Here is a 230686-nt window from a genome sequence, read left to right as displayed (position 1 = left end):
GTTGTCCGGCATGCTGACCAATTGCGGCGCCGAAGCGACCGAAAATGCGATCAAAATTGCCCGTATGAAGACCGGTCGTGTCGGTGTGATCGCTTTTGATGGGGGCTTTCATGGCCGTACCCTCGCAGCTGTCAACCTTAATGGTAAAGTGGCCCCATATAAACGCGGTCTTGGCCCTCTTGCTGGCAGTGTCTATCATATTCCCTTCCCAAGCCCTGACAATAACATCAGTGACCAGCAAGCCATTGACGCTTTGCTGCGCCTGTTCGAAGTCGAAACGGATATTGGTAATATTGGCGCTATCATCGCAGAACCGGTGCAAGGTGAGGGCGGTTTTCAATTAATGTCGCCAAAATTTGCTCAATACTTACGTAAGTTTTGTGATGATCATGGCATCTTGCTCATTATGGACGAGATTCAGTCAGGCTTTGGGCGTACAGGTACACCTTTTGCTTTCAGCCATCTAGGTATCGAGCCTGATATGGTATTGCTGGGTAAAAGTATTGCCGGCGGTTTACCATTGGGGGCAGTCATTGGTAAAGGCACTGTCATGAACGACTTACCAAAGGGCAGCTTGGGCGGTACTTATTCTGGCAACCCAGTAGCATGTGCTGCTGCCAATGCCACGCTCGATATCATGGCAGAAAATGCCGTATGGGACTTCGCAAAACACTATCAGCAGACCATTGAAAAGACGATAGCGCAGTGGCAGCAAGAGGGTATAACGCCTTGGTTATATAGTTTAACCGGTATCGGTGCTATGCGTGGCATTGAACTGCGTCATCCGTCTCACGGTACGCACCCAAGCGTGATGGCCTATATTTTAGCGGAAGCTCGTAAGCAAGGACTGCTGTTGATGCCTAGTGGTAAATACCGCCATATTATTCGCTTATTACCGCCATTAACGATTGAGCCTGAAACCCTACAAGAAGGTCTTGATATCTTGAAAGGCATTCTAGCATCCATCCCAAACGAGCTGCCGATTCAATGAGTAATATTGCTTGTAGCTTCTATTTTTCTATATCAAGTAGCCATCATTTTTAACTATTATTCATTTGTCATCACAAGCAGTTTAAGGAGAATAACCGTGAGTTTAGAGCATTTAAGTTCAAACCAAAAAAATATGAGCAGTGATGATATCCGTCATCGTTTTTCGCTCGCTATGTCAAAGATGTATCAAAAAGAAGTGCCGCTATATACTGATCTTATGAATCTGGTCGCTGAAGTTAATAAGGATGTATTGGACAAGCAACCTGAGATTGCTGAACAGCTTAAGAATACCGATGAAATCGATAGACTGAGCATGGAGCGCCATGGAGCGATTCGATTGGGTACGGCGGCAGAGCTTATGATGATGCGTCGTTTGTTTGCAGTTATGGGCATGCACCCGGTCGGTTACTATGACCTAGCGCCTGCTGGCGTGCCAGTGCATTCTACAGCGTTTCGCGCGATTGATACGGCATCGCTCAATAATAGCCCGTTTCGCGTATTTACCTCATTGTTGCGTTTAGATTTGATTGGCGATGAGACGCTCAAGCAACAAGCCCAAGCGGCACTGGATGCACGCTGTATCTTTACCGATGACGCGATCAAACTGATTAAAATTTATGAAAACGAGGGCGGTCTAACGAATGAGCAGGGTGAGCAATTTGTCCAAGAAGCGCTCGAGACCTTTCGTTGGCATGAGCAGTCGCCTATCTCGAAAGACATATATGAGCAGTTGGCAGCTCAACATCAACTGATTGCCGATGTGGTTGGGTTTAAAGGACCACATATCAATCATTTGACCCCAAGGACGCTAGATATCGATGCCGTCCAACAAGGTATGCAGAGCCGAGGAATTACACCAAAAGCGATCATCGAGGGACCGCCACGCCGTCACTGTCCTATTCTTTTGCGCCAGACCAGTTTTAAAGCATTAATAGAGCCAGTGAGTTTTAAAGGTGCTGACGGTCAGTATGAATCCGGTCAGCATACCGCTCGCTTTGGTGAGATTGAGCAGCGCGGTGTAGCCCTGACCCCAAAAGGCCGTGCCCTTTACGACCAATTGCTTAACGCCGCCCGTAAAAAGTTGGGTACGACCCCAAATGAAGACAATGCTGAGCAATATTATCGATTATTAAGCGAATCTTTTGCCGCTTTTCCAGACGATTATCAGACACTGCATCATGAGCAGCTCGCTTATTTCCTCTATCAGGTAGCTGACAAGGAAGCTTTTGCAAATCAGTTCGTGGATCCATCGTCAAACGAGCTCTCTGCTGCCGATCTGCAAAGCCTGATTGAGCAAGATACCATTCTTATTGAGCCGATTGTTTATGAAGACTTTTTGCCTGTGAGTGCAGCCGGTATCTTCCAGTCCAATCTTCATAGTGATAGCGAGAACAGCTATGATGGTCAGTCCAATAAGCAAGAATTTGAGCAAGCCTTAGGCATGCGTGTGCAAGATGAATTGGCATTATATGCGCAGCGGCAGAACGAGAGTCTACAAGCGTGTTTGGCCTCATTACGACAAGTGGCTTAAAGCAACTTATGGTTAAAAGACAAAACAGTGGAGCAGTTAAAAAATTGTTTTAGGCCAGTAAGGTTTAATCCGCTTTAATACAGTGAAAAGGATATCAGTCAATATATTGATTCATTAAGATTTTATCCACTAAGTTTAGAATGCCATTCCAAAAATGAATGACAGCAAGAAATTTATTATTTTGCAACTTGAGCGATGGCAGCGTAGTTTATAGATCTGCACGGACGTAACGAAATACTATACAAAGGAGTCAGTATGATTAAGCAATACATGTCAGCCATGGGCGTCGACGAAAGCCAGTACCAAGCAGGCGATTTCGCAGTTCATAGCCCTATCGATGGTGAAGTCATCGGTAAGGTCGCTTTGCATCAAGTGAATGATGTCGACACACAAATACAAGATGCTAAAAAAGCCTTCAAAGAATGGCGTACAGTGCCTGCTCCTAAGCGTGGCGAATTGGTCCGTATTTTAGGCGAAGTGCTCCGTGAGCACAAAGAAGATCTAGGCGCGCTAGTTTCTCTAGAAGCCGGTAAAATCAAAGAAGAAGGTCTAGGCGAGGTCCAAGAGATGATCGATATCTGCGACTTTGCAGTAGGTCTATCTCGTCAGCTTTATGGTTTGACTATCGCCTCAGAGCGTCCTGGTCACCACATGCGCGAAACTTGGCAGCCACTCGGCGTCATCGCGGTCATCTCAGCATTTAACTTTCCTGTTGCGGTTTGGTCATGGAACACGGCGCTAGCCTTGGTCTGTGGTAACCCTGTCATCTGGAAACCTTCAGAAAAAACTCCTTTAACCGCCATCGCTTGCCAAGCGCTATTCGAAAAAGCTTTGGCCAAATTTGGTGATGCGCCTTTCAATCTATCTCAGCTCTTATTGGGTGAAGCCGATGTCGGTAATGCGTTGGTTGAGCATAAAGATGTGGCTCTCGTCAGTGCGACGGGCAGCACACGTATGGGCAGAATCGTAGGGCCAAAAGTCGCTGAGCGTTTCGGTAAGTCTTTACTTGAACTTGGTGGTAACAACGCCATGATCCTAACGCCAAGTGCCGATTTAGACCTAGCCTTACGTGGTATTCTGTTCTCAGCTGTCGGTACGGCAGGTCAGCGCTGCACTACGCTACGCCGTCTATTCGTCCACGAATCCGTGAAAGACGACATCTTACCACGCATAAAATCCGCTTATTCAACAGTGAGCATTGGTCATCCACTAGAAGGCAACTTGGTCGGTCCACTTATCGACGAAGATAGCTTCAATAACATGCAAGACGCCTTGACCAAAGCCCGTGCAGCCGGCGGTACAGTCACTGGTGGCGAGCGTGTCTTACAAGATAAGTATCCAAACGCTTACTACGTGACGCCAGCCATCGTTGAGATGGATGCGCAAAACGACGTCGTCCGTCATGAGACTTTTGCACCGATCTTATATGTCATGACCTATACAGACTTCGACGAAGCTTTAGAGCTGCAAAATGACGTACCACAAGGTTTATCTTCTTGCGTCTTTACCAATGACTTACGTGAAGCTGAGCTGTTCTTAAGTGCCCGCGGTAGTGACTGTGGTATTGCCAACGTTAACATCGGTACCAGTGGTGCTGAGATTGGTGGCGCATTCGGCGGCGAAAAAGAAACCGGTGGTGGTCGTGAGTCAGGCTCTGATGCGTGGAAAAACTATATGCGTCGTCAGACCAATACGGTCAACTACTCAACTGAGCTACCACTAGCACAGGGTATTAATTTCGGTTAATGCAAGCCATAGTTGCTAATGTAAAAGTGTGTTTTTAGCCAGTTAAGCGCGCGTTATGTGTGCTTAACTGCCCTTAGCATTACTTGTATCCTTTTAAATCCTGCTTTGAATCTTAAAACCGTCAATAAGCCGCAAAAATAGCGGATAGCCGTTTTAATTAAGATTACTGTTTAACGCTTTATTTTTTAAACCCTTTTAATGATTCATGAATATCTTTCAAATATTTATTTTGATTGATGATAATACTTTATTCCTTAAGATAATTAATAAGCTATTGTTTTAATTCGTTATTTAATATAAATGCATTTAGAGAAGTGACTTAGGTCACTAAATTGGTTTGCATCTGACCAATGAGCAACACCGTACGATGACTATATACCAATGGATTTGGTTTTAACTACTAGGATAGGTAGATATATTATGATTGCAGATAAACCTCACAAACCGCATGACCCTGATATCGAAGGTTATGATCCTTCTTCTAGCTTCCTGCTAGATATTGCCCCACTGATATTGACTGCCATTATTTTAATGGTGCAATTTTTTATCTTTAAAGATTTTACTCCGCATATTCCGCTAGCATGTGGCATCTTGATCACCGGTCTGTTTATGAAGATACGTGGTCGCAGCTGGGATGGTATGGAAGAGCGTTTTTTAAAGGTTGTGAAAATTGGTCTGCCTGCCATGATCATCTTGATGGGTGTAGGGATGCTCATCGGTGCTTGGATTATCGCCGGCACTGTACCCACTATTTTATACTACGGCTTTAGTGTTTTTTCTCCCTCCTCATTCCTAGTCTCTGTTTGTCTTATTTGTGCCATTATTTCAGTAGCAACGGGTACCTCGTGGGGCACGGTTGGTACAGTCGGTTTAGCTATGATGGGTATTGGTCTGGGATTAGGTATTCCACCGTCACTAACAGGTGGTGCCATCGTCTCCGGTGCTTTCTTTGGCGACAAAATGTCTCCTTTATCTGACACCACGAACTTAACACCAGCCGCCGCCGGCGTGGATCTTTGGGACCATATCCGTGGCATGTTGCCGACGACTGTACCTGCCATGGTTACAGCTCTGATTCTCTATGCTTGGATTGGTATGAGCTACGGCGCAGACAATGTCGATCTCACCTCAATCAAAGAAATACAAACCTCATTAGCAGCGAACTATAATCTGAGTATTATTACTTTATTACCTGCTGTTGTCGTCGTCATTGCAGCTATTATGAAAATGCCAGCCATTCCAACGGTATTGTCAGGTGTGGTAGTCGCAGGTCTTGTCGCATTCTTTATGCAAGGTGTCGGTGTCCATGACATCTTTAACGTCCTACAAAACGGTTTTAAAAGTGAGACTGGCTTTGCTGTGGTCGATCAGCTGTTGTCTAAAGGCGGCGTGATGTCCATGACTTGGGTCGTGACCTTAACTATCTTTGCACTAGCTTTTGTCGGTTCAATTGAGCATTACGGTACATTAAAAGCCATCATGGCCAAAATCAACAACATGGTGAAGTCGAGATTTGGTTTAGTGATTACGACTTATGCCAGTACCATCGGTGTTGGTACGCTTATCGGTGATGTCTATACCACGCTAGTCTTACCGGGTCGTCTGCTCAAAGATAAGTATAAAGAGATGGGTTACAAGCGCACGACGCTTACTCGCTCTATCGAAGATACGGGTACGCTGTTATCGCCACTCATTCCTTGGAACATGGGCGGTAGCTTTGTCGCGGCAACCCTAGGTATTGCGACCTTAACTTACGCGCCATTCGCCTTTGCCTGTTGGTTATCACCATTGTTTGGCTTGCTATGGGTCGTCTTAAATAAATTTATTCCTCGTGAAGAACCGACTGTCATCGAGAACACAAGCACGCTCTCTACCGTAGAAAACGTATAATTTAGAAGGAACTTGAGATGTTGCAAGAGCAATGTTTGTGGAGCGTCACTGCGCCCAAAACTCACCACTACGATACCCTAACGAGCGAAACGCAAACACGAGTTTGTATCATCGGCGGTGGTTATACTGGACTGTCTGCTGCGATTCATCTGGCAGAGCAAGGAGTGGCGGTGGTGTTACTAGAGAGTAAGATCATCGGTAGCGGCGGCTCAGGACGCAATGTGGGTTTTGTGAATGCCGGTACTTGGGCCCGTCCTGATGACCTCAATAAAATCATGGGAGAAGAGGTTGGTGAACGTTTAGGGACTGCGCTCGGTCATGCGCCAGGTCTCGTGTTTGACATCATCGATCGCCATCATATTGATGCAAAGGATACGCGTACGGGCAATATCCATATGGCACACAATGCCAAGGGTGAAGCCGATGTAGATATCCGCTACGATCAGTTGATACGTCGCGGTGTTCATGCCGAGGTATTGACCGGTGCGCGCTGTCATGAATACTGCGGGACAACCAGTATCAATAAGGCTCTGCTCGATCATCGTGCGGGCACTATTAACCCATCCGCATACGTCAATGGCTTAGCGGCAGCCGCGACTAAACTGGGCGTACGTATCTATGAGCACTCGGCGGTAACCTCAGTTGAGAAGTCTGATGGTAATTGGTATGTGCGTACGGCTGATGCGGCGGTGAAAGCTGAAAAAGTCATCATCGCGACCAATGCTTATACTGAAGGCGAATGGACAGATATTAAAAAGACGTTCTATTTGGTTGATTACTATCAGATTGCCTCCGAGCCATTGATCGGCGAAGCGGCAGATCGAATATTGCCTTATAAAACGGGCGCTTGGGATACGCGCTTGGCCTTGTCTAGTATTCGCCGTGATAACGAGGGTCGTTTACTCCTTGGCACGGTCGGTGGCAAAGCCATGAAGTCCAAAACCTTCTATCAAAATTGGGCGAATGTCGTACAAAAGAGCTATTTCCCAGATCTGCCTAAGTGTAAGTGGCAGTATGAGTGGTACGGTCACTTTGGCTTTACGCAAGACCATATTATGCGTGTCTTTGAGCCAGAAGACGGTATTCTTGCCGCTACTGCATACAATGGGCGTGGGATTACTACAGGTACTATGATTGGTAAATGCTTTGCCGATTATATTATCTCAGGTGACCTCGACGTCTTGCCATTACCCTTTAAGACGATTAAAGAAGCTAAGGTAAGTATGTCTGGCTTGCGTTCAGGCTATACGGAGATGGGGCTGACTTTGTATCATATGGGTCAATGTCTCAAAATCATAGCCTAGTTTTTTGACACAGTGTCTGGTGTTTATTTATTGCCGCCGCTGATTTGGCGGAGAGATTAAGTGAACGGCACACTGCTTTTATTTATTTGGAGTGTATATTGTGAATGCTGTTTCAGCACTGCCTACTTTAGAAGCTGCACATATAGAAGCTGGGCATGCTTCAACCATGCTAGCATTGACTCAGCAACTATTGTCTATATTGCAAGAGCAGCATGGTTATGATGTATCACAGATTAAGACAGATGCTGTGAGCCTAGAATATTGGGGTAAAGACTGGACCAAACATTTTGCGCCAGCACCCTCTGCTATCGTATTTCCGAAATCTACTGAGCAAGTTCAAGCTTTAATAAAATTGGCAAATGAGCACAATACTGTCATCACACCGAGTGGTGGTCGTACTGGACTATCGGCAGGTGCAGTCGCTAGCAATGGCGAGATAGTCATAAGCCTAGATAAGATGAATAAAATTGGTCGATTCTATCCGGCTGATCGTTTGGTAGAGGTAGAGGCTGGTGTGATTACTGCGCAGCTACAAGAGTTTGCTGAAGCGCAAGGTTTGTATTATCCGGTTGATTTTTCCTCAGCAGGTTCAAGTCAGATCGGTGGTAATATTGGTACCAATGCTGGCGGGATTAAAGTCATTCGCTATGGCATGACACGTCAATGGGTAATGGGTCTAACTATCGTGACGGGCAAAGGTGATATCCTTAAGCTGAATCGAGGCATGGTTAAAAACGCTACTGGCTATGATTTACGTCAATTATTTATTGGCGCTGAAGGCACATTAGGTATCGTCACCGAAGCACAAATGAAGCTCAACCGTCCACCCCAAGATTTGACCGTGATGGTGCTCGGCATGGATGAATTTGACCATGTGATGCAGGTGTTAGCGGCTTTTCAAGCACAAATTGATTTGACTGCGTTTGAGTTCTTTGATGAGGTGGCGATTGATAAATTAATGGCGACTGGGCATGTGCAAGAGCCGTTTGAAGCTCGAACCAAATACTACGTTTTATTAGAATTCGAAGCGCCGTATGAGCCGATTATGGATAAGGCGATGGCTATCTTTGAAGACTGTATGGATAATGGTTGGATAGTTGATGGGGTAATGAGTCAGAGTATGGCTCAGGCGATGGATTTGTGGAAGCTGCGCGAGTATATCTCTGAGACGATTTCAGTATTCACGCCGTATAAAAATGACATATCAGTACTCATCAGCCATGTGCCAAACTTTATCCATGATATAGAAACGATCGTAAACGCCAAATATCCAGATTTTGAAATTTGCTGGTTTGGACATATTGGTGATGGCAACTTGCATCTTAATATTCTCAAGCCTGAGAATTTATCGAAAGATGAATTCTTTGGGCAATGCCAAACGGTGAATGATTCTATCTTTGAGGTAGTGCAGCAGTATGGCGGTTCGATCTCAGCAGAACATGGTGTGGGGATGACTAAAAAGCCTTATCTACACTATAGCCGTAGCGAAACCGAGATTGATTATTTGCGTGAGATTAAGAAAGTGCTCGATCCCAATGGTATTATGAATCGCGGCAAGATTTTTGATCTCTAGTTGAGTGGTATCGTAATCAATTAGGATTTATTTTTAATAAAAACTATAAGGAACTCTCATGCATATTTTAGACAGCAAAACGGTAAAGAGTCAATTGACAATGACCATGGCTATCGACTCAATCGAGCAGCTGTTGACCTTACAAGTGCAGCATCCAGAGTGGATTAAGTGCCCTGAGCGCTTGGTCATTCCAACTTTCACTGCCAGTGATAAAAACAGTGGCTCACATCTATCGATGCCTTCAGTATTGTTCGACGGTCATGAAGAATTTGCTATCGTTAAACTGGTCACCATTTGTCCAGATAATCCAAAGCGCAATCTACCGACGACTACCGCTGTGGTGAGTGTCTCAAACAATGATACGGGTGAAATCCTTGCCTTTATGGACGGTGTTTATGTCACTCAAGTACGTACGGCAGCGCTATCAGGTATCGCGAGCAAGTATCTAGCAAAGCCAGATAGCCAGCAAGTGTCAGTCATCGGCTGTGGCGGAATGGCGTATGAGCAGCTGAATGCTGTGCTCACTGTATGTCCAAATATCAAAACAGTCACGCTATGGAATCGAACCGCTAAGGGTGCAAATACCTTTAAAACACAGTTCTCTGAACAGTATCCAGAATGGTCGGTGACTATGGAGGTCTGCGAAGATATCGCGAGCGCTGTAAAAGATGCTGATGTGATTAACTTGGCAACTCGCGCAACCGAAGGCTTGTTTGAGATAAACCAAATCAAAGCCGATGTACATATTAATGCGGTAGGCGCTTATCAACCTGAGATGAAAGAAGTCAGTAACTCTGTCATTGACGCCTGCTCACATATCTTTATCGATGATATCGCAGGCGGACGTCATGAAGCGGGCGATTTGATTCAGGCGGATGCTGCTGAGGGTTGCAGTTGGACTTGGGAGGATTTAAGTGGTGATTTAGCGGACTTGGTCACAAAAAACATGATCATCGATCAAGATAAAAAAGGCGTCACCCTATTCAAATCTGTTGGGGCTGCCAGTTTTGATGCGGCAGTCGCTTTGAAAGTTGCTCAAAAGGCTAAAGACGAAGGTCTGGGTCAGCTTATTACTTGGGGGTAGTGATATGCGCTATGACGTTATTGTGATTGGTGCCGGCATAGTAGGAACCTCTATCGCTTGGCATTTGCAGAAAAACAACGCTCAAGTTCTTTTGTTAGATAAAAAATGCCCAGGAGAAGAAACCTCCTATGGTAATGCCGGTGTTATTACAAGAGAGGCGGTAAATACAAAACCGTTCCCTAGAAGTTTTAAGGAGATATCTAGAATATTACCTAATAAAAGTGCTGATATTCGATACCGTTGGTCTGCAATATATCGTCTTCAGCGCCCGTTATTACAGTATTGGATTCACTCAAGTCCAAAAAACGTTGAAAAGATTGATAAAGAGTGGGCTACTCTCATTCAGCATTGCACAGACGAGCATGAGCCTATGATTAGAGCGTCAGGCGCTGATGAACTGGTCAGTAAAATAGGTTGGATTGAGCTTCATCGTCATTCATATAGCTTTGAAAAATCAATTAATAAAGCGGTAAAAGCGGCAGATAAAGGCGTGGAGTATCAGGTTCTATCGCTAGCAGAGCTCCAAGCGCTAGAGCCAAATGTGAACTTTACAGATTATGTCGGTGGTATACACTGGAAAAACTCTTGGCAGATAAAAAATCCCAGCAGTCTTGTGAAAGCATATGCTAAAAATTTTGAAGCAATGGCAGGAGAGATAAAACAATCCACTGTAAAAAATATGATACAGACAGAAGAGGGGTGGCAGGTCATTATCGATAGCGAAACCTATTTATGTCAGAATTTGGTCATTGCTGCTGGTCCTTGGTCAGCTGATCTTATTAAACCATTGGGTTATAAAATTCCTCTATTTCCTATGCGTGGCTACCATCAACACTTTAAAAGCACCGACCAAAACGCATTTTCTCACAGCTTATTTGATGTAGATAAAGGGTTTGTGATGGGCACAATGGATCAAGGCGTGAGAATCACGACTGGCGCTGAAATGGCATTGTTAGATGATCCAAAAGACTTTAATCAGTTAGAGACTGTACTGACTTTTGCAAAAAAAGTGTTGCCGCTTGATGCTGCTGTTGAATCTGAAGCATGGTGTGGGACAAGACCCTGCATGCCAGACATGAAGCCAGTTATTGGGCCTGCATCAAAACACGATAATTTATGGTTTGCTTTTGGTCATGCTCATCAAGGTCTGACACTTGGACCGGTGACAGGGCGTCTTATTGAAGAAATGATTCATGGTAAGCCATTATTTATTGATGCTCAGCCGTTTAGTAGTAAACGCTTTGATTACAATCTTTAATAAACGTACCTTTTAACCCCGCTAGACCACATCTTTAACGCCCTTTACAGGCTTAATATTTGTTAAGTCTATCGTCAAAACATCCGCTACTCCCTCCTTTTTCTACTATAAAACTAGCAACATGAATTTTACTCATCTTTAATTTAAATAGTATCATTTTTATTCATGTTTTGGTTCGGGTATGATTCATCTCATACACAAATTCGGTTTTATCTCAAATAATGAGATTAGGTTAAGGTAGCGGATTATCATGAGTAAACAATTTATATATTCCATCTCGAGCATTCGTTTTGATGAAAATTATCAGCCAGCAGACAGCACGCGTCTGACGACTAACTTTGCGAATTTGGCTCGTGGCGAGAGTCGTCAAGAGAACTTACGCAAAACGCTGACTATGATAAATAATCGTTTTAATGATTTAGCACATTGGGACAATCCGACCGCAGACCGTTATTCTGTTGAAGTTGATATCATTTCTGCAGACTTGGATATTGAAGGCAATGGTCATACATTCCCAGTCATCGAGACGCTAAAAACAACGATTATTGATCATAAAGAGAACAAACGTATTGATGGTATGATTGGCAACAGCTTCTCATCTTATGTGCGCGATTATGATTTTAGCATCGTATTGCCAGCACATTTCGATAACCATCCTGCATCGCCACCACCAGCCGATTTTGGCGATTTACATGGCAAACTGTTTCAACATTTATTAAGTTCAGGTGCCTATAAAGCCAATTTTAATAAACAACCGGTGATTTGCCTAAGCGTTTCAAGCAGTAAAACCTATCATCGTACGGGCAATCAGCATCCTGTATTAGGGATTGAATATAGACAAGATGGCTGCGCTTTGAACAAAGGATCATTGACCGATGAGTACTTTTCCAAAATGGGCTTGACGGTGCGCTATTTTATGCCTGCTGGTAGTGTGGCACCTTTAGCATTTTATTTTTCTGGTGACTTGCTGACTGATTACAGCGATCTTGAGCTAATCAGTGCGATCAGTACCATGGAAACTTTCCAAAAGATTTATCGACCTGAAATTTACAATGCCAATTCCACCGCCGCTCAAATATATCAACCCAGTTTGAAGTACCAAGATTATTCACTGACGCAAATTGTGTATGATCGCGCGGAGCGCAGCCAGATGGCAGTGACGCAAGGTAAACTTACGGAAGACGAGTTTATTAATCCTTACCAAGACATTCTTGAAGAATGGGCGGCAAGCTATGATGTTGCAAGTGAGACTGCTCAAAAAGAATCGGTCAAAGAAAAAGCTGTTAAAAAACAGGCAGCCTAAGCAATTCAACTCTAGCCAAAATATAAAATACGAATGAATAAGAAGATGAATCCCATGACGATATTATTACCGACACAAAAATTATTACCAACATCAACAGCGGGCAGCTTACCGAAACCTTCTTGGCTTGCCGAACCTGAGAAAATTTGGTCACCTTGGGCATTAGAAGGGGAGCAATTGTTTGAAGCCAAACAAGATGCGCTACGTTTAACATTGCAAGAGCAGCGACATGCAGGGATTGATATTGTCAGTGATGGCGAGCAGACGCGTCAGCATTTTGTCACTACCTTTATTGAACATCTTGATGGCGTCGATTTTGAGAATCGAAAAACCGTTAAAATTCGTGATCGTTATGAGGCAAGTGTGCCGTCAGTCGTTGGGGCGGTGAGCCGTCAAAAGCCTGTTTTTGTAGACGATGCTAAATTTTTACGGGCGCAAACCGATCAGCCGATCAAATGGGCGCTGCCCGGTCCGATGACCATGATTGATACCTTATATGATGGTCATTATAAAAGCCGTGAAAAATTGGCGTGGGAATTTGCTAAAATCCTCAATCAAGAAGCCAGAGAATTAGAAGCGGCGGGTGTAGATATCATTCAATTCGATGAGCCAGCGTTTAACGTGTTCTTTGATGACGTCAACGACTGGGGTATCGCTACTTTAGAGCGCGCCATAGAAGGTCTAAAGTGTGAGACGGCGGTGCATATATGCTACGGCTACGGCATCAAAGCCAATACCGATTGGAAAAAGACACTAGGTTCAGAATGGCGTCAATATGAGCAAGCCTTTCCAAAATTGCAGCAGTCTAATATCGATATTGTCTCGTTAGAGTGTCAAAACTCACATGTACCGATGGATTTGATAGAACTCATTCGCGGTAAAAAAGTGATGATTGGTGCCATTGATGTGGCAACCAATACCATTGAAACCCCTGAAGAAGTTGCCGATACACTACGCAAAGCCCTGCAATTCGTCGATGCGGACAAACTTTACCCGTCCACCAACTGCGGCATGGCACCGTTGTCGCGCCAAGTTGCACGCGGTAAATTGAACGCGTTAAGTGCAGGCGCGGCAATCGTGCGTCAAGAGCTAACGGCTTAGGATTTACCGACTAAACTTATGCCAAATTTAGCTTTTATAGGTTGGGTCTTTAACTACGCCTATAAAAGCTTGTTTAAACTCATGAGTGACCTCAGTTATTAATGTACATACCGATTTAACATTTAGGATTGCAGCAATGAGTAAAGATGTGATTGAAGCAACCGACTTTAGAGATGCCATGTCTTTGTTGACGACCGCCGTCAATGTAGTCACCACCAAAGGGCAATCTGGTCTGCATGGGTTTACCGCATCGGCGGTATGTAGCGTCACCGATACACCGCCAACCTTGCTGGTCTGTATGAATCAAACGTCTCGCTCACATGCCCATTTTCTTGAAAATAAAACCTTAAGTGTCAATGTATTGGGTGCACAGCATGAGCCTATATCTAATGCCTTTGCTTCTAAATTATGCTCAGAAGAGCGCTTTCAACAGGGCTCTTGGACTGAGTTAGCAACAGGCGCTCCTATTTTAGAAGATGCATTGGTCAGTTTTGACTGTGAGATTGAGGATATTCAGCAAGTTGGTACGCACAGTGTCTTTATATGCCGAGTTGTCGCCATAAAACAAGGCTATCAACAAAGCAGTGCTGATGAAAGCTTGGTTTATTTCAACCGCGCTTACCATCAAGTAGGTCAAGTAGAAATCGTTTAAACTGACTTTCTGACATTGATTATCTAATTATTATCTAACTATAGTCAGCTTAATATCAAGAAGATACAGTAAAACTGGAATGAATTTCTTGTAGCCTCTGTCGGCGTAGGCACAGCAAGCTAGAAAAATTCGTACCAGTTTCACCTTGTCAGATAACGTATTCATTTTATTTTGTATCGACTATAAAACTATCATTTAACCGAGAAGTAACTATCCTGTGGAACTAATCATTTTTTTAATAATAGGCGCTCTAGCAGGATTTGCTGCAGGGCTTTTTGGTGTGGGCGGCGGCACGATTATCGTACCACTGTTATTTATCGTCTTTACCCAAATGGATTACAGTCCTGACAGTATCATGCATTTGGCGTTAGGTACGTCGTTGGCAACCATCATTGTTACCTCTATCAGCTCGCTCATGGCGCACAATAAAAAGGGCGCAGTCATGTGGCCTGTTTTTAAAAACCTGGCACCAGGCTTAGCGATTGGTTGTTTTTTAGGGGCAGGGATTGCAGGACAGATATCTGGGCTATATCTTCAGCTTATCGTTGGAGTGTTTTTGCTGTGGGTCGCTTATAAGATGTTTTTCGGTGGCAAAAAACAAGTCGTTAGTCATGCTGATGATGTCGCTGGCGTTAATACAGAACTGCCTTCAAAACCTAAGCAACTAGCAGCAGGCGGGGTGATCGGTATCGCTTCTGCCATTTTTGGTATTGGCGGCGGTAGCTTAACCGTACCTTATTTAACGCGCTACGGTGTAGTCATGCAAAAAGCCGTTGGCACGTCAGCAGCGTGTGGCTTGCCCATTGCCATCGCTGGAGCGTTAGGCTTTATGTTCTTTGGGATGCAGCAACAAGTTGATGTGCCCAATACCATTGGCTTTGTACACATTTATGCCTTTTTAGGGATTAGTATCATGAGCTTTTTCACTGCGAAGCTAGGTGCAAAAGTCGCCCATATACTATCACCAGAGCTTTTAAAGAAATGCTTTGCGGTATTATTAACCGTGGTTGGGTGTTATTTCCTTTTTAAAGGGCTGCTTTAAATATTCATAGTTGTTCCTCTAAAAGGCAAAGCTTGCGAACTGAGCTACCCAAAAAGCACATAGTGAAATGCATTATCATGATCTAAATAATCCAAAGCATGACAATCTAGAAAACAGTCTAGAAAACAATGTTGAGACAGTAGCTTAGTCGTGCTTGGGCGGTACAGAATATGTGCCAACAACATGCGCGACCAAGTCGCTAGAGCCTTCTGAGTATAAGGAAACCTCACCTACAATGAGCGTACGCCCTACCTTTAGCAAGGTGCACTCAGCAATAATACGCGCTTCTGCTGATGGTTTACGCAGAAAATTGATGGTAAGGCTTGTTGTTACTGTCAACGCTACAATGCCAATCTTACCAAGTATCGCCACATAGAGTGCGACATCAGCAATGCTCATCAATACAGGGCCAGAGACCGTACCACCAGGACGTAGCTCATCTATACCGATATCATGCGATAAGGTCGAACTATCATCGCCTACTGCCTCAACTTTGCACTTGGTTTGAGGGAATTCTAATGCCATAAAGGTTGCTATTTCTTCTTTGGTCGCTGACATACATACTCCTGTGGTTTAATTAATCTTGTTGTTAACTATCTTTTCTTTGCACTCAAGTTCATTGGTTCGATTAATACAACTAGAATCGATAAAATTGGTATCGATTCTAGTTTCTTACTATAAATGGGTAGTAGATAGATATATTTTTGATACTGACTCAATATTTTTAGTTGCGTATTCTTAAACTAAGGCGTACCAGCATGAACAACTTTAACTAGTGTAGATAGCATACGCCCTTTAGTTTCAGCGGTGCGTGATCCTTCATTCCAGTCAGGTGCTGCACACATAAACAATGTTTTGCCATCTTGTCCGCCAAGAGCAACCGCAAAAATGCCGTCAGGTGCCGTATCAACGGTTTCTAGGATTTCGCCCCCTTCTTTAATACGAACAGCACGTTGGTTCAAGGTATCTGCAATCCAAACAGCGCCCTCGCTATCTAAAGCAAGACCATCAGGTAAGATGCTGGCGTTCTCTATACGTGCCCCTAAATTTGGCTCGTCTCCTAACTCTCCAAAGTTAGCAAAGTCACGTTTTTCTCCTAAAGTGCCGTTTTCCTTAATATCGAACTGTGAGACTTTATTGCCAAATAACTCATTAACGATTAATGTCTTTTCATCCGCAGAAATGACCATGCCATTTGGAAAGGCCAAACCTTCTGCCACAACCTGAGAGGTACCATCAGGTCTCACCAATACAAGACCAGTGTGTTTATGATCAGCACCACCCATCAGGTCAAAACCGAAGTTTCCAACATAAGCGTTGCCATTAGGCGCAACGACCATATCGTTAGCATGCCCCTCACAATGCTTCCAGATATCAGCGTGAACAACTAATTCGCCATTGTCCTCTAAACGTAACACTTTACGATCTTTCATAGAGACAATGAGCATACGACCGTCAGGAAGCCAGCCTAAGCCAGATGGCTGCTGTTCTACATGAACAATCTTTTCTGCAACGCCTTCATCATTAACACGATAAACGCCTTTGGTATAAAAATCGACAAACCATAAAGCGTTTTTGTACCAACGCGGTCCTTCTAGGTAATGGAATCCATCAACTACCACGTCTAACTCATATTTTGACATAACTATCTTCCTTGATTTATAGACAAAATTATTTAAGAAATTTGCTGCTTATTAGAGTATTTCTTGGTAGATCATTCTTACTTCCTCTAAAGACATATCCATTGGATTGGTTTCAATGAGACGAGCATAGGTATTAATGACCATATCAGCTAACGCGGGGATATCCTCTGCCGTTATATCTAGCTCATTTAAGCGATATTTTAGACCACTTGTTTTCAAGAAGTCTTTTAGTTGATTAATAAATTGATGGGCAGCCTCTATGTCAGTCATGCCCGAAGTGTCGATAGGCATCACCGCACGAGCGAGTTCTGCATAAAGAGGTGCTGCTACTAGTAAGTTGAAAGTAAATACACTGCACATCACGAGCGCATTGGCATGCCCATGCGGCACATGGAAGTTAATGCTAAGTGGGTAGGAGAGTCCATGTACAGCTGCTACGGAAGCATTGACAAAAGCGATACCAGCTAGCGTTGAACCCAATAACATTTCAGCACGAGCATCAATATCATCGCCGTGATGGAGCACTGTATAAAAGTTACTCCACAGCATTTGCAAACCTTTAACAGCCAACGCATCTGAAATGGGGTTCTTTTTGGTGCGACTCGTGTAAGCCTCGATGCAGTGAACCATCGCATCTAGAGCAGTGGCAGCAGTAATATGGCGAGGAAGCTTGAGAGTTAGCGTCGCATCTAAAATAGCGACATCAGGTAGGATTTTGGGCGTGTATATGGCTTTCTTGCTGCCATCCTTTGCTGTGATTACAGATACGAAAGTAGCCTCTGCGCCAGTACCTGCAGTAGTGGGGATCGCAAACAACGGCATTTTTTTAAAACCACTAATATCTGCCTCTAAGAGCTCATTAACCGACTGAAAGTCATTGGAATATAGCGCGACAATTTTCGCGGTATCGATAGGGCTGCCGCCTCCTAAACCGATGACCAGATTACACTGGTTCGCTCTGGCAAGTTCAATAGCTTGTTCGACGACTTCAATAGGGGGATCAGCAACAACCCTGTCGAAAATAACAACATTAATACCAGCCTGCTCTAAAGACTCTTGTGCGATATCGACGTATCCCAGCTCACAAATGCCAGTATCTGTAATAATAATGGCAGATGTCGCGTCGTACTGTTTTGCTAAATCCCCTAGCTTCTGGCGCATACTGTCAGCTTCGCTAACAATGTGTCCATTAGTATAAAACTCCATCCCTGTCATTCTATTCTTCCTTGTGTAGATGAGCGATTATTTTTGTGTATTTATAGCCTTTAGATAAATCGCGTGTATAAAGTCTTAGTATTAACTCAATCACGCTACAGTGTATATCTATTAATTGGCACTTTTTGTAAGAATATTTCTTTATTAAAAGCATTAAATTCTATCAAGATATTACTCGCTATTTCTTTAGCTTTTTGAACTTTTGACATCATTAATAAGCTTTATCGAAGCTATCGCAATCTATAGGACTCTGGATATATTTCTAGGTTTCTTCCCATCTCTACTGAAATGGGCACTGAATTTCCTATATAATACGAGCCATCTCGTTGTTGATGATCCATTCAATTTAGGCTTTTTTCTTAGCAAAAAAGGCTTTTTATTAGGTAAAACGGTGCTTTATGTTTAACGCTTCCTCGACTCGTTTAAATAAATACATCAGTGAAAGTGGCATTTGCTCCAGGCGCGACGCTGACCGCTTTATTGAACAAGGTAATGTATACCTCAATGGCAAGCGTGCTGCGGTAGGCGCGCAAGTGGTTGCTGGAGATACGGTGAAAGTCAACGGGCAGCTCATTGAGCCGAAAGAAGCTGATGACTTTGTTTTTATTGTCTTGAATAAGCCAGTCGGCATTGTGAGCACCACGGAAAGCTCCGAGAAAAACAACATTGTTGATTTTGTGAGACATAGCGTACGTATTTTCCCTATTGGGCGTTTGGATAAAGATTCTCAGGGCTTAATCTTCTTGACCAGTAATGGCGATCTAGTCAACAAGGTATTGCGTGCTGGTAATAACCATGAAAAAGAATATTTGGTGACGGTGAATAAACCGATAACGGATAATTTTATCGAAGGTTTGGCTGGTGGCGTGCCGATGTTAGGTAAGATGACGAAAAAATGCCCTGTCACTAAGGTGTCGCCTAACGTGTTTAACATCACGCTAGTGCAAGGTTTGAACCGTCAAATTCGTCGTATGTGTGAGCATTTTGGCTATGAAGTCGTGAAGCTTGAGCGTACACGGATTATGAATGTCAGTCTTAAGGGTACGCCCGTTGGAGATTGGCGAGACCTGACGCCAAAAGAGTTGTCTGTTTTACTTAACTCTATAGAAGATTCTTCTTCGCAAGACAGTAAACCGGCTAAGAAATCTCGTAATGCACCACGAAAAAACCCTCGTGCCGATGACTCGTCAAAAGCAAAGTCGTCTTCGAAACCAGCGGGTGCGGCAAAGGGAAATAAAAAACACTCCAAGGATGGTGCCAGAAAACCAGCGGGTTCTAAAGGTAAAGATGGGCGTCCTTTTAGTGATGGCAAGAAGTCTGGAGGCAAGGGTAAGCCTGCTACAAATGGCAAACGCCCTTCAAAAGGCCGAGGGTCTAAGCGATAGTAAGTTTTCACAGTGTGACTGCTTTATTCATTTTTTAAATGTCAGCAAGCTAAATAATTTTAACTTTGACCTTAATAGGATAATATTATGTTTAAAATAAAAGTAGAACGCATTGTCAAAAAACCGATTGATGAGGTATTTGAAGCACTGAGCGACCATGCCAGTTATGGCTCATTTAAAGCGGTTGGGGCTGCTAAGCTAGTGACGGAAGGTGACGAGGAGCGCAATGGCGTTGGGGCTGTACGTACCATTCAATCGGGACCTGTTAAGTTTTGGGAGCGAATTACGGCGTTTGAGCGTCCTACTCACATGCAATACCAAATCGAAAAAGCTAAACCTATAAAAATGCAACATGATAAAGGCGTCATTGATTTAAAAGACTTGGGCGATGGTACCACACACGTGACTTGGGTGTCTGAGGGTCGATTGACTGTACCACTGCCATTAATCGGTCGCCTATTTGACCGTCAAATGCAAAAACAAGGAACTGTAGGGTTCAGTAGCATACTCAAATCTATAGAAAGCCGCTAATCTAGCGGCAATTTTTGGTTGTTCGATATAATTATCTAGCGATGGCTTATTTTATTTGAGCCACCACTACCAGTTTTAATTTGTTTTGTTCTTAGATACTTCAATCTCGTTAAAGCGTGCTAATTGCTCTGGTGTTGCTTTTTGTTGATGCTTCTCTTTCCACTCAGCATAAGGCATACCATAAACAAGCTCGCGTGCATCTTCGTATTCGATTTCAATACCACGCTCTTCACCAGCCGCTTTATACCATTTGGATAAACAGTTACGGCAAAAGTCGGCAAGGTTCATTAGCTCAATATTTTGTACATCTTTACGCTCGTCTAAATGAGCTAATAAGCGACGAAATGCCGCTGCTTCTAATTCGATGTTTGATTCTAATTTTGCCATAAAATTTTTCCTAATGGTTAGTGGGTCATTTCAAAACTGAAATGATACTAACGATATAAATATTGCGCAACCTGTGTTGATCTATATTAAAAAAGTCTATCAGTAAACTTGGCAAACTCATCATAGTAGAGGTTCACCAATTTAACACCTCTTGATCATAATATTAAACCATTTTTCATTTCTATCTGCTCTTTGGTCAATCGTGAGCCAAGTTTCTTCTTTGAATCCATGAGTAATTTTTTGTTTTAGGGTTTCCCAGCGCTCTTCATTCATATCGCAAAAAAAACGTCCATTATAAACATGCTCACTGTTACCATGCTTGAAAGATGCGTAGAAATTACCTTCATCTGTCAGCGTAGTGAGCAAGTTATCTACTAATTCAGGAAGCTCTTCATAATGTACATGAAGCAGCGAAGCACATGCCCAAATACTCGTAAATCGTTTATACCAATCTTGAAATGGAATTTGCTCGAAAGTTACGCACTGCCAATCAATAATATCATTGTGATGAATTTTTGCCCGCTCAATCAGCTCTCGACTGCCATCAATAGCAGTAACATTGAAGCCCAAGTTGGCAAAATGCATACTGTCACGACCAGAGCCGCAGCCCAAATCTAGTATGTGTTGCTGATTTGACGGTCTAATAGGTAGGTTATCTATAAAGGGTTGATATAGCCGATGCATAGCCACACTAATGGTTTGCTCAATGAATGAGTTTGCGTTGCTATCATAAAAGGCTAGGGTATTTGATTGATTTATCATGGGCTATATATCGCTGATCATTATTAGAAGAGACTACTTCCTTGTTGTCTAGGTTGCCAGACATGAATCAAATGCTCTTTTGAAAAGTTGAAAGACTTCTGCAAAAACTGCTGACGTGTCTTCTCATTTCTACCCGTTTGATTGATTAAGGTTTCGCGTAATGGGTGGTGACTGCCAATCAAATATTCGTTGCGTGTATGCAGTCTTTTTAATAACTCAATATTAGGTACTTTAGCAGATTTACCATCTATACCACGGTTGCAATTAGAGCAAGCAAGTACTAAATTCCAAACCCCATCGACATTAACTGGCCGACAGCAACCAGCTGTTGCTACTTGGGCTTTTAAAGTATGCGGAAAGAAGTGGTCAACGTCTGCTAGCGTCACGTCATTAGAAGCAACACTGATTTCTGTAAAGCAGTAAAAGCATCTGCTCTTTTGATACCCGTTTAATGCACCTCTTGAACTGGTAATATCAATGCGGCGATGTTTAGTATCTTGAGTAAATAGCCGCTTAGTATCTTGGCCAAATTCAACCGAAATTAAACCTTTACTAATATTGAGCTCCCACGCTTTTTCCACCAAATTCCAACGTGACTCTGTCTCTAAATTCAGATTTTTAGCCGAATTATCAAACACATGAAATAATTTGAATAAGTTATCTGTTAGACGTATTCCTTTATTGTGTTTACGCTCGTCAACAAAAAATTCTTCATCAATTACATCATAAAAACGTTCTTGCACTGCTTTAGTATTGACCACATGAAATGCGTTCAAAACGTATTTAAATCCTTCTTTATTCGTGATATGAATGAGTTCATCTTCGCTAATCTGTTGATGGTTGAATTGAATGCAAGCATTGATAAACTTACTACTACTAAAAGTGCTCTGTTTAGGGCTATGTTTTAGATGTTTACATAGATGCAAGGCGTAGGGCAGCGCTAAATCTTCTAGCGAAATTAAATCAGAATCTCTCTCTAGGCTCACATCGATTAGAGTTTTGGCAAGCGCGAATTTATAAGAAGCAGTGTTTCTACCAAACAGAATAATAGCTCGCCAGTAGTTTTCTAGCGTGGGCTCAACGTCTATGAAGTTCATGAATGGCTCAATCTGTCGTTAATGAGAATGGACTGTGGTGATAGTCAACTCTAATAGTACTATAACTTTAACAGTTGAAACGAGATTTTAGTTTTAGAAAGTGGGCACGAAATGGTCACGTTTTGGTCACGGTGCTGATTTTGAGACTTTTATCTCATTAGATTAACTTAATAGTTTGATTGGTCAATAAGATATAAAAACGTTGTAGCCCCTGAAAATTAGACAAAAAAAAGCCTCACTGTTAAGTGAGGCTTTTTAAGTATTTGGAGCGGGAAAAGAGATTCGAACTCTCGACCCCAACCTTGGCAATATTGGGCGACTATTTTTCATAATATGTATAAAGATGATATCAGCCTACATCCTTTGATGTCAAAGGGATAAGGTTATTTATTTAATTTTAATCTTTTCATTCTATAAGATAAAATAATATATGACTCGTAATTCAGTCACCGTCAATTGACAGTGTTTTGACCCCTAAATAGATCATATGTTTTTATTAGAAAGTGATATATTCTTTATATCAAATGAAGTATTTGATCGCTTTTGGTTTGTAATTAGCCTCTCCTTCCTCACATTATTCTTCCAAAATTAATTATAGTCTTATTACTCAACTGCTATGGGATCTATGTAATATAGTCAGTTCAAAATAAAATTGTTATGGCCAGGGGAAATATCATAAAATAATTTAGATAAGTAATTTTGCATCCAGCCTTGGCGCAGAAACTTTACTTGTGCCCATTTCTTTTCAATGGGGTTCAGATCAGAGCTGTAGGGTGGCAACCAAAGAATACGATGGTCATATTTATTAAGTAGCTTTTGAATGTGTTTATTTTTATGAAATCGAGTCACTCGAGCACAGCTCTTGCCTTGCGCTCTGGCAAAGCAGTGCTTTGCTCATATCCATGACAATCACGCATTTGGTTCTAAGACTTGGGATCAGCGTGTGTTTGCACCAATCGTAGAATGTTTCACCATTAATATTTTTATCAAAGTAATCTAATGCAAAAAATATCTTTTCATATAAAGTACCAATGACGTTGGTTCGCTTTATACCTTGTCAGTTGTAGCGATCAATACAAGGCTTACCAATCGGTGCATAGCCGTAAGGACGAATGCTCTCGTGATCAAATCTACTTTCGTTCATATAAAAAATGGGATAGCATTGCTGCTTAAAATTATCAAGCTTCCTCTGATACGCCACTCTTTTTATTGGACACGTTTTTGGGTGCTCTAAGGTATTTTTTTGACTGATGTCTAGGTGGTTTAGGGCACGATAAATACCTGTTTTACTACAGTTTAAACGAAGTGCTCGCTCATACTAGTAATCATCATGATATTCTTTGACATCACTAAGTAGCAAGTCATCTGATATTTTATAGGGTTTGGTTTGCCTGGTGTTTTGCTATGAATACGTCCCTTCAAATTTTGTATAGTGGCTGGGCTGATATTATAGAGCTCAGCTGCTTGAGCAAAGGTCATACCTTAATCTATACTTTTGAAAACTTACCTACGAAAATCTAGTAATTAAGTCATGGTCTTTATGGTAACAATTGGATTTGATAATTAATTTATAATAGTTTTAACTGGGCTTTACTATAAATTTGTGTAGATACTCATGACCGCTAAATAATGAGTTACTAATTATATTTGCATGAGGTATAGTTATCTACTACCAACTTAATGACTGGTTTATAATTATTGTATACCAAAAAATATTCAATAAAGAGTATTCTAATCTATGAATCACTCTATATTATGTATAACCTTATATACTTAAAAAATGGCTAGATTTAGAGATTAACTTGCTGTTGGAGAATTATTCATGTTTGTCTATGGTGCAAAAGAAAATAACTTGAAGGATGTAAATGTTCAAACTATAGACAAAGGTATTGTCACAATAGTAGGTCGTAGTGGTTCTGGAAAATCTACTCTAATATATGAAATTTTCGGATCTGAGTTGGAAAGAAGAAACCTTATAAATAAGGATGGGGAGTATTATTATAATAACTTCCATAGGAAAAATTTTGATTATCTTTCTGATGAAATAAGTAACGTGCAATATCTAAGTCAAAAAAAGAATCAAGCTATTGAAAGTTCTAGTGTTTTTACTTTTTCAGGTTTAGCCGATACAGTTAGAAGATTTTGGATTAGAGAGTCTATTATAGAATGCCCAAGTTGTAAAAAACCTATTTTTGAAAATAACTTGGAAGCAGTAAAAAAATACCTAGAGAAAAATAATATAAATGATGTTTTTACTTTAGATAAAAATGGAAATTATTACTTTGATGTTGATGATTACCAAATAACGAAAAAAAAGCATGGCAGTAAAAAATATAATAAAATAAATATAGGTAGTGTGGATGATAAAAACTTTCAGAGTTGCGTATTTAGCAATGACAAAGAAGTACATAATTTAGATCACGAATTGATATGTGATTATTGTGAATATATAACCTTAAAGAAACACAACTCCTTACTAATCAAAAATTTTGATAGTCCTTTTTCTGGAAAATGTGAAGCCTGTGATGGAGATGGACAGCTAGCTAAACTCAATGAAAATAGCTTACTTAATGAAGAGAAATCTGTATTAGATAGTATAAATATACCTTTTGATGGAAAGTATTATAAATATATTTATCTAAGTAAATCAAGCCTCAAGAAATTTCTAAAAAAAGAAGGGATACCTGATAGCATTAAACTAGGTGAGCTTGAAGAAAATAAAAAATCTTTATTTAAAGAATATTTATATGAAAAAATAATAAGTCTTAAAAGCAAAAGTCTTATAAATTATATTAATTATTCAGATTGTGATAAATGCAATGGTACAGGATTTAACAGTAATGCTCGTGCACTTAAAATAAAAGATATTGATATCTACGACATAGAAAGCAATGATATTCTGTTTTTAGAAAAAATAATCAAAGTGTTTTATCCTAATGAAACTCAGTTAATAAATTACATTAATTTTTTTAAAGACATTTCATTGGAACAATATAGATTAAGCACACCATTAACAGAGTTAAGTAATGGAGAAAAACAAAGACTAAGGATATTAAAAAGCATAACGCTCGATACAACTCAACAGATGATGGTTTTAGATGAACCTTCTTCGGGGTTGCACCCTTACAATATTTTTCAGCTTATAAGTGTTATTCAAAAAGCATCAATAGATAATTTGGTTGTAATGAGCGAGCATTCTCAGTTATTAGTTAACAATTCTGATCAAATTATTGAGCTTGGTAGTAAAGATAATGGTAATGAAAGTATAGTTCTATCAAATAATAAAGTTGTTTCTAGTTCATACAGAAACAGTTTATTTAATAAAAATAAGGATATAAAGTATAATTATATTTATATAGATGATCTAAATATAAATAACGTTAAGAACCAGAGTATCTTTTTAGCTGAAAATGCTATAAATGTTCTAACAGGTGTGTCAGGATCAGGTAAGACTTCTATCCTCACAGCAATTAACTACTATCTTGATAACCAGACTTTAGGAACTAAATCAACTAAGGATTTAGAATATATATATCTCGATTCAGAACCAATGAGTCAATCAAAAACCTCAACTCTGGCTACTTTCTTAAATATTAATGATTATATTAGAGATTTTTTTAATAAAAAATTTAAATCTAATCAACAAATAAAAAAATCATGGTTTTCTAAAAATACAGCTGAAGGTAAATGCAACTTTTGTTTTGGTGCTGGTGTTATTAATAATAAAATATGTTCTTTCTGCAATGGTGAGGCTACCAGCCCCAAAGCTCAGCTGCTCAGGATAAATCATAATAATATTTATGATATTTTAAATATACCTATATATGAAATTAAAGAGTTAGATGTATTAAATATATATAAAAAATATCCAATGGAAATAGATAACTTGATCGATTTCCAACTAGGTCACTTGAGCCTAGGTAGATCTGTAAAAACACTGAGTGGTGGAGAAAGTCAAAGGTTAAAGCTAAGTAAGTTTTTATCTAGCAACATCTCAAGTGATAATTTAATTGTTATCATGGACGAACCTACTGTGGGTTTGGGTAAGAAAGAAATTCTAGTTTTAATGGATAAATTAAGTTCATACCAACTTCATCATAAAACCACCTTATTATTAGTTGAACATAACCCATATGTTATTAGTCAGGCGAATAATATAATAGAGGTAGGGCCCTATTCTGGTATATTGGGAGGCAAGATTACTTTTAATGGGTCTTTCAATGATTATTTACTATCAAAGAATACACATGTTGACCTACTAAATAGGGAGTATTTTGTAAAAACAGAAGAATATATAAGTATTGATGATGAGAGCTTAAGTAACTTACTAATAATGAGTGATGCAGATAAATCATATTTTTATAATAAGTATTTTTTACAGTTAAAAATATATTTTGATGATATGAGTATAGAAAAACTAGCAGGATATATATTTAATAATTCTATTGATAGCATACCTGAAGGTGATTGTTTAATAAATCCTTTTATAAATGCTATTTATCATTTTCAGAAAGTACCTATAGAATATATAAATAAGATAATTGACATACTAATTTTTATTGGTGTTGATAAGTATTATTTATTAACAAAAGATAATATTATTTCAAAAGCGAACGATATTAAAAAAATTAATCATAATAATGATTTGTTTAATATCTGGATTGATGTAGGAAGAGATAAAAACACTATTAAACAGCTAGCAGGTGGGGTTTTTTTTAATAAGAGTAAAAAAATGATAATAACCAATAGAGTATTTTATCATTTGAAGGATAATACAGTTAGTCCACAGTTAATAGACGCAGAATCAATCACTTTATCCAACTTTATTTGTAAGATGTGTAACTTACATAAATATGTTTCAAGTCATACTGCGTTGGAAACTATTCGCGAAAATCCATCGGGTAAATTGATTGAAAATAAGCTTGTTTTAGATCTAATTCCATCTAATCTACTGAAGTTCAAGATAAAGCCTATATTTAAATATTTCCAAGAGCAAAATATTTTTGATTTTGATACAGCTTTATCTGAGTATTCTGAAGAAGATTTTGATTATATATTATACGGTTGTACTGATACGTTTTATCCAACGAAATCATTACTTAAAAGAGATTCAATAGTGTGGAAAGGATTAGTTTTCTACGTGGAATATAATAATGATGTTTCTGAAAGAGCATGTCCGCAATGTCAAGGAGTAGGCTTTAATCGTTCTATTAAATATATTAAAAGTAATAATTTATATTTCGATAGTTTTATAAAAACAAGTGCTAATATATGAACATCATAATACTCGTAGGTGCGCCAGGTAGTGGTAAGTCAACATACCTTGATAAACTAAAGCTAGATGGTGTACTTATTCTAAATGATGATAACTTGAGAGAAAGTATCTTTGGTTTTGAAAGAACCTATGATATAAGACAAAAGTTATATGTACTATACATAGAGCTTTTAAACGAAGCTTTAAACAATAAAATCTTTGATAAGGTGTTCTTGGACAGTACGTTCTTTAACACTAGAGAAATGAGAACTGAATTATTTAAAGAAATAAGTAAAAATGAAGTTTCAGATTTAAATATCAATGTTATCTATAAAAAATCTAAACTAGAAGAGTGTATAATCAGAAACAAGAAAAGAATACCTAATAGAGTAGTTGAAGAAGGTAAGTTGATAGCTCTTTATGAAAGATTGGAACCACCATCACTTTCTGAGAAATACATCAGCAATATCATAGAGTTATGTTGACGCTCAGTGGTATAAACCACTATTATTATTTAATAAATATTTTTCTGGAGGCAAGTAAAACATAAACATATATTTGTGATTCATTGTACTATTAACTAATTCAGTAAGAGAATTGCTGAATTTTCTAGTTTCAATTGGATCATATGTAATAAATCCTGATAAATCCATACGTTTTATGCTTACTCTAAAACCTGCTTTGAAAAAAATGGAAGCAACCTGGTCTATGGAGTAGTCGTTTACTGGATACTTTTCTTCTTTAGCAATTATTTCTCTTCTATGACTCCATAAGGGGTTCTCTATATGGCAACCCATAGTTGCTATATAAAAAGACTTGGGTTTTAATATTTTTTTAATTAGCTTTGCATGCTTATTTAAATCATGCAGTGTATAGAGTACTTCTTGTGAGAATATACAATCAAAGTATTCTTCGTACTTTTTATAATCAAATGTTTCAGCATCAAAAAAATTAATTTTCTGTGTTTCTACTGATTTTTTTATTTTTTCTGAATCTATATCTATTCCAATTGCACGATTAACAGGATATTGACTGTCAAATAAATGAAGAAACTCTCCAGTTGCACAACCAAAATCTAAAATATTTTTATCATTAATATTCCCTTCTAGATATTTAAAAGACTCAATCATCTCTTCCCAAAAAATATAATTAGGATTAAAGTTACATATCTCTAGTTTTCTCAAATAATCCATAGGTAGCCTTAATACGCGAAGCTCACGTATATTTCTCTAGTTTCAAAACCTTCTGGAGTAAGTAAAAATGAGCATTCACTTCTATCATGTAAGGTTGTTTTATTATTAAATATAAGAATGTCATTTTTCTTAATTGAAAACTCTCTTTTAAAGGTTTCGCATAATCTATTAAACTTATATAATAACTCTAGTTCTACTAGTGGTTGAATGCTACCATTTATATGATAAAAATACTTTATGCGGTTTTGATCATAAATTACTCTGAATTTACCCTTGTCGTTATATAAAATAGGGTGCTTAGTAGTAATAGGTTTTTTATCAGAACCATAATTAATGCCTAATGACATCATTGGAAATTGATAAGAAAGCAATTCATCTAAAAAAGATGTGTCATTCGCCATTAAATACTCTACAATTTCTTTTATTACAACCACGCCATTACTTACATCTAAATAAGGGTCTTCTTTAGTAACCGTTATAAAGCCATAATGCGGCTGTTTTTGAAGCGAAATTGCATCGTCATTATGTAAGTCTAATTTTCCATGATAACATCCAGTATAATTACAATCTATTTTTATCCCAGTGCTTTCAACTTCACCATAGTAAATGCCAAACTGTTTTACTAAAGATGAAAATATATCTTTATTTCCATTTATAGGAAAGTTTCTCAGGACGACAAATTCACTTCTCTTTATTAATTCTTTTATTGAGCTCACTATTTCTTGTAAATGAGATGTTTTGTACAAATCAAATAATTCATTAGATGAAGTTTTATCAAAAACCATTTTAGTTTCATGAAAAACTTCATCAGATAAAGAAAGTATAGTCACTTAATTTTACCTACAACTTGAGCCATTACCTGAACGGCATCCACATGAGGCTGCTTCTTTTGAGTTATACCCTAAGCTATTAATACCAAAATGATATTCAAATAATTTTTTAGTTAGCTCAAAACCAGCTTCTAAATCTTTTTCAGTTTCGTGATCTGTTAATCCAAAATATGGATAGTGATGAATCATATGACCACAGATTTCTATACAATCTTTATAATACTTTTTTGTGTCTAAGATATGTGCATGCCAAAATTCATCTATTAAAGAACTAGGAGCAAATGATAAGTCTTCATAAATAACTTGCATTGCAAGCCACTTTTGATAAAGTGGAATAGTATGGTTGATTTCCTCCATACTCCAACCATATTCTTTATTTAATTTATAACCATGCGGTGTTAGATCGATCTGTTCAATTTTTGCAAGAACTGAATTTACAGCCTCTTGACTAAAGAAATTATTACCAATATTAGTAATAATACTGTTATTTTTGATAGCTTTGAAATCATTTATAGATTCGGAGTTAAATACAATGTTCATTGTTAATCCTTATGTTACTTGGCTCAGTAAAAGCAATACGTGCTTACTATAGCTTAATTGATTTGGAATTAATAGACTAGACTAAGAAAATCGCTTTAGTTATCTTTTTTATTCAAAATAGTTAGTCTTATATAAATATACCCCAAGGGAGCCCGCTATTTCACACTTCAAACCTATTAATGGAACTACTTATAATAGACTGAGCAGACAATTATGTTTATCAGAGTAGATTCATGAATGAAAGATCTCAGTAAGAGTCAACTAAAGGACAACTTCTTCATCCATAATTAACATGATATGAACAATAAATCTTAGTAATGAGGAGTAGCGTATCTTTCCTGCATTATTCTCATGTTTTTCGGGTATACAAATGCCAAAAAGCCAAGTTGAAAAATCTTCGTTTTCAGATTTTTTAATATTCTTCGTTTCAGCCAAGTCTCGAGCGGCTTCAATCAACTTCTTGTTACTGGTCAATAGCCACGCTTTTTTGTTAGGTAATAGGTAAGTGCTAATCATCAAGAACCGTTTAAAGTCGTTAAGGCTTTTTTGCGGGAATGAGATAGTAGCTGAGTGCGCAGTGATGCCCGAAGATACCTTCGTAAGATACCACTGATAATCCTCATTATTGTCACGACGTAAGCTCATAATGTTTCTAAAAAATATATCCAAAAATTTGTACTCAATACGTTCATAAATACGCATTGGTGTTATTTGATCTTTTCGAAGTACAAATCGATAATGCTCAGGTGTTGTCGTAGTGATAGCAGCAACTTTTTTAGCTCTATTTACCAGTACTTTAGCATCTGCCAGCATTAAAGCTGCTTTACTTGCAGCCTCCTCAATAGTGTCATTATTTTGCACCTCCTTCAATAAAGTAGTTATTTGCTTGATGCCATAACGAGTCAACAGCTCATTCGAGGAGAAGGAGTCGAATAATTCTACTTCAGCAGACTCGTCAATATTAGATGTAAAAATAGGGTGGTTTATTGGATTTTTATAGTTCCTTTGCGTAGAGTCTTTAAATAGTAACTTTGCAACATCTCTTAGAGCGATCGAATCACCTTGAGCAATAATCTTATTTTCTTTGATACGTTGATTCTTAATGCCTGTAATGTTTACAAACGTAGATTCTGGCAGATGGATATCTGCATCAGCAAGCTCAAAGGTTCCCATCAGGGTTGCGGCATGATGATAATACTCAAAACTACGTCTAATCAATAGGTGGCCCATGATACCTGATAAGGCATACCACTTATCAGGCCCCTCCGTATCTACACCAAGTACCCCTCTTTTAAGAGTGCTAATATGAGTGTCACTATAACCAGTAAGGGCCATTGCTAAATGGGGTCTAGCGTTTAGTACCAAAGCTAAGTTAGTAATTGCAGTGTGACGAAGGCCATGAAAAGCAAAGTCAACTTCCTTATTACTAATATCTTCCATAATCTTCTTAAATAACTGTAATGGGACATGTGAAGGGATTGGCTGAGTGTCTGTCGACAAGCTAAAAATATAGGTTTCTTCGCCTTGTCCTATTCGAGATCGAACATAGCGATTAAAGAAGTGCAATTCGGTAGGGGTTAATAGTGCAAATATAGGCACTCGTCTTTTACTTATTTCTGTTTTAAGCTTGCGATAGCTATTCGGTCGTAATACGGCAGAAGGCTCGCTTAAATTTAGTCCCTCGATATCATTTATCTTTAAACCTAGAAGCTCTTTTTTTCGCATGCCCGTTCGATAGGCCAAGATAAATAGTGACATCAGCATGTCACGCTCAATGCTGTCTATTGAAATCTTTATTTGATTGAGGATCGCATAGTAGGCTTGTGGCGATACCCATTCTGACCGAACTTTAATTTGTGATTTAGCTTGTTCAATTCTGACAGATGGGAAATTGAAATATCGTTCTGCTACTTTGTGCAGCCGTTGTAATAGATTTGCTGAGTACTGAATGTCAGTATTGCCTCGCTCCACAGCTTTATACTCTAAAATATCCTCGTAAAGGTCTGCAAAATCTTCTTGATCCCAGCCCTCAATATCTTGTTCTTTATAAAAGTAACACCATTCATATCCGATAACGCCAAGGTACCCATCAATGGTTCTACGCTTGGGTTCTTCAGGCGATTTTAATAATAAAATAACCCATTGAGCGATAATTTTCTCATATAGTGGTCGTTGCTCAGTCAGTAAGGTACTTATTTCTTTATCTACCCCATGAGTAAACCAGTCGATGAGTAAGTGGGGTGTTTTTAAACAATATGGTGTTAGATCCCACTGAAGTGATGACTGACAAAACTTAGGATAGCGTGATTTCTTAGATTGAGTTTTTTGCAATATGCCTTTCAGATAGCTGACAATATCTGCCTTACGATAATCGGTTTTCAAGTCATTCTGATGGCTTTGATAGGTTTTGGGATTTATTGATAATTTGAGTAGCTCATGAAGAGGGTAGGGTTTGTTTATATTGATGTAGGATTTATCCATTAAAGTGATAAAGTCATGTGCCATCAATCCAGTCGTTCTCTCATCTCCTTGAAGCACCCCTACGGATGCCTGATCAATACTAACACCCGGTAATATTTCCCAGTGATAGCTGGAAAATTTAAGCAAATCAGTAAGCTTTGGCACCTTAATACCTAAAGGTTTGAGTAGAGGTGTTAATACCTGTTTTAGTAGCTGTTCTATATCTTTCAAAGAGTTTAGTTCAAAAGAGTTGTCTGATTTAATTTGATAATAGCGAATAAGCCAACACTGACTGACTCGGTCTAATACAATTTGCTGACTGTTATATATCTTACTTTTGATCTGTCCTTTAGTTCTTTGGCTTTGATCATACTCAAGGCGTTCATTACCGTAGCGAGCATGAGAGTAGCGAATCGTCGTTATTAAGTGATGATCGATGAATGGTACAAACTTATTATTCAAGCATTGATGTAGCCATGGCATCAACCAGTGTTTATTGTTTATACCGCCGTACACTATTCCAGAAAACACTAACCATGCGACGGTCTGCTCTGAAGTAAACGTTTTTTGAATTTGCCAATGACAGTGAACTGCATCAATAACTTGATTGATGTTCTTACCTTTAGGCAGCCAATCATTCTCTGTACGCAGTGGGTTGACTTTAACTTGCTTGGGCTCTTGAGGTATGGGGTAATGATAAGGCTCTAGAATATAGTGCTTATTATAAAATCTTATAAATTTAGCTAACGTCCTATAAGCTGATTTAAACTTGGCAACAGTCGTATAGTTTTTTTTAATATACTCTTCAATTATATCTAAAAATTTTTCAAAATTCTCAAGGGATAAGACTTGCCTACGAGCATCTAACGTTTGCTGGTATGCGTCAATATATTGATGCCAAGTCATGTAATCACTGTCTAATAAAGGTTTCGTTGCAAATGAAAATTGCGATACAGGGAGAATGTTTTTGAAGTTTTTAAGATATTTATTTCCAGATTTGAGTTTATGGTTGGTATCGTTTTGGATGTTGTTGACATTATTTTGAAGTACTGTTTTCTTATCCAACTGTGTTTGCATATAGATTAAAAATTGATATCTATCATAGATATGACTTGGCGTATCATTTTGGTTTTTGGTCAACTGGTAACTAAATTTACCATATGGATGAGTAAAGCCATCAACAATTTTAGGTGGGTAAATAGGCTTTCGCATAAGGGTGGATCTCAATAATTTTATCAATAAGAGGAACATGGTTTCTAAAGTCTAAGCTTTTAGCTATATGCTCAAAGTTTTTACGAGCATTAAAGATTTAAGCTTTGCTAATTGAGGATAAGCTGCCCAATGCCTGTTGTCGTGGTTTTTCATGACCGATGATGGTGTTAATTAGCGACATATTAAGCTGCTGAGCTTCTAGTTGTACTCGCACAAAGTGCCTAGTCCAATATGGATCAGAGAACGGTGCAAAGTTTGGACTTAGCTCAATGATTCGTCCACGTTTTATAGCATCTAAGGAGTCATAGTCTTCACTAAGAAGCTTTAATAGACTTGTATCATGCCCGTTTTTTATATTATGGATTTCAGTGCTTATTTGATGTTTATAAGGGGCATCGAACACACTTAGATAACTTTTATATAGCTTAAGTAGTTCAATAAGAGAATTACAAAGAGGAATCAAACGATGGCTTTGGGTTTTGCGATTTGGCTTATCATCAACTAAGAACCAACCGGTCTCAAGGTCTAAATCCATTACATTGGTCAGTCCATTATTTGGCCTAGCACCTGTCAAAATACAGAATACATACCATACATAAGTAGTAAGGCGATTGAAGAGATCATTTTCAGATTCACTAGAACCTACCCAAGACGCTAGTTTTTGTACGAATGATTTTACATAATCTAACGATAGAGCAAATCCAGATCCAGTCGTGAAATTTTCATTATATTTTTCAATGAAGCCAAAATCGAAAATATTATTTATATCTAGTGCTTTTAGGGCTGCTCTATAATGACTGACTAACTCCTGGTTGCTATGACTGCTATAAAAAATGGCCGGCGCTTTTGATGATGAGGTTCGACAGATAAGATCAGCAATATGAGAGTCGCTACCATCAGTGTAACGTGACAAAATATTATGTAGTGCAGGTTCTATACTAGAAATAGATAAATTGGCCAGTCCTAGCTCAGTTTTCAGTATTTTTAAATAGTTGCTAATTTGCTCTTTTTTTACTTTATAAGCAGTTTCTTTCACGTGATTCAACAAATAAGTTGGTAGTGGAAGCTTTATCAAAGATTTTTTATTCAGGTTCTTTTGTGGATCGTAGTTTTCTACTTTTGTAATGTTTAAATCTGACTGTAGATACGATTTATATTTACCAATAACGAATAGGCCTGAATCCGTCAAAAACCCTTTTTCCAGTAATGTGAAAACTGGACACGCAGTAATCATAGATAGTAATAGGACAGATGAGATAGCCTTAACTTCACTATCATTACTTTTAATATCAGTAGCCAATCTATTGAAAACAAGTTTGCAACCAACCTCAGATAATAGTCTCGTATTAGAGTTAAACCCCAAATCACGTTGACTGATGTGATTTTGCATAACACTAAAATCAAGAGATTCCAGTTCAAAGTTAGATCTTATATTTCTATGGATAAGGACACGATATCCAAAATATGGAGACTCATAATTATCAGCTCTTTCTTCGATATTAGCGGCTGTATCAGCGCCGTTAGTAAGAAAGTTGATAGAAGCTCTAATCGTTTGTCTACCACTGTCGTTGCCATTAACCATGAATTCATTACTAGGTAGATTCAAGGTGGGAAAATCTTGGTGAGACAATTTAGGGGGTTTGATTGTTTTTGATTGTTTTCCTTTTTTTGATTGTCTAGGTTTGACACTCGTTTTCTTTGATTTTTTCGTTTTTTCGTCAGAATACCAGGCTCTGTTCAGATATCTGTTGATGATAGAAAGTTGTTTGATTTTTCTAGCTCTGAAATCTGTTGTTTCTGTACTTTCGATAATACCTAGTTTTTTATTGGCTATAGCACATTTATTTTCATCCTTCAGCTCTTCAACTTTGCCTGAAAAAATATTTATTATAGAATCTGGGGATAAAGTGATATCGTCAGTAATATCAGGTAAAAAACTCCAAATCCACATATAGTTTTTAGTCTGATAAAAGGTAGCAGTTTTGAACCTGATAAGTAGTTTTCTAGAGTCCTCGGGTTTACCGTGAGCCTTTAGAAGTATACTGGTATAAATAGCGATTGCTAACCATTCAGCTTTATAGGTTTTATGGTTCACTACTGATAAAAATAGTGCTAGTACTTGTAATATATATGGTTGAGTGGAAAACCATTTCCTTGAGATATCATACTCAAAGTCATGTTTTTCAGCGTATTTTCGAAGTTCTGATGTATTGAGAGTTTTGTTTTTTAGGATTATTTCATGGATGTAAAGTGCAATATTTTGTAGCAGTTCAAATGCGTTCTTTTCCAAACTCAATCCATCTAGGTTAAAATTTTTGATAGCACCCACTACAGACGAGTTATCTATTATTTTTGGCTGATTTTTATTGTTCATGAGTTTTACTTCTCGACCTATCGAACGTACTTTGTGAAATGCCTACTACTTTAATATAGTCATTAATGGTAAATTTATTAATACCAAAAAGCTCTATACAGTCATTCTTCGTCAATTGTGCTTTCAGTAATTTATATATTGATGCATGCATTAAATGACTTCCGTATCCAGACAAGCTCTTTATAAGAAAGGATGTCTCTCTAAATAAAAATACATTACTATTATTTATTTTGTTTTTAGTGTTTATGATTATTTTTTTATCCTTGTATTCTTTATTTATTTTTTCGTTCTCTAATATTGTCAAAACAGAAAAGTTATTTTTTATAAAGTAAAATACATCTGATTTGGATAATATTGTATTTAGGCTTAAGACGTATATGATTAAATCAGAGTTCTTTTCCAGAAATAATTCATTAGATAGGTATCTCTTACTAATAGTATAAAAATTAGTATTAGAATCATCAAGTAAGATGTTTTTTGAGTTAAGATGTCTCAACGTTAGATTTTCTATCAAGAGAGACTCCAACCTATATTTTGAAAAATATTAGAGTAAATTTTTCAAGAGTGCAAGGCCTTGCATATTAATCTAACGAGTATTGTGTATAATATTTTCCAATTAATATTAAAATGAACAGTGAATAATGTACCAATAACGAGACTCTGGAATTTTAATTAATAAATTTTTTATATGTTATTATTGTTAATAGGGTTTTGAAAGCCTTTGCCGTATTAGTATCTATACTATTGTAATTAAATATGAGGTGTGTGTTATATAAATTCTTGCACATAAATTATCTTAGTGTGAGATCCAGTAGCTCAAATTGTATCTATTTGTAACTTTGGGTTTTTTACGAGAATGGAAGGATATGTAAGTGCCAAAATCATGATACATAACCTATGGAGAAATGTAGGGCTTTTAATTTATAAAGCAGTCTTCTGTTTAAAAGACAATAGTTCATCAAGAATCTACTGGGGAGATTTATCGATCGTGAATGGCTTAAATAGATTTAAAAGCTTCTGCATGGAGTAATTTTGATTAATTGGTTTGTAGAGTCGGCTTTTTTGAAAATGACTAGTCACATTGTGAAGTGTAGTAATTTTATACCTAGATAATCATGGAAGCAGCTCTTGTTACAAGATCAGGAATGTGTTTATTTTTTTAGTATCATATTTCCTAGAGAGTGAGGTCTCCGGCAATATCAGTGCGGTTGACTATTAATCATTCCGATGTTGCTGGAGACTAATTTATTTGAGTCTTACTACAAGCATCTAGTTTCTTCTGAACATTAAAGTTCTAGTATGCACTCTTTATATTTCAGTTAGAAAAAACTGATAATTGGTTCACCACTTATCAGCATTTCGTAAATTAATGCTTTTGCCTAAAATTATGGCTTGGGCACAGGGTATCCAGTGATAATATCAACAACAGTTGAGCAGTCTATAGGGAAATCATGTAAACTCTGGCTGTTTAATTATCAGCAGTATCTATATATCAATCAGCGATAACTCAGTTATAGCAAAAAATGTCAGTGACAAGGTAGAGCGTAGTAATGAATTGGGACGAATGGATAGCAGAGAATCGCAAGCAAATTGAACATATTGCTGGTTATGAAGAAAACTTTGTCAGAACTATTTTAGCCAAAATACCTGAGATACGACCAGAAGATGTAACCGCTCAATACCATTTTCGAGATTCAAATGGCGGTAATAGATACATTGACTTTATGATTTCAAATCAATCAAAAGGCTATCAACTACCTATCGAATTAGACGGTTATTGGAAGGTAAATAACTATCGTGATTTTAACGATATGTTAGAAAGACAGAATGATTTAATGGCTATCTATGGTGTACTACTAAGGTACACAAATAATAAGATGAATAACGAGCCAGATAAGGTTGTTATTGAAATCCGTAAAACATTAGAGCTGCAAAGTAAAAATCAGCTTAGTCAAAAAACAGTTGAAAAACAAAACCAGCAGCGTGTTGATGAGTATCAACAAGAGCTTAATCAGCTAAAGAACGAACTTACTCGGCAGAAAGCGAATCATAACCAATCCTCTTCTACGATTACTGGTAGCGAAATTGCAAGTATCCAAGCAGCAATTGCAGAGCTACAAGCCAACATTAATCAGAATAACGCTCCTAAAGTACAGCACATTCCAAGCGAACCAGTCATCGTAAGCAAACCCAAAGAGCCAACTAAAACAAAAGTCACAGCCAATCAGTTTCTCATTGCGGGTTCTGCTGGATTAGTGATTGTGGCATTAGGTGCCAATGCTTTCTTTAGTAAAAACAATGATAATACGCCAATGACGTTAGTTGATGAGTCGTCATCTTTAATCTACGATGCAGATGATGAGCAAAGTAACAGTAGTAGTAATGGCATAGCTGACAATGCTCAAGCATCAACGAGCTCTGATGCTGTTAATACAAGCGATGCAGTCGTTGCTGCTCAGAATAGCAATACCGACACACCGTCGTTTGAAGACACTTCTACTGAACCTGTATTTCAAAATACTCCACCATCTGCCATCACCGTTAAAAGAGAAGCTGAGAAAGTTGATGTCTATCAACCACCTTCTAATCAGGCGCAGAACAGTCAAAGCTACGAAGCTGCGGTCTCTAATGCAGTACCAGCTGCACAAGCCTATAAGCATATTGGTGATTATCGCGTAGTGTGTGGTTACGTTGCTCAGGTCAAAGGTTTTAGCAAGGGTACGTATCTTAATCTTGGTACCTCTTACCCCAATCAAGATGTCACTGTAGTAGTGTGGAACTCTGACATGGGTAACTTTGATGGTGTAGACCAATACGAAGGTAGAGATATATGTGTACAAGGTACTGTCAGCTCCTATAAAGGTACGCCGCAGATTAAACTATCCTCTATGAACCAGTTGCAATAAAGTCATGTGGATATTTCTTAGTATCGTTGTTTTAGGGTTTTTCTCTGTGATTTATGAGCTTGGTACTGATGCGCAAGCTAAACTAAACAGAGAAGAGGGTGAGAGGTTAAAGAAAGAAGCCGAGGATAACGCTGCTATAAAGTCATTCAACGAAGCAGAAAAGCAAAGACTTGCAAGTGAGAGAGTAAAAATTGCTAATAAGACAATAAAAATTGCAGAAAGAAAAAAAGAAAATCAGAACCATCTTACAATTAGACAGCTTGTTATCTACTCATTTGTATTTATAGCTATTGCTATTGCCATTATTCTATTTTTTAAAAGTATCAGTTCAACCTGATTATTATTGAGGTCACTATGTTTAAAAAACTTACCGTCGTTATGAGTATTATGTTATTTAGCTCTACCTTGTCATATGCTGCTGAGCGTAAGATCGAAGCTTTTAAAGCGCCGTTTCATGTTGGGAAAACAGTCATGGCTTGTGGTATCTTGGCTGAGACTAAGCATCTTTCTAACAGACACTATCTTAATTTAGATAAGAAATATCCTAATCAATCATTAACGGTGCTCGTGTGGAATAAGGATTATCGTTGGTTTGAAGATCGTTTCGGTAAGATAGATAGTTTCGTCGGTAGACGTTTTTGTGCCAGAGGGAAAATTGAGGAATATAAAAACAACATGCAAATGCAGGTGACTAATCCACAGTTTCTGAGACTAATGAATAATTAATATGCTTTATCAGTCGCATCCAGTACGGATGCCTTTAACAAGTATATTAGTAGCATAAAGATCACTACAGATTCTTGAAGGTTGATTTCTTAAAGCCATTCCTGAAGATCATGTTGTCAAAATAAAAAAAGATATATGTGCTGTACAAGATAAAATCAAATTACAGGAACGGCATGACGGTGTTTCTGATTAAGATCATTCATAAAGCGGCGATGAGTTATAACCGTTTGAATCGATGAGGTGGAAATGCCATGCAAATGAATACCGTTAAATGGCTAACTGGCTTAGCAGTAATAGGGTTGATCGCATGCACACCAGCGACAAATACTGATGATTCATACGGTTCTGGTTTTGTTGAGGTAGACGAGATAACGTGGTCAGAAAAAAACACTAAACCGTACTCGTTTACTGTGGCCAGTGGTGAAATATCATGTGGCTCTCATCCAAAATTTGGTCGTACAGTATATTTTGAACCAAAAGGTTTTACAGATGAGTCTTATGTTGGCACGCCACTAAATAAATCAGCGGAAAATAGCATGAAGCTAGGTCGTTTGATTTCAAATGTACCTTATAGCATTAAAAAAGGGGCTGATCTTAGTGAAGCCGTACAAATTGGGCTAAGGGTTTGTAATGAGCAGCAAGATAGGTTTTAAAATAGTTGGTTTAATACCCTCAAAACCTTTAATAATCCTATAAATCTCTGTTAAGTATTAGTTCTATTGGTATTGATAAAAAGCAGTATTCAGCAGTGTTTGGTACATATAGCCGTTAAATGATAGAAAAGCTTCTATTGGACATTGAGGATGGCCAAGCGCTGGGTGCAGCCAGCAGTTTAAACTTTACATACGATGATGCGTTGATGATTTATGAGCGCGCATTAAGCTTGGTAAAAAATGAAGATGGAACGCTCAATCATAAGCTCATATCTAAAAAACGTAAACAAAGCTCCGATTATATTTTAATCGCGCTAACACCGCTGCATTATCATGAAGAGCAAGCGCTTGTATATCAATGTTTTGACAATCTTGAAACGCTTTATAAATCCAAAGCAAGTAGGGATAAGATAAAGCAGATGCTTGACGTATTCTACAAAAAAACCAATACCTCAAAAAGTGAGATTCGTTTTACCTTTAAACAAAAAAAGGATTTTTATAAATACTTCGATACCATGTGCCAGATTCTACCAAGCAAGTATTGGCGGGTAAATATCAGCTGTATCGAATCCGGGTCCTACATCAACGAGAAGAATAAAAAATCGTATCGCCCTATTGTTAATAAAGCTGCTCAGCTTAGACGCATAGAATAGTTCGGATAAAAACTCCCCAGTTTTGAAAGTGAGGTTACTAGCTTAGGTACATACAACGGTTATGCACTAACGGTTATTAGTCCGCTTAAGAAAAATGCTAAATCGAAATTATCTTCGGCTTTGATGAGTTACATTTTGCATTTTTTGCTGATTATTGATGGTTTGGCTAATTGATACCTCCCAAGTTTATCTCTACGGTTGCTTCAGCATAGCTCAGGGTAGAGACTAAACAAAATTGCGTAGGCTTTGAAGTTAGAGTTGTCAGAAAAGTAACAAGTTCTTGTGCTGATGCAAAGGTTTATAAGTCTTCTGGGATTTTGAAGTTTTTGGGAGAAGTGTTAGTGATAATGCTTGACTGGAGTAATGATTAAGATGGTTGGTGCGTACTGGCTTCTATCATCAGGTTGCTTGATTAAATACTTCCAAGTAAAAATCTAAAAGATTAACCGCATGGTCAGTATTGCATTTTATACTCATAGTATAAGGTTTGAGTCACTAGCTCAAACCGGGTGCATCTATATAGCTTACTTAACCTTACTCAATTTTATGAGTCGATTTAATTATCAGCTCATTTTCAATAACACCTCATAAGCCGAAAACTTGTGGAAACAATATAAATTTAGCTCAAAAAAGCCTCATTTATCAGTGATAGAAGGCTTTATTGGTTAAGGTGTTATAAAAAGCGAAGGGTTTTCTTACATACAGTTTGTAATATTTTTCACCTACGAATTAGTGAAATTTTCAGCCTTACGCATATAACCAGCACGTTTATAAGCGTTAGTAATCATATTAGTATTACAAGACTGAATACCCTCTAGTTGGCTCAACTTTTCAGTCGTCAAATACCATAGGTCGGATAAATCGTTACACAATATATGCCAAAAAAACTGTGATTCGCCACTGATGCCAAACAAACACCTAGTATTGTCAATTTTAGAAAGCACTTTCACAATCTCGCTTACAGATTCAGGCCTAGCTTTGATTAGCACAATAGCTTCTGTATCATAACCAATAAGATTGGGCTCAAAGTCCAGTCGTATAGAAAACACTTCTTCTTCTAGCAGATCTGTCATCATTTTTAGGGTTTTGTGTTCACTCATCTGTATATTTTCGGCAAGGCTTTTTATCGAGATACGTCCATCTTGCGATAAGGCTTGGATGAATCTTAATTCATCTTGAGATAATAAATGTTGGGATACTACAGAGGGAAAGGCAGAGGGCTTTTTCAATTTGCTTGCCCAAGAAAAAGGCTTTAACACCACTTGTGTCTCGACAGTTTTAACACCTGCTATCTGGGTAACGAAGTGATGAATCCAAGGGTGTAAATCAATAGGCTTCTCCAAACCAATTTCTAAGAAAATATCTGCCATACCTGTGGTTAAGAATACCACTCTAACTTCAGGACGTTCAGAGAAAAACTGTGCAACTTCTTTTATTTTACCTATCTCAACACTCAGCCATACATGTACAGTAAATCCTTTATTAACTACTAACGGATTGAGTTCAACCACGGTACGAATAATTTGTTCGTCGAAAAGCTTACTAATTCGTCTCGATAGCTTTTTCTCAGGAATATCACTTGCTAAGCTTAATTCTCTCCATGAACCTCGGGGGTTCTCCAATAAAGCATTAATGCAAGCTTTGTCTATATCGTCTATTCTCAAAATTTCACTCATAATAGTTGACTTGTCTAAAAATTAAATATAACCTTATTTTAAGTCTAAAAACAATATTAAATGGAATTTATTGTCTAAAACCTAATTAAAGGTACTTATGGATGAGCCTAATATGAAAAACTCAAATTCTATACTCGGGAATGTATCACAAAAGAAAGTCATTCTTGCAGGAACGATAGGAAATGCTGTCGAATGGTTTGATTGGACGATTTATGCAACTTTCGCTGTGTTCTTTTCCAAACAGTTTTTTCCATCTGATGATCCAACAGCATCGTTATTGTCCACTTTTGCCATTTTCGCTGTCGGATTCTTTATGCGACCTCTTGGTGGCGTTGTATTAGGAATTTTTTCAGACCGATACGGCAGAAAAGCTGCATTAGCAGCGACAATTCTAATGATGGCAGGTGGCTCCCTAATGATTGCGGTGTCACCAACTTATGCAACGATTGGTGTTTTTGCACCGATCATTCTAGTTTTAGCACGATTGTTACAGGGATTATCTTTGGGTGGAGAGTTTGCTTCTGCTGCAACTTATCTATCTGAAATGGCCCCTAAAGAAAAACGAGGTTTCTATTCCAGTTTTATGTTTTTCAGTGCTGCTATTGGCATATTGCTAGCATCTAGCTTAGCTTGGTTGTTAACCAGTATCTTAACAGATCAGCAAATGGGTGCCTATGGCTGGCGTATTCCTTTTCTAATAGGTGCTTTGGGTGGCCTTGTTGGAATTTGGATTCGTCGCTCTGTGCCTGACAGCGAAATGACACATGCTAAGGAAAAAGTTAAAAACCCTCTCCTTGTTCTATTTAAACACTATCCAAAAGAAACCTTAAGAATAGTCGGAATTTCAATTCTAACTACCTTTGCATTTTACATATTTGTTATTTATGTGCCAAGCTATGCTATTAATTTTCTAGGTGCGGAACCGAAAGTAGCTTTTGCTGCCAATACAATTGCATTAGTTGCATTTATGTTGAGCCAGCCTTTATTTGGTTGGTTGTCCGATAAAATTGGACGTAAGCCACAACTGATATTTTTTGCTGTAGGATATTTATTATTCTTTTATCCTATGATTAAGTGGATGGATAGCTCGTTTAGTTCAATTTTGTTGGTTGAAATGTTTGGTTTGTTACTCTATGCCCTATACACATCAATTGGACCAGCAGTTATGTCAGAACAGTTTCCAACTGAAGTTAGAGCGGTTGGGATTGGTGCGCCTTATAATTTAGTTGTTGCAATATTAGGTGGTACAACGCCGTATGTGTTGACTTGGTCACAAAGTGTTGGCAAACAAGATTATTTTTACTTCATGGTTCTTGTTGGTGCAATTCTAACTCTGATAACCTTTATTAAAATGCCTGAAACTGTTGGTAAAAGACTGGAAGATATCTAATGAATTTATTAAACATTTCTGCACTTGAGATTGCAGTAAAAATTTCTAGAAAGGAAGTAACTGTAACTGAGGTCGTTAACTTCTACATTAACCGTATTAAGAATCACGAAGATTTAAACTGTATATCAGCCCTGTTTGAAACTGATGCTTTAAAACAGGCCGAGCACTTAGACAGATTAAATATGACGTCTAAGCGCTTAAGCCAATTTCATGGTGTGCCGATACTATTGAAAGACAACTTAGATGTTAAAGGTTATGTTACACAAGCAGGCACTGTTTATTTAGACTATATCGCTCAGGAAAGCTGCGCCTTAGTTCAACAGCTTGAAAGTTTAGGCTTTGTAATCTTAGGTAAGGTTAAGATGACGGAATTGGCTTTTGGGCTATCAGGACAAAACCCCATTCAAGGTACACCACTTAATCCTTGGTCTAAAAAGCAGTTAGCGCCTGGTGGATCTTCATCTGGTTCTTGTGTTGCTGTAGCCGCTGGATTGAGCCCCTTATCCATTGGCGGTGACACAGGAGGTTCCATTCGTACACCTGCAGCATTAAATGGAATCTTCGGATTTAAACCATCGAGTGATAAGATTGTTTCCTCTGGCGTAGTGGCGTTATCTAAAACATTAGATACTTTAGGACCGATTTCTTTAAGAAGTGAAGATATTTTTGAGCTATATCCATTGCTTAGTAATACGCAGATTCCTCGACTTCGTGATGATCTTAATGAGTTGTATTATTTAGCTGAAGAAGATTTCCCATATCCATTAGACGATGAGATATTACAGTTATGGAATAAGCTGTTAAAAGAATTAACAGCTCATGGTTTTATACTTAAAAAATGGGATCTACCTACCGAATTCAATTTTGAGACGCTGTCTAATTATACGTCCACAATAATTGCTTATGAAAGTTACTTGTATCACGGTAAAGATGCAGAAAACATGCAAAACGAAATGTGGCAAGTAGTACGAGAGCGAGTCTTACGAGGAAAAAATATTAGCTTAGAAGATTATCAGTACGCAATTGAACAACGTACTTTATTCGAACAGACATTTAAGAACTCATTGGATGACAGTCAGTTCTTATTGCTTCCAGTTAGCCCAATTTTTGCTGTTGAATTAGATGCACAAGACACAAATTTTACTCATGTCGGAGACTACACACGACCTTTTAACTATCTCAATGCTCCATGCTTTACCTTTCCAATAGGGAGTAACTCGGATAACCTACCAATGGGGGTGCAGTTAGTCTCTTATAATGATAATGATCATTTGTTATTAGAACAAGCTAAGTTAATTGTTTCGAGACTTGGCATTCAGCCTGAAATTGCTGTTATTTAATCCTTTAACACTATATGGGTTTTCTATTTCAAAAAAAACTAAACTTTTTTCGACTTATGTCAGTATAGATTTGCTCAGATCTTATCGAACGATATATCTTGTCACAAGATAGTTTGAGGATTGACTATCCTATATGAATCGAAATAAAAAATTCCTTTAAAATAATATTTATTTAAGATCTAAGCTTATTTTAAAACTTTTTATAACCAAAGAAGCCACCGTATAGGTGGCTTCTTTGGTTATAAAAAATATTACAAAGAACTATTTTACTGAAGGTTTTCTCATTAGCTGGTTATGTCATTAATAGCTTTGATAGCACACTTCACTATATATGCTTCTTGTATAGTTAATCTTAAATAAAGCCAATACAATGTTTATAACAACTTTATTTAATTGGATGAATAATGACTTACTCAATCGACTTTCTGAGCTATGCTGAAAAAACCGTAGAGATAAACTTGTCAAACTAGCGACTCGATGAGGAGTTTACCATGACTAGGACAATAAGAGTTTATAGCACGGAGTTCAAAGCTAAAGCCGTCATTTGGCTGTTTTATGCCTTTATCAAACTTACGTCGGTATTCATCAATCAAATAGATAAAAATATCAATTTTAGTTTATCATTAATCATAACTGATATATTACACCCCATTTATACAGGTATAGATAATGAATTTCGTGGCCATTGATTTAGAAACAGCCAACTCAGACATTGGCTCTATTTGCCAAATAGGAATGGCAAAGTATATAAAAGGTAAGCTGGTAGATACCTACTGTATTTTATAAGACCACAGTCTAGCTTTAGTCGAATGAATATAGAAATTCATGGTGTTAATAGTAACCAAGTAAAAGATGCACCTTCAATATTCGATATCTATGGCAACATCATTCAATTTATCGGTAGCAATGTTGTGGTCAGTTATACCGAATTTGATCAGAGAGCGATAACGAAGTGCTTATTAGATCATGATTTGCCCTTACCGTCTTGGCAATGGGTGGATGCCTCTGTAATGGTACGTGACACTTGCCAGCGGTTTAGTACATCAGGATATAATCTTGCTAATGTATGTAAAGAATGGCGGTACGCTTTTGATCATCATGATGCATTAGAAGATGCCAAAGCGTGTGGGTTTGTGACGATAACCATTCTTAGAGAAAATAATGCTTCAATCACGAAATGGTTAAATGCTCAGCCATCTCATCCAAGAAATAGCAATAATAGTACGCAGCGCTTCACTCAAAAACGATCTATAGAAGGTAATGAGTAAGGTCGGTTTTTTGGACTAAACATTTGTTTTACAGGCGAGCTGTCTATAAAACGCGCAGAAATTGCTGATATCGCAGCGAGGCAAGGTTTTTATGTTAAAACCGGTGTATCTAAAAACCTCAATTATTTAGTTGTAGGTACACCAGATTTAACATTATTAAATGGACATGATAAAAGCAGTAAACAACGTAAGTCAGAGACACTAATTGCAGAAGGTGTCGACATCAATATTCTTACAGAACATGATTTTCTTAAAATGCTTAAGCTTTAATCTTGCTGTACAGCTCTTTTATCTAATTCTCTTGGAATGGGTTTTATAGGTAATGAAAAACTTTATCGAAAATGTATTGGCGCTATTCAGAGAGAAATATGATGGTAAAAAAGATGGGGCGAAAACTCATTTTATAGATTTGCCGCCTGATATAAAGCCGTCTGAAACTATTGTAGAGACCGGAGTTGATTCAGACGTTGCAAATCACAATAACTCTACTAATCCTAGAGCCCAAAATATTTATGCGAGACAAAGCCAGACGAATAGGTATCGTGATGAGCATTTAGATGATGTGGGTGAGCTGGCAACCTTTGTTATCTCATCAAACAAGCAAAAGCATGATATTACTTCATCGAACCGCAAACTAGGGCGCTGGGTATCAAGGTATGAGTCTCTAAAGATACAGGGACGTATCATTGATAAGGGCTTTTTTTATTTTGGTGGTAAGCTTGAAACTTTGATTGGGTACGGCACTGAGCCATCGTTAATAAATGATAGCTTATCGGTCGGATCGCCAAAAGTTATTTATAACACCTCACATATCTATAGTGACGAGTCGCTTGGCTATTGGCCAAGTTATGCAGCTTTATCACCCTTGTGCCGCGGGGCTTATTTGGATTGGCTGGCCTCAGATCGGGCGAATCCCAATACACCAATTGGATATGTTTTCATTTACTTTGGTGGGTTTGAACGTAGAGTGATTGAAGGTATTAATGACGATAGCGTGTCTGATGATGAGTTCGTTAATATTTATAATGAGGTGTTACGGCTGCATGATATTTATGGCAAACAGTCCTCATTCAGTAACTACTCAGCGAATTTTTTAGAGTTTATGACGCTAGTACGCTCGCCACTATTTGAAGAAAAAATACAAACAGCACAGCTTTTACCGCCGCCAGCCAGTAGTCAAAACCTAACCTTTAAAATGAAATTAGCAAAAATGGTAACCTTAAAGTTACCTATTCCTGCTACCTTAGCATGGGAATGGCTCATTTTTTCTAATGAATATAATTTCAAAACACCTGCAAGGCGCTGTGAATCAGAGTTTAGAGATCTGTTTGAGATTTTATATAAAAAAGCTTATCCAAATGGATTTATCGTCCCTCCTAATAAAACCAAATTAAAAATTAGCTATCATGCTGCAAGCCAATCAATTGTGAGTGTTGACCTTACCCTTGATGATTTGCAAGACCCAAGCGCCTTAAGATCGCCTATCAAAAAACTGATAGCTATTGCCGAACAATGTAATGAGGCTTTGGATGCTTACAGTCGTTATCTAGGTAGAGAAGCTAACTCTGCAACAGACATAGACGCTATTATGTTACTGCCAAAAGTACTGATTCAGCAGCAATCATATCGAGAAAAATATCCAGTCATACAAAACTTTAAGGCATGGGCAGAATCTGTTACTCAAAATGATGAAGGATTAACGACAGTCAAAGAGCTATGGGAATATTTAGATGAGCCGTCATCTCAGTCGTCATCTACTATGCCTAAATCATTTGCTAAAAAACATGGTGAGATGATTATCAATTTAGCTGAGTTGGCTGGATTCGGTGTTGTACCAGATCAGCGTTATCATCAGACCAGCCTTAAACCGGATGGATATGTGGTTTTATTTGATGGTGGTCATAGTCAAGACTTTGAGCCGAGTACGTCATTTTACCAAATCAGTTTGGCGCTTAGATTGGGTGCCATGGTTGCAACCATTAATGGTTATGTCGATAAAAGAGAGGTGGATACGCTACTGACGATTATTGAGCAAGACACTCAGCTTACTGCTATTGAAAAGGCGTCGCTAAAAGCTTATCTGTTATGGCGCTTAAATAGCCCCGCTAATATGGCGGGTCTAAAGGCAAATCTAGCAGTACTTGATGAAAAGCATATTAGCTTTATCAGTCGTTTTATCATCTCAGTTGCCTTAGCTAATGGGAATGTAGAGCCAAGTCAAATCAAACAAATTGAAAAGTTGTACCAGGCTCTAGGTCTTGATAAAAACTCAGTGGTCAGTGATATTCATCATTTAACCAGTGCTAAAAAGAGCATGCCAACGTTTAGTGATGCAACACAGCAAAAGACCAGTGACAATAGTACTGGGGCTAATGCTAATGTCTCAGATCGTAAGAGTAAGCCATATATTTTTAATGCAGAATTATTAGCTGCGTATGAAAGCGAGACAGGCGACGCTAAAGCAATGCTGGCGAGTATATTTGCAGCAGATGATGACGATATAGAAGTGAATAATGAACCCCTACCAAATGAGCAAGTAAATAACGATACTGAAGTTGATAGGCTCAAAGAATCTGTTGTTAAAGGTTTAGATACTATTCATAGTAAGCTTTATCAGCAGCTGATTAGTAAAGAGGTATGGCAACGAGAGGAAGCTGAAGTGTTATGTGAGTCCTTAAATTTAATGATAAATGGGGCTATCGAGACTATCAATGATTGGTCGTATGATAATGTCAATGCCCCAGTATTGGAAGCTGAGGATGAGATAGTGATTGACTATGAGATTGTCGAAGAGTTAAAAGTATTGGACTAAATATAAGAATCAGTAAGGATGAATAATGACCAGTAAAAAAATTAGAGCAAAAGAGCGTGATGCTATTATTCAATCATTGAAGGCAGGAGTTACGCCTAAGGTAGGGATTCAGCATATCCAAGTGGGGCGTATGAATGAGCTCAAAGCACTTATAAGCGATATTGAGCGCGTCGCTGATGGCGGTTCGGCGTTTCGTCTTATTATTGGTGAGTATGGTTCAGGCAAGACCTTTTTTTTAAGTGTGGTAAGGGCGATTGCACTTGAGCGTAAACTGGTCACTGTTAATGCTGATTTGTCGCCTGACAGGCGTATCCAAGCATCGTCAGGACAAGCAAGAAACTTATATTCTGAGCTTATGCGTAATTTGTCTACTCGTAATAAACCAGATGGTAATGGTTTGGCCAGTGTAGTAGAGCGCTTCATTACAGAAGCACGCAAACAAGCAGATAGTACTGATGAGGCTATTAGTGAGGTTATCCAGCACAAACTGGCTGAATTAACAGAATTGGTTGGTGGCTATGATTTTGCTAAGGTTATTGAAGCTTATTGGCAAGGTCACGAAGAAGGTAATGATGAGCTGAAGGTCAATGCGATTCGATGGTTACGTGCAGAGTACTCAACAAAGACCGATGCTAGACGTGATTTAGGCGTGCGTACTATCATATCTGACGCCTCTTTTTATGATGCGCTTAAAATAATGAGTTTATTCGTACGGCAGGCAGGCTATCAAGGATTGTTAGTCAATCTTGATGAGATGGTCAACTTGTATAAGCTTAATAGTACACAAGCACGCCAAGCCAATTATGAGCAGATTCTACGTATTCTAAATGACTGCTTACAAGGTACCGCTGAGCATCTAGGGTTTTTATTGGGCGGTACGCCAGAGTTTCTACTCGATCCGCGCAAAGGGTTGTATAGCTATGACGCCTTGCAAACGCGATTAGCAGATAATAGCTTTGCCAAGCGGGCAGGTGTCATCGATTATTCTTCACCTGCATTGCATTTGGCGAGTCTCACACCAGAAGAGTTATATATCTTACTTAAAAACCTGCGCCATGTTTATGCAGGTGGTGATGAAGCTGAATATCTGGTACCTGATGAGTCCTTACAAGCTTTTTTACAGCATTGTAGTCAAACGATAGGTGATGCTTATTTCAGAACGCCTCGCAATACCATTAAAGCGTTTTTGGATATGTTAGCTGTCATTGACCAAAACCCAGATATTTCATGGGATCAACTTATTGAATCAGTAACTATTGAGTCTGAAATGCCATCCGATATGGATATTGACATGAGTGGTATGGATGAAGAAGACGAGCTTACTGATTTTAGGCTATAGGTCACCAATAATATTAATAAAAAACATGAGAAACTACCTTTGAGAGACGCTCATCTCCAGCTCGACTTCCGTATACAGCGTTGGATATTTAACCAAGGTTGGAGTGGATTGCGCGAAGTGCAAGCTAAGGCGATCGCGCCAATTTTGTCTGGGAAAACCGACGTACTTATTAGTGCAGCGACTGCTGCTGGCAAGACTGAAGCGTTCTTTTTGCCAGCATGTAGTGCCCTTGTTGAGTCAGACGATGGTCAGAATGTAGATAGATATGAGAAAGAGGCTCAGGGCAACGGAGTAGGAATTCTATATATAAGCCCACTAAAAGCGCTAATTAATGATCAATATCGAAGGCTTGAGAGTCTTGCAGATCTGCTTGATATGCAAGTGACACCATGGCATGGCGATAGTCCACAGAGTAAAAAGAATAAACAAAAGAAGTCGCCATCCGGAATTATTTTGATTACGCCTGAGTCGCTTGAATCTTTACTGGTTCGGGATGCAGGTTGGGTCAAACAAGCTTTTAGTAATCTAAAATATATTGTGATTGATGAGTTTCATGCGTTCTTGGGTAGCGAGCGTGGTCAGCACTTACTATCACTTTTGACTCGGCTTGAGCATGTTACTGAACGTTTAAATTCACCTATCCCAAGAGTAGCATTGAGTGCAACGTTGGGAGAACTTAAAAGCGTGCCGCAGTCACTAAGACCTAATCAGTCATTACCTTGCGTCATTATTGAAGAGGACGAAGCAACAGCTAGCATTAAGGTGCAAATAAAAGGTTATATAGAGCCCAGTCAGTTAGCGCTTAGATCAAATAATGAAAACGTTAATTTTGAAAGTTTTGGCTCTAAAAATTCTCTATCTAAAGATACTGACTCTGAAAGTATGGGCATTCAGCATCCTTATACTGCCGAAGCACAAGTCTGTGCTGACCTATACCGTTTATGTCGTGGCGGTAGCCATCTAGTATTTGCTAATAGCCGCAAGCGTACAGAAATGATTGCTACAGAGCTGAGTGAGCTATGTGAGCGTAACATTGTGCCCAATGAGTTTTTCCCTCATCATGGCTCACTCTCAAAAGAGCTTAGGGAAACCTTAGAAACACGACTACAGAAAGAAGCGCTGCCAACCACTGCCATATGTACCATGACCTTAGAGCTAGGGATTGATATCGGTAAGGTTGATACGGTAGTACAAGTGACGGCTCCGCATTCTGTAGCCAGTCTTAGGCAGCGGCTAGGGCGCTCAGGTAGGCGTGGTGGTTCAGCCGTACTTAGAATGCTCATTACCGAAAAAGAGATCAGTAAAGATACTAGTCTCATTGATGATCTACGTCTTGAGTTAATACAGTCACTAGCGATGATAAGACTGTTGATTGTCGATAAGTGGTTTGAGCCGGCGGACACTTCGTTATATCACTTCTCAACGCTATTACATCAAGTAATAGCGACTATCGGTCAATGGGGCGGTATTCGTGCCGACCAGCTTTATATGCTGTTATGCAAACAAGGACCTTTTCAAAAAATACAACCAACTCACTTTAAATCGCTGCTTAGCCAGATGGGAAATGCTCAACTGCTTACCCAACTCGGTAATAATCAATTGGTGTTAGGTATTGTCGGTGAGCGTATAGTTGGTCATTACACTTTTTATGCAGTATTCAAAACCCCAGAAGAATATCGTATTGTGACGGGTAATAGGACGCTGGGAACGCTACCAATTGAGACTATGTTACTACCTGAGCAGTACATCATTTTTGGCGGTAGACGCTGGCAAGTTAAAGATGTTGATATAGACAAAAAAGTAGTGGATGTTATCTCTGTTAAAGGCGGTGGTAAGCCTCCAGCTTTTGGTGACAGTAGTATGTCTATACATGACCGAGTACGCCGAGAAATGTATGAGATATTGAACAACGGCGATTATCGTATTGCAGTTGGCAAGCAACATCTAGATTTTGCTGATACGACGGCCAGACACTTATTTTTAGAAAGTATTGATACTTTTAACAGGCACGATTTAAGCAATCGACCGGTTATAGATAAAGATGGTCATAGTTACATATTTATGTGGCGTGGCGATAAGATAATGAACACTTTAAAAATGCTGCTTATACGAGATGACTTTGTCGTTGAAGATTATGCAGGTGTCATCCGTATTCATAAAGTAGATTCGATTCAGGTTTCTCAATTTTTAAAAGGGCTTTCCAATCAGACTTTGCCCACCGCCACTGAGCTTGCAGAAACTGTACCCAACAAAATGATCGAAAAATTCGATGAATACTTACCTGATGATTTGCTCAATATTGGTTACGGTGCCCAAATGTTTGATATCGTTGGATTGAAAGAGTGGTTGGAGCATTTTAAAAATAAACTCAGCTTTTCAGTATGACTCAGAAGTCAAGCTAAAAACTAATCATTTAAAAAATGTTTGTCCTGAAGGGTCGAAGTATGGATATAAAGACTATAGAAAAAAAGCTACAGAAGTTTTCTCATGAAAGAGAGTGGGATAAGTTCCATTCGCCAAAGAACATCTCAATGGCGATGTCAGTAGAGGTTGCTGAGTTGGTTGAAATATTCCAGTGGCTTAGTGAAGATGAATCACGTGACTTAGATAGTGATCAAATTCGATGCGTAAAGGAAGAGATAGCTGATATCACTATATATATACTCACAATGTGTATGAAGCTAGATATAGACTTGGAGGAGGCTGTTTTGAGTAAAATACAGCTGAATGAAAGAAAACATCCCGCCCTTAGTAATAAAAAAAAGTGAGCTGAGTAAATGTTTGACCATGCCATGACAGATTTCCCATTCTCTATTAAAGACTTTTCTTTTGACCAAAGTGCTGCCAACTCTATAAAAAAAGAAGCACCAGTCAGTTATGACTATCCAGTGGTTTATATCATTTATAGTAAAAAATCTAAAAAAGCTTATGTCGGTGAGACGACTAATATTACTAGTAGGATTGGTCAGCATTTAGCGAATGAAGAAAAAAGAGAGCTACAGAATATCAGGGTAGTATTTAGTGGTTATTTTAATAAGTCTACCGTATTAGATATTGAGTCCAATCTTATACAGTATATGCAAGCAGATAAGCAGTTCAAGCTACTAAACGGCAATGCTGGTATCTCTAACCATAAATACTATCAAAAAGACTTATATCATGAGACTTTCAAAGGGATTTGGGATGAACTGAAAAGCGAAGAAATAGTAAAGATAGTAAATAGTGACTTACCGGATATTAAAAACTCTGATCTCTTTAAGTTTTCTCCATACAAGTCTCTTTCTGAAGACCAAATGAATGCTATAGAGCAGTATCTGCATATACTAGCCAAAGAAGAAATTTCTAATAGTACTGTCTTTGTCCAGGGTAGTGCTGGTACTGGCAAGACAATATTGGCCGTTTACCTTATAAAGCTATTGTTATCACAAGTTAGCGCAGATGACTTATCAGAGTATGCTAACAATAAGCATTTGATCGACTTAGTAGATAAAGTAAAGAGTAAGGTTGAAATTACTGGTACCTCAAAAGCCCCTATGAAAATAGCTCTGGTCGTGCCTATGACATCTCTCAGAGATACTTTAAAAAAGGTTTTTAGAAGCATACACGGCTTATCAGCGAATATGGTTATTGGTCCTAACGAGGCAGCAAAGAGCCACTTTGATTTGCTAATCATTGATGAGGCACATCGATTGAGAAGAAGAAAAAATATTTCTGGTTATGGTGCTTTTGATCAAACCTGTAGGGATCTCAAATTGGATATCAATAGTAAAAACAGTGATGAGCTTGAATGGATAATGCGCTCGAGTGATAATCAGCTGTTCTTCTATGATGAGCATCAGTCTGTTAGACCTTCTGATATTGAAAAAGATCGCTTTTCATCAGTAAAAAGCACTTCTACCGTTCTTGAACTTAAGTCGCAAATGAGAGTAGCGGGCGGCGATGATTATATTGATTTTGTTGACCGTTTATTGAAGGTAGATGAAAACTTGCAGCCTTGGAAGTCAAATAATTATGACTTAGAGGTTTTTGCAGATATGCCAGCCTTTATTAAGGCGCTTGAGATCAAGGAAAACAAGTTTGGTTTATGTAGAGTTATTTCAGGCTACTCATGGGAATGGGTGTCCAGAAAAGGCACTGAGCCTGATGCTGAAATCGATGGGGTAGAGTTATATTGGAATAGAACCAATAAAGACTGGGTTAATTCAACGACAGATATGACTGAAATGGGATGCATTCATACCACGCAAGGATATGATCTTAACTACGCAGGAATAATATTTGGAAGTGATATCATCTATAATAAAGAGCTTCGACAAATCGAAGTCGTTAAAAGTAATTATTACGATAGAAATGGTAGAGTAGGGATTACGGATGACCAACTGCATGACTATATTATTAATATCTATAAAACCATTATGTATAGAGGGGTAAAGGGGACTTATATTTACTGTTACGATGAAAATCTTCGGGAATACTTTCAGAGCTTTATTGACTAGCATTGGAGTAGTATCTTCAATATAGTTTATATTTGGTAGACAAATTTTAGAGCATACTTAGTAAGAGATTACTAAAGTGTGTTGAATTGCTACAAGATTTTTGGTCAATATCAGTAATATGATATTCCTCTTAATTAAACATTGTGAGGCATCTTCTAGAGATTTAGGGTCTAGATTGGTAGTTGATGACGTTGATTTTTTGTAAATGATGTTTACGATTTAAGTGTAAAAAAATATAACAAGGCGTTTAATAAAATTCTTACTTACGGTGAAATATTTAGATTTTCTTTTGTATTGATAGCGTACGCAAATCTACTATTAGTAACCTTTCTGATATTCTGGTGGACAATGAAAAATAATAATGATGTTTTAAGACTAAAAGGTAAAGTAAGAGGAGTTATAGCAAACAATAATTCATCTAAATTTAGAAAAGCTTCTAAATTTGAAAGCTCTGTAGGAATTGAGATGGATTTGTTCGATATTCTTGAAGAAGCTAGATCCAAGCTTGATAGTAATACTTATCAAGATTTTATAATCTGGTCTAAGAATTCGGTTGGATATCAAATTAGGAAATATCAAAAGCCTTTTGGTGCGCTTAAAAAACAAGAGATCAGTGTAGATATAAGTAAAAATTCAACTATGAATTTGGCTATTAAAATAATTGATTCAGACAGAGATAAAATATTAAAGTTTATAGATTATAAAGAGATTTTTTTTAATAAGTTAATTAATGAGGAGGGTGAAGGTCTTTTTAGATTTCTAGACAAAATAGACTTAGAGTGTGGAAAAAGTTTATGGTCAATTTCATTAAGACTATTTTTATATCAATTTTATTTTAGTCTAGAAAAACAAAAAGAATATCTAGAAACTGTTAAAAAAGAATATCCTTCAGGTTTGATGCCATTCATATTACATAGGTTAAGTATAAAAAACGAACCTCAGACTAATATAGATAGATATAAAATTTCAATAAAAAAATATTTCAAAGAAAATAAAAATAATATTAGTCAAGATTTATATGGGTATCTAGTTTATAAGTTGGTTGATTCCGAAGTGGAAGATGTTGGTTCATTAGCAAGAATACTATACTTTGAAATGAAATTTAATTCTATTGATTTATTTGATACATTAAGCTCAGTATTGAGAAGGCATAAAAATAAAAATGGAGAGAGTTATCAGTCGTTTATAAAGACTGATAAAATAAACTTAATAAACGATTTAATAATAAAATCTAGTGATGTCAATAGAAATGAATTTCTATTATCAGATACTTTTAATGATAAGAACCATGTAATAGCTGATAAAAAAATACAAATAACTTATGAAATAAGAAGGCTGTTCAGTAATTTACTATTATTTAATCATGAATATGAAGATAGTCTAAATAAACTAAAGCTTTTACTCGAAATGTTATCTAGGAACGATAGCTTCTACTATTTGCATAAATTAGTATTATTTTTTGAAAGCTATGACGAAAATAACATTAAAGCTTTCAATTCCTATGAAAATATAGATAGTTGTTTTCCTGATTATCTTCATAATAATAAAGATGTAGTTTCTCTTTATGAAAATATGTTCAATCTTAAACCTGGTGACTTTAAAGTAGAATATATTAAAGATGAGAAATTTCATAATCTTTATAATGTCATTAAGATAAAAAATAATATAGAACACAATATTTCATTATATAATATAAGGGAATTAGCTAACTACTTATTAAGTAATAGTTTTGAAGATAGATTTATAAGCTTCATAATAGAAGATCCCTTTGTTTTAATTGATAACTTGCATTTATTTAATAAAGATTTATTACCTTTATTGATCGTACTGAACAAATATAACACAGTATTATTTTCTGAAGATTTACAAAGTGAAATATCATATATAGTTGATAAAGAGCTTGAACTAAATAATAAAGTACATCCTTCAGAGTTGATGGAAGTTGAAGTGATAGATAGCTATTACTTAACTTATTTTTTTCGAGAAATATGTAGGCAAAATATTTTAGACAACTGTGAAAGTCTTGATAGCTCCAAAGCCGTAAACTTGGAGCGCAGAAAAGTTCTTAGTCATCTAATTAAGTTAGACGAGAAAAATTCTGATATTTATCATGAAGAAATATTATCTATCACTTCTGACTTAAAAATAAAATCAGCAATTGAACATATTGATGCAACTAGAATACATGTAGATGAAGATTCCCTAAAAAACGTTGTTATTGATGAGTATTATGAAAGTCTTAGAAGATATGAAAGTTTAGTTAAAGCCGGTATCGGTGTATCGAAAAATTTTGAAGATATAGTTGATTTGACTCTTAAAAATATTAAAAGTGAAGATCATATATTTGATACACCAAATAATGAAGCAGATGTTCTTCTAATTGAAACCATAAATGGAATAGCTTCTCAATTTCTTTTTAATCCAAAATTTGGTCTAGACGGTTTCCTTAGTAAAAGAATTAGGCATAATTCAATAGTAGGATTTGTTAGGGCAGCGCCTGAAGAACATGACTTAGTTACTAATCAGCCTTCTAAATCTGAAGATTATGTAGAAAATGAATTCTGGATGTCAAAAATACCTGATGAATTGCAAGATGAAGTAAATTTATCTCTAAAATATTTTACAGCTAGTTTTGACGATTACCTCAAACGCATTAAAGATAATTATATTCAAATAAAGAGTTACCAAAATCCTGATGGATTAATAGTGTTTGAATTACCAAATACTCATTTTGTTATACTTAAAAGTTTATTCCAAGATCAGTATGATATCAGTACTTTTATTTCAAGTTGCTTCAACTTGTTCTGGATTTCATTGGAGCCTTCTCTTGAGTCAATAAGGAATAAGTTTAAGAATGAGTACTGTATCGGAATATCTAAAATTCATGACAATTTATCCTCTAATTTAGAAAGAATCTTACATGGTAAGAAAAATAAATACTATTTTAATGATATTAATCGTTGTGTAATTGACTCTCGTACTCAGTCATTAGTCTATTTAAATAGAGCATCATCATGGTTTACAAGGATAAGCTTAGTTCAAAAACAATATTTCACAGTTAAAGAGTGGTTAGAGGTTTCATTAGAAGCAGCACAAGCTCGTCATTTGTCTGCAAGGATGACAAATATAATACATGTCAAAAATGATAGCAACATTCTTATTGCACATTTACTTAATCTCCAGTTAGCGGATATAATTCAGATTATTGTAGGGAATATTAGTGACCATTTAAATATGTATCCTACTGTGCTTTCTATCAATGTAGATCTTGATATCAATAGAGAAACTATATTTTATGAATTTAATAATTCCATCCCTTGCATTCCAACTAGAGAAAATGAAAAATTACTTGAAGAAATAAGAATAAAAATAAATAACAAAGATTATCAAGATAAATTAACCAAAGAAGGTAATTCTGGGCTTTATAAAATAGCATCGATTATTCATGATAAAGATGATAAGGGTTCAATAAATTTTTATTATGAACATAAGACTTTTATACTTAAACTAAGTCAAACTTATTCAAAAAATATGAGTATATAATATGAGAATATTAATTGTTGAAGATGAGTTATCAAAAAAAGAAAATATTCTAAAATCTATATATGGTAAGTTTAATAATTTAACTGTTTCTGAAGCTAGTTCTGTAAGATCCGCCAAACAAATTTTAAAAAGTAAACAGGAGTTTGATTGTATAATTTTAGATATGTCTCTGCCTACTTTCGATATTAAAAAAGATGAGTTTGGTGGAAGACCACAAGGTTTTGGTGGAAAAGAAATTATTCGCCAAATGATTAGAGAAAGAATAGTTATTCCAATAGTAGTTGTTACTGCATATGAAGTCTTCCATGCCAAAAATAGTTTTGATGATACTATTCAAGATATAACTTTGGATGAACTTAAAGACCAACTGATTAGCTATTCTAATCTTATTAAGATTGAAGTAATCAAATATGATGCATTAATAGATGATTGGAAGAATCAATTAATGGAATTTTTAGAGAAAATAGATGAAAATATTAATTGTAGATGATAACTCCAGTAAGGTCATGTCTATTAGAAATGTAATTTCTAATAGTTTCCCCAATGCTGAAATCGATGTAGCCTTAACTATATTTGATGCCAAAAGAAATCTTAGAAATAAAGCATTTAGTTATGATCTAATGATATTAGATTTATGTCTGCCATTAAATGACAACTCACAACCAAATCTAGACTCAACCCTCAGTTTTATAAATGAGATAAAAAGGTCTGACGATAAATATTCCTTACCATATTGCATTATAGGACTTACTGCCTATGATGAATTAGAAGTGAAGGCAAGAAGTGATTTTCAAAAATGTGCTTGGGTAATTATAAATTATAGTATTATTGAGGATTCATGGAAGTCTACAATTATTGATATAATTGAGCATATTTCTAGGCATAATAACAGCTATGAGGTAGATGTGTGTGTGCTAACTGCATTACATTCTCCAGAAGCTGAAGTTTTTAAAGAATTTGTTAATTGGAACTGGAGTTCATTAACGCCTATAGGAGATAAAATTCTAGGTTATAAAGGTTTTTTTACTGACAAAGATGGTACCAAACGAACTGTAATCTTATGTTCTAGTATTGAAATGGGCTTGATTCATTCTTCAATCCTCACTACTAAACTAATACAGTTAATACGTCCAAGAATAATAGTCATGTCTGGGGTATGTGCAGGTGTAAAAAATAGATGTAATTTAGGAGATGTTGTAATTGCAAAAAGTTCCTGGAATTATGATGAAGGAAAAAGGTACATCGATGAAAATGGTTATAGATTTATTCCATCAGTTATGCAGGTAAATATAAATAAAAATCTAAACCATAGTCTCCAGGCATATATTATAAATTTTAAAAATCCATTTGTAATTAATCAACATTTTGATAATGGAGATATTATCAATAATAATCTTAAAATACATCGCGCTATGATAGCCTCAGGAAGCTCAGTCCTAAGTGACTCGTTAAGCATTTCTAAACTTTATGAAAGTAATAGAATGCTTTTAGGCGTTGATATGGAAACTGTTGCTTTTTACACCGCATGTGATCAATCAGATTATAATATTGATTATTTTTCGGCTAAGTCTATATGCGACTTCGGTGATTCTGACAAAAATGATGAATATCAAAAATATTCCTCTTTTACTAGTGCAAAATCTATAGAAATCTATTTAAGTAGTTACTATGGTTTTATCTAAACCTAATTATACCAAGCTGAATTGTTTCGACTGATTTATGAGTTAAGTTTAAATAAGTAGTTTATTTCTTGAATTTTTAAATGCTTAAGGCAGAATAGTTTACATGGCTAATAATTTTAATTCTGAACACCTAGTTGAGCATGCTTGGAAATACTTTATATTGCATTCGACTCAAAGAATGACTTTGTTCAATTATTTCCTTTTTATTATGGCCGCATTAGGAGCTGGACTAGGGGCAATATTACAGGCTTCAAACAAACTTGAATATATGGGAGTTTATCTGAGCTTTTTTGTGGTGATTGTATCGATTATTTTTTGGAAGCTAGATCAAAGAACATCATTTTTAATTAAACAATCAGAAAATGTTCTTATAGACCTAGAGGTACGTTTAGGAAATGGTATAGGGATTTTTTGTAATGAAGAAAACAACCTATCAGAGCAAAATTCAAATAGGTTTTCACTCAATAAAATAATCACATACGGAAAAATATTTCGTTTTACATTTTTCATTACAGGGACGGTTGGTGTAATGGGAATAATTATGTTTGTATTAAAAATACTTGAGTGTACGCCTGCATCTTGATGTTGGCTCTGGTAATACGAGAGTATCCTAGATTCTTATACTAAGGGAGTTTCCCAAACTTTGTGTAACTGCTTATAATCCACTAACAGGAGAATAAGCAATGACTACTCAATCTGACATTAAAAAACTGGCTGAGCAAATGGCTGGTAGCATGAACAGCTTCGATGATATCAAAGACTTCCAGAAGCAGCTTATGCAATCTTTTATCGACACTGCCCTTGAAGCTGAGATGGAAGAGCATCTCGGCTATCCTAAGCATGAAAAGGCGGATAAGCCAAACAAGCGCAACGGGCATACTAGAAAGACCGTCCGCAGTGACACAGGCGATCTTGAGATCTCCACCCCAAGAGACCGTGATGGTGACTTTGAACCTGAGCGAGGAAACAGCAAAGCACTGCTTTGCCCGAGCGCAAGACAAGAGCTATACTCGCGTAGGTAAGTAAGCATCAAACCCGTATTAGTGGCCTTGATGACAAGATCATATTCCTTTACGCCAAAGGTCAAACAACGACTGAAATTGTTGAAACCATCAAAGAGCTCTACGATGTCGACATCTCAAGCTCTCTTGTCTCAAGAGTCACTGACAATATCTTAGACAACATTACCGCATGGCAGAACCGGCCACTGAGCAGCATTTATCCTATCGTCTATTAGACTGCATCGTCGTTAAGGTGCGCCAAGACAAACAGATCATCAACAAAGCTATCTACCTGGCAATAGGTGTTGCTCTTGATGGTAAAAAAGAGCTGCTTGGTATGTGGCTATCAGAGAATGAGGGCGCTAAGTTCTGGCTTGGCGTACTCACTAAACTACAAAACCGCGGAGTATAAGATATCCTCATTGCCTGTGTTGACGGTTTAAAGGGCTTCCCTGATGCTATCAATACCGTTTATCCTAACGCTCAGGTTCAGCTGTGTATCGTACACATGGTGCGTTACTCAATGAAGTTCGTACCATGGACGGATAAGAAAGCCGTAGCGGCTGATTTAAAGGCCATCTACGGCGCTGATACGCTTGAGATAGCAGAGGCAAACCTTGAGCACTTTGATGAGGTGTGGGGTGATAAGTACCCGCACGTGGTTAAGTCTTGGCGCAGCAATTGGGAAGGCTTAACGGTGTTCTTCGAGTATCCTAAAGACATCAGAAAAGCCATTTATACCACCAATGCTATTGAGTCGCTACACTAAACAGTATGATTCGGACGGCGGTGAATAAGCGTAAGGTGTTCCCCTCTGATCAAGCTGCCTTCAAGCCGCCTTCAAGGTGGTGTACTTAGCCACCCAGCAAGCATCCAAAAAATGGTCGATGCCCATTCGTAACTGGACGTCTGCTTTGAATCGCTTTATGATTATGTTTGATGATCGTATCAGCAAGCATTTAATCTAAATGGCAGTTACACAGAATCTGGGATGGGCTCCTTTTTGGGAAACTCCCGAAAAGTGTCCAGTATCTTGCCAATGGTCAAAATTATAATTTATAAGACACTCTTTACTTTTCAAGAAGCAACTAAGTATTGGCATAATGAGAAGCTAACGACCCCAATGCTTAGTTAGCTATATTTTAACTAATAGTTATGACGTATTAGGCAGAAAATTCCATTTGTTGCTCTAGAATTGATAAGCTCTGACGGTATTCAGCTGCATCAGCAGCCATTGTCCAATGAGCCTCTAACCCGGCATCCTCTACATAGTCACGAATTTCTTGTAATGTAACTTCAAAAAATTCTTTACGACTGTTGACCTTGTTAACTGAGGCTAAATCAAAATAACTGTGTAATTCTTTTTCTAAAGCTGGAGCATCTTCGCTATAAATCATAGCGTGCACATCAAAGACAAATGGTACAGATGCACTGGACAACTCCTTAACACGATCTAAAGGCTCTAGTCGACGAGTCATGCCAATTTTATAAATGTCTTCACCAAAACTACCGACATTACTAATAATATATACATGCCCTCGTCTAGTTTGCTGCGCCATTGATAAAGAGCGCTCTTTACGCGACTCTGCTTCTACTAATCTCTCATTGAGTTCTTGCAATTGGAGCTCATACTGCTGTTTTTGTTCAGCGGAAGCATAAGCTAACTCTTTACGTACTTTATTCATGGCTTCTCTTACCATCTGCTCGTCTCTTTTAGCCTCTTTTAAGGCTTGTTGTATTTCACGATCAGCTGCTTCTTCTTCACGCATTTGAGCGTTAATGTCACGCTGCTCTTCAGCTTCAGACATTTTTTGGTATTTATATTGATAATACACAGTACACTCCTGCATCTTTAACTCTACATAGTCCAAAGAGAGGCCAATTTCTAAGCTAATTAAGCGTTTCTCCAGCTTTTCTGCAAGTTTCTCTATCCTAGTTAATACGGATTCGTAATTACTACTGTTTATTTTATTAATTAAATAATCACTTTCACTATTGAAAGCAAGAATTAACAAGTAACCTTGATTTTTTAACAAACGTTTGTCATATGTGGTATCACCCGTTATTTCTATATAATCTGGATAAGTGTATGCAGTAGCTTCTCTAAGCATTATTTTTTGTTTTTCTCGGATAGCTTTAAGCTTTTGGTTATATTCTTTGCTGGTTGCTTCCCCATAAGCAGGTAATGGATAAAAACCGGAATCCACATAACTTTTCATATCTGTATAAAGTGACAATTCACTCTTCAACTCTGCAAGTTGATCTTCCAAGTCTGATAAATTTTTCTGTTTATAAGGCAGCTGACTGAATGCTTGTTCTATAGTCTGTCGACTAGCTTCCATACGTTGTAGATCGCTAGTTTTATTTTCTAGTTGATTCAGTAGTCTTTGCTTTTGTTCTATATCTACATTTAGTTTTACTATCTCATTCGTCGATTGTTGCTTTTCAATTTCGAATTTTTGATTAGCTTTCCACAACTCGTCTTTTACGACTTCAAGCTTGGCATACCATTGAGTGAACTGCTTTTTAATATCATTGAGTGAACCTAGACTATTGGTGAAACGCTTGTGTGCAACAATAAAGCCAATGATAAATGTAATCGTAGAAACAACGATCAAAACACTAATATCAATCCCCGTCATAAAACCATCTCCAAATCTAATAGCCTTTCTTTAAGCTGCACACGCGCCTCAACTCGCATTGCTAGCGCTACTTTTCCACGCTCAATAACCTCCTTTCGATACTCTTTTTCAGCTTTAACCTTTTCGCGTCTATAAGTCTTCTCTTGTTGAGTACGCTGTCTTTCTAACTCTTTATTTCTCTGATTCTCTTCTCTTAATCTAGTTTTTTCCTGCCGTAACCTTGACGCACGAACTCGCTTTTCTTGACGTTCTTGTTCACGTTGGATCTTTTGGTAGACTTTATACACTTTTCTAACAGTGGGTACGAATTTTGGTTTAGCCATAATGTATTCTTAATTTAGCTTACTTTTGTATATTGTAACTATTTAAATTTCCTTTGCTATCTTTATCTACTTTTAAACCTAAGAAATAAACGAAGATGATAGGTCGGATTATATTCATTCAAGCGCTTAGCTGAAATTTCAAAATGTGATTTCTATAAAGGTGCAGGTAAAAATAAATATGAGTAATATACATACTCTATCTTTAACGTAGCTACTGCGTAGAATAAGTAATTTACTTGCTCATACCAGACAGGTATCAACCAATGTAATGGCATATTAAAGTTGGATTGGGTTTAATAGATGCCTCATACTAAAAAGCCAGACAACCTGAGTAGTCTGGCTTTTATAATAGTTAACACTTATTTCTGCTTTTTATCTATCCGCCATAAAGCATGCTCACATATTGCGCATAACCAACCGTCTTTTGCGCGCATATAAGGAATATCAGCAGGTACTTCAATTGGACAAGCATAACCGCAGTACTCACATACCACATCGTCCAAGTATGCATAACACTGAGCGACTGTCTCAAAGAATACTTGAGGGCTGACCTCATACTTCTCACAAAGCGTCTTCACATGCTCAACGAAGCCGATTTTATTATCGTATGTCCAGTAATCCTCACATATTTTGATATCATATGTGCTCTGCATCATATTGGGTCGAAGTTTTACACTCATCATATTCTCCTCAGTAGCCACCATAACCAGAGTGCGGTAATAGCTCATAAAGCTCGCTCTGAAGTTGACAACGCATATCCTCAACCACATAACCAAGACTCGCATCCAAGCGCTTCTGTACCCACACACGCATCGCCATATCGTTATTAAAGCACCGCTTTACCCCTAAGAAGCGAGCTAAGTTATGACCCGATGAAACGTACAACTCACGCATCAATGCATTAGCGATAACATTCGCGTCTTCACTGATCGCACCGTCAGGTTTAAACTCACCAAACAGATCTTCATAATTAATGATTTTCATCGTGACGTCTCCTTGTCAGTCTCAGAGCTATTTGATGTGCTAGTTAGCTTTTCCTTGCTCGCAAGTAGTAAGTTATCCATTGCTGAGCCATCTTGACGGGTAATATCAGGCACATAGCGGCTGTATACCCGAAACAGCATCTCCGTACTACTGTGACCCATCTGCCGCGCTATCCACTCAGGATTCTCACCAGCAGCGAGCCAAAGTGTCGCTGCTGTGTGCCGAGTTTGATAAGCACGCCGATGTTTCAGGCCGAGTAGAGCAAGGGTTGGTTTCCATACCCGTCTATTCACATTACGGTACTCCATCGGATTGCCTTGTGAATTGCAAAAGATGAACTCTGACTTACCAAAGGTGCGAGTCTTTTGCTCTTGTAGTGCGTCATAGACCAACTGTGACATCGCAATATCACGTTGTGAGCCCAACGTCTTCGTCGGACCCATCTCCCCATTCACTAATGCACCGCGAATACTGATCTCACGCCGATCAAAGTTAATGCAGTCCCACTTAAGCCCATCGATCTCACTGGTACGCATCCCTGTAAAAAAGCGAATGGTGTAGTAGGGCTTATAGTCAGCGCGTACATGCTTTAAAATCAGCCATACCTCAGCCAGCGTAAAGGGATTTACATCCGGACGAGCTTGTTTAAGATTCTTAATATTTTTATAAGGCATCTCAAACTCATAGCGATCTGACGCTTCTTCTAGTATCATACGAAGAAGTATCATGATCTGGTTGATCCGTGCTACTGACAGACTTGACTGACCATCTTTACCGTAACGAACTTTGGCGAGAGAGCTACGGAAGGTCAGCAAGTCTGGTTTTTTTATAGCATGTACCGCTTTACCCCCAAACTCAGGTAACAAGTACTTATTCAAAATAATCTGTGTCTTTTGCCGATAGCTCGGCCGCCATTCAATCTTCCTCTCCTCATAAAAAGTCTCTGAGAATTGCCTAAAGGTTGGATTGCGACTGATACAAGCCTCCGCTCTATCAGCCAGTGCCGTCATTTCTTGTGCTCGTTCACTCTTTGGAAAGTAAGCAGCATAGTCGAAGATGCCTAAGGTGATTTCTGCTTCCATTTTCTTCATTATTTGTGCTAATTTTTTACGATTAGCTGGGTTGTCTTCTAAACTCGTCTTTTCTCGACAGCGCTTACCTAAGTAGCGGAAGTCAACGACCAGTTTGCCAAACCGTCCTCTCATAGTAGCCATAGTAAATCTCCTAGTCTTATCAATATAATGAGTTATTGAAGTGCCATTCCATTGATAGCGCTCATGACCGGCTTACACATATCCTCTTCGATACGCTCCCATACATACAGAATCTTACGACCACCAAAAGGGCGTATGTAATGAATGTTTTCAATCAAAACAGTGTCTTTCATTTGATTGCGGATAGTACGTGCGTCGTACTTGATGCGTTCGGCTAACTCATCAGTTGTTAAATAAGTATTGCTCATGGTATTTACCTCTTTTCAGTTATTAAGTCGTTGCATTAAGTGATAGAATGAAAACTATTTTATCAGCCTGTAAAAATGTACCTTTGAAGTATCAGCTATAATTTACCCGCTTAAAGGTAATTAGTAACCGATTTGTGTACTATATTGTCTTTTTACCTCAATGTAAAGCATTTTTACCCGAAAAGAGGTATTAATTATGATTGTGTCTAAACTTCCTGTGATTCTGGCAGAGAAAAAGTTGCGTGTAGCAGATGTCGTAAGAGCAACAGGTATGAGTAAATCAACACTTCATAAGCTATACAATGAAGAGTCATCAAGAATTGACTTCAATACCATCGACCAGTTATGTGAGTTTTTAGATGTACAGGTGGGGGACTTATTTATTTATAAGTCAAATAATAAAGATGATGAAGAGTCTTTATGATCTACAAAATTGAAAAAGATGTGCAGAGGAATAAGTGGTAGAGCCTTATATATATGACGTTCCAAGGCCTAAAATTAAGGTTGGGGTTATTTTAAAAACTTACTTTTTCATGATTTGGTCACGTTTTGGTCACGCTATGAGGTCAATCTACAAAAGTAATGGAAAAGAAAAAACAACGTTAAGAAAATATTTTTTAGCGTTGTTTTTTATAAGGGTAGGAATGTTAGTTGGGGTCAATTATAGAATCAGTGTTTATAGCGTGGGCACGAAATGGTCACGTTTTGGTCACGGTGCTGATTTTTGAGCTTTTAATATATTAGATAAACTTAGCAATTAGACTGAATAACTAATACTGGAAAACGCTGTAGCCCTTAAAACTGGGACAAAAAAAAGCCTCACTGTTAAGTGAGGCTTTTTAAGTATTTGGAGCGGGAAAAGAGATTCGAACTCTCGACCCCAACCTTGGCAAGGTTATGCTCTACCACTGAGCTATTCCCGCTAATTATCAATTAACTATCGTCAGTTGATGATGGCGTATTATACGCAGTTTTTTTGGTGTGTCAACAGCTAGTATGAAAAAAAGCAAAAGATAGTAGATTGGCATATTATCGCATCGTCTATCTATGTTATAACAGATTGTTATAATCTATATTCCAAAAGCTTTGCTTTCTATAAATAGGCTGGAATGCAGTTTTATAATTACTTTTATCATATTTATGATTAATAAACATAACACTTAAGGATAAGTAGTATGAGTCAACAATATACCATCGCTGATTATTTGTTTGATCGTGTCGCAGAAGCAGGTGCGTCAGAGGTATTTGGCGTACCTGGTGATTTTAATCTAACGTTTTTAGATAATGTACTTGCCTCAGATAAATTACGCTGGGTAGGTAATACCAATGAGTTAAATGCTGGTTACGCAGCAGATGGCTATGCACGTGAGCGTGGGTTTGCGGCGATGGTGACAACCTTTGGAGTGGGTGAGCTGTCCGCTATCAATGCCACCGCAGGCTCGTTTGCGGAGTATGCGCCAGTGCTTCATATCGTAGGCGCGCCAAGTACAGCATTACAAGATTCAAAGCGTCGCATCCATCACTCACTTGGTGATGGCGTGTTCAATCATTTTATCAAAATGGTAGAGCCGGTTACGGTAGCACGGGCACAGATTACGCCTGAAAATGCTGCCTCAGAGATTGACCGCGTGATTCGCTTGATTCTCAAAAAGCATCGCCCAGGCTATTTATTACTATCACCAGATGTAGCAAAAACGCCAATTTATCCGCCAACGACCAAACTTATCGATAGTGAGGAAGACATTACTAGCCAAGCGGCGTTAGCAGACTTTAAACAAGCGCTGATAGAATTTTTACCCAATAAAACCACGACGCTCATGGCAGATTTGATGGTGCATCGTTTGGGTCTGCAAAATCAGCTTAAGGCTTTGATTGCCGATACTGACATTCCTTATACGACGTTATCGTGGGGCAAAACTTTGCTTGATGAAAATAGTGAGCGTTGGGCAGGCACCTATGCAGGCGTGGCATCGCGTCCTGTCGTTAAGGATATGGTCGAAAACTGTGAGTGTTTGATAAAAATTGGTGTGCAATATACTGATACTACTACTGCAGGTTTTAGCCAAGATATTGATGAAAACGTGGTGGTTGACCTGCATTATGAGCGTGCGAGTATCGCAGGCAAAAACTTTGCGCCCATTGCCCTAAAAGATGCTCTAAAAACACTGCATGAGGTAATGACCTCAGATATTAATATTGTACCGAAGCAGTTCTGTGAAGAGGTAAAGCCGCATGAGCAACATGGCAAGGATGATGAGGCTATCCGTCAAGATGATTTATGGCATATCATTGCCGATGCGCTCGATGATAAAAACTTGGTGTTTTCAGAACAAGGTACTGCCTATTTTGGTATCAGTGATGTGCGTCTGCCAGAAGGCGTGACGTCTTATGGTCAGCCGATGTGGGGTTCTATTGGTTATACTTTGCCTGCGAGTTTAGGTGGTGCCATTGCTTCACCGCATAAGCGTAGTATTTTACTCATTGGTGATGGTTCTGCTTTATTAACCATCCAAGAAATTGCGGTAATGATTCAAGAACGCATCAACCCGGTGATTGTACTGATTAACAATGATGGCTATACCGTTGAGCGCGCGATTCATGGTGAAAACCAGTACTATAACGACATTCCTAAATGTGACTGGCAGTTGATGCCAAAAGCGTTTGGTGCCACCGATGATAATAGTCTGCTATTAAAAGCAGAAACAGCAGGTGAGTTAAAAGAGGCTCTCAAGCAAGCCGCTGCCGCCAAAGACAAGTTAGTTATGTTGGAAGTCATCGCTGGTAAGCATGATATCCCGCCACTATTAGCCGATATCAGTGCTGCGCTTAAGCCAAAAGCTAATTAAGTCTATTTAATAAATTTCAATTAAAAAAAGCCCATTGAGTTTAATGACTCAATGGGCTTTTTTGAGGATTTTTTTCGATATCGACCAACTAACTAGAGATACTGCTTATGTCAATTTGCATACTTTAGTATCATGATAGGTTGGGCTGTATGCAGCCATTAACACTCAAAGGGACATACCTTATTATGATTTGGCTGAAAATGCTTATTGGTGCCTTAATGGTATTAGCGATTCAATTATTTGCGCAAACCAGATTCTTCTATTTGGCGGCGCTTGCGCCACTTTTCCCCACGTTTACGTTAATCAGTCACTTTATTGTGGGTACTGAGCGTAGCCCAGCTGATTTAAAGGTCGCCTTAATATTTAGTATGCTCGGCGTCATCCCTCATCTTATCTATACCTTTGTAGTCTTTTTTAGCATCAGCTACGTCAGCTTATATAAGGCACTTTTATTGGGCACCGTCGCTTGGACAATTGCAGCGGCTATATTAGTACTTACGTGGCAATACATTCAAGCTTAATGATAGTTGGAAACGGGCAGTGCTCGCAATAGTGCGAAAATGGCATTCTAGAAGCGGATAAATTCAGATAAAGGTATTTAAAGGATTTTGAAGAGGGTTCTTTGCAGACAGGTTCTCTATATTTGGTCAACGATGTTATGCTTAAGGATGGTTGCGTCATGCTATTTACAGAAAAGTAAGGTCAATACTCTCGCACCAGCGCGACTCATCATAACTGACAAACATAGGGCTTAAAAAAAGATGGATACCTTAAATATCCTTTATTTCGTAGGAGCAGTATTAATTTTTGCCAGTATTATGGCAAGTACCTTGTCAGCGCGTTTGGGCGTTCCTTTATTGCTATTGTTTTTAATGGTAGGAATGCTGGCGGGCGAAGAGGGTATCTTAGGTATCGAGTTTTCCCAATATGCTATTGCTAATTTTGTCGGGCAGGCTGCTTTAGCTTGTATCTTGTTAGATGGTGGTCTACGTACCTCTTTTAAGTCTTTTCGAGTCGGTCTTAAGCCTGCAGTAACCTTAGCGACTTGGGGTGTCCTCGCTACTGTCATGATACTGGGCGTATTCGTGACTTGGCTGCTCGATGTCGATTGGCGTTTTGGTCTATTAATGGCAGCGATTGTCGGTTCGACCGATGCTGCAGCGGTATTTTCATTGCTGCGTAATGGTGGCGTTAAGCTTAACGACCGTGTACAAGCCACACTGGAGCTAGAGTCAGGCGCCAACGACCCTTTGGCTATTTTACTTGTGACAGGATTGATTGCCTTAAATGTCGATCCCGCAGGGCAAACGGTACTGGGCTTTTTAGGATTACTATTACAGCAGCTCAGCTTTGGCTTGGGGATGGGTTTACTGTTCGGTTATTTATTAGCAAGACTATTACCCAAGGTACATTTGGCAGAGGGCATGTATGCCATCTTAATTATGTCTGCTGGCTTGGCAGTATTTGCTGCGACCAACCTTATCGGTGGTAGTGGATTTTTGGCAATTTATCTGACCGGTGTGCTGATTGGTAACCATAAAGTACGCTCAACTGAGCATGTCATGCGGGTGATGGATAGCTTTGCTTGGTTGTCACAGGCGGTGCTGTTTGTGGTGCTAGGTTTGCTCGTGACGCCATCGAACGTTCTTGATGTTTGGTATTATTCGGTCGCTATTGCCGCCTTTATGATTTTGATTGCTCGTCCTATCGCTGTCTATACGAGTGTCAAACCTTTTAAATTTAAAGACAGAGAAATCGGCTTTATCTCTTGGGTAGGGCTGCGCGGCGCGGTTCCCATTACCCTTGCCATTTTGCCAGTGATGGCGGGCATAGATGGTGCCTTTATGCTATTTGATATTGCTTTTGGTGTGGTGGTTCTGTCATTGATTTTACAAGGCACTACCATTCCTATCATGGCGAATTTGTTCAAAGTACGTATCCCGAGCAATAAAGACCCAGAAGAAGAGCATGAAGTCTGGGTATCTGATAAGGCAAGTATTACCTTATATGAATTTGAAGTAAAACCTGGCGCATTTGCAATTGACCGTCATCCAATGGGTATCTCTAACCATGTTAGCCCTGATGAAATTAGCATCTTTGCTTTGGTACGTAGGCAACACATTGTGATGGTCGAAGAAACGACCAAGCTCAAATGCGGGGATAGAGTCTGGTATGCGATGAGGGGTAATCATGCCAGTCAAATTGCCAAGATTTTCAATGACACAACACTCGATCGTAAAGCCATCGATGACTTTTATGGTGATTGGTTACTATCACCAAGTGTAAAGCTTGGAGATTTACCGTTTTTTACCGGTATCATGGCGTCTGAGTCGCTTGTCGATAAGCTAAAGTCAAAACCTGAAGACAGCTCAAAAAATATGTGGGAGCAAACGGTCGCTGAATATGTCATAGATAACTTAGATATGAAGCCAGTATCAGGCGATATGGTTGCTATCAGTGATGAGTGGTCATTGGTCATCAAAGAAGTGGATGATAAAGGAAAGCTCAGAACGATTGGTTTAAAGCATCAAGAGTTTGCCAAGGCGATGTGATTTTTTTCTATGTATAAATCTCAGCTGAGATGCCTGCGCAAAAAAGCCCTATTGATTATCAATAGAGCTTTTCAATAGCATTACTTATAGTGATGATTACCACATCAAATCATCTGGAATCACATAAGCGGCATACGGATCGTCTGCTGCTAGCTCATCTTCTGCAGTATCGTTTGATACCACCATAAAACCTGTCATCTTTGAATCGATACGATCGGCAAGCGGGCGCGGTAGTAGGGCATAGCTGTCATCTAAACGGGCGATGACCACATGACCTGCCACAATTTGATCATATAGCTTTTGAGTAATAGAGATTTTTTTGACTTTGGTATCGTCGACAAACTGATAGCTGATATCGCCGTTTGTCTCAGTCAATTGATGCTGCTTAATCATTTGAACGATATTTGCTTTTAGCATCTTCTCTTCTAAGACTCGCTGTTTTTCTTGATTGAGCTTTTGGTCTTTTTCTAGCTTTTTAGCTTGGGCATCTGCCAAGGCCTTTTTAGCTTCGATATTTGATGCATCACCAGTGCGCTTAGCGTGTTGCGCCTGTTTGCTTATTTTATTGGCTTTTTTACTATCAACCAAACCTGCTTTTAGAAGTTGAGCCTGTAGGGCATTTTTTGCCATATCTGCATTACCTAAATGAAACTACCTAAGTGAAATGATATAAATCGTCATCAGTCATGGTAACAAATTCTGCCAAGAGATGTCATCAAATACGGTAATCCCAAAGTTTTTTATTAAAAAATCGTCTGTCAGATAAGTGAGTCATATAACTATCTAGGGTAATTGCCATAAATTGTTGTCCATCGGCCTAAGAGCTTTGATGATTAATAATGTGTTCAGCGAGGGTGATGAGGTCTGAAGCGATGAAGTCTGGTTTTGGTACATTGGTTGCCGAAAGTAGCGCGTTATAAGGTCGGGTTACGAAAGCCCCTTGGCAGCCAGCAGCTTGAGCACCAATAACATCCCAGAGATGACAAGCGACAAGACATAGCTCTGAGGTCTCAACGGACAGCTCGCGAGCGACCATCTGATATGTTGCCGCTGCAGGTTTAAATTGGCTGACGTTTGCAACACTAAAATTCTGCTCAAAGAATTCACTCAGTCCTGCTTTTTCAAGCGGTGTCGGAGAGGAGACGCTGGGCGCTGAGTTGGTCAAGGTCACTAATCTAAATCCTGCATCACGTAGTTTGGTCAAAGCAGGGATAGCGTCAGGGTGAGCTGACATCTCACTCATGCGCTGCTTAAACTCCTGTACATCTTCTTCTGTTAGCGTAACGGCATGAATATCTGCGGTCATTTGCAAGGCACCCATGCCAAGCTCGCCAAAAGGTGTGTAGAGACCAGATAAAGTCATGGTTTGCGAATAAAGTACCAATTGCCCGAACCACTCTCTAAGTCTGTTATTATCGCCAAATAAGCGCGTGAATAAGGGCGTGAGCGTCTCGATATCGAGTAAGGTTTCGTTGACATCGAATACGATAATCGGAGCTGAGTAGATAGAGGACATAAAAGTTCCTTTTTTAATACAAGTAAGCCTTACTAGTGATATATTGATAATATAATAAAGACATTCGGCAAACTTACTTTAGCTGGACTTGAGTAATCATTCAAGATAAAATTGAGTAGTCACTCAAATTGTATAACCATGTTTACTTTATTGTCTAAAATCATGGGACAAAAATTGGAATATTATGTCACGTACCACACTATATAATCGTCATGAAGCATTAGAGCGGGCCATACAGCTGTTTTGGCAAAAAGGCTTTCATGCAACCTCTTTAAAGGATATCGAGCAAGCGCTTGATATGCGACCGGGCAGTATTTATGCCGCTTTTGGTAATAAAGATGGATTGTTTCAAGAAGCGCTTGATTACTATGCGCAGGCAGGGCTAAAGGAGCTTGAGCGTACATTAGGCAGCTATGAATCCCCTTTATTAGGATTGGCAGCTTACATGCGTCAGCTTGGCGGTATCCGCGAAAAAAATCTGCCCAGTCGGGCATGTATGCTGGTTAAAAGTCTGCTTGAGCTTGGTGCCCGTGAACAGTTAGCGCTAGAGAAAGTTGAAAAATTACTAGCGGGTATGGAGGCGCGTTTTGCCGCATGTTTTGTGGAAGCGCAGCAGCTAGGAGAGCTGGATGACACACTCGATCCACTGAGGTTGGCCCGTCGATTACAAGCCGAGGTTATGGGACTGCGTGCTTTTGCTCAGCGCGATGTTGATAGTGCAGCGGTTCATGCACTTGCAGAGGATATGGCCTCTTCTATAGAAAGCTTGCGCAATAATGAGTCTGTGGGTTAAAACGATGCCTAGTGGCCAAGTTTAGTTTAAATGATGAGTCTGAATAAGCGTACGTTCGCTAGTATGATGGTCATGTAAGCTGAAAATCGAACATGAGTATGGATATTAACGGTCATTTGTATAATAGCAGGTGTAAAAAAAGGCTACTTGAAAGTTTAAGTAGCCTTTTTAGTTTTAAATTTTGCAGAGTATTTTTATTATTAATTAGAGATACATCTATTGTGGCATGTCCGCTAATTGCTGCAAAATACTTTTGAAATTCTCGACCCCTTGAGCACCGCTAACCAAGTGTTTTTGGTTAAAGATAACAGAAGGTACGCTTTGAATGCCTTGCTGCCTCCACTGTTGTTGAGCATTGCGGACGTCTTCAGCAAAGCGTTGATCTGCTAATACCGCTAGCGCCTCACTACGATCTAAACCAATCTCTGCTACGATATCGGCTAAGACTTCTTTGTTAGAAATATCTCTAGCGTGAGTAAAGTGAGCCGCGAACAAGGCTTGCTTTAAATCATGCGCGTACCCTTGCTGATCGGCCCAGTGCAGTAGTTGATGCATAGCAAAGGTATTATAAGTGCGACTCTCTTCAGTAAAGTTAAACGCAAAGCCTACCTCACGACCAGCCTCAGTCATTTTAGCGCGGCTGGCATCAGATTCTTCTCGACTTGAGCCGTATTTCTTAGCGATATGATCACGATAGTTTCGTCCTTCGCTTGGTGTATCAGGATTAAGCTCAAACGGATGCCAATGAATCTCATACTCAGTATTGGTTTGTTTGAGTGCTTCGGCCAACTGTCCATAGCCTATAGCGCACCAAGGGCAGACCACGTCCGACACGATATCTATTCGTAATGGTTTTTTTAAATTACTCATAGTGGCTCCTTATTGTATGCTTAGATAAATGGTCTTCTTATATACTGTACTTACTTGTATATGATGTTTTCTTATAGGCATTATACAAAAGGCTATCCTAAATAAAATAATCTAGAATAGCCCTTTGTATTTTACACAATCAGTCAGCTTTAATTAGTCAGCCTTATGCCATTCAAATTTTTGAAAAGGCTTATCGATTGGCGTATTAGCCAGATGGTTGGTGTAGTTACTCATTACTTTCTGTGCTGTTGCTAATATCACTTCTAGCACTTGACGCTTAGTGAATCCTGCGTCCAAAAACGCTTGTACAGCGTCATCATTGACATTGCCACGATCACGAACCACAGATAGAGTAAAGTCACGTAAAGCTTCTAGTTTTGCAGTTGGTAGTGGCGTCTCGTCACGTAATGCATCAGTGATAGCATCATCGACTTTCATGCTTTTGGCAATACCAGTATGAGCTGGCACACAATAATGACATTCATGCTCGACGTTGATGGTTTGCCATACTACCGTAGTCTCTTCGTCATCAAAGCTGCTGTCTAAGAACAATTGATGTAGACGTTGGTAGCCTTCAAGCAATCCAGGCGCTTCAGCCATTACGGCATGTAAGTTTGGAACCATACCAAATGCATTGATTGAGACATCAAGTAGTGCTGTGCTTTCTGCTGGCGCGCTTTGTTTGTCATGTAATGTAAAGTCAGTCATATATAATTCCTATTTGGTATTAGTAATAGTATTAAAATTTTATTCAATCATTCAGGTTGAAAAATAAAGATAATATGTGATTAAAGTTAGAGCTCGTTATCGTAAAGGTATCACCTTCTACTTGATAACTGACATCACTATAAATGATTTTGAGCAATCACTCAAATATAAATTGAATGATTGCTCAAATATTTGTAACGCTGGTTAACAATTAAAGGTTTTGCTAGCAATTAATTGTTCTTATTTACCCGTTTAGTGATGGTTAGATGCTGCATCTACTTTTGATTGGATTGATTTTTAGAGGGTTTATTTTTAAAAGGCATGAGCAACAACCCCCATAGTGAGGCATTTTGCTTGGCATCGGGATACTCTTTTAAACCAATATCTAATGCTTGGTCAGGTTTTGACGCGTTACTTTTATAACTACCGAAGAGCCTGTCCCACCAAGTCACACTAAAACCGTAGTTGGAGTTGGTCTCACTGGCCCGTTGGCTGTGATGAATACGGTGTAAGATTTGCGTGACTAGAATCATGCGTAAAGGCTTCTCAATCACTGGTGGCAGACGAATATTGGCATGATTAAACATAGCCAACCCATTTAAGGCAATCTCGAATATAAGTACCACGATAGCAGGGACACCAAGCACACTAATGACAACGAGCTTAAGCAATATGCTTAAGACAATTTCGATAGGATGAAATCTAAGCCCGGTGCTGGCATCGATGTGCGCATCAGCGTGATGGACACGGTGCAAGCGCCAGAGAAGCGGCACTCCATGAAACAAGCGATGTTGCCAGTAGATAACCATATCAAGCAACAATAAGCTTAAAATAATCGCCGCGATATTCGGTATCTCAATTAAATTAAATAAACCGATACCGTTTTCTTGATTATAAATGGCGACCGTTGTCAGCCCAATGGGGACTGCCAAACGCGCAACAAAAGAAGAGGCAAATACTAATCCAAGATTAGCAAACCAACGTGTGCTACTCTTAATTGGTGATTGACGTGCGGGATGCCTATGCTCAATGAACATCATAATGACCAATATGCTAAAGAAAAAGCCCAAACGCCACCACATCTCATTCGCCATTACTGACCTCCTTAATGGGCTTATGTATATCGGTTTCGAGCCGTTTAAGCGTATGATAACCGCCATATATACGAGTCATAATAGTAACCGCACACGCCGCTGCAAAAATACTAGCTAATACCACAAAGTGCTGTGGCCAAATACAAAAGGCGATAAACAAAACAATGGTTTCAGTACCCTCAGTGAGACCATTTAGATAATAAAAGCTCTTATATTTAAATTGCGGCTTATCTAATTGAAATTTTTCAGCAGCAATAGCAAATGCCAAAAAGCTAGAGCCAGTACCAATAAAAGCGGCTAATAATAATGCGCCTGCAATGGCGTTTTGCTCGGGATTAACCAATACAAAGCCGAGTGGCACCGCTGCATAGAATAAAAAATCTAGGGTAATGTCTAAATAGCCGCCCGCACTTGAGCTTTGCTCAGCATAACGTGCCAATGCACCATCTAATCCATCAAAAACACGGTTTAATATAATCGCGATTAGTGCTGCATACCACAGCTCAAAAGCAATCAATGGCAACGCCAACATACCAGTGAGAAAACCAGTGACAGTCAACTGATCTGCGGTAACACCGCCCTTATAAAATAGCACGACCAATGGCTCTAATAGAGGCTTGATGATGGGTGTAATAAACTTATCGAGCATATTTCTGCCTTTTGTATCGTCATTCTTTTAGAAGCAAGCAGTCGAACTTTTTATACTGGTTTCTAAGTATTGTTTATCAAGCTTTTTATTTTATCAAAAGCTAAAGGCTGTTTATCAGGCAAACGCTTTCTTATTAAAGGCGAATGATTTTACCGTTTGCTGCTTCAGCATCGCTATGGTCATGGGTAACCATGATAGTAGGTAACTTATGCTGACGGATTTGACTGAATACCAATTGTTGGGTTTCCGCTCTAAGCTGACTATCAAGTTTGCTAAAAGGCTCGTCTAGTAATATTGCCTTAGGCTGGCTCAATAGAGTGCGCAGCAGTGCAACGCGTGCTTGCTGACCCCCAGATAAGCTATCGGGATGTCGATTTGCCATATCTGCCAAACCGACTTGTTCAAGTGTGTCTGCTATTTGCTCAAAGCGCTGCTTTTTATTGCCTTTAGGCATTGAAAAGGCAATATTTCCTGCAACCGATAAATGCGAGAATAACAGCGCATCTTGATACAAAACACCGATATGGCGTAAATGCGCGGGCAGGTGACTGATGTTTTGACCATGTAGCCAAACCTCACCCGTGGCACTCAAACCGCTCGGCAAAGTGCCGGTCATCCAATTTAACAAACTTGATTTGCCACTACCAGATGGACCCATGATAGTGAGAATATCACCACCCTCAATCTGCTCATCTAACTGAAGGAGCAATTTATCTTCTCGAAAGAGCTGTAGATTTTTTATCTCTAAAGATGATTGCATTAAAGCGCCTTTATGTAGTCAATTAAAAATATAGCCAGTTAAAAAAATCTTCAGTTCAAAATAAAAAAGACACAGATAAATGAAGTTTAAAAAAATTTTTATGATTGAACATTCTAACGCACGCCACTTCTAAAGAAATACTTCGGTAGCAGCCATGCCACCATAAAGCCAATCAGTGGTAACCCCATTTGTATAATGGCATATACGGCGCTGGTACGGCGGCTGGCACCATTAGCAAGCGTCACCGCTTCGGTCGTAATGGTAGCAATACGTCCGCCACCCGTGAGTAACGTTGGTAGATATTGACCAAAGCTCACCGCCAATCCTAGTGCCATTGCGATGAGTAGCGGTGCAAATAACTGCGGTAACTTAACTTGGAAGAATACTCTCATAGGCGGCGCTCCAAGACTGGCTGCTACAGTGGCAAAGCGCTTATCTAACCTTCTATAGCTGCTGGCAAGGGATAAAAATACATAAGGTAGTACAAATAAGACATGGGTAAAAGCGACGTTAAAAAATGCCGCTTGGTTATGGGCAAGTTGCTGTAACCACACCAAGCCAAATAAGAAAGCAATGCTCGGCACCAGAAGTGGCAGATAAATAATCAAGCTGGTAAAATTCGAGATGGGTTTATTGCTTAACTGCTCTGCCTCTAAGCACAACAAAGTGATGCCAATAGCAAAAAGCGTTGAGACAATGCCAAGAATGAGCGTGTTAAATAATGGCGTGCTTATTTGCATCAAGGCACTTTGAAATTGTGATAGTACGAGCTGCTCTGGCAAGGCGGCAGGGAAGCGCCAATAGCCAGCTAAAGACCACATCAGCAGACCAATGAGCGATAGGGCGATAAACCCTATGATGAATACCGTGGCGCTTGCAGTGAGTTTCTGCCAAATAACATCCTTATACTGGCGTTTTCCATTAATCAGTGCGTTGCTGCATAGCGCTTTGACCATACGCTCACCGCCAAGCCATAATGCAATTAAGCTGCTGGTCACTATAAGCTGTAATATTGCCCCAGCCGAGGCTTTGATACGTAAGTTCAAATCAACATCATTGAACCACTGCATGATAGTGACAGCAAGCGTGGGCGGAGTGTTGGGTCCTAAAATTAATGGCATCTCAACACTGGCACTGGCGTAAGCAAGTACTGCCAAAATAGGCAAACGCAAGAAGGGGTACAAAATAGGAAATACTGCTTTAAAAAAGGCAGTGATGGGATAGTAGCCTAAGTTTAGAGCAACTTGATATTGCTGGCGCAGCTTTTTACCAAGCTCAGGCTGTGCGAATACGCCAAGTGCCATTAACAGTAAAAAGGGCAGCTCTTTGAGTACTAGACCTAAGATGATACTAATGCCATAAGGGTCATGCGGTAGTATCCCCTGTGGTGCCAGCTCCCAACCACTTAGCCATGGCGATATCATTCGTGCAATCATGCCAGAGGGTGCAATCAAAAATCCAACAGCAATCGCCGCTGCGGCATGCGGGATTACTAAAATAGGGCTAAGCAAACGTTCAATACGTGTGAGCCAAATACTATTAAAAAACGTTGCCAATATCATAATCGCAATGACAAAGGCGAGTAGGGTACTGAGAAATCCGGTCGCTACACTGAGCGCAACCATTTGCTTAAGTCCTAGAGTTTGACCCAGCGCTTTAAATCCTTGTAGACCAAATGTCGTTGTTTCTAGAGCAGGCACCCAGCCAAACGCTGGCAGGATGACGCTTATCAAACCTCCTAATACAGGCAAAATAAGGAGTATTAGTAAAAGACTGGGGCTTAGGGTCACTAAACGCGTAAAAAGGTCAGTTTTACAAGTCGCGGCTATTTGATTGCTTAAATTAGAACCTACGATAACAGCATTGAGAGTATCAGTATTCGCGCCATCAGCATTGCTGTTATTAGTATCAGCCTTGTTTTTCTCGATAGGTTTTTTCATTCACTAACCCCGTAGCGCGCTTGCCAACCTTGCATAATGGCGTCGACCCAGCTGGGATGTGGTTCACTGACGGTTCGTTTAATGGCATCAAAAGGTAGGGCGCTTGCATGCGGTTTATTGGTTTTAAATAATGCTTTTTGCTCGGCGCTCAGTGTTGATTGAACCAGCACTGTTTTATCTCCCCAGACAGCTGGGTTTTGTTTATGGGCCTGTGCTTCTGGGCTCAATAAAAAGTTTGCTACCAATTGGGCTGCTGCTGCATGGCTTGCATTGTAAGGAATAGCAACAAAGTGAGTATTGCTCAAACTGCCATCTGTCATGGCATAACTGCGAGTACTGGGCGGCAAATCATAGCGCTGAACGGCAGCTGGTATTTCGGGACCCGAAAAGGTAAAGGCCAAGCTTAGCTCCGTATCATCTACCAAGCGGCGCATTTGTGCGCCGCTTTGCAGGAATTGCTCACCTTTTCGCCACAGCATGGGATGCAGCTCATCCAAAAAGTCCCACAGCGGATTGAGTATCAAATCTTTGTTTTGTGCATCTACTGGCTGGTTAAGCTCCGCTCTGATATTAGTACCATTCTTGCTATCGCTTTGCTCATGCAGCATGACCAAAGCATACTTCAAAAAACTCATACCCAAAAAATCAGGCGGCTTTGGGTAGCCAAAACGTCCGGGGTTCTGCTGTGCCCAAGCGCTTAATTGCTGCAAGGTAGCAGGCGGCTTATTCATCGCTAAGTTATCATAATAAAAAGTCAATGACGCCTGTCCCCATGGCGCTTCCATACCATTTGTAGGTATGCCAAAGTCAAGAGTGACAGAGGGGTTATGAACACGATCAGTCAGAGCAAAGTTCGGTAGAGTAGACGCCCAGTCCTTTAATAGTAATTTATTCTCACTCATAGCGGCAAAGTTTGCACCGTTGATCCAAATTAAATCAACGCTACCTTTTTTATTATTATTGGCAGATTTTTCTGCAAGGACACGGCTAACAGCTTCACTGGTATCGCTTAATTTGACATGAACCAAGTTGATATTATATTTTTTATCGACTGCTTTTGCAGCCCACTGAATATAGGCATTAATTTGCGGATCCCCGCCCCAAGTATGAAAGTAAACGTCCTGATTTTCACCCGCTTGTACTATCTGCTGCCACTGCAAGGTACTTTTATTATCTATAGCAGTGGGTGTCGAAGCGGTACTTGCAGAGATGCCAGCACAGACACTAAGCACTATGATAAAGGCGCTATAGCGGCGCAGTTTTTTTGGTATTGTCAAAGCTGCGGGCAAGCTAGGAGGGTGCATGAATTAACCTCGACGCCAAGTATGATACTTCTCAAGCAACTGTAGCGCTTTTTTAGGCGCATGATTGCGTTTCCATTCACCAGCTGCATACTTATTGCCTTCCGCCCATGTTGGATAGATATGAATGGTACCCAGTATTTTATTCAGCCCTAGATTGTGTTTCATGGCCAGTACAAACTCAGCCATCAAGTCGCCGGCATGTTCAGCGACGATAGTCACACCCAATATCTTATCTTTGCCCTTTGGGGTAATCACCTTGATAAAGCCATGATTGGCGCTTTCGGTCACCGCCCGATCTAAGTCTTTAAAGTCATAACGTGTGATTTCAAAGTCGATACCTTTATCAATCGCTTCTTGCTCATTCAAGCCCACTCGTGCTACTTCTGGGTCAATAAACGTCGTCCATGGAATCACGCGATAATCTACTTTGAATTTTTTAAGATGACCAAATAAGCCATTGACCGCAGCGTACCATGCTTGATGGGAAGCGACATGAGTAAATTGATAAGGACCTACGATATCACCTGCCGCATAGATATTGGGGTAAAGCGTTTCAAGATATTCATCTGTATTGATGGTACGCTCAGTATCGATGCCCAAGGTGTCAAGCCCGTAACCTTCTAGGCGCGCACTACGACCGACTGCACAAATCAACTCGTCATACTCAATGGCAGTTTCTTGTTGATCATCAGTGCTGCCTTTTGGTGCAACGATGATATGTTTTTTGCCATCACGAGTTTCACAGCGAATTGCTTGCTGTGAGGTTAGGATAGTAACGCCACTCTCAGTCAGTGATTCTTGCGCAAATACAGAAACCTCGACATCTTCCTTTTTCATCAGGCGCACACCTCTTTCGATTTGGGTCACAGCAGAACCTAAACGAGCAAAGGCTTGTGCCAGCTCACAGCCAATGGGTCCGCCGCCAAGTACGACCAGCTTGCTCGGCGCTTTATCAAGTTTTGCAAATTTATCCCACAGAGTGTCGCTGGTCACATAACCCGTCTCCTCTAAACCCGGTAGGTCTGGGACAAAGGGGCGTGCGCCCGTCGCGATAACGATAGAGCGCGCGGTTAATGTCTGAGTGCCGCCATCGTTGAGGGCAATCTCAACCGTCCATGGGTCAATGAGCTTTGCATAGCCTTTTAATACCTCAACACCCAAATCTGTATAACGCTCGACACTGTCATTTGGGGCGATATCAGCAATGACTTTATGGATGCGAGACATGATGTTCTTAAATGCAAAATCCGGTTGGGTATTGTTGAGTCCGTAACGCTCGCCATGGCGTATCTGCTCAACCACTTTTGCGCTTTTTATCAGCGCTTTACTGGGGACGCAGCCATAGTTTAAGCAGTCGCCGCCCATCTCACCTGCTTCAATCAATGTGACTTTTGCTTTGACGGTCGCAGCAATATAGCTGGTAACAAGTCCGCCAGCACCAGCACCAATCACAATCATATTACGGTCGAATTTTTTTGGTTTATTATAGTTCTTATAGACACGGCGTTTTTTTAGTATCGTTAATATGCCTTTCGCTATCAGCGGAAATAACCCTAATAACGCAAATGAAGCCAGCAGATTAAAAGACAAAATGCCAGATAACTGCTCGATTTGTGCCAATTGCGTACCGGCATTCACAAATACAAAGGTGCCGGCAAGCATACCGATTTGGCTGACCCAATAAAAGGTCCGTGCTTTGATAGCAGTCAAACCCATTAGTAAGTTGATAAGGAAAAAGGGGAATATTGGCACCAGACGTAGCGTGAATAAGTAAAATCCGCCTTCTTTTTTTACCCCAGCATCGATAGAGGCAAGACGATCAGGAAAGCGCTGTTTGATGGTATCGCGTAACAAATAACGCGAAGTCAAAAAGGCGAGGGTGGCACCGATACTGGAGGCAAATGAGGCGACCAATACACCTTGTACTAAACCAAATAAAGCACCGGCTGCCAAAGTTAAAATAGCGGCGCCTGGTAAAGATAATGCCGTGACTAAGATGTAGACTACAAAAAAGCCGCCGATGACTAACCATGGCGACTGTGTTTTATATTGCTCAAACTGATCCATCGAGCCTTTTAAGCCCTCAAGTGTTAATAATTCATTGAGGTCAAAATAAAAAAAGCCAATGACGCCAATCAAGACCGCGAATATCAAAACTATTTTTTTAATCATGGGTTATCCAGATAAATAATATAAAACATCATGTAGTAAAGAATTACTTAGCAAAGAATAACGCTGTATTCCTACTATAAGCTAGTTTTTCATATAGTTATGTTATAAATGACTGTTCAAAATCTAGTCATAGATATACGTAAAATATGACATTTATCCATTGTAATCGTTATTGAGCGATTGTTCAAATATAATATTGTGGATGGCTTGAGACAAATTTTAAAGTGATATAGAAGAAGGTAGTGATAGTTGGCCTCTGCTTATATCAGTATTATAAAAAACCGCCAAATACACTCATTATTTGGCGGTTCTAAAATACAATAGCTAATGTCCTAATTACGACGAGAGTTATAAAGAGATATGCTGAGCTTCACCTTTTTCAAGAGCAAGTTTAGCGGCAGCAGAGGCTACTGCTAAATCCTGTAAACCAACACCCGTACCATCGAACAAGGTAATTTCATCATCTGAGCTGCGACCTTGGTGATCTCCATTAATAACATCACCAAGCGTGGTGATATCACTCTCTTTAATAGCACCAGATTTAATCGCATGCTGGGCTTCACCAAGAGTGATTGATTGCGCGATTTCATCCGTAAATACAGTAGCAGCCGCTACTAAGTTGACATCAACTTCTTGCTTACCAACGGTATCGGTACCCATACAGGCGATATGCGTACCGGGTTTGATCCACTCTTTCATCAGTAATGGCTCAAACGCTGAAGTAATGGTAATGATTACATCCGCCTCGCTACATAACTGCTCACGCTCAACGGCTTCAAACGGTACCCCTAATTCTTCAGCGACGGCTTGTAGGTTTTTGAGACGATCTTTATTCTTATTCCAAGCGACTACTTTTTCGAAATTGCGTTGCTCAAGAGCGGCACGCAGCTGAAAAGTAGACTGATGGCCGGCGCCGACCATACCAAGCACTTTGCTGTCTTTACGTGCTAGATGGGCGATTGATACGGCCGATGCGGCGGCGGTACGTACGGCAGTTAAATAGTTGCCGCCGACCAGTGCACGCAATTTACCATTATCTGGATTGAATAAGAAAATCGTGGATTGATGATTGGTCAAGCCTTTAGCCGCATTACCTGGCCAGTAGCCACCTGATTTTAGACCTAGTGATTTTCCTGCACGGTCAAAACCTGATTTAAAGCCGTATAACGCATCAGCATAGCCAATGGCTTCGCGGATAACAGGGAAGTTATAGGCGTCCCCTCGTGACATTGACGCAAAAACATTTTCAACGGCGATAAATGCAGAAGGGCGATCAATCACCGATTTGCAAGCGTCTTCTGATACGACCAATAAACCTTCGTCACTATTAACACTATTTGCTTCACTCATTATAAATTCCTTTTTATACTTTTTGATTTGTAATTCTTGAATACTTGAAATAAATAAGGGCTGCTGTAGGCTAAAGCTACAACAGCCCATCTAAACTAAACGGATAGAATCATACTAATTTAGCTTATAGTTCCTAATACAGTGCTTAGTACATTTTACCGCGTGCAGATACTGGCCATACGGTTTCAACTTTACCATTACGCACACCAATATAGAAATCATGAACGTTACAAGTAGGGTCACAATGACCAGGTACCAGTTTTAGTTTTTCATTGATTTCCAGTACGCCATTTGGATCGCTGACTACGCCATGCTCGTCTGAACATTTAACATATTCAACATCGTCACGACCATAGATGAACGGTAGGCCGCTATCAACTGACTGAGCTTTTAGACCAGCATCAACGATGGCTTTGTCGGTTTTGGCATGGCTCATCACAGACGTTAGGATAAATAACGCATTTTCCCACTCGCCAGCATCGATGCGGTTGCCGTCTTCATCTAGAATACGACCGTAATCGGCATCCATAAACGCGTAAGAGCCACACTGTAATTCGTTGAAAACACCTGAATTACTTTCGAAGTAATAACTACCTGTACCGCCACCCGATACAAATTCTGGTTTTAGCCCGATTTCAGTTAATGCATCGATTGCTTCTTGCACTTGATCGATAGCGATTTGTGTTTTCGCTTTGCGATCGCTAAAGCTGTCCATGTGTTGCATCGCACCTTGATAAGCTTGGATACCAGTGAATTTTAGATTTTCAGCGGCATCAATTGCTTTGGCAATCTCAACAACCGCTTCAGTCGTCGTTACACCACAACGCCCAGCGCCACAATCGATTTCGATATAGCAGTTCAGTTCAGTGCCTGCTTTGGTTACAGCAGCTGATAATTCAGCGACGTTATCGACATCATCGACACAGACGGTGATGGTTGCACCCAACTTAGGTAGATTCGCTAAACGCTCAATTTTAGCTGGATTACGGACTTGGTTTGATACCAATACGTCTTTAATGCCACCACGTACGAATACTTCTGCTTCAGAGACCTTTTGACAGCAAACGCCAATAGCGCCGCCAAGCTCTTCTTGTAAATTTTGTACGTCAACTGATTTGTGCATTTTACCGTGGCTACGGTGACGCATATTATGCGCTTTAGCATAATCGCCCATTTTTTTGACGTTACGCTCAAGGGCGTCAAGATCCAAGATCAAACAAGGGGTTTGAATGTCAGCTTCGTCCATACCAACAGCGGCGGGTACGTTGTAACCTACTTCTAATTCAGCAGTCATTGTCATTTTAATTCTTCCATGTTATTAGTTAGTGTTATAAAAAGCCGTTTAAACTTGCGCATTACTGGCGCTTAGTTAACGCTCCATTTGTAATCAGTTATTGATACCTAATTACTGATATTTAGTTGCCGATCATTAATTCCAAGGCAACTTGTCGAGATCAACGTTACCACCAGTGATGATGACGCCAACCTTTTTACCTGCAAAAACGTCTTTGTTCTTCAAAATGACAGCAAGCGGCACGGCACAGCTTGGTTCAATGACGATCTTCATATGCGTCCAAGTCAGTTTCATCGCTTCAACGATTTCTTCTTCAGTCGCGGTCAAAATATCAGTCACATAATTGCTAACAAAATGCCAAGTCAAATCCTTCAGCGGCACTTTTAAACCATCGGCAACCGTGTTTGGTGCATCATCAGCGATAATATGACCGGCTTTAAATGAGCGTGCAGCGTCATCAGCGTTTAATGGCTCTGCTGCATAGATTTTGACATCAGGGGCTAGATTAGATAACGTCAAACAAGTACCTGAAATCATACCGCCACCACCAATGGGTGCCACAACCATATCAGGTTTTTCACCAATCTCTTCCATTTGTTCTAAAAACTCACGTGAGCAAGTGGCTTGTCCAGCGATAACGCGTGGATCATTGTACGGATGGACAAAGTCGCCGCCTGTTTCTGCTTGAACTTTGGCAAAGACTTCTTCACGCGATGTGGTTGATGGCTCACATTCAGTGATGATACCGCCATAGCCACGTACCGCGGCTTTTTTAGCTTCAGGCGCGCTATGCGGCATCACCACATTACATGGTATACCACGCTGGCCTGCAGCATAAGATAAAGATAGGGCATGGTTACCTGAGCTGTGTGTACAAACGCCATTTTTGGCATCTTCGTCAGAGAGGCCAAACACTGCATTTGAGGCGCCACGTACTTTAAATGCCCCCGCTTTTTGAAAGTTCTCACATTTAAAGAACATCTCACAGCCAGCCAGCTCATTTAAAAAGCGAGAGGTCAGAACAGGGGTGCGATGGATATATGGTTTGATGCGCTCATGCGCTTCTAACATATCATCAAGGGTTGGAATCACTAATCCATTATCATTTGTTATCATAAAAAATAGTCCTTCATCTTTTGTTTAACTCTTGTTATTTAATAGCTTGTTATCTAATAAATTTTATTTAGTTGGTGCGCTGTTGCGATAATACTCTTGCGCAGCAGCAACGCCTTGACCCAGTTTAATAGGGTAGCCCAAATCAACCATTGCCATCTCAATCGTTGCAAGTCCTGCTAGTACCATAACTTCAGTTAATGAACCTAGATGGCCGATTCTAAATGCTTTACCATTCATCTCGCCCAAACCAATACCAAATGAGATACCATATTTATTAAAGGCATGATCGGTCAGCTTGTTACTGTCAAAGCCTTCAGGAACAAAGATGGCGCTGACGGTATTAGAATAAAGGTCAGGTGTTTTTGCACACAGTTTCATACCCCAAGCGCTAACCGCTTGTCGTACGCCTTCGGCTAGACGGTAATGACGTGCATAGACATTCTCAAGACCTTCGTCAAACAACATCTCAAGACTTTCTCTTAGGCCATAGATGAGATTTAATGGTGGTGTATAAGGGAAGCCGCCGTTGGCATTGGCATTTAACATATCACGAAAAGCAAAATAAGTACGTGGAAGCTTTGCCTCATCCATATGACTCAAAGCTTTTTGACTGACGCCCAATATTGCCATACCCGTTGCGAGCATAAAGCCTTTTTGTGAGCCGGCAACAGCAACGTCTACGCCCCAAGCATCCATCTCAAAAGGGACACAAGCAATTGAGCTAACACCATCTACGAATAATAAAGCAGGGTGGTCACTGCTATCCATGGCTTCGCGAACGGCGCCAATATCACTTAAAACACCTGTTGCTGTTTCGTTATGGGTGACCATGACGGCTTTGATTTCGTGTGCGGTGTCTTCGTTTAAAATTGCTTGGAATTTATCAGCAGGTGCGCCTGTTCCCCAATCGCATTCTACAACTTGCACATCAAGTCCGTGGCGCTGACACATATCGATCCAGCGATGCGAGAACATACCATAGCGTGCAATCAGAACTTTATCACCAGGTGACAAGGTATTGCTAATAGCAGCTTCCCAGCCACCTGTGCCGCTAGAGGTAAATAGAATGATTTCGCCATCTTGGGTGCCAAATACTTTTTTACAATCAGCAAGCACTGGTAAGAACGTGTCTGAGAAATCAGGCGCACGGTGATCTTGCGTCGGCACGTTCATTGCGCGACGTAATCTGTCAGGAATATTGGTAGGGCCAGGAATAAAAATTGGGTTTTGTAGCGACATGATTGACATCCTTGTAAGTGCATATAAAGGGGCACGATTGTTGTATAAGCAGGGGTTCATGCGAATTTAATGCAAGAGTCTTCCTGACTCATACAGTTTAGGTTTTGTGTTTTTAAGATTTAAAAAATTAACCATGTCAAAGAAAGGAGTTGCAGGTGATTGGTCACTTTACTACTTACTGCGTTCTTTTTATGGTGTTCTTGCGGTAACGATTTTTACGAAGGATAAAATAAGAGGTTTTGGTTGAAAAAGTGTAGATACTCATCAACTGGTTAAAATATAGCACTAATAGTAAGTTGTAACAAGGTGTTTTTAAATAACCTTTGTGCTAGACTTCTCAAGACTATTACAGTGACTGTTTTGCGTAAATAGCCGACATTAGTCCTATTTATTCTTTTATGCTTTGACCGAAATAATTCATGATTGCTATTTCAGTTGTATGATGTCTTCAAGAGCTGCTATAACTTCAGTATAATAGGGATTCTTGCCGACAACTTTGCCTTGATGGGTTATATCAATTGGATAACGTTTGTATCGCTATTCTTGATTACTAAGCCATCACACTTAAGTTATCTGTTAGATAGCCTCTGCTTTACATTCTGTACTATATCTCTGCAATTTTTTGGTCATGGTAAGCGCCTCGTCCAGTGGTTAGTTTACTAAGTTTATCTTTACAGTTTCTTCAGCATCGCTCAATTTCTAACTTGCTAAAAACAACTTATTCAATTAAGAAAATACAATAAAAAATCCTTCATTATCAATGTTGAGGGTTTACAAAAGACATTGTATTTATTATAGATATCAATTCTTTAATATGTCAGCTTGAACGAATTTGAGCAAGCTAGAGCAAAACATAAATTTAAATAATTTCATTTGTTTAATGAATCGATAAAAATATTTAACCCATTAACCTTGTACCACCCCATACTTTTAATAAGAAGATTTTATCATGTTAAACCAACGTCCGTTATATATCCCCTTTGCAGGTCCTGCACTATTAGAAACCCCTTTATTGAATAAGGGCAGTGCTTTTTCATCAGAGGAGCGCGATAGCTTTAATTTAACCGGTCTATTACCTCATAATATTGAGACGATTGAAGAGCAGTCATCACGTGCTTATCTTCAACTACGCTCATTTACCAGTGATATGGATAAGCATATTTATTTGCGTAATATACAAGATACTAATGAGACATTATTTCACCATTTGATTGAGCAGCATATTGAGGAAGTCATGCCGCTCATCTATACCCCTACGGTTGGGCAAGCTTGTGAAAAATTCTCTCAAATTTATCGCCGTAAACGTGGTTTATTTATCTCTTATCCTGAACGTCATAAAATCGATGACATGCTGCAAAACGCCACCAAACAAAACGTAAAAGTTATCGTGGTCACTGATGGTGAACGTATCTTGGGCTTAGGTGACCAAGGTATTGGCGGTATGGGAATTCCAATTGGTAAATTGGCTTTATACACCGCTTGTGGTGGTATTAGCCCCGCTTATTGCTTACCTATTTTGTTAGATGTCGGTACCAATAATCAGCAGTTGCTTGACGATCCTATGTATATGGGCTGGAGAAATCCACGCATCTCTGGCGATGAGTATAATGAATTTGTAGACTTATTTATTCAGGCTGTTAAGCGTCGTTGGCCCGAGGTGTTATTGCAATTTGAAGATTTTGCACAGGAAAATGCGACCCCATTATTGAATAAATATCGTGATCAGCTATGTTGCTTTAACGATGATATCCAAGGAACTGCTGCTGTTTCAGTCGGTACATTGATTGCAGCATGTTTAAATAAAAGCCAGAAACTTAGTCAACAAAATATTGCTTTCTTGGGTGCAGGATCTGCAGGTTGCGGTATCGCTGAGCACATTATTCGTCAGATGCAGCGTGAAGGGTTAACAGAAGAGCAGGCTCGCAGACAGGTATTTATGGTTGACCGTTATGGTCTGCTAACCGATAGCATGACAGAGCTACAAAAATTCCAAACACCGTTAGTGCAAAAAGAATCAGACATTGAACATTGGGATAAGAGTCAAAAACTTGGGTTAGCACAAGTGGTTAAACAAGCAAGAATAACTGTCTTGTTTGGCGTAAGCGGACAAAAAGGTCTCTTTACGCAAGAGGTCGTTGAATCTTTATGTGCTAATACTGAACATCCTATTATATTGCCGCTATCAAATCCAACGTCTCGTGTTGAAGCAACACCGCAAGAAGTGACTAACTGGAGTCGTGGTAAGGCCATTGTTGCAACCGGCAGTCCTTTTCCTAATACCACTTTTGAAGGTCAGTCTTTTGAAGTCTCTCAGTGTAATAACAGCTATATATTCCCAGGCATTGGTTTAGGTGTATTAGCAGCACGTGCAACGGGTATCAGCGATAATATGCTGACGGCGGCAAGTCAAGCACTTGCAGATATCTCAGTAGAATATGAAAAAGCGCCAGGTGCCATATTGCCGCCCATTAAATTCATTAGAGAAATCAGTGAAAAAATAGCCTATGCAGTTGCCCTGCAAGCAATTGAAGATAAACTGGCATTACCAGTCACGGCAGAAAACTTAGAACGTCGATTAAAAGCTAACTTCTGGTTACCTAAATACCGCGACTATCGCCGTACTTCTTTCTAACGGTTAGAAAATCCGACTAAAAAGCCGAATGCTACGATTAAAAGTAGCATTCGGCTTTTTTAATGATAACAATGTTAATCCACTAGCCGTTGACGTTTTGCTGATGAAATTTTTACGTATAGTGAATTCAGTATTAAAGCGATACAGTAGGACTGGGATGAGTTTTACGCAGCCTCTGTCGGCGTAGGCACAGCACGCCAGAAAAATTTATACCAGTACTGCGTTGGAACATAACGTATCTGTTTTATTTGGAATTGACTATATCATGGTTTGTGAGGTTTTTATGGTCATGATAAATCCTTAATGTGTAAGCTAATCGATATGATCACTGTCTGATAATCTGCTTATCATTTAGTAGTTTGCAGAACCTCTATTTATGCCATAGCATGTGGCATTATAGGCACAGTCTTACGCTATGCTTATCATGCCTTTATCAAGGATAAAGGCAACAATGTCATCAACGCCTTCACCCGTTTTCATGTTGCTAAAGACCACAGGCTTATCGCCGCGCATTTTTTTGGCATCACGTGCCATCACCTCAAGTGACGCGCCTACGAGAGGGGCAAGGTCGGTTTTATTGATAATGAGCAAGTCCGATTTCATGATACCAGGGCCGCCTTTACGAGGAATTTTATCGCCTGCAGACACGTCAATGACATATAGTGTCAAGTCGGACAATTCAGGGCTAAAAGTTGCTGCCAAATTATCACCACCAGACTCGATGATAATAAGCTCAAGACCTGCAAATTGCTGCTGTAATTCGGCGATGGCAGATAAGTTAATTGAGGCATCTTCACGGATGGCAGTATGCGGGCAGCCACCGGTTTCAACACCGCGAATACGCTCGGCTGGCATGGCCTCATGACGCGTTAAAAATTCAGAGTCTTCTTTGGTATATATATCATTGGTCACCACGGCCATGTTGACATCATCGCGCAGGTGTTGACACAATCTCAGCGTCAATGCCGTTTTTCCTGAGCCTACAGGGCCACCAATACCTAAGCGTAATGGCGATAATGTCGTGTCTGAATGTTTGTTTTCGACTTTAGGAGTTAGTGCCATAAATAAATGTCCTCAATAAGTGTTTGGGTTATCAGCGATTAAGAGCGAAATAAGCGACTATATTGCCTTTCATGCTGGCAAGACAGGAGCGCTAAATTTGGTAAGTTAGCGGATATTTGTAACTGTTGATAAAGTAGATTTAGCCTTGATATCGCTATGTCAGGCGTATCTGCCATTAACGGCAGCCTTTGAGCGTACAAAAAACTTTGCTTGACGCGAGCAGCCAGTGGCTGTACTTGTTGGCTTAGTAGCTGTTGCAGCTGCCAAATGATTCGCTGTCCTGCCATTTGCCCAAGCGGTACGGTCTTGACCGCAGCCAGCACCATGTTTTCGATTTGGCCAAAGGCGTAAGTGGTCATGGCTTGTACAGGGTTAAATTGCCAGTGCGAGCTAATATGGGCAAACAGCGGCAAAAACCCATGGGCGAGTAAGCTATCAGGCACATTGAGCTCAAGGACATTATCAAGCCATGCGGATAAAGACAGAGCCAATTGACTTGACTCATAGACGAACTCTTTGGTTTCGCGGCTAGCGTGGTAATCTGCACCTAAAGCATCAGCAAGTGTGACGTCCTCAATCATAAGGGCTTCAATCATGAGCGCTAGTAGCGGTAGCTCATAACGACATAATGCCAGCTCCAGATAATCACTCATAAAATCCATACTACTGCTTTCATCATGAATAAGCCCTGACTCAATAGCAGGTTCTATGCCTTGCGAGTAGGTATAACTGCCAATAGGTAAGTTGCTTGACGCCAGCATGAGCAAACGTCCGGTCACATCTGCATGATTCAAATCATTTATACCTTGTGCGGTACTGGCAGGATGCTGGGAGTGCGTGGCATGATTAATCATGAGAGTTGCCGTGGGTGTGTGAATGGTCATGGTCGTGATGACTATGACTATGATTATGACCATGAGAGTGAGAATGTCCGCCTTGATTGCCTTTATAAGCACCAGTCTCTGGCTCAAAGGGCGCTTGTACGGCTTGGGTATGTAGGCCAAGTTGATGTAACATCGCTTCTAAAACATGGTCAGGCTCAAAGTAGAGGGCAGTAGGGGTCAGCATTAAAGGCACATGGCGGTTGCCTAAATGGTAAGCGCCTTTCATAAGGTCAAAGTTATTATCGGCAGTTACTTCGATTAATCCCTGCTTGGCGGCCATAATCTGTATTAGGTTGCCTTGATAGTCTGCTAAAACACTGCCATTCTTAATGGTTTCCGTACGTGGCAAATCAACACCAATGGATTCTTGGTGCTGGGTTTCTGCTTTAAAACGGCTACGCTGACGGGTGTCGAAATCTAAATATAAAAATTTTTCTGCCTGTTTTTGCCTATCAATGATCGCCTGTTTTTCAGCGCTAAGGGTTGATGGATCGAGACGTTGCGTATAAATGTTCATAATTATGTTTATAGTCCGTTTAAGTAGATGATTCACAGCTGATCGTGGATTATCAGCACGACAATAAAAAGCAGCTAGAATAAAAAGTAGCTAGAATAAAAAGTAGCTAGAATAAAAAGTAGCTAGAATAAAAAATAGCGCTGTGCCATCGGTAGATAGTCGGCAGGCTCACAGGTCAGCAGCTCACCATCGGCATACACTTCATAGGTCTCAGGGTTGACCTCCATCTGAGGACAGTAGCTGTTGAATTTCATGTCTTGTTTGCGTACCTTGCGAATGTTGTGTACTGCTTTGATGACCTTTTCTAATCCTAATTGCCTATCAACACCCTTATCAATAGCCACACTTGACATAAAGGTGATGCAAGTCTGCGCCACTGTCTTGGGGAAGCTGCCAAACATGCTGCGATAGTGCACAGGCTGTGGGGTGGATATGGAAGCATTGGGGTCGCCCATAGGTGCCGCTGCAATCAAACCGCCTTTTATAATTAAATCAGGCTTTACGCCAAAAAATGCAGGCGACCACAACACTAAATCTGCCCATTTTCCCAACTCAAGTGATCCCACTTCATCACTAATGCCATGGGTAATAGCGGGATTGATGGTGTATTTTGCGAGGTAGCGTTTGATACGAAAGTTGTCGTTGCCGCTATCAGAGTCAGTGGGACTTAGCATGATATTGTCTAAGGATTGCTCAGTTTTAGCTGATTGATCAGGAGCAAGGTGACCACGCTGGGCTTTCATCTTATCAGCCGTTTGCCACGTGCGAATAATGACTTCTCCCACGCGTCCCATCGCTTGCGAATCACTACTCATCATGGAGATAGCACCCATATCTTGTAAAATATCTTCAGCGGCAATGGTTTCTTTACGAATACGGCTTTCTGCAAAAGCGACATCTTCAGCAATGGCTGGGCTTAAATGGTGACAAACCATAAGCATGTCGAGATGCTCGTCAATGGTATTAATGGTGAAAGGGCGCGTCGGGTTGGTTGATGAGGGTAAGACGTTGGTTTCGCCAATAGCTTTTAAGATATCTGGGGCATGACCGCCGCCAGCGCCTTCGGTATGGAAGGTGTGGATACAACGGTCTTTAAACGCGCCTAGAGTGCTATCTAAATAGCCGCTTTCATTTAACGTATCAGTATGAATAGCCACTTGCACATCATATTTTTCAGCCACGCTAAGGCAATTGTCAATGGCTTTGGGCGTGGAGCCCCAGTCTTCATGAAGCTTAAGCCCGATAGCACCCGCTTCAATCTGCTCTACAATGGGGGCAGGTAAACTAACATTGCCTTTACCTAAGAATCCAATATTCATTGGAATAGCATCAGTGGCTTTTAGCATGCTGTGAATATGATAAGCACCAGGAGTACAAGTAGTGGCAAGAGTACCTTCAGCAGGTCCCGTACCACCGCCTAACATCGTGGTTATACCAGATATTAGTGCAGTTTCACATTGCTGCGGCGCAATGAAATGAATATGGCTATCGATACCGCCAGCAGTCAAGATTTTACCTTCTCCTGCGATGATTTCGGTAGCAGCGCCAATAGGTAACGTCACGTTAGGCTGAATATCAGGGTTACCAGCTTTACCGATACCACTAATGCGACCCTCTTTGATAGCCACATCTGCCTTATATATGCCGCTGTAGTCCACAATCAGAGCATTGGTAATAATAGTATCGGCAACTTGCTCACCTATTAGCTGTGACTGACCCATGCCATCGCGGATAACCTTACCGCCGCCAAATTTAACCTCTTCACCGATGCTGACGCTATCAATGTCAGGCTGGTGATCAATATGACTGGTCAAGTCATATTCAACCTCAAGCCATAAATTTGTATCGGCTAAGCGTACCTTATCCCCTGTGGTAGGGCCAAAATGTTCGGCATAGATACGTCGGTCAATGCGTTTTTTCGAGGTAGTTTGAGAGATTTTAGGGTTTACAACGCCCATAACCTCGCCTGAAAAACCATAAATGTGCTGTCTACCTGAAATGGCAACCAGCTCCACTTCACGCGCTTGGCCCGGCTCAAAACGTACAGCAGTGCCAGATAGGATATTGAGTCGATAGCCAAGCGTCGACTCTCGATCAAAGCTCAGTGCTGCATTGACTTCATAGAAGTGATAATGAGAACCGATTTGAATAGGGCGGTCGCCGGTATTGATTACTGCTATGGTTTGCACGCAGCGACCAGCATTCAATGCCATATCGCCTGCTTTAATCTTATATTCGCCTACTTTCATCGTCATTTTTATTATCCTTAATCGTCTTACGGCAATGGCTCTAGTTCAATATCGTTGTATACGACTTTATAGCAAACAAGCTATACGATGGGGTTATGTACCGTCACCAGCTTAGTGCCATCGGGGAAAGTGGCTTCAACTTGGACATCATCTATCATCTCTGCGATGCCTTCCATGACGTCATCGGCAGAGAGATAAGTGGCTCCTTCACTCATCAGTTGTGCCACGGTTTTGCCATCACGCGCGCCTTCCATTAGTAACATACTAATGTAAGCGATAGACTCAGGATAATTAAGCTTGACGCCGCGATTTTTACGACGTTCCGCCACCATGCCTGCGGTAAATAGTAAGAGTTTATCTTTTTCTGTAGGATTTAATTGCATAAAGCTTCCTTAATAATTATTGTGCTTTAAAGACTATGATTCGTTTTTAATCTTCATAAAGTAAAGGTGCCAAGTTAAATGTACTAAGTAGAGTCATTCTGGTTTGATTAAGCATTGTTCAGGGATGAGATTAAGTGGGAGCACATGATATTAGGTGTCCCAAATTCTCGGTCGATGAGGCTCAAGCGCATACCATTTAGACCTGATAAGCTCGCGAATTTGGTAAAAAGCTTCAAAGCAGGCACGCACATCTGCCCCTAAATAACGGCAATTGATACCTTGAAAATTGTGAGTACAGTGAATGGGTAGTGACTGCTGATCAATGAGGCTGCGTATCTCTGTAATAGTGGTATCTAAATATTGACCGAGCTTGAGCGGATTATTCTGTAACTCAGGCGCAATGACCTCTGTGCTAGGTATTGCCCAAAAAGAGCCATGCACATGTTGATTGTTCAGCCCTAATGGTGAGGTAAACCAGCGCGTATTGGCTTGCTGGGAAGTGCACTCACTGACCAATAAATCACTCTCACGCCATATCTCTAAGCGGTTGGCATAATGACCATTAGCAAACGTCTCTTGATACGCTTGACGTCCGAACACAGCAATATCCCAAGTCAATAAACTTGCCGTCTTAGCCAAATAAAAGCGATTATTGGCAGTAGAGACAGAATGATCGTAATAGATACTTTCTTGAGGGAGCCATTCAAGAATAGCGTGGTTATCAAGGTGGGCGTCGATATGCTGTTCTGCGCTGACAACATCATTAAAACAGTCGTTAGAAGTGTTGTTATTTGCCGATTGAGTACCGTTGTTAAATTTTGATGAGTCGCTAGGTCTAGAGGATCGTAATGATTTGCGTTGCCCGTACCATTTGCCGGCTCCAGGGGTGGTAATCACCGCATGGCTGTTAGAGTGTAGGTCAAATTCCAATGTTAAGCGGTCATCATCGGCGATACCAGCAGGAGGATACAACACATAAATATGGCAAATCCCTGCTTGGCTGTTATCAGTACTATCAGGCTCAGTATACAGCGCGCGCTGCACCATGAGTGCGCCAGTATGGGCACGATGACACAGCCGAGTTTTTGCAGCAGTAGAGGCGCAGTCGAAATGAAGCTGTAGTGAGGATTGCCAAGTCAAAATTGTATTTCCTTTTAGAAAGTGCCCTTTTAGAAAGTGTCCTTTTAGATTGCCACCAACTCTTGAATGTTGTTTTTTGCCATGTCAACTCCAGCCCCTTGAGCAACTACTTGTCCTCTAGAAAGCACGGTATAGTTATCGGCAAGCTCTTCTGCAAACTCATAAAATTGCTCGACCAGTATAATGGCCATTTTACCTTGATAACCTAAATCCCTAATGACCCGCCCGATGTCCTTGATGATAGAGGGCTGAATACCTTCAGTCGGCTCATCGAGTACCAGCACAGATGGCTCGGAGGCAAGCGCACGAGCAATAGCGAGCTGCTGCTGCTGACCGCCAGATAGATCGCCGCCGCGCCGATGCTTCATCTCGTCCAGCACTGGAAATATATCATACAAGTGTTTGGGTACTTTGCTTGCTTTTCGTTGAGAGAATTTCGCCATGCCAATCAGAATGTTTTCTTCAACGGTCAAAGTGGAAAAGATATCACGTCCTTGCGGTACATAAGCGAGACCTGCGCGCACACGCTGCTCAGGCGTCATCTGACTAATGTCCTTACCGTCTAATAAAATTTCACCTGATTTTATTGGTAGGATGCCCATCAAGCATTTAAGCAAGGTGGTTTTACCGACGCCATTACGACCCAGTACCACGCTACATTTTCCTACAGGGGCGGCGAGGGTGACATCACGTAAAATGTGACTGCCACCATAATATTGATTTATGGCATTAATTTCTAACATATAAGCACCTCTATTTTTTAGGTCTATTTCTAAGCACTACTACCAATTATCGACCCAAGTAAGTCTCAATGACGGCTTCATTATTCTGCACTTCACTCAACGTGCCTTCAGCCAGAATAGCGCCATTTGCTAAGACCGTTACTTTCTCACTGATGGCATCAATAAAGGTCATGTCATGCTCAACCACGATTAAAGTATGATTCTTTTTGAGGCGCAGACATAACTCAGCGGTATGTTCGGTTTCGGCATCTGTCATGCCTGCCACTGGTTCATCAAGCAAAATAAGCTTTGGTCTTTGCATCAGTAACATCCCAATCTCTAGCCACTGTTTTTGACCATGAGATAACAGTCCTGCTGGCTTGTTAATCAGATCTTTTAGGCGTATTTGATCAAGCGTTGAGTCAAGTGTATCTTGGATTTCTGCATCAATACGAGTAAACCAGCTTTTTGATACTCGTTTGTCCTTTGGCGCGGCCAGCATTAAGTTATCAAGTACGGTAAATTTCTCAAACACGGTAGGTTTTTGAAACTTACGGCCAATACCTGCTTCGGCTATTTCTTCGGTAGATAGTTTGGCTAAATTATGTACTTGACCGAAAAATGCACTGCCTTTAGTGGGACGCGTTTTACCCGTAATAACATCCATTAAAGTCGTCTTACCTGCGCCATTAGGGCCGATGATGCAACGTAGCTCGCCTGCCTCAATGTATAAAGATAGATCATTGAGTGCACGGAACGAGTCAAACCACACGCTAACGTCTTCTAAATACAGCGCAATACCATGTCTCATATCCGGCCCTGATTTGGGAACAGGATGCGCCAAGCCCCCGCTATCTCCGTAATCTTCAGCCAAAGTAGTGACTGGTCGGGTAGGCGTGTTTTCTGCGACCGTTATGTGTGGTGTATTTTTAGAGTTTTTCATTGGATTATTAATACTAGGATTGTTTTTAACAAGCGCATCGTTAGTAACTTTTTGGGAAGTAGCAACATTAGTTATTAACATTATTCTTTTTCCTTTTTAAAACGATCAAGTACGCCAATGATGCCGTTAGGGAGAAATAAAGTAACCACCACAAATAATCCACCTAGGATAAGCAACCAAAACTCAGGGTAGGCGACGGTAAAATAAGTCTTAATTGCATTGATTGCACCTGCACCTACGATAGCACCAATGAGTGAACCTCTTCCTCCCGCAGCCACCCATACTGCCATCTCGATAGAGTTGACGGGGTTCATCTCACCCGGATTAATGATGCCAACTTGCGGTACATATAGAGCACCAGCGATACCAGCAATGACTGCAGACAATACCCAAGCAGAAAGCTTGTACCAAAGCGTGCGATAGCCTAAATACTGCAATCGATTTTCACTATCACGAATGGCACCGAGCACGCGCCCATAAGGCTGGCTCATCAGGTAGCGTAGTCCAAGATAGGACAGTAGCAGCGCCAAAGCGGTCGTAAAACACAGCACAGCCCTTGTTGAAGAGGCAGTGATGTCATAACCTAATAGCGTGGTAAAACCTGTGAAGCCATTGTTACCACCGAAGCCTGTTTCATTACGGAAGAATAATAAGGCTGCCGCATAGGTCATGGCTTGAGTAATAATCGAAAAATAAACCCCTTTGATTTTTGAGCGAAAAGCAAAATAGCCAAAGATGAAAGCGACCAGACCCGGAACTAATACCACTAGAGCCATCGCCCACCAAAAATGTTGAGTACCTGCCCAATACCACGGCAGCTCGGTCCAGCTTAAGAAACGCATAAAGTCTGGCAAGCCCGTGCCAGCAGTTTCACGCGTCAAGTACATGCCAAAGGCATAACCTCCTAGCGCAAAATAAAGACCATGACCTAAGCTTAGAATGCCGGCATAGCCCCAGACCAAGTCTAAAGCCAGTGCTACCATGGCGAGCGCCATTATTTTACCAATCAAAGTTATCCAGTAAGCAGACAGGTGAAAACTAGAGGTTTCAGGTAGTAGATGGAGCCAAGGCAATATCAGTAGCACTAAAAAACACAAACCAATCAAAATGGCATTACGTGGGGAATCAGATAATAATTGAGTCAAACGCATGAGGTTCTCCTTAATCCACAAAACGGCCTTTGAGGGCGAATAAACCTTGTGGACGTTTTTGAATAAACAAAATCACAAGAACCAGTAATACAATCTTAGCCATCACAGCACCAATGCCAATCTCTAGCACCGTACCACTGACACCAAGACCTAAAGATGCCAATACCGCGCCCCATACTTGCCCAACACCGCCAACCACGACGACTAAGAACGCATCAATAATATAAGTCTGACCTAAGTCGGGTCCGACATTGCCTACTTGCGCTAAGGCACAGCCAGCGAGACCTGCGAGACCCGAGCCAAGTCCAAAAGCCAACATGTCGATGCGAGCAGATGAGATACCAACTGCACGTGCCATTTGCCGGTTTTGAGTGACAGCGCGCACAAATAGCCCGAAACGAGTCTTATTAAGTAAGTACACCAGTAGCATAAGAATAATGATGGTAAAGCCGATAATAGCGATACGGTTGAAGGGAAGCACAAGGCTCGAGGACACTTGATAGGCACCGCTCAACCAGTCGACATTGCTGACTTCGACGTTTTGCGCGCCAAATATCATCCGAACCAACTGCATAAGAATCAAACTGACACCGAAAGTTGCCAGTAAGGTTTCAAGCTCACGACCGTAAAGCGGGCGAATAATGATTCGTTCGATAATCATGCCGATAATGGCACTGACTAAGAAAGCGACGGGTATAGCAGCAACCAGATACCATCCAGTCATACTAGGAAAATACGCCTGAAAGAGATTTTGCACCATATAAGTGGCGTAAGCACCAATCATAATGAGCTCACCGTGGGCCATATTGATGACCCCAAGCAGACCAAAGGTAATGGCAAGCCCTAATGCCGCGAGTAGTAAGATACTTGCCGTACTAAGTCCCGTGAACAGATGACCTATCCAAGTACTGATGGTAATGCGCTGCTCAATACTATCCTCAGCATCTAACAGCGCAGATTTGAGCACAGGATCGATATCATCTGCCGCCAATGCTTTTTTGACATCAACTAAGACTTGCGGGCTATCACTATCAGCAAGGATGGTAAGCGCGGCAATTTGGGTAGTAACGTCGCCGTCTCTAAAATCAATCCTCGCTTGTAAAGTACTCAACGCTGTTTTGACGTCGTCGTCTTGCTCATTAGTGGCAGCAGTACTTATGAGCGCTGGATCTAGCTGTTCGATATTGTCCGCTAAGATAGTAACTGCCTGCATACGTTGCGTAGGATCGTTTGACTCAAGCTTAACCTTGGCTTGTCCAAATACTAAGGCTGAGCGTAGCGTATTGGTCAAAGTCACTTGCGCCAAGTCACTCGGCCACTCGGTGGTCAGCTGCTTAACAGGATAAGTAAATAGCTCATCTTCGCTGTTAAGTAGGTAGGTTTTCCCGCCATTGCCTTGGTATAGCTCATCGTTTTTTATCAGCTCAACTAAAGTATCCAAACTCTCAACTGACCCCGGCCACTGGTTGAGCATGGTTTGGCGAATGGTGAAGTCAGCAGCAACGAACTGCTCGATAGCATCCCCTTTACTTATCGCAAAATTAGTAGGCGTAGTCAGAGACTGCTTGTTTTGAGCAAGTAAGGTGTCGTCTTGAGCGAGTAAGATCTCTTCACTTACAGCATTGGATGTCGCTGCCACAGTATTAGTAGATAGTTTCTCGCCATGGCTGTGGGCTATTGGCGTCTCGTGAGCATGAGCAGCTGATGTGATAGCAATGAGGAGGAGTAAAGATAGTAAGGCGATGATAAAAGTCTTATTAGAATAATTGGCTTGCGCGTCACTTTTATAATAGGAAGGGTAATGTGACATGATGGTTCCTTTTTTGCAGTCAACACTCCTCTAACCTCTACTGAAAAACTGTTTTATCAGTAGAGGAGCTAAAGGGTTGCTGGTATTGATACCATTAAGGGGCTAAGGGCTAAGGGCTAAGGGCTAAGGATTGCGGTTTAGGTGACAACACCTTATTTAGGAATGTACTGACTCCATGGCTCAGCACGAATGACTTTTGGCGTTTTGCTGATCACATCGAACTGACCATCGGCACGGATTTGACCGATCATGACAGGCTTCCATAAGTGATGGTTTTCCTCATCCATTTTCAATGTATACCCTGATGGTGCGTCAAAAGTCTGACCTCCCATACTAATACGCACTTTGTCGACATTAGTGGTACCTGCCTTTTCGACTGCTTGTTTCCACATATTGATACCCACGTAGGTGGCTTCCATAGGATCATTGGTTACGACCTTTTCAGCATTCGGTAGCTTATGATCTAGCGCATATTTCTTATACTTTTTGGTGAAGCCGCTATTGACAGGATTTTTAACCGACATAAAGTAGTTCCATGACGCCAAATGCCCTTGTAATAAGCTGGTATCGATACCGCGAAGCTCTTCTTCTCCTACTGAGAATGCCATGACTGGGATATCAGAGGCTTTAATACCCTGATTGGCAAGTTCACGATAAAAAGGTACGTTTGAATCCCCATTAATGGTAGAGATAACCGCCGTCTTTTTACCAGTAGAGAAGCTTTTAATGTTGCCCACGATGGTCTGATAGTTGCTAAAACCGAAAGGGGTGTACTCTTCCATGATATCTTTTTCAGCGACGCCTTTAGATTTTAAGAACGCACGCAGTATCTGGTTAGTAGTCCGAGGATAGACATAATCTGTCCCAAGTAAGACAAAGCGTTCTGCACTACCACCCTCTGGACTCATTAAGTATTCAACGGCAGGAATAGCTTGCTGATTGGGAGCCGCCCCAGTGTAGAAAATGTTTTCTGACTGCTCTTGACCCTCGTACTGAACAGGGTAGAACATGAGGCCATTTAACTCTTCAACGACAGGCAGCACTGACTTACGTGATACCGACGTCCAACCACCAAATATGACATCCACTTTGTCTTGAGTTAATAGCTGACGTGCTTTTTCAGCGAATAACGGCCAATCAGAAGCGGGATCTACGACGATTGGCTCTAGCTGCTTACCCAACACACCGCCATTAGCATTAATTTCATCAATGGTCATGAGCGCAGTATCTTTTAAGGATGTTTCAGAGATGGCCATCGTTCCAGATAAAGAATGCAAGATACCAACTTTGATGGTGTCACCATCTGCCGCAGGGGTAGTAGTGGTCTCGGCCGTTTCGGTTTTTGTGGCTGTAGAATTGGTTTCAGCACTAGTTTCTGCAGGTTTTTGACAACCTATAAGGCTTAAGCTACCTACGACGGCTACTGCTAGTAGAGACAAACGTGATGTGAGTTTTGAGTCGATACGATAGTTTGTACTGATAGGAGTAGCAGTGATAAGCGTTGGCAATAAAGACATATATTTCTCCAAAAAGATAAAGTAGCAGCTTGGTAGGCCGAGTTAACAAACCATTTCTAACTGCTATTAACACTTCAATATTTATGCCATTCCAAAATACACAATAAACGCACCAATATCGGTCTTTTTAGGAGATATTGCACTTTTTTCGCACCATGATGGTTTTTATGATTTTCTATGCACCATAAGTGTCTAGTCTAAGAGGATTAAAACGATTACATTGAAAGCGGTGGGCTGCTAAGTTCAGAAAGCGTAAATAAGGGTGCTTGCAAAGCAAACCCCGATATTAATTAAGCCAATTGAGTACTCATAAAAGCAGCAAGGACTTGCTAAGACATGCCAGCATGTAGTGGCATAATAAATTCGGACAGCTGCTAAGAGGTCATACTAAACAAAAGACGGAACATAGTATGACCAACAAACGCAATCAATATACCCGATAATTCAAATTAGAAGCCATCAGCTTAGTCGTTGAACACAAACGTAAAATACCTGACGGTGCTGATTCATTGGGGATAGGCAAATCCACCCTCAGAGGTTTATCGCACACTTTAACAAGCCAGCTAAAAACACTAGACAACAAAAAACCCCATAAACATTGCGTTTACGGGGTTTGAATTTGGTGGGCCCAGTAGGACTTGAACCTACGACCAAAGGATTATGAGTCCTCTGCTCTAACCAACTGAGCTATGGGCCCTTTAGACGCACAATGATACCTGATTTTTATATATTTTCAAGTAAAAATTAGCAGATAGCGCCTACTATTTGATGAATTATCATTAATGACCACCAGCCAGCGTCAAACTGCGTCCACCATCTACCGTTATTATCTCACCCGTCACATAACTGGCATGTGCCAAATAAAGCACACCATGGGCAATGTCAGCAGGGACGCCTATGCGCTGCATAGGGATAGAGCTTATAATCTTATTTTGCTGCTCGCTATCAAGCGCTTGATCGCTATCTGCATCGGGTAAAATATTGACCCCAGGCGCGACCCCATTAACGCGTACATCAGGCGCCATATCTAGCGCTAAAGACTGTACCATCATCCGGTGCGCCGCTTTTGCCATATTGTAGACGGTATAATTGGCAAATGGCTTATCATGCGCATGGATATCAAGCAAACTAATAATACAGCCTTGCTGATTTTTTAGATAAGGATATAGCGCTTGGCTTAATAGTAATGGCGCTTTGGCATTGCTTAACAGCAGCTCATCCCATTGGTCATGAATAATACTGCCAAGGGGAGTGGGATAAAAGCGAGAAGCATTATGTACCAGTACGTCTAGTTGCCCAAATGCTTGCATGATGGTTTGGGTTAGATGCTCAAGAGTATCAGCCTGATTCACCACTGCCAAATCTGCAACAATAACCACGGCGCTATGAGGGCAATTATCATTTAGCTCGTCTGCTAAGGCATGGGCCTCTTGCTCGCTATGATGACAATGAATAATAACGCGATAGCCTTGCTTATGAGCCGCACGAACAATAGCAGCACCGATACGCTTAGCACTGCCCGTAACGAGCATGACAGGCGCAGGTATCGTCATAGTCTGAATAGGTGGAAGTTTTTGAGTCATGTTAGTATTTTGATTAAAATATGGGTTTAAGGTTTCAAGGCGTATGCAGACCCTTTCAGTCAGACAGCTCGCGTTTGTAAATGTTCAATCCTGCCTTGACGCAGCGCTTGACCGATCGCTGGACCTTTAAGATTTTGATCAATATCATTCATACCAATAGCGTGAAAGCTATTCAACGCCAACATCATTTGTCGATGTTGTAGCGCTAACTGCATGACTTGGCTTGTGACTAAGAGCTGCGAGAGTTTTTCAGGTGCTTTATGGGCGCTACAGGCTTGAATAAGATCTATTTTTTCAGCCGCCGTGAGATGGTTAATAGTACTTAATTTTGCGATTTGTTGAATAAATAAGCTGGCAAACTGAGTTTGTGCTTTTGGTACTTTAGCCGTGTTGCCAATATCATTCATGCCTTTACAGGCCATTGTCACATCAGAGGCGTCTAAATTGTTAGGATTGGCATGAGATACAGAGGATAACAGGCTGGTCATCAGTAGGGCCCAGCGCTGCGATAAGTTAAGCTGCATTTGACCAGAAAAATATAGTGCTGTTTGTACCGTTTCTCGTATCTGCCCATCGTTCCAAGCCTGATGTAATGGGGCAAAGTATCCTGTAAGGGCGCCGATATCAAATAACTGTTGCCAGTATACCTGAGGGGAGAGTTGCATCATTGCACGGCTTGACTCTTGCCAAATACGCTCGCTACTTAAATGGGCAAGCTCTCCTGAGTCCACCAATTCACGCATCAGTACTAACGTTTCATCCGCGATGGTAAACCCCAAATCATAGTAGCGGCTATAAAAGCGCGCTGTTCTTAACACGCGTAAAGGGTCTTCGCTAAAGGCATTTGAGACGTGACGTAAGGTCTTGCTTTTTATGTCGTCCAGTCCGCCATAATAATCAATCACGTCACCATTTATCGGGGTATCGTCGGTTAAGCTAGTAACCTCTATGGCCATGGCATTGATCGTCAAGTCGCGCCGCTGCAAATCGTCTTTTAAACTAACGTCAATACTGGCATGCACGCTAAAGCCCTGATAGCCCAAACCTTGCTTACGCTCAGTTCGTGCGAGGGCATATTCCTCACGGCTCACCGGATGCAAAAATACAGGGAAATCTGCGCCTACTTGCTGAAACCCTGCGTCAAGCATCTCAGTAACTGTTGCCCCAACGACAACGAAGTCTTTATCTTTGATAGGGCGTCCTAATAGCTGGTCACGTACCGAACCGCCGACGAGATACACTTGCATAATATTCTCTTTATATTTACTACCAATTAACCTAAATTTTGTCAAAAAAAACCAGCCAATACTTTAGGCATTGGCTGGTTTTAGTATAGCAGACGGTCTCTATAAAAAATGCAAGAGACCGTCTTAATTGCGCACTTTGACTTTGAAGAACGTAATCGATTACTGCTTCTCGTTATCTAAATCCTGAGCTTCAGTGACCGCAAGTGCCGTCATATTAACCACACGGCGCGCTGTGGCTGATGGCGTTAGGATATGTACAGGTTTGCTTGCACCTAACAAAATAGGACCGATAGACGCGCTACCGGTTGCTGTCTTGAGCAGGTTAAAGGCAATGTTCGACGCATCTAACGTTGGCAAGATAAGTAGATTTGCTGAACCTTTAAGATTGCTCGAAGGCAAGTCATTGGCACGGATATGTTCGTCAAGTGCAGCATCACCTTGCATTTCACCGTCAAACTCAAAATCGACATTCATCTCGGTCAGTAGTTGATGTACTTTACGCATTTTGACCGCGCTGGCACGATCAGAAGTTCCGAAGTTTGAATGCGACACCAAGGCCACACGTGGGGTAATGCTAAAGCGGCACAATTGCTCAGCTGCCAATACAGTCATCTCAGCCAATTGCTCAGCAGTTGGGTCTTCATGGATATAGGTATCAGCAATAAAAATATTACGATCTTGCATGAGCACCGCATTCATCGCGTAAAAATCATTAATGCCTTCTTTTTTATTGATCACTCTGCCGACATATTTTAAATGCAGCTGATAGTGACCGAATGTACCACAAATCATACCATCGGCATCGCCATTTTCAACCAAAAGCGCACCAATTAAAGAGGTTTTGCGGCGCACATCACGGCGAGCAAGCTCGATACTGACACCAGTACGTTTGTTTTTCTCGTAGTAGCCTTTCCAGTAATCGTTATAGCGCGGATCATCATCAACATTGACGATAGTAATGTTCACGCCATCTTTCAAGCGTAGTGCTAGCTTTGCAATGTTATTTTCGATCACTGAAGGACGACCGACCAAGATTGGATAAGCCAACTGCTCATCGACGACCACTTGTACCGCTAATAGTACGTTGCTGTCTTCGCCTTCACAGTAAACGATACGTTTTGGATCTGCTTTTGCACGAGCAAAAATAGGCTTCATTACAAACGCTGAGTTATAGACAAACTCAGACAGACGCTGACGATAGGCTTTCATATCTGCGATAGGAAGCGTTGCAACGCCTGAATCCATAGCCGCTTTGGCGACTGCAGAGGCAATTTCAATGATTAGGTTTGGCTCAAGTGGTCCTGGAATCAGGTAATCACGACCAAAGCTTGGCGTACTTTCAACGTTTTTGACGTTGCTCATTGGCGTCGCTTCCACATGTGCCATAGCAGCAATGGCGCGTACGCATGCAATTTTCATCTCTTCGTTGACAGTCGTTGCGCCCACATCTAATGCACCGCGGAAGATATAAGGGAAACACAATGCGTTGTTTACTTGGTTCGGATAATCAGAGCGACCGGTTGCCATAATAACGTCTGGACGGACGGCATGGGCGATTTCTGGCATGATCTCAGGCGTTGGGTTAGCAAGCGCAAAGATGATAGGGTCTTTTGCCATACGGCGAACCATGTCTTCTGTCAATGTACCCGGCATAGATAAGCCTAGGAACATGTCGACATCATCCATCAGCTCTTCAATAGTCGTAGCAGTGGTTTCACGAGCATAGCGTTGTTTGGTTTCATCAAGGTTTTCACGGGTAGTAGAGATAATGCCACGTGAGTCTGATACGTAGATATTGTTTTTATTCACACCAAGGGCGCAAATGATGTCCAAGCAAGAAATCGCTGCAGCACCGGCACCAGAACAAATGATTTTAATATCTTCAATTTTTTTGTTCGTGATGATTAATGCATTAAGCATCGCCGCCGCAACAATGATTGACGTGCCATGTTGGTCATCATGGAATACTGGAATGTTCATACGCTTACGCAATTCGCGCTCGATTTTGAAACACTCTGGTGCTTTGATGTCTTCTAAATTAATCCCACCAAACGTAGGCTCTAAAGAAGCAACTGCCTCAATGAATTTGTCCGGATCGTTTTGTGCAATTTCAATATCAAAAACGTCAATACCAGCGAACTTTTTGAATAGAACCCCTTTGCCTTCCATCACAGGCTTTGATGCCAATGGACCGATATTTCCCAAACCTAGCACCGCTGTACCATTGGTGATAACACCAACTAAGTTGCTACGTGCGGTATATTTTGCCGCAAGAGATGGGTCTCTTTGAATCTCAAGACAAGGAACTGCCACACCTGGTGAATAGGCGAGCGCCAGATCACGTTGGTTTGCCAATTGCTTGATAGGAGTAACTGAGATTTTACCAGGGCGAGGGAACTCATGGTAATGTAAGGCAGCTTGTTCAAACTGCTCTTTTTCCGTACTAGGGGTGTCCGTATTCAAAGTGATATCGTCATTCATAATAATTGCCATGGTTAGGATAAATTGGAATAAATTAAATGGTGATAAAAACTAATGCCTAATTCTCAATAACCATTGAATATGATCATGAGTGTACATTGATTGTTAAGGGGTGCTATGCGGCGCTTAAACATCAGCAAAAAACAACAATAGTGCAAAATAGATAGTCTACATTATCGCCAATAATTTGCCTAGCTAAGGACTATGAACTGCGCACACAATATAATAAATTGATATTCATTATTTAGCTAGTTGATAATGCCAAAAAAATGACCCAAATATCAACCCCAAATGCAAAATATTTCAAAATATTACAGAATAAATATATATTAAGATGAACAGCTGATTGGCATTTGCGGTGCATGAGGCGCAGGCGGTAAGGTATCAAGGTCAATGGCGCTATCATGTAGCGTATAAGGGCTAGCAAGCAACTCGAATACTCTATTTAGTTCTTCAAACTGTCCTTGCTCTGCGGCAACGATAACACGCTGAGCCATGCTGTTACGCAATACATAAATAGGATTGCTGGCTTGCATATCCTCAATTGCTTGAGTAATCGATACCTGCTTTACTTGTGCCAGATAACGGATCGACCATGCTTGCCAGACTTGCTGTGCTTCAGGATTCAGCTCGGCCGTCAAGGTTGCAAGCAACTGCTGCTCATAATGATGCTCGTCCGGTGCGACTAAGCCTAATAACGCTCGGAAACTATTGGTATAGTCGAGTAAATTATCCTCTAGCAGTGTCAACCATTCAAACGCTAAGCTTAAACTCTCACGCTGATGCGGCAATCCAAGCTTGCGGCATAGCCCTTGCTGATAATGCTGCATAAAGGTCGCTTCATAAGGTGCTAGACAATCTGCTAACGTCTCGCGCGTCACACCGTCTAGACGCATAAAGTGCGGTAACCAAATATTTAGATTCCAATGACCAATAGCAGGCTGATTCTGATAGGCGTAGCGTCCGCTATGATCAGAGTGATTGTTGATCCAAGCAGGGTTGAAGCGTTCCATAAAGCCAAACGGACCAAAATCTAGAGTACTGCCGGTAATAGACAAGTTATCCGTATTCATAACACCATGCGCAAAACCAATCAGCTGCCAGTCGGCTATCATCCGTGCGGTACGTTCAACCACCGCCTGCAAAAATGCTAAGACTGGTTTATCACTATCACGGCACTCAGGGTAGTAGGTATCAATCATATAGTCGGTAAATTCAGCGAGTAAGTCGGGCGCAAAGCTGGCAATCCACTCAACATGACCGAAGCGAATATGACTGTCAGCCACACGCATTAAAGCCGCTCCGGCCTCTATTCGCTCGCGGCGCACTTTGGTATCTGATACCACAAATCCCAACGCATTAGAGGAAGAGATGCCAAGTTGAGTGAGCGCATGACCACACAGGTACTCACGAATGGTACTGCGTAATACCGCACGTCCATCGCCCATGCGTGAGTAGGGAGTCAAGCCTGCACCCTTTAGATGCAAGTCTTGTAATTGGTTGTTTTCATCGAGTACTTGCGCCATCAATAAGCCGCGACCATCGCCCAATTGCCCTGCCCATTGCCCAAACTGGTGACCGGCATACGCCATTGATAAAGGCTGAAATTCAGCTGGCACATATTGTCCACCAAGTATCTCAACCCAACGATTCATCAAATCTGTATCTTCCGTCCAGCCCAGCTGCTCAGCAACTTGAATATTAAAATGACCGGCACGAGGATTATCTAAAGGTGTTGGCAATTGCTCATGATAAAGACGGGTGTCTAGTTTGACGTAGGTATTATGATAACGCATAGAAGCTATTCCAATTGAGAGATGTAAGCTAGCAGATAAATCTTAAGATATTAATACAATAAATGCACTATAACATAGCCTTGATATAGCAACATTGCACTCTACCCGTCTCTTGTAAATACTGTCGATTTGATAAGTGGTCATGAGACATAACGGCGCATAAAAAAATCCCCCTATCTGTTGCAGATAGAGGGAAGGAGAAACGTCACAATAAAATACTAAATAATCAAACAGTGATCAATGCTTAAGCAGCTTTTGCGCTTTCGCCGATAGAGCGAAATGCTGTTTTTAGGTTGCTGTTATGCGCTAATATTTTTTGTTCAATTTTGGCATAATCTTGCTTGAGCTCATCTTCAACTTCATGCAAGCGATCAGCAAACTCGGTCTTTTTCAGCTCAATGGTTTTTGCTTTTAACGCTTGCCATTCTTCAACCGTTTGCGTAAAGGCATCGTATTCAAACTTAATACGGTCTTGGAAGCTTTTCATTGCATGAGGAATATCAATACCACTTGATGTGGCCGTATCAATCTGCTGCTGAGCCGCTTTAAATTGCATTTGCACTTCAGCATGCTTGATCGTGGTGTCATCAACGGTACGTAGCTCGCTGGTCAAGCCCAGCTTCGATAAACCAGCGATGAGCCATTTGGTTGGATCATACTGCCACCATTTCACGCCATTACGATAATCGTACTGGAAGAAGTGATGATAGTTATGGTAACCCTCACCCCACGTAAATAGAGCCAAGAAGAAGTTATCACGGGCAGTGTTGGTATCGGTATAAGGGCGCGAACCAAACATATGACATAGCGAATTGATAAAGAAGGTAAAGTGATGCGTCAGTACCAGACGTAGCAAACCAACGATGACCAAAGTACCCCAAACATCACCCAATAACCAACCGATTGCGGCGACTGCACCAACGTTCAATGCAGCAACCCATAAACCGTAATATTTATGCTGAATTTGCAGCGTTCTGTCTTTGGTCAGGTCAGGGATATTTTTATAGTCAAATTTTCCGCTAGGATAATTGCGTAGCATCCAGCCCATATGACTAAAGAAAAAGCCACGCTTCGCTGAGTACGGATCTTCTAGGCGATCATCGACATGACGATGATGCGTACGGTGACCAGAAACCCAATCAAACGCTGAACCTTGTACGGCAAAGGTAGAACCTAACAATAAAAAGTTTTTGACGATTGGATGTGCTTTATAAGCACGATGCGATAGTAAACGATGATAACCAGCTGTGATACTGATGCCCGTCCAAACCATAAACGCACCAAATACGCCCCAAACTGGTGCGCTAACTTGATGGGTGAACAGATACCATGGCGTAATAATTGCTGCAGCAATAGGCGTGGCTACCAGAATAGTCGCTGGAATCCAGTTAATCGGTGCTTTGGTAAACTCAAACTCACGCATATCGATACTGTCTACATCGATAGGCAGTTCAGTCTGCTCAGAGGCGCTTGCATAGTTGCGTTTGGCAACAGGCATCTCATCGAGTGAGTTTTTTGCTTTATTCTCATCAAAACGTGTTTTAAAACGTGTGACTTGAATGCTGGCATTTTTGACAAATGTGTCACCAGATTTGATAGCGAAACGTAAGCCTTTAAGCGGTAAGCCAAGTGCTTTTTTTGCAATCATATAATATCCCTAACGGTATTAATTTAAGCGTCTATATTACCTTAAATACTTAGTAAAGTGAACACTTATACACTATAAAAATATTGCTAAATAACAATAACTTGTATGGATTATAGTAGGTGTTATGGCAAATAAGCCGTGACTTATCAGCTATAAGGTAAAAATGTAAGTAAAACCATAAATATGTACAGCACAAAAGCGAGTTTAGAAATACGAGTAATGCGTTAAGGTAGTAATAAATAGCTTGGATAATCGGTAATAATCACATCAACTTGCCAGTTTATAAGCTGCTCAATAGTCTCAATATCATTGACCGTCCATGCACTTACAGGTAAGTCATAGCGATGACAATACTGTATGACTTCACGATTCAAAAGCGGATAGTGGATACCTAATTGCTTACAGCCAAGTTGTAAAGCAGTATTGGGAGCCTGTTTCAGTAGTTTAGGCTCTCGAATAAGCAGCCCACGTGGTATATGCCTCATGAAAGTACTGCGTTGTAAGCGGGCATGCAGCTCAACATCAAAGCTGGTTAGCACAATCGGTAGGTTGGCAAGTGGGCTATCAATGAGGTCACGCATCAAGGCTTTTACGAGTTTGGCATAATCAGTGCGACTATGGGTTTTAACCTCAAGCTCAATATAAGTATAGATATTTAGAGCAGAAACAATGTCAGGCAATGTGATAATTGGCTGACCAAACTGATGATGACGCTGTATTTCGCTCACATTTAGCTGATCTAGACGCGACTGCTGCGCGCACATGCGCTCAAGCGTTTCATCATGAAAGACGATGAGCTGTCCATCTCGGCTAAGTTGTACATCGAACTCTATACCTGCCAAACCAGAGCTTTGCAAATTTTGCGCATATTCAAAACCTGATAAGGTATTTTCTAACGCTTCACCGCGCGCGCCGCGATGACCAAGTAGCAAGGTGTTCTTAAGATCTATCATAACCAGTGACCATCACATATTTTGAGCATTATAATGGAAATATTATATCGTCTGTTATTAACTGCATCCAACGCTATCACGTATCAAAGCGTATTGAATAAAGCATTTATAAAAATTTTATGCTGATAAAACTTTCTGTCATCATCTTAATATTTGTTTAGGTAAATATATATTTGTAGCTTTTTTGCAACTAAAGCTAGATTTCGGACACAATGTTGAACGTTATTTGTACATCAGTAGGCTACATGGATGACCATCTCCTGCAAACACCGTATAATAATGTGGTTTTCAAATCTATCGCAATGCCGGTTTCTGCTAGATTTGAGTTTTATAGTGTAAATGTCAAATACTGTCCGTGAGCGACGGTACGAATCAGTAAATTGGAGCAAAAGAGATATGAGCGTAGCAAATAAAAGTGTGAGCAAATGGTATAAAGTTGCTGGTATTGGCATGGTATGTGGTTTAGCGCTTGCTGGTTGTGATCGCTCAGAAAAAGACGATGCCGAAACGGTAGAAGTGACTGAGCAAGAAACACAGGTTAGTGAAAACGCTGCTGCCACGGCGGTGAGCTGCGATGATCCTATGGTACAAGACCGCCTCAAATCCGCTTTGAAAAATACGCTCAATCAACAAGCCCAAACTTTAGCCGTCAGTTATGCCAACGATGCAGAGATTGGCTTAGGCAGCGGTGTGGTTTCTACTAAAGCAAACGGTATTATCATCGATATACAAAATGCCGCCGTGTTGCAAGCAACCAATGAAAATGGTCTGACAACCTGTCAGGCAAGCGTCAGCATGACTCTGCCAAGTGAAGACTTATATCAAGCCAGCCAAGTGCAAGCCGCTAATAATCAGCCAAGTTTGCAATCGCGCTTAGCCAATGACAATATTCGTATCAATAACAATATGCTCATTGATGATGCTTTTACCTATGTTGTTGGTACGCAAGGTGGTCAAGTACGTACACGTATCGCAGGACAGCCGGCATTATTAACAGTGGTATCAGAAGTGGTCGCCAGCTCAACGCTCCAGTCAGCAATGGAAGAGCAGCGCGCCCAACGTGCCACTCAGCAACCTGAACGCCGCCGTGAACCAGCACAGAATACACAGAGCAATAATAATACTAGCCAGCCAAGAGCGGTAACGCCAGCTGCGCCTGTGCGCCCAGCACAACCTGCTAAGCCACCAGTTGTTAATCAAAACAGCAGTCAAAGTACAAAGACGCCAAGTAGTACTCCGTCAGCGCCAACACCTAGCACTACTGCGCCTAGTACAGTAACTCCTACACCTGCTGCTCCAGAAGCGCCAAAAGCAACGCCTAAAGATGAAAGCATTGATATGGTCATTATTGAAGATAAAGAAGCAACTTATTAATCTTATTGCTACTAAATATCGATAAGCATCGTTTCAATATTTCAATTCAATATTTTAAGTCAACATTTCAATAAAAAAGCGCCTGCAATATATTGATTGCGGGCGTTTTTTTGTGGTTCGTTAAATGGCTCAACTATCAGCGAATTTTTGTAATACTTGGCTGTCCCACAAGACTTCAGAGACCTGTTCAGGGTCTGTGCAAAAACGTGCGGCGACAAAGAGCCAATCAGACAAACGGTTGATAAAGCTGACCGCTGTCGGTCGAATGGCTTGTGGCTGCGCTTGTTTTAGTAATACTGCTTGGCGCTCAGCGCGGCGACAAACAGTACGTGTCACATGCAACTGGCTGACCAATAATGAGCCTGTTGGTAAGATAAAGTCTTTTAGCGGTGGTAACGTCGTATTCATCGCATCGATCTGTTGCTCAAGCCAATCAATATGAATCGTATTTACGCCTTCATATTCTGGCATAGCAAGCTCACCACCGATATTAAATAATAAATGTTGAATAATCACTAAAGCTTGGGCAAAGTCGACTTCTTGCTTTGTTTGCAAGCGTTCAGGTAGCTGTTGGCTGTGACTTGAATTGTTGGTTTGCGCACTTAACGCTTGAGTAAGCTGCGCACGTACCAAGCCAATGTGCGAGTTGAGCTCGTCAATATCACCCATCACACTAAATAGGATGTCCGCCTTGCTAACGCGGCTGCCATCTGCCATGCCAGTACTACCATCATCGCCAGTACGCGTATAAATTTTGCTTAAACGATTGCCCATATTTTTATCCTTAACTATCAATGTTTTTATCATTACAGAGTCTTACTTGCGCGCTCATTGTAGTATTTTACGAGCATTTTCGCTAAGATAATGGGTTAAGTTTTATATTGATGTTCTCTTTACCCTTGATTTATGCATGATTTGCTTATGTAAGCGCTTTTTTATTGGCTAAGCGTACATGATTGCTAGGCTTGTTTTCTCTTATACTTTTAATTTAAAGGCTTTATGACTATGACCACACCTCTTGCAGACGCGATGTCTCAGCTCGTCATCTATGACTCACTTACTGGACGCAAGCAAGCATTCAAGCCGCTTGCCACGGGCAAAGTTGGCATGTATGTGTGTGGCATGACGGTTTATGATTATTGTCATATCGGTCACGCTCGAGTGATGGTTGGCTTTGATATGGCAGTACGTTGGCTTGCACAATTGGGCTATGATGTAAATTACGTGCGTAATATTACTGATATTGATGACAAAATCATTACTCGTGCTGCCGAAAATGGTGAAGAGATTGGCACATTGACCCAACGTTTTATTACTGCCATGCATGAAGATGCGACAGCACTTGGCTGCTTGTCCCCTGATGCAGAACCGCGTGCGACCGATCATATCGATGAGATGCAGCAGATGATTGAGACGCTGGTTAGTAATGACTATGCCTACGCGGGTGATAATGGTGATGTCTACTATGCAGTCGATAGCTTCGCAGATTATGGCAAATTGTCAAAACGTAACCTTGATGATATGCAGGCAGGATCACGGGTTGAAGTCGAAAACGACAAGCGCAATCCGTTTGACTTTGTGTTATGGAAAGCGGCGAAACCGGATGAGCCGCAATGGGCATCAGCGTGGGGTCAAGGGCGTCCAGGCTGGCATATTGAATGCTCAGCGATGTCGACCAAATGCCTTGGTAATACCTTTGATATCCATGGCGGCGGTCATGATTTGCAGTTCCCGCATCATGAAAATGAGATTGCCCAATCTGAAGCAGCGACCGGCTGTGAATACGCGCGTAACTGGATGCACGTTGGTTTTATCAATGTTGATGGCGAAAAAATGTCTAAATCATTGGGTAACTTTTTTACCATTCGTGATGTCATGGCAAAATACTTACCAGAAACGGTTCGTTTCTTCTTATTGTCGAGTCATTATCGCAGTCAAGTAAACTTCTCTGATAGTGCCTTGGACGAAGCGCATAATAGCCTAAGCAGGTTGTATCAAGCATTAAAAGTTGCTGAACAACAAAAAGGTGAAGTACTTATTATCGATGAAGCCTTGATTCATAATGCCTATGCTAGTGCGGTGGGACAAGACTTTATCAAAGCCATGAATGACGACTTTAATAGCTCAACGGCAATCAGTGTGCTATTTGGATTGGCGCGTGATATCAATAAAGCGAGTAAAGCACAAGATGTAGAGACTGCATGGCAATTAGCGCAGCACTTAAAAGCTTTGGCGCAAACACTTAATATTTTACAGCAGGCTGTGCAGCAGTTCTTGCAAGCCGTCATTGGTGAAGTAGCTGAAGATAGTTTAACCGACGAAGCCATTGATGAGCTAATCATCGAGCGTGCTGATGCCAAAACCAATAAAAACTTTGCGCGTGCTGATGAGATACGTGTGCAGTTGAAAGATGCTGGTATTGAGCTTGAAGACAGTCGTGCGGGCACCACTTGGCGCCGTGCTTAATGTAAGCATTAGTTTTTTGCGCTTGTTCATTCACAAACAATAATAAATTAAGCCAGCTATCTGCTGGCTTTTTTGTGTCTTCTGCATTAGCTTAATATCATACTTATTAGCAAGAGTTTTTGTATGCAAACTCCTTTCGGATTTCTCAGGACTCACTCTCTACAGTCTCATGCCCAATTTTTACCGCGACTGCTCTTTATAATTGGCAGCTTATTTATCCTATTAAATATGGCGTGCATTTCTGCTTATGCAGCAAGCAGTACTGAGGACATAGACAATCGAAATATTGAAGAGACGGTTACTACAAAACCAGAAAATTTGGTGGAATATGCTGCGCAAAGAATAGATAAGTTAAAAGAGGAAGGAGTGACTGTCTCTGCCGTTGCAGCAGAGGTAATTAGCCCGCTAGAAAAAAGGACAGTGCAGCAAGCAGGTGTGCTACAAGGAGATTCTGGTCTCACTGGGGATTACAACGAAAACTACTATGCGTTAGATAAGCTCAATGCAGGTTTGCCGCCCTTGTCTGAGCCGCCAAACTTATCAACCCCACTTGCCACATTAGAGTTTTTCCAATCGGCAGTCATGAATCAGCAATATGATTTGGCAGCTTATGCGCTCAATATGAATTTGATTGATGGTAAGTTACAGCGTAGTCGGGCGATAGATCTGGCCAAACAACTTGATTTTTTGTTGATTGAAAAAAAGCTCTATGTTTTTGATGAATTGCCAGATCGTCCTGACGGTTTGATTGAGCCACCGCTTGGTAGCACGAACAGTATTCAAGGCATTCCTAGACGCTCTATTCAGCTTGGTTATATCGATTATCGTGAGCGCCGTGTACCCATACATCTAGAGCGTGTGCGCATTGATGATAGTGCGCCTTTTTGGATATTTTCTGCCCAAACGGTTGGTAATATCGATAACCTCTATGAGCAATATCATCCGGCAAAGTTTGAGCGTTATTTACCGTCGTGGACAAAATTACAGTTATTTAGTATCGCCATCTGGGAGTTTTTAGCATTACTTGTTTTCTTCTCTTTTACCATGGGAGTGGGCTGGTTACTCAGTAAAGGTGCTGGCAAGCTTATCAATTGGTATGTCAAAGATAAAGCCGGCAATCGGCTGAGTACGGTTCACCACAATAGCGTGGAAGATTTGGTCAATAAGCTGACAGTACCGCTAACCTTTACCATCAGCTTCTCATCGGTATTTACCTTGGTATCGGGCGGCTTTCCTTACCTGGATGCAGTCGCTTCCTCGACACGTCCGATTATTTGGATTGGATTGGTCTTTAGCGCCATGTGGCTCGGTATACGTGTTATCAACTTTTTTGCCAACCGCTATCAAGATATGCAGATTGAAAATCTAGGAGAGGAGCAGTTTGACAAAGTGCGCCGTCGTCGAACTTACGTATCGATATTTCGCCGCGTCTTCGTATTTGTCATGGTGTTGGGCAGTATTTGGATAGGTCTGAGTGAGTTTGCCAACATGGAAGGCTTTGGCAAAACCTTACTGACTTCGGCTGGCATTGCTGGCGTGGTCATTGGTATCGCCGCTCAACCAATACTCGGTAACATCATTGCTGGAGTACAGGTAGCAGTGACCCAGCCCGTACGAATTGGCGACAGTGTGATAATGGATGGCAACTTTAGTACCGTTGAGGACCTGCGTTACACTTATGCGGTACTAAAAACATGGGATGAACGTCGATTAATCGTGCCGATGCGCGAATTGATCACCGAAATGGTAGAGAACTGGTCGCATACAGAAGTGCATCAGACCTGTCCTGTGTTCTTATATATCGATTACGGCGCAGATATTGACGCCATTCGGCAGCAGTTTATTTCGGTAGTGAAAGACAATAAGCTTTGGGATAATAAAACTGAGCCTGAAATATTTGTCGTTGAGGTAACTGAAAAGACCATTCAACTGCGCGGCGCTGTTTCAGCGGTAGGCCCTGTAGAAGCATGGACACTGGCCTGTGAGATACGTGAGCAGATGCTTGATTATTTGTACCGTGAACAAAAGCATTATCTACCAGCTGAGCACCTTGTATTGAGACAAAAATAGTCAATGTCTATTGGTTTGGCGCTTAAAAAAAATTGAATGTACAGCGTCACTATCGATAGACAGCTTTGGGTAAAACCTACTGACAAATATAGCATGCGATTTGCTTGCTTATTTGTTATAATATGGCGTTATTTTTAAGGGATAATTCAGTTGTTAAGCATTGTATAGTTAGATTTTGGGGCAGGTAAAGGGTGCTGTATTAGCCAGTCTGCTGAGCCAATGATTTAATGAGCAATGATAAATTGATGATGTGCCGAGCGAATGTTTGTATTTAGTATTTGTTCCCCACGGTTTTATTATTTTCTGCTAGGTTTATAACCTTATGATTTTGATAGAATTTTCGTTGATTTTCTTGATGCTGTATTGCCCACCCATCAAAATAACCACTAATAGGGGTCTGTATGTTGCGAATTGTCGATGAAGCCTTAACCTTTGATGACGTTTTATTATTGCCAGCTTATTCAGAAATACTGCCAAAAGCTGCTAATATAACGACCCGCCTAACAAAAAGTATCACGCTAAATTTACCGCTAATTTCTGCTGCTATGGATACAGTCACTGAGTCTGAGATGGCCATTACCATGGCACAACTTGGTGGTTTAGGTATTTTGCATAAGAGCATGGATATCGATAAGCAGGCAATGCAAGTGCGCCGCGTCAAAAAATTCGAAGCTGGTACTGTGGTTGATCCTATTACTGTGCATCCAGAGATGACCATCGGTGAGTTATTAAGACTGACCCAAGACAATAACATCTCAGGCGTGCCAGTGGTTGAAAAGGGCACTGATAAAGTAGTTGGTATCGTTACTCATCGTGACTGGCGCTTTGAGACCAATCTATCATTGCCTGTCAGCCATATCATGACGCCAAAAGAGCAGCTCGTCACCGTTAAAGAAGGTGAGAGCAACGAAAACATCAAAAGACTGCTACACGAGCACCGTATCGAAAAAGTTATTGTTATCAATGATGATTTCCGTTTGCGTGGTCTGATTACGGTCAATGACTTTGCTAAAGCTGAAAACAATCCAAATGCTTGTAAAGATGAGCAAGGTCGCCTGCGTGTGGGCGCAGCAGTTGGTACGGGCGCTGATACTCAAGCACGCGTTGAAGCATTGATTGCGGCTGACGTCGATATCATCGTTGTTGATACCGCGCATGGTCACTCAAAAGGCGTTATTGATAAAGTATCTTGGATTAAAAAACATTTCCCGCATGTACAAGTGATTGGCGGCAATATCGCGACAGGTGATGCTGCAAAAGCCTTACGTGATGCTGGTGCAGATGCGGTCAAAGTTGGTATTGGTCCAGGATCTATCTGTACCACACGTATCATCGCTGGTATCGGTGTGCCGCAAATCTCGGCGATTGATAGTGTTGCAAGCGCTTTGCAAGACAGTATTCCATTGATTGCTGATGGTGGTATTCGCTATTCAGGTGATATGGCAAAAGCCATTGCTGCTGGTGCGTCATCCATCATGGTTGGCTCACTTATGGCAGGTACAGAAGAAGCGCCAGGTGAAGTTGAGTTGTTCCAAGGTCGCTATTATAAAGCTTACCGCGGTATGGGTAGCTTAGGTGCGATGTCAGGTCAAAACGGCTCATCAGATCGCTACTTCCAAGATGCCAAAGACGGTGTGGAAAAATTGGTGCCAGAAGGTATCGAAGGTCGTGTACCTTATAAAGGTCCAGTCGCTGGTATCGTCAACCAATTGGTAGGTGGCTTGCGCTCATCTATGGGTTATACCGGCTGTGCCACGATTGAAGATATGCGCAGCAAACCACAGTTCATCAAAGTTACCTCAGCGGGTATGAAAGAATCACACGTCCATGATGTGCAGATTACCAAAGAAGCACCTAACTATCGAGTCGACTAATTATATCTTTGCCGCTATAGGATACGATGACTCGCAGCCGTACAGTGTCAAGCGACGTTAAGATACAAACAGCCAACAATGCCTTGTTATTGTTGGCTGTTTTTTTTGTAAAATACAATCATAGATTATTCTAATAATTGATAACTGTTTGTCTTATCAAAACCATTGATGACAGTGAATGATTGAAGCTACTGAGCCTGCTTCCATGTCGGGGCTTTTACTTTTAGACTTAAGGAACAATAATAATGAGCTACTTTGGCACTGATGGTATTCGCGGTAAATTTGGTGAGCTGCCAATTACGCCAGATTTTATCTTAAAGCTCGGCTATGTCACAGGATTGGTGCTGATAGAAAACAATCAAAATTCGCCGCGTAAGCCAAGTGTTGTGATTGGTAAGGACACGCGGTTGTCAGGCTATGTGATTGAAGGCGCACTACAAGCAGGCTTTAACGCCGCTGGCGTCGATGTATATATGTTAGGGCCATTGCCCACACCTGCTATCGCACATTTAACTCGTAGCTTTAATGCGGATGCAGGCGTGGTCATTTCTGCTTCACACAATCCATACTATGATAATGGCATCAAATTCTTCTCAGCCGACGGCAAAAAATTAACTGATGCAATGCAAAATGCTATCAATGATAAGTTGGACGCTATTATGGCGACTGACGGTAATAACGATGCCGTAATGCCTATTCTTGATCCGGCACAATTGGGTAAAAATAACCGTATCGATGATGCGAAAGGTCGCTATATTGAATTCTGTAAAGGCAGCTTTCCCTATCAATATGACTTAGATCATCTGACTGTGGTCGTCGACTGTGCAAATGGTGCAGGCTATAGCGTGGCGCCTCGTGTCATGCGTGAGCTGGGCGCCAATGTCATCGCCATTAATAATAAGCCTGACGGCATAAATATCAATGCTGATTGTGGCTCAACCCATCCTGAAGGTCTGCAAGAAGCAGTGCTAAAATACGAAGCCGATGTGGGCATTGCCTTAGATGGTGATGGCGACCGTATTGTGATGGTTGATGAAGCCGGCAATTTGGTTGACGGCGATGGCATATTGTATGTACTTGCTACTCAAGGTCAGACAAAGGTGGCAGGTGTCGTTGGCACCCTAATGAGCAATATGGGTTTAGAGTTGGCGTTAAAAGCGGCTGATATTGAGTTTACACGGGCAAAAGTAGGCGATCGTTATGTGATGCAAGAGCTTGAGGCCAACGGTTGGATATTGGGCGGTGAGCCGTCAGGTCATATCTTATGCTTGGATAAAAGCCGGACTGGCGACGCTATTATTGCAAGTTTGCAGATACTTGCAGTCATGCAAGCAAGAGGCAAAGCGCTAAGTGATTTAACTGAAGGCTTTGAAGTATTACCACAAAAACTGGTCAATGTACGCTTATCTCAAATGCAAGATCCGTTTGAGCATGAAGAGCTGGTTGCCGCTTTTGATAAAGCACGTGCTACTCTAGAAGGTCGCGGTCGCTTGCTTATTCGCCAATCGGGTACAGAGCCGATGATTCGAGTCATGGTTGAGTCAGATGATGAGATAGAGTGTGATGTAATGGCGAATGATTTGGCAGATAAAATTAAAGCCATATTAGGTTGATAGTCTTTGATATAAACATACTAGAATAGCAAAATAAGGAACAATCATGAGTATGGATTTTAGCGATCAGCGTTTGTCATATGAAAAAGGTCAACTAGACCAACAGTCAGTATCAGCATCACCATTTGAGCTATTAAATGCTTGGATGCAGCAGGCTATAGAAGAAAACGTACAAGAGCCGTATGCGATGAGCTTGGCAACATGCGGGGCGGACAATAAACCCAGTGTGCGTATTGTTCTATTGCGTGAAATTACAGATAAAGGTATCGTTTTTTATACCAATTACGAAAGTGCTAAAGGTCAAGATATCGCTGAAAATCCTAATACAGAAGCGCTATTTTTTTGGCACAAGCTTGAGCGTCAGATTCGTATCAGCGGCAGTATTGCTAAAATTGATGCTGATAAATCTGCTGCTTACTTTCAAAAACGCCCGCACGATAGCCAAGTAGGCGCATGGGTTAGCCAACCACAAAGCGGTGAAGTTGCCAATCGCGATTTGATGGAGCAGACTTTTGAGCAATTGAAAACAGACTATCCAGAAGGCGCAGCCGTACCAACGCCTGAGTTTTGGGGTGGTTACGAGATTACTGTCAATGAGATGGAGTTTTGGCAAGGTCGCGCCAATCGAATGCATGACCGTATTGTCTATCATAAAGAGGCGGATGGTAGCTTTAGTACCAAACGCTTATTGCCTTAAACGTAATCAATAGCGCATGATATGGGCTTAGAAGAAGTTCATGTCTATAAAAAAGCCACTTTACCTGTCATATTCATATGGCAAAAAAAGTGGCTTTTTTTATTTCTTTAATAGTGGAGCTATTTGGTATCAATATCTACCGACACAGACATACCAGGACGTAGGCGGGCAAGGTCTGGCTGGTTAGAGTCTAAGTCGATGCGTACCGGAATACGCTGAGCGATTTTAATATAGTTACCTGTCGCAGGATTGGCAGCGCCAGCACTGAATTCACTGCCTGTTGCGGGTGATATATTGCTGACCCGTCCGCTAAACCGTGTGCCACCTAAGGCATCCACATGAATAGTGGCCGCTTCACCAATGATCATATTTGCCACTTGCGTCTCTTTAAAGTTGGCAATAATCCATATGCCTTTTGGTACGATATACATAAGCTGCGTACCAGCAGTGACATATTGTCCTGTTTTAACGCTCAACTGACTCAGTTGTCCCGATTCAGGAGCACGGATTATGGTGTTGTCCAAGTTAATCTGCGCTTGTTTTGCGGCAGCTTCAGCATTTTTGATATTGGCATCTAATGAAGAGCGGCTAGCCGTCGTTTTTTTGCTGCCCTCGACTGCCACTTGTAAATTGGCTTCCGCTTGTTGGACACCAGCTTGTGCTTTTGCTAATTGAGCTTCAGCATGAGCAACATCTGCACTTGATACTGCACCAATGGCAATCAAGCCCTGATAACGGTTGACGTCCTCTCGGGCACTGTCGACACTCACTTTGGCGCTATAAACATCTGCCTCACGTGCCTGAATCTGTGCTTGGCTGGTGCCAGTATCTTGCGCATTACTAGAGCGATTGGTTAACGCAATATCGATATTCGCCTGCGCTTGTTCGAGCTGCTGCTGAAAAGTACGGTCATCTATTTTTACCAATAAGTCACCAGCTGCAACATTCGCAAAATCCTCTACTGCTACTTCTGTCACATAACCTGACACTTGCGGACTGATAATGGTGGTTTGTCCTTTAACAAAAGCATTATTGGTTTGCTGCATGGTTGGGGTAAAAGGTGGCAGTTTCCACGCATAGAGAATGAGTGCCACACCAATAACAATCAGCGCAATCAGTAAGGCTAAATTAAAAAATGACTTCTTTTTGGGCGACCAACCTGCTGGCGCAGGAATAGATTCAGTGGGTGGCATCGGTGTATCATCTTTGCCATCGCCTGCCTCAGTGCTGTCTATTTTATTTGTATCAACGGCGTCTATAGGCTCATTGGTATTCGTAGGTAAGTCATCAGAAGGGTCGGTTTGAATCCGAGTTGCAGACATAGTCGGTTCAGGTTGAATGGCTGCTATATTGGTATTTGTGTCATTATTGGACGCCATGTGTGACTGTGATGGTGTATCCACAACCGCTTGATTTGATAATGATTCACTAGCTTGAGCATTTTCAACAGTTTTAGCTGTTTTGTTAGGGGTGCTTGCGTCATCAACGCGGTTCGGTTTGTTTTCGTTCATGACACGCTCCTAAAGGGTCTAATAAGCATAATAGATAACGTTACAATAATAATAAGAGAGAATAGGCGCTATAGAATACACAATAGCATTTGTACTATCTGCTATTTTTTGCCCATCATTTCTGCTAACGCGGCAAGCTCTTTACCAAGAGGATTGCGCTTATGATACAAATAATAGAAATACACCATTAATAAATAGATCGCGGTAATCGTAGCGCTCACTGCCATTAAAAAGAATAAATCATCATAAGCGGCGACGGTCGCTTGGCGCTGAATCCCTTGTAATATTTGAGGCATGGTTGCCGGATCGCTGGTACTCATGGAGCTGACCATATCCGCATAGTGCATTTGGGTGCGAATAGTGGTAAAGGCTTGAATACCGGCGGCACCTGCTAAACCGCCAACCGTTTGTGAAATACCAAAAATCACCGAAAAGCTAATAATATAGGCAGGTCCATTGGCAATGGCACGAAACATCCCTTCAAATACCATCGGTCCCATAAAGTATACGGCAGCAAACGCAATGATAAACTGGCTAAAATAAAACATGACAGGTGTAGAATTCAGTGACACACCCGTATCTATCCATGCACCAATCGCAATCAATGCCACGGCAAAAATCACCGGTCGACGCAGGTCCATCGCATTGGTCGTAAAAATACTAAGCACCAATGCCAGCGCACTAGCGGCTAAAATAATGGCATAGAACATAATCAGCTGATCATTGCCATAACCGAGGTTAGCCAATAACCCTGCCGCGCCAACGCTTTGCTCCGACAGCAAGATACGCATCACAGCGCCCGTTATCATAAAGGCGATAATCGTCCGGCTGCGCATCCAACGTACTTGTAGCATCGGGTTTTTACGATGGGTTTCAATCCACAACGCAATAGAAATGGTGACGACGGAAATAATCAGTGGATAACTGAGCCAAGGAGTCGTCCACCATAAAATACGCCCTTGTACCAAAAACACTGCCAATGCTGCAAGACCAGTCGCAAAAAAAACAAAGCTGACAATATCCAGCTTTTCAAAGACTTTTTCCATATTACCGCGTGGCAGTTCAAGAAGGTTAATTAAGCCAAAGCATATCAAAGCTAAGCCTACTTGGAATAAGAACAAGCCTTCAAGTTGACCATCGGCGGCAAGATAAGGCGAGATGATGCGAGACAAAGGCACCCCAAACTGTACCAAGCCAAAGCCCAAAATCAGTCCACTAATACGCCGAGCTGCTGGCATGCCTTGCAAACAATAAAAGATAGACAATACTGTCATAGCGCTCGCGACCACGCCGCTAAAGCCACGGGCAATCAGCTCTAAATAATAAGGATCAATGCTAATTCCGGTGGTTGAGCTCAATAGATGACTACTGACTAACCACTGCATACTGGTCGCTGAGAGCAAAAAGAATAGGGTGATTTTGCTAAATAACGACATACCAAACTGTTGGCGAATTTTATAGAGCAGTACCGTGATACAGGCATTGGTCATATTGTAAGCGACTGATATCCAGCCACCCTCAACAGGGGTTAAGCCCATCTCACCTTGAATTTGAGAGAGGTTGGCGACCAACAGACCGTTTTGAAAACTGGCAGTAATACCGATAAAAATACCGATCAGTAAGTAATATACTTTTCGATAAGTAGGATGATCGGGTGTGGCAGGAGAGCCCAGCATAAACGGCTGTTCATGAGGCTTAAACTGATAGTCGGTACTCATGGGCTATCTATCATCGGTAACGACGGATAATGTAAATTCATGATAACGCTCCCAAGTATCAGGCGGTGTCTGATCAGCGCTAAGAAGCGTGGTCGGCGCTCACCATACGGTTTTATTCTTAGCGCTCATTCATTCAAAGCGCTGTAAAAAATAGGTCACAGAACAATAAAAGCATAGAGAGATATAAACTCTAATACTTAATAATGCTGTATAAGAAAAAATAGCCCAAGAAAAGCTTGAGCTATTTTATCATAGTTTTTGATTATCGTTCGCATCTACGCGCTTAACCGTGGGATTTATGTCAGAGTAGTCATATCATAATTTGCTTCCAAACGCATGGCGCGCTGATAGCTATCAAGGCTTGCCAGTTGTAGCGCGTATTCTTTAATATGAGGATAATCCTCTAACGCCTCACGCTTGAGAAGCATAATCAAATCAAACGACAGCATAAAATCTGCACCGCTTAGCTTGTTACCCACGATAAAGGATTTGCCTGCCACCTCGTCATTTAGATAGCTCAGTAGCCTGTGTTTTTCTTGAGCGATATACCCTTTTAAAAATGCATTATCACCAGCACCTGCTTTATTGGTAAATAATTCAAGCAAAAGCGGCAGCATCAGCGAGCTTTCAGCAAAGTTAATCCACTGTAAGTAATGACCATAATCTGCGCTATCGATAGCAGGGCGAAGATTATCAGGTGCAAACCGCTCAATCAATAGCTCAGTAATCGCACCTGACTCTGCATAAAGCTCGCCATCCATCTCAATAACCGGAGACTTACCAAGAGGATGTACCGCTTTTAGGCTATCTGGTGCTAGATGCGTTTTGGCATCACGCTGGTGGCTAATAATTTCATAAGGTTGTCCCAATTCTTCTAAAAGCCATAACGTCCGTAATGAGCGTGATTGATTGAGGTGATGTAAGCGAATCATTTAGTTAGCCTTTTTGCAGTGGATTTGATGCTATTAAGCCTGTATTTTAGCCATTAAACGCTTGGCGGCTTCTTCTGATGACGCTGGATTTTGACCCGTGATCAGCAAACCATCTTCGACCACAAACGATTCCCAATCAGAGCTTTTTTCATAGTTTCCGCCATTGGCTTTTAGCACATCTTCTAATAAGAAAGGCACGACGTCAGTGAGCTGAACCGCTTCTTCTTCGGTATTACTAAAGCCTGTGACCGTTTTGCCTTTGACCAGATACTCGCCATCGATTTTAACGTTTTTGAGCGCGGCAGGAGAATGGCAGACAAAAGCAACAGGCTTATCTTGTTTGATAAACGTCTCAATTAATTCAATCGAGTTTTTATCAACGGCTAAATCCCACATTGGACCATGACCACCAGGATAGAATACTGAATCAAAATCTTCCGCTTTCATATCTGCCAATTTTTTAGTCGTTGCTAGGCGTTCTTGGGCTTCAGAATCTTCTTTAAAACGTTTGGTATCTTTGGTTTGAGCATCCGGCGTGTCACTACTTGGGTCAAGTGGTGGTTGACCGCCTGCAGGAGAAGCAATCGTGATATTGACACCGGCATCTAAAAAAGCATAGTAAGGCGCGGCAAATTCTTCTAGCCAAAAGCCAGTCTTCTTACCAGTATCGCCCAATTTATCGTGTGAAGTTAGTACCATTAAAATATTCATAATTGTCCCTGTTTATTGTTGAAAGTTATTATTGAGGTTTATTATTAAAGCCTATCAGTACTGTGTTGCAGTCGGTATTGAAAATTATTAACGCTATCAAAAACTAATAACGCTAAAAAACCGACTGCTGACAGTATTCATCTTTTAAGAATGACTTTCAGTAGCTGTCTTAACAAGTTATGTTGTTAACTGGTTATTTTCATGATTTTTTATGTTAGCTATCAGCTATTTAACGTCAGCCACTTTAATCACTGTTTTACCAAAGTTCTTACCGTCAAGCATGTCAAAGAAAGCTTGTGGCGCTTGTGCTAAACCATCGACTTGATGCTCTTTGGTTTTAACATCACCTGATTCAAGCCATTTGCTCATCGTAGCTAAGAATTCTGGGAAATGATCGCCGTATTCTTCAAAGATAATAAAGCCTTTGATGGTTAGACGTTTACTGAGAATATTACCCATCAGGACACCCAAACGGTCTTTTCCGTCCGGCAATTCAGTGGCGTTATATTGTGATACCAAGCCACATACTGGAATACGTGCATGGGCATTTAATAGTGGCAATACGCCATCAAAGACTTTACCACCGACATTTTCGTAATAAATGTCGATACCATCTGGGCAAGCGATTGCTAGTTGTTCAGCAAAGTCATCAGCTTTATGATCAAGACAAACATCAAAGCCTAATTCTTCAACTGCGTAAGCACACTTCTCAGCACCGCCAGCGACGCCAACAGTACGTAAGCCTAATTGATTACCAACTTGTCCAACAGTTGCGCCAACAGGACCCGTTGCCGCCGCGACGACTAAAGTTTCGCCTTTTTTTGGTTTACCAATATCGGTCAAACCCATGTAGCCTGTGAAGCCGGGCATACCAAGCACACCCAAGCCATAAGAAGGGTTTGCCATATTTTTATCGAGCTTTAGTACGCCTTCGCCATCGCTGACGCTATAGTCCTGCCAGCCCGAGTTCGATACTACCAAATCACCGACTGTAAATGTATCGATATTAGACTCGACGACTTGGGCAACCGTTCCGCCTAGCATGACATCGCCAATTTCTAATGGGTCAGCGTAGCTTGCGGCATCACTCATACGTCCGCGCATATAAGGGTCAAGCGATAAATATACGGTGCGTAATAGCATCTCGCTTTGATTGGGTTTTGGAATCTCGCCAGTAGCCAATTCAAAATTATCGGCAGTTGGTGCGCCATGTGGGCGGCTGGCAAGTTTGATTTGACGGTTTTGTTGTTGATTTTGTTGTTCGTTAAAGCTCATGATAAAGCGCCTTATTTTATTTATTTTTGATTTTAAAGTTACCTGCCACTCTGAAGTGACAGGCTATTGGTTTCTATAACGACAATATAACTATAGATAATTACTCAGAGAGTTAAGCGTTGCTAGTAATGGCACGCTCTAGAATACGACGTGATACTGCCAAGTCGTTTTTACCATGCTCACCCAATTTCACCATACCATGCACTTCTAATTGCTTGATAATAGGATCAATGGCAGCAGCATCTAACTCAACATCTGCTAAGCTGACCGGCAGTCCAAGCTCGCGGAAGAAGTTTTCAGTCTGTTTGATAGCCGCTTCAATGATGGCATCATCATTTAATTCAGTACCATTATCGTCAGCTTTGATGTTCCAAACGTTGCGTGCATATTGAAGCAATTTGTCTTTTTTGCTGTCTTTAAGCTCACGCATGACTGATGGCAATACGATGGTCAGCGTGCGAGCATGGTCAATCGCGTGCAATGAGGTCAACTCATGACCAATCATATGCGTCGTCCAATCTTGCGGTACACCAGTACCGATCAGACCATTTAGCGCCATAGTCGCTGTCCACATAATGTTTTTGCGGGTCTCTAAATTCTCTGGATCGGCTTTTACCGCTGCGCCTTCCTCAATCAGAATCTTTAATAAGCTCTCAGCAAAGGCATCTTGAACTTTCGCATTGACCGGATAGGTCAGGTACTGTTCCATCACATGAACAAAGGCATCAGCCACACCATTCATTACTTGGCGTTCAGGTAAAGTCATGGTTTTGGTTGGATCTAAAATTGAAAATTTAGGGAAGGCAAGTGCATTACCAAACGGCAGTTTTGCTTGGCGTTCACTATAGTTAATCACGCCGCCTGAATTCATCTCAGAGCCAGTTGCTGGAATGGTTAATACCGCGCCCAAATCAACTGCTGAATCGATATCTCTGCAATAACTGGTGAGTGCATCCCATGCTTTATCGTGCGATACCGTACCGTCTTCTTCAGTCAATGAAGATACCAGTGCGACAAACTTACTGCCGTCAAGCACAGAGCCACCACCAACTGCTAGTAGAAAGTCGATATCGTGCTCATTAACCATATCAGCCGCTTTTAATAGCGTCGTAAATTCTGGATTGGCTTCGATACCACCAAACTCGAATATTTCGCGATTGCCACTGGCAGCTAATGCCGTTTTAACTTCATCTAACGTACCTGTACGCTGTGCTGAACTGCCACCATAGGTAATCAGTACGCGGGCATCTGTCGGTACAAGCTCGGCCAACTTCTCGATTTGACCTTCACCAAAAACGATACGGACAGGATTGTAATATTGAAAGTTATTCATAAGATTCCTAATAGATTTATAAGTATGAAAAGAGGAGTTAATATTTAAAATAAAGTCTGCAACTGTTCGCATTATATATTAATTAGACCGGTCGTCTAGTAGATATTTATGAATAATTACAAAACTATCGTATAAGCGAAAATAGCATTTAATAATCTAAAGAAGGGTTCGTTTTAGTTATAGCTACTGTAATGAGTAGAGAATTAAGCAGATAGAACCCTATTATCTTCCCATTTCCGTCGTTGTCATCTGCCACACTTCTGCTAATGGTGTATCCGTTTGGCTAATCTTAGCTACTAAGCTAGCACCCAACCATGCAAAATACCACCGCTTCGCCATACTCTCAGCAGCCACATTATCGAGATGTGGGACAGAATTATCTGCCCAACCAGCTTTGATTTGGGTTGCTAACCAAGTAATGGTTTGCTGATAGCCTGCATGTAAAACTTTACGCATTGGCTCCGACATATCTGATACTTCAGCGCTAAGCTTTACTACCAAACATTTCTCATGAGCGCAGCCGCTTTGCTGCGTGTCATACCAGTTTTGGAAATAGTCATACAGTTTCTGCTGGGCGCTATCATCTTGTGAACCAATAGTATCAAGGCGCTGCTTATACTGGGTAAAGTAGTGGCTGATAATCGCCTCACCAAAGGCTTCTTTTGACGCAAAATAATGATAAAAAGAGCCTTTCGGCACGCCTGCCGTATCTAATATTTGCTTAATGCCAACTGCGGTAAAGCCTTTTTGTGCGATGAGCTTATAGCCCGTCGTTAACAGATGGTCTCTGGTGTTCGATAATGCAATATTAGATAGCGAACTGTCTGGTTGAGTATGTTTTATAGCATTGGGTATAGACATATGACTTATGTTCTCCTTAGAGAGACTAATTATTTAAGATAGTTCAACAAATTTATAAGTATTGATTGGCAAGTTACGTTTGTTCAACAAACAATAGGTTTAAAAGATTCTAATTTTTATAGCGTTTATGTTAGCATTAGACCAGTCGTCTAGCAAGTTACGTTTGTTATCGTATGCTGCTATTGCTTATTAAACGTGTTACGGAATCTGATAGACGGCCATGATACGTTATAGCCACACTCTAATAATATTATTAAATAAAAAATAGGAACAATTATGTCAACAGAAACTAAAAATACGCAGGTAAATGTTTATACGGATTTTCACTTGCAATATATATCAGGCGAATGGAAAAAGGGTGATGACGATAGTATCAATATCAATACCAATCCGTTTAACGGTGAAACTTTGGTTGAGATTCAACAAGCAACGGATAAACAACTTGATGAAGCTTATCAAGCGGCAAGCGAAGCGCAAAAACAGTGGGCAAAGCAAACTCCGAACGAACGTGCCGCTATCCTTTATAAAGTAGTTAGTATCTTTGATCAGCGTCAAGATGAGATTGTCGATTGGCTAATCAAAGAGTCGGGCAGTACACGTATTAAGGCGATGGTCGAGTTTAGCAGTGCGCGGGCGATTACCCTTGAAGCCGCAAGCTTTCCCAATCGCGTCCATGGTGAGATTCGCCCGTCGAACACACCGGGTAAAGAAAACTTTATCTATCGTGAACCGATGGGTGTGATTGCCGTGATTAGCCCATGGAACTTCCCACTACATCTAACCCAGCGCTCTATTGCGCCAGCATTAGCACTAGGGAATGCCGTAGTGTTAAAGCCTGCTAGTGATACACCGATTACCGGTGGGTTGCTGCTTGCGAAAATATTTGAAGAAGCCGGTTTGCCAAAAGGATTATTAAACGTTGTCGTTGGTAGCGGCAGTGAAATAGGCGATGCGATGGTCACCCATCATGTTCCGAGTTTGGTTTCCTTCACCGGTTCGACCTCTGTAGGTAAGCATATCGGTGAGTTGGCAAATGGCGGCGACTATATCAAGCAAGTGGCGTTAGAGCTTGGTGGTAATAGCCCGTTTGTCGTGCTAAAAGACGCTGATATTGAGCAAGCTGTAAAAGCTGCTACCTTTGGTAAATTCTTGCATCAAGGTCAGATATGTATTGCGATTAACCGTATCATTGTCGAAGATGAGATTTATGACGATTTCGTTACGCGTTTTGTGTCACACGTTAAGACCTTGAATGTTGGCGATCCTAGCAAAATTGATACGGCAGTTGGTCCGATTATTAATGAAAAACAAGTTGAATCGCTAAAAGAAAAAATCGCTAAAGCGCAAGATGAAGGCGCAAAAATGCTATTAAGTGGTGAGATAAAAGGTCAAGTTGTACCACCGCACGTCTTTAGCGACGTCACACGTGAGATGGACTTGTCTTGCAACGAAGTATTCGGTCCTTTGGTTGGTATTATTCGTGCCAAAGATGAAGACGATGCGCTGTCGATTGCTAATGACTCTATGTATGGCTTATCGAGTGCAGTGTTTACCCAGGATATGGCAACAGGCTTGCGTTTTGCTCGCGGTATCAAAGCTGGCATGACCCATATTAATGATATCTCAGTGAATGATGAAAGCAACGCGCCATTTGGCGGCGAGAAAAACTCGGGTATCGGACGCTTTAATGGTGAATGGATACTAGAAGAGTTTACTACCTTGCATTGGATTTCAGTGCAGCATACGCCGCGCGATTATCCTTTTTAAACGTTTTGTTTAGCTGCTTAATTTGACATGTTTTTTTAAACGTTTATTGTTAAAGCTCTAATTTGATGTGTTAATAAAAAAGACTGCCTATAGGGCAGTCTTTTTTGTGCAGTCATAAGAATCTTATTTTCTCATTTAGCATGAAAGCCTAATAACCCTTGTATTTCTTCGATAGTCATATGTCTGATAAGCGCTTGTTCCTCAACGGTTAGGCGATTCGTATGTTCTTTTAACATGCTATAAAGACTGCGTGCAATCTCAGATGTCGTGGCGTAATACATCTGCGGTTCTTCTTTGGTCAGTTTTATCAAAAATTTATCAATTAATTTGCGTTTGTGAGTAGCAGCGTTTTCTTCGATTTTTTCAGTCATGATATTCTCCTAGGGATAAATCATTTAAGCAGTCGGCTTACTTATAGTCAATGAGTGTATTGAAAGTGGTGAAGCGTCAAGTAGGGTTGAACCTATCTGTAAGCTGCCCTAGATTTTCTTACTTATCTAAGACAGCCCCTAAAATTATTATCTTACTTTATAATGAATGGCACGCTAAACCATATCAAAGGTAATATCCTATAATGACCACGACCATTTTTGCTACCCACCATTATAATTATCCGCAAAATTTTATCGAGATGAAACCCAAGATTGCGCGGCTTGAACAGGCAATTAAGAAGCTTGAAGCCAATCTGATAAATGCGGATGCTGAGGTATTAGCGCAAAGGCTTAGCAATCATTTAGGGTTGCAAGTAGATTATGCCAGTGAGCTTAATGCCAATCAGCTATTGGCCGCCACGACTATTGAGGGCAAGGTATTGGTGATCGCTGGCGCGGGTTCTGGCAAAACCAAGACTTTGACCTATAGAACCAGTTACTTGATAGAAAATGGCGTGTCGCCAAAAGAGATTTTACTATTAACCTTTACCCGTAAAGCAGCTAATGAAATCAAAGGTCGGGCTAGAGCTGTGCTAGCAAGCACACCATCTTTTGCCCAAAGGTTAAATGAGGATTTGGTAGAAGATAAATTGCCAAAGAATAAAGCGCTGAATGATATTACCAGTGGCACTTTTCACTCTTTTTGTAATATGCTCTTGCGTCAATACTCAGGTCTGCTTGGTATTAATCCAAGATTTACCATTCTAGATACAGGCGACAGTGAAGACGCTATCGATTTAATTTATAAGGAAAAAAAGTATCCGACCAAAATAACCAATCAGGCATTTCCGCGCAAAAAAACGTTGCAAAACATCTTTTCAACCTCTAGAAATCGCCGTATTCATATCCGCGATTTAATCGCAAACAGCTATCCTGATATTGCTGTACATATTCCTGTTATTGAGCAATTGGCCATTGACTTTCATGAGTACAAGCGTGCCAATCATTTATACGATTTTGATGACATCATTAGCCAAGTGGTGCGTCATTTAAAGCATAATGATACCTTTCGCCAACTGCTACAAAAGCAATATCGTTATGTCATGGTTGATGAATATCAAGACACCAATATTCCGCAAAAAGAGCTGATTGATCTCATCTGTGCGCCTACGTCAGTGTCGCTGATGGTCGTCGGTGATGACAACCAAAGTATTTATGCCTTTCGCGGCGCCAATTATGAAAATATCTTATTATTCGGAGAGGGTTACCCTGAAGCTAAGCTGATTAAACTTGAGCAAAATTATCGTAGTACGCCAGCAGTGCTTGATTATATCAATGCTCTGTCTGCTCAGATCACCTTGGGTTACCAAAAGCAGCTGTACTCTGGTGTTTCTATAGAAGGCGTAAAACCAATATTTCGCCGACTTAGCGATGAGAGCAAAGAAGCAAAGTATATTGCTGATAGAATTATCGAATTAAAATCAGACTATGATTATCAAGACTTTGCGGTATTGTGCCGAACGTCCTTTCAATCTAACTACGTTCAGCTAGAATTCATGGAGCGCAATATCCCGTTTATTGTCGTAGGCGGTATTCGTTTTATTGAACGGCGTCACATTAAAGACGTCTTAGCATTTGTTAAGATACTTTATAACCCGAATGATACCATTGCATGGCACCGTATTTTGACCTTGTTCAAAGGCGTAGGGTCGGTGACTGCCACGCGCTTAACCCAAGCGATTAATGCTGACAATAACTCTTTTGAGCCGTTATTAACAACAAAGTTTGCCAAAAAAAGCACCCAACTTGAGCCGCTGTATAAAATGCTAAGTCAAGCCAGCCAAGCAGAGTCGGTTGAAGCCATTATCGAGCTGATTCTGGATTTTTATATGCCCGTTTTAAAAATAAATGAAGACAATTGGCGTGAGCGTAGCGAAGACTTTCGTGTGCTTAAAAATCTAGCGTTAGAGCATGATAGCCTAGATAAATTTTTAGAAAATCTGGCACTTGATCCACCTAATGACTCGGTTGCCACCGCAGGTGAGCCTGAAAAAGGGGATGAGAATAGTGACAAAGTGACCATTTCGACCATTCATAGTGCCAAAGGACTTGAATGGCCAGTGGTATTTGTTAATTCATTGGTAGATGGTATGACGCCGCATTACCGTTCATTAAGCGATTTTGAGGAGTTAGAAGAGGAGCGTAAGCTGTTTTATGTTGCCTGTAGTCGTGCAAAAAGCAGGCTGTTTTTAACTGCGCCCGATTATTTTTCGAGCTATTCAGGCTATTTTGATAAAGTGTCACGGTTTATCGCTGAAGTGCCTGCCGATAAGATAACGGTGCTAACGGTAAAACAGCCTTTAGAAGAGAGTGATGATCCAGTTTGGTGGTGATAAAAAATGCTATAAATGTTGGAAAATAGCTTAAAAAATGACTTTTGTTTTTCATTAGGTTGTTACTATTCCTATCAAAAATACCTTGCATAAAAACATATAACCAAAAGTGTTTATTCGTAAAAATATTTAACAGATAAGGGTTTAAAAAATCTTTCAATGCGTTACTATGACCACCTTACCCGTTATATTCATCTATTTAACACTCTGTATCAAAGCCATAAAAAGGGATATGTTATGCGTCATGAAGTTATCGTTATCGGTGCAGGTATGGTTGGCACCTCGGTTGCTTGGCATCTACAAAAAAATAATGCTGAAGTTTTGCTTATAGACAAAAAGCTACCGGGCTCAGAGACTTCATACGGCAATGCTGGCTTGATTCAGCGTGAGGCGATTCATACGCATCCGTTTCCGCGCCAGCTGACTGAAATGATACGTGTATTGCCAAACCAAGGTACTGATATCCGCTATCGCATACCAGCTATTCTTCGTTATCATCAGGCGCTGTTGCAATACTGGAAATACTCTACACCTGCTTCAGTTAAAAAAATCGAAGGCGAGTGGCAAACACTGATTGAGCATTGCACAAGCGAACATCAAACCATGATTAGCGCCTCTGGTGCAGATGAGCTGATTACCCGCGATGGTTGGTTGCAATTACATCGCTCTGAAGACACTTTTAAAGAAGCCATTGCGCTAGCTATCGATGCTCGCAATCAAGGTGTTGAACATAATGTATTGACAGTTGAAGAATTAAGAGTCATGGAGCCTAGCGCCAATTTTGACGAGTTCGTCGGCGCAATTCATTGGTTGAATTCTTGGCAGGTCTCAAACCCAAGCTTTCTAGTTAAAGCCTATGCAAAAAACTTCCAAGAAATGGGCGGGACAATTAAAGAGACTGGCGTTCAAGAAATCTTACAAGAAGATGGTGGCTGGAAAGTAATCACCGATACCGATACCTTCTATAGTGATAAGTTAGTCATCGCAGCAGGACCTTGGTCTAATGATCTCATCAAGCCGCTTGGTTATGACTTGCCATTATTCCCTATGCGTGGCTATCATCAACATTTTAAAGTCAACGAAAAGAACACCATCCATCATAGTATGTTTGATATGGATAAAGGCTTTGTCATGGGACCGATGCAGCAAGGTATCCGTATTACCACCGGTGCTGAGATGACTACTATGAATGCACCAAAGAATTTTGGACAGTTAAAGACTGTGCTTAAACTGGCGCGAAAAATATTGCCATTAGAAGATGCGGTTGAGAGTGAAGCATGGGCAGGCTCGCGTCCTTGTATGCCAGATATGAAACCAGTTATTGGTCCTGCAAGTAACCATGAAAAATTATGGTTTGCCTTTGGTCACAGTCATCAAGGTTTCACCTTAGGACCGATGACCGGTCGTCTGGTTGAAGAGATGATTCATGAAAAACCGCTATTGGTCGATATCAAGCCATTTAGCGCTGATCGCTTTTCTCGCTAAGTAAGATTTCATAAAACTTGAGTCATTTATACCTTTTAAAGCATTAAAAATTAAGGATAATAATCCATGCAAAAGCTCCATAGTAATCAACGTATGAGTAAAATTGTGGTTCATAACCAGACTGTTTATCTATGTGGTCAAGTGGGTAACGCTGAAGATGATATCAAAGCCCAAACATTGACTTGTTTAGAAAAGATACAAGCCTTGTTAGAAGAAGTGGGTAGCGATAAATCAAAGCTACTGTCAGTGACTGTCTGGATAAAAGATATGTCAGATTTTGCGACAATGAATGAAGTGTGGGACAAGTGGTTTGAAGGCGTACAACCACCAGCCCGTGCTTGCGGTGAATCTGCTTTGGCACGTCCTGAGCTATTGGTTGAGATGATTGCCATCGCTGCTGAGTAAGTATCAGTACCTGCTTAAAACTGAATAATGATGAGAGGGCGTGATATGACTATCACGCCCTTTTTGATGAGTAACGTATACAAATAGTCTATAATTAACCTCGTTGACAGTATTGACAGTTATCTGATGAGCAGCAAAAAGGGTTATAAAAAAATGATTAATAATAAAATCTATCACTCAATTTATGTATTGGCAGAAAAGCTATTAGAAGCAGACAGTGCCAATGATAAAGAGACATTTGATACGCTGTATGTACAGCTAAAAGACTTGTGCATTGAAAATGAGAAAGGCAATAAGGATCATCCTGAGCAGTGGGAGACATTGGCAGATTTTACGGAAGATTTGGATGAGGCATTAGTTATTTACCAAAAAGCCTTGGATAAAGCCGCAGCGATTCAATCAAAAGAGCATTTATCATCGATTGCCTTTTCAATGGCTGAGTTACAGAGTGAACTTGGACAGACAGAGGCAGCGATTCAAAGCTTACAGAGTGCTAAAATTACTGCCAGTAAGCTCGACGATAAAGCATTCAAAAGTGAGATAAATAAGATGCTTGCCAGATTATTAGCTGAGCAATCTTAGTTATTGCCATTTCTTATTAAAAAAACGCCTTTGTTATTTAAAAAAGTGGCGCTGCCAACGCCAACAGAGACATTTTGCATTATAGAATAACTCTATTGTTCTTATCGTCCTGTCCATATGGCAGAACGCTTTTCGATAAAGGCGTCAATCCCTTCACTCACATCATCCGCCAACATATTGCAGCTCATCACCTCGCTGGCATACTTGTAAGCATCTGCCAATTCCATATCCAGTTGCTTATAAAACATGGTTTTGCCAGTTTTAAGAGCGACTGAAGATTTATGAGTAATAGCATCTATCAGAGACTGTAGCATCTGGTCTAATTGCTCAGCGCTTGCCACACGATTGATCAGTCCCTGCTGTAGTGCAGTGTGGGCATCTATAAATTCACCAGTAATAAGCATCTCAAATGCTTGCTTGCGAGATAGGTTGCGACTGACTGCCACCGCAGGGGTAGAACAGAACAGCCCTACGTTGATACCAGAGGTGGCAAATTTGGCATTGTCCGAGGCAACAGCTAAATCACAAGCTGCGACCAGCTGACAACCAGCAGCGGTAGCGATGCCTTGTACTTTGGCAATGACAACTTGCGGCATTTGATTGATGGTGAGCATCATCTGACTACATTGCTCAAATAAAGCGCGCTGAAAAGCGACATCTGGATTGGCGCGCATCTCTTTTAGATTATGTCCAGCACAAAATGCCTTGCCATTTGCGGCAATCACCAGTACTTGTATGGTCTTGTCTTGGGCAATATTATCCAGCTCCGCTTGCATAGCAGCTAGCAACTCAACAGATAAAGCATTGAATTGTTTGGAACTGTTAAGTGTCAACGTTACAACACTGCCTGAATTTTTTCTAATAACCAATGGCTCATTGGTGTTGGTCGAAGGAGTCACTGATTGAATGGGGTTAAACTGGCTCATTTATCGTCCTTGATAATGGGTATTTAAACTTAGTGTAAAAGTGTAGAAGCTATTTAAATAATAACCCAAATAGTAGCATGCTTAATTAGTTAAGCAATATCTCTGTGATACTGAATATAGCCCATATAAAAATAGCACTCTTATATGATAAGAGCGCTATTTTTATGTTTTAAAGGCAATCGTTTCAAAGCGTTAATTACTGTTAGCGCCCTTTAGTAAGCGCCTTCACTATAAATCAGCTCATAGCTATGGCTATATATCTCAACGATATTTCCGAACGGATCTTCCATATAAATCATGCGATAGGGTTTTTCACCAGGGTAGTAATAACGAGGTTTATCCATCCGTTTTTTACCACCTGCGGCAACCATGCGCTCTGCAAGCTCTTCAACATTCGGATCTTGAACACAAAAATGGAAGATGCCTGTTTTCCAGTATTCAAAGTTATTGTCAGGATTTTCTTGATTTTTAAATTCAAAAATTTCAACGCCAATACGGTCGCCAGTCGATAAATGAGCGATACGAAAGCTGCCCCAACCTGCACCAAAGACTTCTGTACACATCTCGCCAATGGCACTGTCATCTTCGGTGATTTCGGTCGGCTCCATGATGGTATACCAACCCATCACCTCAGTATAAAATTTGACAGCGGCATCGAGGTCAGGCACCGAAAGACCAATATGTGAAAAGCTTCTTGGATAAATATTGTTCATGGTTTGTACTCCTTTTTGATATGGGAGTAGTTTACAAAGTTAAGTCTATTACGTAAAATTATCGTTTATTATAAAGATAAGTATGTATTGTAATGATTAATACCACATGGCTACGTACTTTTTGCACTTTGGTAGAAGTTGGGCATTTTACTCAAACGGCTGAGCGTCTATATATGACGCAGTCAGGGGTTAGTCAGCATATACGTAAGCTTGAGAATCAGTTGGATGTTGACTTGCTTATTCGTCAAGGTAAGCAGTTTTCATTAACAGATGCAGGTGAGCAGCTTTATCGAGAGGCAGAGGATATCTTGCAGCGCTTATCACGCTTAGAGCAACGTATCGGTGAGGATCCGTATTATGAGGGATTGGTGCGAATTATGTCGCCTGGCAGCGTTGGTTTAAAACTCTATCCTAAGCTGTTAACATTACAAGAGCAGCATCCACAGCTGGTGATTGATTACCGTTTTGCCCCCAATACAGATATAGAGCAGGCGCTTTCCAAGTATGAGATTCATATAGGTTTTATGACAACTATCTCGGATGATGAGACGGTCAGCTGCAAGCCGGTGGCTCAAGAAGCGCTACAACTGGTGACACCAGTCATGATGATGGAGCCTAGCTGGGAAGCACTTACCAAGCTTGGATTTATTGATCATCCTGATGGCGCACATCATGCCAGTTTGCTGTTGAGCGCCAATTATCCTGAATTTGGACACATCAATGACTTTATTAAAAAAGGCTTTTCTAATCAGATAGGTATGATTTTAGAGCCGGTGAGTAGGGGGCTCGGATTTACCGTGTTACCAGCGCACGCAGTTGCCGCGTATCCAAACCCGCAGCTGCTTAAATGTCATCAGCTGCCAGTCTCAGTTAGTGAGACCCTGTACTTTGCTGTACGTCGCCAGCATGTACTGCCAAATAGGATGCAAACCGTCCTCAATGAGGTGAAAAAATGGCTATAACAGCGTCTAATAGAGTATCTTAAGTAGCCGTATAAAGCCTACTTGATACTTTGACCTAGTTTTATTGCCGCAGCAATATTGGTGGCAGTGATTTCAACATTATGATAAGCATTTTCAAAGATATTCTCGATGGACTCTAGCTTTTGGATACTGGGCATGATGACATCAAACTGACTGGTCTGAGCCGATTCTAGTCCATCAACACTGCCACAAATCGCAATCACTGGCGTATGGCGGGCTTTGGCAATGTGGCTAATGCCGCCAGCTACTTTACCCATGGCAGACTGAGCGTCAAGCTTGCCTTCACCAGTAATGACCAAATCTGCATCGGCAATGTGCTGTGATAAGTTGGTAACTTTTGCCACTGTATCAAAACCTGACTTCAACTCAGCTTGGCAAAAGCTCATTAACGCATAGCCAAGACCACCTGCTGCGCCAGCACCCGCTATCTCTTGATAATTCTGATAGCCATGTTGCTCACATACACTTGCAAAATGATTCAATGCTTGGTCCAAATCATTGACTTGCTGTAGGCTAGCGCCTTTTTGAGGACCAAATATTGCACTGGCACCCAATTCGCCACATAAAGGGTTGGTGACATCACAGGCTACTTCAAACACTGTCTGTAACACGCTAGTATGGAAGCTTGTCGCATCTAATCGTTGCAAGTTGGCAAGCGCGCCGCCGCCTTGGGCTAGCATATTGTCATCACTATCATGAAACCTCATGCCAAGTGCGGTTAGCATACCAAGTCCTGCATCATTGGTGGCACTACCACCAAGACCGATAATAATACGTTTGACACCTTCCCTTAAAGCATCTGCAATCAGCTCGCCAACGCCATAGCTGCTGGCGATGACTGGATTGCGCTCTGCCACAGTCAAGAGATGTAAACCACAAGCTTGAGCAACTTCGATAACCGCAGTTGCATCAGGCAGTAATAAGTATTTTGCGCTAATCGGTCGCATTAAAGGGTCATGGACGTGCACTTCTTTCCAGCGACCACCTAGCACGTAAGACAATACTGCAGAAGTCCCTTCACCGCCATCTGCCATGGGTAGCAGTTTATAGTCAGCATCTGGAAACACTTGGCTGAAGCCAGATTGAATGGCGCGGCAAACATCCAGTGCTTCTAAGCTTTCTTTAAATGAGTCGGGAGCAATTAAAATTTTCATGAATGTCTCTTTGAATCTCTTTAAATAAATACCAAGGTTAATAACCAAATAAAGATGATACTGGTCACGCCCTGAATACCAGTCGCCATAGAATGGGCTTTATAAGCCTGTGCCACACTCATACGACTAAACTGGCTAACAATCCAAAAAAAGCTGTCATTAGCGTGCGAGATAGTCATCGCGCCTGCACCAATTGCCATCACACAAAATACGCGACCAAGCTCACTATCGAGACCTATTTGACCCAATAGTGGTGCGACCATCGCAGAGGTGGTCACCAAGGCAACCGTGGTTGAGCCTTGCGCAGTTTTTAGTGCAGCAGAGACGATAAATGGCATAAAAATACCAAGCCCCAAGGCAGATAAAGTCGTTCCTAAATAATCGCCAATTGGTGTGACCTTTAGCATAGCGCCAAACGCGCCGCCAGCGCCAGTGATTAAGAGAATAGGCGCTGCGACCACCAGACCTTGAGAAATACTATCGCTGATTTGCTGTGTTTTTTGTTCAGTATTGATGAGTAAAAATGATAGAAACAAACCAATCAGTAGGGCTGTCAATGGATTGCCAATAAATACCAAGATATCTGTTATGGTACTTGTACCAAATGGCGTACTAGGTAAGTTAGCAACAGACGACAAGCAAATCAAGACGATAGGCACGATAATAGGTAAAAATGCCATGGTCGCTGACGGTAGCTTACTATAGTCGTCGCGAGTTTTCATATTATTTGGCACAGTCGCAGCTGGCGCGTCGAGTGCATCAATATTGTCAGGAGTGGCATTCAGGAAGCGATTGGACCATAACCAACCGGCAAGTACTGCAACAGTTGTCACAACGACCCCAACCATGATGACCAAGCCCAAATTTGACTCAAGCCCCAAGTTTCCTGCTGCTGCAATTGGACCGGGTGTCGGTGGTACAAAGGTATGAGTGGCATATAAGCCGGTTGCTAAGGCAATACTCATCGCCACGCTTGATACTTTTAAGCGCTCAGCCAAAGACTCTTTTAACGAGTTTAAAATAATATAGCCTGAGTCACAGAATACTGGTACAGATACTACGGCACCTACGATAGACATCGTCAAAGTAGGGAAGCGTGGTCCCAAGACCTTAATGACGGTCTCTGCCATCACAATGGCGGCACCTGTTTTCTCAAGTATTAAGCCGATAATCGTACCAAATACAATGACCAGACCAATATATCCTAAGATACCGCCAAAGCCATCAGAGATGGTTTTGGCGACCGTATTAAGCGGTACTTGGTAAAACAGTGCGACCAAAAAGGCGGATAGTATCAATACTAAAAAAGGATGCCACTTGAGTTTTGCGGTGGCAAAAATAATAAAAAGAATGGTCAGCACCAGCCAAAATACGATCATCACTGTCTCTATATAGTTGTTAATGTCTTATGAAAAATTATGAGGCTCATGCAGCGTGCACTTCATGAAGCATCAATAGTCATATGAATTTTTAAAGGGGCATATTCTATAGTAAATCTACGTTGCTAGGAAATCTATTCGGCTCATATTTGATTTTATTCATGGTAAAGCTTAGATACTCTGCTAGTATGTGGGTTTTGTTTGACATGTACCAGATTTAGGATATTTCCTTTGAACATATTTAATGCCCCGATAATTCCCAATATCGAAAATAATGAGCTACGCCAGCAGCTAGAGCAAATCATTGACCAAAAGACCAAACCAATTGGCGCACTGGGTCGCTTAGAGCCGCTCGCTCTGCAGTTAGGTATGATTCAAGGCACAATTATGCCAAAGATTGAGCAACCTCAAATTCGAGTATTTGCCGCCGATCATGGTTTAACCAAGCATGGCACGTCTGCGTATCCTAGTACAGTCACTGCACAGATGGTTTATAACTTTTTGCAAGGCGGCGCTGCCATCAATGTCTTAGCACGTCAGCATAATATTGAGCTAAAAGTAGTCGATGCTGGGGTAGACGCGGATTTTGGCAATTCTCCTTTTAAAGACCATCCGCAACTGCTAGATTATAAAATTCGACATGGTAGCCGCGATGCGCTGACAGAACCTGCGATGACACAAGTAGAATGCTTGGCCGCATTAGAGAGCGGTATGAGCGTGGTTAAGGACATGGTAGGCAATCTATTGATTGTTGGTGAAATGGGCATCGGTAATACGTCAGCGGCAAGTCTATTGCTGGCGAGACTTGGCGACTTGAGCATTGCCGACTGTATCGGTCGCGGTACAGGACTCGATGATGCAGGCTTGCAGCATAAGGCAAATATCTTAACGCAAGTATTAGAGCGTCACCGTGAAGCGCACGTGCCGTTCGATGTACTTGCTGCATTAGGTGGGCTTGAGATTGCTATGATGGCAGGCGCACTGATGCAGGCTGCCAGTGAACGTCGTATTTTGTTAATTGATGGCTTTATCGCCAGTAGTGCTTTGCTCGTCGCCGAGCGCTTAGCACCGGGTGTTGCTCAATATGCTATCTTTTCTCATCACTCAGTTGAACCAGGGCACGCGCATTTATTAAAACTGCTGAATGCTAAGCCATTACTTGATATGGGTATGCGCTTAGGCGAGGGCAGTGGTGCGGCATTAGCGTATCCATTATTGCAATCCGCTTGCGCGATTATCAATGAGATGGCAAGTTTTAGTGATGCTGGTATCAGTGAGCAAAGCAAGTGATGCCAAGCTCATCCTCCAAGCTGTCTGTATTGCAGCGCCTTCGTTATGAAGCCCGATTGATATTGGTTGCTGTTCAGTTTTTAACCCGTATATCCGTCCCGTCTTTTAGCCATTATGATCCGCAGTGGCTGCACCAAAGCAGCCGTTATTTTCCAGCGGTAGGCTTACTGATAGGTTTGCTTTGTGCTAGCGTGTTTTGGCTTAGCAATCTCTTATTCATACCGCTAGTTGCGGCAGTGATAAGTACGGCTTTTGGTATCAAGTTAACAGGTGCTTTTCATGAAGATGGACTTGCCGATAGTTGCGATGGGCTAGGTGGCGGACTCACTCGCGAGCGCACTTTAGAGATTATGAAAGACTCACGCCTAGGCACGTATGGCGTATTAGGTTTGGTCTCAGCGCTATTGCTTAAAATCAGCTTACTTACTGCGATGCCAATACCCGTTGCTATCGTTGCACTCATTATTGGGCATACTGCGTCACGTTTATTTTGTATTAGCTTACTGACGCTATTGCCTTATGGCGGAGAGATTGAACATGCCAAAGCAAAACCGATGGCACAGCAGCTGACACCATTACAAGCTATATATAGCAGTGGTTGGCTAATATTGGCTATTACTTTGGTCACACTGGTTTTCCCTAATACTATGCAACAGATTGGTATTTGGCAATGTTTATTGGCTTTATTGCTAGGCATAGGCGCGACAGATTATATGCGGCGCTTATTACGTAGACGTTTAGATGGTTATACGGGTGATGGCTTAGGAGCCACGCAGCAGCTTAGCGAAATTGCTATTTACATTGGACTGGCCGCTTCATTGCCCTTAATTTAAGCCAAAGCGTTAAAAATGATGCTAAGAAAGGATACTCGCACTCATGATTCTGTATATTTGGCGTCATCCAAAACCTATTACGGCTGGTGGTCTCTGTATCGGACAGACAGATGTAGAAGTCGATAAACGTAAACTAAAACGCCTTGCTAATAAAATACAGCGCTTTGTACGTCTACAGCAATTACCAAAAGTGATTTGGGTTAGCCCCTTACAGCGTTCACTAAAGGTCGGGGAAATATTGGCACAGCGCGGTTTTGAGTGTCGAGTCGCACCTGATTTGGCTGAGATTCATTTCGGTGATTGGGATGGTCAGTCTTGGAAACAGATTGAGAAACAACAAATTGATGAATGGTGCAATAATTTTGCCCACTTTGCGCCTGATTATGGTGAAAGTTTGCAACAGCTGTTTAATCGAGCGGAGAGCTGGTTGGATAAAATTGCAGCTGAACAAAAAGATAGCCCAGTATTAGTCATCGGTCATGCAGGCTGGATAAGTGCGGCCAAGATAATGGCTGCTGACCAAGAAGTGCCGAAAACAGCCGTTGAGTGGCCGCGCTCTGTAGCATATCTGTCCTGTAATCGTATTGATATTTAATTAAAAAAACGGCCATTGTGTTGACCGTTTTTAAATTTTGAATGCTTTTGAGTGCTCTTGAATAATTTAGGAGGTTGTTAGCTTTTAGCTTGTAGCTCATCGATCTTCTCAAAACATGCTCTTTCAGTTTCTGCTATAGCCGAATCAAAGCTCACATAAATGCCTTTGTCATCTAAGGTCGCATACCAATGGTCAGTATTATTATCGGTTAATATCTGGAAGTATTTATTATTAACAATTCTACCAACCTTATAAGTTTTGCCTTCGGTATAAAAGTCATTGCCTTGAGTACATCGTAAAGTGTCATCAGTATTTATCATGGTATCCTAGATTTCATTCATAAAATATATATCGTCAGCATAGTGACTAGTAGGATTAGAATACAACAGACGTTATCAATAGTCTTTTGTCATTGCGTATACAGTGTTTATTGTCTGTATCAGTACTAATACAAATAACGAAGTCCAAATCCAGCACAAAAAAAACCAGCAACCTAAAGTTGCTGGTTTTTTATTGCGACTAAAACTTAGTATGCTAAAGATTACTCTTCAGAATAGTCTTCGTTTTCGTCTGCAGCATTGTCTTCGTCTAAATCTTCGTTGTCGCCATCTTCAGAAAGAATGGTAACTAGAATAGTAGCCGTAACGTCATGATGTAGTTGAATATCAACATTATATTCACCAATTTGACGCAAAGTGCCTTCAGGTAGCTTGATTTCAGCACGGTCAACTTCTAGACCTGAGTTAGTCAATGCTTCAGCGATATCGCGTGTACCGATAGAGCCGAATAGCTTGCCTTCGTCACCTGATTTAGCGCGCATGATAACATTAACGTCAGTTAATGCGTCAGCACGTTCTTGAGCAACCGCTACTTCTTTTGCTTCTTCAGCTTCAAGTTCAGCACGACGTGCTTCGAACTTTTCAATGTTAGCTTTAGTAGCAGGTAGTGCTTTACCCAAAGGGATAAGAAAGTTACGTCCGTAACCTGGTTTTACATCGACAGTTTCACCGAGTTTGCCAAGGTTGACGATACGCTGTAACAAAATAATTTGCATGAGTCATTCCTAGTTAACGGTTAACCCTGATGGTTATCAGTGTATGGAAGTAGCGATAAATAACGAGCTTGCTTGATAGCAGTCGCTAGTTGACGCTGATATTTAGTAGACGTACCGGTAATACGGCTTGGTACGATTTTGCCATTATCACTGATATACTGTTTTAGCAATTCAACATCTTTATAATCGATGTGAGTGATACCTTCAGCAGTGAAACGGCAGAATTTGCGACGGCGATAAAAACGTGCCATGATTATGCTCCTTTAATTAGTCATCACTGTGGTTGTCGTTGTCATCATTACTGTCTGGACGACGAGTAGTAGCTTTGCGTGCGCGTTTTTCATCGGCATTCTTGGCTAACTGCGACTCTTCAGTGACAGCATCATCACGGCGCATAACTAGACTACGAATGATCGCGTCGTTATAACGGAATAATTCTTCAAGTTCAGCTAAAGTCTCGCCGTCAGTTTCAATGTTGAAAAGAACGTAATGAGCTTTGTGAATCTTGTTAATTGGGTAAGCAAGTTGACGACGACCCCAATCTTCTAGACGATGGATAGTGCCGTTGTTGTCTTGAACTAACTTGATATAGCGTTCAACCATGCCGACCACTTGGTCGCTTTGGTCTGGGTGTACAAGTAACACCAGTTCGTAATGTCGCATTATGACTCCTTACGGATTAGTAGCTATTAACCCTATGTTAATAGCAAGGAGATTTATAAGGTAAGCTCAAATCCTACCCATTATTATAAATAATTAACAGAGAATAAGCTTAGTTTATAAAGCGCCATATTATAACAGTAGTCACTGATGAACACAAAGGTTAATCAATGCGCAGCTGTTAATAAAAATTATTAATGGAATACCTTGTTTCTTTATCAATAAAAAAGCAACGCTGATACGTCGCTTTTTATGACAAACATAAGAGATATTGTTAATAATCAAAAATAGGATTATTTTATTTTTGGCTCTTTTATCAATTGACTACTATCTGCTTTAACCACCAAAGTTTTGGCCAATTTGTCGTGCCAACCGATGTTTTCAGGGCTTTTAGACGCCATATAATAATGAATAGCAACAATGACAAAGCCTAAAAAGCTGGTAAAAGAAAACAGTAAATTATAAATGATAAACAGCAAAAAGGTACGCATACCAATAAGCTTTAAAAATGATGGCAGACGATGGGTGGTTTGATCAACCACGCGAATACCCGTAATCATTTTGCCCAGTGATTGACCACGCAAAGTGATAAATAACAATTGCAAGGCAAACAAACCAAAGACCATGACCTGCGAGATCATCAACGTGCTGCTAGGCAAGCTTTCCATCAACGTCACTGAGTACTGATAAGCAGCGTCCATATCCTGAATATTTTGGAACTTGGTATAATCGACATCCATCTTGGTCAATGCCATGACTAGTGGAAAAATAGCTAATAAATACAGTAAAGCATTCAGCGCCGTTGCCAATATCCGTGACATGATAGGAGCCAGTATCACATTACCCACTACTTTATCTTTCGCTGAAGCAGCCTTGGTCGCGTTAGACTTATTTAATGACACATTGCTATTTGGCGTGTGATGACGATTGGTTGTCATATCTGCTTTGGTGTTTTTAGCAGTGTCTTTTGAACGTTCAGGCTTGCCATATAAACGATCCAGCGATACCGATTGTTTGTCTTTATTGGTATCTGCTGCATCGTCTTCTGGGAAGATAGTAACGTTGTTGATGATAGAATCATTAACCTCAGGCATCGCTACATGAGTTAGGCGATAAAAGGCTTGATTATTAGTTAAGTTACCCACGCGCTGCCACTGATCTAAGCCGTCATGCCAGACCAAATCATCTAATAGCACTTCACCAGAGGTGAGCATAATATTGAGCTGATCCAAAGTGTAGGGACCGGCTTGTACGTTATTTCGAGCAAGGAAAATCTGCATAATTGCCTGCATAGTTAGTCATGTCTTAAGTCACTGTTTTAAAAAACTGCTTTTCAGTCACTATTGATCATACATTATATTAGGGTCTATTTGAAAAAATCAAATAGACCCTAGTAATTGTATCTTAAATGACGGTGTGAATTAACGTTGTGACGTAACGTTACAGCTTACTTCGCTTCTTCACCCGCTAAGAAGAACCAAGTATCTAGTACTGAGTCAGGGTTCAATGATACTGAGCTGATGCCTTGCTCCATGAGCCATAAAGCTAGATCTGGATGGTCTGATGGACCTTGACCACAGATACCGACATATTTGTTTTGCTTACGGCAGGCATCAATTGCCATTGACAACAGCTTTTTAACCGCAGGGTCACGCTCATCAAATAGATGTGAGACGATACCTGAGTCACGATCTAGACCTAGAGTCAACTGAGTCAAATCGTTCGAGCCGATTGAGAAACCATCGAAATGCTCTAGGAACTCTTCTGCTAGTAAGCAGTTAGTTGGTAGCTCACACATCATGATGATGCGTAGACCATTTTCGCCACGTTTTAGACCATTTTTCTCAAGCAATTCGATGACCTGTGCTGCTTCGCCAACGGTACGGACGAATGGAATCATAATCTCGACGTTGGTCAAGCCCATCTCATCACGGACGCGTTTAAGCGCTTTACACTCTAGCTCAAAGCAGTCACGGAAGTTATCAGACACATAACGACTCGCACCACGGAAACCAAGCATTGGGTTTTCTTCTGATGGCTCGTATAACTTACCACCAAGCAAGTTAGCGTATTCGTTTGACTTGAAATCTGACATACGAACGATCACTGGCTGATCCATAAAGGCGACAGCGAGCGTTGAGATACCTTCAACCAACTTATCAACATAGAAGTCAACGGGTGAGGCATAACCAGCGATGCGCTCATTGATAGCTTGTGCAATTTCACGTGGCAAGCTGTTCATGTTTAGCAATGCTTTTGGATGCACGCCAATCATACGGTTGATAATGAACTCAAGACGCGCAAGACCAATCCCTTCGTTCGGCATTTGGGTAAATGAGAAGGCACGATCTGGATTACCAACGTTCATCATGACTTTGAAGGCAAGCTCAGGCATAGATTCTACAGAGTTGGTCTGTACTTCAAAATCAATCTGACTTTCATAAATGAAGCCAGTATCACCTTCGGCACAAGAAGCAGTCACATCTTGACCATCAACCAACAGCTCAGTGGCATTACCACAACCAACGATAGCAGGGACGCCTAGCTCACGAGCGATAATCGCTGCGTGACAAGTACGACCACCACGGTTAGTAATGATAGCAGAAGCACGCTTCATGACTGGTTCCCAATCCGGATCCGTCATATCTGATACCAATACATCGCCTTCTTGTACTTTATCCATCTCATTTAGGTTGCTAACGATGCGGACTTTACCTGAACCGATACGTTGACCAATTGAGCGACCTTCACACAATACTTTAGCGTTAGTCGTGTCAATGATATAACGTTCCATGACATTGCTGTCTTGGCGACTCTTAACCGTTTCAGGACGAGCCTGAACGATAAAGATTTCATTGGTGTCACCGTCTTTTGCCCACTCGATATCCATTGCTTGACCATAATGCTTTTCAATGGTCATCGCTTGCTTGGCAAGTGACGTCAGCTCTTCCGTAGACAAAGAGAACTGCATACGATCTTCTTTTTCAACATCAATGACTTTAACTGATTTGGTGGTACTACCTTCATCACCATAAATCATTTTCTTGTGCTTGCTACCTAAGTTGCGACGGATAATCGCAGGTTTGCCGTTAGCAAGTAATTGCTTTGATACATAGAATTCATCAGGGTTTACGGCGCCCTGTACAACCATTTCACCTAGACCATAGCTTGAAGTGATAAAGACCACTTGATCAAAACCACTTTCGGTATCTAGTGTGAACATAACGCCAGCAGCACCAGTTTCTGAGCGAACCATACGCTGTACAGCAGCAGACAATGCTACGCCTTCGTGCTCAAAACCTTTGTGCACACGATAAGAGATAGCACGGTCATTATAAAGAGAAGCAAAAACTTCTTTAATCGCGATTAGGACGTTATCAATGCCGCGAATGTTCAAGAACGTTTCTTGTTGACCGGCAAATGAGGCGTCTGGCAAATCTTCAGCAGTAGCAGAAGAACGTACCGCAACCGCGATTTCTTTACCATCGCTCATTGCTTCGAATGAATCACGAACCGCTTGCTCAAGATCTTTTGGCAGTTCTTGCTCAATAATCCAAGTACGGATTTTTTTGCCAGTTTCAGCCAGTTTATTGACATCATTAACATCAAGTGTTTTAAGCTCGTTGTTAATTTTGTCAAGTAAGCCTGTTTCTGTTAGAAACTGGTAAAAAGCATTTGAAGTTGTGGCAAAGCCGCCTGGAACACTAACGCCCAAATCAGATAGATGGCTGATCATTTCACCAAGTGAAGCGTTTTTGCCACCGACCATTTCAATGTCGTCTTTTCCTAACTGATCAAGGTTAATTACAAGTGCTGTAGATTGCGCTGCCATGATAACTCCAGAAAATAAGGTTATTTAGTAAAGATTATAATGGTCGATTATACCCCTATATTTTGAGAATTTCGAGAGCTTGAAGCAAAAAAATGATGAAAAAGCTACAAATTGTGAGATTTGCTACATATTTATTAGGCTAGATCATAAATTTTGGCACGATAAATATCGATCTTACAGTGAGCTGAGTCTTAAAAATCTATGTAAGTCTAAGTGTATGCCTGTAACATTGATTACTATTAAGCGTCTATTATGCGTATAATAAAGGTGAAAATTTGAGACGCATATGACTAAATTATGAAGCGCTAGATGCTAAAAATGAAAGGCTGCTACTGAGGTTTCAACCAAGGATTTAAAAATAAGGTATCAACGTTATGTATGTAAATCATTCGTCACCACAACCCAATTCTACGATTCAAAATATGAAAGCACTAGAAGTTGATAACGCTCAAAACATAAGAACGGCGTTTTTTATCTCTGATGGCACGGCGATTACAGCAGAAACGCTTGGGCGTGCTATTTTAAGCCAATTTGCTTCAGTGCCTTTTGAGACTCGAGTATTGCCTTATGTGGATAATCTAGAACGTGCTGAAGATGCGGTTGTGCAAATCAATACCGCCTATCAGCGAGATGGCTTGCTGCCATTGGTATTTGATACCATTGTCAGTCCTGAGATTCGTGAAAAAATCAATTCAGCGCACAGTTGTAATCTTGATATGTATGAAGGTCTCATCGGTCGCGTAGCAGAAGAGACAGGCGTGGAGCCAGATGGGCATTCAGGTCATGCACATGATAATGTTGACTCTGAGACTTATAAAGAGCGTATTGATGCGGTGCATTTTGCTTTAGATAACGATGACGGCGCGCGTACCCGTCATTATCACGCAGCAGATATTATTCTGATTGGGGTATCACGCTCTGGTAAAACGCCAACCTCATTATATTTGGCACTACAATTTGGTATTCGAGCGGCCAATTATCCTTTAACCGAAGAAGATCTAAACGACAACCAGCTACCTAAAGCATTGCGTGAGCATAAACACAAGTTGTTTGGTCTGATTATCGATACGGATCGCTTGGTGAAAATCCGCCAAGAGCGCCGCGCGGGTAGTCGCTATTCAAGTTATCAGCAATGTCAGCAAGAACAGCGCGCAATACAAGGAATTTATACCTCACAGGGGATTCCAAGCCTTGATGTGTCAGAGATGTCCGTTGAAGAGATTGCCACGCGTATATTACAGATGACTGGTCTGAAACGCCGCATTGGCTAATTGAGCTAGGTCTCTATTTTTCTGAAAAACAATACTTTTGAAAAAAACGGTTGTAGTGGTGGCTGTATTGCAAAATAACGTATCACCACGTATGGTGGACACACTTTAGCACCATGGATATTTTTATCTAGACATTTATAAAGATGAAGGCGTCCGCGAGCTAAAAAACAGATTCATAAATGAATAAAGAGGACACGATGGGAAGCAAAACGATAGGCGACGCGACCAATGATACTGGTAAAGATATTAAAACTGAAGTGTCTAATAAGGAAAGTGGTCGTGTGCCAAACCCCGAGCATACTGAGGGTAAAAATAAGAAAGAGAAAATCGAACAAACGCATGAGCAAGTTACTGAAGACATCATGCATCATCCAGATTTGGTCAATCCACTAGATGATACACGTATCGACGTAAAATCGGGCTTTACTAAGGATTCACAACGTCTAAAAAGCGATAAGCATGAGTTTGAATATGATGCGGTCGTATTAGGTGCAGGTCCTGCAGGTGAAGCTGCTGCCATGAAACTTGCCAAATCGGGCAAGAAAGTGGTGGTCATTGACCCGCGTGAGCAAGTAGGCGGTAACTGTACCCACGTTGGTACGATTCCAAGTAAAGCTTTGCGCCAGTCCGTTTTTAACTTGATTAACTTTCGCCGTGACCAGATGTTTACTAAGGCCATGGACTATCATCAAGTCCCGCTGAATATCGTGTTAGCTAAAGCTCGAAAAGTGATTCTGCAACAGGTTCAGACACATACCAGATTCTATGAGCGCAACCAAATCGAAGTGATTCATGGTTGGGCAAATTTTATCGATAAAAACACGATACGTATCGAAATTGATGAAAATTCCTTTGAAACGATCACCTTTAACAAAGCTATAATTACGGTCGGTAGCCGTCCATATCGCCCTGATATCTTAGACTTTAATCATCCACGCGTATTTGATTCTGATAAAATCCTACAGATGGATTATGTGGTTAAGAAAATCATTATTTATGGCGCTGGCGTGATTGGCTGTGAGTATGCGTCTATCTTCACCGGTCTTGGCTATAAAGTAGATTTGATTAATAACCAGAACCAACTGCTAAGCTATTTGGATAGTGAAATCAGTGACGCTATTGCTCATGATTTCCGTCAATTTGGTGTGGTTATCCGCAGCAATGAAGAGATTGACCATTTAGAAACGCATGATGACTGTGTGATTTTGCATCTAAAAAGTGGTAAGAAAATCAAGTCAGACGCTATTTTATGGTCAAATGGACGCTCAGGTAATACTGAAGGCTTAAATTTAGAATGCCTAGGTCTAGAAGCCAATAGCCGCGGTCAGCTGAAAGTTGATGATACTTACTGTACCGAAGTTGAAAATATTTATGCAGCGGGCGACGTTATCGGTTGGCCTTCATTAGCTTCTGCCGCTTACGATCAAGGGCGCTGTGCGGCGGCATTTATGGTCGGTGACCGTGATGCAGAGCCCGTATCGAGCGTACCAACAGGTATTTATACTATTCCTGAGATTTCATGTATCGGTAAAACGGAACAAGAATTAACCGATGCTAAAGTTCCTTATGAGGTCGGTCAGGCTTTCTTTAAGCATCTTGCACGCGCACAAATCATTGGTGAGCGTTCAGGCGTTCTAAAAATCTTGTTCCACCGTGAGACCTTAGAGATTTTAGGGATTCACTGCTACGGCAATCATGCCTCTGAGATTATCCACATTGGGCAAGCAGTGATGAAATGTAATGCCACGCTTGAATACTTTGTCAATACCACCTTTAACTACCCAACAATGGCAGAAGCCTATCGCGTTGCGGCATTGAATGGTCTTAATCGGGTGTTCTAACGATTAATGATATTAAACTGAGTCAATAAAAAAGCGTCTGTAATTATACAGGCGCTTTTTTTATCATGGTTAATATGTTATTAACTTTAATAAGCATTTTTACGTTCTGACGTTAACCAGCGGAATAGCAACAGTAGAATAAAGTAAAAAATCCACAATCCTGCCAACGCATAAAATCCTGTCGCTACTTGCGCGATACTGGCGCCCATTTGGTTAAGCTGCACGGAAGTATTGATACCTGGTGTCGTTGGCAATAACCAACGAATAATTTGTAAGAATTCAGGAAGCTGATGGGCAGGCCACGGATAGCCACTGACAAAAAACATTGGTAATGAGCTAAAAATTAAAATTTGCATACTACGCTCGCGCTGGCGAAACCAAAGTCCAAGCACGCAACCAAGTGTGGCGACTGTCGGACAAAATAGCAGCAAGAATAATAAACTGCCGAGCATGTTTTGCCCGCGCGGATAGCCATGAAGCTCAAATGCCCAGCCGTAATAGAAACAGCCAATCACAAAGCTAAACATACTTAGCGCGGCAATCCGCCCAAGCCAGCCACGAATGTTAGTTCTATGGCGTCGTTGCTCATACCAAGTGCCGATTAACATCGCCGTTGACATCAAAAGCGTTTGCTGCAAGATAAGAATAGACACCGCTGGCACGACGTAAGCGCCATAACCTTCCGTTTGATTATATAAAGGGATAATCTTTAACGGTAAGGCTTGGGTTTTGGCAGAAGCAGTCGCTAAGTACGCTCCTTGTGCCACGTTTTTCTTTACCTCAATGCCAGCTGAGACAGTACTAACCGCTTGCAAAAATCCCATTTGTACGTTTTTATTTAATAAAAAATAGCCGCCATTACCAAGCACGCTGACGCTAGCGGCTTTGCCTGACAACACTTGCTGTTCAAGTCCGCTTGGAATAATCATGTAGCCTGCGATGTCATCCGCCCACATGGCATCGATGGCTTGCTGTTCATTTAAGAAGCGTTTCGTATCTAGTTGCGGGCTGGCACTGGCATAGCGAACGATGGTTTGCGATAAAGGACTATTGTCTTTATCAACAATGCCAACAGGTACGTGGTTTACAACTTCCGTAGAATACGGCCAAGGATAGAAGAAACCATAAATAATCGGTGCAATCATCAATAGTAACAGCACACCTTTATCAGAAAACACGTCTTTTATGGTTTGTAAAAAGCTGCCAAAGAAGCTTGGCGATGCCAGAATTTCCTCTGATACTACTATTTTAGTAGACGATTTATGATTTGAATTGGATGACATCAGCGTGCTCCCCAGCGTTCAGGATGCGCTAATGCGCGTTTGCTTAGTAAAGCCGTTAAATATAGCGTAACGAGTGTTGCTAGTGTCAGCCCGTAAACAATCGGTAAGGATATGATGACAGGCGCTTGCATCTGTAACTGTGCAATATGCAGCTTAAGATAATGGGTAAGCGGCAGCACATCTGACCAATGCTGGGCATTCTTACTGATAGCGACATAAGGAAACGTCACTCCAGCGAACGCATAAGAAGGTGCTGAGATAAAACCCGTCGCCGATAAACCCATACGCAATGAGAAGGAGCCTAAGGTAAATATAGCGCCAAGCCAGAAAGATAACATCATTAATAATACAAGGCTTATATAGGTTACCATGAGCGCGCTAATAGCAATCGATTGTTGCGGCGCTGCCAGCCATAAAGCCAATATCGACCAAATACTATAAGCCAGTAGCGGCCAAAAGTACTTGCCCAATAAACCAAATATCAATACCGGTATACTTACTTCTTCTGGTGCTTGGTTTTGACTGGCTGAGACATTATCTAATGGACTAGGTTGGCTGTCATTATTAGGTTGATCATCTTTAGGTGGTAATATTAAATAAACATGACTGCCATTAATAAAGTGATACCAGCGTCCGATTCGCTTGTCACGCAATTCACGGCCGATCGTTGTTGCGCCAATGACCATTGCCAGAATATGCAGCAGCGCAGGAATGACTGTCGATGCCAAAAATTGCTGATAATCAGTCGCAGCATTAAACAAGCTAATACGTTGAATGCTAATAGGAGAGTAGGCAATCGCAGCTTGTGATGGAGCCATCCCTTGCTTGACCAAGCGCTTCATCTCAACGCCTGCGGACAATGTACCAATGACAGACTGTACGCTGGTTTGGATAATGCCAGAGTGGGTGCCATATTGGGCATTGACTTGGAGTACGATAGGAGCAGGCTTACTTAATAAGATATTACGAGAAAAATCTTCAGGGATAATGACGACTGCATAGATATCACGCTGCAAGATAGCAGCTTTTGCCGCAGCAGGCGTATGATATAGCTGCTTTACCGTCAAATTAGGATTGGCTTCCAAATACCGTAATGCCGTATTGGCAACAGGCCCCCGATCATTATCAATCACGCCAATAGGTAAGTCTGTGATTTGTATTTGTGAAAAAATCCACCAAATCAGCAGCACAGTAGCCAGCGGTATCCAGAACACCATCGCCAAGTCCCACGGATTTTTTACCAAAAAACGTCGCTCGTAAGCTGCACTGCGTACAAAAGCATCCTTTAGCTTCGTCAGGCGCATAGCTTACTCTTGGTTCTGATTAACGAGGGCAGGATTGAGACGTACAACTACGCTCATACCTGAGCGAATACGTCTATCAGGGTTAGTGGGTCGGGCTTTTACTTCAAAGGTACGAACATCAAAACCATCGTCATTGTTAGTCGGTCGCCAAGTGGCAAAGTCAGACAAGGTTGAGGTAGCATAAACAGTGAATTGCTTGGTATAAGGCTTTTCAGGTGATGATAAAGCGGGAATAGTACCCATGAACCGCTGACCAATCGCAAACTGATTTAAGTAGGTTTCCGTGACATTTAAGACGACCCATTGATCATTGGTATTGACTAAGGTTAGCAGCGGCACACCTTGACCGATCACTTCACCTGCATTGACGATGACATTATCGACGACACCAGAGATTGGGCTTTTTAAGTTGGCTTCTTCTTTCGCTACCAATGCTTCTTCTAATTGCGCATCGACTTGCGCAACTTGTGCAGTCGCCGCTGACTTATCTTCACTACGTGCGCCTTCCATCGCTAACTCATACTGTAACCGTGCCGCTTCGGTTTGATCTTGAGTTGCCAAATATTGTGCATAGGCTTCATCACGCTTTTGCCGCGCCATCAGTCCTTCTTCATACAGACGATTAACGCGCTGATAAGTGTTTTCTGCCAAGTCAGATGCTGCTTTATGAGCTTGCCATGCTGCTTTTACTTGAGCGATTTCTTGCGGACGTGCCCCATTTTCAGCTTTATCCAGCTGGCTTTGTGCCATTTGTTTGCCAGCGCGTGCCTGATTGATTTTTGCATTAATCTCAGGCGAATCCATCTCTATTAGCTGTTGACCGACCGTTACTGCATCACCTTCTGTGACTAATATTTTTGCAATACGTCCCGGTACTTTTGCCGCGATAGACGTTTGCTGCATTTGCATTTGCCCTTGGAGGGTAATAATTTGCGGCTCGCTATGCTGATTGCTCTTGTATAAACCATAAGCAATCACGCCCAAAATAACTAAAATCACCAGCGCCAAAATCGCCTTTTTAATCTTTGTTGATTTATTATCTTTTACTGACTGGCGCTTATAGCTTGGCACCGTTTGCTCCGGCTCAATGCTAGTATCAGTATTGGTGTCCCTATCGGCATCAGTGCTGTTATTCATATCAGTCTTAGACGCATCAGCATCATTGGCATCGACCGTAGAATCCATGTTCGTGGGCGCTGGATTATCGTTAGTATTGGTCGATCCAGTCGATGTATTTAAGCCACCTAGTTTGCGCGAGTCGCCTGATTCATTGGTAGATTCAGTCATGACAGTGAGATTCCTAAAGCAATAGAGTCGGTAATAAGCAAAATAAATCGTTTGTCGTCTGATATTGCTAAGACGATAAATGGGCGATGTTATTTGTCATATAAAGTGGGTAGCCGAATATCGGCGGCATTGAGATAGGCATTAAAGGCAAGGGGCGTACCACAGCTTTGCATAAGAGCAGCAAGTGATTGAACATAGCTATAAGCTGCTTGCGCTTGCTCCGTACGTGCTTTTAACGACTGTGTTTGCGCTTGGGCAATCTCGACTGGCGTATTCAAACCCTCTTGTAGTCCAAGCCTGCGCAAACGCAAGACTTCTGCCGCAAGCTCTACATTGCTTTGTAGAGCTTGATAGCGTGATTGGGCGTTATTCACATCATGCCAGTTTTTTTCAACCAGTAATAATAGGTTGTCACTGACTTCAATCTCAGACAAATCAGCTTGGCGTATCTTGGCATTACTTGATGCCAGTGATGCGGTTTTATCCAGACCGCCCCATAATTTCCAACTCGCCGAGACGCCAGCGACCCAGCTTGGGTCTTTTTCAATTTGCCCGTAGCCATACAGCATCACAGTCGGCTTGTAACCAGTATCCGATAGCGCATGCAATTGCTGAGCCTGAGCACGTTTGGCGGCGACTTTTTGTAGACCTGGGTGATTGGTCAGTGCCAAATCTTGAAAGTAGCTGACATCAGGTAAGGGTCGGCTTGAGACAAACAAAGGTGTGCGAGGCTTAATGCGATACTCAGTGCGCAATAGACGTTGTAAAGCTATCATGGCAAGACGTGCATCATTATTGGCATTGACAGATTCACTTTTGGCATCAGCAAGTGCCGATTGCGCTTCTAAGCGATCAACTCGCGATATAAAACCTTCTTCAAAAAGCCGCTGTGCCATATGGTCAGTCTGCTGCAAGGTATCATAGGCATCGTCGCGTAGATAGGCGGCAATGATTGCCAATTGCGCTTTAAAATAACGCTCAATCAAGGTGTTATAAAGCTCGTTTTTGTCCAATATACTGTCAGCTACGGCTTCTTGAGTACGAGCATTGGACGCGCCTGTCAGAGCGGCAGTACGTCCAGCGGTATAAATAGGCCATACTACCCCAAGTCCTGCGCCCACCGTAGAGCCTGAGCGTTTTAACTCGTAGTTATCTGGGATACGCTCACCAACCAATTCACCAAAATTTGGCAAATCTGGAATGGGCGGAATAATGTCACCAACCCCATTATTAATATCATTAACGATGCCGTTTTTTAGCGACGATAGATCAATGTCCGCATCCAAATTGTAGGTAGTGGCTGAAACACGGGCAAATACAAGTGGGTGGTAGATAGTTTTAAGGGCGTCCGTTTGATATTCGCTGGCAGCAATAGCGGCTTGATTGGCAGCGATTTTTGGGGATACTTGCAACAAAATATTTTGCGCTTGTTCAAGACTTAACAAGCTAGACACTTCTAACGGATAGCTGTTCTCTATGCTTTTATGGGTAATAGGATCGATAAGCGTGCTTAGAGCTGCTTGACGTCCAGAGGCCTCGCCCGTACTGTCGACACGTATCGTCGCTGATTTTACAGAAGCTTCGTTTATAGAAGATTTGTTTGCAGAAGCTGCATGCTTAGAGGATACCGTTTTAGAGGTGATATTTTGATTGACCATATCAAGTGCACGTAATGCATTGTTTTGATTGTCGGCGTCGATAATCTGTGTCACATTGACAGCTATCACCTCATTTTGTGACTCATTCATATGCTCATTAGCGCGTGCAGAGGCAGTCGCCGCTATACTCATGAGCGTAATCGTCATCACGGCAGTGGACAGAGTCGATAGAGCAAATTTCATAGGTCACGTAAGCCATTAATTAGAATGCAAGGTACAAGTTAAAAGGTGTCTAGAATCACACGCAATGTATAAACAGTATTAGTCATGCTGAGTACTATTTATGCTAGAGATAATCTAAGCTAAATATTATGCAAAGTGTGCTGCTAAATAGACTAAATTATCAAATATGATTCGATCTAAAATTTGTTATGGATGACAAAGCGTACACTGTAGTGCCACAATAGTGACGGGTCAATGCTCACTATTTGCTTATTCTGCATTGTATCAAAAAAGGGTTTATGGTAACGCTTTTAACTATAATGAATAATAGCATCATTTAATAAACGGCTGATATAGGCTAGTAACTTGTTTTTCCTCTGATTTTTCTAATTGCATAGGTTTAAATTTTTTGTAAGTACTATCTATAAAATGGATAGCATTATCTATACTGAATTTTAGATTTTATAAATTTATAGTTAATAAATAATAATATTAGACTCAAATAAGATAAGACAAGATGGGATGTGAGTAATGGCAGGATATATTTTAGCGTTAGATCAAGGGACAACGTCAAGTCGGGCTATATTGTACGATGATCATGCGCGCCCAATCAAAATGGCACAGCAGCCAACGGTCTTAAAGACACCGCAAGCAGGCTTTGTTGAGCAAGATGCCCAGCAAATTTGGCAGACACAAATCAGCTGCGCTCATGACGTTATTAATCAGGCAGGGCTACTCGCCACCGATGTTAGCAGTATCGCTATTACCAATCAGCGTGAATCTATTGTCATGTGGGATAAGCAAACAGGTAAGCCACTTGCCCCCGCTATTATTTGGCAAGACAGGCGTACCGCTAGCTACTGTGAAGCGCTTGCTACTGAAGACTTAATGAATGCGACACAAGGTAATATTAGCAACAATAATAGCCAAGGTGATATGGCAAGCGAAGTGCAACGTATTACAGGTCTGCGTTTAGATCCATATTTCAGTGCCAGTAAAATCGCTTGGTTACTAGATCAAAATCCTAAATTAAGCGTACGCGCCAATAAAGGCGAGATAGCAGTTGGCACCATAGACAGCTGGCTGATATATAAGCTCACAGGTGGTGAGCATGTCATCGATGTGACCAATGCTTCTCGTACCTTGCTATACGATATCCATAAGCTGGCATGGTCGGAGGAGTTGTGCGCCCGATTTGGCATACCCATGAATATTTTGCCCAAAGTCCTGCCATCCGATGGCGACTTTGGCAAAACCAAAAAGGGATTATTTGCCAAACAAATCCCAATTCATGCAGTATTGGGTGACCAGCAAGCAGCACTTTTTGGTCAAGGCTGTCTTGAGACGGGCATGGCTAAAAATACTTATGGCACTGGTTGTTTTATGCTAATGAATATCGGTCAAAAGCCGCTGCTTAGTGAACATAAGCTACTCACAACTATTGCATGGCAACGAAAATCTGCACCAACTCGCCCAGACAATCTCTCGTTCGAACAAATCGTCCAATCTGGCAGACGCATGCTACAGCCTCCAGGTAGAGAAGTAACTTATGCGTTAGAGGGCAGTGTTTTTATGGCGGGTGCAATTGTACAGTGGCTGCGTGACAACCTAGGTATGTTTCAAAAAAGCGGCGAGGTAGAAGACTTGGCTCGGCAAGTTGAGAGCAGTGAAGAGGTGGTTTTGCTGCCAGCATTTACAGGATTAGGTGCCCCTTATTGGCGCTCAGATATCAGTGCCAGTATTACTGGTATGAGTCGCGGTACGACCAAAGCCCATATTGCAAGGGCAGCACTCGAGGCGGTTGCTTATCAAACATACGATGTGCTCATTGCCATGCAAAAAGACAGCCCGCATCCACTCACTGAATTAAGGGTAGATGGAGGCGCGGCAAACAATGATTTGTTGATGCAGTTCCAAGCAGATTTATTGAATGTGCCTGTACTGCGTCCAAGAGACACAGAGATTACCGCAAAAGGAGCCGCTCTACTTGCTGGCTTAAAAACAGGTTTATATGATGATACAACGATGAAGGTCTCATGGCAGGTAGATCGAGTTTTTGAGCCTAGCATGTCTATAGATGTTCGTGAAAAGCATCTGTATAAATGGCAACAAGCTATCAGTAGAGCATTAATAGTGCCTTGATTACCATGATAGATAGTGTTTTGCTTATTACTTAATAGCCGTTTTACAATATTATGTAATCGACTCACCTAGAAACTACGTCAGATGACAAAGTTTTGGTACAGATACAGACTGTAACGCAATATCATCGTGATTTTGACACAGTTTACATATTCGACCTATCTGTCTTTGAACTCAGTTCCTATACTTTAGAAGATTTAATAAAATGCTTAATCTAGCTTATATTGCTATTAAGTAGATTGATGATAAATAGAATATATAACAAATCAATTAAGGAAGATATTATGAATAACGATGGCCGTATTACAGACCCGAATAACCATGTGGTTACTGATGACTATCTTGAAGTTGGTGATAGAGAGCGTATTATCGATGACAATGAGCGCCGATTGACTGGTAATGATCAGACAATCAACAATACTGTTATTAGACATGAAAATGACAACATTATAGAGGATCATGATGCGATTGATCGTACTGCTGTCAAGCATATGTCGAAAGAAGCAAGAAGTGATCTGAATGCTGATCCAATCACAGGGGAGCCAGGCTCACACCCTGTAGGTACAGGTATTGGTGGTATTGGCGGCGCAGCAGCAGGTGCTGCTATTGGCACGATGGCAGGCCCATTAGGCACGCTTATTGGTGGAGCAATTGGTGCAATTGTCGGTGGCGGTGCAGGTCATGCAGCAGCCGAAGCGATTGATCCAACGCGTGAAGAAGCATATTGGCGTGCAGAGTATGCCAATGCCGATTACTATCAAGAAGGTCATGATTTCGATCGTGATTTGCATCCAGCTTACGCGGTAGGCTATGCTAACCGTGCACGTTATCCCGCTGATGCCCGCTTTGAAGATCATGAGTCAGATTTAGAGCGCTCATGGAACAATGTGAAAGGTGAATCACGTATGGAATGGAATGAGGCACGTAGAGCATCTCGTGATGCATGGAACCGCATTTTTTAATGTATTTATGCTGATTTTAATAAGGTATTAAGTACTTAGGTTAGATAGTCTATAAAAGTAGTCAGCGAATAATATGCAAGTGCTGCTAATAGTATACTTGCTTCAAGTAACCAAACACGACTAAAGCTTACTGTCTTATTACTGGGTTTAGTTCGATTGTAGACATTTTTTGTTAACAGACGCAATAATTTGAATTTATGCTATTTTAAAGCCTCCAAAGATTTCTTTGGAGGCTTTTTTACTGTATATTACTATGTATGAATATATAATATGCTTTATTGTTAAAATTAGCCAATAAGTAATAATTAGAAAGCTTATGTAAAAAAATTATAGAATAATAGGCAGTTTATGACCAATAATAATGAAAGTAATCATAAGCAATTTTATATAGCAACTGCCAACCTGCTCAATTTTGCCAATCCCAATCGTCTCTATTATCCAAACGCACCTGCATATACTAATCACGAATACGAACATAAGTTACGCGGTATCACAGATCTACTGTCAAAGGCACATGCTGATATCATTGCGGTCCAGGAAGTATGGGACAGTGAAGCGCTCGAAGCTTTAGCAGTATCATTGGGCTTTAAGCCTGAACATGTCGTTATTCCGCTGGCCAGTAATGACAGCGTAAATTCATATACGCAAGGTAAAGGGGCGCAAAATACGCCTGCTGTCGGTATCATTAGTCGGTTTGCGCACTTAGAAACCAGTTTGCTTGAAGAGATTGCCTCAAAAGCGGTCATTGATATCCCTGATGTTGGTCCTTATCATCGCTTTAATCGTCCGCCCCTGGTATTGCGCGTAGATGCATTTGGTCAGCCGATAACGATTATTACCGCTCATCTAAAAAGTAAACGTGCTTTTTTCTTACGTGATGAGGCTGGTAATTTGTTAGAAGATATGGATGATCCAAACATTCGTATTCGTGCCAAGTTGCGTAGTTTGTGTATGCGTGCGGCAGAAGCGGCTTCTATCCGGCTTTCTATCATAGATAGGTTACAGCATACTCGTGAGCCCTTGATTTTGCTTGGTGATATGAATGATGTGACTGAAAGCGTGACCACCCAGCTGATGACTGAGACTGGCGAGGTCAACTATGACAAGAGCATGCGAGACGTCGCGCTGTTTGATGCTGCTCGTATTCAAGCCCGTTATGGTTGGATGAAAGATGTAGCATACACGCATATCTATCAAGGTATGCCAGAAGTGATTGATCAGTTATTTGTCTCTGAAGAATTTCTACCTGATAGTAAGTTTTCGCTCGGTCAGGTTGAACGGGTTGACTACTTTAATGACCATTTAAAGTGGGATTATGCAGATAGAGTGATCGACCACGGTATTATAAGAGCGAAAATAAAGCTTCACAATTAACACTATTTAATAATTAATTACTGAATTTTTTTTAACCTATTCTTGTTCCTTGCTTGATAGTGTACAAGCGTTTATTATGCCTCTTCGTTGAGTATAGTAGCGGTGTTATCAATCCATATGTGATTGATAGAAATGGTGCTTTGATTTAGGGCGCATACTATCCGATGAACACTATATTTTTAAAGATATGACATAACATTAAGAGATTTATCATGAGTGAAAATAAAGACGACAAAATTGAAGATGTACTAGTAGATTCGGAGTTGGCAAAAAAGCTGGTGCCGAATAAGTTTAAGTTTACTAGCCAGCAAGGACGCGCCCGCCGTCAAAAATTGTTGATGGGTGCTAAAAAGTTGAGTGAAACTCAATCTATCAATGATATTACGCTTGCCGCTGTCTGCGAAGAAGCGGGTATTCCACGGGCGTCTGCTTATCATTTCTTCCCTAATATTGAAGCCATATTTTTGGCGCTGCGTTTTTTAAATGCTATTGATATTTTAGATGTATTGAGAACCGTTGAGACGGTTAAATATGATAGATGGCAAGGGTATCTTACAGCGCTGATTGATCGCTGTGTACAAATTTTTGATGAAGATCAAACCAAAGCCAAGTTAATTTATGATACCAATACACCTGATTTTGAAGGCGACAGTTTTGGCGAGCATATGGATCACCAAGTAGTAAAATTGGTCTATGATCGTTTGGCTGAACGCTATGAAGTGCCTAAGTTTGAAGATATTCAAGATGTATTATTGATTACCTTTAGTATCGTGAATGCGATCTTTACTGTTTCTTATCGTCGTCATGAGCGTATTACCGATAAGTATCTGCAAGAAGCTAATACGGCATCTATCGCTTATCTGCGTTGTTACTTGCCAGAAAAGCTACCGCGTAAAGACCGTTAGTCTGTCTATTAAGTTTTGAAGACATATACTAAAAAATCCGACATATATATGTCGGATTTTTTTGCTAAATTTTTATGTATAAGCTTTATAAAATACTTATAGTGAATAAGGTTTCTACATTTGATCAAGTGTCGGCAATACTTGTCCATTACAGCGATCACCACTTGCATCGAAAGGCGAGTATTGCTCATAATAACGTACGATAAGCCCTTCTAATGCCACGTTTTCTTTAGAATTGTGAGCATTAACAAAAGCCTCACGTGCCTGCTCAAGCCAGCGGTCAGCCATGCGAAATTGACTGCCTGCCTGCCGTGAATTATGTTCACATTGGTCGGTCGCTGCCCAGATTAATGCCACTTCACTAAATGCTATTTCACGGGGAGCGCTTGCAATACCATCGCTGTCTTTGAGGGCGCTTAACGTTGCCCATAAATCAGGTCGCATTAGCGCTGATGAGGCAGATATATCTTGGATAAGAACAAGATCGTTTTCTGAGCCTTTTTTTAATGCTTGCAAAATAGCTTCTGCAGATTTTGCCGCTTCTAATCCAGCAGGTGAGCGACTATTCATGCTGTCTTTATGGATGGCATAGTTGAGCCAAGCTTGGGCTTTATAAGCAAAGTACTGTTGCTGCGCAGTTTTATCTTTTTGCTGATAATGCTGTAGTTCTGCTAGCATACAGCTCATCGCCCGTTGCTGCGTATTTTGGTTTTTATATGTCGCTTTTAAATCCTGACTCTGGCAGTAATCAGAGGTGTCTACAGTAGTGATATGAGCACTTTTTTGAAGAGTCGTAGCTGTGGTTGATACGCATGAAGTCGTTGATAATAGCAAAACAGCTGAAAATGCAGCACATATTGGATTTTTATAAGTAGCTACTTTAATAGTAGAGTAAAGCATAACGCGAAAACCTTGTAGTAAGCTGATAAGTATCGGTGCTGGCAATTTTGAGACTGATTTTATCGCTTATCAAATGCTATAGTCAATTTACTTCAAAAATATAGTGCTATTGGAATAAGATTTTGAAGTCTTTATCTTCCTTTAGTGCATGCGAATAAGCAAAAACGATTCCAGAAAAACGTCATGCAAGATGGTGCCTTTTTAGTTGACCGTCTTATAATGTAGAGGATACAGGTGCTGCACGTTTATTTTTACGTGGGTCTTCACGCTTAAATAGATCTTCATCAAACTTGAAGCGTAGTCTAAAGTATGCGCCCTCGATGGTAGTATCGTCATAAGCGATGTCTTCATCTTCAAAGCCCATGAAGTTATAACCAAGCGATAACCATAAATTGTTCATTGGACTATAGCCAACTTCAGCGCCAACTAAATAGGCTAGGTCATTTGCTTGCTTATTCCAATAAGTACCTGCTTGTAAACCAATATCCCAGCGCTCGCTAATATCATATAAGCCACGAGCATACAAAGCATGAGCGGTATTGTCACTTGCGATACCTTGAGCATCGTATTCGGTATATTTACCTGCATAGTGACCTGATAACGTTAATGGTCGCGTTGGATGGTAGTTACCGCTCCATGACCAGACAATAGCATCCTTTTGATAAGGGTCATCACCAGTGGCATTATCATCTAAGCGATATTCAAGCTTGGCCAGCATATCAAGCTGATTGCTATCGTAGTCGCGATAGGCAGCACCAAGTTGAAAGCGATTGATAGTCCGATGACCATCGTCATAATCAACTTTTGAATAAATATCTTTGGCTAATAAAGTCACTTCATCGTTATAGCGATAGGCAACGCCAGCACTACCTAATAAGGTGTCACTGGTATCGCCCCAGCGTTTTTCTAGGCGCCCTGATGCTTTGTAATTTTCGTTAGCAAGATATTCGACGCCAAAACCTGCTGCAGTTGAGGTACTGTCTTTCTCACCCTCTAAAGATTCGACACGCTCGAGTAAAGTATTAAGCGTCAAACCTTTTTGCACATACCATTTATTCTTTAGACCAATGGCAGCTTCCGCTTCGCGAGCACTGATGGCATCACGCATACGGTATTCACTATAAACCTTGCCATCTTTCATATAAGTGGCATCAAAGCCGACAACAGTGCGTTGACGCTCCTCAGAATCGTCTAAACCATAGCTGCCAGACAAGCTATTGATTAAATCATGGCGAGCATAAAGTCGACCTAAATTACCCAGTGCTGTTTCACCGCCGATAGAGGTTGCGTTACGTGAGCTGTGTTCAATATCTTGCTCATACTCAGCAAATACCAATGAGTTATTTAGCTTTGGCAAACGCGCGGTTAGACGGGCGCGGGCAGTGGTGCCTTCGATATCTTTTTCAGTGTTGCTGACGTTGCTTAGCGCAGATTGATTAATGATGTCATCATTTGCAAAAGTATCATTAGTAATATCCACCACATCTGTTGCTGCTTGGATATTACGTGAGGCTGCTGCTTCTTGTTTATAGTAGCGTACACCAATTTCACCAACGATATTTTTGCTTAAACGCTGTTCGATACTGGCCTGTACGCCTTCAGTACTTGCATCAGTAATATGATCTTCTGTGCGTACGCCTTCAAGTTTAAGCGCAGTCTTTTTCTCGTTTAAAGTGTGGATGATTTCGATGCCAGATTCGGTACGACCAGCAGTTTGTGGTGACGCGCCAGTGACAAAACCGATATCGGTATCGTTATGATAGGCTTTTGCACGGGTATGTTTTTTATTATCATAGTCAAGCTCGATACGTAGAGCGTCACCCTCAGCATTATCGCCTGTTAGTTTGTCCGCATTGATCTGATTGCTTGGCTCGAAATTTGGATTCTCAGCTTTGTTTTTGGCATATTCTGCGACCAGTTTTAGCTTGTCATTAAGTTTAACCACAGTATTAACGCTAGCAAGCTCTTCTTTATTAAGTGGATCATCACTATTAATATAGCTGCCACCGATGGCAATTTTATCAGTCAATTGTCGTTTAGCAGCGACGCCACCTACCCAATATTTCTCACCACCTTCATCAACTTCGACAGTAACGCGTAAGTAGATAGGGTTGCCATCGATATCTTGGCTAGCAATCGGTGATTTTAGATATAAGCTACGGCTAATAGGATCAATTTCATAATCAGCAAAGCGCGTCAAGGTCTCACGGCGCACAATACGTCCAGGATTATTAGCATCACGGGTGATTACTTCTATAGTTTCTGAATTTTCTAATACTGCATCAAAATCATTAGCAAGCGGGTAAGGACCTGAAATGCCCAAACCACGAGTTTCATTGACACGCTGTGAGGTGCTTGTTTCAGCGGCAAAAGCAGTAATACGCGTGTTGCTATCTTCAAACTGGGCTTTGACACCAGTCAGTGTACGATTGTATTGACCGAGCTTAATACCTTCATCGTTGTCAATTTGAGTCTTTAAGTCGCCATACATGGCAAATGAGCGACCTTTATCTAGACGTACATATAGCTTGCTCGTCGATTGCGCATCAAAACCTTTGGCTGATGAGTCGCCGTAAACGGGATAGTATTCGCCCGGCTCGATATCACGGAACAGGCGCTCGCCTTTTTTGTCGCTGTCATAAGCAAGCGTTAATAGATAATCACCGCGTACTTTGCCTTTTAAGAACATTGCCGCACGACCCGTCGCTGAGTAATCATCGTTACCGGCTATTTCGCGTAATTCTTTTTCAAATGCACCTTGTGCGTCAGTGATATTACTACCATCAAAGTCTTTGAGCGCTATCGCGCCTTCAACGATACCAACAGCTATTAATGGACGCAATTGAGCCGTAAACTGTAGCGGAATTACTTGCTTATTGCTGCCTGTATCGATGATCATCTCACCTTTACCGGGTACGCTTGGCGCAGTCACGGAGATCAATAGCTCACCACCATTGACAGTAACTTGCGTGCCGGCTTGGTCTTTACTGCTGTCTGCCAAATTGATACGACCAATATTGGTATCAATGGTGATAGGAGTTGATGCTATATAAGGACGACCATCACGATCCTTTAGACTGATAACGATTTGATAATCGCTGACGCCGTCAGCTGCCACCAGTTGTTTTTGGGTACGATAACTAATAGATTGTAAAATATCCGGTGTTAATACCTTGATAGTTTGCTCAGAGATAACTTTGCCATTCACGTCGGTTGCGACACCGCGTAAGGTATTAGTGCCACGCTTTAAATCGACTGCGTAATAATCAAATGCAGTAACATTTTGCTTTTCTTGTTCAGCGGTTTTACCTATTTGCTGTTCTGATACCGCTTTACCATTGGCATATAAAGTAAATATCGACCCGAGTGGTGCTTGCACCTGTACCATTTGCTTATAAGTAGTGAGCTGTTGACCTTCATCTAAATTAATAAAGGCGACGTTATTGTTAGCCACTTCTTTCAAGTATTCTTCTAACTCTTTTTCTACAGGAGGTGCAATTTTAGTAATTGCCATCTCAACGCGATTTGCAGATGGGTTTACCATTTCATTGACGATTGCTGAATCGCATTGAATCCCTGCATCTAAAACATCGTTAGATTTACAGCCGCTGGCATTGATATTGTCTTTATTGTCACGGTTATAGTCAGGATCTAAAATTAGCTCGCTTTTAACCGCTTGCTCTAAGCGATCGTTTTTGGCACCGATACTTTTGCTACGCGCAACAAGCTCTGCGTTTAAGCGTTCAGTACTGTCCGCCATACCGCCAACGATACCGAAATCGGCACGATGTAACTCGCCATATTTGAGGTCAACGAAACGGCTACCGGCATCACCAGCATTACGGTTGCTTTGGGTAACCAGTTCTGTGGCGTTTGGAATAGTAGTGCGGTCAACTTTGAGGACGTGGGTCTTGGCGCTGATACCATAAAAGTTATATTTTCCTTCCGGATCAGTGACAGCAAAGTTGCCGTTTTCCATATAGAGTCGCACGCCAGCAACACCAAGCTCGCCACCTTGTTTTTGTTGAATGCCATCGCGGTTGATATCATGGTAGACCTTACCGACGATGATGCCATCTGTATTCATAACACCGCGATCGACTTCTACTTTCCACTGGGCTTCTCTTGATACGAGGCTTTGATCTTGCTCAGTTTTGGCAATGGCAGTCGCACGATTGATACCATCACCGCCTAATGCTGATGAACCAACCAATACGCGATAAGTAATATCTTTACTAGTTTTGGCATCCATATTCCCCAGACTTAAAACTTGATATTTGCCATCGGTTTTAAACTCAGTGGTTTGCGCTTTATCAATACTCACACTACCACCAACGTAGTCAAATCCGTGCGGTAAAGCGTCTTTTAATTCAACGTTATAAGCCGTACTGGTACCATCATTTTTGATATTAATTGTATAGTTAACATAATCACCAAGTGAGGCAGTTTTGACATCACCTTCTTTGGTAACTTGTAGGGTTGGGATATCATTAACGATAGCGATATTGCTACTGATAGCTTCTTTAATTTCCTGTCGTATACCATTTGAGTCGATATAAGCATCTAACGTAGCGAGTAAATTATCACCTTCTAGTGTCTGAATGATACCGTCATTAATGGCATTAGCATTATTTTCTGTTGGTGCTTCTATACGGAATTTACCAGTATTATCACCAGTCTCAATAGCTTTAAGTGAATAATTATCACCCGTTTTAGAGGAAGTAATCGTTATCCATATTTCATCTCGTGCACTATCACGGACGTTACATTTAGCACAGCTGGCTTCAAGATAGATATTTTCACCCACCTGCGATGTTCTTCTATAGCCATCCCATGAATAAAGCATAAAATCGAGACGTGTTTCAACGATGATTAGCTCGTCACTCACTAAAGCGGTAATAGAAGGGTCTTCAACAACAGCAGCACCAAGCTTGATGCTAGCAGTATCATCGGCTTTAGCATTGGTATCAGATAATGCTTGTATAGTAAGCTCAATGCTCTCGCTTTGACCTAAAGTAATCTGAGCGGTTAAATTGTTATTTAACTTAATCGCTTTATCAACACCATCATCGAAGCGTCCGTTGTTATTCAAGTCTTGATAGAGTTTTATGTTCGATAAACTATTAGGTATAGTCAGGCTCAAATCGATAGTCTGATCACTGTAACTGGTATTGGTTAGAAGGTTTTTCCAACTAACGGTCGAGCCAGGGGCGATAGTCTTTGTTGGCGGCGAGGTTAGGCTAATACCATATTGAGGAAAAGCAGACGATTGAACATTCACTTGGTTAGAAGTGCTATTTAGATTAAAGTTAGTACCGTTACTAATAATGTAACTGGCTTCAGCAGTATTTTTGATGGATTGTAGCAGAGGGTTAGGCGCTGCTAAGGCTATATTTGATTGCATAAGCAACATTGCTAATGACAGCGCAGAGATCTTCGCTGTACACAATGCGATACGATTAGACGGTGTCATTACAGATAGAGTCATATGTTGCTTATCCAATAAAACAAGATGGGGGTAAAATTCCCCTAGCTTAAATAAATTATAAGCTAGGGAAAGTCTTTATAAGTACCCGTAGATACTTATAGAGTTAAAAGTTCAGTTTAAGTTGATAATCTTAAGCTCAAAATACAATTATGGCGTAGGAGTAACTACCCTAGCAGTTTTGACTTTTACTTTAAATTGCATGGTTTCAGTTGCTTGAGGCGCTAACATATCAATATTATTAGTAATGGCAGTTCCAGTATCAGATGTTGTGCCATTAGTAGTCCCTACAGAATTCGCTACATAGTCAGCCTCATTTGAGAAGTTAGAAAATGCATCTGAGATAACGATATTTTTAATATCAAAACCTATGCCTGTAGGAGAGGTCGTATCAGCAGAAGAAGTGTTTTTCGCTTGGACCTTATAAACAATACATTGGCCAGGCGAAACGTCTTTAATGTCAGTACTGACAAAATTCGCAGCAGGAGGTGTACCCACACAATCTGCATTTATCGCTTGGGTTTTCAGCAATGTTAAACCGCGAACAGTTGTTCTATCGGTGACTGAAACCGATTGAGGCGCGCCTTCCTTACCTGGAATCAAGGTGACCACAGTTTCTTCGAATGTAGGAGTGGTAGAGTTTATTGGTGTAAATATTTTTGCATTGGCTGATGACACGTTATATTTAATAGTGACAGTACCATTAGGGGCTATACCATTAGGTAAAGCAGAAAAGAGATCATACACACCATCGACCGCGGTAATAGTTTTATCCACTACTGTTGGTGTTGTGGTGTCGTTGCCATTTGGATAATAAGTGACAGTGACGCTATTAGGAACTATATTAATTTGGTCTGGCAGGTTACCGTCATTGTCATTGATAGTAAAAGTTAATTCCTCAGCTTTAATGCCCTCGACGTCTTTACCGGTGTTGGTAATGACCGTTTGATGTTTTACTTGACCGAGAGTACCTGCAGTCGGTGAAATCTCTCTGAAAGTTGAACCAGTTAGTGTTAGAGCTCGCTGAATAGTTGCTGATGATAGTGGCAGTGTTGAGTCATCACCTGGGTTAGCTGGTCGCTGACCGTTGAGGTTATTAATCTCGGTAGTAGGATAGAACGCACCAACATTTTGTTCTCTACTGGTGTCTGTACTATCGATAAGCGTATTATCAGTATTAGGATTGTTATCCAAGTCATCAGTCACTGTCACGTGATTGATAGCTGTTGCAGGAGTAAGTGTGCCTGTCCCTTTTTTGACTTTAAATTCAATAGTTATGTTTTGCCCTACTGGGATATTGATACCAGTAATGTTAAAGCCACTAGTACCTACAGCACCCGTATTAATGGGATCGATAGTGCCTTTAGTCGCAGTAGAACTGGTTTTGATATTAGCTAGTGTTAGTGCCTCTGCCATTACCAGACCATCTGGTAGAATATCTGCAATAGCAATATCAGTAGCATCAGTCGTAAATGCAGTGTTGCCATCGTTGGTGACTACAACTCTATAAGTAGCTGTATCATTATCAAGATTATTGAGGTCTAAGCCATTAATAATCGTCTTAACGATACTAAAGGTAGGAAGCCTTGTAAAAAAGGTGTCAGTATTGATGAGTGTTTTATCTGTACCTAAAAGTGAACTAACCGCAGAGATTTCTAGTGGTTTGGTTTCACCACCTTTGTTACCAGTGGTTTTGGCATTAATAACAAGTACAATATAATGCCCTTTTTCAAGAGGAAAAACTCTGCCACTAGAGGCACCATAGGGCGCATTATCTGTAGTACGAGTTGTATCTTCTACATTAAGCTCGTTATATATCTTATACGAGACAGTAGAGTTGGCCGTATCATAACCGGCAGGAGCTGTTGGCGTCGTGATAGCATAGTTATCAGTGCGGTTACCCGTGTTGGTCAAAGTATGCGTAAACTGAACAAACCCATTAGGCGCTACTTCTTTTCCAGTATTAGTGACAGCAGGAACCAATGAGAATGATGTTTGCTCTGTTACCGTTATTTTTACTGTGTTAGATTCGACTTCTGGTTGAGCCTGACCACTCACATTATAGCTAGCGGTAGCTTTGTTAGTAATCTCTACACTCGTTGATGTTTTAGACGTCTCTACTGCATTAACAGTCGTGCTCATACCTAGTATAGCAGCGACGCCAATGGCTAATAAGCTGTAATTAAAAGTGCTTGATTTCATATAAAGCTCCGAATTAAAAAGTTCTAGAAGTTACGTTCAAAATAGTAACCAATGTATTTTCAAGAATGACTGTCTTAGTCAACGATGGTATTAAGGGCTACGGCTGCAGATTTATTGGCGGGTAATAACTTGATATTCCAACGTAAGGTACGGTATTCAGAAAAAGGAATTTTTACCATTTTGCCATCGACTTTGCGCATCAGTGGCATATCAGCATAGTTCTTGCCATCGATACTGCCTTGGGCGCTAGCGGGAGATACCTCACCATTAAAAGTCATATTAGCTGGAATGGGCAGGGTAACTGCTAAGTCATTGATATTTTCATTGATGGTATTGCTATAAGTTGCTTTGTACTGAATCACAGTGCCCTTAGGTGCAGTCCGAACTGGTAAGTAACTAATTTTACCTTCACTATTTTTAACGACCTTATTAGCGGTTAGCTCCATTTTTAGAGCTTCATCTGCATAAGCTGTATTTAACAAAAATACCGATGCTAAACTGGCTAATAAGGCAGTACGTAAAATGTTAAAACCTTTCATATAGTATTCCTTGTTTACACTATTGTTATTAATGAGACTTAAATGTCATCTTATATGATTCAAAAATCGCAATCAGTAATATATAAAAGTTTAGGTAACATCAAATTTTTTCTTAAGGCTATTGTCACAAACTAAATACAAAATTTCACTATAAATAAGACAAACGGCATTTTGAAGTGACTAAACGGTAGAAGCCCCGTCTTTCAAGATAGGGCTTTTGTTGAAAAAGGCAGAATTTTCAGTGTTGAGAATAATGCAAGAGAAAACGATGACTAAGGATTTGCTGTGGTGCCATATTTGGTATTGAAGTAAAAAACGCGATTGTTTCTTGCATTGATGGTAAGGGTTCTGGTTTTGACTTCACCATTTGCTCCAATAGCTGGATTTTCGGCAGCGTTATAATCAGTGGTTGAAAGTGGTGGGTTGGCAAGTACTGATGTGACTTGAGCGCCGTTTACCCCTTTTTTCTGCAGCACATCTCGCATCACAAAATCGCTGATCACGATATTTGCACGATTGGTGGCGGTAATTCTATAAGCAATACATTGTCCTGGCACAAGATCGTTGATGCTTGCAGAGCTAAATCCTACTCTAGGATCGTTATTGCCTGAAGTATTGATAGCAGGGTCAGTATAGTTGAGTGTAGTAGGACAGTTATTGATGTACTGGGCCTTTTTTAGAACCAGTGCTACGTTTGCTGCGATGACTCTACCGAAGTTATTATCTGGATAATGGTAAGTGGTATTTGCAAATGCAATCACTTTCTTATTACTATTGGTACGGATAGTATAGACATTACCGGTATTATTATTTTTTTCTACTAAACAGAGATTATTGGTATTGCCACTGATGGTAGTAATAGGAACATTTATCTTATATTGACCAATAGTAGGTGTGCTACCATCAACCAATTGCGAACCATAAACAGATCCATTTGTACAGTGAGTAAGCTCAACAGTACTACTAGGAATACCAGCTTCAGCATTAGGTGTAGCGCTATCGAATATACCGTTAAAGTAATTAGCGTTATTAGCATAAGGACCTGTTGTAATATTGGCGTTAGTAGCATTAGCATCTGTGATACCACCATTATCGTTAAAAACAATACCTGAGAAAGTATATTGTGGCGTGTAGCAGTAGCTATCTACTCGAAACTGAAACCTTTGACTTGTAGGAGTAGTTACATTATTAGTATTAGTGTAGCTAAAAGTGACCGATCTGATATCCTCGCTAAATAAGACAGATCCTTGACAATTTGTATCAAGAGCAGCAGTGCAGTTAAATGATGCATTTGTAGAAGAGGTCTGAAGCCCATTTGCCAGCTCAATGACACTGGATCCAGATAGTCTTTGAAAAGTCCCTTTAATCTTAGTGTTGTTTCGGGTTATGCCAGTGATGCTGACTAAATCATCCCAACCTGTCTTATTGCTGCCTATGCTTTTATCAATATCAAACGCGCTTATGGCAACATTATTTAAATAAAGAGAGTCACTATTCCCAGTGTTTTGAAAATCTAAAGTGATATCAGAACGAGATGTTAGATCTTTGAAATTTCTATTAATATCCATAGCCGGATTGGCGCTAGTTCCTGTGATCGTAGTATTATTACCAGAAGTATTAACGTTGATATCTTCAATAGTCATTTTGATTTTCAATGGAATAGACAAACTTGACGTACTTGTCATAGGCTGATAAGTATTTGTGTCAAAACTCTCTTTGAGCTTAGTGTAGTTGCTGTTATCGAATATTCCCTTAGTTGAGCTAGCTGGGCATGCTAGGTTAGCTCCAGGGTTAGGTGCAAGTGCGAATGATGAATTGCTGATCGTAAGAAAAATCATCGCTGTCATCAACGCCAACATTCGATATATATATTCACCAAATAATTGTGAAACTATTACATTTACGAAGCGCTGAGTCTGATACATATTGCTATCCCTATAAACTGATATTCACAAACAACTATTTATGTAAATACGCACGATAAACATAACTAAAAATCTGTATATATTACGTAATTCATCATATTAAGCAATAATTTTGTAAATTTCTTAGAAAACGGATGAATGGCAGATTTAATATGACGAAATACATATATTTCTGCTGAATATTATATTTATCACTCATTAGAAAGAATTTCCCAACAAACCTCCCAAATATCTCAAAAAACATAATCACTATTTATTTTAAAAATACTTGTCATATTGGCATTTCTTTATAGCTATAAACAATACGTGAATAAACCCCTATAATAGAGCGTCAATATCATTTGATGATGAAAGTCGCATATCGGCTGTCGTTTACTTTTACTACGATGTCTGTTTGAACCCCATGCCAAGCTACAGTTGCTGATTATTAGCACTGGTCTGTAATAGCCAAGACATATAATGGAATGACGAGATGCAGCAAGGAAGGCATTAGGTAAATCGTTTGCTTACGAAAATATGTATAACTCTGTGATTTAATAATACCCTGCCACCGTGTAGGGATGACTGATAAAAAAGGATTAGAGAAGATGAATTATTACAAGGATGCTGATAGCAGCGAAACGCAGGAATGGCTGCAAGCTTTTGAGTCTGTGATTAAGCATGCTGATAAAGATCGCGCGCAGTTCTTATTAAAAGCCTTATATAATATGGGGGTGCAAGAAGGCCTGCCCTTTAACCGTTTAGATACGGCCTATATCAATACCATCGCAGTTGAAGATGAGCCGATGTACCCAGGTGATTTGACGATCGAGCGCAAGATTCGCGCCTTGATTCGCTACAATGCCTTGGCAATGGTGATGCGCGCCAATAAAAACGATGACGATTTGGGCGGTCATTTAGCCTCATTTGCTTCTAGTGCGACGCTATATGAAACTGGTTTTAACCATTTCTTCCGTGCTGCCAGCGATCATTTCGGCGGCGATATGATTTACTATCAAGGTCACTCAGCGCCAGGTATGTATGCCCGTTCTTATCTTGAAGGTCGCTTGACTGAAGATCAGTTGGATAATTTCCGCCGTGAAGTCGGTGGTAAAGGGTTATCAAGCTATCCACATCCTTATTTGATGCCGGACTATTGGCAGTTCCCAACGGTTTCGATGGGCTTAGGTCCTATCATGTCAATCTACCATGCCCATGTACATCGCTATATGGAAAACCGCAAACTGCTAGAGTCAGAAGGTCGTAAGATTTGGGCGTTCTTAGGTGATGGTGAAACAGATGAGCCAGAAAGCTTAGGTGCTATCTCTCTTGCTGGTCGTGAAAAGCTGGATAACCTGATTTGGGTCGTTAACTGTAACCTGCAGCGCCTCGATGGTCCTGTTCGTGGTAATGGTAAAATTATTCAAGAACTTGAATCCGTATTCCGCGGTGCAGGCTGGCGAGTGATTAAAGTGGTTTGGGGCGGTAACTGGGACAGTCTGCTTGCTAATGATGATACTGGTGTCCTTAAACACCGTATGGAAGAGACAGTCGACGGTGAGTATCAGCTATATGAAGCGCGCGATGCCAAATTTACCCGTGAGCATTTCTTTAATAAGTATCCTGAATTAAAAGAGATGGCAGATGCCTTAACGGATGAAGATATTTCACGTCTGAACCGTGGTGGTCATGATCCGATGAAGGTTTATGCCGCGTTTAGTGAAGCCATGAAAACCAAAGGTCAGCCGACGGTTATTTTAGTGAAGACTGTCAAAGGCTATGGTCTATCCACCACCCAAGCGGTTAACAAATCGCATCAAGTCAAGAAGCTTGATCAAGAAGCATTGGTGTACTTCCGTGACCGTTTTGATTTGCCATTTACTGATGAGCAGTTAGAGACGCTACCGTTCTATCGTCCAGCTGAAGATTCAGCAGAGATGAAGTATCTAAAAGGTCGCCGTGAAGCCTTGGGTGGCCATTTGCCAAATCGCCGTAGTGGTCATATTCCTTTGAATATTCCTGATTTATCTATCTTTGATCGTGTTTTAAAAGGTAGTAACGGTAAAGAACAATCAACCACCATGGTGTTTGTGCGCCTATTATCAGCAATGCTAAAGAACAAAGACATCCAAGATCGCGTCGTACCTATCGTACCTGATGAAGCGCGTACCTTTGGTTTAGAAGGTATGTTCCGTCAATTGGGTATTTACTCTGCCGTTGGTCAAAAGTATACACCTGAAGACAGTGAAGCCTTGATGGGTTATAAAGAAGCCATCGATGGTCATATGTTAGAAGAAGGTATCAACGAAGCGGGTGCAATGAGTGCGTGGATTGCGCTGGCAACCAGTTATTCAGTGAATGCGCTACCGATGATTCCGATGTACATCTACTACTCTATGTTCGGTTTCCAACGCATTGGTGATTTGGCTTGGGCCGCTGGTGATTGTCAAGCACAGGGTTTCTTACTTGGTGCAACGGCAGGTCGCACGACGTTAAATGGTGAAGGCTTGCAACATCAAGATGGTCATTCGCAAATTTTATTCAACGTCGTTCCTAACTGTGTGAGCTATGATCCGTGCTTTGGTTATGAATTGGCAGTGATTATGCATGATGGTTTACGCCGCATGTATGCTGAAGGTGAGCGTATTTATTACTATCTCACCGTGATGAATGAGAACTATGAGCAACCTGCAATGCCAGAAGGCGTTGAAGAAGGCATCAAACGTGGTATGTATCTGTTAGAAGATAATGGTTCTGCGCAAGTTCAGTTATTAGGTTCTGGTGTTATTTTACGTGAAGTGCAAAAAGCGGCACGTATCTTAAAAGACGAGTTTAATATCACATCGAACGTCTGGAGCGTCACCAGCTTTAATGAGTTGACACGTGATGGTATGGCGTGTGATGACTATAATCGTCTACATCCAATGGATGAAGAGCGCGTGCCATGGATTACTGAACAGCTTGCACCGCACGAAGGTGTGGTCGTTGCCGCAACGGATTATATGCGCAACTATTCAGAACAGATCCGTGCTTGGTTGCCAGATAGCCGTCCATATACCACTTTAGGTACTGATGGTTATGGTCGCTCCGATACCCGCGAAAATCTCCGTAGCTTCTTTAACGTTGATGCCGCTCATATTGTTGTTGCTACTCTAAAACGCTTGGCTGATGAAGGCGAAGTAGAAATGCGTCTGGTTAAAGACGCGATCTCTAGCTTAAATATCGATATCGATCATCCGCCTGCATGGCAGCAACAGCCATATTATGACTATTCTCCAGACGCTCCAGCACCTGGTAACATCAATCCGATTCCTGTACCTGAGTTTGTCGCTGAAGATGATGATGAAATCAGCAGTGAAGGTCGCGCCGAAGATCAAGCCGATGCAACCTTACTTAATAATGATGATGTCGAAGAAAAATAACCATAAGACAAGGAAATGAAAAATGGACATTAAAGCCCCCGATTTGGGTGTCGATAGCGCCGAAGTCAGTGAAATTATGGTTGCAGTTGGTGATGTCATTGCAAAAGACGATAATATTATTCTACTTGAGTCAGACAAAGCTTCGGTCGAAGTGCCAAGCTCTGCTGCTGGTAAAGTGACTAAAATCAGTGTTGCGATTGGTGATCAAGTCAGTGAAGGTATGGTGCTAATCGAGCTTGAAAGCGAAACTGACAGTCAAGATGACAATCAAAGCGTAGAAACACCTGCTGCTGACACTCAAGAGAAATCTCTTGATGGTGAGCAAGAAGAACCGCAAAAAGAAGAGCAGAGCGATAAGGTAGCCGTTGAGTCAAATACTGATCAACCTGTTGAGCAAGAAGCAACAGCGACCACGCATGCGCTCCCAGATTTAGGCGTCGATGAAGCGCAAGTATCTGAGATTATGGTCAGTGTTGGCGATATGGTCACTGCTGATCAGTCTATCTTGCTAATCGAGTCAGATAAAGCGTCGGTTGAAGTACCAGCGCCACAAGCCGGCAAAGTTGAGAAAATACTGATACAAGTAGGCGATATGGTTGCCAATGGGCAAGACTTTATTGTCATCATTGGTCAAAGCTCAGACAATGCTAATGCTACGAGTGAAGCCAAAGCACCAGTCGCTCAATCGCAAGATTCAAAACCAGCAGTGAGCGAGCAAAAGACTGATTCAAGTCAGGAAGCTGCTAAACAAGCTACGACTGAGCCTAAACAAGTTGCTAGTACTACTGCAAAAAGCAGTACAGGTAATAAGCTGACCGAAGCACAAGTCAATGAAAAAATGGTTGATGTCTATGCTGGTCCCGCCGTGCGTAAACTTGCCCGTCAGTTGGGTGTGGATATTAGCCAAGTAACAGGTTCAGCACTGAATGCACGTATCTTAAAAGAAGATTTGTTTGCTCATGTGAAGCAAAGCTTGACGACAAAACAAGCTGCACCCGCTACTGGAGCCGGTGTATCTAGAGCCAGCTTACCAAGCTTACCTGATATGAGTAACGTTGAGATTTGGGGCGAAACAGAAACCCAAGACTTAACTCGCTTGCAAAAGGTGTCGATTCCACAGCTGAATTACAACACTTACTTGCCACAGGTGACGCAGTTTGATTTGTCTGATATCACTGAGACAGAGCAGCTGCGTAGTGAGCTTAAAGGCAGTATGAAAGCTGAAGGTGTTGGACTGACAATTTTAGCCTTTATTGTCAAAGCAACGGCTTATGCATTGACCCAGCATCCACGTTTTAACAGTCATCTAAGCGATGACAATACGCAAATTATTCTTCGTAAAAGCGTAAATATGGGGATTGCAGTAGCAACAGATGATGGCTTAATCGTGCCAGTGATTAAAAATGCTCACGAAAAAGGTATCAAGCAAATTGCGATTGAAATCGGCGAATTGGCCATCAAAGCCCGTGATAAAAAGCTAAGTACTAAAGACTTGCAAGGCGCAAGCTTTACCATCTCAAGTCAAGGCATCTTAGGTGGTACGGCGTTTACGCCATTGGTAAACTGGCCACAAGTTGGTATTTTAGGGGCATCAGAAGCGACGATGCAACCGAAATGGAATGCTGATAAGCAAACTTTTGAACCGCGCTTGATGTTGCCATTGTCATTATCATATGATCATCGTGTGATTAATGGGGCTGATGCGGCAGTATTCACGCGTTATGTTGCAACATTGCTTGCTGACCCGCGTCGTATCTTGCTATAGGTTTTATTCTTATTTAAATTTTATATAAAAGAAAGACTATCTTCGGATGGTCTTTTTTATAGCTGTTATTGCAACAAATGATAGATAAATAATAGACACAAAAAAGCCAGCAACTAAGCTGGCTTTTTCTATTTATGATATTAGCTCATAATTCTGCTAAATTAGAACTGTTTTACAAAGGCAACGCCATAAACCCAAGGACTGATATCGATTTTGCCAATGTCAGTACCGTTCAAAGTAGCGTCAGTTTTGATGTCCATATAACGGGCATCAATACGGAAAGACTCAGTGGCAGCAAATGGGATATCAAGACCGATATGACCAGCAACACCAACGCTATCATCAAGCTTTAATTCAGTACCTACAACATTTGCTTTTTCTTTAAAGAACATCGTGTAGTTTACACCAACACCCACAAACGGTTTTACATTCATAGGTAGGTTATAATCATCGAAGTGATATTGTAGAGAAAGCGTTGGTGGTAAATGCTGAGTTCTACCAGTGATCTCATTATTTAAGGCATCGGTTAAGGTAAAGTCATGATGAAATGGAATGGCAGCGAGTAGTTCAACACCAACGTTATTAGCGATAAAGTATTCACCACTGATGGTTGGACGGACATCGCCATCAACATCTACAGCATAGCTTGTGCCCCCTATAGTGACATCACCATTATCATTTTTAGGATCAACATAATGCGCACCAGCGGCAACTGTCCAAGTGCCTGCAGGTACAGCAAAAGCAGTGGTCATAGTAAGTGCAGTAGCAGCGGCTAAAACTAGGGATTGTAGTTTCATCGTTTAATTCCTCAACGTTTAGATAATGGTCGCTAGCTCATGAGGGATGTCATAAGTTAGCAACATATAATGTTAGGCTAGGGATTAACCTGTAACATCTGCTATCTATTATAGTACAAATACCTTACTAGTAGTAAGGTTTTAAGCGGAACGTTCAGATGTTTATGCGTAAAGTTACAATGAGAAAGGTTTGGATACGTTAAAGTTTATGGCATAACCTATTTTGATTGTAGGTTTTTGCTATTATTGATATGCCATTATTTTATAAAGGGATCGGTTATCTATTATGCTTGGCTACTGTAGTAATTCTCCACTGCGCTGTGACAACGCTCTCTCATTGATAGTGTTAGACCAAATAGATTCTTGTTGCCCGATCTGTGGCTTATCCTTGCTACCTGCCCAAAAACGTAGTCATGAGTGGCGCGCTGAAGAGCGGTTATTGCGCATAGCGTTTTTCGCCGTTGCTATCATATTGGTCTTGGTTGTCTACATTTATTATACAAAGTTAGTATAATCAGACTCTCATAACGGCTTTTTTGTTCATCCAAGCTCGGTGTTACACCGCATAGGGACGGCATGCTATTTCAATCTATACGGCGCTTGCGTCTTTTTGTCTATAATATTTTGCAAAACGATGAGCATGATACGCTCTTTAGTCGCTGTGTTGATTATTTCCTTATTTTTTTAATTATGGCAAATGTCACTGCGGTGATTGCAGAGTCTGTTGATACTTGGTACTACCCTTATCAAGAATACTTTACGTGGTTTGAAAATTTTTCTATTGTGATATTTTCTATTGAATATTTGCTTCGCATATGGAGCGTTGCTGAAGCCAAGCCAAGCAATACTACATGGCGACAGCGCTGGGATTGGCTAAGAAGTCCATCTGCATTGATTGATTTGATTGCCATTGCCCCTGCCTTTTTGAACTTCTTTGTCAGTATAGACTTGCGTTTCTTGCGTATTTTACGTTTGTTTCGTATTCTTAAATTGACTCGTTATTTTGCCTCATTGCGTATTTTGTTGGTGGTTATTAGTAAGGAAAAAGGCTCTTTCCAAGCGGTTATTTTTATCTTAATAATTATGATTGTGACCGCTTCTAGTGGTATCTATCTAGTAGAAAATCATGCACAGCCAGAAGAGTTTGAATCGATACCAAAAGCCATGTGGTGGGCGGTAGTTACTCTAACAACGGTAGGTTATGGCGATGTGACGCCGATTACCAATGCTGGCAAAATATTAGGCGCTATTATTACTATATTGGGCGTTGGTTTAGCAGCGTTACCTGCTGGTATTTTGGCAACCGGCTTGGCAAATGAGCTCAGTCAGCGCCGTGAAGAGCTTGAGCAGGATTTCAGGGGACAGCTGATTGATAGTGATTTTGATTTGGTTCAAAATCAGATGATGATTGAAAAAATCCGCCGCGAGCTGGGCTTAGATAAAGAACAAGCGCAGGATATTGTGCTGCAAGTGCTGCGTGAGCAAGAGCTTGAGCGCCGTGAAAGAGACGTGCAGCAAAAGAATTTTTGTCCACATTGCGGTGAGCGCTTATAGTAAAGGACTATAGTCAGGGAAAAGCAATATTGATACATCAAGTACTGCTGATATTAATTTTCCTTGCTTGCTGTGCCTACGCAGGCAAAGGCTGTAAAAAATCTATACCAGCAGTACTGTAGCGTTTTTAAGATATTTTAACTATGCCAGTTATCACGGGCTTTCTTCTGTATCGAATCGCCTATATAGAATTAAAAATGGTCAATGGCTTTGTATAGCGATTGACCATTTTTAATTAAGCGTGGCACATCCTTTTAGCTATATATGGCTTGCGGGATCGGTAGGGCACGAGCCAATTCATGCGCCACTTGTTGCGCCGCTATTGCCAAATCTGTTGCAGGGAGTGGCAGGTTCTGTAACGTTAGATGCCAGTCATCTACTTCTCGGCGCAAATGGGCGACCCACAGCGTCACGCAATCACGTGGCAGCTGCTTTAAATTGACCTCAAAAGAGCGGTTACCTTCATCATCGCTGAGATGAATCTCGCCTTTTTTAACTCTGGTAAAAGGTTGTCCGTAATAGGAGTTGGCAATTAAGGCAATATGCGTGATATGAGCAGGGATTTCATCCAGATATAGTCTGATTTGCTCTTGATCAAGCGGTGCAAGATACATCACTTGGTCGCCGCGGTCTTTACCATTCAAACTATCACCTTGATGGCATATCGATTCGGCTTTGTCGCGCAGCTGCTTAAACCAAACGATATCGCTGATGGTGCAGTTGTCATCATATAATACGCAAGCCAAATCAAGATCCATGGAGTTTGCATTTTTATTAAAACGCTTCTTTAATTTTTTAAATAAGCCTGTCTGCTCAACCTTGGTAAATTCATAATTGAGACCAAAAAACAAAGTTCCTGCGTCCAAACCCAACCCTCTTAAGCTGTCTGAAAGTAGTGGCGATGGGGTAGTGGTCGACATAATTATCCTTTTGATACTTGGTTTTTTTATGAGTGAATTAGGTAGATGTAGAAGCTATAAAAGTGCTTGTAAGAATGGCTTAAAAATTTAGATATCTTCCACTGCTTTATCTAATACCGCTTGATAAAGCAGCTCTGGTTTGGCATTCAGCAGCCCATTACCAAAACCTCGTAACCACCAAACCAGCTGAGAAGTTAGATTCACCGTTGCTTGTATGGTTAAGGTTTCATCGCTATTGATAATAACAATTTGGTCATCACTGAGCTTACTTTCTGTTAAGCTTTTGCCTGCTTGTTTGGTAAATTGTAGCTCAATCGCTGTATATTTGCCATGATTGGGCAGTTGGCGGAATAAAGGATGACTAAAGCCCATACCACCTGCATCCAGATAGTTATCTAACTGAAAATTATCAGGCGTTTTTGCTGCGCTCTCTAATATCTCAACACTGGCAAATCGATGTAGGGCAAAGGTGCGAATAATAGTTTCGCTATCATCAGTGCGGGTCGCGAGCAGATAAATAACCACCCCGCGTTGGATAATAGCAATAGGGTTTAAGGTATATTCGCTGGCTTGGGATTTGTTGCTACGGGTATAGCTGGCTTTGATTTGTAATTGATAAAATAAAGCATGATAAATATTATCTTTACTGTCCAAGTCAATATGCGGGGCAATCAAGGGCTGGGTCGCGGGTTCAATACGAACCCTATCAATCCATGAATGGGTTACTTTGCTGTTTTTAAGTTGGCGACGTGCCAAATCAAACCAAGGAAATAACTCATCTAAAATAACGGGCGGTAGCAGCTGGCTTAGATTGGCTTCCACCATATTAAAGGCAACCGCTTGAGATAGATTCATATGCGGCAAGCTTTGTAGCGGCGCATCGTCTTCCCAGCGCCAACCTTGTGGATTGGCGTTATTTTTTTCGATAGGAAAACGTTTGGCAAGGGCGTTTAAGTCGCGCTGTACTGTGCGCAAACTGATATCAAAACCTGCCAGTATCAGCTGCTCATAAACATGAGTGGTGCCGACCCAGCGATTACGTTGTAATTGCGACAACACTTGCCACTGCCGCGCTGTTGTCGCAGCGCCATGACGACTATCGGCTGCATCATCAGCGGCTTTATTGTCTGAAAGTGCAACAGCGTTTGCTTGCTCATCAGTAGCCTGTTGATTGTCGCGATTATCGTTGTCAGTATGAGCAATGTCGGTATGAGATACAGTCATGAAAAGATAACCTTTGTAATGTCACGATTATAAAGTCAGTGGGTTATTCACATTAGTATGAGCATGAAATGACATCAGCAGATGGTTATTATATAGCATTGCAGAGAGCACCCTAATATCTAGCGTGCTTCATCTATAATAACTTCTTCTACGATAGTGTCGTTATCCTCTTTAATAAGCTGTTCTTTAATAGCCTTTTCTTTGTTAGAGACTTTATTCTTATCTTCTTTTTTTTGGCGTTTGGCTTGGCGTTTCTTTTTGGCTTTCTTTTTTGATTTTTTATCGTCAATATCATCATCTGTGTTTTGGTTTTCATCCCATAGCATCAAACGACTTAAGACTTTACCAAACAACGTCTCTTTGCGGTAGCGACTTTTCTTATTCACTGTATCGACAGGTAATCCCGTCATTAATGTGAGCGCTTCACTGAGCGTGTGCACCCCATATATATGAAAGCTACCTGCTTTTACAGCGGTAATGATATCGTCGCGCAGCATAAGCTGTTTGACGTTTGCCATAGGAATGACCACGCCTTGCTGTCCAGTCAATTCTTGCTCGCGGCACGCATCAAAGAAACCTGCAATCTTGGAATTGATGCCGCCGACGGCTTGTACTTCACCAAGCTGATTCATAGAACCTGTAATCGCAAGAGATTGATTGATCGGTACGTTTGCTAAGGCAGATAATAGCGCACAGCCCTCACTGACAGTCGCGCTATCACCATCAATATGCGCATAGCTTTGCTCAAAAGCCAGTGAGGCACTAAAATTTAGCGCATGGTGCTGACTAAATAATGCTCTTAAGTAGCTGGTCATGATCAGCATACCTTTGGCGTGCAAGCTACCGCCCAAATCAACATCACGCTCGATATCTAGGATTTCACCCGTACCGATATTTGGCTGAATGACCGCTGTGAGACGGGCAGGCATGCCAAATTCACTATCGGCATAGCTTACCACTGTTAACGCGTTGACTTGCCCAACTGCCTCTCCTTGGGTTTGAATAAGCTGCTGACCGTTTTTGAGCTCATCCCAATAGAGGTCGCGCAAATATCCTGAGCGCTCATCCATATCTTCAATAGCTTGCACCACATGCTTGGCACTAACGATATCCTGTCCGCCTAAACGCGCATGGCGATTGGATTCATGCAACAGCTTAATAAGCAAATCACTGTGCAGACTTAGACGGTCTTGATCCTCTGCTTGCAGACTTAAATGCTCAAGTAGAGCAGCTTGTGCCCTTCTATCAAATGGATAAAGATTGGCGTAATCGATGATGTCTGCCATCTTTCCCACCAACGCGAGCTCGTGCTCATGAGTACGAACCACATCATCGTGGAAGTCAGCACGTACCTTAAATACCGCATCAAACTCCGGCTCAAGCTCCAGTAATTCGTAATACAAATCAGCTTCACCCAATAAAATGACCTTGATATTAAGATCAATGGGCGCAGGCGATAAGGATAAGCTACCTGTTAAGGTCAGCATTTGCTCAAGACTTGAGAGTTTGATTTTACGAGACTGTAGTGCACGCTTAAGACCTTGCCACGCATAAGGATGCTCAAGCAGATGACTGGCTTCAAGCAGTAAGTAACCTCCATTAGCACGATGTAAAGCGCCGGCACGAATCATGCTGACATCGGTCGTAACCGTACCTAATTGAGTGATCTGCTCTACATGACCTAATAAATTTAAGTGAGTAGGCAAGTCTTCAAAGATAACGGGCGCACCACTATCAGGCTCATGACTGCTAATAACATTGACCGCATATCTACTAGGCGTCGTGGCGAGCAATGCCGTTACAAACTCTTCATCATCTCCATTAACGATACGCTCGACATGAGTAACCATATCGGCAAAGACTACTTTCAGATACTCAACGACCAGTGGTTGAGCACTGAACTGCTCATAAATAGGGGTAAATAACGGCTGTAGTGCTCGCTTGGCAATATTGCGATGTAGCGACTCGATGGCATCATTGGCTTCATCTTCTAATTGCTCTAAAGCAATCGTCAGCTGACTCAGACGTTTTTGCATATGATTTTTTTGAGCAAAATTATTTAGCTCAGTTTCATATTCGCTGCTATATGAACTATCATTAGCCTTAATATCGCTCTCATCGGTGCTAGCGGTCGCCGCTTCCTTATTGTCATTGATAAGGGTATTGTTTTTATGACTATTAGAGAGTTTGTCTGCTTTATCATCCATATCGCTCGTTTCTGTTGCAAGCTGGCTTGGATGAACAAAAACGGCTTTATTATCAAACGGCCGAAACGTTAACGCTAGATCATACTGCTTGCCCTCAGCATTGAGCACATCATAGGCATGACTTTCCTTTTGATGTGTGTCATTTTTGATGGCTTCTATCTTGCTTTGATACTGATCGCTGCGAAAGCGTTGACTCAGCCGTTTTTTGGCTTGTTGCCACAAAGTATTGACTTGATGTTGCAAGACAGTGGCCTGACCAGCAGGTAAGCGCAGTGCCAGCGGCGTACGAGGATCAGTGAAGTTATGTACATATACCCAATCATCCGGCGTCGGTGCATCGGCTGCGATAAGACTGAGCAAGCGACTAATCACCGTACGTTTACCCAAACCATTCTCGCCAGCCGCAAACACATGATAGCCACTAGCATGAATATCGAGTGCCGTATGCAATGCCTTAAGCGCCCGCTGTTGCCCAAAACCAATATCTAAATCGGGTGCGCTACGAGTATCGGTTGGCAGCAGACTAGGTTTACTATAGCGCTTAAGCTGGTTTGTCGCGACGAGGCAGCGCTGACTGACTTCTATGAATATAGGATGAGGTGTAATAGGCGCATCAGTAGCGTTAGGGATATTTTCTTTTTCTACCGACTTACGGACCGTTTTTTTACGTTTTAAGCTTTGATCTAATTTCTTCTTATCTAAGGAATTTTTATCCAATGATTCCTTATTGGCTGAGGGCTCTTTATGGGGATGCTTGTTACTTGAGTCACTAATAGGCATCATAGCCTCTGCGGTATTATCGCTAATGTCTTGTTGGTCTTTATTCAGGGGTATGTTTGTCTGTTCTGTCATAGGAATAGGGTCAGTCGCTTAAAAGTATTAAATGATGATTGATTTTAGTTTTTTTGATGTGGCAATGAATACATTAGCATTTATAGTAATAGAACATCTTACAAGATATCGCTGTTTTTTAAAGCAATCATTGAGCGCAATTTTGTATCATGGGCAATTATGTCTTAGCGAATAAAAGTTTACTAATAGTAATTATAAAATGATAATAGTAGAACAGTTAAAGAAGAATAACAGCTCAATATAGGCGTAGATAGTATAAGATGACGCACATTGGCGCAATCTGCAACTATTCAATAAGCAGCCTGCATGATAAAATAGACGGTTCACATGTCAAAAACGGATAAACCCTTGTATGTCAGACTCCACTAAAGCTTCTTTATCCTCTGCTAACATGGGTAATATCCATATTGATCCGACAGGCTTTGTAAAGCTTGGCGCACAATTACAGACATTGGCGAATATCTTAGCGCAAGCAATAGACGAGTTGGGTCTAACATTGAGTGCCCAGCAGCAGCGCAGCTTATTATTGTATTTAGACCAGCTTTTATTATGGAATAAAGCGTATAATCTGACCGCGATTACTGATCCGGTAGAAGCACTTATCAAACATGTTATCGATTGTTTGGCTATTATAACCCATTTACCCTCGGGGTCGCTGCTCGATATTGGTACGGGCGCAGGTTTGCCGGCAGTGATTATTGCTATTTGTCAGCCTGAGCGCTCATGTACAGCGCTTGATAGCAATCAGAAAAAAATCCGCTTTATTAAGCAAGTGAGCAGTGAGCTTGGTTTGAGTAATATGCAGCCTATCGCATCGCGTATTGAAGCGCACGAGGCAAGCTATGATGTGATTACTTCTCGAGCATTTTCCAGTTTGATAGATTTTGTTGCAGTTGCCGAGCCGCGATTGTCAGATAATGGCTATCTATGTGCGATGAAAGGCAAAGCGCCAAGTGAAGAAGAGTTAGACGCTTTAAGTAACGATTGGCAGTTTAAGACCATTAAATTAAACGTGCCACGTTTACATGATAGTCGTCATTTAATTGAATTGTCTTATAAAAATGTCTAAGCTATGAGCACAGCATTTACCATGAAACTATCTTTTTTATGGTAGATGCTGTGCTCATGTTTATGTTTTTAGCGAAAGCGCATGTTAATAAAATTAGTAACAGATCCTAATTAAATTGAGTGAGTGTATGGAAATCATAGCGATTGCGAATCAAAAAGGCGGCGTGGGTAAGACCACAACGGCGGTAAATTTGACCGCCAGCTTGGCTGCCAAACGCAAGCACGTACTGCTCATTGACTTAGACCCACAGGGTAATGCGACCAGTGGTACGGGTGTCGATAAGAATGAGTTGGCACTGACGATAGCAGATGTGCTCCTTGATGGGGTGGCTTTATCTGACGCTATTGTTAACAGTCCGGCAGGATTCGATGTCATCGGTGCCAATCGTGATTTGGCGGGTATGGACATCACTTTGATGAGCAAAACCAACAGCCATGAGTTGTTTAAGACGGCAATGGCAGAGTTGATTGAAGCTCAAAAAGCGGTACAAAAACCTGCCTATGATTATGTGATTATAGATTGCGCGCCCAGTTTAAACTTATTGACGATTAATGCGTTGGTGGCGACTGATAGCGTTATTATTCCGATGCAATGCGAGTATTATGCACTAGAAGGCTTGGCAGACTTATCTCAAACGATAGAACGTTTAACAGAGTTGAACCCTAAGTTATATATTCGCGGTGTGGTCAGAACGCTATTTGATGCACGCAATACGCTCGCCCGTGATGTGTCTGCTGAGCTGGAAGCGCACTTTGGTGAGATCATGTATCAAACCATCATTCCAAGAAATATCCGTTTGGCTGAAGCGCCTGCGCATGGTCTGCCGGTCATTGCTTATGAGAGATGGTCAAAGGGCGCACGTGCTTATCAGAAATTGGCCGCTGAAGTCATGAAACAAAGTCGATAGTTATGTGGTTATAAGAGAAAATGATCGATTATAAAAATAATGGATCACTGGAGTAATCAGCCAGATAAAAAATTGTGCACATCGTATTTATTATTGAATTTAAAACATTTGGCTTTTATTTTAGCGTTAGAGGATAGGTAATCATGGCGAAGAAAAGAGGGTTGGCTGCCAATCGAGGTTTAGACGCCTTATTAGGGTCAATCAAAAAAGAAAAGCAAATCACCGCCTCTGCCTTGCAAGACGATATAGCTGTGCGCGAGCAGGCTTTACCAGCTGATCCAATAGAGACAAAAGCGACGGTCAAAACTGCCGCTAATGCAAAATCTACTGCCGCTTCTGAGTCAAAAGATGCCAATCAACGTAAAGCTCGTACACCGCGCACAATAAATAAAAATACTGCCAATGGCAATCGTGTAAACGTGAGTGAAAGTAACGGATCTGAAGACCAAATCAGTTTGGTGCAAATCGATGTTGCCCGTTTGCAAGCTGGTAAGTATCAACCGCGTCGTGACATGAGTGAAACGGCACTGGCAGAATTGGCATCTTCTATCGAACAGCATGGTGTCATGCAGCCTATTGTTATTCGTCCATTACTCGCCACAGAAGATAAAAGCGAAGCTTTTGTTACGCACGAGATCATCGCCGGCGAACGCCGCTGGCGTGCGGCGAAAATGGCAGGCAAGTCCGTTATTCCAGCGATTGAGCGTGCTTTGTCAGATGAGCTTGCGATTGCACTCGCGTTAATTGAAAATATACAGCGTGAAGATCTATCCGTGATTGAGCAAGCAGCAGCATTACAGCGTTTTCATACTGAATTTGGTATGAGTCACGCTATGATTGCTGAAGTCGTGGGTAAAGCACGTACGACCGTATCAAACCTTCTGCGCTTAAACCAGTTGCACGATACGGTCAAAGATCACCTAGCTACCAGCGCCTTAGATATGGGTCATGCGCGTACGCTTTTAGCGTTATCATCTGAGCAGCAGCCTATCATTGCTCAAAAGATTATCGATGGTGGGATGACCGTACGCGAAGCTGAAAAGCTTGTTAAATCTATTTTGCATCCAGCGCCAAAAGCCAGTCGCACTGAACAAGTGCAATCTCGTGATGTTGAGCGTTTGACGCAAAGATTGACCGATATGCTTGGGGCTGAAGTGAAACTTAAGCATAAAAAAGACGGGCAGGGTAGTGTTGAGATATTCTTCCACAGTCAAGATCAATTAGCCGCTTTAATTAAGCATATAGAAGCACAGGCTTAAAATATTGAATGCATTTTTGATGCTTATTTAAATAATCTTGATGACCGCTATTTTTATCAAAATATAAAAGAGAGTTGATATGTGGGAGTTGGTAAAAGCGGGTGGTTGGCTGATGACACCTATTGTATTGTGCTCTATTTTAGCATTGGTGATTATTATTGAGCGTAGCCATACCTTACAGTTTAACAAGGTTGCCCCAAATAGATTGCGTGAGCAGCTGATTACTCGCCTTCGTGAAAATGGAGACATTGGTCGTACGCAGCTGATGAATGTCAAAGAAAAGACTGCGCTAGGTGATATCCTAGCAACGGGTTTGCTCTATCGTCAATACGGCTTAGAGTCGATGACGATGCATATGCAAAATCGTGCAAGCGTACAAGTCCATCAATTAGAAAAAAACATCAATATGCTTGGTACTATCGGAGCGATTGCCCCTTTACTTGGCCTGTTGGGTACAGTACTGGGTATTATCTCATCGTTCTTAGCGATTACTGATGGTGCGATGCAAGACCCAACGATGCTTGCTGCAGGGGTGTCTCAAGCTCTTATTACGACTGCGGCCGGCATGATAGTTGCCATCCCAGCGTTGGTAGCCTATCGCTATTTTCAGCGCCGTATCATCGATATCAATGCGCAATTTGAAACCCAAGCAGGATTGATGGTTCAAGAGTTGTACGATTATCAATTGTTAGAAAACACCCATATTCCTAATACATCTAAGCAAGTTACTTATGCTGCAGTAGATGCTAGCATAAGAGATCAGCACTCAATTGACGGATTTGGTTTAGATAAAACGGCAACGGCCACTCTATAGTTGTAGTTGTATTTTTAGCAGCGCCATAATGGCATTGTGAAAACGCTATATTGGTCAGATTAGTATCGAATATCACGACTATTGAAGAGAGTGACATGCGCTTTAGAAAACCAACCGTTGAGCCGCTTGAAATTAATCTGACCCCGATGATTGATTGTTTATTATTTTTAATCGTGTTTTTGCTACTAGCAACCTCGTTCAATCACTTTAGCCGCTTAAATATTATTTTGCCTGAAGCGGAAGGTGTGGCACTGACCGAAGATAAAAACAGTATTGAGGTAGCCGTGCAAGAAGATGGCAGCTATTTGGTCAATGGTATTACCCTTGCCAGCAGCAATGAAGCTGAACTCACCAGTATGTTGCAGCAAGAGGTGGGCAGTAATCGTGATATGCTATTTGTGATTGCTGCTGATGCCAATGCCACCCATCAATCAGTGGTAAGAGTGATGGATATCGCTGGCAAATTGGGCTTTTTAAATATAAACATTAGTACTGTTGTACCACTTGGTCAAGCGTTACCGCAATAAATCTGAATAAGCTTATAGCATGTTCTCAGTATTAAGCACCATCACTCTTTTTTATGGCTATCTATATCATTGCAAGTTACTGCATTATCAATGCCATTCACTCTCGCTCTTATACCTATATTGAGGCTTTTATGAGCCAAGCTTACCAACCTGACTCTACAAAAACTTCTGCTAAAACAACAGTAGCACCAACAATGGCGATGTTAAATCCGCCTAAACGCAAGACGCTCATGCGTTTACTGGCTTATTTAAAACCATACTGGTGGGCAATATTACTTACCATTATCGGCTTTGCTATTAATGCCGCCACTGAGATTTGGATTGCCAAACTCTTGCAATATATCACCGATGCTATCAATCAAAACGATCAAAGTAAGCAGGATTTATTTCCGTTTATTATTGTGATGTTATTCTTTGTGCGCGGTGTGGGTAGTTTTTTGGGTAATTACTATACGGCATTGGTGTCACGAAATTTGGTCTATGAGCTGCGCGTAGAAGTGTTTAATAAGTTACTGCGTTTGCCCAGTTCATTCTATTTGGCCAATCCGGCAGGGACGATTTCGTCTAAGCTTATTTTTGATGTTGAACAGGTGACCGCTGCTAGCACCGATTCGATGAAAACATTATTACGTGATGGTCTGACCGTGGTTGCCTTGATGGGCTTTTTGCTTTATAGCAACTGGCGTTTGACACTGATTTTATTCGTTGTGCTGCCACCGATTTTATGGCTTATCCGTGTGGCGTCAAAGCGTTATTTGAAGCTTTCCAAAGGTATTCAAGAAACGATGGGTGATGTCAGTCATATCACCAATGAAGTCATCAATGGTTATCAAGTGGTCAAAAATTATGGTGGACAAGCATATGAGTCCAAGCGCTTCGATGTGACATCTAAGAAAAACCTGCGCCAAGGCATGAAGGTTGTTGTGACCAATAGTATCAATACCCCAGCAGTACAGTTATTGATGGCAATGGCAATGGCAGTCGTGGTTTGGCTAGCGCTACGCCCTGCGGTGATAGACGATATCTCAGCAGGTCAGTTTATCTCTTATATCGCAGCAGCAGGTCTCTTAAGTAAGCCAGTACGCTCATTGACGGATGTCAATCAACAACTGCAGAGAGGGCTTGCAGCTGGTGAATCGATATTTGCTTTATTAGATGAGCCGGAAGAAGCAGATACTGGTGGGCTTAGTCCTGCCTTGGCAGGTGAGATTAAACTGGATAATGTCAGCTTGGTTTATCCAGATTCAACCGTGGCACTACACGACTTTAATTTGGATATACGTGCAGGCGAGACAGTAGCGCTCGTTGGACGTAGTGGCGCGGGTAAATCATCTTTAGTCAATTTACTCACACGTACGTTAACCACTTCTTCAGGGCAGATTACGCTAGACGGTATGCCCATTGAAGACATTAAGCTTGAAAGCTTACGTGCCCAGATTGCGATGGTCAATCAGCAAGTGGTACTGTTTAATACCACTGTGTTTAATAATATTGCTTATGGCAGTTTGGCTCATAAAACTCCAGCTGAAGTTGAGCAAGCAGCAAAAGATGCCTTTGCTCATGATTTCATTATGCAAATGCCAAATGGCTATCAAAGTGAAATCGGTGCTGAAGGTTTACAACTCTCTGGCGGTCAGCGTCAGCGTCTATCGATTGCACGTGCTCTGCTAAAAGATGCGCCAATTTTGATATTGGATGAAGCTACTAGTGCTTTAGATAATGAGTCAGAATATTATATACAAAAAGCGCTCGATAATATTATTAAGAATCGCACGACACTGGTTATTGCACATCGATTGACGACAATTGAGTCTGCTGATCGCATTGCTGTACTAGACGGTGGTCAGATTGTTGAGCTTGGCACCCATGCTGAGCTGATGCAATTGCATGGTCATTATGCGCAGATGTATGCGCGTGATTTTGAATAATTATGAATATTGAAACGATAATAACACGTGCATGGCAACGTAAAGCGGCTTGGCTTTGGCTACTGTTGCCAGTGAGTTGGCTGTATGCACTGTTGATGGTACTGCGCCGCCAAGCTTATAAAGTAGGTGTTTTTTCCAGTTACCGTGCGCCTATTCCAGTCATGGTCATCGGTAATATCACGGTGGGTGGTAGCGGAAAGACACCATTAATTATTGCTTTGGTTCGACATTTGCAGCAGCAAGGCATTAAAGTAGGGGTTATCAGTCGCGGTTATGGCGGTGATAGCAGCCAGATGCCATTATTGGTTAATACAGAGAGCGTCCCTAATGTCGTCGGTGATGAGCCATGTCTCATTGTTAATACGACAGGGCCAGCCATGGCCGTATCTCCTAACCGTCAGCAAGCGATTGCTATTTTGCTAGAGGCTTATCCAGATCTACAGCTTATTATAGCTGATGATGGCTTACAGCATTATGCGCTGCAACGTGATATTGAATGGGTTGTGGTAGATGCAGCGCGAGGGTTTGGGAATAAACAGTTGCTACCGACAGGATTTTTACGCGAACCCATTTCACGATTAAAGGGTGCTAATGTCATTTATCATCAAAAGGCAGCTACATCATCGATATACAATAAATCTGATCATAATACGCTTCTAACTGAGCATTTAACGATGCATTTACAAGCGGATGATTTGGAACTGTTGTGGTCATCTAATAATCAGATAGATAATTTAGCCGTAGTAGCTATGGTACCTGAAAAAAGCAGCCAGGTACATGCGGTGAGCGGCATTGGGTATCCTCAGCGTTTTTTTGATACTTTAAATGCGCTTGGTTTTGAAGTGTTTCCGCATCCTTATCCTGACCATTATGATTTTAGTCTGGATGAACTGTTGCAGTATACTGACTATCCTATTATCGTGACCAGTAAAGATGCCGTGAAAATAAAAGCTTTGATAATGCAAGCCATTATTAATCATGCGCTGAGTGACGAGTATAAAGAGTTAGTCAGCAGATTATGGGTATTGCCAGTGACCGCAGTATTGTCAGAGAGTTGTTACGAGAGTTTACAACAGCAATTGCAAACCTTGGACATCGATATAAGCATGAGAAAGCAATAATATAGCGTTTATCATATAAAGATTTAAAAGGTTTTATAGGAACATATTATGTCATCAGCCCTTATGCCCGTCAAAACTCATATCGTCATTCCTGCGCGTCTAAAAAGTACACGTCTACCTAACAAGCCATTATTAACCATTCATGGCAAGCCCATGATAATTTGGGTAGCTGAAAAGGCACGATTGGCGGATTTTGCCGATGATATGTGTATTGCAACCGATGATGAGTCGATTGCAAAAGTTTGTCTAGATGCAGGTTTTGATGTAGTGATGACAAGCAGTGAACATGCTTCAGGTACGGACCGTTTGGCTGAAGTGGCTGCCATCAAAGGCTGGGCTGCCCATGATATAGTGGTTAATATGCAAGGTGACGAACCACTAGTGCCACCATTGTTACTAGAGCAAGTTAAAACATTATTGGTACAAGATGTAGAGAGCGTCATGGCAACTTTATGTGAGCCAATCGAGGACTATGATACCTTTATGCGCCCATCCGTCGTTAAAGTGGTCAGTCAGAAGTCCAATGACCAACAACGAGCGCTTTATTTTAGTCGCGCGCCGATTCCTTGTAATCGTGATGTTGTATTAACCAGTGAGAATAATAAACAGCCGCCAAAAAATGCCTATCGTCATCTAGGCTTATATGCTTATCGTGTCAGTTTGCTACAGCAATTTGTTCACTGGTCACAAACGCCGCTTGAAATACTAGAAAGCTTAGAGCAATTACGTGTGTTGGAAAATGGTGGACATATCGCCATTGCTAAAGCTGCCTGCTCATTACCTGCAGGTGTCGATACGCAAGAAGATTTGGATCGTTTAAATGCCATGAGTTTGACAGATTTCCAAGATTATTAATGTAGAATAGCCTAAGCAATAAAAATACAGTTTCTATTAAAATAGTTTTAATTAAATTTTATAGCATTATTTTTATTCCAAATTACTCTTAGAAATTATGCTCTAACACAGATTTTTAATTGAAAGATATTAAGTGAGTGCCATGAGTGAGCTGACAAATATGACAGATGATATGTATTTTGCGCCACTATTGCCATGGCAACACGAACTTTGGTCGCAGCTGACAATGCGGGTACTAGCGCCGCAGCAATCTCTACCTCATGCGCTGTTAGCAGCTGGTATGCAAGGCATGGGCAAGCGCGCTTTTGTATGGCGATTGGTGGCATGGTTATTATGCCGCGCGCGTGATGAGCATCCACTCGGCGCTTGCGGTCATTGTGAGAGCTGTCAATGGCTTAGATCAGGTACGCATCCAAGCTTACAAGTGCTACCGCTAGTCAGCCTGCCAGTCAATGCTGATAGCAGCGCTCAAAAAGAAGCGTTAGCTAATAGTACAAAAGATAAAAAATCTGCTAAGACAGCGAGTAACGCGTCATTAAAAATAAAGGTGGATGATATTCGTGCCTTGCAGCCTTTTATTTATCAAGGCGGGCAGGGAATGCGTATTTGCGTATTAGATCATGCTGAGAAAATGACCATTGCCGCCGCCAATGCGCTACTTAAAACCTTGGAAGAACCCCAAGCCCAAGTCCATTTATTTCTGATTAGTGATGCCCCTGCACAGTTGCTCCCAACGATTAAAAGCCGTGTTCAGCAATTGGCATTACAGACGATTGACCCTGCTGTCGCAGTGGATTATGTGACTAAAGCATTGGGCAGCAATATTCATCGTGAAGCGGTTGGTACAGATGCCATTGAGCAGCTTATCCAGTTAGCAAATGGTGCGCCTTTAGCAGCTGTGGCACTGGCTCAAGCGCCATGGTATAGCAAGCGCGCACTATGGCTGACAACATGGCAGGCATTACGTAGCGGTAAGCGCAGTAGCGTGGCGGCAAGTGACTATTGGCAAACCCAACTTGGTATTGTCGAATTTATCCAGCTGTCTGAACTCATGATAATCGATATCCGCCGTGTTGGTTTGGGCTTTGAAGCGCAGCAAAAAGACATTAATTTTTTAATCAATTTAAATGATTGTCAACCTATTGATAGTAGGTTAGAGGTGTTTGCGCATAGCTTACAACAGACAAAAATTGCGCTGCAACAAAACGTGCAAGAAAAATTCGCCTATGATAAGCTGATGCAAGATTTGGCTTGCTTGTAATAGACAACAAAGCCTAAAGATGCTCTCGCATATCAGTGCATGCCATTAAACTTATTATCAGTATTTATACTCTAATACTATACAAGATAACCCTGTGTGAAAAAATACTGTAAACCTCATTGATAAAGGAAGCTGACTATGGCAATGCCAGGACGTGGTGGGATTTTAACCTGTCATATTGAAAACATAGATATGCTATATGCAAGCTATCTGTCCTTTGTTACCAATGGGGCATTGTTCGTGCCGTCTGATCGAGCGCAAAAACTGGGTGACGAGGTTTTTATTGCTGTTACTTTGCCCAATTCTAGCGAGCGTTTGCCTATGAATGGCAAGGTAGTTTGGATTAATTCTAAAGCTCAAAGTGGTCGTCCAGTAGGTTTTGCAGTCCAAATGGGCACGGACATTACGGGATTAAGAATAAAGAACGAAGTTGAGCGTCTATTGGCAGGTAAGATCGACAGTTTGCAGGCTACTTATACTATGTAGTTTTAATATTTATCAGCAATTATAATGACTGTATAAAAAAAGCCTTATAACTCTTTATAAGGCTTTTTTATGAGCAATATTTTTTAGACAGTGTGAATGCTAATAATTAATAGCGCGGCGGCACATACATATCATCAGGAATAGGCTCGCGATAATATTCATCATCGCGCTTACGATCAGGTAGCTCCACCTCATCGCGTGGCACTTCTTTATAAGGAATTTGCTCAAGTAAATGGGCAATACAATTGAGCCTTGCACGTTTTTTATTATTGCCCTCAACCACCCACCAAGGCGCTTCAGGAATGTGCGTACGCTCAAACATCGTCTCTTTTGCTTTTGTATAATCTTCCCAGCGTCGCCGTGATTGCAAATCCATCGCTGACAGCTTCCACTGTTTCAGTGGGTCATGAATCCGGCTCATAAATCGAGAATGCTGTTCATCATCAGTAATTGAAAACCAATATTTTACCAAACGTATGCCCGAACGTACCAGCATACGCTCAAACTCTGGTACTGATTGAAAAAACTCTTCGTACTGCGCATCCGTACAAAACCCCATAACACGCTCGACGCCCACGCGGTTATACCAGCTACGATCGAATAAGACAATCTCGCCTGCAGCAGGTAAATGCGCCACATAACGCTGAAAATACCACTGTGATTGTTCACGTTCAGTAGGTGCAGGTAGCGCAGCCACTCGACAAACACGGGGGTTTAATCGTTGGGTGATACGTTTAATCGCCCCACCTTTACCCGCAGAATCACGTCCTTCGAATATCACCACAATGCGCTCACCGCGATCAACGACCCAATCTTGCAGTTTAATCAGCTCACGTTGTAAACGTACCAGCTCTTGAAAGTAGGTACGCCGATCTAACCGCTCTTGCTCACTCATCTCGCGACCATCAAACCGGAAATCGCGTACATAATCGTCTATTTCATTCTCAAGCTCTTCATCATAACTGTCAATTAAGTCTTGGTGCATCTTGCGTTTTAGCTCATCGTTCAAAAGATCTTTATCCATACGCTCTATGAATGTCACTTGCTCAGGTGTGGTTAATTTACTGCGTTCTTGCTCGGTTAAAGATGTCGGGTCAATTATTAAGGGTTTTTTACCCATGATGCGCTCCTGATAAATATTTTTATTATGCCGTTACTATCTTATAGTCCATTAAATCCAAAAGTACGTCGATATAAGTGTCGTTTTTACAAATATCTTTATTCTGTTTTATACCCATCTTTACTTTAGCATAGCACGCTCAATTCTATGAGTAGAGTAAGCTTCATTATTGTGTTAATAAAGTAGCCAATATTTATTTAGATAAAAAAATACCCTCTAATCTATTGATTAGAGGGTATTTTTAAAACTGCATCAGTCTTACACGTTGTATTTACATATCACTATTTTTCTAAGATACAGGTCACACCTTGACCGCCAGCGGCGCAAATAGAGATAAGCGCACGACCTGAGCCTTTTTGATCTAATAGTTTGGCAGCAGTGGCTAGGATACGACCACCGGTTGCAGCAAATGGATGACCTGCAGCAAGTGATGAGCCGTTGACGTTTAGCTTACTACGATCGATAGAGCCTAGTGGCGCGTCAAGACCTAGACGCTCTTCACAGAACTTCTCGTCTTCCCATGCAGCAAGCGTTGATAATACTTGTGAAGCAAAAGCTTCATGGATTTCATAAAAATCGAAATCTTGTAGCGTCAAACCAGCACGCTCAAGCATACGCGGTACGGCATAGGCCGGTGCCATGAGCAAGCCTTCTGTATCACCAGATTTACCGATGAAATCAACAGCCGCTGTTTCTTGATGGACGATATAAGCCAATGGTTTTAGACCATGTGCTGCCGCCCACTCATCAGTACCCAATAGGATACAAGATGCACCATCAGTCAATGGGGTAGAGTTAGCTGCAGTCATGGTTGGCTTAGCATTCTTCTTACCAAAAACAGGCTTGAGCTTAGCTAGCTTCTCTAAAGTGGTATCTGGACGCAAGTTGTTATCGCGGGTCAGACCTTTATATGGGGTAATTAAATCATCAAAGAAACCTTCGTCATAAGCGCGTGCTAGGTTTTGATGACTATTGAAGGCAAGCTCATCTTGCGCTTCACGGCTGATGTTCCATTCAAGCGTAGTGATCGCTTGATGGTCGCCCATAGATAAACCAGTACGTGGCTCACCATTTTGCGGCGTATCAAGTAAATCTTTCGGGTTTAGACCCATCAATGCTTTTAGGCGTTGTTTATTGTCTTTAGCTGCACCCAATTTAATCAATACTTTACGTAAGCCATCACCGACTGCGATAGGCGCATCAGAAGTAGTATCAACACCGCCAGTAATAGCTGAATCGATGATACCAAGCGCGATTTTATTGGCAGAAGCAAACGTCGCTTGCAAGCCAGTACCACAAGCTTGAGAGATATCATACGTTGGGGTATGTGGGTTAAGTGCAGTATTTAATGTCGCTTCACGAGTCAAGTTGATATCGCGGCTCAGTTTCATAACTGCACCAGCAACGACTTCGCCGATTTTTTCATCTTGTAAGTTAAAACGCTCGACCAAACCATCTAACGCAGCAGTGAGCATATCCGTGTTGCTAACATCAGCATATGAGCCGTTTGAGCGAGCAAATGGGATACGGTTGCCACCTAGGATAGCCACACGGTTCTGACCTGAGCTAAGCTTAGTCGTACTTGCTTTTTTAGCCACAGTATTTGTTTTCTTAGCAGGAGTCGCGTCAGCCTTTTTAGGTGCTTCTTTTTTATCGCTGTTACCTTTTGCTGCACTTTCTTTAGCTGCGTTATCCTCTTTCGTAGCAGTGGTTTTACTATCTTTTGCTACGGTTTCTTTTTTAGCGCTATCAGCTTTTGGTTCTGCTGCTTTGGCATCTGTTTTTTTAGCATCAGTGGTGTCTGATTTTACAGCAGTATCAGTGCTCTTAGCATCACTGGCTTTTACCACGGTGGTCTCAACAACAGGACTATCTGGGTGATTGCTTTTGTTACTCATAATATTATCCTTAAAAAATATGGGTAGAAATAGAAAAGGGAAGTTATCAAAAAAATATTTAAATAATAGAAGTCTTTATTCTAAAAACACCTAAAATACTTTAGATACGTATTACCATTTATTGCGATATATATTACACATTATTGTCATATAGCATAAGACGCTTTTTATAACCTTACTGTATATCTTTAGCAAACGATGTGACGCTTAACCATGGATATTGCAGTGTTTACAAGGATAAATACAAGCTTTATAAACTGGCTAGTACTGATTAAAAGCATTGCATAATCGTAGGTTTGATAATATATTGTTATCGATAAATGGATTTGCTATAACTTATAGGTCTTAGTTTAGCACAAACTAAAATCCTTTAACGGCAGAAAAATAGACCATCTTGTATACTGGCTTGTCTACATATTGCTATGGACATTAGTGGTTTTTGGACTTATTCGGTATGAATGTGTATAGTTAAGACCGTTTCTAACCTATTTAATAAGTACTTATTATTTATAAATGATGATGTTAATGTCGCTTTATACAGGTAGTTTTTATAATCAATGCACTTTAATAGCGCGCATTTCATCATAGATACATTTTATTCTTGTTTACTATTATCTTACTCATCAATTAAAGGATTATATTATGTCAGACCGTTATGGTGATTTTGTTCAGTCGTCTATTGGTAAAAAGGTTGCAAAGAATTTAGGCTTACCAATGCCAGTAGATCTTGACCGTTTTGATAGTGGTCAACCTTTGGTACGTGGCAGCGTGCTGATTGGTCGTGCTAATGGTGGCAATAACGCAGTTAGTGCGTCAGTGGCTCGTATTTTGTCAGAGCTGCATACGGAAATCTTTGTAAATAGTGGTGATGACGTAAAAGATACCCTGTCGGATGCAGGCGTTAAAGCCAAAGCCAATACTGGCAGTGATGATAAGTTTAAAGTCTTATTGTTTGATGCCAGCAATATTAGCAATGCTGAAGAGCTCAAACAAGTGTACGAGTTCTTTCATAGCGTTGCGCGCCGTGTCGAAAAATCAGGTCGAGTGATCGTCATTGGTCGTCCACCAGAAGCGTTGACTGATATCGAAGCCGCATTGGCGCAGCGTGCCCTTGAAGGTTTTGTAAAATCAGTTGGTAAAGAGTTTAAACGTGGTATTACCGCACAGCTTATCTATGTTGAAGCAGGCGCAGAGCAGAATTTAGACTCAACGCTACGTTTTTTTACGTCAGCGCGTTCAGCTTATGTGTCAGGACAGGTCGTACGTGTCAGTAATGGTTCCAATGTCGATGTCGATTGGAACCAACCATTAGGTGGCAAAACCATGCTTGTCACTGGCGCAAGTCGCGGTATTGGTGAAGCAATTGCCCGTGTATTGGCTCGTGAAGGGGCGCATGTTATTTGTTTAGATGTACCACAGCAGCAAGCTGACTTGCAGAAAGTGGCAAGTGAAATTAGTGGTTCGGCTTTGACAGTGGATATTACCAGTGCTGATGCTGGTAAAGAAATCGCAGAAGCTGCACAAAAACGGGGTGGTTTGGATTCAGTGATTCATAATGCTGGTATCACCCGCGATAAAACACTAGCAAATATGGATGATAAACAGTGGGATATGGTGCTCAATATCAATTTGGGAAGTATCGCTAAGCTCAACCGTTATTTACTAGATAACGATGTATTAAAAGATGCTGCACGTATCGTCTGTGTGTCTTCAATCTCAGGTATCGCTGGCAACTTGGGCCAAACCAACTATGCGACCTCAAAAGCTGGTGTCATTGGTTTAGTCAATGCAACCGCCAAGCAGCTAGAAGACAATGCAAAAGGCATGACCATCAATGCAGTTGCGCCAGGATTTATCGAAACGCAAATGACTGAAGCGATTCCATTTGCTATCCGTGAAGCAGGTCGTCGTATGAACTCGATGAGCCAAGGCGGTTTACCAGTCGATGTTGCAGAAACCATCGCATGGTTTGCCTCACCTGCCTCTGGTGGTCTAAATGGCAACGTTATCCGCGTTTGCGGTCAAAGTTTATTAGGTGCATAATTGTCCTAATACCATATGGAAATGCAGATAATAACGAGGGCTATGTGAGCCATAAAGCTGGTCGCTGATTGCCTTTATTAAGCAAGGTGTTGATGTTACTTCACATATGCTTACGAAAAAACTGCTCATAAATTGTAATAAAGCTGCCCAAGGGTGGCTTTTTTATGATAAAAACAAAGTGACAATAAGCCAAACACCGTTGCGCCTATTTTAGGATTTCATCTTATATTTTAGTCATCGAATTCATAGCATATTAAATGCCATCAAAAAACTACTCAATCCCAACTTAGGATGTATTATGTCAGACAAACATTATGATGCGTTGCCCAAAGCGCATACTACCTATGCAAATATTGTCAAAAGCCTATTGCCTATCGGTAATAATGGTAAAGTCAGCCGCGATGAGTTGCCGCAAGCGACATATTTTGTAGATGATTTGCATATTGATCAAAGCAATCTAAATGATTATCGTAAAATTTGCGGCTTTGCAGACGATGGCAATGTGCCAATTACGTATTTTTCGGTGCTTTCACAGGCGTTACAGATGAATATGATGGTCAAAGAGCCATTTCCATTTGCTATGCTAGGACTGGTTCACGTCGATAACAGCGTGACCCAGTATCGTGCCATTAAGCAGAGTGAAACGGTTGCTATGTCAGTGATGTTTGATAATTTGCGTGACCATGCCCAAGGTCAGCAGTTTGATTTTGTCACCACGGTAAAGGCAGCAGAAGAAATCATTTGGGAAGGCACGTCGACTTATCTATCACGCAGCAAAAAACCTGCCAGCAGTAAGGACAAAAAGAGTACGCCGCGTCCAGTAGCCGTTAAGCCATCAATCAATGAAGAGGGTGTTCACAGTATTTTTGAAGTGCCAGAAGATATCGGTCGCCGTTATGCGTTTGTCTCTGGTGATTTTAACCTGATACATTTGCATCCATTATCAGCACGTGCCTTTGGTTTTCCAAAAGCTATTGCTCATGGTATGTGGTCAAAAGCTAAGTGTTTGGCAATGATGGGCGAGCTGCCTGATGCTTGTACGGTTGAGGTGTCATTTAAGCTGCCTATTTTCTTACCATCTGAAGTAGAGCTTATCGCTGATCCACTTGCTCAATTAGAAGGCGCAGAAGATACTTGCCAGTTTGGTTTGTTTAGTGCAAAAAATGACAAGCCGCATCTTGCTGGTGTGATTACCTTGCAGGATAAAGCGAAGTAAAATATAATTTTTATATCAAAAATCATTACTATTGAAAACATTTATCCTTATGACTTTACATGAAAATTCAAAAAGCACCGAATGCTCTGATCATTCAGCTGCGGTAGACAAAGCAGCAGTTGCTGATGCTAGCAGTGCCGACACTAGTAGCAACGATAATGGCATCCATCTTGCCACCATATTTGAGCCATATTTTCGTCCTGATGAAAATACCATCGTATGCGGTGCGCTTGATGATGAAAAGGTGGCCGCATTGGCAGCAGCTGGAGTTGAGTTGGTTATTAACTTGCAGCCTGATGAAGAGCTGAAATTCGATGAAAGTACAGCTGTAGAGCAAGCAGGTATGCAATACGAGCATTTACCTATCAATGGCACTGCTGACTTGAAACAGCTTAAAATACTGGCGTTTGATAACATACTACGTCAGCATCATGGCAAAAAAATTGCCATGCATTGTGGCTCTGGCAATCGTGTTGGCGCTGCCATAGCCTTACGAGCTGGTTGGTTACGTGGACGTAAAATGGATACGGCTATGGAGCGTGGGCGTAGTCATGGTTTGACTAAACTTGCAGAAGAGGTTCATAATCGATTGCTAGTACCGCGTTAAATCATAAATATCCCTAACAATAAAAAAGGCGACCTTAGGGTTGCCTTTTTTATTGTGTGATACATTATAAAAATATTTTGGAGGATAGAGATTTTTTATCCTGATAAGATGTATAACAGGCTTTAAACTGAATAACTTCATAAATATAAAATAGAACAGGGCACTTATGAAAAATAATAATGAAAGCATCTCTACGACTACCCATCAAAACGCTACCGTAGGTACATATACTGACAATCATATCCAACGTCGGCTTCAACAACTGCTAACAGATTTGCAGCTTGATGATGCGCCAGCAGGCGGCGCATTAGTGGTTTATAAAGCTGGCAAATGTATCGCACAGGCAAGTGTGGGGTTAGCACGTGCTGATTTATCATGGAATCCAGATACTTTATCATTGAACTTTTCGACTGGCAAAGGCATCTTGGCGACACTGGTTCATGTATTGGTATCACAGAAAAAACTGGATTATGATCTACCGATTGCCCATTACTGGTCAGCATTTGGCGTGCAAAATAAAGAGAAAATCACTTTACGCAGTGTGATGTCGCATCAAGCCAATCTTTTTTCGATTCAAAGTATTGACCTCGATAATGAAATCGTCCTTGATTGGAGTATGATGCTAGAGAAAATTGCAGCAATGCCTGTGACTGCCCCTGAGCAGGCGGAATTATACGACAGTGCTTACAGTGCCTTGGTCTATGGTTGGGTGCTGGGCGGCGTGATAGAAGCCGTTACTGCGATGCCACTGGCTCAAGCGTTACGCCATTATCTAACAGAGCCATTAGGTATTGCTAACAGCTGCTACTTTGGTATACCAGAAAATCAGGTCGACAAGGTTGCGCGATTGGTTAAAAACTTTGAGTCAGTAGAAGAAGTGTCAGAAAATGCACAAGAAAGCTCACAACCGCAGCCACGTTCCCGCCGTCATAAACCAGTTTTAAAACCAGATTCAGTAGATACCTTGCAAACTTATAGCAATTTACCGAGCTATGCCTGCTGGCAACAACAAGCAGCCAATCAGTATGCAATCCAATCAGTAACAGCTGATAATAAAGAGCAGATAGAGAAAGTACTGCCAACATTGGATACGGCACAAATCAACCGTCTATACTTTGATAACAGTCAGCTGAATCTTAAAAACTATAAAGCAGCCCTGTTACTTGCGAGCAAAGAACCGATTGACTATTATCATCCGCAGACTTTACAAGCTACTATCCCTGCTGCCAATGGCGTCGCATCAGCACATGCACTGGCGACGATTTATGCGATGTTGGCTAATGGTGGTATATGGCAAGGGAAAACACTCATTGATGAGGCAACCTTTAAGCAGCTATCAACGCCGCAAGTCACTGGTATGGATGCCGTTATGCCAGCCCATATGGATTGGCGCTTGGGTTATCATCGCCGCTTTAGTATTTGTAATAGCGATAATTTTGAGGTAAACACTCACAATACAAAATTTCATGCGCCACAAAGTTTTGGACACATGGGCTATAACGGTTCAGTTGCGTGGTGCGACCCTGAGCGGCAGCTATCGTTTGCCTTTGTCCATAATTTTGATGTGACCATGCTCAACGATATCCGCCAGTTTGCGCTGACGGAAGCAGTCTTGGATCTAATTAATACTGAAATTTAATCAGCGTTAGTGCTTTATAAATAGCATTCTTTAGTTAAAGAAATACTGTTTATCTTATTATTGCGCTTTGTTTGGTGTCATTTTAAGCAGCTGTTTTGCTGTTAAACCATGTATAAAAATAGACGCCAAAATCACAATTGAGCACACTATCCAAAGTTTAAGGGCATCTTCATCATTAAAAAACCCTTGGTTGAGTGCATAAGATAAGTAGTACAGGGTACCGATGCCGCGGATACCTAGGGCTGATATGGCATATTTTTCAGTGCGCGGTAGATTCAGCCCTGATAAGGCAATAAAGCCGCCAAGCGGACGAATCAATAATAAAAAAGTAAAGCTGACGATATAGACGCGCCATGTTAGCTCAACGCCAGCTTGTAGACCTTGTCCAAGGAACATGCCAAAGATGACAAGCACCAGTGACATGAGTAAACCTTCTGATTGCTCAGCAAAATCATGCAATTTATGGTGGTAAGTGTGTTCAGATTCTGAACGACGGAACGCAAATGCCGCGACGAACACGGCAATAAAGCCATAACTATGGACGTATTCTGCCAATCCATATGCCACCAAAGTTAAGGCAATGACCACATAACCTTGAGACATAGTCGTCTCACGGCTATACTTTGAGAACACCAACTTTGCCATGACTTTGCCAACGAAGATGCCGACCAGTAACCCTGCGCCAATCTTCCACAATACATCATGGGTAAACCAAGACCACAGCATATCGCCCGTAAAACGCTCTCCTTCGCTATAGGCTTCTGCGATCTTAATCGCAAGATATACAAAAGGGAAGGCAAGCCCATCATTTAACCCTGCCTCTGAGGTTAAGGTAAAGCGTGGTGTATCTTCACCTCCGGTATTGGGCGGTCCAACTTGAATGCTAGAGGCCAATACCGGATCCGTTGGGGCAAGGACAGCGCCGAGTAAAATCGCAGCACCTATTGTCATACCAAAGGCATAGTAACCTAATACTGCCATCGCAAAGATACCGATGGGCATGGTAATCAGGAGTAGGCGCATCGTCGGACGCCATAATCGCCAAGACAGCTCAGTATCAATCTTGATACCCGCACCGACCAAAGAAACCAACACTACGATTTCAGTCAGTTTTTCGATAATCAGTCCATTATCGATAGGGTTCAAAAATGCCAAACTTGTCCAAAAATAGCCCATCATCAAACCAAAGCTTAATTGCAGCATGGGCAGGGAGATAGGCGTGCGTTTAAAGATAATCGGAAATAGCGCACCGAATACGAAGGCAATGCCGCAAACCAATAAGAATAAATTGTAATTTTCAATCATGAGGTTGGTGCACGCTGTTATATTTAATTTAAAGTTTAAAAAAGTCACACTTAGTAGCCGTTTATAATGACGGTAAAAACATCTAAATATCGCAAAAAATCGTTATCAGATAGTGATTAAATAGACAGATACGTTGTTTTTTGGTGAAAAAAAGCCTGCATTGCGCAGGCTTAATAAATTCAGTTCAAGAAGGGTACTTAAATATTATTGTCTAACGTTCAACTTGGCTGACGTCACGTACAGCGCCCGTATCGGCGCTGGTGGTCATTGCGGCATAGGCACGTAAAGCAGGAGAGACATGACGCTCACGGCTGACGGGTGTCCAAGCATCACGTCCACGACTTTCCATTTCTTCGCGGCGAGCAGCTAACTCTTCATCACTGACCTGCATATTGATGGTACGGTTTGGGATATCAATATAGATAGTATCGCCTTCTTGCACGAGGCCAATGGCGCCGCCTTCAGCGGCTTCTGGGCTGGCATGACCAATAGACAAGCCTGATGTCCCACCAGAGAAGCGACCATCTGTAAGCAGCGCACATTCTTTGCCTAGGCCTTTAGATTTTAGATAAGTCGTCGGGTAGAGCATCTCTTGCATACCAGGACCGCCTTTTGGACCCTCAAAACGGATGATAACCACATCGCCTGCGACGATTTGATCATCAAGCACCGCTGCTACTGCGTCATCTTGTGATTCAAAGATGCGTGCACGTCCGGTGAAAACCAAGATGCTGTCATCAACGCCGGCAGTTTTGACCACACAGCCACGCTCAGCAATATTTCCGTATAGAACGGCAAGACCGCCATCAGTCGAATAGGCATGTTGGGCACTTCGGATACAGCCGGATTCACGGTTTACATCCAGATTTGACCACTCTTTTGATTGTGAGAAAGCCTCAGTCGTCCGTACGCCACCAGGGGCTGCGATATAGCGTGCACGTGCTTCAAGATTGTCAGGATTCATAATATCCCATTTATCAATCGCTTCTTTCATCGTGGCACTATGGATAGTTGGCAAATCGGTATGCAGCAAACCAGCACGGTCAAGCTCGGCCAATAGCGCAAAGACACCGCCAGCACGATGTACATCTTCCATATGATACTTTTGTGAAGCAGGGGCAACTTTAGCCAAACAAGGGACGCCACGACTTAAACGGTCAATATCGTGCATTTTGAAGTCGACTTCGGCTTCATGTGCAGCAGCGAGCAAATGCAAAATAGTATTGGTAGAGCCGCCCATGGCGATGTCTAAAGTCATGGCATTTTCAAACGCGGCTTTAGTGGCGATAGAGCGCGGTAGGACTGAATCATCATCTTGCTCGTAGCGACGTTTGGCTAGTGACACGATGGTACGACCAGCTTCTAGGAATAGCTCGCGACGTAGCGAATGGGTTGCCAATAGTGATCCATTACCCGGTAATGCCAATCCTAATGCTTCGGTCAAGCAATTCATCGAGTTGGCAGTGAACATGCCAGAGCACGACCCACAGGTAGGGCACGCTGAGGCTTCAATAGCAGCGACATCTTCATCACTAATGCTATCATCAGCCGCGTCCATCATCGCATCGACGAGGTCAAGCTTACGAATGGCATTACCTTTACTGTCAGTGCTATGGACGTCGCTACTACCATCATTATTATGACTGTGTGCGACTGTGCTGGCGATAATTTTACCCGCTTCCATTGGGCCACCTGAAATAAAGACGACGGGGATATTGAGGCGCATGGCTGCCATCAACATACCCGGAGTGATTTTATCGCAGTTAGAAATACATACTAGCGCATCGGCGCAGTGGGCATTGACCATATACTCGACAGAATCAGCAATCAAATCTCGACTCGGTAGTGAATACAACATACCGCTATGACCCATGGCAATACCATCATCAACAGCAATGGTATTAAATTCTTTTGCCACGCCACCCGCTTTTTCAATTTCGCGTGCAACCATTTGTCCCAAATCTTTTAAATGCACATGGCCGGGTACAAACTGGGTAAAAGAGTTGGCAATGGCAATAATAGGTTTGCCAAAGTCGCCATCAGTCATGCCAGTTGCGCGCCACAGGGCACGAGCACCTGCCATATTACGACCGCCGGTAGAGGTTTTTGAATTATAATCCATGTGGTATTCCTTACAAATGAGCGAGATTTATTAATATGTGCAGCATCCGCTGCAATGTTGATAGTGTGCTTTTTATACCGGGCGAGTACTAGTGAATAATACTAAGTCGTTACCATACCATTAGATATGAGTAACTGAAAATAATTAACCTATAACAAACAAGACTTAAGGGTCAATCATTTATGCAATGCGCTCCAAAATAGCGGTTTCAAACCAAGGGAGCTCAGCTTTATCTGCTTCTAGCTTGGCAATGACGACTAAGGCGTGAGTCGCTGGTAGGTATTGATACTCCATATTGGCTTCTATCGTCAATGGTAGCGGCTGATTGGTTTCTGTATCAATGCTCAGCTCGTCAATACTAATCAGTGCTTGTTTGTTGTTTTTATACAGGATATCAATACGACCAAAAAACTGCCATTCCTTAAAGGCTGCAATGATAGCATCATCTTTATCTTTAGTATAAATCTGCTGCGTCTCTTTACCAGTATTGGTCCAATGCAAACGGACAGCGAGTTGTAATGCTTCACTAAATACCACCAATGAGCCAATAACTTTGACATGCCACGGATTGGATATGAGTGCTTCATCGATACCAATTAGCTTGGCAGCTTCTTGCGCTGTCATCGGTGTATTAAACTGTGCCAGTAGCTTTGGGGTTAAAGGATGGGTCTGCTTAACGACATCGTCCAAACTGTCATAATGATATAAAAATGGCAGCGGTAAGTCTTGAGTGAGGGTCTTTTGACTGATTTTACAGTTATGAATACGCCAACTTATGGCTTTATCAGTCAATGCTTGCGCTAATATAATGGCATTTGGGTCAGTAGCTGGAAGGTTATTTGCCCCAAGCGTTTGCTTATGCTCACCATTATTTATGGTAGCGTCATTGATAGACTGCGTATGAGCGTCAGTATTATTAGATAATTGAGTTGGCAAGGCAGTCAAATCCATCATGGTAAGGTCATCGAGAGAGTAGATTAATATAACATTTATCGCGCATGGCTCGTCAATAATTTAATCATCAACGAAAGCAGCAAGTTAGTTCATGAAGATCAATCAGTGATTATCTGATACTTGTACTTAAGTGAGATTTCGTCCACTATATTTAATGGTGTAAGTATTCGTTTAATACTCGCTATCCAATCAATACTAACTTTGATTCAATAATAATACAGGTTAAAGGAATAAGATAATGAGCCAAGCCAATCCGCAAACTACTTATAAAGACGATAATATTTTTGCCAAAATGCTCGATGGCGATATCCCTTATCATAAAGTTTATGAAGATGATAAGACTCTTGCTTTTATGGATATCATGCCACAAGCAAAGGGGCATGTTTTAGTCATTCCTAAGCAAAAAGCGGTGGACTTAGCCGATCTTGAACCTGAATACGCGGCAGCTGTGTTGATGACGGCTAAAAAAGTCATGGAAGCCCAGCGTCAGGTATTTGATCGTGAAGGCATTATCCAAATGCAGCTAAATGGTGCAGAAGCAGGGCAAACGGTGTTTCATTATCATGTGCACCTGATTCCTTCTAGTATTCATGAGCTTGGTCACCATGCCGTCACACAAGCAGATCATGCCGAGCTTGCAAAAACAGCTGAACAACTGGCAGCGATTATTACTGCGTAATTTTAAAAACGTCTATCATTGTTCTGAGTTAAAAGAACAGATAGTACTTACTCTTTAGATAATAATAAAAGGGCAACTAACAAGTTGCCTTTTTTGTTTTTAGGTAATAGTGCTGTAACAATAGTTCAAGTAATGTGACAAATGGGCAGCAATACTGGGGTTAGTAATCGGTTTGTGGTAAACATTAAGTCTACTTGATCGTTAATATAAGAATCTGCTTATGAAGAACAAATCCTCCCGTTCTACTATCTTATTGCCCGTCTTCGTGCCGGCAGCAGCCATTATGCTGCTATTAGTGATTGGTACTGCCATTAATCCTGAGTCTGCTGGGGAACTATTTAGCACCGTTCTGAATTTTACCACCGAGACTTTCGGCTGGTTCTATATGCTAGCAGTCGCTATATTTTTGATGTTTATTATTGTCTTGGCGTTTTCGTCTTATGGCAGTATTAAACTGGGACCAGATCATGCTCAGGCTGAGTATAATTTTCTTGAATGGTTTGCCATGCTGTTTTCTGCAGGGTATGGGATTGCTTTATTATTCTATGGCGTAGCAGAGCCAGTCATACACTTTGCCAGTCCGCCGCTTTCAACGCCGCAGACTATTGAAGCTGCCAAAGAAGCGATGCAAATTGCCTATTTTCACTGGGGTTTTCATATTTGGGCGATCTATGGTGTGGTTGGTTTGTCACTGGCTTACTTCTCTTTTCGTCATGGCTTACCACTATCCATGCGCTCGACATTATATCCATTGATTGGTGATAAAATTTATGGTCCGATTGGACATACTGTTGATGTGTTTGCCATTGTGGGCACGATGTTCGGTATTGCGACCAGTTTGGGGATTTCTGTATCACAGATCAATGCCGGGTTAAATTATCTATTACCAAATACGATACCTGTTAGTATTACAGTTCAGGTGATTATCATTGCGCTGGTGACACTAGCAGCTTTGGCATCTGTTCTCGCTGGCATGGATAAAGGGGTAAAGCGACTCTCAATTTTGAACATGATGTTAGCAACGGGGCTGATGCTGTTTGTTTTTATCGTGGGTCCAACCATCTTTATTCTAAACGCCTTTATGGAAAACACGGGCAGCTATTTAGGCAATATTGTTGAGCGTACTTTTAGTTTACAGGCTTATCAATCGAGTGATTGGATCGGCAGTTGGACACTCTTTATCTTTGCATGGACGATTGCTTGGGCACCCTTTGTCGGATTGTTTATTGCCAAGATTAGTCGGGGTCGTACTATCCGTGAGTTTGTATTAGGCGTGATGTTAGTACCAACCTTCTTTACATTCTTCTGGTTCGCAGTTTTTGGCGATACAGCGCTCCATATGATTATGGTTGATGGCTATGATGCACTCATTACTGAAGTGCAGAACAACCAAGCAATTGCATTATTTAAATTATTAGAGAACTTACCTTTTACTCAGATAGTGTCGTCATTAACAGTACTATTAATTATTACCTTTTTTGTGACCTCATCGGATTCAGGGTCTTTGGTGATTGACTCGCTTGCAGCCGGTGGTCGTAGTGATACGCCATGGTGGCAACGTACATTTTGGGTAGTGACTGAAGGGGCAGTTGCTGCAGCGCTGCTGGTCGCTGGTGGACTAACAGCATTGCAGACTGCCGCTATTGTCAGCGCCTTACCCTTTGCCGTTATCATATTAATTTCGATATTTGGCATGTGGCGAGCGCTGCGTATTGAAGGTCATCGTAACCAGAGTTTAGGTAACGACAACCATTTGCCACCGCATCTACTGAAACTAGAGGCTTGGCGCGAGCGTATTGATTATATGACTGAGCAGCCAACACGCGATAAAGTGCTTAGTTATATCAGAGGAACGATTTTATCTTCTATGCACGAAGTGGCTGAGAAGTTCGCCGATACAGGTTGGTTGCCTGATGTGAATTATGATGAGATCAATAACCGCGCTGTATTAGAATTGAGAAGTGGCGATAATGTGGAGTTCTGGTACGAGGTTCGCTTATCAGAGCATGATATTCCTGATTATTATACGGAAGATATGGCAAACAAATTGCCGCAAGAGCACCATTACCGTGCTGAAGTGTATTTGCGCCGTGGTGGTCAGACCTATGATTTATATGGTTATGAATCAGTGTCGATTATTAATGACATTATCGATCAGTTTGAGAAGTATCTACACTTTGTCAATGTCTCACCAGATATTTTACCGTGGCGTATGCAAGAGCATGATGAAGATATAACGCTTGAGCAGGGCAGTGTGTTTGATAAATAGGTATATTAAACAGGACATTCAATGTTGATAAACTTTATGAGCTGAGCAAATGATTACGTAATCCCTTGCAATATGCGCACGAATCCTTAGAATAACGGCTTGTTTTCATTACCAATCAAGCCGTTTTTTATGTCTATTGATTCTCCAGTTTTACTTTCGTCTAATCCTACCTCAGACCATCCTTTATTGCAGCCACTCGTGATTGGCGGCTTGACGATTGAGAACCGTTTGATAGTTGCACCGATGGCTGGCGTGACAGACAATCCTTTTCGCAGATTGTGCAAATCTTTTGGTGCAGGTCATGCAGTCAGTGAAATGATTATCGCTGATACGGCATTGTATGCGCGCAAAAAATCGCTCTATCGTGCCAATTTTGATAATGAAATCGCGCCTATTTCGGCACAAATTGCTGGAGCTGAACCTGATAAATTGGCAGAAGCGGCGCGTTATCAGATTGATAATGGTGCACAAATTATTGATATTAATATGGGCTGCCCTGCCAAAAAGGTTTGCCGTAAATTGGCAGGCTCTGCACTATTGCAAGATGAAGACTTGGTTGCGCGCTTGCTAGATGCTGCGGTGAATGCCGTCGATGCGCCCGTTACTTTAAAAACGCGCTTGGGCTATGAGAATGGACGTGAAAATATTTTGCGCGTTGCAAAGCGAGCAGAGCAAGCGGGTATAGCTGCTATTGCCATCCATGGACGCACGCGTGAAGATATGTATACCGGAGAGGCGCGTTATGAGCTGATACGTGAGGTCAAAGAAAGTATTAGCATTCCAGTCATCGCAAATGGCGATATAGACAGCGCGCAAAAAGCGCAGCGTGTTTATGAGTTGACCGGCTGTGATGCGGTGATGATTGGACGCGCTGCCCAAGGACAACCATGGATATTTCGCGATATTGAGCATTTTTTGCGCACAGGTGAGACGCTGGCATCACCCAGTGTTAGCGAGATAAAAGGAATTGTACTGACACATTTAGAAGAGCTATACGGTTTTTATGGTGAATACTCAGGCTGCCGTATTGCTCGCAAGCACATTGCTTGGTATACCACCGGTATTCCGAACTCTAACGCTTTTAGGCAAGCCATGTATGGTGAGGAAAGTACCACCGGACAGTTCCGTGTGGTAGAGGATTTTTTGAATGCTCATGAATAAACAATGAAGAGCATATGTCGAGCACAAAGTGATCTATACTTCATCTAATAAGAATGTCTATCCAGTTAAACTGGCTTTATTGCTTATTTATTTCCTTTAACCTATATTTCTTTGTTATGATTTAGGTAAATATTAACGGAAGTCTAATTTTTAAAAGGATGTTTCATGGCTAACCCCTCAAAAAAAGCAATCGGTAAAGCAGTTCAAGACAAGAATATTATTATAACGGGGGCATCAAGCGGTATTGGTGAGCGTACTGCTTTTTTGCTTAGTGAATGCGGTGCTCATGTCATTTTGTTGGCACGTACTGAAGAGAAGCTAAAAGCGGTTAAAGAAAGTATCGAAGAGCTTGGTGGTAAGGCAAGTTATTATCCTTGTGATTTGACCAATATGGATGCCATTGAAAAGGTTAGCACGCAAATTTTGGCGGACTTTGGTCACGTTGATGTCTTGGTAAATAATGCCGGTCGCTCGATACGACGCTCGGTTCACGAATCCACTGAACGTTTCCATGATTTTGAGCGTACCATGGATATCAATTACTTTGGCGCAGTCAAAATCATTCTTGGGTTTTTGCCGACGATGATTGAACGTCAAACGGGTCAAATTGTGAATATCTCATCCATTGGTGTATTGGCAAACAGTCCGCGTTTTGCCGCGTATGTCGCCTCAAAATCGGCCTTGGATGCCTTTAGCCGTTGTCTAGCTGCCGAAGTCAAAGGCGATAATGTGACGATAACCAATATCTTTATGCCATTGGTACGCACGCCGATGATTGAGCCAACTAAGCTTTATCGTTATATGCCAGCGCTTATGCCAGATGAGGCGGCAATGATGGTCGCCAAAGCGATCGTTCATAAGCCAAACAGTATTGCCAGCAACATGGGCAAGTTTGCATCGGCTACTTATTCATTAGCACCAGCGATTAACGTTGGTATTCAATCGATGGGTTATCGCATTTTCCCGAGCACTCGTGCCGCTCAGACCACAGATAAAAAACCAAACCTTGCTCAACGTGCCTTTGCCAGAATCTTACCGGGTGAGCATCACTAGAATAGTATTCTATTAGCGCTAACATAAAATCAAAAAGGATACTTCGGTATCCTTTTTTAGTGCCTTAAAATATTAATAAATAGGTAGGCGGTGGATTTCTATTTAACATAAGGCTCGTTATAAGAGCAATCGTACATTTTGAACTTTCCAATACTTTAATAACTGTTCTACATTGACTTCTAATTACATATCGAGATATCATGGTTTATGAATATAGAAAATGTAATATCCGCCCTTAATAATCCCATGCGCCGTCAAATCCTTGAATGGCTAAAAGACAGATCGAATTTTCCAGCCTCATTACCAGAGCACGCTGATTTAGACGGTGTGTGTGTGGCATATATCCAAGAAAAAGCAGGATTGTCACAATCAACCATTTCAAATTACATGGGTGTATTAAAAAAAGCAGGATTGGTCATTGCTGAACGTCATGGACAATGGACATTTTATCAACGTCATGAGGCCAATATAAGAATTTTTCTTAATGAAGTTGAGAAAGAGCTACTAGAAATCTAGTAAGCAGCCTTACTAGATTTAGAGGTGTTCTATCTTAAGACAGCGTAGCATTAACATAGAATATCGAGATATTTCAATATAACGATGGAGCGTATTAATGAAACAACCAACGACCAAAATTAACTCATCTAACCTAGCAGAAACATTAGGTCAGCCACTTCAACTGCCTTGTGGGGTGGTGCTCAAAAACCGAATGGTAAAGGCTGCAATGTCAGATTCTCTCGGTGATGGGCAAGGTGATGCAACGGATGCTCAATCACGTCTTTATGAGCGTTGGGCGCAAGGCGGCGTAGCATTGTCATTGATTGGCGAAGTACAAGGTACTCCTCATTATCCTGAGAAGCCTGGCAATTTAGTACTAAACCCAAATTCAGATATCGAGGCATTACAGGATTTGGCACGCCGCGGATCTATCAATGGTGCACATCTTTGGCCACAGCTTGGACACGCAGGAGCACTTTCATATCTGCCTATCAGTCAACCTAAAGGCCCTTCTGCCTTAGATCTTGCAGAGTTACAATGCGAGGGGATGAGTATAGAAGATATCGAGGCGTTACCAGCTATGTATGCAAACGCAGCCATGATTGCTAAAGATGCAGGCTTTGGTGGTGTTCAAATACATGCAGGACATGGGTTTCTTCTAAGTCAGTTTTTATCTCCATTGTTCAATCGACGCACCGATGGATACGGTGGATCTATAGAAGGAAGATTCCGTGTCGTATATGAGGTGATAGAAGCCGTTAGAGAGGCGGTGGGCGATGCATTCCCAATTGGTATTAAGATAAACTCAACCGATCAATTAGAAGGCGGTCTAACAGAAGAGGATGCTATGGAGATGATTGGTATCATCGATCAGACTTCTATCGATCTGATTGATATCAGCGGTGGTACTTATTTTCCAGGTGCTCCTGCAAGCTCAGACAGCAGCTCTGGTAGTGGGCCTTACTTCGTTAGTTTTGCACAACGTGCAAAGCAGATAACCACTATTCCTATTATGGCGACAGGCGGTTTTAAAACGCGTCAGCAAGCTGTTTATGCTATTGCAAGTAGCGCGGTCGATATGGTTAGTATAGGTCGTGGTATGGCATTAAATCCAAATCTAGCCAATGACTGGTTAAATATTGAAGGTGGTGACTCAAAGTTTCCAAGATTCGATACTAACCCTCCAGGCGGCGTCACTGCTTGGTATTCCATGCGACTAACAGTATTAGCAGAAGATAATGAGGATGCCTTCGATTTAGATCTAGAATCTGCTATGAGTATTTATGATGCAAGAGATGAGGCTCGTTGCGATGAATGGCGTCAAGTATTTGGCGATGTTTAAGCGATACGTATGACGAACCAATCAGGTGTTTTCGCCGGTTCGGTACCCTAGTGAGGACTTGAATTTTAGGCTGTAGGCTAATGGTATCAAGGTTTTGAATTATAGTGATAACTGTAGTGTACTTCATGGTGTACTTACCATGCATATCCTATTCGTGATCGGTGCGCTATACAGGCATCGAACTATCAGCTATGTGCCTAATTTCTTATTATCAGATAATTTATTAGGGTACGCTCTCTTTAGGAGTATTTATTTTTATCTTCTCACCTATATTTATAGGAGGTATATAGCTCTCATTAGAAGTATAGTGATCGAAATCTACATAAACATGAACGCCATCTACATAACTGAATATTTCGTTAAGCTCGATATCTTCTTGCAAGATTAAAGAGAAATAAAAATCGTCCTCCATTGGCTTTAAAGAACTGCTAGTAACAATATCAAAAAAATATAAGCTACATAGCCCTCTAACCCAACATTTAAAAAGAAAAGAAACATCATCTTCTGCAATACTATTAAGGTTTAACTTGCTCAGTTTACTTAATCTTTTTGCTGTATCAGTCATTCCGTAATAAAGCAATGAATCCCTATTACTCTCTAAGTCTTCAGATATAATTATATTAAAAGCTAGACTTGTATACCCATAGCTCTTAAAAGGCTGCGTAAAAAAATCATAGAACATTTTTAAAAACTTAATAAAGCTATTTTCTAGTTTTAAATAATTACTAATTTCTATATGACCATATATTTCTACGAAATCAACAATACTTGTCCATTTGGACATGAACTTATGTTCATCAGAGCCATGTCTTGAAATTTTATAATAATTAAAACTCATTAATCACCTACCTTCTTTAAAATAGAGAGATGTTCTAAGTAACTTTGATAAAGCAGTAGAAGAATGCTTCGATGTTGATATGTTAGTTAATTGCTTATTAGAAGATGACTCATGGTATATACCTTTTGATTCTAGAATGAAGCTTATGGAAAAAGCAAAATCTTTAGGCGGATGCTCATTGGAGTTTTTGGCAGATTACTATTCATTTAAAACAGCATTTCTAGATCCAGGCAAAGAATATGATGATGCTGTCGCAAAACTAGATGAGCTATTTCAATAGGTTTGATTAGATTATACCCTAAGAGAACCACCAAAAAGGCTTCAAAAACCTATTAACAGACCACTGAAAACAGACTGCTATAATGGAACAACTTATAAAAGACTAGCCAAACACACGCCACATTATCCAAAATAACCCAGCCATAATTATAGCAATGATGAGTAGTCGCTTTGCCCAGTAGGGCAGTAGGGGTTTTTTATAGCCTAAATCATTGAGCTGACTGTCAACGCCTTCTTGTAGGCTTTGGAAGCTTTGCTCCGTTGGTGTGCTTTTTACTTTACTCTTAATCAAGCGCTCAGTATCATCTTCGACTGTTTCTCTATCAAAGTTCATGGCTTGACTAGGAATGCCTTGTTTATTAGCGATACTGTTTAATTTTTGCTGCTGCTGATTTTTGAGAGCAAGCTCGTATGCATCGATGCGAGATTTTGCAGCATCCATACTGATATTTTCGTCAGCGGCTAACGTCTTAATCGCCATGACCAGATTGCCTTTTTCGACCATCATGACAACCGTTTTCGGTAATTTTACTTTGGCAGGTTTTGAGCCTGAATCAGAATCAAACATGACTGTCCTTATTTGAGCATGATAATAAGTAGATTGGGGTATTATAACCTTGTTGTGCAGTCAAAATTCAAGCAAAAAAATACCGCAGTTATCATCATATCTGCGGTACTGTTATCAATTTTATTTCATTTTAATTTATAGATCTTTCCAGCGTTGGATAGACTCTTTAATGACTTCTTTGGCTTCTTCTACGTCACCCCAAGATTCAACCACCGTTGTACCTGCTTTTTTGAGGTCTTTATAGTGACTGAAATGGAATTCTAGCTGATTGATCAGCTGCTTTGGTAAGTCCGCTAGACTGTTATAAGCGTTGCCTGTATCACGGTCGTCAGCAGGTACGACGACGATTTTGTCATCGACTTCGCCATCATCAACAAACTTCATCACACCGATGACTTTCGCTTTTAAGAAAATACCAGTCGGTAAAGGCTGTTCTGTGATGATAAGCGCATCTAACTCGTCGCCATCTTCATCAAGAGTTTGTGGGATAAAACCATAGTTGCAAGGCTTGGCAAAAATCTGTGGGTCAACACGATCAAGCTCAAATACGGCCAACTCGCGATTCCACTCAATTTTATGGCTACTACCAGCTGGGATTTCTATTACGACATTAATAATGCCGCCGTCGACGTCGCCTGCGTCCAAAATTTTATTAAAATCTGCCATAAAATACTCCAATTTGCTTTTGTTATGAATGTTTGAATCGTAAAGGGTTAAAGTCGGCGTATAAGGTTTGTTACTGCGCCCAATTTGTACCGTGTTCGATTATAACAAGTTTGAATCAAATTTTCTCAAAATGCTTAAGTCTAAGCGCGCACGATATTATGCAAAAAAGGATTATACAAAAAATACCTATTTTGGCGCTAATTCACGCAATGGGATGTCTCCTGCATGACGCTGGGCGATATTGTCGATGAGCTGTTGCGTAAATTGCTCGTAGGTAAGAGTTTTTTTGTCATCGGTAAGCGGTAGGTTATTTGGCTGTATATTGGTCGCTTGGTTCATATTAACAAAATCCGCCAAACGCAACATTTGCATGCCAGCATAACCACAAGGGTTGATAGCATTAAATGCTGATAAATCACAATCTAAATTAATGGCAATACCATGGTAGCTAAAGCCATGCTTGATTTTAAAGCCAAGCGACGCGATTTTGCCAATCATAATGGTATTATCAACTTCTATCTCATCACTAGTAGGAGCGCTGTCCGTTTCTGTAGCCATATCAGCATATAGATAGACACCTGGGGCATCACGGCGGGCACGGGCGCTGATATGGTTGGTGTCAGTTGATGCTGTGCTCTTGAGACAGTCATTGACCACATCCTCAATCGCTTGCTCAGCGTGTGAGACCATATTGCGCACACTCCAGCTGATACTGTCCAAATCAAACAGCCAATACATAACCAGCTGACCATGTCCATGCCATGTTACCTGACCACCGCGATCCGTCTTAATGATAGGCGTATTAGTACGTTGCAGGATATGCTCTTCTTTACCTGCTTGCCCAAGAGTATAAACGTCATTGTGATCGACAATCCATAACTCGTCAGGCGTACGCAGTCCTTGCTCTTTTTTAAGAGAAATACGCTCTAACGTGCGTGATAACATGGCATCAAGAGTAGCCACATAGTCAGCAGCAGTGAGTGACTTTGTGATAAGATTTTCATTAAGTGGTTGCGTATTAAGCGCCTGCATAGTATTTGGCATGAGAGTGGCTGTCTTATGTTTTTGTTATGTAAAATGGGCTATCTATTGTTAATATTACTGTCATTGAGTGTAGCAGTTTTCATATTGTCGCCCAAATTTTAATTTTAATTATATTGAACTGGAAAAATATAAAAGAATAAAATAGTCACAAAAGGCCACTTTGTAGTGAGCAGATACGCATCGTATACAAACGCATGGGTGCATTAAAGATGCTGTTCATTCAGGAATCAATGGGCTACATTAAATAGTACTAAACAAAAGTAATATCTAAGAAAATGAGGTTTTAGCCTTATTCACTATTAGGCTTTGTTGCATAGATAACACGTTTACAAGGATAATAGAGTGATATCAGTGATTTTTAGTGTCTAATAATAGCTATAGAGTCTTAAATTTGACAAAACGTGCTGACTCTCACGTATATGACAAGGAAGATATATGACAGACAGCGATCAAAACAATCAGATTCAAGCGATGCATCCTAAATACGATGAGCACGAAGGGCTTAGTATTATCAAAACCGTGGCAGATATGCAGTCACAGTTCTCACGCATGCAAAATCTAAGCCGTACTCAGCCTATCAATGATTGGGCAACGCGTAGAGACCAACTCGATAATCTAGAGCTGATGCTGAGTGACAATCAACAGCTACTTGCTAATGCTATCAGTGCTGATTTTGGCTATCGTAGTGAATCAGAAACTCAATTTGCCGAGCTGTTTCCGAGCTTTACGGGTATCAGTCATGCCAAAAAGCACGGTAAGAGGTGGATGAAGGCGCAGCGAGTATCGATTTCAGCACTATATATGCCAGCCCATAATGAGATTTTGCCACAGCCATTAGGTGTGGTTGGTATCATGGTACCTTGGAACTATCCTTTATTCTTGGCGATAGGACCGATGATTGACGCGATTACCGCTGGTAACCGCATCATGGTTAAAATGAGTGAAGCGGCGCCGCAATTTGCGCAAACGTTTGCAGAAACCATTTCACGTTATTTTTCAGCAGATATGGTTTGTGTGGTCATCGGTGAAGTTGAGATTGCAGCGGCTTTTAGTGAGCTGCCTTTTGATCACCTGCTCTATACTGGCTCTACTGCTGTTGGTAAAAAGGTAATGGCAGCGGCAGCACCCAATCTAACACCGGTCACGCTTGAGCTTGGCGGTAAGTCGCCAGTCATAGTACTAGAGGGTGCTAACTTAGAAAATGCTGTCAATCGCGTGATGATGGGTAAGACCTTAAATGCTGGTCAAACGTGTATCGCGCCTGACTATGTACTGATTCAGCGCCAACATCATGATGAATTTGTGCGTCTGGCAAGAGAGTGGATGGAGAAACACTATCCCAATATTGAAAGCAATCCTGATTACTCACGCATTATTAATGTTCAGCAGTTCAAGCGTGTTAAAGGCTATTTAGAGAATTTATCCAGTGAAGGTGTCTATAGACTCACTGATGCGACGTCTAATCTTGAAACGCGTCTCATGCCACCGGTTATTGTCAGCGAGCCTGCGCCTGAGAGTGATTTGATGCAAAACGAGATATTTGCACCCGTTTTACCACTCATGCACTATGACACTCTTGATAATGCGATTGCATTTATTAACGCCCGTCCACGACCGTTAGCGCTATATGTCTTCGGTGATAATAGCCGTGATATCGATAAGGTACGCACCAATACGGTATCGGGCGGATTATGTATCAACGAGGTGATTATGCATGTAGCGCAGCATGACTTGCCGTTTGGCGGTGTTGGCGATTCAGGTACAGGCGCTTACCATGGTAAAGCTGGATTTGATCGTTTGAGTCATATGAAACCTATCTTTGTACAATCCAAATTGAATGGGCTAAATATATTGTTACCGCCCTATGGTGGCTTATTTAAAAAGGCAATGGCGCTGTTTTTGAAATAGCAGTTTAAAATAGTTGCCTTATTAAATAGATAGTATTTATTCACATTCCTCCATCAATAGCATCTACTACGGTAAGTGCTATTTTTTTGTCTAAAGAATCATTTGTTATCAGTGTTATAAATCGCTACACTTTGTGGTGACACTAAACGATAGTTTTGTTTGTTTTAGATAAAAATCAGTAGTAGATGATAGGCTTATTAATTGCTCAAATTAGGCTGATGACAGCTATTTTCATAGTAAAGACAATAAATAGGATAACGCCGTGCGCCAATGGATTGCATTTAGCTTATTGCTTATAAGCTCGCTCTTACTGTCTTTGCCAGTATCAGCTGCTGTGCCAACATGCCAAGCACCGATTAAATTTGGGGCATTGACATGGGAGAGTGGTCAGTTTACAAGCGGTGTTTTAAAATACATCATTGAGAGCGGCTATGGCTGTCAGGTAGAGGAGGTGCCGGGAGCAGGTCCTGCACTTGAAACAGCATTGTCGCAAGATGATATCCAAGTTATTGGAGAGCAGTGGATAGGGCGCTCACCCATCATGACACAAGCTATTGAGCAGAATAAAGTCGCTGTTATTGGTGACACGCTTAAGGGCGGTGCAACCCAAGGTTGGTATGTTCCTAAATATGTACTGGACGAAAACCCGGGTCTACGCCGTTATCAAGATCTGCCTAAATACGCTGAGCTGTTTAAAGACCCTGAAAACCCCAGCAAATCACGCTTTATGAACTGTCCATCTGGTTGGACATGTGAGATTTTTAATACGCGATTGCTGAAAAATACTGGCTTGGAGAGTGATTTTAATAATGCCCATCCCGGCACAGGTGCAGCCCTTGATGCTGAAATTGCTTCCGCTTTTGAGCAGCATAAGCCACTCTTATTTTATTACTGGCAGCCGACAGGTTTGATGGCAAAATACGATTTTGCCGCATTGGAATTTCCTGCCCATGATGATGCCTGCTGGCAAGACTTATTACTTGCTTATGGCACCGCTGATTGTGTGTCGGGATTCCCTGTATCGCCTTTAGGTATCGCTGTATCTACCCCGTTTATCGATGCCAATCCTGAGCTTGCAGATGTTTTCAAAAAAATCCAATTTAGCCCCGCTGAGCTTAATGGTGCTATTTTAGAGATGAGTGAAAGCAAACGTAGCGGGGAGGAGCAAGCCTTTGTTTTTCTGCGTGATAACCCCCAAGTTTGGCAGAAGTGGTTATCGGATGAGGCAGCTACCAACCTTGCAGCTAAATTAGGTATTAGCTTAACGGGTGCTGCTATCGTGACTGATAAAAAAGCATCTAGTACGAACCTAGCAGACCCATCATCTATCTTCCCTTCATGGTCACTTGAATCTCCACTGAATAACACCTTAGCCAGCGTCGTTCGCAATCATGGCGACGTATTCCGTACGATCAGTACCGTCGCCTTAACGTATTTATTGCTTCCTATTGAGCGCCTATTAACGCTTATCCCACCATGGCTAATTATTGCCCTTGTGACGGTATTGGCATGGTTTGCTGTACGTAAAATTGGTTTGCCTTAGCATGCGGCGCTGGGTTGTTCTTAATTGGGGCATTTGGTTTATGGGGCGCGTTAATTGATACCTTGGCATTGCTCATCGTTTCAGTATGGGTGACGGTGGTTATTGGTATTCCTATCGGCATTGCCATGTCAGGAAGTAAGCTATTGCGTAAGATTGTGACGCCTATATTAGATGTGATGCAAACCATGCCAAGCTTTGTATATCTGATACCGGTACTGATGCTGTTTGGAATCGGTAAAGTGCCAGCGCTGTTTGCCACCATTATTTATGCATTACCGCCGCTTATTCGTCTGACGACCTTGGGTATTACTCAAGTGAATCATGAGATGGTAGAAGCAGGGCGCTCGTTTGGCAGTACGCATCTGCAATTGCTTATTTGGATTAAGCTACCGCAAGCACTGCCCAGTATCATGGCAGGGGTAAACCAAGCCGTCATGATGTCACTGTCTATGGTGGTATTGGCGTCCATGATCGGAGCGCCAGGTAAACGTAACATGTGTATAAATAGTTCTACACCATACAAGTTAGACTAATGACATTATTAGTCAGATATTGGCATCACTTTGATAGAGATAATTACTTGATATCAAATCAGCAAAACAAAAAGCTGAGTAATATATTGAGGGTCATACAGCAAGTCGAACATCTAAATAATATATTTCTTTGCTAACGGGCTCTAACTTTAGTATTATTAGTAGCATCCAACATTGATTTTTCAGTGTTAGAATAATTCTAGCGAAACGATATTTTTATGTGAATACATAAGAAATATTTGTTTCGCTTTTTTTTTGCAATTTATTTGAATCTTGTAATTATTTAGGATTATGCAGGAGACAATTAAAATTACTGAAATGGTGACAACGATATGGCAAGTCTTGAGTTTATTAACTATCAACCTCGTTCTGCTCAAGTAAAAGGTGGTTCAGTACATTGGTGTAAACTCAATCGAGAAGAAATCGATAGCTTACCTCAAATATTATGGAAGGATAATTCCACTTGGGCAGAGGTAAATTTATGGGCATTAGAACAGGCTACTTCATATAAGCGGAGTATCAAAACAGTGAGGTCAAATATGTCTCACCTTCTAGCTTATGCAAAATGGTTAGAGTCTGAGTCAATTGATTGGTGGCACTTTCCTGAGAGAGAAAGTGAGCGTTGTCTTATACGCTTTAGAGGCGCGCTAATACAAGCTAGAAACTCAGGTGAACTAGCTCCTAGTACTACATCACAAAGGATGGCGTCAGTAATTAGATACTATAAATGGGTGAAAGAAAAAGGAATAATTTCACCAGAATGGCCTATGTGGCAAGATCGAATTGTAGGCATCAAAATTACCAATGTATTTGGTTTTGAACATACTTTACGTGTATCAAGTCCGGACTTAGCTATTCCAAACCGTACTGTTGTTGGAGCTATTAAGCTTGAAGATGGACTACTACCTGTATCAGCTAGCGCAATGAAAGAAATATTATCCCTAGCCGATGAAAAATCTTCTAAAGAGTTTGCATTAATGTTACGGATAGGGTTTTTCACAGGTTTACGCATTGGATCAATCACTAATCTAAAAGTTACAACTCTTCAAAACGTTATTGATATTCCTAGTTCCGGACTAAAAACAATCTCTATAGGACCTGGTGCTAGACCACCAGTAGCTACAAAGTTTGATGTGTCTGGCTCAGTTCCAATACCTGATGATCTCATTAACATTCTTATGAAGTATGCTATGAGTACTAGACGCTTAAAACGCCAAGCTGCGGCTTCTAAGGAAAATCAAGATTTTCTTTTTCTAACTAAGTTCGGTAATACATATTGTAATGATAATAGTCGTGCAGTAAACGTTGAGATGCATCGATTACGGGAGTCTGGTAAAAAAGCAGGTATGAAATTCTTAAGAGGCTTTTACTTTCATAGAACTCGCGCTACATATGCCACTGAACTTATGAAAGTTGCTTTAAAGTTTATGCCTATTAGTGACTCTATTCAGTTTGTTAAAGAAGCATGTTTACATAAAGATGAAAACACAACTATGAAATATGTAAAATTTATTGAAACAAACAAAACAATGAAAGAGGCCGCCAATGCTTTCACTGAAGCTTTTATGGGTCAAATTAAAGAACATCACAATGACTGAACTAAATTTTATTTTAAAAGGCTTAGCACTAGGAACACATACAACACCTTGGGATCTAAAAGTTCTCTTATTTAAAGGAGCTACGAATGTCAGACGCAATATTGCAATGCAAGCTATTGATAGTGGCGAATTCGGAGAATTAGTTGAGGATAGGCTATCTTTTGTAGGCAAACTTTATAATGTGCTAAATGTCTATCTTACTATGGGGAAATCTAAGAGAACAGTTATTAGTTATCTTGAACAAGTATGGAGTTTTTATAATTGGATAAATGATAATGATATGCCTGCTACAGAGGCAAAAATATTGAATGTTTTTAAAAAATGGTCTGAGTATCTATTCAGGAAAGTGAATTTTACTAAAGATTTGGCGAAAATGACAGCTTATAAGCGCGCTTCAACAATAGCGAGACTTATAACAAAAGCGTTAGATCTACCTGATTGTAAAGCCGGTCATAGACTAATGTTAACAACAAGGTTGAAACGGCCAAATTACGTACAAAAAGTCCTAACCACTAAAGCTGATAAGCAAAATTTAGCTGATACCTATGAGTTTGGTCATACGTTAACTGCTATTTGTAATTTTCT

At 41.1% G+C, this 230686-nt stretch carries 181 protein-coding genes, 2 tRNA genes and 1 pseudogene (2 of these 184 cut by a window edge); 91 read left to right on the top strand and 93 right to left on the bottom strand.

Annotated elements, in window-relative coordinates; genetic code table 11:
• From FQ083_RS02490 to FQ083_RS02435, 12 genes are all read left to right on the top strand, one after another.
• Window positions 1-991, top strand: partial view of an aspartate aminotransferase family protein gene (locus FQ083_RS02490; RefSeq protein ID WP_149408697.1) — the 3' portion only. 281 nt of this gene lie to the left of the window's left edge; only the last 991 of its 1272 coding nucleotides appear in the window; its start codon lies beyond the left edge, outside the window; it ends in the stop codon at window positions 989-991.
• A 132-nt stretch (window positions 992-1123) separates the two neighbouring features.
• Window positions 1124-2521, top strand: coding sequence for a VOC family protein (locus FQ083_RS02485; RefSeq protein ID WP_149408797.1), 1398 nt, complete (start codon window positions 1124-1126; stop codon window positions 2519-2521).
• Window positions 2522-2776: 255 nt separating this feature from the next.
• A complete protein-coding gene (locus tag FQ083_RS02480; protein WP_149408696.1) occupies window positions 2777-4267 on the top strand; it encodes an aldehyde dehydrogenase family protein in 1491 nt (496 codons plus the stop codon).
• Window positions 4268-4687: 420 nt separating this feature from the next.
• Window positions 4688-6157 (top strand): Na+/H+ antiporter NhaC, encoded by a 1470-nt coding sequence (gene nhaC, locus FQ083_RS02475; protein ID WP_149408695.1) that lies wholly within the window; start codon window positions 4688-4690, stop codon window positions 6155-6157.
• 17 nt (window positions 6158-6174) lie between these two features.
• Window positions 6175-7461 (top strand): NAD(P)/FAD-dependent oxidoreductase, encoded by a 1287-nt coding sequence (locus FQ083_RS02470; RefSeq protein ID WP_149408694.1) that lies wholly within the window; start codon window positions 6175-6177, stop codon window positions 7459-7461.
• 166 nt (window positions 7462-7627) lie between these two features.
• On the top strand, window positions 7628-9034 hold the full coding sequence (locus FQ083_RS02465; RefSeq protein ID WP_149408796.1) for an FAD-binding oxidoreductase: 1407 nt from the start codon (window positions 7628-7630) through the stop codon (window positions 9032-9034).
• A 58-nt stretch (window positions 9035-9092) separates the two neighbouring features.
• Window positions 9093-10118 carry an ornithine cyclodeaminase family protein gene (locus tag FQ083_RS02460; protein ID WP_149408693.1) on the top strand — a complete coding sequence of 342 codons (1026 nt, stop codon included), beginning with the start codon at window positions 9093-9095 and terminating at the stop codon, window positions 10116-10118.
• 4 nt (window positions 10119-10122) lie between these two features.
• Complete coding sequence (locus tag FQ083_RS02455; RefSeq protein WP_149408692.1) at window positions 10123-11376, top strand: NAD(P)/FAD-dependent oxidoreductase; 1254 nt, start codon at window positions 10123-10125, stop codon at window positions 11374-11376.
• A gap of 250 nt (window positions 11377-11626) precedes the next feature.
• Window positions 11627-12679: a DUF1852 domain-containing protein gene (locus FQ083_RS02450; RefSeq protein WP_149408691.1), complete on the top strand. Its 1053-nt coding sequence runs from the start codon at window positions 11627-11629 to the stop codon at window positions 12677-12679.
• Window positions 12680-12733: 54 nt separating this feature from the next.
• Window positions 12734-13780 (top strand): methionine synthase, encoded by a 1047-nt coding sequence (locus tag FQ083_RS02445; protein ID WP_149408690.1) that lies wholly within the window; start codon window positions 12734-12736, stop codon window positions 13778-13780.
• Window positions 13781-13928: 148 nt separating this feature from the next.
• On the top strand, window positions 13929-14432 hold the full coding sequence (locus tag FQ083_RS02440; RefSeq protein WP_188004060.1) for a flavin reductase: 504 nt from the start codon (window positions 13929-13931) through the stop codon (window positions 14430-14432).
• A gap of 217 nt (window positions 14433-14649) precedes the next feature.
• Window positions 14650-15474, top strand: coding sequence for a sulfite exporter TauE/SafE family protein (locus FQ083_RS02435; RefSeq protein WP_149408688.1), 825 nt, complete (start codon window positions 14650-14652; stop codon window positions 15472-15474).
• Between the two features lie 144 nt (window positions 15475-15618).
• Here FQ083_RS02435 and FQ083_RS02430 read toward each other — a convergent pair whose 3' ends face one another.
• The 3 genes from FQ083_RS02430 to FQ083_RS02420 form a co-directional block, all read right to left on the bottom strand.
• Complete coding sequence (locus FQ083_RS02430) at window positions 15619-16032, bottom strand: PaaI family thioesterase (RefSeq protein ID WP_149408687.1); 414 nt, start codon at window positions 16030-16032, stop codon at window positions 15619-15621.
• A gap of 185 nt (window positions 16033-16217) precedes the next feature.
• Window positions 16218-17117 carry an SMP-30/gluconolactonase/LRE family protein gene (locus tag FQ083_RS02425; protein WP_149408686.1) on the bottom strand — a complete coding sequence of 300 codons (900 nt, stop codon included), beginning with the start codon at window positions 17115-17117 and terminating at the stop codon, window positions 16218-16220.
• Between the two features lie 51 nt (window positions 17118-17168).
• The gene (locus tag FQ083_RS02420; protein ID WP_149408685.1) at window positions 17169-18332 is read right to left on the bottom strand and encodes an iron-containing alcohol dehydrogenase; all 1164 of its coding nucleotides are present in this window, start codon (window positions 18330-18332) and stop codon (window positions 17169-17171) included.
• Window positions 18333-18730: 398 nt separating this feature from the next.
• Here FQ083_RS02420 and rluF point away from each other — a divergent pair, with 398 nt between their 5' ends.
• Entirely contained in the window at window positions 18731-19717 is a 987-nt protein-coding gene (gene rluF, locus FQ083_RS02415) for a 23S rRNA pseudouridine(2604) synthase RluF (protein WP_149408684.1), read from the top strand.
• 87 nt (window positions 19718-19804) lie between these two features.
• Entirely contained in the window at window positions 19805-20248 is a 444-nt protein-coding gene (locus tag FQ083_RS02410) for an SRPBCC family protein (RefSeq protein WP_149408683.1), read from the top strand.
• Window positions 20249-20323: 75 nt separating this feature from the next.
• Here FQ083_RS02410 and FQ083_RS02405 read toward each other — a convergent pair whose 3' ends face one another.
• The 4 genes from FQ083_RS02405 to FQ083_RS12925 all read right to left on the bottom strand — a co-directional run bounded on the left by FQ083_RS02405 (window position 20324) and on the right by FQ083_RS12925 (window position 23343).
• Window positions 20324-20635 carry a DUF1244 domain-containing protein gene (locus FQ083_RS02405; protein WP_149408682.1) on the bottom strand — a complete coding sequence of 104 codons (312 nt, stop codon included), beginning with the start codon at window positions 20633-20635 and terminating at the stop codon, window positions 20324-20326.
• Window positions 20636-20776: 141 nt separating this feature from the next.
• A complete protein-coding gene (locus tag FQ083_RS02400; protein WP_149408681.1) occupies window positions 20777-21397 on the bottom strand; it encodes a class I SAM-dependent methyltransferase in 621 nt (206 codons plus the stop codon).
• A gap of 23 nt (window positions 21398-21420) precedes the next feature.
• Window positions 21421-22494, bottom strand: coding sequence for an HNH endonuclease domain-containing protein (locus tag FQ083_RS02395; protein ID WP_149408680.1), 1074 nt, complete (start codon window positions 22492-22494; stop codon window positions 21421-21423).
• Between the two features lie 636 nt (window positions 22495-23130).
• The gene (locus tag FQ083_RS12925) at window positions 23131-23343 is read right to left on the bottom strand and encodes a transposase (RefSeq protein ID WP_223145213.1); all 213 of its coding nucleotides are present in this window, start codon (window positions 23341-23343) and stop codon (window positions 23131-23133) included.
• Window positions 23344-24316: 973 nt separating this feature from the next.
• Between FQ083_RS12925 and FQ083_RS02385 the strand changes: the two genes are divergently transcribed.
• Entirely contained in the window at window positions 24317-27769 is a 3453-nt protein-coding gene (locus FQ083_RS02385; protein WP_149408679.1) for an ATP-binding cassette domain-containing protein, read from the top strand.
• A complete protein-coding gene (locus FQ083_RS02380) occupies window positions 27766-28233 on the top strand; it encodes an AAA family ATPase (protein WP_149408678.1) in 468 nt (155 codons plus the stop codon). Before FQ083_RS02385 ends, FQ083_RS02380 begins: the two co-directional genes overlap by 4 nt.
• A 3-nt stretch (window positions 28234-28236) precedes the next feature.
• Here the strand turns inward: FQ083_RS02380 and FQ083_RS02375 are convergent, their stop codons facing one another.
• The 5 genes from FQ083_RS02375 to FQ083_RS02355 all read right to left on the bottom strand — a co-directional run bounded on the left by FQ083_RS02375 (window position 28237) and on the right by FQ083_RS02355 (window position 36357).
• Entirely contained in the window at window positions 28237-28941 is a 705-nt protein-coding gene (locus FQ083_RS02375) for a class I SAM-dependent methyltransferase (RefSeq protein WP_149408677.1), read from the bottom strand.
• An 8-nt stretch (window positions 28942-28949) separates the two neighbouring features.
• A complete protein-coding gene (locus tag FQ083_RS02370) occupies window positions 28950-29771 on the bottom strand; it encodes a TauD/TfdA family dioxygenase (protein ID WP_149408676.1) in 822 nt (273 codons plus the stop codon).
• A 6-nt stretch (window positions 29772-29777) separates the two neighbouring features.
• Window positions 29778-30311 carry a glycine-rich domain-containing protein gene (locus tag FQ083_RS02365; RefSeq protein ID WP_149408675.1) on the bottom strand — a complete coding sequence of 178 codons (534 nt, stop codon included), beginning with the start codon at window positions 30309-30311 and terminating at the stop codon, window positions 29778-29780.
• A 261-nt stretch (window positions 30312-30572) separates the two neighbouring features.
• Window positions 30573-33983 (bottom strand): site-specific integrase, encoded by a 3411-nt coding sequence (locus FQ083_RS02360; RefSeq protein WP_188004049.1) that lies wholly within the window; start codon window positions 33981-33983, stop codon window positions 30573-30575.
• Between the two features lie 97 nt (window positions 33984-34080).
• Window positions 34081-36357, bottom strand: a complete 2277-nt coding sequence (locus FQ083_RS02355; RefSeq protein WP_149408673.1) for a hypothetical protein — start codon at window positions 36355-36357, stop codon at window positions 34081-34083.
• A 1550-nt stretch (window positions 36358-37907) separates the two neighbouring features.
• Between FQ083_RS02355 and FQ083_RS02350 the strand changes: the two genes are divergently transcribed.
• The 5 genes from FQ083_RS02350 (at window position 37908) to FQ083_RS02330 (ending at window position 41295) form a co-directional block, all read left to right on the top strand.
• Window positions 37908-39263 carry a hypothetical protein gene (locus FQ083_RS02350; RefSeq protein WP_149408672.1) on the top strand — a complete coding sequence of 452 codons (1356 nt, stop codon included), beginning with the start codon at window positions 37908-37910 and terminating at the stop codon, window positions 39261-39263.
• 4 nt (window positions 39264-39267) lie between these two features.
• Window positions 39268-39600: a hypothetical protein gene (locus tag FQ083_RS02345; protein WP_149408671.1), complete on the top strand. Its 333-nt coding sequence runs from the start codon at window positions 39268-39270 to the stop codon at window positions 39598-39600.
• A 17-nt stretch (window positions 39601-39617) separates the two neighbouring features.
• A complete protein-coding gene (locus FQ083_RS02340) occupies window positions 39618-39989 on the top strand; it encodes a hypothetical protein (RefSeq protein WP_149408670.1) in 372 nt (123 codons plus the stop codon).
• 251 nt (window positions 39990-40240) lie between these two features.
• The gene (locus tag FQ083_RS02335; RefSeq protein ID WP_262880820.1) at window positions 40241-40642 is read left to right on the top strand and encodes a hypothetical protein; all 402 of its coding nucleotides are present in this window, start codon (window positions 40241-40243) and stop codon (window positions 40640-40642) included.
• Between the two features lie 119 nt (window positions 40643-40761).
• Entirely contained in the window at window positions 40762-41295 is a 534-nt protein-coding gene (locus FQ083_RS02330) for a hypothetical protein (RefSeq protein WP_149408669.1), read from the top strand.
• Between the two features lie 722 nt (window positions 41296-42017).
• On the opposite strand, the gene FQ083_RS02325 is transcribed toward FQ083_RS02330, so the two are convergent.
• A complete protein-coding gene (locus tag FQ083_RS02325) occupies window positions 42018-42971 on the bottom strand; it encodes an Lrp/AsnC family transcriptional regulator (RefSeq protein WP_149408668.1) in 954 nt (317 codons plus the stop codon).
• A 112-nt stretch (window positions 42972-43083) separates the two neighbouring features.
• On the opposite strand from FQ083_RS02325, the gene FQ083_RS02320 reads away from it, so the two are divergent.
• The 14 genes and pseudogenes from FQ083_RS02320 (at window position 43084) to FQ083_RS02255 (ending at window position 62810) form a co-directional block, all read left to right on the top strand.
• On the top strand, window positions 43084-44361 hold the full coding sequence (locus tag FQ083_RS02320) for an MFS transporter (protein WP_262880819.1): 1278 nt from the start codon (window positions 43084-43086) through the stop codon (window positions 44359-44361).
• Window positions 44361-45701, top strand: a complete 1341-nt coding sequence (locus FQ083_RS02315; protein ID WP_149408666.1) for an amidase — start codon at window positions 44361-44363, stop codon at window positions 45699-45701. Before FQ083_RS02320 ends, FQ083_RS02315 begins: the two co-directional genes overlap by 1 nt.
• A 773-nt stretch (window positions 45702-46474) precedes the next feature.
• A complete protein-coding gene (locus tag FQ083_RS02310; RefSeq protein ID WP_410477352.1) occupies window positions 46475-46969 on the top strand; it encodes an exonuclease domain-containing protein in 495 nt (164 codons plus the stop codon).
• 21 nt (window positions 46970-46990) lie between these two features.
• Window positions 46991-47239: a BRCT domain-containing protein gene (locus FQ083_RS12920; RefSeq protein WP_149408794.1), complete on the top strand. Its 249-nt coding sequence runs from the start codon at window positions 46991-46993 to the stop codon at window positions 47237-47239.
• Between the two features lie 52 nt (window positions 47240-47291).
• A complete protein-coding gene (locus tag FQ083_RS02300) occupies window positions 47292-49781 on the top strand; it encodes a TerB N-terminal domain-containing protein (RefSeq protein ID WP_149408664.1) in 2490 nt (829 codons plus the stop codon).
• A gap of 25 nt (window positions 49782-49806) precedes the next feature.
• Window positions 49807-51120 (top strand): ATP-binding protein, encoded by a 1314-nt coding sequence (locus FQ083_RS02295; RefSeq protein ID WP_149408663.1) that lies wholly within the window; start codon window positions 49807-49809, stop codon window positions 51118-51120.
• A 39-nt stretch (window positions 51121-51159) separates the two neighbouring features.
• Window positions 51160-53505, top strand: a complete 2346-nt coding sequence (locus FQ083_RS02290) for a DEAD/DEAH box helicase (protein ID WP_149408662.1) — start codon at window positions 51160-51162, stop codon at window positions 53503-53505.
• A gap of 59 nt (window positions 53506-53564) precedes the next feature.
• Complete coding sequence (locus FQ083_RS02285) at window positions 53565-53888, top strand: nucleotide pyrophosphohydrolase (protein WP_149408661.1); 324 nt, start codon at window positions 53565-53567, stop codon at window positions 53886-53888.
• Window positions 53889-53897: 9 nt separating this feature from the next.
• Window positions 53898-55616, top strand: a complete 1719-nt coding sequence (locus FQ083_RS02280) for a DUF2075 domain-containing protein (protein ID WP_149408660.1) — start codon at window positions 53898-53900, stop codon at window positions 55614-55616.
• A 348-nt stretch (window positions 55617-55964) separates the two neighbouring features.
• On the top strand, window positions 55965-59159 hold the full coding sequence (locus FQ083_RS02275) for a hypothetical protein (RefSeq protein WP_149408659.1): 3195 nt from the start codon (window positions 55965-55967) through the stop codon (window positions 59157-59159).
• 1 nt (window position 59160) lies between these two features.
• Entirely contained in the window at window positions 59161-59649 is a 489-nt protein-coding gene (locus FQ083_RS02270; protein WP_149408658.1) for a response regulator, read from the top strand.
• Window positions 59627-60841, top strand: a complete 1215-nt coding sequence (locus FQ083_RS02265; protein ID WP_149408657.1) for a hypothetical protein — start codon at window positions 59627-59629, stop codon at window positions 60839-60841. Before FQ083_RS02270 ends, FQ083_RS02265 begins: the two co-directional genes overlap by 23 nt.
• A 103-nt stretch (window positions 60842-60944) precedes the next feature.
• Window positions 60945-61424: a hypothetical protein gene (locus tag FQ083_RS02260; protein ID WP_149408656.1), complete on the top strand. Its 480-nt coding sequence runs from the start codon at window positions 60945-60947 to the stop codon at window positions 61422-61424.
• 100 nt (window positions 61425-61524) lie between these two features.
• Window positions 61525-62810, top strand: a pseudogene (locus FQ083_RS02255) (IS256 family transposase).
• A 195-nt stretch (window positions 62811-63005) separates the two neighbouring features.
• Here FQ083_RS02255 and FQ083_RS02250 read toward each other — a convergent pair.
• The 6 genes from FQ083_RS02250 to FQ083_RS02225 form a co-directional block, all read right to left on the bottom strand.
• Window positions 63006-64484, bottom strand: coding sequence for a DUF4041 domain-containing protein (locus FQ083_RS02250; RefSeq protein WP_149408655.1), 1479 nt, complete (start codon window positions 64482-64484; stop codon window positions 63006-63008).
• Window positions 64481-64807 (bottom strand): hypothetical protein, encoded by a 327-nt coding sequence (locus tag FQ083_RS02245; protein ID WP_149408654.1) that lies wholly within the window; start codon window positions 64805-64807, stop codon window positions 64481-64483. Before FQ083_RS02245 ends, FQ083_RS02250 begins: the two co-directional genes overlap by 4 nt.
• Window positions 64808-65166: 359 nt before the next feature.
• Window positions 65167-65487, bottom strand: a complete 321-nt coding sequence (locus FQ083_RS02240) for a hypothetical protein (RefSeq protein WP_262880818.1) — start codon at window positions 65485-65487, stop codon at window positions 65167-65169.
• Window positions 65488-65497: 10 nt separating this feature from the next.
• Window positions 65498-65791 carry a hypothetical protein gene (locus FQ083_RS02235; RefSeq protein ID WP_149408653.1) on the bottom strand — a complete coding sequence of 98 codons (294 nt, stop codon included), beginning with the start codon at window positions 65789-65791 and terminating at the stop codon, window positions 65498-65500.
• On the bottom strand, window positions 65788-67005 hold the full coding sequence (locus FQ083_RS02230) for a tyrosine-type recombinase/integrase (RefSeq protein ID WP_149408652.1): 1218 nt from the start codon (window positions 67003-67005) through the stop codon (window positions 65788-65790). Before FQ083_RS02230 ends, FQ083_RS02235 begins: the two co-directional genes overlap by 4 nt.
• 32 nt (window positions 67006-67037) lie before the next feature.
• Complete coding sequence (locus tag FQ083_RS02225) at window positions 67038-67253, bottom strand: hypothetical protein (RefSeq protein ID WP_011513303.1); 216 nt, start codon at window positions 67251-67253, stop codon at window positions 67038-67040.
• A gap of 196 nt (window positions 67254-67449) precedes the next feature.
• On the opposite strand from FQ083_RS02225, the gene FQ083_RS02220 reads away from it, so the two are divergent.
• Window positions 67450-67677, top strand: coding sequence for a helix-turn-helix domain-containing protein (locus FQ083_RS02220; protein ID WP_149408651.1), 228 nt, complete (start codon window positions 67450-67452; stop codon window positions 67675-67677).
• A gap of 424 nt (window positions 67678-68101) precedes the next feature.
• On the opposite strand, the gene FQ083_RS02215 is transcribed toward FQ083_RS02220, so the two are convergent.
• Window positions 68102-68176 (bottom strand) — tRNA-Gly (locus FQ083_RS02215).
• A 252-nt stretch (window positions 68177-68428) separates the two neighbouring features.
• On the opposite strand from FQ083_RS02215, the gene FQ083_RS02210 reads away from it, so the two are divergent.
• The 3 genes from FQ083_RS02210 to FQ083_RS02200 all read left to right on the top strand — a co-directional run bounded on the left by FQ083_RS02210 (window position 68429) and on the right by FQ083_RS02200 (window position 72651).
• Entirely contained in the window at window positions 68429-70099 is a 1671-nt protein-coding gene (locus FQ083_RS02210) for an alpha-keto acid decarboxylase family protein (RefSeq protein WP_149408650.1), read from the top strand.
• A 185-nt stretch (window positions 70100-70284) separates the two neighbouring features.
• On the top strand, window positions 70285-70620 hold the full coding sequence (locus tag FQ083_RS02205; RefSeq protein ID WP_149408649.1) for a GlpM family protein: 336 nt from the start codon (window positions 70285-70287) through the stop codon (window positions 70618-70620).
• A gap of 240 nt (window positions 70621-70860) precedes the next feature.
• The gene (locus FQ083_RS02200) at window positions 70861-72651 is read left to right on the top strand and encodes a potassium/proton antiporter (protein ID WP_149408648.1); all 1791 of its coding nucleotides are present in this window, start codon (window positions 70861-70863) and stop codon (window positions 72649-72651) included.
• 96 nt (window positions 72652-72747) lie between these two features.
• On the opposite strand, the gene FQ083_RS02195 is transcribed toward FQ083_RS02200, so the two are convergent.
• Window positions 72748-73281, bottom strand: a complete 534-nt coding sequence (locus FQ083_RS02195; RefSeq protein WP_149408647.1) for a DUF2058 domain-containing protein — start codon at window positions 73279-73281, stop codon at window positions 72748-72750.
• Window positions 73282-73468: 187 nt separating this feature from the next.
• Complete coding sequence (locus FQ083_RS02190; protein WP_149408646.1) at window positions 73469-74167, bottom strand: haloacid dehalogenase type II; 699 nt, start codon at window positions 74165-74167, stop codon at window positions 73469-73471.
• 184 nt (window positions 74168-74351) lie between these two features.
• Between FQ083_RS02190 and FQ083_RS02185 the strand changes: the two genes are divergently transcribed.
• Complete coding sequence (locus FQ083_RS02185) at window positions 74352-74960, top strand: TetR/AcrR family transcriptional regulator (protein WP_149408645.1); 609 nt, start codon at window positions 74352-74354, stop codon at window positions 74958-74960.
• Window positions 74961-75176: 216 nt separating this feature from the next.
• Here the strand turns inward: FQ083_RS02185 and FQ083_RS02180 are convergent, their stop codons facing one another.
• The 12 genes from FQ083_RS02180 to bhcA all read right to left on the bottom strand — a co-directional run bounded on the left by FQ083_RS02180 (window position 75177) and on the right by bhcA (window position 89456).
• The gene (locus FQ083_RS02180; RefSeq protein WP_149408644.1) at window positions 75177-75830 is read right to left on the bottom strand and encodes a DsbA family oxidoreductase; all 654 of its coding nucleotides are present in this window, start codon (window positions 75828-75830) and stop codon (window positions 75177-75179) included.
• Between the two features lie 153 nt (window positions 75831-75983).
• A complete protein-coding gene (locus FQ083_RS02175; RefSeq protein WP_149408643.1) occupies window positions 75984-76538 on the bottom strand; it encodes a carboxymuconolactone decarboxylase family protein in 555 nt (184 codons plus the stop codon).
• Window positions 76539-76813: 275 nt separating this feature from the next.
• Window positions 76814-77632 (bottom strand): sterol desaturase family protein, encoded by an 819-nt coding sequence (locus FQ083_RS02170; RefSeq protein ID WP_149408642.1) that lies wholly within the window; start codon window positions 77630-77632, stop codon window positions 76814-76816.
• Complete coding sequence (locus FQ083_RS02165; protein WP_149408641.1) at window positions 77622-78281, bottom strand: CDP-alcohol phosphatidyltransferase family protein; 660 nt, start codon at window positions 78279-78281, stop codon at window positions 77622-77624. Before FQ083_RS02165 ends, FQ083_RS02170 begins: the two co-directional genes overlap by 11 nt.
• 133 nt (window positions 78282-78414) lie before the next feature.
• The gene (locus tag FQ083_RS02160; protein ID WP_149408640.1) at window positions 78415-79041 is read right to left on the bottom strand and encodes an ATP-binding cassette domain-containing protein; all 627 of its coding nucleotides are present in this window, start codon (window positions 79039-79041) and stop codon (window positions 78415-78417) included.
• Window positions 79042-79154: 113 nt separating this feature from the next.
• A complete protein-coding gene (locus FQ083_RS02155) occupies window positions 79155-80981 on the bottom strand; it encodes an ABC transporter permease (RefSeq protein ID WP_149408639.1) in 1827 nt (608 codons plus the stop codon).
• Window positions 80978-82285, bottom strand: coding sequence for an ABC transporter substrate-binding protein (locus FQ083_RS02150; protein ID WP_149408638.1), 1308 nt, complete (start codon window positions 82283-82285; stop codon window positions 80978-80980). The genes FQ083_RS02155 and FQ083_RS02150 overlap by 4 nt, the downstream gene beginning before the upstream one ends.
• Window positions 82286-82288: 3 nt before the next feature.
• Window positions 82289-84457 carry an FAD-dependent oxidoreductase gene (locus FQ083_RS02145; protein ID WP_149408637.1) on the bottom strand — a complete coding sequence of 723 codons (2169 nt, stop codon included), beginning with the start codon at window positions 84455-84457 and terminating at the stop codon, window positions 82289-82291.
• A 348-nt stretch (window positions 84458-84805) separates the two neighbouring features.
• Window positions 84806-85807: an iminosuccinate reductase BhcD gene (gene bhcD / locus FQ083_RS02140; RefSeq protein ID WP_149408636.1), complete on the bottom strand. Its 1002-nt coding sequence runs from the start codon at window positions 85805-85807 to the stop codon at window positions 84806-84808.
• Window positions 85808-85952: 145 nt separating this feature from the next.
• Window positions 85953-87107 carry a 3-hydroxy-D-aspartate aldolase BhcC gene (gene bhcC / locus FQ083_RS02135; RefSeq protein WP_149408635.1) on the bottom strand — a complete coding sequence of 385 codons (1155 nt, stop codon included), beginning with the start codon at window positions 87105-87107 and terminating at the stop codon, window positions 85953-85955.
• A gap of 129 nt (window positions 87108-87236) precedes the next feature.
• Window positions 87237-88217, bottom strand: coding sequence for a beta-hydroxyaspartate dehydratase BhcB (bhcB, locus tag FQ083_RS02130; protein ID WP_149408634.1), 981 nt, complete (start codon window positions 88215-88217; stop codon window positions 87237-87239).
• A 63-nt stretch (window positions 88218-88280) separates the two neighbouring features.
• Window positions 88281-89456: an L-aspartate--glyoxylate aminotransferase BhcA gene (gene bhcA, locus FQ083_RS02125; protein ID WP_149408633.1), complete on the bottom strand. Its 1176-nt coding sequence runs from the start codon at window positions 89454-89456 to the stop codon at window positions 88281-88283.
• Between the two features lie 949 nt (window positions 89457-90405).
• On the opposite strand from bhcA, the gene FQ083_RS02120 reads away from it, so the two are divergent.
• On the top strand, window positions 90406-92088 hold the full coding sequence (locus tag FQ083_RS02120) for an NAD-dependent malic enzyme (protein ID WP_149408632.1): 1683 nt from the start codon (window positions 90406-90408) through the stop codon (window positions 92086-92088).
• A 408-nt stretch (window positions 92089-92496) separates the two neighbouring features.
• Here FQ083_RS02120 and ureG read toward each other — a convergent pair whose 3' ends face one another.
• The 18 genes from ureG to FQ083_RS02030 form a co-directional block, all read right to left on the bottom strand.
• The gene (gene ureG, locus FQ083_RS02115; protein ID WP_149408631.1) at window positions 92497-93150 is read right to left on the bottom strand and encodes an urease accessory protein UreG; all 654 of its coding nucleotides are present in this window, start codon (window positions 93148-93150) and stop codon (window positions 92497-92499) included.
• A 38-nt stretch (window positions 93151-93188) separates the two neighbouring features.
• Window positions 93189-94004, bottom strand: coding sequence for an urease accessory protein UreF (locus tag FQ083_RS02110; RefSeq protein ID WP_149408630.1), 816 nt, complete (start codon window positions 94002-94004; stop codon window positions 93189-93191).
• Window positions 93997-94551, bottom strand: coding sequence for an urease accessory protein UreE (ureE, locus tag FQ083_RS02105; protein ID WP_149408629.1), 555 nt, complete (start codon window positions 94549-94551; stop codon window positions 93997-93999). The genes FQ083_RS02110 and ureE overlap by 8 nt, the downstream gene beginning before the upstream one ends.
• Before the next feature lie 122 nt (window positions 94552-94673).
• Window positions 94674-96806, bottom strand: a complete 2133-nt coding sequence (gene ureC / locus FQ083_RS02100; RefSeq protein ID WP_149408628.1) for an urease subunit alpha — start codon at window positions 96804-96806, stop codon at window positions 94674-94676.
• Between the two features lie 74 nt (window positions 96807-96880).
• Window positions 96881-97183: an urease subunit gamma gene (gene ureA / locus FQ083_RS02095; RefSeq protein WP_149408627.1), complete on the bottom strand. Its 303-nt coding sequence runs from the start codon at window positions 97181-97183 to the stop codon at window positions 96881-96883.
• A 150-nt stretch (window positions 97184-97333) separates the two neighbouring features.
• A complete protein-coding gene (locus tag FQ083_RS02090) occupies window positions 97334-98323 on the bottom strand; it encodes an urease accessory protein UreD (RefSeq protein ID WP_149408626.1) in 990 nt (329 codons plus the stop codon).
• 44 nt (window positions 98324-98367) lie between these two features.
• The gene (gene urtE, locus FQ083_RS02085) at window positions 98368-99066 is read right to left on the bottom strand and encodes an urea ABC transporter ATP-binding subunit UrtE (RefSeq protein WP_149408625.1); all 699 of its coding nucleotides are present in this window, start codon (window positions 99064-99066) and stop codon (window positions 98368-98370) included.
• Between the two features lie 46 nt (window positions 99067-99112).
• The gene (gene urtD / locus FQ083_RS02080; protein WP_149408624.1) at window positions 99113-100069 is read right to left on the bottom strand and encodes an urea ABC transporter ATP-binding protein UrtD; all 957 of its coding nucleotides are present in this window, start codon (window positions 100067-100069) and stop codon (window positions 99113-99115) included.
• Window positions 100069-101139 (bottom strand): urea ABC transporter permease subunit UrtC, encoded by a 1071-nt coding sequence (gene urtC, locus FQ083_RS02075; RefSeq protein ID WP_010200558.1) that lies wholly within the window; start codon window positions 101137-101139, stop codon window positions 100069-100071. The genes urtD and urtC overlap by 1 nt, the downstream gene beginning before the upstream one ends.
• A gap of 10 nt (window positions 101140-101149) precedes the next feature.
• A complete protein-coding gene (urtB, locus tag FQ083_RS02070) occupies window positions 101150-102949 on the bottom strand; it encodes an urea ABC transporter permease subunit UrtB (RefSeq protein WP_149408623.1) in 1800 nt (599 codons plus the stop codon).
• A 152-nt stretch (window positions 102950-103101) separates the two neighbouring features.
• Window positions 103102-104412, bottom strand: a complete 1311-nt coding sequence (gene urtA, locus FQ083_RS02065; protein ID WP_149408792.1) for an urea ABC transporter substrate-binding protein — start codon at window positions 104410-104412, stop codon at window positions 103102-103104.
• A 674-nt stretch (window positions 104413-105086) separates the two neighbouring features.
• A tRNA-Ile gene (locus FQ083_RS02060) sits at window positions 105087-105163 on the bottom strand.
• An 82-nt stretch (window positions 105164-105245) separates the two neighbouring features.
• The gene (locus tag FQ083_RS02055; protein WP_262498172.1) at window positions 105246-106049 is read right to left on the bottom strand and encodes a pteridine reductase; all 804 of its coding nucleotides are present in this window, start codon (window positions 106047-106049) and stop codon (window positions 105246-105248) included.
• Window positions 106050-106108: 59 nt separating this feature from the next.
• Window positions 106109-107296, bottom strand: a complete 1188-nt coding sequence (locus FQ083_RS02050) for a tRNA nucleotidyltransferase (protein ID WP_149408622.1) — start codon at window positions 107294-107296, stop codon at window positions 106109-106111.
• Window positions 107297-107455: 159 nt separating this feature from the next.
• Entirely contained in the window at window positions 107456-109777 is a 2322-nt protein-coding gene (locus FQ083_RS02045; protein ID WP_020443216.1) for an NADP-dependent malic enzyme, read from the bottom strand.
• Between the two features lie 329 nt (window positions 109778-110106).
• Window positions 110107-111573 (bottom strand): protein adenylyltransferase SelO, encoded by a 1467-nt coding sequence (locus FQ083_RS02040; protein WP_149408621.1) that lies wholly within the window; start codon window positions 111571-111573, stop codon window positions 110107-110109.
• A gap of 244 nt (window positions 111574-111817) precedes the next feature.
• Window positions 111818-112996 carry an acyl-CoA desaturase gene (locus FQ083_RS02035; protein ID WP_188004058.1) on the bottom strand — a complete coding sequence of 393 codons (1179 nt, stop codon included), beginning with the start codon at window positions 112994-112996 and terminating at the stop codon, window positions 111818-111820.
• Between the two features lie 449 nt (window positions 112997-113445).
• On the bottom strand, window positions 113446-114174 hold the full coding sequence (locus FQ083_RS02030; protein ID WP_149408619.1) for a glycerophosphodiester phosphodiesterase: 729 nt from the start codon (window positions 114172-114174) through the stop codon (window positions 113446-113448).
• 396 nt (window positions 114175-114570) lie between these two features.
• Here FQ083_RS02030 and FQ083_RS02025 point away from each other — a divergent pair, with 396 nt between their 5' ends.
• Window positions 114571-115548 carry a hypothetical protein gene (locus FQ083_RS02025; protein ID WP_149408618.1) on the top strand — a complete coding sequence of 326 codons (978 nt, stop codon included), beginning with the start codon at window positions 114571-114573 and terminating at the stop codon, window positions 115546-115548.
• Window positions 115549-115677: 129 nt separating this feature from the next.
• On the opposite strand, the gene FQ083_RS02020 is transcribed toward FQ083_RS02025, so the two are convergent.
• The gene (locus FQ083_RS02020; RefSeq protein ID WP_149408617.1) at window positions 115678-116322 is read right to left on the bottom strand and encodes a cob(I)yrinic acid a,c-diamide adenosyltransferase; all 645 of its coding nucleotides are present in this window, start codon (window positions 116320-116322) and stop codon (window positions 115678-115680) included.
• Between the two features lie 225 nt (window positions 116323-116547).
• Here FQ083_RS02020 and cysS point away from each other — a divergent pair, with 225 nt between their 5' ends.
• From cysS to pdxH, 5 genes are all read left to right on the top strand, one after another.
• Entirely contained in the window at window positions 116548-118014 is a 1467-nt protein-coding gene (cysS, locus tag FQ083_RS02015) for a cysteine--tRNA ligase (RefSeq protein ID WP_149408616.1), read from the top strand.
• Between the two features lie 228 nt (window positions 118015-118242).
• On the top strand, window positions 118243-120084 hold the full coding sequence (locus tag FQ083_RS02010; protein WP_149408615.1) for a mechanosensitive ion channel family protein: 1842 nt from the start codon (window positions 118243-118245) through the stop codon (window positions 120082-120084).
• A 401-nt stretch (window positions 120085-120485) separates the two neighbouring features.
• Window positions 120486-121958, top strand: coding sequence for an IMP dehydrogenase (gene guaB, locus FQ083_RS02005; protein WP_149408614.1), 1473 nt, complete (start codon window positions 120486-120488; stop codon window positions 121956-121958).
• Between the two features lie 245 nt (window positions 121959-122203).
• Entirely contained in the window at window positions 122204-123571 is a 1368-nt protein-coding gene (gene glmM / locus FQ083_RS02000) for a phosphoglucosamine mutase (RefSeq protein WP_149408613.1), read from the top strand.
• Between the two features lie 46 nt (window positions 123572-123617).
• Complete coding sequence (gene pdxH, locus FQ083_RS01995) at window positions 123618-124268, top strand: pyridoxamine 5'-phosphate oxidase (RefSeq protein WP_149408612.1); 651 nt, start codon at window positions 123618-123620, stop codon at window positions 124266-124268.
• A gap of 119 nt (window positions 124269-124387) precedes the next feature.
• Here the strand turns inward: pdxH and FQ083_RS01990 are convergent, their stop codons facing one another.
• The 7 genes from FQ083_RS01990 to FQ083_RS01960 all read right to left on the bottom strand — a co-directional run bounded on the left by FQ083_RS01990 (window position 124388) and on the right by FQ083_RS01960 (window position 132609).
• Window positions 124388-125779 (bottom strand): HlyD family secretion protein, encoded by a 1392-nt coding sequence (locus FQ083_RS01990; protein ID WP_149408611.1) that lies wholly within the window; start codon window positions 125777-125779, stop codon window positions 124388-124390.
• Between the two features lie 101 nt (window positions 125780-125880).
• Window positions 125881-127497: an MFS transporter gene (locus tag FQ083_RS01985; RefSeq protein ID WP_149408610.1), complete on the bottom strand. Its 1617-nt coding sequence runs from the start codon at window positions 127495-127497 to the stop codon at window positions 125881-125883.
• A gap of 296 nt (window positions 127498-127793) precedes the next feature.
• Window positions 127794-128429, bottom strand: coding sequence for a glutathione S-transferase family protein (locus FQ083_RS01980; protein WP_011513349.1), 636 nt, complete (start codon window positions 128427-128429; stop codon window positions 127794-127796).
• Window positions 128430-128462: 33 nt separating this feature from the next.
• Window positions 128463-129140 carry a type 1 glutamine amidotransferase domain-containing protein gene (locus tag FQ083_RS01975; RefSeq protein WP_011513350.1) on the bottom strand — a complete coding sequence of 226 codons (678 nt, stop codon included), beginning with the start codon at window positions 129138-129140 and terminating at the stop codon, window positions 128463-128465.
• Window positions 129141-129365: 225 nt separating this feature from the next.
• On the bottom strand, window positions 129366-130415 hold the full coding sequence (locus FQ083_RS01970) for an NADP-dependent oxidoreductase (RefSeq protein ID WP_149408609.1): 1050 nt from the start codon (window positions 130413-130415) through the stop codon (window positions 129366-129368).
• 112 nt (window positions 130416-130527) lie between these two features.
• On the bottom strand, window positions 130528-131748 hold the full coding sequence (locus FQ083_RS01965; protein WP_149408608.1) for an iron-containing alcohol dehydrogenase: 1221 nt from the start codon (window positions 131746-131748) through the stop codon (window positions 130528-130530).
• A 222-nt stretch (window positions 131749-131970) separates the two neighbouring features.
• Entirely contained in the window at window positions 131971-132609 is a 639-nt protein-coding gene (locus FQ083_RS01960; RefSeq protein WP_149408607.1) for a TetR/AcrR family transcriptional regulator, read from the bottom strand.
• 276 nt (window positions 132610-132885) lie between these two features.
• Here FQ083_RS01960 and FQ083_RS01955 point away from each other — a divergent pair, with 276 nt between their 5' ends.
• Window positions 132886-134376, top strand: coding sequence for an aldehyde dehydrogenase family protein (locus tag FQ083_RS01955; RefSeq protein ID WP_149408606.1), 1491 nt, complete (start codon window positions 132886-132888; stop codon window positions 134374-134376).
• Between the two features lie 131 nt (window positions 134377-134507).
• On the opposite strand, the gene FQ083_RS01950 is transcribed toward FQ083_RS01955, so the two are convergent.
• The gene (locus FQ083_RS01950; RefSeq protein WP_020443232.1) at window positions 134508-134747 is read right to left on the bottom strand and encodes a hypothetical protein; all 240 of its coding nucleotides are present in this window, start codon (window positions 134745-134747) and stop codon (window positions 134508-134510) included.
• Window positions 134748-134950: 203 nt separating this feature from the next.
• On the opposite strand from FQ083_RS01950, the gene FQ083_RS01945 reads away from it, so the two are divergent.
• From FQ083_RS01945 to FQ083_RS01930, 4 genes are all read left to right on the top strand, one after another.
• The gene (locus tag FQ083_RS01945) at window positions 134951-137140 is read left to right on the top strand and encodes an ATP-dependent helicase (RefSeq protein ID WP_149408605.1); all 2190 of its coding nucleotides are present in this window, start codon (window positions 134951-134953) and stop codon (window positions 137138-137140) included.
• 237 nt (window positions 137141-137377) lie between these two features.
• Window positions 137378-138625 (top strand): NAD(P)/FAD-dependent oxidoreductase, encoded by a 1248-nt coding sequence (locus FQ083_RS01940; RefSeq protein ID WP_149408604.1) that lies wholly within the window; start codon window positions 137378-137380, stop codon window positions 138623-138625.
• A 66-nt stretch (window positions 138626-138691) separates the two neighbouring features.
• Complete coding sequence (locus tag FQ083_RS01935; protein WP_149408603.1) at window positions 138692-139030, top strand: RidA family protein; 339 nt, start codon at window positions 138692-138694, stop codon at window positions 139028-139030.
• A 153-nt stretch (window positions 139031-139183) separates the two neighbouring features.
• Window positions 139184-139612: a tetratricopeptide repeat protein gene (locus FQ083_RS01930; protein ID WP_149408602.1), complete on the top strand. Its 429-nt coding sequence runs from the start codon at window positions 139184-139186 to the stop codon at window positions 139610-139612.
• A gap of 101 nt (window positions 139613-139713) precedes the next feature.
• On the opposite strand, the gene FQ083_RS01925 is transcribed toward FQ083_RS01930, so the two are convergent.
• Together FQ083_RS01925 and FQ083_RS01920 are read right to left on the bottom strand one after the other, a co-directional pair.
• On the bottom strand, window positions 139714-140538 hold the full coding sequence (locus FQ083_RS01925; RefSeq protein ID WP_149408601.1) for an enoyl-CoA hydratase: 825 nt from the start codon (window positions 140536-140538) through the stop codon (window positions 139714-139716).
• A gap of 212 nt (window positions 140539-140750) precedes the next feature.
• Window positions 140751-141251 carry a lactoylglutathione lyase family protein gene (locus tag FQ083_RS01920; RefSeq protein ID WP_149408600.1) on the bottom strand — a complete coding sequence of 167 codons (501 nt, stop codon included), beginning with the start codon at window positions 141249-141251 and terminating at the stop codon, window positions 140751-140753.
• Between the two features lie 92 nt (window positions 141252-141343).
• On the opposite strand from FQ083_RS01920, the gene FQ083_RS01915 reads away from it, so the two are divergent.
• Entirely contained in the window at window positions 141344-142213 is an 870-nt protein-coding gene (locus FQ083_RS01915) for a LysR family transcriptional regulator (protein ID WP_149408599.1), read from the top strand.
• Window positions 142214-142251: 38 nt separating this feature from the next.
• On the opposite strand, the gene FQ083_RS01910 is transcribed toward FQ083_RS01915, so the two are convergent.
• Entirely contained in the window at window positions 142252-143388 is a 1137-nt protein-coding gene (locus FQ083_RS01910; RefSeq protein WP_149408598.1) for a glycerate kinase, read from the bottom strand.
• A 20-nt stretch (window positions 143389-143408) separates the two neighbouring features.
• Window positions 143409-144767 carry a GntP family permease gene (locus FQ083_RS01905; protein ID WP_149408597.1) on the bottom strand — a complete coding sequence of 453 codons (1359 nt, stop codon included), beginning with the start codon at window positions 144765-144767 and terminating at the stop codon, window positions 143409-143411.
• A gap of 231 nt (window positions 144768-144998) precedes the next feature.
• Between FQ083_RS01905 and cobT the strand changes: the two genes are divergently transcribed.
• The 3 genes from cobT to FQ083_RS01890 are packed head-to-tail and all read left to right on the top strand — an operon-like array spanning window position 144999 to window position 147485.
• On the top strand, window positions 144999-146057 hold the full coding sequence (gene cobT / locus FQ083_RS01900; RefSeq protein WP_149408596.1) for a nicotinate-nucleotide--dimethylbenzimidazole phosphoribosyltransferase: 1059 nt from the start codon (window positions 144999-145001) through the stop codon (window positions 146055-146057).
• The gene (locus tag FQ083_RS01895; protein WP_149408595.1) at window positions 146057-146890 is read left to right on the top strand and encodes an adenosylcobinamide-GDP ribazoletransferase; all 834 of its coding nucleotides are present in this window, start codon (window positions 146057-146059) and stop codon (window positions 146888-146890) included. The genes cobT and FQ083_RS01895 overlap by 1 nt, the downstream gene beginning before the upstream one ends.
• Window positions 146891-146933: 43 nt before the next feature.
• On the top strand, window positions 146934-147485 hold the full coding sequence (locus FQ083_RS01890) for a histidine phosphatase family protein (RefSeq protein ID WP_149408594.1): 552 nt from the start codon (window positions 146934-146936) through the stop codon (window positions 147483-147485).
• Window positions 147486-147562: 77 nt separating this feature from the next.
• Here the strand turns inward: FQ083_RS01890 and FQ083_RS01885 are convergent, their stop codons facing one another.
• From FQ083_RS01885 to ppsA, 6 genes are all read right to left on the bottom strand, one after another.
• The gene (locus FQ083_RS01885; protein WP_149408593.1) at window positions 147563-147805 is read right to left on the bottom strand and encodes a hypothetical protein; all 243 of its coding nucleotides are present in this window, start codon (window positions 147803-147805) and stop codon (window positions 147563-147565) included.
• Between the two features lie 221 nt (window positions 147806-148026).
• A complete protein-coding gene (rplI, locus tag FQ083_RS01880) occupies window positions 148027-148539 on the bottom strand; it encodes a 50S ribosomal protein L9 (RefSeq protein WP_011513369.1) in 513 nt (170 codons plus the stop codon).
• A gap of 20 nt (window positions 148540-148559) precedes the next feature.
• Entirely contained in the window at window positions 148560-148790 is a 231-nt protein-coding gene (gene rpsR / locus FQ083_RS01875) for a 30S ribosomal protein S18 (protein WP_010198808.1), read from the bottom strand.
• A 16-nt stretch (window positions 148791-148806) separates the two neighbouring features.
• On the bottom strand, window positions 148807-149202 hold the full coding sequence (gene rpsF, locus FQ083_RS01870) for a 30S ribosomal protein S6 (RefSeq protein WP_011513370.1): 396 nt from the start codon (window positions 149200-149202) through the stop codon (window positions 148807-148809).
• 290 nt (window positions 149203-149492) lie between these two features.
• Window positions 149493-150491 carry an RDD family protein gene (locus FQ083_RS01865; RefSeq protein ID WP_149408592.1) on the bottom strand — a complete coding sequence of 333 codons (999 nt, stop codon included), beginning with the start codon at window positions 150489-150491 and terminating at the stop codon, window positions 149493-149495.
• Window positions 150492-150646: 155 nt separating this feature from the next.
• Window positions 150647-153031, bottom strand: a complete 2385-nt coding sequence (gene ppsA, locus FQ083_RS01860) for a phosphoenolpyruvate synthase (protein ID WP_149408591.1) — start codon at window positions 153029-153031, stop codon at window positions 150647-150649.
• A 422-nt stretch (window positions 153032-153453) separates the two neighbouring features.
• On the opposite strand from ppsA, the gene FQ083_RS01855 reads away from it, so the two are divergent.
• Together FQ083_RS01855 and sthA are read left to right on the top strand one after the other, a co-directional pair.
• Complete coding sequence (locus FQ083_RS01855) at window positions 153454-154302, top strand: pyruvate, water dikinase regulatory protein (protein ID WP_041753451.1); 849 nt, start codon at window positions 153454-153456, stop codon at window positions 154300-154302.
• 197 nt (window positions 154303-154499) lie between these two features.
• The gene (sthA, locus tag FQ083_RS01850) at window positions 154500-156143 is read left to right on the top strand and encodes a Si-specific NAD(P)(+) transhydrogenase (protein ID WP_149408590.1); all 1644 of its coding nucleotides are present in this window, start codon (window positions 154500-154502) and stop codon (window positions 156141-156143) included.
• A gap of 86 nt (window positions 156144-156229) precedes the next feature.
• Here sthA and FQ083_RS01845 read toward each other — a convergent pair whose 3' ends face one another.
• From FQ083_RS01845 to FQ083_RS01830, 4 genes are all read right to left on the bottom strand, one after another.
• Entirely contained in the window at window positions 156230-157426 is a 1197-nt protein-coding gene (locus FQ083_RS01845) for an ABC transporter permease (protein WP_149408589.1), read from the bottom strand.
• Entirely contained in the window at window positions 157426-158730 is a 1305-nt protein-coding gene (locus FQ083_RS01840) for an ABC transporter permease (RefSeq protein ID WP_149408588.1), read from the bottom strand. Before FQ083_RS01840 ends, FQ083_RS01845 begins: the two co-directional genes overlap by 1 nt.
• A 3-nt stretch (window positions 158731-158733) precedes the next feature.
• Entirely contained in the window at window positions 158734-160017 is a 1284-nt protein-coding gene (locus FQ083_RS01835) for an HlyD family secretion protein (RefSeq protein WP_149408587.1), read from the bottom strand.
• 89 nt (window positions 160018-160106) lie between these two features.
• Window positions 160107-161858 carry a TolC family protein gene (locus tag FQ083_RS01830; protein ID WP_149408586.1) on the bottom strand — a complete coding sequence of 584 codons (1752 nt, stop codon included), beginning with the start codon at window positions 161856-161858 and terminating at the stop codon, window positions 160107-160109.
• Window positions 161859-162368: 510 nt separating this feature from the next.
• On the opposite strand from FQ083_RS01830, the gene glpK reads away from it, so the two are divergent.
• The 4 genes from glpK (at window position 162369) to FQ083_RS01810 (ending at window position 167220) form a co-directional block, all read left to right on the top strand.
• The gene (gene glpK, locus FQ083_RS01825; RefSeq protein ID WP_149408585.1) at window positions 162369-163979 is read left to right on the top strand and encodes a glycerol kinase GlpK; all 1611 of its coding nucleotides are present in this window, start codon (window positions 162369-162371) and stop codon (window positions 163977-163979) included.
• Between the two features lie 491 nt (window positions 163980-164470).
• Complete coding sequence (locus FQ083_RS01820; protein ID WP_262880831.1) at window positions 164471-164941, top strand: hypothetical protein; 471 nt, start codon at window positions 164471-164473, stop codon at window positions 164939-164941.
• Window positions 164942-165289: 348 nt separating this feature from the next.
• Complete coding sequence (locus tag FQ083_RS01815; RefSeq protein ID WP_149408583.1) at window positions 165290-166315, top strand: endonuclease/exonuclease/phosphatase family protein; 1026 nt, start codon at window positions 165290-165292, stop codon at window positions 166313-166315.
• A gap of 212 nt (window positions 166316-166527) precedes the next feature.
• Entirely contained in the window at window positions 166528-167220 is a 693-nt protein-coding gene (locus FQ083_RS01810) for a TetR/AcrR family transcriptional regulator (protein WP_011513381.1), read from the top strand.
• Window positions 167221-167334: 114 nt separating this feature from the next.
• On the opposite strand, the gene FQ083_RS01805 is transcribed toward FQ083_RS01810, so the two are convergent.
• From FQ083_RS01805 to FQ083_RS01785, 5 genes are all read right to left on the bottom strand, one after another.
• On the bottom strand, window positions 167335-168120 hold the full coding sequence (locus FQ083_RS01805; protein WP_149408582.1) for a hypothetical protein: 786 nt from the start codon (window positions 168118-168120) through the stop codon (window positions 167335-167337).
• 214 nt (window positions 168121-168334) lie between these two features.
• Window positions 168335-173608, bottom strand: a complete 5274-nt coding sequence (locus FQ083_RS01800; RefSeq protein WP_149408581.1) for a DUF11 domain-containing protein — start codon at window positions 173606-173608, stop codon at window positions 168335-168337.
• A 147-nt stretch (window positions 173609-173755) separates the two neighbouring features.
• Complete coding sequence (locus FQ083_RS01795) at window positions 173756-175807, bottom strand: hypothetical protein (protein WP_149408580.1); 2052 nt, start codon at window positions 175805-175807, stop codon at window positions 173756-173758.
• Window positions 175808-175881: 74 nt separating this feature from the next.
• The gene (locus FQ083_RS01790) at window positions 175882-176346 is read right to left on the bottom strand and encodes a hypothetical protein (protein ID WP_011513385.1); all 465 of its coding nucleotides are present in this window, start codon (window positions 176344-176346) and stop codon (window positions 175882-175884) included.
• Between the two features lie 272 nt (window positions 176347-176618).
• Window positions 176619-178271: a hypothetical protein gene (locus FQ083_RS01785; protein ID WP_149408579.1), complete on the bottom strand. Its 1653-nt coding sequence runs from the start codon at window positions 178269-178271 to the stop codon at window positions 176619-176621.
• Window positions 178272-178858: 587 nt separating this feature from the next.
• Between FQ083_RS01785 and aceE the strand changes: the two genes are divergently transcribed.
• Together aceE and FQ083_RS01775 are read left to right on the top strand one after the other, a co-directional pair.
• Window positions 178859-181672, top strand: coding sequence for a pyruvate dehydrogenase (acetyl-transferring), homodimeric type (gene aceE, locus FQ083_RS01780; protein WP_011513387.1), 2814 nt, complete (start codon window positions 178859-178861; stop codon window positions 181670-181672).
• Between the two features lie 22 nt (window positions 181673-181694).
• Window positions 181695-183437 (top strand): 2-oxo acid dehydrogenase subunit E2, encoded by a 1743-nt coding sequence (locus FQ083_RS01775; protein ID WP_149408578.1) that lies wholly within the window; start codon window positions 181695-181697, stop codon window positions 183435-183437.
• A 161-nt stretch (window positions 183438-183598) separates the two neighbouring features.
• Here the strand turns inward: FQ083_RS01775 and FQ083_RS01770 are convergent, their stop codons facing one another.
• On the bottom strand, window positions 183599-184234 hold the full coding sequence (locus tag FQ083_RS01770; RefSeq protein WP_011513389.1) for an OmpW/AlkL family protein: 636 nt from the start codon (window positions 184232-184234) through the stop codon (window positions 183599-183601).
• Window positions 184235-184810: 576 nt separating this feature from the next.
• Between FQ083_RS01770 and FQ083_RS01765 the strand changes: the two genes are divergently transcribed.
• Window positions 184811-185788, top strand: coding sequence for an ion transporter (locus tag FQ083_RS01765; RefSeq protein WP_149408577.1), 978 nt, complete (start codon window positions 184811-184813; stop codon window positions 185786-185788).
• A gap of 254 nt (window positions 185789-186042) precedes the next feature.
• Here FQ083_RS01765 and FQ083_RS01760 read toward each other — a convergent pair whose 3' ends face one another.
• The 3 genes from FQ083_RS01760 to FQ083_RS01750 form a co-directional block, all read right to left on the bottom strand.
• Window positions 186043-186708, bottom strand: coding sequence for a TerD family protein (locus tag FQ083_RS01760; RefSeq protein WP_149408576.1), 666 nt, complete (start codon window positions 186706-186708; stop codon window positions 186043-186045).
• 87 nt (window positions 186709-186795) lie between these two features.
• The gene (locus tag FQ083_RS01755; RefSeq protein ID WP_149408575.1) at window positions 186796-187932 is read right to left on the bottom strand and encodes a helix-turn-helix transcriptional regulator; all 1137 of its coding nucleotides are present in this window, start codon (window positions 187930-187932) and stop codon (window positions 186796-186798) included.
• 119 nt (window positions 187933-188051) lie between these two features.
• Window positions 188052-190991, bottom strand: coding sequence for an ATP-binding protein (locus FQ083_RS01750; RefSeq protein WP_149408574.1), 2940 nt, complete (start codon window positions 190989-190991; stop codon window positions 188052-188054).
• A gap of 352 nt (window positions 190992-191343) precedes the next feature.
• On the opposite strand from FQ083_RS01750, the gene rsmG reads away from it, so the two are divergent.
• The 10 genes from rsmG to FQ083_RS01700 all read left to right on the top strand — a co-directional run bounded on the left by rsmG (window position 191344) and on the right by FQ083_RS01700 (window position 201218).
• The gene (gene rsmG, locus FQ083_RS01745; RefSeq protein ID WP_149408573.1) at window positions 191344-192060 is read left to right on the top strand and encodes a 16S rRNA (guanine(527)-N(7))-methyltransferase RsmG; all 717 of its coding nucleotides are present in this window, start codon (window positions 191344-191346) and stop codon (window positions 192058-192060) included.
• A 127-nt stretch (window positions 192061-192187) separates the two neighbouring features.
• Window positions 192188-192967: a ParA family protein gene (locus FQ083_RS01740; protein ID WP_149408572.1), complete on the top strand. Its 780-nt coding sequence runs from the start codon at window positions 192188-192190 to the stop codon at window positions 192965-192967.
• A gap of 143 nt (window positions 192968-193110) precedes the next feature.
• The gene (locus tag FQ083_RS01735) at window positions 193111-194226 is read left to right on the top strand and encodes a ParB/RepB/Spo0J family partition protein (RefSeq protein ID WP_149408571.1); all 1116 of its coding nucleotides are present in this window, start codon (window positions 193111-193113) and stop codon (window positions 194224-194226) included.
• A 79-nt stretch (window positions 194227-194305) separates the two neighbouring features.
• Window positions 194306-195040: a MotA/TolQ/ExbB proton channel family protein gene (locus FQ083_RS01730; protein WP_149408569.1), complete on the top strand. Its 735-nt coding sequence runs from the start codon at window positions 194306-194308 to the stop codon at window positions 195038-195040.
• 95 nt (window positions 195041-195135) lie between these two features.
• Window positions 195136-195567, top strand: coding sequence for an ExbD/TolR family protein (locus tag FQ083_RS01725; RefSeq protein WP_149408567.1), 432 nt, complete (start codon window positions 195136-195138; stop codon window positions 195565-195567).
• Window positions 195568-195698: 131 nt separating this feature from the next.
• Window positions 195699-197495, top strand: coding sequence for a lipid A export permease/ATP-binding protein MsbA (gene msbA, locus FQ083_RS01720; protein WP_149408565.1), 1797 nt, complete (start codon window positions 195699-195701; stop codon window positions 197493-197495).
• A gap of 2 nt (window positions 197496-197497) precedes the next feature.
• The gene (lpxK, locus tag FQ083_RS01715) at window positions 197498-198616 is read left to right on the top strand and encodes a tetraacyldisaccharide 4'-kinase (RefSeq protein ID WP_149408563.1); all 1119 of its coding nucleotides are present in this window, start codon (window positions 197498-197500) and stop codon (window positions 198614-198616) included.
• Window positions 198617-198664: 48 nt separating this feature from the next.
• On the top strand, window positions 198665-199471 hold the full coding sequence (kdsB, locus tag FQ083_RS01710; RefSeq protein WP_020443271.1) for a 3-deoxy-manno-octulosonate cytidylyltransferase: 807 nt from the start codon (window positions 198665-198667) through the stop codon (window positions 199469-199471).
• 142 nt (window positions 199472-199613) lie between these two features.
• Entirely contained in the window at window positions 199614-200732 is a 1119-nt protein-coding gene (locus tag FQ083_RS01705; RefSeq protein WP_041772513.1) for a DNA polymerase III subunit delta', read from the top strand.
• A 138-nt stretch (window positions 200733-200870) separates the two neighbouring features.
• A complete protein-coding gene (locus FQ083_RS01700) occupies window positions 200871-201218 on the top strand; it encodes a PilZ domain-containing protein (RefSeq protein WP_011513403.1) in 348 nt (115 codons plus the stop codon).
• A 106-nt stretch (window positions 201219-201324) separates the two neighbouring features.
• Here the strand turns inward: FQ083_RS01700 and ppk2 are convergent, their stop codons facing one another.
• Window positions 201325-202338 (bottom strand): polyphosphate kinase 2, encoded by a 1014-nt coding sequence (gene ppk2, locus FQ083_RS01695; RefSeq protein ID WP_011513404.1) that lies wholly within the window; start codon window positions 202336-202338, stop codon window positions 201325-201327.
• A 281-nt stretch (window positions 202339-202619) separates the two neighbouring features.
• Window positions 202620-204236: an acetyl-CoA C-acetyltransferase gene (locus FQ083_RS01690; protein ID WP_149408561.1), complete on the bottom strand. Its 1617-nt coding sequence runs from the start codon at window positions 204234-204236 to the stop codon at window positions 202620-202622.
• 642 nt (window positions 204237-204878) lie between these two features.
• Between FQ083_RS01690 and FQ083_RS01685 the strand changes: the two genes are divergently transcribed.
• The 4 genes from FQ083_RS01685 (at window position 204879) to FQ083_RS01670 (ending at window position 209741) form a co-directional block, all read left to right on the top strand.
• Window positions 204879-206279, top strand: a complete 1401-nt coding sequence (locus FQ083_RS01685; protein ID WP_149408559.1) for a 3-oxoacyl-ACP reductase — start codon at window positions 204879-204881, stop codon at window positions 206277-206279.
• Between the two features lie 298 nt (window positions 206280-206577).
• Complete coding sequence (locus FQ083_RS01680) at window positions 206578-207495, top strand: MaoC family dehydratase (protein WP_149408557.1); 918 nt, start codon at window positions 206578-206580, stop codon at window positions 207493-207495.
• Window positions 207496-207544: 49 nt separating this feature from the next.
• On the top strand, window positions 207545-208102 hold the full coding sequence (locus FQ083_RS01675; protein WP_149408555.1) for a beta-lactamase hydrolase domain-containing protein: 558 nt from the start codon (window positions 207545-207547) through the stop codon (window positions 208100-208102).
• A gap of 166 nt (window positions 208103-208268) precedes the next feature.
• Window positions 208269-209741, top strand: coding sequence for a serine hydrolase domain-containing protein (locus FQ083_RS01670; protein WP_149408553.1), 1473 nt, complete (start codon window positions 208269-208271; stop codon window positions 209739-209741).
• Window positions 209742-209798: 57 nt separating this feature from the next.
• On the opposite strand, the gene FQ083_RS01665 is transcribed toward FQ083_RS01670, so the two are convergent.
• The 3 genes from FQ083_RS01665 to FQ083_RS01655 all read right to left on the bottom strand — a co-directional run bounded on the left by FQ083_RS01665 (window position 209799) and on the right by FQ083_RS01655 (window position 214122).
• Window positions 209799-211046 carry a cation:proton antiporter gene (locus tag FQ083_RS01665; RefSeq protein ID WP_011513410.1) on the bottom strand — a complete coding sequence of 416 codons (1248 nt, stop codon included), beginning with the start codon at window positions 211044-211046 and terminating at the stop codon, window positions 209799-209801.
• A gap of 211 nt (window positions 211047-211257) precedes the next feature.
• Window positions 211258-213168: a dihydroxy-acid dehydratase gene (gene ilvD / locus FQ083_RS01660; protein ID WP_149408551.1), complete on the bottom strand. Its 1911-nt coding sequence runs from the start codon at window positions 213166-213168 to the stop codon at window positions 211258-211260.
• Between the two features lie 180 nt (window positions 213169-213348).
• A complete protein-coding gene (locus tag FQ083_RS01655; RefSeq protein WP_149408549.1) occupies window positions 213349-214122 on the bottom strand; it encodes a hypothetical protein in 774 nt (257 codons plus the stop codon).
• Between the two features lie 238 nt (window positions 214123-214360).
• Here FQ083_RS01655 and FQ083_RS01650 point away from each other — a divergent pair, with 238 nt between their 5' ends.
• From FQ083_RS01650 to FQ083_RS01625, 6 genes are all read left to right on the top strand, one after another.
• Complete coding sequence (locus FQ083_RS01650) at window positions 214361-214801, top strand: HIT family protein (protein ID WP_020443281.1); 441 nt, start codon at window positions 214361-214363, stop codon at window positions 214799-214801.
• Between the two features lie 220 nt (window positions 214802-215021).
• Window positions 215022-217070: a BCCT family transporter gene (locus FQ083_RS01645; RefSeq protein WP_149408547.1), complete on the top strand. Its 2049-nt coding sequence runs from the start codon at window positions 215022-215024 to the stop codon at window positions 217068-217070.
• Window positions 217071-217199: 129 nt separating this feature from the next.
• Window positions 217200-218231 carry a tRNA dihydrouridine synthase DusB gene (gene dusB, locus FQ083_RS01640; protein WP_149408545.1) on the top strand — a complete coding sequence of 344 codons (1032 nt, stop codon included), beginning with the start codon at window positions 217200-217202 and terminating at the stop codon, window positions 218229-218231.
• A gap of 165 nt (window positions 218232-218396) precedes the next feature.
• Window positions 218397-219284, top strand: coding sequence for an SDR family NAD(P)-dependent oxidoreductase (locus FQ083_RS01635; RefSeq protein WP_020443284.1), 888 nt, complete (start codon window positions 218397-218399; stop codon window positions 219282-219284).
• A gap of 207 nt (window positions 219285-219491) precedes the next feature.
• Window positions 219492-219800, top strand: coding sequence for an ArsR/SmtB family transcription factor (locus FQ083_RS01630; protein WP_075103753.1), 309 nt, complete (start codon window positions 219492-219494; stop codon window positions 219798-219800).
• A gap of 97 nt (window positions 219801-219897) precedes the next feature.
• Window positions 219898-221124, top strand: coding sequence for an NADH:flavin oxidoreductase/NADH oxidase family protein (locus tag FQ083_RS01625; RefSeq protein WP_149408543.1), 1227 nt, complete (start codon window positions 219898-219900; stop codon window positions 221122-221124).
• A 223-nt stretch (window positions 221125-221347) separates the two neighbouring features.
• Here FQ083_RS01625 and FQ083_RS01620 read toward each other — a convergent pair whose 3' ends face one another.
• Entirely contained in the window at window positions 221348-221962 is a 615-nt protein-coding gene (locus tag FQ083_RS01620) for a hypothetical protein (protein WP_149408541.1), read from the bottom strand.
• A gap of 145 nt (window positions 221963-222107) precedes the next feature.
• On the opposite strand from FQ083_RS01620, the gene FQ083_RS12780 reads away from it, so the two are divergent.
• Window positions 222108-222242: a hypothetical protein gene (locus FQ083_RS12780; RefSeq protein WP_020443878.1), complete on the top strand. Its 135-nt coding sequence runs from the start codon at window positions 222108-222110 to the stop codon at window positions 222240-222242.
• 102 nt (window positions 222243-222344) lie between these two features.
• Here the strand turns inward: FQ083_RS12780 and FQ083_RS01615 are convergent, their stop codons facing one another.
• The 3 genes from FQ083_RS01615 to lipB all read right to left on the bottom strand — a co-directional run bounded on the left by FQ083_RS01615 (window position 222345) and on the right by lipB (window position 224519).
• Complete coding sequence (locus tag FQ083_RS01615; protein WP_020443288.1) at window positions 222345-222809, bottom strand: hypothetical protein; 465 nt, start codon at window positions 222807-222809, stop codon at window positions 222345-222347.
• A gap of 135 nt (window positions 222810-222944) precedes the next feature.
• Window positions 222945-223475: an inorganic diphosphatase gene (locus tag FQ083_RS01610; protein WP_020443289.1), complete on the bottom strand. Its 531-nt coding sequence runs from the start codon at window positions 223473-223475 to the stop codon at window positions 222945-222947.
• Between the two features lie 186 nt (window positions 223476-223661).
• A complete protein-coding gene (gene lipB / locus FQ083_RS01605) occupies window positions 223662-224519 on the bottom strand; it encodes a lipoyl(octanoyl) transferase LipB (RefSeq protein ID WP_149408539.1) in 858 nt (285 codons plus the stop codon).
• A 435-nt stretch (window positions 224520-224954) separates the two neighbouring features.
• Here lipB and FQ083_RS01600 point away from each other — a divergent pair, with 435 nt between their 5' ends.
• The 5 genes from FQ083_RS01600 to FQ083_RS01585 all read left to right on the top strand — a co-directional run.
• A complete protein-coding gene (locus FQ083_RS01600) occupies window positions 224955-226427 on the top strand; it encodes a coniferyl aldehyde dehydrogenase (RefSeq protein ID WP_149408537.1) in 1473 nt (490 codons plus the stop codon).
• A 262-nt stretch (window positions 226428-226689) separates the two neighbouring features.
• Complete coding sequence (locus tag FQ083_RS01595; protein ID WP_262880817.1) at window positions 226690-227970, top strand: ABC transporter substrate-binding protein; 1281 nt, start codon at window positions 226690-226692, stop codon at window positions 227968-227970.
• A 14-nt stretch (window positions 227971-227984) separates the two neighbouring features.
• The gene (locus FQ083_RS12775) at window positions 227985-228503 is read left to right on the top strand and encodes an ABC transporter permease (protein WP_262880816.1); all 519 of its coding nucleotides are present in this window, start codon (window positions 227985-227987) and stop codon (window positions 228501-228503) included.
• 332 nt (window positions 228504-228835) lie between these two features.
• Window positions 228836-230101, top strand: a complete 1266-nt coding sequence (locus FQ083_RS01590; RefSeq protein ID WP_149408535.1) for a tyrosine-type recombinase/integrase — start codon at window positions 228836-228838, stop codon at window positions 230099-230101.
• Window positions 230094-230686, top strand: the 5' end (the start) of a protein-coding gene (locus FQ083_RS01585; RefSeq protein ID WP_149408533.1) for a site-specific integrase. The gene runs 1135 nt beyond the window's last position; the window shows 593 of its 1728 coding nt (coding positions 1-593); it begins with the start codon at window positions 230094-230096; its stop codon lies off the right edge, out of view. Before FQ083_RS01590 ends, FQ083_RS01585 begins: the two co-directional genes overlap by 8 nt.

It is taken from the genome of Psychrobacter sp. ANT_H59 (assembly GCF_008369225.1).
GTDB classification, from domain to species: domain Bacteria; phylum Pseudomonadota; class Gammaproteobacteria; order Pseudomonadales; family Moraxellaceae; genus Psychrobacter; species Psychrobacter cryohalolentis.
The sequence above is the reverse complement of the archived record's forward strand: the minus strand, read 5'-3'. Positions and strand labels throughout refer to the sequence as shown.

What these genes read in the sequence shown, in the direction of transcription:
- FQ083_RS02150 (WP_149408638.1), bottom strand. Translation starts at nt 82,285, where the DNA reads ATGCACCCTCCTAGCTTGCCCGCAGCTTTGACAATACCAAAAAAACTG.
- FQ083_RS02190 (WP_149408646.1), bottom strand. Translation starts at nt 74,167, where the DNA reads ATGTCCTCTATCTACTCAGCTCCGATTATCGTATTCGATGTCAACGAA.
- FQ083_RS02325 (WP_149408668.1), bottom strand. Translation starts at nt 42,971, where the DNA reads ATGAGTGAAATTTTGAGAATAGACGATATAGACAAAGCTTGCATTAAT.
- FQ083_RS01800 (WP_149408581.1), bottom strand. Translation starts at nt 173,608, where the DNA reads ATGACTCTATCTGTAATGACACCGTCTAATCGTATCGCATTGTGTACA.
- FQ083_RS02460 (WP_149408693.1), top strand. Translation starts at nt 9,093, where the DNA reads ATGCATATTTTAGACAGCAAAACGGTAAAGAGTCAATTGACAATGACC.
- urtE (WP_149408625.1), bottom strand. Translation starts at nt 99,066, where the DNA reads ATGTTAGAAATTAATGCCATAAATCAATATTATGGTGGCAGTCACATT.
- FQ083_RS01730 (WP_149408569.1), top strand. Translation starts at nt 194,306, where the DNA reads ATGTGGGAGTTGGTAAAAGCGGGTGGTTGGCTGATGACACCTATTGTA.
- FQ083_RS01960 (WP_149408607.1), bottom strand. Translation starts at nt 132,609, where the DNA reads ATGTCTATACCCAATGCTATAAAACATACTCAACCAGACAGTTCGCTA.
- FQ083_RS01620 (WP_149408541.1), bottom strand. Translation starts at nt 221,962, where the DNA reads ATGAGTTTTAATTATTATAAAATTTCAAGACATGGCTCTGATGAACAT.
- FQ083_RS01625 (WP_149408543.1), top strand. Translation starts at nt 219,898, where the DNA reads ATGAAACAACCAACGACCAAAATTAACTCATCTAACCTAGCAGAAACA.
- FQ083_RS01735 (WP_149408571.1), top strand. Translation starts at nt 193,111, where the DNA reads ATGGCGAAGAAAAGAGGGTTGGCTGCCAATCGAGGTTTAGACGCCTTA.
- FQ083_RS02330 (WP_149408669.1), top strand. Translation starts at nt 40,762, where the DNA reads ATGATAGAAAAGCTTCTATTGGACATTGAGGATGGCCAAGCGCTGGGT.
- FQ083_RS01975 (WP_011513350.1), bottom strand. Translation starts at nt 129,140, where the DNA reads ATGAATATTTTAATGGTACTAACTTCACACGATAAATTGGGCGATACT.
- FQ083_RS01835 (WP_149408587.1), bottom strand. Translation starts at nt 160,017, where the DNA reads ATGACTGAATCTACCAATGAATCAGGCGACTCGCGCAAACTAGGTGGC.
- FQ083_RS02045 (WP_020443216.1), bottom strand. Translation starts at nt 109,777, where the DNA reads ATGAATGACGATATCACTTTGAATACGGACACCCCTAGTACGGAAAAA.
- FQ083_RS01675 (WP_149408555.1), top strand. Translation starts at nt 207,545, where the DNA reads ATGACTTTACATGAAAATTCAAAAAGCACCGAATGCTCTGATCATTCA.
- FQ083_RS01740 (WP_149408572.1), top strand. Translation starts at nt 192,188, where the DNA reads ATGGAAATCATAGCGATTGCGAATCAAAAAGGCGGCGTGGGTAAGACC.
- FQ083_RS02025 (WP_149408618.1), top strand. Translation starts at nt 114,571, where the DNA reads ATGAGCGTAGCAAATAAAAGTGTGAGCAAATGGTATAAAGTTGCTGGT.
- FQ083_RS02425 (WP_149408686.1), bottom strand. Translation starts at nt 17,117, where the DNA reads ATGTCAAAATATGAGTTAGACGTGGTAGTTGATGGATTCCATTACCTA.
- FQ083_RS02155 (WP_149408639.1), bottom strand. Translation starts at nt 80,981, where the DNA reads ATGAAAAAACCTATCGAGAAAAACAAGGCTGATACTAATAACAGCAAT.
- FQ083_RS02450 (WP_149408691.1), top strand. Translation starts at nt 11,627, where the DNA reads ATGAGTAAACAATTTATATATTCCATCTCGAGCATTCGTTTTGATGAA.
- ilvD (WP_149408551.1), bottom strand. Translation starts at nt 213,168, where the DNA reads ATGGATTATAATTCAAAAACCTCTACCGGCGGTCGTAATATGGCAGGT.
- FQ083_RS02445 (WP_149408690.1), top strand. Translation starts at nt 12,734, where the DNA reads ATGACGATATTATTACCGACACAAAAATTATTACCAACATCAACAGCG.
- glpK (WP_149408585.1), top strand. Translation starts at nt 162,369, where the DNA reads ATGGCAGGATATATTTTAGCGTTAGATCAAGGGACAACGTCAAGTCGG.
- FQ083_RS01615 (WP_020443288.1), bottom strand. Translation starts at nt 222,809, where the DNA reads ATGTTTGATTCTGATTCAGGCTCAAAACCTGCCAAAGTAAAATTACCG.
- ppk2 (WP_011513404.1), bottom strand. Translation starts at nt 202,338, where the DNA reads ATGGGTAAAAAACCCTTAATAATTGACCCGACATCTTTAACCGAGCAA.
- FQ083_RS02160 (WP_149408640.1), bottom strand. Translation starts at nt 79,041, where the DNA reads ATGCAATCATCTTTAGAGATAAAAAATCTACAGCTCTTTCGAGAAGAT.
- FQ083_RS01755 (WP_149408575.1), bottom strand. Translation starts at nt 187,932, where the DNA reads ATGACTGTATCTCATACCGACATTGCTCATACTGACAACGATAATCGC.
- FQ083_RS02340 (WP_149408670.1), top strand. Translation starts at nt 39,618, where the DNA reads ATGTTTAAAAAACTTACCGTCGTTATGAGTATTATGTTATTTAGCTCT.
- FQ083_RS01680 (WP_149408557.1), top strand. Translation starts at nt 206,578, where the DNA reads ATGTCAGACAAACATTATGATGCGTTGCCCAAAGCGCATACTACCTAT.
- FQ083_RS01895 (WP_149408595.1), top strand. Translation starts at nt 146,057, where the DNA reads ATGCCAAGCTCATCCTCCAAGCTGTCTGTATTGCAGCGCCTTCGTTAT.
- FQ083_RS01840 (WP_149408588.1), bottom strand. Translation starts at nt 158,730, where the DNA reads ATGCGCCTGACGAAGCTAAAGGATGCTTTTGTACGCAGTGCAGCTTAC.
- FQ083_RS02480 (WP_149408696.1), top strand. Translation starts at nt 2,777, where the DNA reads ATGATTAAGCAATACATGTCAGCCATGGGCGTCGACGAAAGCCAGTAC.
- FQ083_RS01590 (WP_149408535.1), top strand. Translation starts at nt 228,836, where the DNA reads ATGGCAAGTCTTGAGTTTATTAACTATCAACCTCGTTCTGCTCAAGTA.
- rplI (WP_011513369.1), bottom strand. Translation starts at nt 148,539, where the DNA reads ATGCAAATTATTTTGTTACAGCGTATCGTCAACCTTGGCAAACTCGGT.
- bhcA (WP_149408633.1), bottom strand. Translation starts at nt 89,456, where the DNA reads ATGTCGCTACAAAACCCAATTTTTATTCCTGGCCCTACCAATATTCCT.
- FQ083_RS02035 (WP_188004058.1), bottom strand. Translation starts at nt 112,996, where the DNA reads ATGCGTGAGTTTGAGTTTACCAAAGCACCGATTAACTGGATTCCAGCG.
- FQ083_RS01805 (WP_149408582.1), bottom strand. Translation starts at nt 168,120, where the DNA reads ATGCTTTACTCTACTATTAAAGTAGCTACTTATAAAAATCCAATATGT.
- FQ083_RS12780 (WP_020443878.1), top strand. Translation starts at nt 222,108, where the DNA reads ATGGAAAAAGCAAAATCTTTAGGCGGATGCTCATTGGAGTTTTTGGCA.
- cysS (WP_149408616.1), top strand. Translation starts at nt 116,548, where the DNA reads ATGACTATGACCACACCTCTTGCAGACGCGATGTCTCAGCTCGTCATC.
- FQ083_RS02245 (WP_149408654.1), bottom strand. Translation starts at nt 64,807, where the DNA reads ATGGCTAAACCAAAATTCGTACCCACTGTTAGAAAAGTGTATAAAGTC.
- FQ083_RS02210 (WP_149408650.1), top strand. Translation starts at nt 68,429, where the DNA reads ATGAGTCAACAATATACCATCGCTGATTATTTGTTTGATCGTGTCGCA.
- FQ083_RS01980 (WP_011513349.1), bottom strand. Translation starts at nt 128,429, where the DNA reads ATGATTCGCTTACATCACCTCAATCAATCACGCTCATTACGGACGTTA.
- FQ083_RS01630 (WP_075103753.1), top strand. Translation starts at nt 219,492, where the DNA reads ATGAATATAGAAAATGTAATATCCGCCCTTAATAATCCCATGCGCCGT.
- FQ083_RS02030 (WP_149408619.1), bottom strand. Translation starts at nt 114,174, where the DNA reads ATGATAGATCTTAAGAACACCTTGCTACTTGGTCATCGCGGCGCGCGC.
- FQ083_RS01885 (WP_149408593.1), bottom strand. Translation starts at nt 147,805, where the DNA reads ATGATAAATACTGATGACACTTTACGATGTACTCAAGGCAATGACTTT.
- rsmG (WP_149408573.1), top strand. Translation starts at nt 191,344, where the DNA reads ATGTCAGACTCCACTAAAGCTTCTTTATCCTCTGCTAACATGGGTAAT.
- FQ083_RS01785 (WP_149408579.1), bottom strand. Translation starts at nt 178,271, where the DNA reads ATGTATCAGACTCAGCGCTTCGTAAATGTAATAGTTTCACAATTATTT.
- FQ083_RS02430 (WP_149408687.1), bottom strand. Translation starts at nt 16,032, where the DNA reads ATGTCAGCGACCAAAGAAGAAATAGCAACCTTTATGGCATTAGAATTC.
- ureA (WP_149408627.1), bottom strand. Translation starts at nt 97,183, where the DNA reads ATGCAATTAAATCCTACAGAAAAAGATAAACTCTTACTATTTACCGCA.
- FQ083_RS02345 (WP_149408671.1), top strand. Translation starts at nt 39,268, where the DNA reads ATGTGGATATTTCTTAGTATCGTTGTTTTAGGGTTTTTCTCTGTGATT.
- FQ083_RS02010 (WP_149408615.1), top strand. Translation starts at nt 118,243, where the DNA reads ATGGCGTGCATTTCTGCTTATGCAGCAAGCAGTACTGAGGACATAGAC.
- bhcB (WP_149408634.1), bottom strand. Translation starts at nt 88,217, where the DNA reads ATGATAACAAATGATAATGGATTAGTGATTCCAACCCTTGATGATATG.
- ureC (WP_149408628.1), bottom strand. Translation starts at nt 96,806, where the DNA reads ATGACGATGAAAGTAGGCGAATATAAGATTAAAGCAGGCGATATGGCA.
- FQ083_RS02365 (WP_149408675.1), bottom strand. Translation starts at nt 30,311, where the DNA reads ATGAACATTGTATTTAACTCCGAATCTATAAATGATTTCAAAGCTATC.
- FQ083_RS01650 (WP_020443281.1), top strand. Translation starts at nt 214,361, where the DNA reads ATGAGCCAAGCCAATCCGCAAACTACTTATAAAGACGATAATATTTTT.
- FQ083_RS01600 (WP_149408537.1), top strand. Translation starts at nt 224,955, where the DNA reads ATGACAGACAGCGATCAAAACAATCAGATTCAAGCGATGCATCCTAAA.
- urtB (WP_149408623.1), bottom strand. Translation starts at nt 102,949, where the DNA reads ATGTCACATTACCCTTCCTATTATAAAAGTGACGCGCAAGCCAATTAT.
- FQ083_RS01610 (WP_020443289.1), bottom strand. Translation starts at nt 223,475, where the DNA reads ATGGCAGATTTTAATAAAATTTTGGACGCAGGCGACGTCGACGGCGGC.
- rluF (WP_149408684.1), top strand. Translation starts at nt 18,731, where the DNA reads ATGTTTAACGCTTCCTCGACTCGTTTAAATAAATACATCAGTGAAAGT.
- FQ083_RS02465 (WP_149408796.1), top strand. Translation starts at nt 7,628, where the DNA reads ATGCTAGCATTGACTCAGCAACTATTGTCTATATTGCAAGAGCAGCAT.
- FQ083_RS01770 (WP_011513389.1), bottom strand. Translation starts at nt 184,234, where the DNA reads ATGAAACTACAATCCCTAGTTTTAGCCGCTGCTACTGCACTTACTATG.
- FQ083_RS01775 (WP_149408578.1), top strand. Translation starts at nt 181,695, where the DNA reads ATGGACATTAAAGCCCCCGATTTGGGTGTCGATAGCGCCGAAGTCAGT.
- FQ083_RS02265 (WP_149408657.1), top strand. Translation starts at nt 59,627, where the DNA reads ATGAAAATATTAATTGTAGATGATAACTCCAGTAAGGTCATGTCTATT.
- FQ083_RS02240 (WP_262880818.1), bottom strand. Translation starts at nt 65,487, where the DNA reads ATGAGTGTAAAACTTCGACCCAATATGATGCAGAGCACATATGATATC.
- FQ083_RS02180 (WP_149408644.1), bottom strand. Translation starts at nt 75,830, where the DNA reads ATGAGTAATTTAAAAAAACCATTACGAATAGATATCGTGTCGGACGTG.
- FQ083_RS01790 (WP_011513385.1), bottom strand. Translation starts at nt 176,346, where the DNA reads ATGAAAGGTTTTAACATTTTACGTACTGCCTTATTAGCCAGTTTAGCA.
- aceE (WP_011513387.1), top strand. Translation starts at nt 178,859, where the DNA reads ATGAATTATTACAAGGATGCTGATAGCAGCGAAACGCAGGAATGGCTG.
- FQ083_RS02375 (WP_149408677.1), bottom strand. Translation starts at nt 28,941, where the DNA reads ATGGATTATTTGAGAAAACTAGAGATATGTAACTTTAATCCTAATTAT.
- FQ083_RS02205 (WP_149408649.1), top strand. Translation starts at nt 70,285, where the DNA reads ATGATTTGGCTGAAAATGCTTATTGGTGCCTTAATGGTATTAGCGATT.
- FQ083_RS01760 (WP_149408576.1), bottom strand. Translation starts at nt 186,708, where the DNA reads ATGTCGACCACTACCCCATCGCCACTACTTTCAGACAGCTTAAGAGGG.
- FQ083_RS01915 (WP_149408599.1), top strand. Translation starts at nt 141,344, where the DNA reads ATGATTAATACCACATGGCTACGTACTTTTTGCACTTTGGTAGAAGTT.
- FQ083_RS02380 (WP_149408678.1), top strand. Translation starts at nt 27,766, where the DNA reads ATGAACATCATAATACTCGTAGGTGCGCCAGGTAGTGGTAAGTCAACA.
- FQ083_RS01820 (WP_262880831.1), top strand. Translation starts at nt 164,471, where the DNA reads ATGTCGAAAGAAGCAAGAAGTGATCTGAATGCTGATCCAATCACAGGG.
- FQ083_RS02055 (WP_262498172.1), bottom strand. Translation starts at nt 106,049, where the DNA reads ATGACTCAAAAACTTCCACCTATTCAGACTATGACGATACCTGCGCCT.
- FQ083_RS02470 (WP_149408694.1), top strand. Translation starts at nt 6,175, where the DNA reads ATGTTGCAAGAGCAATGTTTGTGGAGCGTCACTGCGCCCAAAACTCAC.
- glmM (WP_149408613.1), top strand. Translation starts at nt 122,204, where the DNA reads ATGAGCTACTTTGGCACTGATGGTATTCGCGGTAAATTTGGTGAGCTG.
- FQ083_RS02270 (WP_149408658.1), top strand. Translation starts at nt 59,161, where the DNA reads ATGAGAATATTAATTGTTGAAGATGAGTTATCAAAAAAAGAAAATATT.
- bhcD (WP_149408636.1), bottom strand. Translation starts at nt 85,807, where the DNA reads ATGAGTGAAGCAAATAGTGTTAATAGTGACGAAGGTTTATTGGTCGTA.
- FQ083_RS02360 (WP_188004049.1), bottom strand. Translation starts at nt 33,983, where the DNA reads ATGCGAAAGCCTATTTACCCACCTAAAATTGTTGATGGCTTTACTCAT.
- ureG (WP_149408631.1), bottom strand. Translation starts at nt 93,150, where the DNA reads ATGGCACTAACTCCTAAAGTCGAAAACAAACATTCAGACACGACATTA.
- sthA (WP_149408590.1), top strand. Translation starts at nt 154,500, where the DNA reads ATGGGAAGCAAAACGATAGGCGACGCGACCAATGATACTGGTAAAGAT.
- FQ083_RS02200 (WP_149408648.1), top strand. Translation starts at nt 70,861, where the DNA reads ATGGATACCTTAAATATCCTTTATTTCGTAGGAGCAGTATTAATTTTT.
- FQ083_RS01725 (WP_149408567.1), top strand. Translation starts at nt 195,136, where the DNA reads ATGCGCTTTAGAAAACCAACCGTTGAGCCGCTTGAAATTAATCTGACC.
- FQ083_RS02385 (WP_149408679.1), top strand. Translation starts at nt 24,317, where the DNA reads ATGTTTGTCTATGGTGCAAAAGAAAATAACTTGAAGGATGTAAATGTT.
- FQ083_RS02250 (WP_149408655.1), bottom strand. Translation starts at nt 64,484, where the DNA reads ATGACGGGGATTGATATTAGTGTTTTGATCGTTGTTTCTACGATTACA.
- rpsF (WP_011513370.1), bottom strand. Translation starts at nt 149,202, where the DNA reads ATGCGACATTACGAACTGGTGTTACTTGTACACCCAGACCAAAGCGAC.
- FQ083_RS01830 (WP_149408586.1), bottom strand. Translation starts at nt 161,858, where the DNA reads ATGAAATTTGCTCTATCGACTCTGTCCACTGCCGTGATGACGATTACG.
- FQ083_RS02020 (WP_149408617.1), bottom strand. Translation starts at nt 116,322, where the DNA reads ATGGGCAATCGTTTAAGCAAAATTTATACGCGTACTGGCGATGATGGT.
- FQ083_RS01970 (WP_149408609.1), bottom strand. Translation starts at nt 130,415, where the DNA reads ATGAGCTTTAACGAACAACAAAATCAACAACAAAACCGTCAAATCAAA.
- dusB (WP_149408545.1), top strand. Translation starts at nt 217,200, where the DNA reads ATGTCTATTGATTCTCCAGTTTTACTTTCGTCTAATCCTACCTCAGAC.
- ureE (WP_149408629.1), bottom strand. Translation starts at nt 94,551, where the DNA reads ATGAACATTTATACGCAACGTCTCGATCCATCAACCCTTAGCGCTGAA.
- FQ083_RS01905 (WP_149408597.1), bottom strand. Translation starts at nt 144,767, where the DNA reads ATGATCGTATTTTGGCTGGTGCTGACCATTCTTTTTATTATTTTTGCC.
- FQ083_RS02175 (WP_149408643.1), bottom strand. Translation starts at nt 76,538, where the DNA reads ATGACTGACTTTACATTACATGACAAACAAAGCGCGCCAGCAGAAAGC.
- bhcC (WP_149408635.1), bottom strand. Translation starts at nt 87,107, where the DNA reads ATGACAATGACTGCTGAATTAGAAGTAGGTTACAACGTACCCGCCGCT.
- FQ083_RS01705 (WP_041772513.1), top strand. Translation starts at nt 199,614, where the DNA reads ATGAGTGAGCTGACAAATATGACAGATGATATGTATTTTGCGCCACTA.
- FQ083_RS01925 (WP_149408601.1), bottom strand. Translation starts at nt 140,538, where the DNA reads ATGAGCCAGTTTAACCCCATTCAATCAGTGACTCCTTCGACCAACACC.
- FQ083_RS01765 (WP_149408577.1), top strand. Translation starts at nt 184,811, where the DNA reads ATGCTATTTCAATCTATACGGCGCTTGCGTCTTTTTGTCTATAATATT.
- lpxK (WP_149408563.1), top strand. Translation starts at nt 197,498, where the DNA reads ATGAATATTGAAACGATAATAACACGTGCATGGCAACGTAAAGCGGCT.
- FQ083_RS01990 (WP_149408611.1), bottom strand. Translation starts at nt 125,779, where the DNA reads ATGAACGAAAACAAACCGAACCGCGTTGATGACGCAAGCACCCCTAAC.
- FQ083_RS01815 (WP_149408583.1), top strand. Translation starts at nt 165,290, where the DNA reads ATGACCAATAATAATGAAAGTAATCATAAGCAATTTTATATAGCAACT.
- guaB (WP_149408614.1), top strand. Translation starts at nt 120,486, where the DNA reads ATGTTGCGAATTGTCGATGAAGCCTTAACCTTTGATGACGTTTTATTA.
- FQ083_RS01965 (WP_149408608.1), bottom strand. Translation starts at nt 131,748, where the DNA reads ATGAATAACTTTCAATATTACAATCCTGTCCGTATCGTTTTTGGTGAA.
- FQ083_RS01940 (WP_149408604.1), top strand. Translation starts at nt 137,378, where the DNA reads ATGCGTCATGAAGTTATCGTTATCGGTGCAGGTATGGTTGGCACCTCG.
- kdsB (WP_020443271.1), top strand. Translation starts at nt 198,665, where the DNA reads ATGTCATCAGCCCTTATGCCCGTCAAAACTCATATCGTCATTCCTGCG.
- FQ083_RS02335 (WP_262880820.1), top strand. Translation starts at nt 40,241, where the DNA reads ATGCAAATGAATACCGTTAAATGGCTAACTGGCTTAGCAGTAATAGGG.
- FQ083_RS02110 (WP_149408630.1), bottom strand. Translation starts at nt 94,004, where the DNA reads ATGATTAATCATGCCACGCACTCCCAGCATCCTGCCAGTACCGCACAA.
- FQ083_RS01700 (WP_011513403.1), top strand. Translation starts at nt 200,871, where the DNA reads ATGGCAATGCCAGGACGTGGTGGGATTTTAACCTGTCATATTGAAAAC.
- FQ083_RS02165 (WP_149408641.1), bottom strand. Translation starts at nt 78,281, where the DNA reads ATGCTCGATAAGTTTATTACACCCATCATCAAGCCTCTATTAGAGCCA.
- FQ083_RS02170 (WP_149408642.1), bottom strand. Translation starts at nt 77,632, where the DNA reads ATGGCGAATGAGATGTGGTGGCGTTTGGGCTTTTTCTTTAGCATATTG.
- FQ083_RS02400 (WP_149408681.1), bottom strand. Translation starts at nt 21,397, where the DNA reads ATGATAAATCAATCAAATACCCTAGCCTTTTATGATAGCAACGCAAAC.
- FQ083_RS01670 (WP_149408553.1), top strand. Translation starts at nt 208,269, where the DNA reads ATGAAAAATAATAATGAAAGCATCTCTACGACTACCCATCAAAACGCT.
- FQ083_RS02230 (WP_149408652.1), bottom strand. Translation starts at nt 67,005, where the DNA reads ATGGCTACTATGAGAGGACGGTTTGGCAAACTGGTCGTTGACTTCCGC.
- FQ083_RS01845 (WP_149408589.1), bottom strand. Translation starts at nt 157,426, where the DNA reads ATGTCATCCAATTCAAATCATAAATCGTCTACTAAAATAGTAGTATCA.
- FQ083_RS01810 (WP_011513381.1), top strand. Translation starts at nt 166,528, where the DNA reads ATGAGTGAAAATAAAGACGACAAAATTGAAGATGTACTAGTAGATTCG.
- FQ083_RS01910 (WP_149408598.1), bottom strand. Translation starts at nt 143,388, where the DNA reads ATGAAAATTTTAATTGCTCCCGACTCATTTAAAGAAAGCTTAGAAGCA.
- FQ083_RS01950 (WP_020443232.1), bottom strand. Translation starts at nt 134,747, where the DNA reads ATGACTGAAAAAATCGAAGAAAACGCTGCTACTCACAAACGCAAATTA.
- FQ083_RS01855 (WP_041753451.1), top strand. Translation starts at nt 153,454, where the DNA reads ATGAAAGCACTAGAAGTTGATAACGCTCAAAACATAAGAACGGCGTTT.
- FQ083_RS01635 (WP_020443284.1), top strand. Translation starts at nt 218,397, where the DNA reads ATGGCTAACCCCTCAAAAAAAGCAATCGGTAAAGCAGTTCAAGACAAG.
- msbA (WP_149408565.1), top strand. Translation starts at nt 195,699, where the DNA reads ATGAGCCAAGCTTACCAACCTGACTCTACAAAAACTTCTGCTAAAACA.
- FQ083_RS02050 (WP_149408622.1), bottom strand. Translation starts at nt 107,296, where the DNA reads ATGCAAGTGTATCTCGTCGGCGGTTCGGTACGTGACCAGCTATTAGGA.
- FQ083_RS01865 (WP_149408592.1), bottom strand. Translation starts at nt 150,491, where the DNA reads ATGCAGGCAATTATGCAGATTTTCCTTGCTCGAAATAACGTACAAGCC.
- FQ083_RS01690 (WP_149408561.1), bottom strand. Translation starts at nt 204,236, where the DNA reads ATGAGTAACAAAAGCAATCACCCAGATAGTCCTGTTGTTGAGACCACC.
- FQ083_RS02275 (WP_149408659.1), top strand. Translation starts at nt 55,965, where the DNA reads ATGAAAAATAATAATGATGTTTTAAGACTAAAAGGTAAAGTAAGAGGA.
- FQ083_RS02315 (WP_149408666.1), top strand. Translation starts at nt 44,361, where the DNA reads ATGAATTTATTAAACATTTCTGCACTTGAGATTGCAGTAAAAATTTCT.
- FQ083_RS02280 (WP_149408660.1), top strand. Translation starts at nt 53,898, where the DNA reads ATGTTTGACCATGCCATGACAGATTTCCCATTCTCTATTAAAGACTTT.
- FQ083_RS02285 (WP_149408661.1), top strand. Translation starts at nt 53,565, where the DNA reads ATGGATATAAAGACTATAGAAAAAAAGCTACAGAAGTTTTCTCATGAA.
- FQ083_RS02145 (WP_149408637.1), bottom strand. Translation starts at nt 84,457, where the DNA reads ATGATTAAAAAAATAGTTTTGATATTCGCGGTCTTGATTGGCGTCATT.
- pdxH (WP_149408612.1), top strand. Translation starts at nt 123,618, where the DNA reads ATGAGTATGGATTTTAGCGATCAGCGTTTGTCATATGAAAAAGGTCAA.
- FQ083_RS01955 (WP_149408606.1), top strand. Translation starts at nt 132,886, where the DNA reads ATGTCAACAGAAACTAAAAATACGCAGGTAAATGTTTATACGGATTTT.
- urtD (WP_149408624.1), bottom strand. Translation starts at nt 100,069, where the DNA reads ATGTTAATAACTAATGTTGCTACTTCCCAAAAAGTTACTAACGATGCG.
- FQ083_RS02225 (WP_011513303.1), bottom strand. Translation starts at nt 67,253, where the DNA reads ATGAGCAATACTTATTTAACAACTGATGAGTTAGCCGAACGCATCAAG.
- FQ083_RS02355 (WP_149408673.1), bottom strand. Translation starts at nt 36,357, where the DNA reads ATGAACAATAAAAATCAGCCAAAAATAATAGATAACTCGTCTGTAGTG.
- lipB (WP_149408539.1), bottom strand. Translation starts at nt 224,519, where the DNA reads ATGCCAAATACTATGCAGGCGCTTAATACGCAACCACTTAATGAAAAT.
- FQ083_RS02320 (WP_262880819.1), top strand. Translation starts at nt 43,084, where the DNA reads ATGAAAAACTCAAATTCTATACTCGGGAATGTATCACAAAAGAAAGTC.
- FQ083_RS02410 (WP_149408683.1), top strand. Translation starts at nt 19,805, where the DNA reads ATGTTTAAAATAAAAGTAGAACGCATTGTCAAAAAACCGATTGATGAG.
- FQ083_RS02120 (WP_149408632.1), top strand. Translation starts at nt 90,406, where the DNA reads ATGTTAAACCAACGTCCGTTATATATCCCCTTTGCAGGTCCTGCACTA.
- FQ083_RS02485 (WP_149408797.1), top strand. Translation starts at nt 1,124, where the DNA reads ATGAGCAGTGATGATATCCGTCATCGTTTTTCGCTCGCTATGTCAAAG.
- rpsR (WP_010198808.1), bottom strand. Translation starts at nt 148,790, where the DNA reads ATGGCACGTTTTTATCGCCGTCGCAAATTCTGCCGTTTCACTGCTGAA.
- FQ083_RS01665 (WP_011513410.1), bottom strand. Translation starts at nt 211,046, where the DNA reads ATGATTGAAAATTACAATTTATTCTTATTGGTTTGCGGCATTGCCTTC.
- FQ083_RS01935 (WP_149408603.1), top strand. Translation starts at nt 138,692, where the DNA reads ATGCAAAAGCTCCATAGTAATCAACGTATGAGTAAAATTGTGGTTCAT.
- FQ083_RS02195 (WP_149408647.1), bottom strand. Translation starts at nt 73,281, where the DNA reads ATGGCAAAAAATGCCCTACAGGCTCAACTTCTAAAAGCAGGTTTGGTT.
- FQ083_RS02295 (WP_149408663.1), top strand. Translation starts at nt 49,807, where the DNA reads ATGACCAGTAAAAAAATTAGAGCAAAAGAGCGTGATGCTATTATTCAA.
- nhaC (WP_149408695.1), top strand. Translation starts at nt 4,688, where the DNA reads ATGATTGCAGATAAACCTCACAAACCGCATGACCCTGATATCGAAGGT.
- FQ083_RS01890 (WP_149408594.1), top strand. Translation starts at nt 146,934, where the DNA reads ATGATTCTGTATATTTGGCGTCATCCAAAACCTATTACGGCTGGTGGT.
- FQ083_RS02455 (WP_149408692.1), top strand. Translation starts at nt 10,123, where the DNA reads ATGCGCTATGACGTTATTGTGATTGGTGCCGGCATAGTAGGAACCTCT.
- FQ083_RS02405 (WP_149408682.1), bottom strand. Translation starts at nt 20,635, where the DNA reads ATGGCAAAATTAGAATCAAACATCGAATTAGAAGCAGCGGCATTTCGT.
- FQ083_RS01645 (WP_149408547.1), top strand. Translation starts at nt 215,022, where the DNA reads ATGAAGAACAAATCCTCCCGTTCTACTATCTTATTGCCCGTCTTCGTG.
- FQ083_RS01945 (WP_149408605.1), top strand. Translation starts at nt 134,951, where the DNA reads ATGACCACGACCATTTTTGCTACCCACCATTATAATTATCCGCAAAAT.
- FQ083_RS02260 (WP_149408656.1), top strand. Translation starts at nt 60,945, where the DNA reads ATGGCTAATAATTTTAATTCTGAACACCTAGTTGAGCATGCTTGGAAA.
- FQ083_RS02185 (WP_149408645.1), top strand. Translation starts at nt 74,352, where the DNA reads ATGTCACGTACCACACTATATAATCGTCATGAAGCATTAGAGCGGGCC.
- FQ083_RS01750 (WP_149408574.1), bottom strand. Translation starts at nt 190,991, where the DNA reads ATGACAGAACAGACAAACATACCCCTGAATAAAGACCAACAAGACATT.
- FQ083_RS01655 (WP_149408549.1), bottom strand. Translation starts at nt 214,122, where the DNA reads ATGATGGATTTGACTGCCTTGCCAACTCAATTATCTAATAATACTGAC.
- FQ083_RS02220 (WP_149408651.1), top strand. Translation starts at nt 67,450, where the DNA reads ATGATTGTGTCTAAACTTCCTGTGATTCTGGCAGAGAAAAAGTTGCGT.
- FQ083_RS01930 (WP_149408602.1), top strand. Translation starts at nt 139,184, where the DNA reads ATGATTAATAATAAAATCTATCACTCAATTTATGTATTGGCAGAAAAG.
- FQ083_RS02040 (WP_149408621.1), bottom strand. Translation starts at nt 111,573, where the DNA reads ATGCGTTATCATAATACCTACGTCAAACTAGACACCCGTCTTTATCAT.
- FQ083_RS01985 (WP_149408610.1), bottom strand. Translation starts at nt 127,497, where the DNA reads ATGAGTACCGACTATCAGTTTAAGCCTCATGAACAGCCGTTTATGCTG.
- FQ083_RS02235 (WP_149408653.1), bottom strand. Translation starts at nt 65,791, where the DNA reads ATGAAAATCATTAATTATGAAGATCTGTTTGGTGAGTTTAAACCTGAC.
- ppsA (WP_149408591.1), bottom strand. Translation starts at nt 153,031, where the DNA reads ATGGCAGCGCAATCTACAGCACTTGTAATTAACCTTGATCAGTTAGGA.
- FQ083_RS01795 (WP_149408580.1), bottom strand. Translation starts at nt 175,807, where the DNA reads ATGAAATCAAGCACTTTTAATTACAGCTTATTAGCCATTGGCGTCGCT.
- FQ083_RS02350 (WP_149408672.1), top strand. Translation starts at nt 37,908, where the DNA reads ATGAATTGGGACGAATGGATAGCAGAGAATCGCAAGCAAATTGAACAT.
- FQ083_RS02300 (WP_149408664.1), top strand. Translation starts at nt 47,292, where the DNA reads ATGAAAAACTTTATCGAAAATGTATTGGCGCTATTCAGAGAGAAATAT.
- FQ083_RS02420 (WP_149408685.1), bottom strand. Translation starts at nt 18,332, where the DNA reads ATGACAGGGATGGAGTTTTATACTAATGGACACATTGTTAGCGAAGCT.
- FQ083_RS01920 (WP_149408600.1), bottom strand. Translation starts at nt 141,251, where the DNA reads ATGAACAATATTTATCCAAGAAGCTTTTCACATATTGGTCTTTCGGTG.
- FQ083_RS02395 (WP_149408680.1), bottom strand. Translation starts at nt 22,494, where the DNA reads ATGAACTTCATAGACGTTGAGCCCACGCTAGAAAACTACTGGCGAGCT.
- urtC (WP_010200558.1), bottom strand. Translation starts at nt 101,139, where the DNA reads ATGCGTTTGACTCAATTATTATCTGATTCCCCACGTAATGCCATTTTG.
- FQ083_RS01685 (WP_149408559.1), top strand. Translation starts at nt 204,879, where the DNA reads ATGTCAGACCGTTATGGTGATTTTGTTCAGTCGTCTATTGGTAAAAAG.